At 28.6% G+C, this 188,938-nt stretch carries 154 protein-coding genes, 1 tRNA gene, 1 rRNA gene, 4 pseudogenes, 2 riboswitches and 1 other annotated feature; of the genes and pseudogenes, 145 read left to right on the forward strand and 15 right to left on the reverse strand.

Translation table 11 applies throughout. The features are described 5' to 3' along the window. On the reverse strand, positions 1–438 hold a 438-nt coding region (locus BUA48_RS10505; protein WP_072832020.1), incomplete at its 3' end, for an NADH peroxidase. Between the two features lie 655 nt (positions 439–1,093). On the opposite strand from BUA48_RS10505, the gene BUA48_RS10510 reads away from it, so the two are divergent. The 9 genes and pseudogenes from BUA48_RS10510 to BUA48_RS15940 all read left to right on the forward strand — a co-directional run bounded on the left by BUA48_RS10510 (position 1,094) and on the right by BUA48_RS15940 (position 16,062). Further along, a complete protein-coding gene (locus tag BUA48_RS10510) occupies positions 1,094–4,675 on the forward strand; it encodes a DNA polymerase III subunit alpha (RefSeq protein ID WP_072832021.1) in 3,582 nt (1,193 codons plus the stop codon). Positions 4,676–4,904: 229 nt separating this feature from the next. Then, positions 4,905–5,864, forward strand: a complete 960-nt coding sequence (gene pfkA / locus BUA48_RS10515; protein WP_072832022.1) for a 6-phosphofructokinase — start codon at positions 4,905–4,907, stop codon at positions 5,862–5,864. A 93-nt stretch (positions 5,865–5,957) separates the two neighbouring features. Continuing rightward, positions 5,958–7,712 (forward strand): pyruvate kinase, encoded by a 1,755-nt coding sequence (pyk, locus tag BUA48_RS10520; protein WP_072832023.1) that lies wholly within the window; start codon positions 5,958–5,960, stop codon positions 7,710–7,712. 730 nt (positions 7,713–8,442) lie between these two features. Beyond that, positions 8,443–8,802, forward strand: coding sequence for a DUF1540 domain-containing protein (locus BUA48_RS10525; protein ID WP_072832024.1), 360 nt, complete (start codon positions 8,443–8,445; stop codon positions 8,800–8,802). Between the two features lie 658 nt (positions 8,803–9,460). Continuing rightward, entirely contained in the window at positions 9,461–10,840 is a 1,380-nt protein-coding gene (gene rlmD / locus BUA48_RS10530; RefSeq protein WP_072832025.1) for a 23S rRNA (uracil(1939)-C(5))-methyltransferase RlmD, read from the forward strand. Between the two features lie 404 nt (positions 10,841–11,244). Beyond that, on the forward strand, positions 11,245–13,302 hold the full coding sequence (locus BUA48_RS10535; protein WP_072832026.1) for an ATP-dependent nuclease: 2,058 nt from the start codon (positions 11,245–11,247) through the stop codon (positions 13,300–13,302). A 4-nt stretch (positions 13,303–13,306) separates the two neighbouring features. Next, positions 13,307–15,172 (forward strand): UvrD-helicase domain-containing protein, encoded by a 1,866-nt coding sequence (locus BUA48_RS10540; RefSeq protein WP_072832027.1) that lies wholly within the window; start codon positions 13,307–13,309, stop codon positions 15,170–15,172. A gap of 224 nt (positions 15,173–15,396) precedes the next feature. Further along, positions 15,397–15,609, forward strand: a pseudogene (locus BUA48_RS15935) (reverse transcriptase domain-containing protein); the annotation flags it as partial. A 33-nt stretch (positions 15,610–15,642) separates the two neighbouring features. Then, complete coding sequence (locus tag BUA48_RS15940; protein ID WP_278336845.1) at positions 15,643–16,062, forward strand: group II intron maturase-specific domain-containing protein; 420 nt, start codon at positions 15,643–15,645, stop codon at positions 16,060–16,062. A gap of 86 nt (positions 16,063–16,148) precedes the next feature. Here the strand turns inward: BUA48_RS15940 and BUA48_RS10550 are convergent, their stop codons facing one another. Further along, the gene (locus BUA48_RS10550) at positions 16,149–16,937 is read right to left on the reverse strand and encodes a hypothetical protein (protein WP_072832028.1); all 789 of its coding nucleotides are present in this window, start codon (positions 16,935–16,937) and stop codon (positions 16,149–16,151) included. A 71-nt stretch (positions 16,938–17,008) separates the two neighbouring features. Then, a pseudogene (locus BUA48_RS10555) lies at positions 17,009–17,432 on the reverse strand (VirB4-like conjugal transfer ATPase, CD1110 family); the annotation flags it as partial. Between the two features lie 115 nt (positions 17,433–17,547). Here BUA48_RS10555 and BUA48_RS10560 point away from each other — a divergent pair. The 46 genes from BUA48_RS10560 to BUA48_RS10785 all read left to right on the forward strand — a co-directional run bounded on the left by BUA48_RS10560 (position 17,548) and on the right by BUA48_RS10785 (position 70,895). Then, positions 17,548–17,808: a transposase gene (locus BUA48_RS10560; protein ID WP_242944345.1), complete on the forward strand. Its 261-nt coding sequence runs from the start codon at positions 17,548–17,550 to the stop codon at positions 17,806–17,808. A 261-nt stretch (positions 17,809–18,069) separates the two neighbouring features. Continuing rightward, entirely contained in the window at positions 18,070–18,738 is a 669-nt protein-coding gene (locus BUA48_RS10565; protein WP_072832030.1) for a nucleoside/nucleotide kinase family protein, read from the forward strand. Between the two features lie 206 nt (positions 18,739–18,944). After that, positions 18,945–19,073 (forward strand): hypothetical protein, encoded by a 129-nt coding sequence (locus BUA48_RS15945; protein ID WP_278336842.1) that lies wholly within the window; start codon positions 18,945–18,947, stop codon positions 19,071–19,073. Positions 19,074–19,305: 232 nt separating this feature from the next. Beyond that, a complete protein-coding gene (locus tag BUA48_RS10570) occupies positions 19,306–19,977 on the forward strand; it encodes a Type 1 glutamine amidotransferase-like domain-containing protein (protein ID WP_072832031.1) in 672 nt (223 codons plus the stop codon). A 174-nt stretch (positions 19,978–20,151) separates the two neighbouring features. Next, positions 20,152–20,973, forward strand: a complete 822-nt coding sequence (locus BUA48_RS10575) for a ZIP family metal transporter (RefSeq protein ID WP_242944344.1) — start codon at positions 20,152–20,154, stop codon at positions 20,971–20,973. 60 nt (positions 20,974–21,033) lie between these two features. Beyond that, positions 21,034–21,549, forward strand: coding sequence for an NUDIX hydrolase (locus BUA48_RS10580; RefSeq protein WP_072832032.1), 516 nt, complete (start codon positions 21,034–21,036; stop codon positions 21,547–21,549). Positions 21,550–21,917: 368 nt separating this feature from the next. Continuing rightward, complete coding sequence (locus tag BUA48_RS10585) at positions 21,918–22,238, forward strand: PadR family transcriptional regulator (protein ID WP_072832033.1); 321 nt, start codon at positions 21,918–21,920, stop codon at positions 22,236–22,238. After that, positions 22,225–22,725 (forward strand): DUF2812 domain-containing protein, encoded by a 501-nt coding sequence (locus BUA48_RS10590; protein ID WP_072832034.1) that lies wholly within the window; start codon positions 22,225–22,227, stop codon positions 22,723–22,725. The genes BUA48_RS10585 and BUA48_RS10590 overlap by 14 nt, the downstream gene beginning before the upstream one ends. 11 nt (positions 22,726–22,736) lie before the next feature. After that, complete coding sequence (locus tag BUA48_RS10595; RefSeq protein WP_072832035.1) at positions 22,737–22,955, forward strand: hypothetical protein; 219 nt, start codon at positions 22,737–22,739, stop codon at positions 22,953–22,955. A 279-nt stretch (positions 22,956–23,234) separates the two neighbouring features. Beyond that, positions 23,235–24,023, forward strand: coding sequence for a helix-turn-helix domain-containing protein (locus BUA48_RS10600; protein ID WP_072832036.1), 789 nt, complete (start codon positions 23,235–23,237; stop codon positions 24,021–24,023). A 302-nt stretch (positions 24,024–24,325) separates the two neighbouring features. Beyond that, a complete protein-coding gene (locus BUA48_RS10605; RefSeq protein ID WP_072832037.1) occupies positions 24,326–24,796 on the forward strand; it encodes a DUF4231 domain-containing protein in 471 nt (156 codons plus the stop codon). Positions 24,797–24,997: 201 nt separating this feature from the next. Beyond that, on the forward strand, positions 24,998–25,828 hold the full coding sequence (locus tag BUA48_RS15840; RefSeq protein WP_072832038.1) for a GIY-YIG nuclease family protein: 831 nt from the start codon (positions 24,998–25,000) through the stop codon (positions 25,826–25,828). Positions 25,829–25,947: 119 nt separating this feature from the next. Continuing rightward, on the forward strand, positions 25,948–26,199 hold the full coding sequence (locus BUA48_RS10615) for a DUF2164 domain-containing protein (RefSeq protein ID WP_072832039.1): 252 nt from the start codon (positions 25,948–25,950) through the stop codon (positions 26,197–26,199). A gap of 39 nt (positions 26,200–26,238) precedes the next feature. After that, positions 26,239–26,427: a hypothetical protein gene (locus BUA48_RS10620; protein WP_072832040.1), complete on the forward strand. Its 189-nt coding sequence runs from the start codon at positions 26,239–26,241 to the stop codon at positions 26,425–26,427. A gap of 153 nt (positions 26,428–26,580) precedes the next feature. Beyond that, the gene (locus BUA48_RS10625; protein ID WP_084666257.1) at positions 26,581–27,252 is read left to right on the forward strand and encodes an SGNH/GDSL hydrolase family protein; all 672 of its coding nucleotides are present in this window, start codon (positions 26,581–26,583) and stop codon (positions 27,250–27,252) included. Between the two features lie 277 nt (positions 27,253–27,529). After that, a complete protein-coding gene (locus BUA48_RS10630) occupies positions 27,530–28,483 on the forward strand; it encodes a helix-turn-helix transcriptional regulator (RefSeq protein WP_072832042.1) in 954 nt (317 codons plus the stop codon). An 18-nt stretch (positions 28,484–28,501) separates the two neighbouring features. Then, positions 28,502–29,311: a hypothetical protein gene (locus BUA48_RS10635; protein WP_072832043.1), complete on the forward strand. Its 810-nt coding sequence runs from the start codon at positions 28,502–28,504 to the stop codon at positions 29,309–29,311. Position 29,312: 1 nt separating this feature from the next. Beyond that, positions 29,313–30,368, forward strand: a complete 1,056-nt coding sequence (locus tag BUA48_RS10640; protein ID WP_072832044.1) for a GTPase — start codon at positions 29,313–29,315, stop codon at positions 30,366–30,368. 16 nt (positions 30,369–30,384) lie between these two features. Further along, positions 30,385–31,578: a GTPase family protein gene (locus tag BUA48_RS10645; RefSeq protein WP_072832045.1), complete on the forward strand. Its 1,194-nt coding sequence runs from the start codon at positions 30,385–30,387 to the stop codon at positions 31,576–31,578. A gap of 32 nt (positions 31,579–31,610) precedes the next feature. Beyond that, positions 31,611–34,886 (forward strand): ATP-binding protein, encoded by a 3,276-nt coding sequence (locus BUA48_RS10650; protein WP_072832046.1) that lies wholly within the window; start codon positions 31,611–31,613, stop codon positions 34,884–34,886. Next, positions 34,883–35,761: a DNA/RNA non-specific endonuclease gene (locus BUA48_RS10655; protein WP_072832047.1), complete on the forward strand. Its 879-nt coding sequence runs from the start codon at positions 34,883–34,885 to the stop codon at positions 35,759–35,761. Before BUA48_RS10650 ends, BUA48_RS10655 begins: the two co-directional genes overlap by 4 nt. Position 35,762: 1 nt before the next feature. Continuing rightward, positions 35,763–36,110 (forward strand): hypothetical protein, encoded by a 348-nt coding sequence (locus BUA48_RS10660; protein ID WP_072832048.1) that lies wholly within the window; start codon positions 35,763–35,765, stop codon positions 36,108–36,110. A 378-nt stretch (positions 36,111–36,488) separates the two neighbouring features. Beyond that, positions 36,489–36,884: a hypothetical protein gene (locus BUA48_RS10665; RefSeq protein ID WP_072832049.1), complete on the forward strand. Its 396-nt coding sequence runs from the start codon at positions 36,489–36,491 to the stop codon at positions 36,882–36,884. Between the two features lie 267 nt (positions 36,885–37,151). Further along, a complete protein-coding gene (locus BUA48_RS10670; protein ID WP_072832050.1) occupies positions 37,152–37,649 on the forward strand; it encodes an RNA polymerase sigma factor in 498 nt (165 codons plus the stop codon). Continuing rightward, a complete protein-coding gene (locus tag BUA48_RS10675; protein ID WP_072832051.1) occupies positions 37,642–38,166 on the forward strand; it encodes a zf-HC2 domain-containing protein in 525 nt (174 codons plus the stop codon). The genes BUA48_RS10670 and BUA48_RS10675 overlap by 8 nt, the downstream gene beginning before the upstream one ends. 1 nt (position 38,167) lies before the next feature. After that, positions 38,168–38,965 carry a YfjL-like protein gene (locus tag BUA48_RS10680; RefSeq protein WP_072832052.1) on the forward strand — a complete coding sequence of 266 codons (798 nt, stop codon included), beginning with the start codon at positions 38,168–38,170 and terminating at the stop codon, positions 38,963–38,965. A 275-nt stretch (positions 38,966–39,240) separates the two neighbouring features. After that, positions 39,241–42,612, forward strand: a complete 3,372-nt coding sequence (locus BUA48_RS10685; RefSeq protein ID WP_072832053.1) for a VWA domain-containing protein — start codon at positions 39,241–39,243, stop codon at positions 42,610–42,612. 987 nt (positions 42,613–43,599) lie between these two features. Beyond that, on the forward strand, positions 43,600–45,246 hold the full coding sequence (locus tag BUA48_RS10695) for an ABC transporter ATP-binding protein (protein WP_072832055.1): 1,647 nt from the start codon (positions 43,600–43,602) through the stop codon (positions 45,244–45,246). Beyond that, complete coding sequence (locus BUA48_RS10700) at positions 45,243–46,841, forward strand: ABC transporter ATP-binding protein (protein WP_072832056.1); 1,599 nt, start codon at positions 45,243–45,245, stop codon at positions 46,839–46,841. The genes BUA48_RS10695 and BUA48_RS10700 overlap by 4 nt, the downstream gene beginning before the upstream one ends. A 354-nt stretch (positions 46,842–47,195) precedes the next feature. Beyond that, on the forward strand, positions 47,196–49,847 hold the full coding sequence (gene mgtA, locus BUA48_RS10705; RefSeq protein WP_072832057.1) for a magnesium-translocating P-type ATPase: 2,652 nt from the start codon (positions 47,196–47,198) through the stop codon (positions 49,845–49,847). A 16-nt stretch (positions 49,848–49,863) separates the two neighbouring features. Continuing rightward, positions 49,864–50,361, forward strand: coding sequence for a winged helix-turn-helix domain-containing protein (locus tag BUA48_RS10710; RefSeq protein WP_072832058.1), 498 nt, complete (start codon positions 49,864–49,866; stop codon positions 50,359–50,361). A 333-nt stretch (positions 50,362–50,694) separates the two neighbouring features. Beyond that, positions 50,695–50,967 carry a hypothetical protein gene (locus tag BUA48_RS10715; protein WP_072832059.1) on the forward strand — a complete coding sequence of 91 codons (273 nt, stop codon included), beginning with the start codon at positions 50,695–50,697 and terminating at the stop codon, positions 50,965–50,967. Then, the gene (locus BUA48_RS10720) at positions 50,964–51,275 is read left to right on the forward strand and encodes a DUF3784 domain-containing protein (protein WP_072832060.1); all 312 of its coding nucleotides are present in this window, start codon (positions 50,964–50,966) and stop codon (positions 51,273–51,275) included. Before BUA48_RS10715 ends, BUA48_RS10720 begins: the two co-directional genes overlap by 4 nt. 189 nt (positions 51,276–51,464) lie before the next feature. Continuing rightward, positions 51,465–54,233, forward strand: coding sequence for a magnesium-translocating P-type ATPase (mgtA, locus tag BUA48_RS10725; RefSeq protein ID WP_072832061.1), 2,769 nt, complete (start codon positions 51,465–51,467; stop codon positions 54,231–54,233). A gap of 15 nt (positions 54,234–54,248) precedes the next feature. After that, the gene (locus tag BUA48_RS10730; RefSeq protein ID WP_143147709.1) at positions 54,249–54,449 is read left to right on the forward strand and encodes a hypothetical protein; all 201 of its coding nucleotides are present in this window, start codon (positions 54,249–54,251) and stop codon (positions 54,447–54,449) included. Positions 54,450–54,666: 217 nt separating this feature from the next. Beyond that, the gene (locus BUA48_RS10735; protein WP_072832063.1) at positions 54,667–55,077 is read left to right on the forward strand and encodes an NUDIX hydrolase; all 411 of its coding nucleotides are present in this window, start codon (positions 54,667–54,669) and stop codon (positions 55,075–55,077) included. A 49-nt stretch (positions 55,078–55,126) separates the two neighbouring features. Next, positions 55,127–56,293, forward strand: a complete 1,167-nt coding sequence (locus tag BUA48_RS10740; RefSeq protein ID WP_072832064.1) for an HRDC domain-containing protein — start codon at positions 55,127–55,129, stop codon at positions 56,291–56,293. Positions 56,294–56,456: 163 nt separating this feature from the next. Further along, positions 56,457–57,779 carry an MFS transporter gene (locus BUA48_RS10745; protein ID WP_072832065.1) on the forward strand — a complete coding sequence of 441 codons (1,323 nt, stop codon included), beginning with the start codon at positions 56,457–56,459 and terminating at the stop codon, positions 57,777–57,779. A 492-nt stretch (positions 57,780–58,271) separates the two neighbouring features. Then, entirely contained in the window at positions 58,272–59,405 is a 1,134-nt protein-coding gene (locus BUA48_RS10750) for a ribose-phosphate pyrophosphokinase (protein WP_072832066.1), read from the forward strand. A gap of 411 nt (positions 59,406–59,816) precedes the next feature. Beyond that, positions 59,817–60,683: a metallophosphoesterase gene (locus BUA48_RS10755; RefSeq protein ID WP_072832067.1), complete on the forward strand. Its 867-nt coding sequence runs from the start codon at positions 59,817–59,819 to the stop codon at positions 60,681–60,683. A gap of 55 nt (positions 60,684–60,738) precedes the next feature. Further along, positions 60,739–61,614: a MerR family transcriptional regulator gene (locus BUA48_RS10760; RefSeq protein ID WP_072832068.1), complete on the forward strand. Its 876-nt coding sequence runs from the start codon at positions 60,739–60,741 to the stop codon at positions 61,612–61,614. A gap of 147 nt (positions 61,615–61,761) precedes the next feature. Continuing rightward, a riboswitch (cobalamin riboswitch) is annotated at positions 61,762–61,967 on the forward strand. A gap of 232 nt (positions 61,968–62,199) precedes the next feature. Next, entirely contained in the window at positions 62,200–62,913 is a 714-nt protein-coding gene (locus BUA48_RS10765; RefSeq protein WP_072832069.1) for a hypothetical protein, read from the forward strand. Between the two features lie 96 nt (positions 62,914–63,009). Continuing rightward, entirely contained in the window at positions 63,010–68,118 is a 5,109-nt protein-coding gene (locus BUA48_RS10770; protein ID WP_072832070.1) for a rhoptry family protein, read from the forward strand. Between the two features lie 226 nt (positions 68,119–68,344). Further along, complete coding sequence (locus BUA48_RS10775) at positions 68,345–69,424, forward strand: MGDG synthase family glycosyltransferase (protein WP_072832071.1); 1,080 nt, start codon at positions 68,345–68,347, stop codon at positions 69,422–69,424. After that, positions 69,421–70,122 carry a polysaccharide deacetylase family protein gene (locus BUA48_RS10780; RefSeq protein ID WP_072832072.1) on the forward strand — a complete coding sequence of 234 codons (702 nt, stop codon included), beginning with the start codon at positions 69,421–69,423 and terminating at the stop codon, positions 70,120–70,122. Before BUA48_RS10775 ends, BUA48_RS10780 begins: the two co-directional genes overlap by 4 nt. Before the next feature lie 149 nt (positions 70,123–70,271). Continuing rightward, positions 70,272–70,895: a phosphatase PAP2 family protein gene (locus tag BUA48_RS10785; protein ID WP_072832073.1), complete on the forward strand. Its 624-nt coding sequence runs from the start codon at positions 70,272–70,274 to the stop codon at positions 70,893–70,895. Between the two features lie 338 nt (positions 70,896–71,233). Here BUA48_RS10785 and BUA48_RS10790 read toward each other — a convergent pair whose 3' ends face one another. Next, a complete protein-coding gene (locus tag BUA48_RS10790) occupies positions 71,234–72,058 on the reverse strand; it encodes an AraC family transcriptional regulator (protein ID WP_072832074.1) in 825 nt (274 codons plus the stop codon). 165 nt (positions 72,059–72,223) lie between these two features. On the opposite strand from BUA48_RS10790, the gene melA reads away from it, so the two are divergent. From melA to BUA48_RS10960, 35 genes are all read left to right on the forward strand, one after another. Further along, a complete protein-coding gene (melA, locus tag BUA48_RS10795) occupies positions 72,224–73,546 on the forward strand; it encodes an alpha-glucosidase/alpha-galactosidase (RefSeq protein ID WP_072832075.1) in 1,323 nt (440 codons plus the stop codon). Positions 73,547–73,784: 238 nt separating this feature from the next. After that, entirely contained in the window at positions 73,785–74,501 is a 717-nt protein-coding gene (locus BUA48_RS10800; RefSeq protein WP_072832076.1) for a LytR/AlgR family response regulator transcription factor, read from the forward strand. Next, complete coding sequence (locus tag BUA48_RS10805; RefSeq protein WP_072832077.1) at positions 74,498–75,823, forward strand: sensor histidine kinase; 1,326 nt, start codon at positions 74,498–74,500, stop codon at positions 75,821–75,823. The genes BUA48_RS10800 and BUA48_RS10805 overlap by 4 nt, the downstream gene beginning before the upstream one ends. Positions 75,824–76,059: 236 nt before the next feature. After that, positions 76,060–76,938 carry an ABC transporter ATP-binding protein gene (locus BUA48_RS10810; RefSeq protein ID WP_072832078.1) on the forward strand — a complete coding sequence of 293 codons (879 nt, stop codon included), beginning with the start codon at positions 76,060–76,062 and terminating at the stop codon, positions 76,936–76,938. Then, positions 76,919–77,548 (forward strand): ABC-2 transporter permease, encoded by a 630-nt coding sequence (locus BUA48_RS10815; RefSeq protein WP_072832079.1) that lies wholly within the window; start codon positions 76,919–76,921, stop codon positions 77,546–77,548. The genes BUA48_RS10810 and BUA48_RS10815 overlap by 20 nt, the downstream gene beginning before the upstream one ends. A 78-nt stretch (positions 77,549–77,626) precedes the next feature. Next, on the forward strand, positions 77,627–77,761 hold the full coding sequence (locus tag BUA48_RS15950; RefSeq protein WP_278336843.1) for a hypothetical protein: 135 nt from the start codon (positions 77,627–77,629) through the stop codon (positions 77,759–77,761). A gap of 32 nt (positions 77,762–77,793) precedes the next feature. Continuing rightward, entirely contained in the window at positions 77,794–77,931 is a 138-nt protein-coding gene (locus tag BUA48_RS15610) for a hypothetical protein (protein ID WP_178138975.1), read from the forward strand. Between the two features lie 180 nt (positions 77,932–78,111). Beyond that, complete coding sequence (locus BUA48_RS10820; protein ID WP_072832080.1) at positions 78,112–79,638, forward strand: radical SAM protein; 1,527 nt, start codon at positions 78,112–78,114, stop codon at positions 79,636–79,638. Positions 79,639–79,651: 13 nt separating this feature from the next. Then, positions 79,652–80,905, forward strand: a complete 1,254-nt coding sequence (locus tag BUA48_RS10825; RefSeq protein ID WP_072832081.1) for a radical SAM protein — start codon at positions 79,652–79,654, stop codon at positions 80,903–80,905. 5 nt (positions 80,906–80,910) lie between these two features. Then, a complete protein-coding gene (locus tag BUA48_RS10830; protein ID WP_072832082.1) occupies positions 80,911–82,080 on the forward strand; it encodes a S41 family peptidase in 1,170 nt (389 codons plus the stop codon). A gap of 127 nt (positions 82,081–82,207) precedes the next feature. Continuing rightward, positions 82,208–82,411 carry a hypothetical protein gene (locus tag BUA48_RS15615; protein ID WP_072832083.1) on the forward strand — a complete coding sequence of 68 codons (204 nt, stop codon included), beginning with the start codon at positions 82,208–82,210 and terminating at the stop codon, positions 82,409–82,411. Positions 82,412–82,523: 112 nt separating this feature from the next. Then, positions 82,524–83,489, forward strand: coding sequence for a UV DNA damage repair endonuclease UvsE (uvsE, locus tag BUA48_RS10840; RefSeq protein WP_072832084.1), 966 nt, complete (start codon positions 82,524–82,526; stop codon positions 83,487–83,489). A gap of 438 nt (positions 83,490–83,927) precedes the next feature. Next, the gene (locus BUA48_RS10845) at positions 83,928–84,350 is read left to right on the forward strand and encodes a hypothetical protein (protein WP_072832085.1); all 423 of its coding nucleotides are present in this window, start codon (positions 83,928–83,930) and stop codon (positions 84,348–84,350) included. Between the two features lie 48 nt (positions 84,351–84,398). After that, positions 84,399–85,517, forward strand: a complete 1,119-nt coding sequence (locus tag BUA48_RS10850; protein WP_072832086.1) for an efflux RND transporter periplasmic adaptor subunit — start codon at positions 84,399–84,401, stop codon at positions 85,515–85,517. Continuing rightward, positions 85,510–86,205 (forward strand): ABC transporter ATP-binding protein, encoded by a 696-nt coding sequence (locus BUA48_RS10855; protein ID WP_072832087.1) that lies wholly within the window; start codon positions 85,510–85,512, stop codon positions 86,203–86,205. The genes BUA48_RS10850 and BUA48_RS10855 overlap by 8 nt, the downstream gene beginning before the upstream one ends. Then, positions 86,193–87,377, forward strand: a complete 1,185-nt coding sequence (locus BUA48_RS10860; RefSeq protein WP_072832088.1) for an ABC transporter permease — start codon at positions 86,193–86,195, stop codon at positions 87,375–87,377. The genes BUA48_RS10855 and BUA48_RS10860 overlap by 13 nt, the downstream gene beginning before the upstream one ends. A gap of 407 nt (positions 87,378–87,784) precedes the next feature. Further along, positions 87,785–88,876 carry a uroporphyrinogen decarboxylase family protein gene (locus BUA48_RS10865; RefSeq protein ID WP_072832089.1) on the forward strand — a complete coding sequence of 364 codons (1,092 nt, stop codon included), beginning with the start codon at positions 87,785–87,787 and terminating at the stop codon, positions 88,874–88,876. Between the two features lie 437 nt (positions 88,877–89,313). Then, a complete protein-coding gene (locus BUA48_RS10875; protein ID WP_341465248.1) occupies positions 89,314–90,537 on the forward strand; it encodes a metalloregulator ArsR/SmtB family transcription factor in 1,224 nt (407 codons plus the stop codon). Between the two features lie 12 nt (positions 90,538–90,549). Continuing rightward, on the forward strand, positions 90,550–90,780 hold the full coding sequence (locus BUA48_RS10880) for a thioredoxin family protein (protein WP_072832090.1): 231 nt from the start codon (positions 90,550–90,552) through the stop codon (positions 90,778–90,780). 316 nt (positions 90,781–91,096) lie between these two features. Further along, on the forward strand, positions 91,097–92,110 hold the full coding sequence (locus BUA48_RS10885) for a permease (RefSeq protein ID WP_072832091.1): 1,014 nt from the start codon (positions 91,097–91,099) through the stop codon (positions 92,108–92,110). Between the two features lie 636 nt (positions 92,111–92,746). Beyond that, a complete protein-coding gene (locus BUA48_RS10890; RefSeq protein ID WP_072832092.1) occupies positions 92,747–95,722 on the forward strand; it encodes a vWA domain-containing protein in 2,976 nt (991 codons plus the stop codon). 81 nt (positions 95,723–95,803) lie between these two features. Beyond that, positions 95,804–96,355 (forward strand): TasA family protein, encoded by a 552-nt coding sequence (locus BUA48_RS10895; protein ID WP_072832093.1) that lies wholly within the window; start codon positions 95,804–95,806, stop codon positions 96,353–96,355. A 215-nt stretch (positions 96,356–96,570) separates the two neighbouring features. After that, complete coding sequence (locus BUA48_RS10900; RefSeq protein WP_072832094.1) at positions 96,571–97,143, forward strand: TasA family protein; 573 nt, start codon at positions 96,571–96,573, stop codon at positions 97,141–97,143. An 88-nt stretch (positions 97,144–97,231) separates the two neighbouring features. Next, entirely contained in the window at positions 97,232–97,954 is a 723-nt protein-coding gene (locus BUA48_RS10905; protein ID WP_072832095.1) for a hypothetical protein, read from the forward strand. Between the two features lie 647 nt (positions 97,955–98,601). Continuing rightward, positions 98,602–101,559: a vWA domain-containing protein gene (locus BUA48_RS10910; protein ID WP_072832096.1), complete on the forward strand. Its 2,958-nt coding sequence runs from the start codon at positions 98,602–98,604 to the stop codon at positions 101,557–101,559. 27 nt (positions 101,560–101,586) lie between these two features. After that, the gene (locus BUA48_RS10915) at positions 101,587–102,075 is read left to right on the forward strand and encodes a signal peptidase I (RefSeq protein ID WP_072832097.1); all 489 of its coding nucleotides are present in this window, start codon (positions 101,587–101,589) and stop codon (positions 102,073–102,075) included. A gap of 81 nt (positions 102,076–102,156) precedes the next feature. Further along, positions 102,157–102,726, forward strand: a complete 570-nt coding sequence (locus tag BUA48_RS10920; RefSeq protein ID WP_072832098.1) for a TasA family protein — start codon at positions 102,157–102,159, stop codon at positions 102,724–102,726. Positions 102,727–102,972: 246 nt separating this feature from the next. Continuing rightward, a complete protein-coding gene (locus tag BUA48_RS10925; protein WP_072832099.1) occupies positions 102,973–103,551 on the forward strand; it encodes a TasA family protein in 579 nt (192 codons plus the stop codon). A 27-nt stretch (positions 103,552–103,578) separates the two neighbouring features. Beyond that, entirely contained in the window at positions 103,579–104,313 is a 735-nt protein-coding gene (locus BUA48_RS10930) for a hypothetical protein (protein WP_072832100.1), read from the forward strand. A 651-nt stretch (positions 104,314–104,964) separates the two neighbouring features. Continuing rightward, on the forward strand, positions 104,965–107,922 hold the full coding sequence (locus BUA48_RS10935; RefSeq protein ID WP_072832101.1) for a vWA domain-containing protein: 2,958 nt from the start codon (positions 104,965–104,967) through the stop codon (positions 107,920–107,922). 40 nt (positions 107,923–107,962) lie between these two features. Continuing rightward, on the forward strand, positions 107,963–108,442 hold the full coding sequence (locus BUA48_RS10940; protein ID WP_084666263.1) for a signal peptidase I: 480 nt from the start codon (positions 107,963–107,965) through the stop codon (positions 108,440–108,442). A 127-nt stretch (positions 108,443–108,569) separates the two neighbouring features. Then, complete coding sequence (locus BUA48_RS10945) at positions 108,570–109,148, forward strand: TasA family protein (RefSeq protein ID WP_072832103.1); 579 nt, start codon at positions 108,570–108,572, stop codon at positions 109,146–109,148. Positions 109,149–109,213: 65 nt separating this feature from the next. Beyond that, on the forward strand, positions 109,214–109,789 hold the full coding sequence (locus BUA48_RS10950) for a TasA family protein (RefSeq protein ID WP_072832104.1): 576 nt from the start codon (positions 109,214–109,216) through the stop codon (positions 109,787–109,789). A gap of 92 nt (positions 109,790–109,881) precedes the next feature. After that, positions 109,882–110,643 (forward strand): hypothetical protein, encoded by a 762-nt coding sequence (locus BUA48_RS10955; RefSeq protein WP_072832105.1) that lies wholly within the window; start codon positions 109,882–109,884, stop codon positions 110,641–110,643. A 294-nt stretch (positions 110,644–110,937) separates the two neighbouring features. After that, positions 110,938–113,010 (forward strand): beta-galactosidase, encoded by a 2,073-nt coding sequence (locus BUA48_RS10960; RefSeq protein WP_084666265.1) that lies wholly within the window; start codon positions 110,938–110,940, stop codon positions 113,008–113,010. 184 nt (positions 113,011–113,194) lie between these two features. On the opposite strand, the gene BUA48_RS10965 is transcribed toward BUA48_RS10960, so the two are convergent. From BUA48_RS10965 to BUA48_RS10970, 3 genes and pseudogenes are all read right to left on the reverse strand, one after another. Further along, a complete protein-coding gene (locus BUA48_RS10965) occupies positions 113,195–114,385 on the reverse strand; it encodes a hypothetical protein (RefSeq protein WP_072832106.1) in 1,191 nt (396 codons plus the stop codon). 105 nt (positions 114,386–114,490) lie between these two features. Then, positions 114,491–114,622 (reverse strand): annotated as a pseudogene (locus BUA48_RS15390) (IS1595 family transposase); the annotation flags it as partial. A 111-nt stretch (positions 114,623–114,733) separates the two neighbouring features. Next, the gene (locus tag BUA48_RS10970) at positions 114,734–115,753 is read right to left on the reverse strand and encodes a PLP-dependent cysteine synthase family protein (RefSeq protein ID WP_084666267.1); all 1,020 of its coding nucleotides are present in this window, start codon (positions 115,751–115,753) and stop codon (positions 114,734–114,736) included. 416 nt (positions 115,754–116,169) lie between these two features. Continuing rightward, positions 116,170–116,284, forward strand: a riboswitch (FMN riboswitch). 464 nt (positions 116,285–116,748) lie between these two features. On the opposite strand from BUA48_RS10970, the gene ribD reads away from it, so the two are divergent. From ribD to BUA48_RS10995, 5 genes are all read left to right on the forward strand, one after another. Then, positions 116,749–117,843: a bifunctional diaminohydroxyphosphoribosylaminopyrimidine deaminase/5-amino-6-(5-phosphoribosylamino)uracil reductase RibD gene (ribD, locus tag BUA48_RS10975; protein ID WP_072832107.1), complete on the forward strand. Its 1,095-nt coding sequence runs from the start codon at positions 116,749–116,751 to the stop codon at positions 117,841–117,843. Between the two features lies 1 nt (position 117,844). Beyond that, positions 117,845–118,501: a riboflavin synthase gene (locus BUA48_RS10980; RefSeq protein WP_072832108.1), complete on the forward strand. Its 657-nt coding sequence runs from the start codon at positions 117,845–117,847 to the stop codon at positions 118,499–118,501. 21 nt (positions 118,502–118,522) lie between these two features. Beyond that, a complete protein-coding gene (locus tag BUA48_RS10985) occupies positions 118,523–119,722 on the forward strand; it encodes a bifunctional 3,4-dihydroxy-2-butanone-4-phosphate synthase/GTP cyclohydrolase II (RefSeq protein ID WP_072832109.1) in 1,200 nt (399 codons plus the stop codon). 125 nt (positions 119,723–119,847) lie between these two features. Beyond that, positions 119,848–120,309, forward strand: coding sequence for a 6,7-dimethyl-8-ribityllumazine synthase (gene ribH, locus BUA48_RS10990; RefSeq protein WP_072832110.1), 462 nt, complete (start codon positions 119,848–119,850; stop codon positions 120,307–120,309). A gap of 4 nt (positions 120,310–120,313) precedes the next feature. Beyond that, positions 120,314–120,967: an HAD family hydrolase gene (locus tag BUA48_RS10995; protein ID WP_072832111.1), complete on the forward strand. Its 654-nt coding sequence runs from the start codon at positions 120,314–120,316 to the stop codon at positions 120,965–120,967. Positions 120,968–121,300: 333 nt separating this feature from the next. Here BUA48_RS10995 and BUA48_RS11000 read toward each other — a convergent pair whose 3' ends face one another. Further along, positions 121,301–122,560: a glycosyltransferase family 2 protein gene (locus tag BUA48_RS11000; RefSeq protein ID WP_084666269.1), complete on the reverse strand. Its 1,260-nt coding sequence runs from the start codon at positions 122,558–122,560 to the stop codon at positions 121,301–121,303. 1,098 nt (positions 122,561–123,658) lie between these two features. Here BUA48_RS11000 and BUA48_RS11005 point away from each other — a divergent pair. From BUA48_RS11005 to ftsX, 18 genes and pseudogenes are all read left to right on the forward strand, one after another. Further along, positions 123,659–124,363, forward strand: a complete 705-nt coding sequence (locus tag BUA48_RS11005; RefSeq protein ID WP_072832113.1) for a response regulator transcription factor — start codon at positions 123,659–123,661, stop codon at positions 124,361–124,363. Continuing rightward, positions 124,350–126,542, forward strand: coding sequence for a sensor histidine kinase (locus BUA48_RS11010; RefSeq protein ID WP_072832166.1), 2,193 nt, complete (start codon positions 124,350–124,352; stop codon positions 126,540–126,542). Before BUA48_RS11005 ends, BUA48_RS11010 begins: the two co-directional genes overlap by 14 nt. A 275-nt stretch (positions 126,543–126,817) precedes the next feature. Next, positions 126,818–127,456, forward strand: coding sequence for a hypothetical protein (locus tag BUA48_RS11015; RefSeq protein WP_072832114.1), 639 nt, complete (start codon positions 126,818–126,820; stop codon positions 127,454–127,456). Positions 127,457–127,664: 208 nt separating this feature from the next. Beyond that, positions 127,665–127,778, forward strand: a pseudogene (locus BUA48_RS16030) (rubredoxin-like domain-containing protein); the annotation flags it as partial. Positions 127,779–127,946: 168 nt separating this feature from the next. Then, positions 127,947–128,555, forward strand: a complete 609-nt coding sequence (locus tag BUA48_RS11020; protein WP_479723201.1) for an FAD-binding oxidoreductase — start codon at positions 127,947–127,949, stop codon at positions 128,553–128,555. A 75-nt stretch (positions 128,556–128,630) separates the two neighbouring features. Further along, complete coding sequence (rbr, locus tag BUA48_RS11025) at positions 128,631–129,218, forward strand: rubrerythrin (protein WP_072832115.1); 588 nt, start codon at positions 128,631–128,633, stop codon at positions 129,216–129,218. Between the two features lie 386 nt (positions 129,219–129,604). Beyond that, positions 129,605–130,249 carry a DUF1989 domain-containing protein gene (locus tag BUA48_RS11030; protein WP_072832116.1) on the forward strand — a complete coding sequence of 215 codons (645 nt, stop codon included), beginning with the start codon at positions 129,605–129,607 and terminating at the stop codon, positions 130,247–130,249. A 229-nt stretch (positions 130,250–130,478) separates the two neighbouring features. Continuing rightward, complete coding sequence (kdpF, locus tag BUA48_RS11035; protein ID WP_072832117.1) at positions 130,479–130,568, forward strand: K(+)-transporting ATPase subunit F; 90 nt, start codon at positions 130,479–130,481, stop codon at positions 130,566–130,568. Beyond that, the gene (gene kdpA / locus BUA48_RS11040) at positions 130,565–132,250 is read left to right on the forward strand and encodes a potassium-transporting ATPase subunit KdpA (protein WP_072832118.1); all 1,686 of its coding nucleotides are present in this window, start codon (positions 130,565–130,567) and stop codon (positions 132,248–132,250) included. The genes kdpF and kdpA overlap by 4 nt, the downstream gene beginning before the upstream one ends. Before the next feature lie 27 nt (positions 132,251–132,277). After that, positions 132,278–134,335: a potassium-transporting ATPase subunit KdpB gene (gene kdpB / locus BUA48_RS11045; protein WP_072832119.1), complete on the forward strand. Its 2,058-nt coding sequence runs from the start codon at positions 132,278–132,280 to the stop codon at positions 134,333–134,335. Between the two features lie 14 nt (positions 134,336–134,349). Continuing rightward, entirely contained in the window at positions 134,350–134,922 is a 573-nt protein-coding gene (gene kdpC / locus BUA48_RS11050) for a potassium-transporting ATPase subunit KdpC (protein ID WP_072832120.1), read from the forward strand. Positions 134,923–134,941: 19 nt separating this feature from the next. After that, the gene (locus tag BUA48_RS11055) at positions 134,942–136,912 is read left to right on the forward strand and encodes a DUF4118 domain-containing protein (protein WP_072832121.1); all 1,971 of its coding nucleotides are present in this window, start codon (positions 134,942–134,944) and stop codon (positions 136,910–136,912) included. Between the two features lie 166 nt (positions 136,913–137,078). Continuing rightward, entirely contained in the window at positions 137,079–138,593 is a 1,515-nt protein-coding gene (locus BUA48_RS11060) for a DUF4118 domain-containing protein (protein WP_072832122.1), read from the forward strand. Positions 138,594–138,608: 15 nt separating this feature from the next. After that, positions 138,609–139,298, forward strand: a complete 690-nt coding sequence (locus tag BUA48_RS11065; protein ID WP_072832123.1) for a response regulator — start codon at positions 138,609–138,611, stop codon at positions 139,296–139,298. Positions 139,299–139,773: 475 nt separating this feature from the next. Beyond that, positions 139,774–140,172 (forward strand): CidA/LrgA family protein, encoded by a 399-nt coding sequence (locus BUA48_RS11070; RefSeq protein WP_072832124.1) that lies wholly within the window; start codon positions 139,774–139,776, stop codon positions 140,170–140,172. Further along, entirely contained in the window at positions 140,165–140,869 is a 705-nt protein-coding gene (locus BUA48_RS11075; RefSeq protein ID WP_072832125.1) for an LrgB family protein, read from the forward strand. The genes BUA48_RS11070 and BUA48_RS11075 overlap by 8 nt, the downstream gene beginning before the upstream one ends. A 525-nt stretch (positions 140,870–141,394) precedes the next feature. Further along, complete coding sequence (locus BUA48_RS11080; RefSeq protein ID WP_072832126.1) at positions 141,395–142,558, forward strand: murein hydrolase activator EnvC family protein; 1,164 nt, start codon at positions 141,395–141,397, stop codon at positions 142,556–142,558. Between the two features lie 74 nt (positions 142,559–142,632). Further along, complete coding sequence (gene ftsX, locus BUA48_RS11085) at positions 142,633–143,553, forward strand: permease-like cell division protein FtsX (RefSeq protein ID WP_072832127.1); 921 nt, start codon at positions 142,633–142,635, stop codon at positions 143,551–143,553. A gap of 206 nt (positions 143,554–143,759) precedes the next feature. On the opposite strand, the gene trxA is transcribed toward ftsX, so the two are convergent. Next, positions 143,760–144,071 carry a thioredoxin gene (trxA, locus tag BUA48_RS11090; protein WP_072832128.1) on the reverse strand — a complete coding sequence of 104 codons (312 nt, stop codon included), beginning with the start codon at positions 144,069–144,071 and terminating at the stop codon, positions 143,760–143,762. Positions 144,072–144,557: 486 nt separating this feature from the next. Between trxA and BUA48_RS11095 the strand changes: the two genes are divergently transcribed. The 4 genes from BUA48_RS11095 to BUA48_RS11110 all read left to right on the forward strand — a co-directional run bounded on the left by BUA48_RS11095 (position 144,558) and on the right by BUA48_RS11110 (position 150,229). Beyond that, on the forward strand, positions 144,558–145,700 hold the full coding sequence (locus tag BUA48_RS11095; RefSeq protein ID WP_242944346.1) for an AI-2E family transporter: 1,143 nt from the start codon (positions 144,558–144,560) through the stop codon (positions 145,698–145,700). 223 nt (positions 145,701–145,923) lie between these two features. Beyond that, entirely contained in the window at positions 145,924–146,370 is a 447-nt protein-coding gene (locus tag BUA48_RS11100; RefSeq protein ID WP_072832130.1) for an ACT domain-containing protein, read from the forward strand. A gap of 169 nt (positions 146,371–146,539) precedes the next feature. Beyond that, positions 146,540–148,912: an HAD-IC family P-type ATPase gene (locus tag BUA48_RS11105; protein WP_072832131.1), complete on the forward strand. Its 2,373-nt coding sequence runs from the start codon at positions 146,540–146,542 to the stop codon at positions 148,910–148,912. A 117-nt stretch (positions 148,913–149,029) separates the two neighbouring features. Continuing rightward, positions 149,030–150,229, forward strand: coding sequence for a glycosyltransferase family 4 protein (locus BUA48_RS11110; protein ID WP_072832132.1), 1,200 nt, complete (start codon positions 149,030–149,032; stop codon positions 150,227–150,229). Between the two features lie 152 nt (positions 150,230–150,381). Here the strand turns inward: BUA48_RS11110 and pgmB are convergent, their stop codons facing one another. Together pgmB and BUA48_RS11120 are read right to left on the reverse strand one after the other, a co-directional pair. Beyond that, positions 150,382–151,032 carry a beta-phosphoglucomutase gene (gene pgmB, locus BUA48_RS11115; RefSeq protein WP_072832133.1) on the reverse strand — a complete coding sequence of 217 codons (651 nt, stop codon included), beginning with the start codon at positions 151,030–151,032 and terminating at the stop codon, positions 150,382–150,384. 255 nt (positions 151,033–151,287) lie between these two features. Then, positions 151,288–153,615: a glycoside hydrolase family 65 protein gene (locus BUA48_RS11120; protein WP_072832134.1), complete on the reverse strand. Its 2,328-nt coding sequence runs from the start codon at positions 153,613–153,615 to the stop codon at positions 151,288–151,290. Between the two features lie 391 nt (positions 153,616–154,006). Between BUA48_RS11120 and BUA48_RS11125 the strand changes: the two genes are divergently transcribed. From BUA48_RS11125 to BUA48_RS11145, 5 genes are all read left to right on the forward strand, one after another. Beyond that, positions 154,007–154,492, forward strand: a complete 486-nt coding sequence (locus BUA48_RS11125; RefSeq protein ID WP_072832135.1) for a hypothetical protein — start codon at positions 154,007–154,009, stop codon at positions 154,490–154,492. A gap of 537 nt (positions 154,493–155,029) precedes the next feature. After that, on the forward strand, positions 155,030–156,433 hold the full coding sequence (locus BUA48_RS11130; RefSeq protein WP_072832136.1) for an NAD(P)/FAD-dependent oxidoreductase: 1,404 nt from the start codon (positions 155,030–155,032) through the stop codon (positions 156,431–156,433). A 391-nt stretch (positions 156,434–156,824) separates the two neighbouring features. After that, positions 156,825–157,202 (forward strand): GntR family transcriptional regulator, encoded by a 378-nt coding sequence (locus BUA48_RS11135; RefSeq protein WP_072832137.1) that lies wholly within the window; start codon positions 156,825–156,827, stop codon positions 157,200–157,202. An 11-nt stretch (positions 157,203–157,213) separates the two neighbouring features. Next, positions 157,214–158,362: a DUF1648 domain-containing protein gene (locus BUA48_RS11140; protein ID WP_072832138.1), complete on the forward strand. Its 1,149-nt coding sequence runs from the start codon at positions 157,214–157,216 to the stop codon at positions 158,360–158,362. Positions 158,363–158,980: 618 nt separating this feature from the next. Further along, the gene (locus tag BUA48_RS11145; protein WP_072832139.1) at positions 158,981–160,543 is read left to right on the forward strand and encodes a phytoene desaturase family protein; all 1,563 of its coding nucleotides are present in this window, start codon (positions 158,981–158,983) and stop codon (positions 160,541–160,543) included. A gap of 301 nt (positions 160,544–160,844) precedes the next feature. Here BUA48_RS11145 and BUA48_RS11150 read toward each other — a convergent pair whose 3' ends face one another. After that, a complete protein-coding gene (locus BUA48_RS11150; RefSeq protein ID WP_072832140.1) occupies positions 160,845–161,486 on the reverse strand; it encodes an undecaprenyl diphosphate synthase family protein in 642 nt (213 codons plus the stop codon). Between the two features lie 265 nt (positions 161,487–161,751). Between BUA48_RS11150 and BUA48_RS11155 the strand changes: the two genes are divergently transcribed. After that, positions 161,752–162,354: a DUF4878 domain-containing protein gene (locus tag BUA48_RS11155; protein ID WP_072832141.1), complete on the forward strand. Its 603-nt coding sequence runs from the start codon at positions 161,752–161,754 to the stop codon at positions 162,352–162,354. A gap of 358 nt (positions 162,355–162,712) precedes the next feature. Here the strand turns inward: BUA48_RS11155 and BUA48_RS11160 are convergent, their stop codons facing one another. Beyond that, positions 162,713–162,901 (reverse strand): hypothetical protein, encoded by a 189-nt coding sequence (locus BUA48_RS11160; protein WP_072832142.1) that lies wholly within the window; start codon positions 162,899–162,901, stop codon positions 162,713–162,715. A gap of 467 nt (positions 162,902–163,368) precedes the next feature. On the opposite strand from BUA48_RS11160, the gene lepB reads away from it, so the two are divergent. From lepB to deoD, 19 genes are all read left to right on the forward strand, one after another. After that, on the forward strand, positions 163,369–163,905 hold the full coding sequence (lepB, locus tag BUA48_RS11165) for a signal peptidase I (RefSeq protein ID WP_072832143.1): 537 nt from the start codon (positions 163,369–163,371) through the stop codon (positions 163,903–163,905). A 143-nt stretch (positions 163,906–164,048) separates the two neighbouring features. Next, positions 164,049–164,705: a hypothetical protein gene (locus tag BUA48_RS11170; protein WP_072832144.1), complete on the forward strand. Its 657-nt coding sequence runs from the start codon at positions 164,049–164,051 to the stop codon at positions 164,703–164,705. 339 nt (positions 164,706–165,044) lie between these two features. After that, complete coding sequence (locus BUA48_RS11175) at positions 165,045–166,421, forward strand: aldehyde dehydrogenase (RefSeq protein ID WP_072832145.1); 1,377 nt, start codon at positions 165,045–165,047, stop codon at positions 166,419–166,421. Between the two features lie 185 nt (positions 166,422–166,606). Beyond that, positions 166,607–167,506 (forward strand): arginase, encoded by a 900-nt coding sequence (gene rocF, locus BUA48_RS11180; protein WP_072832146.1) that lies wholly within the window; start codon positions 166,607–166,609, stop codon positions 167,504–167,506. Positions 167,507–167,648: 142 nt separating this feature from the next. Beyond that, entirely contained in the window at positions 167,649–170,687 is a 3,039-nt protein-coding gene (locus tag BUA48_RS11185) for an insulinase family protein (RefSeq protein ID WP_143147710.1), read from the forward strand. A gap of 101 nt (positions 170,688–170,788) precedes the next feature. After that, positions 170,789–171,050 (forward strand) — a binding site (T-box leader). Between the two features lie 91 nt (positions 171,051–171,141). Then, on the forward strand, positions 171,142–172,578 hold the full coding sequence (gene proS / locus BUA48_RS11190; protein ID WP_072832148.1) for a proline--tRNA ligase: 1,437 nt from the start codon (positions 171,142–171,144) through the stop codon (positions 172,576–172,578). A gap of 328 nt (positions 172,579–172,906) precedes the next feature. Next, positions 172,907–173,077 carry a hypothetical protein gene (locus BUA48_RS15620; protein ID WP_178138976.1) on the forward strand — a complete coding sequence of 57 codons (171 nt, stop codon included), beginning with the start codon at positions 172,907–172,909 and terminating at the stop codon, positions 173,075–173,077. A 143-nt stretch (positions 173,078–173,220) separates the two neighbouring features. Further along, positions 173,221–174,234 carry a 3-deoxy-7-phosphoheptulonate synthase gene (gene aroF / locus BUA48_RS11195; protein ID WP_072832149.1) on the forward strand — a complete coding sequence of 338 codons (1,014 nt, stop codon included), beginning with the start codon at positions 173,221–173,223 and terminating at the stop codon, positions 174,232–174,234. A gap of 75 nt (positions 174,235–174,309) precedes the next feature. Continuing rightward, positions 174,310–175,206, forward strand: coding sequence for a prephenate dehydrogenase (locus BUA48_RS11200; RefSeq protein ID WP_072832168.1), 897 nt, complete (start codon positions 174,310–174,312; stop codon positions 175,204–175,206). Then, positions 175,203–176,267 carry a 3-dehydroquinate synthase gene (gene aroB, locus BUA48_RS11205; protein ID WP_072832150.1) on the forward strand — a complete coding sequence of 355 codons (1,065 nt, stop codon included), beginning with the start codon at positions 175,203–175,205 and terminating at the stop codon, positions 176,265–176,267. Before BUA48_RS11200 ends, aroB begins: the two co-directional genes overlap by 4 nt. 16 nt (positions 176,268–176,283) lie before the next feature. Further along, positions 176,284–177,630, forward strand: a complete 1,347-nt coding sequence (gene aroA, locus BUA48_RS11210) for a 3-phosphoshikimate 1-carboxyvinyltransferase (RefSeq protein WP_072832151.1) — start codon at positions 176,284–176,286, stop codon at positions 177,628–177,630. Next, complete coding sequence (gene aroC, locus BUA48_RS11215; protein ID WP_072832152.1) at positions 177,608–178,708, forward strand: chorismate synthase; 1,101 nt, start codon at positions 177,608–177,610, stop codon at positions 178,706–178,708. The genes aroA and aroC overlap by 23 nt, the downstream gene beginning before the upstream one ends. A gap of 208 nt (positions 178,709–178,916) precedes the next feature. Next, positions 178,917–179,198 (forward strand): chorismate mutase, encoded by a 282-nt coding sequence (locus tag BUA48_RS11220; protein ID WP_072832153.1) that lies wholly within the window; start codon positions 178,917–178,919, stop codon positions 179,196–179,198. Next, positions 179,198–180,016 carry a shikimate dehydrogenase gene (gene aroE, locus BUA48_RS11225; RefSeq protein WP_178138977.1) on the forward strand — a complete coding sequence of 273 codons (819 nt, stop codon included), beginning with the start codon at positions 179,198–179,200 and terminating at the stop codon, positions 180,014–180,016. The genes BUA48_RS11220 and aroE overlap by 1 nt, the downstream gene beginning before the upstream one ends. 205 nt (positions 180,017–180,221) lie before the next feature. Continuing rightward, positions 180,222–180,716, forward strand: a complete 495-nt coding sequence (locus BUA48_RS11230) for a shikimate kinase (RefSeq protein WP_084666279.1) — start codon at positions 180,222–180,224, stop codon at positions 180,714–180,716. 2 nt (positions 180,717–180,718) lie between these two features. After that, positions 180,719–181,150 (forward strand): type II 3-dehydroquinate dehydratase, encoded by a 432-nt coding sequence (gene aroQ, locus BUA48_RS11235; RefSeq protein WP_072832155.1) that lies wholly within the window; start codon positions 180,719–180,721, stop codon positions 181,148–181,150. Positions 181,151–181,402: 252 nt separating this feature from the next. Next, a complete protein-coding gene (rpsA, locus tag BUA48_RS11240) occupies positions 181,403–182,572 on the forward strand; it encodes a 30S ribosomal protein S1 (protein WP_072832156.1) in 1,170 nt (389 codons plus the stop codon). A 531-nt stretch (positions 182,573–183,103) separates the two neighbouring features. Continuing rightward, on the forward strand, positions 183,104–184,843 hold the full coding sequence (locus tag BUA48_RS11245) for a sensor histidine kinase (protein ID WP_178138978.1): 1,740 nt from the start codon (positions 183,104–183,106) through the stop codon (positions 184,841–184,843). 545 nt (positions 184,844–185,388) lie between these two features. After that, complete coding sequence (gene deoD / locus BUA48_RS11250; RefSeq protein WP_072832158.1) at positions 185,389–186,093, forward strand: purine-nucleoside phosphorylase; 705 nt, start codon at positions 185,389–185,391, stop codon at positions 186,091–186,093. A gap of 498 nt (positions 186,094–186,591) precedes the next feature. On the opposite strand, the gene BUA48_RS11255 is transcribed toward deoD, so the two are convergent. Next, positions 186,592–186,679: transfer RNA gene (locus BUA48_RS11255), tRNA-Leu, on the reverse strand. Positions 186,680–186,856: 177 nt separating this feature from the next. Between BUA48_RS11255 and BUA48_RS11260 the strand changes: the two genes are divergently transcribed. After that, complete coding sequence (locus tag BUA48_RS11260; RefSeq protein WP_072832159.1) at positions 186,857–187,135, forward strand: hypothetical protein; 279 nt, start codon at positions 186,857–186,859, stop codon at positions 187,133–187,135. A 140-nt stretch (positions 187,136–187,275) separates the two neighbouring features. After that, on the forward strand, positions 187,276–187,977 hold the full coding sequence (sdaAB, locus tag BUA48_RS11265; RefSeq protein ID WP_072832160.1) for an L-serine ammonia-lyase, iron-sulfur-dependent subunit beta: 702 nt from the start codon (positions 187,276–187,278) through the stop codon (positions 187,975–187,977). Between the two features lie 163 nt (positions 187,978–188,140). On the opposite strand, the gene BUA48_RS11270 is transcribed toward sdaAB, so the two are convergent. Beyond that, a complete protein-coding gene (locus tag BUA48_RS11270; protein ID WP_072832161.1) occupies positions 188,141–188,332 on the reverse strand; it encodes a hypothetical protein in 192 nt (63 codons plus the stop codon). Between the two features lie 519 nt (positions 188,333–188,851). Here BUA48_RS11270 and BUA48_RS11275 point away from each other — a divergent pair. Further along, positions 188,852–188,938: ribosomal RNA gene (locus BUA48_RS11275) — 16S ribosomal RNA — on the forward strand; the annotation flags it as partial.

The following is a 188,938-nucleotide window of genomic DNA, read 5'->3' on the forward strand; positions in this document are numbered from 1 at the left end:
TTTAGCTAATGTAGCTAAATCTTTTTTACCTTGACAAGCACCGTGCTCAGCATCTACTCTAGCTTGTAAGTTAGCTTTTGTATCAGCAGCTACAACCTCACCTAATAATTCAGCGAATTTAGCAGCGTGTTCAGCTTCTTCCCAAGCTATTCTCTTGTAAGCTTCAGCAACTTCTGGGTATCCTTCTCTATCAGCTTGTCTACTCATTGCTAAGTACATTCCAACTTCTGTACACTCGCCCATGAAGTTAGCATTTAATCCTTCAAGGATTCTTGGATCTACATCTTTAGCTATTCCTACTCTGTGCTCATCAGCCCAAGCTAATCCTTCAGTTTTTTCTATAAATTTTTCTGATCCAACATGGCATAATGGACACTCTTGTGGAGCTGTTTCTCCCTCGTGAATATAACCACATACTGTACAAACAAATTTTTTCATAATTAAACCCTCCCGAAATTTTAATATATTAATTAACTTTTTAATCTTTTTCTATTTAACTTTGGTTTCATTTAGTAACCATCTCTTGGCTACAAGATTATTATATAATAATAATTATCCGTTAGCAATGGGTTTTTAAAAAAATATTTAAATTTTTAAAAAAACTTTTTTATAGGTTTAGAGTGAAGATATCTTTAATTTAAAAGAAAGATTTACCTCAATATAAAATTAAACTATCTACATTAATAGGTTACTTTAGATGTATTAACTACCCCAAGTTAAAATTAGATTAAATAAGTGTATAACTTTATTAAAAAAATACTTTTAATTAGTAAGACTATATATAATAGAAACCCCGTAAATAATAACCGCTTTAAACTAAAACTTTTTACTTAAGCTCAACTTTGGTAATACTAATAAGTAAATACTACAATAGTAATACAGGTTGTCTTTAAGTTTAATTACTTAAGCTATAAATACTGAAAAGACTTTCAATGTTTATATTTCACAAGTATAATTATAGGTAATACAAAGTAACAAAATAAAATATTAAATAAAATTTGGTAACTATTAAAGATATAATATCATAATTTGTCATAAATACCAAATGAAAATTGAGGTTGATTTTAAAAATTCTGAAAAAGGAGTGTGAACAATGAAAGAAATTTTAAGTGAAGAGAACTTAGGAGAGTTTGTTCACTTGCATGTTCATACGGAATATAGTTTGCTAGATGGTTCGGGGAAGATATCTAAACTTATTAGTAGAGCTAAAGAGTTAGGTATGAAGAGTATAGCCATAACTGATCATGGAACTATGTTTGGATGCGTAGAATTTTATAAGCAAGCAAAGGCTCAAGGAATTAAACCTATAATAGGATGTGAAACATATGTAGTTCCTAAATCTATGCATATAAAGCAAGTGGATAAAGATAACGAAACTTATCATTTAGTACTTCTTGTAAAGAATGAAATTGGATATCAGAACCTTATGAAGATAGTTTCTAAGGCTTCAATTGAAGGATTTTATTATAAACCTAGAACAGACCATGAGTATTTAAAGGCTCATAGTGAGGGATTGATAGCACTTAGTGCCTGTTTAGGTGGAGAAGTACAAAAATATTTATCAAGAGGAAATAAAGAAAAAGCAAAGGAAACAGCACGGAAATATAAGGAAATATTCAAAGATGGATTTTACTTAGAACTTCAGTATCATGGAGTTGATGAGCAATTAGCAGTTAATGAGGCACTTATAGAGCTTTCAAAGGAAACAGATATTCCCTTAGTATGTACCAATGATGTGCATTATATAAAGCAGGAAGACTCTAAGTCTCATGACATATTACTTTGTATACAAACAGGAAAAAATTTAGATGACACTGATAGAATGAGATATCCATCAGATCAATTTTATTTAAAGTCACCTGAAGAAATGAAGACACTGTTCTCACATGTACCAGAGGCCATTTCTAACACTGTTAAAATAGCAGAACAATGTAATTATGACTACGAGTTTCATAAGTCAAAATTACCTAAATATCCGCTACCAGAGGGAGTAGAAGCCTTTGATTATTTAAGAGAACTTTGCTTTAAGGGACTAATTGAGAGATACGATGTATTCAAAGATTTATTAGATAAGGAATTTAACCTTGATGAAGTATACAAGATAGCCGAGAATAATGAAGAAGCTAAAGTATTAGTAGAAAGATTAGACTATGAAGCATCCGTAATAAATCAAATGGGTTATGTAGATTACTTCCTTATAACTTGGGACTTTTTTAGATTCTCAAGAGAAAAAAACATAGCAACAGGACCAGGTAGGGGTTCCGGGGCAGGTTCTATAGTATCTTATACACTAGGAATAACTAAAATAGACCCAATAAAGTATAACCTGCTATTTGAAAGATTCCTAAACCCAGAGAGAATTAGTATGCCTGATATAGATTCCGATTTTTGCTATGAGCGAAGAGGCGAAGTTATAGATTATGTTGTAGAGAAGTATGGATTTAATAATGTATCTCAAATAGTAACCTTTGGAACAATGGCTCCAAGGGCGTGCATTAGAGATGTTGGTAGGGCTATGAATTATTCCTATGCAGAGGTTGATAGAATAGCTAAGATGATTCCAACAGTCTTAGGTATAACTATAGAGAAAGCTTTAGAGATGAATCCAGAATTTCAGGAGGCTTATGACGAAGAGCCTAGAGTAAAGGAATTAATAGACGTAGCTAAGGATTTAGAGGGATTACCAAGACATACTTCAACTCATGCTGCAGGGGTAGTAATAGCATCACATCCTCTAGTTGAATATGTACCGCTTTTAAAAAATGATGAAAGTATAGTTGCTCAGTTTGACATGACAACTTTAGAAGAACTTGGACTCCTAAAAATGGACTTCTTAGGCTTAAGGACACTTACAGTTATAAGAGATACTTTAGATATAATAGAGGCAACTAAAGGAATAAAAATTGATATAGATAAGATTGACTTTGATGATAGAGAAGTTTATAAGATGATTGGTGAAGGTCATACAGCTGGCGTATTCCAACTTGAATCTGCAGGAATGACTACCTTTATGAAGGAATTAAAACCTGATAGTTTAGAGGATATCATAGCTGGAATAAGTTTATATAGACCAGGTCCAATGGCTGAGATACCAAGATACTTAAAAGGAAAAAGAAATCCAGAGGAAGTACAGTATCACACTGAAAAATTAAGGCCAATACTTGATGTAACATACGGATGTATGGTTTACCAGGAACAGGTAATGCAGATAGTTAGGGACCTTGCTGGCTATTCTATGGGTAGAAGTGACCTTGTAAGACGTGCCATGTCAAAGAAAAAACACAAGGTAATGGAAGAGGAAAGAAAGAACTTCATTTATGGTATAACGGATAAAGATGGCAATGTTGAAGTTCCAGGCTGTGTAAGAAATGGCATAGAGGCAGAGGTTGCAGATAAAATTTATGATTTCATGATGGATTTTGCATCCTATGGATTTAATAAATCACATGCTGCGGCTTATGCTGTAGTAGGTTATCAAACTGCTTATTTAATGAGATATTATCCAAAGGAATACATAGCTGCAATGCTTAATAGTGTTATGGGTTCTAATGAAAAAGTATCTTTTTACATAGGATTTGCAAACAAATTAGGAATTCAAGTATTGCCACCTGATATAAATGAAAGCTATGGTAAGTTTACTGTTGAAAATGAAAGTATAAGATTCGGTATGGCTGCAATAAAAAATGTAGGTGTGAATGTAGTTGAAAGTATAGTTAAATCTAGAGAAGAAAAAGGTAAATTCACTAGTTTTATGGAGTTCTGTACAAAGATAGATACATCTGCAATAAATAAAAGAGCAGTAGAAAGCTTAATAAAATGTGGAGCTTTTGATAATTTTAAAGTCCATCGTTCTCAGCTTTTAGCCGTTTACGAAAAAATTTTAGAAGGTATACACAATACCAATAAAAGAAATATAGAGGGACAAATTACTTTATTCGAAAGCTTAGAAAAAACTAATAATAATTTAGAAATTGAATATCCTAAGATTAAGGAGTTCGAAAAGAAACATTTATTAGCTATGGAAAAGGAAATGGCAGGAGTATATATAACAGGACATCCTTTAGAAGAGTACGAAGACATTTTAGAAGGCCTTACAAATACTAAGCTTTCAGACATTATAGAAGAGAATTCCTTAGAAGAAGTTGAAGAGGAAAACGAAATTGCAAAGGAAGTATTTAAGGTAGCTGATGGTGATAGAGTAGTAATTGGAGGATTAATCACAGAGGTTAATAGAAAGGTAACTAAAACTAATCAATACATGGCATTCCTAAATTTACAGGATATGTACAGCAGTATTGAAGTAATAGTATTTCCAAAAACTCTACAAAAATATAACTCTTTAATTAATGAAGATGCTATAGTAGTAATTAAGGGAAGAGTTAGTATAAGAGAAGAGGAACAACCTAAGATAATTTGTGAAGATATAGCTCCAGTTATTAAACAAAGTTCAGAAGAAATATTTGTGCTAGTAGAAACAGAAAAAGCAATCCCTATAGTTATAAGTGATATAAGAGAAAGTCTTATAAAGCATAAGGGAGATGTGCCGATTTATCTATGCACAAGAAAAGAAAGAAAAAAATATAGGATAGAACCTGGCTTATGGGTAGATGGAAGTATTGAAATACTTACATATCTAAGAAATAAATTTGGTGAAAACAGTGTAAAGGTTCAATAAAAAAATCGCCATTAAATAAAAATAACATTAATTTAATGGCGATTTAAAAAATAATTATCAAAATTGACTTAACATTTTTTCAATAATTAAATATAATTAAAGAAAGACAATTTTTCAAGATTGCCAAAATAAACTAAGTTTTATAACTCTTGCTTGGAATTAATGTAATATTCAGTAAAATCAAAAGAATAAGGTTCATTAAGTAAATAAGAGATAAGGGGGAGAGAAGATGAGAACTATAGGAGTATTAACTAGTGGTGGCGATGCACCAGGAATGAACGCCGCAATTAGAGCAGTTGTAAGGACTGGTATAGACCATGGTTTAAAAGTAATGGGTATACACAGAGGATATAGTGGCCTTATTAATGGAGAAATATTTGAAATGGATAGAAGAAGTGTTTCAGATATAATCCATAAGGGAGGAACTATACTTAAAACAGCAAGATGTGAAGAATTTACAACAGATGCTGGAAGAGAAAAGGCTGTAAATGTACTTAAAGTCTTTGGAATAGATGGATTAGTAGTTATCGGTGGAGATGGTTCTTTTAGAGGAGCACAAGCTCTTTCTAAGCTTGGTGTAGCAGCAGTTGGTATACCAGGTACAATAGATAATGATTTAGCATACACTCAATACACTGTAGGATTTGATACTGCATTAAACACAGTGTTAGATGCTATAAATAAAATTAGAGATACTTCATCATCTCATGAAAGAATAAGTATAATAGAGGTCATGGGAAGAAATTGTGGTGATATAGCTCTATATACAGGAATAGCTGGTGGTGCAGAAAAGGTTATCATACCAGAAAAAGGATATGATTTAAATGAGTTATGCAGAATAATTATTGAAGGAAAAATAAGAGGAAAGTTACATAATCTTATTTTACTAGCTGAGGGTGTTGGTGGAGCAAATGAATTAGCTAGCAAAGTAGAAAATGTTACAGGAATAGAAACAAGATCAACAATACTCGGGCATATACAAAGAGGTGGTAGTCCATCAGCCTTCGATAGAATATTAGCATCAACAATGGGTGCTAGAGCCGTTGAATTATTAATAGAAGGTAAAAGCTCAAGAGTAGTTGGAGTACAAGGTGGAAAAATATCTGATATGGATATAGACGAAGCTCTTTCCATGAAACATGAGTTTAATGAATATTTATATAATTTATCAAGAGTATTATCATATTAGTAAAACTATAGGAAGTTTAAGTAAAAGGTATTACAAAAGGTGGAACTTGGAAAACTAAATCCAAAATATAGCAAAGGGCAGGGTAGTTAGGTTATGAAAAAAACAAAAATAGTATGTACAATAGGTCCAGCAAGCAATAATAAGGAAATAATAAAAGAGTTAATAAAAGCAGGAATGAATGCTTCAAGACATAACTTTTCACATGGAGACCATACAAGTCATGCAGAAAATATGGGACTAGTAAAAGAAGTTAGAAAAGAAGTAGGAAAACATATAGCAATTGTATTAGATACTAAGGGTCCAGAAATTAGAACAGGAGACTTCAGTGAGCCTAAGGTTGAACTTAAAGAAGGAAAAGAGTTCACAATAGTATGTGGAGATATGATTGTAGGAAATGACAGCACATGCTCAGTAACTTATGCTGATTTATATAAAGATGTTAAATCAGGAGACAAAATACTTATAGATGATGGTTTAGTTGGCTTAGAAGTACAAAGTATAGAAGGAAACAAAATACACTGCGTAGTTACAAACAGTGGAATAGTTAGTAACCATAAGGGTGTAAACGTTCCAGGAGTATCTATAAAACTACCTGCTTTAACAGAAAAGGATATAGCAGACTTAAAATTCGGTGTGGAACAAGAAGTTGATATAGTTGCAGCATCTTTCATTAGAACGGGAGAAGACGTTTTAGCAATTAGAAGAACTTTATCAGATTTCGGTGGAGACGATATACTTATATTCTCAAAAATAGAAAACAGAGAAGGTGTAGATAATATAGATAAAATTATCAAATTCTCTGACGGTATAATGGTTGCAAGAGGAGACTTAGGTGTTGAAATACCAACAGAAGAAGTTCCTTTAGTACAAAAAATGATTATTCAAAAATGTAATGAAGCTGGTAAACCAGTTATTACAGCAACACAAATGCTAGATTCTATGATGAGAAATCCAAGACCTACAAGAGCAGAAGCTTCAGACGTTGCAAATGCTATATTTGACGGATCAGATGCTATAATGCTTAGTGGAGAAACAGCAAGCGGAAAATATCCAGTAGAAGCTGTACAAACAATGGCAAAAATTGCAGAAACTACAGAACATTCAGTGGACTATGATGCAGAATTAGAATTTAAAAATAAAAAAGGCGTTGTAAGTGTACCAGATGCAATAAGTTTAGCAACATGTACAACAGCAAGACAATTAACAGCAACAGCAATAATTACACCAACACAAAGTGGAGCTACAGCTAGAAGCGTATCAAAACATAGACCAGAATGTGATATCATAGCAGTAACACCATATGAAAGTGTAGCAAGAAAACTAGCTTTAAACTGGGGAGTTTACTCCATATTAGCTGAGAAAGTTCCTACAACAGACGAACTTATAGAAACTTGTGCTGATAAAGCAGCAGAAGAAGGCTATGCAAGTAAAGGAGATCTAGTAATTATTGCAGCAGGTATTCCAGTAAACTATATTGGAAGTACAAATATGTTAAAAGTTCATATTATAGGAGACATACTAGTTCAAGGAAGAGGAATTGGAGATAAATGTGCTTATGGTATGGCTAGAATAGTAAACAATGCTTCAGAAGCAGAAGACATAATAAAACCAGGAAATATCCTAGTTGCAAAAAATATAGATGAGTCATATATGAACGTTATAAAATTTGTATCAGGAGTTGTTGTATCAGAAGATATAGCATCAAATGTAGTATTAGCCTGTGAAGAGTTAGATAAAGCAGTAATATACAAAGCATCAGATGCATTAAGCATGATAAGAACAGGATCATTTATAACAATGGACTCAGACAGAGGATTAGTATATAGCGGAAAAACAACTATAAAATAATAGTTAATATATATAAGAATACCAAAGAAGAAGTAAGAGTTGAGAAAAAAAGTAAAATATAAAGATAAAAAATAAACTTAAATATAAAATTAATAAGAAAATAAAAGTGTAAAAAATAAAAATTAATATTTGATTTTTAAAGTCGTCTTTGATATACTAATATAATATGTAAAAAAAATTATATAAAAGTGTATATAATTTTGAAAAATAGGAAATGATTTAAATAAGCCAAAGGCGACTGATTTTTTCTACACACAACTATGCACCTGAAAAGGTGTATTTTTTTTATGCTTTTATAGAGAAAAACATAAAAAATATAAGAGGATACCCCTAAAAGCATAGGATATTTAAAGAAATATCACAAACATAAAGAAGTTAAAAGGTCTAAGAAAATATAAAATTTAATTAATGGGACTGTCGAACTAAGAATAAACCCTGGAATATACTGTGTTAATTTTAAATATGAAAAACAATATACTGTATGTAAATTTTTTAATGCTACAGCTCCTATTAAACTTAGCAGAAAGTAAGTTCATATATTAAAAATAATTCTATTGCAATATACACCCTGTAATATTAAAGCTAAAATATAATATCTCAGTGAATTTAAATATTTCACTGTAAGTATATAATTAATAAGCTTATATTATAGAAAAAATATTTTTATACTAATCTTGAAGTGTATAAAATCCCTTTAAAAGTAAATACTATTTTTAGAGGTGATGAGATAATGGCATATTCATTAAGTTGTAATTGTACAAACTGCGTAAACAATGAAAGAGGTTTATGTGAAGCTAATAATATTAATGTTTCAGGTATGAATGCACACGCTAGTCAAGGAACTCAATGCGATACCTTTATGGAAAAGGGATTGAAAAATGCATTTTCTAGCATGAGCAACATTAATGTAGCAGGAGAATTAAAACAATTATATAGTAACGCATCCATTGAAATGGCCCCTAATATTAGATGTAGTGCACTAAATTGTAGGTATAATAGTAATCAAATGTGTACTGCAAGCGACGTGAAAATCGATGGAACAAGAGCGATCACAAGCTCTAAGACTTGTTGTGATACTTTTATAGAATAGTTAATTAAGAAAGTTAAAATTAAATCTATGCACAATTCAAGGATTAAGTTTTAGTTATTAAGTCTTTGAATTGTGCTTTTTCTTTGTATTTAAATTCGTAAAATCTATTGAATTATTTATATCATAATTGGTATACTTTAAGTATTGCATTTAAAAGAGATAAAAATTAAAGAAGTATTTTGTACCATATAAATAGTAAAAACAATAATAAAAATTTAAGTGTAAAATCATACTAAAAAATTTCTTATATTAAGGCATTATATATAAATTATAAACTGTAGAAAATAAATAATATCTACTTTATAGATTAAGCAAAAAATTAACCAAGTATAAAGCTTAGCAAAAAATAAAGTATGACAAAGTACCTTTAAAGCTCATAATGGATATTATCAATGCAGGTATATTCTAAAAACAGTTTTCATTATATTTAGATTTAATTGTAATTAAAGAAGAGAATTAAACCTAAATATAAGCGTGCAAAAATGAAAACCCGAAAATATACAATAATAAATAAAAGAAAGTTTAGTATAAAAGTTAAAAATATTTACGCAAAATCTTATAGGCGAAAGTAAATTGAAAAATAAAAAATCAAAGATAAGGTTAAACGTAAATAAGAAGTAAAGATATATGGGTACAAAAGTCAGAAAGGTGAAACTAAATGAAAAATTCAATTCCAGTAGTAAAGAACAAGACCTACGAAGTAACAATTACAGGCATGGGATTTCAAGGAGAAGGAGTTGCAAAGCTAGATAACTTTGCAGTGTTTATCCCAGGTGCAATTGAAGGTGAAATCGTAGAAACAAAGATATTAAAAGTAGAAAAGAAATTTGCATTCGGAAAGTTAATGAGAGTAATAAAACCATCATCATGTAGAACAAATCCAAAGTGTAACATCTATGAAAGATGTGGAGGATGTAATATCCAGCACTTATCATATGATGGACAATTAGCCTACAAAACTAACAGAGTAATGGAATGTATAAACAGAATCGGTAAAGTAGAAAACTTTATTATGCATCCAACAGTAGGAATGGAAGATCCATACGGATATAGAAATAAGGTACAACTTCCAGTAGGAGTATGTAACAATACAAATAATAATATAGCAATAGGATTCTACGCTCAAAGAAGCCATGAGATTATAAACATGAACGTTTGCTATATACAAGATGAAATAGCAGACGAAGTAGTGAAAATAACAAGAAAATGGATGAGAAACAACGACGTAGAACCATACAATGAAGAAGATGGAACAGGCTGCGTAAGACACATTATGGTGAGAAAAGCCTTCAAAACAGGCGAAGTAATGGTAGTACTAGTTACAAACGGAAAAGAACTTACAGCAAAAGAACAGTTCATAGAAGTAATAACTAAAAATATAGAAGGCGTAACAAGCATAATTCAAAACGTAAATACTAACAAAACTAACGTTGTATTAGGCAAAAAGTGCATAACTCTATGGGGAAAAGATACAATTGTGGATTATATAGATAAATTCAAATTCAATATATCACCACTATCATTCTTCCAAGTTAACCCTATACAAACAGAAGTGCTATACAACAAAGCACTAGAATATGCAGGGCTTACAGGAGAAGAAATAGTATTTGACGCATACTGTGGAGCAGGAACAATATCATTATTCCTAGCACAAAAAGCTAAAAAAGTATACGGTGTTGAAATAGTACCAGAAGCAATAAAAGACGCAAAGAAAAACGTCAAAGAAAATAAAGTGGACAATGCTGAATTCATAGTGGGAGAAGCAGAAAAAGTAATCCCAGAACTAATAGAACAAGGCATAGTAGCAGATGTAGTTGTAGTAGATCCACCAAGAAAAGGCTGCGATAAAAAACTATTAGAAGCCATAGCAGAAATGGCACCAGAAAAAATAGTATACGTATCCTGTGATCCAGCAACACTAGCAAGAGATCTAGGAGTACTAGTAGACCTAGGCTACGAAGCAAAACATATCCAACCAGTAGATATGTTCCCACAAACATCACATGTGGAGTGTGTAGCGTCGATACATCGAAAATAATGCTGGAAATATTGAATTTTAGCCACTTTCATAAGCATGTAGTATTTGTGTCAGATGGAAGTAAAATAAGGAATAAGGAATTAAAAAGGTATTTTGATGTGTCTGTAGTTATATATATGGAGTGTGGAAATACGATAAAATAAAAGTTTTAATTATAGAAATAGATATTGAATTTATATATTTGATATCTATTTTTTGTATAAAAATACATGAAAAGAAAGAATTAAATTTTATTAATAAAAAGAGTTAAAGTATTTAAAAAGGTTTTTGGAATCTTGAACGATAGACCTATATTTTTACTAAGATAACAATGGAAACATTTTAGGGAAAGATGTATAATAAAGGTAAAATATAGAATTAAAAGACGTAAAATATATGATTGGGATTGAGGGAGGAAAATTATTATGCAATTGACAAAAGTAATTCTTAGTAACTATAGGTGTTTTGGAGCAGAACCTACAACTATTGAAATTAATAATTTGACTGGATTTATAGGTCATAATAGCAGTGGTAAAACCGCTTTATTAAGTGCACTTATAAAACTTTTTGGAGAAAAACCTAGTGATAGAATTATTGAAAGATCTGATTTCCATATACCTGAAAGTATTGACCCAGATAGTGTTGCTAAGAATGAATTATATATTGAATCACAATTTGAGTTTCCTGAACTGGAGAAGGAAGAAGACAGCATATCCATACCAGTGTTTTTCAAAAATATGGTTGTTAGTGAACAAGGGGGGAAACCTTATTTAAGAATTAGACTTGAAGCAAACTGGGAAAAAAGCTCAAATCCTGAAGGAAGTATTGATTCAAATGTATATTATATAACATCTACGACAGAAGAGATAAATCCAGAAGATAAGCGCAATATCAAAAGACATGACCTTGATCAAATAAAGATGATTTATGTACCTGCCATTAGGAAGCCAGATGAACAATTAAAAAATGTCTCAGGGACAATAATTTCAAGATTACTAAATGGTATAAGTTGGTCAGAGCAAACAAAGACAAAAATTAAAACGAAAGTAAGTGAAACCGAAGAAATTTTCTTTGAAGAAAAAGGGGTTGAATCATTAAAGAAATCACTAGAAACTCAATGGAATAGTTATCATAAGGATATTAGGTATTCTAATCCAAAGATAAATTTCAATAGTACTGATTTAGAAACAATTTTAAAGAAAGTTGAAGTAACTTTCTCACCTACAGAGACACATCGAGATTATAGGGTTGAAGAACTTGGGGATGGTTTACGTTCTTTATTTTATCTTTCACTTGTAAATACATTTTTAGAAATTGAAGAAGAAATTCTAAAATCTATTAATGATGGTAAAGAAGAAGATATATTTACATTAATACCGCCTGTATTAACAATTGTTGCAGTTGAAGAACCAGAAAATCATATTTCACCTCATCTTTTAGGAAGAGTAGTTGAAAAGTTAAACCTTATTTCTACAAAAGAAAATTCGCAGACAATATTGACATCACATTCACCAGCTATAGTAAAAAGAATTGAACCAACAGATATAAGATATTTTAGGATTTGTAATGAGCATGAAAGTACAAAAGTGAAGTCTATTAGATTACCAGATAAAGAAAAGGAAGCAGAACAATTTAAATTCGTAAAGGAAGCAGTATTAGCATATCCTGAACTTTATTTTGCAAAACTTGTTGTATTGGGCGAAGGTGATAGTGAAGAAATTATTATTAAAAAGATGATTGAATTAAAAGAGGAGTCTATAGATTCATCAGAAGTTTCAATAGTACCATTAGGAGGTAGACATGTTAATCATTTTTGGCGCTTATTGAACGATTTAGAAATTCCATTTATTACTTTGTTGGATTTAGATAGAGAACGAGATGGAGGTGGTTGGGGACGTATAAAGTATGCAATACAACAATTAATCAAGATTGGTTATGATAAAAATACATTGCTTAAAACAACTAAAGGAATTCTATCAGATGAAAATTTTGAAAGGATGCATACTTGGGATGTAGCTAAGACTGAAATTATTTCGGGATGGATTGAATGTCTAAAAAGTTATGAGGTTTATTTTTCAGCACCGTTAGATATAGATTTTGCAATGTTACAAAGTTTTAAAGATAAATATATTTCAGCATTAACAAGTGGTGAAGGCCCTAGGATAAAAGATCATGGCAAAATACAAGATATTGTGATCAATGAAGATACTAAAGACGCATTGAAAATGGCTTATGAAGATAGAATAGAGAGTGATATTAAATCAACATTAAAACAAGAAGGTGGCGATGGATCTACTTATACTAAAGAGGAGAGAGAACTTATGATATGGTATTCATATTTCTTTTTAGGAAGAGGTAAACCAACTACTCATCTATCTTTGTTTTCCAATAATGCTGATATAGATTTTGAAAGCTTCCCAGAATGTCTAAAAGAGTTTGCAAATAGGGTTATTAAAAAGATGAGAGATGATTTAGGGGAGTAAGAAAATGAAGAGGAATTGGATTAGTACAGAAGAGTGGCATCCGTCAGCAGGATTCAAACTAGAAGTTGAGGCGATGAATACAGTTATTAGTGATAAAAATACACTTGTTGTAGCTGGTCCTGGAGCTGGAAAAACAGAGTTATTAGCTCAGAGAGCCTGCTTTTTACTAGAGACTAATACATGTAGATATCCTAAAAAAATCCTTGCTATTAGTTTTAAAAAGGATGCTGCTGATAATTTAAAAGAGCGTGTAGAATTGAGATGCGGGAAAGAATTAGCTTCAAGATTTGAATCAAAGACCTATGATGCTTTTGCAAAAGAAATTGTAGATAGATTTAAAAATAGTTTAGATGAATCATATAGACCTTCAAATAACTACAATATAGCCGAAAATAGAGATGTTAGAAGAGCATTTGAGATAGCAGGATTAAGTTTCAGAGGAAATCAAACTGATTTTAATAGAGCGTATGGAAATAAACTCTCGATAAATAAATTGCCTTTACATACAGATTTTATAGATAAGATTTTTATAGACGCTTGGAATGTATTACTTAAAGGCAACAAAGATAATAATTTTGAAAGTTCACTTACTTTCGAGATGATATCACGTTTAGCTGAATACTTGATAAGAACAAATAGGTATATTAAGAAAGCAATTGAAATGACTTATAGTAATGTATTTTTAGATGAGTTTCAAGATACTACATCAATTCAATATGATCTTGTTAAAGCTTGTTTTTTAAAGGCAAAGACAATAATTACTGCTGTAGGTGATGGCAAACAACGAATTATGTTATGGGCTGGTGCTAGAAAGTCAATATTTGAAGACTTTCAAAATGATTTTTTAAGTCAAAAAAGAACATTAATTATGAATCATCGCTCAGCGCCAAGACTTGTAGAGATTCAAAAAACAATGTATAACAGATTGAATGAAGATGCTGTTGAATTACAAACTAATGAAAAGTGGAATCATGAAGATGGAGAAGCGTATTTAAGACTTTTTGAAGATCACATAAAAGAGGCTGATGTACTTAGTGAGGAAATAGCTAGATTGGTAGAAAAGGGGATAAAAATTAATAAAATATGTATATTAGTAAAGCAGAATGTAGATGTTTATTCAAAAGAGATTATAAATAAACTTTCTCAACTTAATATTAAGGCACGTAATGAAGCGGTATATCAGGATCTATTAAAAGAAGATATAATAAAAATACTGGTTTCGCTTTTTAGGTTGGCATCAAGTGATAGAAGACCAGATGATTGGGATTATATTTACGACATTCTAGGTGAATTATATGGAATAGACGAAGGTTATAAACCCAAAATATTAAATGATTTCATTATCAAAGTAGAGTTAATGATTAATGATCTTAATGCAAACTTAAATATTGTTGATGAAAAACAATTCTCAGCGTTAGTTGATTCTAAGATTGAATCTATTTCATACGAAAAATTTGCATCAAAGTTTCAACAATATAAATCTAAAGATTATTTTGATGATTTAGTAGACAAATTTAAAAGATCAGTATGGATTGAATATAATGAAACCAAGGATTGGATTAAAGCTATTGATAACTTTGAAGGAAAAAATTCAATTCCAATAATGACAATTCATAAAAGTAAAGGTCTTGAATATGACACTATATTTTTTGTTGGATTAGAAGATTCGGCATTTTGGAATTTTAAAAATCAGCCGCATGAGGATAGATGCGCATTTTTTGTTGCACTGTCAAGAGCTAAAAGAAGAATTGATTTTACATTTAGCTCAAATAGACCAGCAGGATTTTCGAATTTACAGAAGCATGATTGTATTAATGAATTTTACGAATTGTTTGAGGATACTGAGATTGTAAAGAAGATAGAGTATTAACTTATATTATTGAATATAGTGTATTTAAGGGATAAAAAATTTTGATTATAGAGTAGAACTTTAGTATATTATATTTTAAGACATTAGTTATATTAAATAGGCATTAAATTTATATATTTGATGCCTATTTTTTTAGTGTGTCCAGCATGAGCGTAATCTTAAGGGTGGAAGTCCCTAACACGACGGAAAAAGGTGTACCACAGGGTTGAAACCTTTCTCCTCTACTTAGCAATATTATGCTAAGTGAACTAGATACAGAATTAGAAAAGCGAGGACTAAACTTCAGCAGATATACTGACGATTGTAACATATATGTAAAATCAAGAAAAGCAGCAGAAACAGTAATGGCTAGTATAACAAAGTTCATCGAAAAAGAGTTAAAGCTCAAGATGAATAATGAGAAAAGTAAGGTAGATAGACCGTGGAGGTTAAAGTATTTAGGATTTTCATTCTATAATAAGAAAAATGGAATGGGAATAAGAGTGCATAATAAATCCATTGAGAAACTAAAAGCTACACTCAAGGGAATTACTGGTAGAAGCAATGCGATGAGCATGGAACAATGTGCAACAAAGTTAAGACAAATAATAAGCGGTTGGATTAACTACTTTAAGCTAGCAGATTTAAGAAGTACTTTAAGAGTATTGGATAAGTGGCTAAGACGAAGGCTACGCCTATGCTATTGGAAGCAGTGGAAAAAGATTAAAACTAAACATGACAATTTAGTAAAATTAGGAATAGATAACTACAAGGCATGGGAATATGCAAACACAAGAAAAGGCTACTGGAGAATTTCCAATAGCCCTATTTTAGCAAGAACATTATCCAACGACTACCTAAAAGAACAAGGATTTATAACATTAACCGAAAGTTATTTAAGATTTAGGTAATTCTATTGAACCACCGTGTACCGAACGGTACGCACGGTGGCGTGAGAGGTCGGTACATAAAATAATTATATACCTCCTACTTGATCCTATATTATTATCTTTTTATCTAAATATTTTGAATCAACTATGCTACTCCACTGTTTCTCAAAAGATGGATTAAGTTGTTTTTGCATACTAATAGCTTCTTCAAAAGTCATTCGCCTAGATAACATCATCATTCTTAATCCATGAAGTTGAATTTCAAACCAAGAATACTTAGCATTTTTAGCTAGTTCACGCAATGTGCTTCGAGACATTAAAAAATTTTCATGTGTTCCTTTTGAAAATGCCTCCACCACAAGCTGATAATTGTTGAAAGATGCAAACGTTCTAGAGTCAATATTACCTCCTATTTTATTCCAAGGTGGAATATCTCCAACAACTTGTCGATATGATTCAATCAACTGTCCCTCTGCTAGTTTAATATTTTCAATTCCTTCACGACCTGCATAGTCTGGTATTGGCATTCCTTTTGGTGCATCAAGAAATTTTCGATATAAATTTTCATTCCTGTGAACAATGGGTTGTGACAAAGACGATTGAACCAGAACAGAGTAGCCTAATCTTTTGTGATCAGCAAAGTATTGCTGAATTTGTTGATATTTACAAGCTCCATCGTCAATTGGAAGAAGCCCGTTGTGCTGCTTAAAACGAACAGTCAAATCCGAAGCAAGTCCGATATATAGAACCTCTTTAGTATGATAATCCCAAAATGAGTAAATACCTGCGGATGCCCAACCCCAGTTATCTAAAGGTGAGCAATTTTCTTCAATAAAATTCGCTATATCTTTTGCTTCATCTATGGTGTATGCATCCATAATGATTGTTCCAAACATTAATAAACACCTCCTAATAATAATTATTTTATAAGTATACCACGTCCTTTCTACCAAATAAATACAATATTCTAATCTGTTTTTATTTCGTCTAACTTGGTGGTCATAATGCTGTAAAGCTCGGTGTTTTTTTTGAATTTATCCACGAATGGCAAAATGACATTGATGTAAAAGAGCTGATGAGGGGAAATGTTGAGCTGCTTGGCAAGTATCTGCTTATCGCCTGCGACTTGGTTGAGCATATATACACAAAATCGCTGTTTTTAAAGATATTTTCCACTTTTCTTGAAGATAAAAGGGCTTTGATGTTCTGTGTAATTGCTGTAGGAATACCTCCCCATTTACGAAATCATTTCCAAATCTCAACCGAATAGGCGGCGGTCTGTTCCTATTTTAAGAGCAAGTGAAATTCGTCCATATAGTATAAGGAGTGGAGCGTTTTTCCGCACGATTTACCGTTACTCTGTTCCAAACTTGGTCTTGCACAACAAGCATACTGGAGTATGCTTGATTTGATAGACACATAGAATATAGGTATAATAAGTATAAAGGATATGTTTATTAAATTGATAGAAAAGTAAGGTTTGCCAAAGAATATAAGAAAGAAATAATAAAGTCAGCAACAGATCAAGGCAAAAAGGTAACCCATGTGGCTAAAGATATAGGGGATAGCGAAGCTACTGTAAGAGGATGGATTAGAAGATACAAAGAACATGGAAAAAACGCCTTTCCAGGCAGCAGAAATTTGGGACCAGATGATGAAGAGATAAGAAGATTAAAGAAGCGATCAGCTGATATTGAAGAAGAGAATGCAATATTATACCCTATAGGACATGCGAAAAAAGCTATACTCATCTTCACAAAGCCATAGAAATAAAGTATCAATTATTTATTGAGGAGCTTGGAAAAAAGTATAACATAAGAGAAATTGCTTTCGATAAACGGGATGCCGTTCAAATTGTACAAAATCTTGAGGGCATGGGATATAAATTATATGACCGAAACTTATAATGGATATTACAACATTATGATTTGATTACTTGGAGGACGTTATTTATATGATTTCTGTAGAAAATCAGTATGAACAGTTCCTAATATTAAATTATAAAACAAAAAAATAGGAGTAATAGCTATGGAATTGGGAAATTTAAAAAATCTTGAAGAATTAAAAGCTGATATATTAAAGTTGGTTACAAATAAAAAAAATTATCTTATAGGAATCTCGGGTATTGAGTGTTCTGGAAAGTCAACATTATCTAAAAAACTATTTGATTTTTTATTGGAAAATAATATTAACACATACTTATTGTCGGGTGATGACTTTTTATTTAACAGGGAAACGCGATATGCTAACAAAAATCAGATTCAAGGATACTATAATGAAAGTTTTAACTATGAAAAGTTGTTTAATGAGATTATTTCACCAGCCATAAATTCAGATTCATTTTCTGAAGTAATTAGTTATTTAGATTGGCAAAGTAATAAAATGATTTCCAATGAATTTACTTTTAAAAGCCCTTTTGTTCTTATTCTAGAAGGTGTTTTCATATTTAAGAAGCAATATAGAGAATATTTCGATTATAAGGTTTGGCTGGATATTTCTTTCAAAGATTCGCTAAAGCTTGCATTTCAACGGACAAGGGATCTTGAATATTATGGAGATAAGAACTATATAATACAAAGGTATACTGAAAGGTTTTATCCTACCCAATTATATCATATACTGAATGATAATCCAGATGAGATTTGTGATGCAAATATTAAAATATCTTTCAAAGATTACGTGAATGAAAATCCATAATATTTCTTATGTAAAAGATTATAAAGATGGCTGAGTTTCATTGCATTTTATGAGATAAGTGAAAGGAAAAATCAAAAAAATTTAAGGTTAAAGGTTCCAGAATTAAAAAAGAAAATATTAGTGAATTACTTGCTAATCCTGAGGTGAGAAAAGTGTAATGTTCATATAACTTAACAGAACGCGAGATATCTAAAGGAGAGAAGTGAATGAATACAAAGATGTGCAAGAGTATTATTCTCATAGCCAGTATCATGTTAAGTTCTATTCTAGCATTAGCTTGCATAAATAAAAATACGAATAACGGAGAAGAAAAGGTTAATAGAGAAATATTATAATCCTCTTTATAAAATTGATCTCAATTATAAGCTAGATGAAAAACCTCGTCATAAGGACTTCGCTTGTTAAACATATTATTAATTCATTACATAACATAATTTAATGGTGAAGAAATCTAATGAATTTAATCATATATTTACATGAATAGTATTAAATTTACATTGGATTATGTATAATGAGAATATACTGTAGAATAGAAATTATATTAAGTCTTAATAAGGGGAGATATATATGGTAAATATGTTATTTAGTTTGTATAATTTTCATGAAGATTGGGCAAAGAATATAGTAAAAAAATATATAAATGCTACTGCGAAGGTGTTAATAATTCCTTTTTCATTTGGCGATAAAATAAGTAATGATAAAGAGTGGCATAATTCATATAGCAAAAATAAGGGGAAATATTACGAGGAGATCGTTACACCTTTTATAAGTTATGGAATTAAAGAGGAAGATATAGAGTGGATAAATTATTTTAAAGATACAAAGGAGAATGCTAAAGATAAGGTAAGAAATAGTGATATTATATTTTTCACTGGAGGTTTACCGGATAAAATGGTGACACGTTTAAGCCAGTTTGATTTAATTGATGACATTGAAGGATTTACAGGTGTTATTATTGGCAGTAGTGCAGGAGCTATGATTCAAATAGCAGAATATCATATTACTCAAGATGCTGATTACAATGAATTTTCATACAATGCAGGTTTAAACATGATTAAAGACTTTGATATTGAAGTTCATTATGAAGGAACTGAAGTACAAAAGGAATCTATAAATAAGGTACTTGAGGATAAAAAGGATAAAATATATGCAATTACAAATAGTGGTGGAGTAATTTTTGATAATAAAAAAGTTACTTTATTAGGTGATATTGAAACATTCTTAAGGGAAAAAAATTAAGTATATAGATGACTGATCTATCCATTTTGATAAACATATTTAATGAGGCTATTCATATGTTGATTTTCAAGATGTTCAAAATAGTAACAAAGGAATATAAAGTTTTTTATAACTGTAGTATCTTTGATTAAGTTATAATAATTTTAAATAAATACAAGGGGAGGAGAGCTGTATATGATTAATTGGATGTCACAGTTTAGTCCAGTACAACAGGCACTTATAGGAACATTATTTACTTGGGGGGTAACAGCACTTGGAGCAGGATTAGTATTTTTCTTTAAAAAGATAAATAAAAAAGTGCTTAATGGTATGCTAGGTTTTGCAGCAGGAGTTATGATTGCAGCTAGCTTTTGGTCCTTATTAGCACCAAGTATTGAAATGGCGGAAGATTTAGGACAGACAGCATGGCTAACAGCTACTATTGGTTTTTTAGGTGGTGGATTATTTTTATTTATTGTGGATAAAGTATTACCTCATTTACATATGGGACTTGATACTTCACAGGCTGAAGGGGTAAAAACAAGTTGGCAAAGAAGTATACTTTTGGTTTTGGCAATTACTATTCATAATATACCAGAAGGACTTGCAGTAGGTATTGCTTTTGGTGCAGTTGCCTATGGTATACCATCAGCATCTTTAGGTGGAGCTATTGCCTTAGCATTAGGTATTGGGTTGCAAAACTTTCCAGAGGGTGCTGCGGTATCAATACCACTTAGAAGAGAAGGTTTTTCAAGAAGAAAAGCATTTTTATATGGTCAGGCATCAGGTATAGTTGAGCCTATTGCAGGTGTCATTGGAGCCTTTGCTGTTATGTCTATACGTCCATTACTACCATATGCACTAGCCTTTGCTGCTGGAGCAATGATTTATGTAGTTGTAGAAGAATTGATTCCAGAAGCACAACAGGGAGATGAAATAACAAGAACTGATATTGCAACAATAGGATGCATGCTTGGATTTGCATTAATGATGATATTAGACGTTGCACTAGGTTAGGTTTTTAATTTTATAGAAGTAAATTAAATATATATACTTACTTTAAGGGGGATGGGGAATATGAAGTTACCGACACATATAGTAGCTGCAGGTGGAATAGTTATAAATGATAATAAAGAAATATTACTTGTAAACAATCCAAGAAAAGGTTGGGAGTTTCCAGGTGGAATCGTTGAGGCTGGGGAGACAGTTCCTCAAGGACTGATTAGGGAAATTAAAGAGGAAAGTGGTATTGATGTAGAAGTAATTAATATATCAGGTATTTACTCAAATACAAAGAAGAAAAAGGGTTACAATGGTGTTGAAGAGGTGCCAACGATTGTGACTATTGATTTTATTTGTAAGTATGTTTCAGGTCAATTGGCTACCAGTGATGAAAGTATTGATTCAAAATGGTTTTCAAAAGAAGAAGCTTTAGAAACTATAAATTCAAAGCAAAAGCTTAGATTTCAAAAGGCTTTAAATTATGAGAAAGCTTTCACTTGTATGGGTTATGAAGTAAATTCATCTAATGAAATTGAAGTACATGAAGAATACTTATTTTCTAGAAAGGATTCAAAAGAGACCTTTTACTAACTTTCATTTTAAATTATTTTCCATATTATATGTAGCATTTTATGAGTATATTTAATTTTCATTAATAATATAAAATGTAGTAGATTAAAAAGAAATTAATATTTGTGGATATGATAAATAGGAAGAATTTTAGTAATTGAATTATTGCTAGTTATTTATTAAAGAATTAGAAGATAAGAATATTAAATTTATTTAAAGTAGAGATCTCAAGGAGTTATATCTTTATAATAGGATATGATCTATGAGATTTTTTTATTTTGAAGAATAAATACATAAAATTGAAATTAAGTTAAATTATAATTGACAATATATCGAGTGACGACATATAATTAATGTATCAGTACACGATATATCGAAGGAGGATATAAATGAGCACACCTATTACAGAATCAACCTATTACATTCTTATTTCCTTATTAAAACCTAATCATGGTTATGGAATAATACAAAAGGTTGAAGAATTGACAGAAAAGAGAGTTACATTGGGAGCTGGGACACTGTATGGGGCATTAAATAACATGCAAGAAAAGAAATGGATAAAACTTTATAGTGAAGAACTTGATTCGAGGAAAAAGAAGGAATATGTTATCACAGCTTTAGGTAAGGATGTTTTAAAAAGTGAAATTAAAAGGCTTGAGGAGCTTATAAGTAATGGAAGAATGGAGTTGAGGGAAAATGATGAAGTTTAGGTTGTATTTTGATAAGGATGCAGATGAGAGGTTTTTAAATAATATGTCTGCCAAGGGTTATGCTTTAAAAAGATTCTTTTTAGGGTTTTATACCTTTAAAAAATCACAGCCCGGTGAATATACCTATAGGATAGAGCTTATTCAGGATAGAGACTCATTTAACAAAAAAGAATTATATAGTCTAATTGAGGATGTAGGGGGAGAGCTTGTACAAACATGGGGTATATGGGCAATTTTTAGAAAAAAAGGAGACTTTGAGCTTTATAGTGATAATGAAAGCAAGATATCTTATTACAAAAGAATCAAGAAGATTTTTTTCTGTCTTTCAATGGGAGAACTTTGTATTTTACCATCACAGTATTCTATGCTTGAAAGGGTTGATATAGCTAAATATACAGCACCTCTTATAACAGTAATTTTTCTTGCTATGATATTGCAGGTTTATAAGTGTGGAAGAAAAATTAAGCAATTAGAAGAGGATTTATAGGGGGAATTATTATGAAGAAAATGAATTGCTTTATAAATATTGGATTGATTTTTAATCTTATATTTATTTTACTAAATAGATTTGGTGGAACTGATTTTTTATCAGAATTCATTAAGGGTATCTGTGTAGGATTAGGCATAGGATTAATTTTATTTGGAAGTTTTGTTGGAAGTAAAGGTATAGAAAAGATAAGGAAATCGAAGAAAAAGATTTTTAGTAAAGTACTATGAAATTAAAAGTTTGATTATATAAGAGGCTATCTAGCATTTGCTTGGTAGCTTTTAATTTTTCAAGATACTGATTAATACTTTTAAAGTGTATTATTTACATTTTATACTGAAATGGCTTTATACATCTTATGGTCATTTAGTTTTAAATATATAGGGAATAAAGATAAATAAAGTAATACTTGAGTTGATTATTATAGTATTCAAGAAAGACTTTATAGGGATATATTCCTTGTTATGTTATTATTATCATTAATGATTAAGGTAAAGGGGATATGTATAATGTTTAACATGAAAAATGTAGGAATAAAAATAGCCTTATTGAGAAAAGAAAGAAACTTAACACAAATGGAACTTGCCGATATGCTTAATATAAGTTATCAAGCAGTGTCTAATTGGGAACGTGGAGAAACTATGCCTGATATTTCTAAGTTACCTGAAATTGCACAAATTTTTAATACATCAATTGATTATATATTGGGTAATGAATCAACTACAAAATTAATAAAAAATATTATAAATTCTGATTTAACAAATAACATAATAGATGTAGAGCAATTTAAAGATATTGCTCCAATACTTAAACCAACTCAAATTAATAAAATATCCAGTGAAATTTCAGACATAGAAAATATTAGTGACTTAATAGAGTACATACCCTTTGTAAATAAAGAATTTGCTGATAAAATAGCAAAAAAGTGCATTGAGAATAAGGAAATATTAAAGGAAATACCATTGGATGAACTTGTACCTTTTATAAGTAAAGAATATGCAGATAAACTTGTTGAAGAAGCAATAGAGATAAAATATCCTATAAATAATTTGAGAAATTCAATTCCGTTTATTAGTAAGACTGTAGCTGACAAAATAGCAAAAAAGTGCATTGAAGAAAAGGAAACACTAAAGGAAATAATATTAGAGGAACTTGTACCTTTTATAAGTAAAGAATATGCAGATAAGCTTGTTGAAGAAGCAATAGAGTTAAAATATCCTATAAAGGATTTGATAAGTGTACTTCCTTTTGTTAGCAGCAATATAGCTGATAAAATAGCGGAAAAATGTATTGAATAAAATGTGAAGTTAATATTATTTGTAACATTTATTGAAAGTAAAAATGTGAAAAAAATAAATAAATCAAAAAAAAGTTTTAAATAATACTAGGGAATTAAAAATTTTGATTATATAAGGGGCTATCTAGCATTTGCTGGGTAGCCTTTAATTTTGACTCAATATTTGTTTTAAGTAGTTCCATTTTAGTTATTGATACATAAATATGCTTATAAAGATTTTAGAACACTACATCAACTATATATTTAATGATGAATATAATAATATGAACAGAAAATTTAAATATAAGCTAGGGGGTGAGTAATATGGATGAAATAAAAAGTAGTGCTTATCTTTATAGCAGCATTAAAAGTAAAGTTTTGAAGCAGAGACTTGAAAATATTCTAAGTTGGAATATTAGAAAAGCTATTTTATATAAGAGATACTATTATATATGTTCTTGTATAAGTATAGTAGCACCGCTTTTAGTAACAATCCTTCATAGTATTGATAGCTCAACATTTATAAAGCTATACATGCAAACTTATAGTGCTATTTTAGCTACTATTACAACTATGTCCTCCTCTCTTTTGGCTTTATTTCACTTTAGGGATGAATGGAAGGATCATAGAGAAACCGTAGAAAGTATTAAGGCTTTGCTTATGAAGTATAATATGAAGTTTGGAGAATTTAAAGATGGGAATGAAGTGGCCTTAGCAGAGGCAGTAGAAAATATCGTTGCAAAGCATAATGTAGATGAAATATCACTGATAGATAAAGAAGATAAATCAGTTTAATATAAAAGGAGATGTTATGCATCTCCTTTGTTTCAATGTAATGATATAAAAAGATTCGTTGTTAAATAATATATTAGTTGGTAAAATATAATAAAAATACTCGAATTTTTAGTTACTTAAATTAAGTGTTTAAAATTCATATAAGAAAAATTAAAAAGTTAGTCATTGTGATGAAAAAGAGATTATACAAAAGGAGTAAAAATGAGAAAAATATATTTAAATGATTTACTTCATTTTACTGAAAAGGAATACGGAAATATTAAAATAAAATTTAATCAATCCAATGGATATGAAGAACCTATGGAATTATATCAGCATAATCCTGATATCGTTAATAATCAATGGTTATTTTGGAGGAGTAAGCAACGTTATTTTTATGTGGGGCAAATAGCTATATGCTTATTAAAGTTATCCTATGACACATGGTTATTTACTACAATTAAGAAGGTTACTAAAGAACTTGGCGTTTATGATGGTATTAACTATGAAGGTGAAGAGTTAGAGGAATATAAATCTTATTTTGGCCGAGTTATTATTAAGTACCATAAGACATTTCAACAGCAAGGACGTTATTACGGTGAGATATGTGATGATTTAGAAGTTCAACAAATATTGCCTACTATTTTTGATGGAGAGGATTTTCCGGGGTATGATAAGGTAAGGTTATCCTATGGTCAGCTAGAATCAGTTTTAAGTCGTGGCAAGAGAGATTGGATTGCAGCACTAGAAAATCAAAAGGCAATATATTTGATTACTGATAAAAGTAATGGAAAAATGTATGTAGGTTCTGCTACAAGTGATTATGGAATGTTGCTTCAAAGATGGAAGAACTACATATCTAATGGTCATGGTGGAAATAAGGGGTTAATAGAATTAGTAAATAGAAATGGATTTGATTATGTAAAAGCTAATTTTCAATATTCTATACTTGAAAATTATAATGCAAAAGTAGATGATCATGTTATTTTAGAAAGAGAATCATGGTGGAAGGAAACTTTGCAGACTAGAATATTTGGATATAATAATAATTAGGTATAATGGAAAATTAATTTATTATAACTACGTAAGTTCTAATAAATTGTTACCTTATATCTATGAGTTAAATATAAAAATTTTAAGATTAGAATAATTAATATTCAATGGAGGATTATATGGAAAGAAAAACATTTTTAAATATAAACTTAACAAGTGAAGAAAGAAAAAAATTATTAGAAGAAATAAAGTGCTTTTTTTATGAGGAAAGAGATGAGGAAATAGGAGTAATAGCAGCTGAAAATCTTTTAGATTTCTTTATGGATACAATGGGAAAACAGATTTATAATAAGGCACTTGATGATGCAAAGATATGGTTTGATAATAAGATGAAAGATGTGGAATCAGACTACTATGTAAACTATAAATAAAGTGTTGGTTAGAGGAATTTATTTTATAGGAGAGGGATTATGCTGAAAAAGTATGCCGATAAGATTATGTTTTGGTTTTTTGTAGCATTTTTATTTGTAGGAGGCTGTACTTTTAATTTTTACAATACTATGAATGAAACATTAAGAACAATAAGTTTAATAACTTCAATTATTTTATTTCTAATAGTTATAGTTTTTATGTTAGTAAAAAAGAATAAAGGAAAATAATCTTAACTTGATGTTATAAAGTTAAAGACTTTTACAACGTTTTATAATTAATGAAATAGTACTGAGTTTAGAAGAAGTATAAAAGACTGAGATGTTTTTAGTAAGAGCTACTTTAAGATATTAAAAAATAATTAAATGGGGAATAGAAAAATCATGATGAAATATAAAAAAGCAATGGAGAATTTATCATTTTCTATATTAGGAGATAGCTATTCAACATATAAGGGCTGGATTCCTGAAGAGTATGAGTGTTGGTATTCTGATGAGGGAAATGATAAATTTAATAATGTTAGTAGTGTTGAAGATACATGGTGGTCCTTATTAGCAAAAGAAAGTAAAATGACACTTCTAATTAATAATAGCTATAGTGGAAGCACTATATGTAATACTGGTTATTTGGGTGTTGATTATACAGATAGATCCTTTATTACAAGAATGAAAAAAGATTTTGGAGATAATAAAACATGTTCAACTCAATCAGATATAATTTTTATCTTTGGAGGAACTAATGATAGTTGGGCAGATGCTCCAATAGGAACTTTAAAATATTCAAATTGGTTAGAAAAAGATTTTAAAGAAGTATTACCATCCTTTTGTTATATGGTTAATTATTTAAAGATAAATAATCCAAATGCAAGAGTAATCAATATTGTTAATACTGATTTAAAGGATGAAATAACAAAGGGAATGGAGAGTGCATCTAAATATTATAGCATTGAAAATTTAGTGTTGTCAGATGTAGATAAAGAAAATGGACATCCTAATAAAAATGGGATGATTCAAATAAAAGATCAGGTGTTAAAAAGGCTTATATTATCTCAATAATCATGTCTAATCTGGTGTCTGAATCCTATGACTATTAATTGACGAAGGTTGTTTATCTGAAGTATAATCAATAGGAATTTATAGGTATAAAGGTAGCTTAAGAACTGATATTGCTAGGTGTAGGTGAATTTATTTGTGCAGTATTTATTAGTTAGCATAAGCAAGGATTGTTCTTGAGCTGCAAAGAAAATTAAGTATTTAGCGTAATTAGCATATGAGAGAGACACAATATGTCATTCTAATAGGATATAATAATAGTATAAGATTGGAGAATCATATGAGTGAAAATAAAGGAGACAAGATAGAGAGAGTACTTGGAATCTACACTAAACTCATGAATGGCTATCTTGTAAATAAAGCAGAAGAAGCTAATAATTATGGAGTTAATGAACGCAGTATCCAAAGGGATATTGAGGATATACGTGATTTTATGGAAGGAAGTTCTGAAAATAGTGATATTATTAATTCTGTTATTTATGACCGTATTGATAAGGGATATCGTATGGAGCAGAGATGTAAAATGAAGCTTAGTAATAGTGAGGTTTTAGCTCTTTGCAAGATTCTCTTAGAAAGTAGAGCCTTTACTAAAAAGGAAATGAAGGAAGTAGTGGATAGGATTATATATTGCTGTGTTCAAAAGAAAGATCAGAAACTTATAACAGATTTGATAAGTAATGAAGCTTTTCATTATGTTGAGCCAAGACACAGAACACAATTTACTGATATAATGTGGGATATTGGACAAGCTATTAAAAATTGTAACTACATAGAAATTCATTATCTTAGGATGAAGGATAAGAAAGTTGTAAAGAGAAAGGTAAAACCTTTAGCTATTATGTTTTCAGAATATTACTTTTATTTGACTGCTTTTATTGATAATGAGGAAATAAGGAAGGGCTTTGATGTAATAAATGATTCTTTCCCAACTATATATCGTATTGATCGTATAAAGGAATTTAAGGCTTTAGATGAAAAGTTCCACATACCGTATAGCAGTAGGTTTGAGGAAGGAGAATTCCGAAAAAGGATTCAATTCATGTATGGAGGAAAGTTGCAAAGAGTTAAGTTTAAATATTTTGGAAGGGATATAGATGCAATTCTTGATAAGTTACCAACAGCACAAATTTTATCAGAAGAAAATGGTGTATACACAGTAAGTGCAGAGGTCTTTGGAAAAGGAATTGATATGTGGCTGAGAAGTCAGGGAACATTAGTGGAAGTCATATGTTGATGAGGGGGATAGGACAGCATGAATCGCAATAAGATAAAAATAACCTGCAATAAGAATATAAATAGCATTTCTTATTACTTTAAAAATGAAGCTTCAGAGTGGGTTCGTGTATCTAATTATTCAGAGTTATCAAGAAAAGAGTATACTAGCACTACTATAAAGGAAAAGGTATGCGAGATTTTAAAGATAATTAACGAAATATATAATCCTCAAAATAGAGGAGTTGACTTGTATTTTGAAGGTTCAGATGAGGATTTTAATATTCTTTGTGAAGCCTTAGAAATTAATTATTCAGGAGAAAATATTGCTTGCTATCATAAAAAAATGAAGATAGCTGTTGCAGGTAAAATTGGCTCTGGAAAGACTACCTTAATAGAGGAATTAGGAAGTTTACTTAAGGGTAATAATTCAAAAATGCAAGGAAATGATTTAGATGTATATATTGATGAAGGTGGAAATACTGAGTGGTATGAACTAAAAGGTATTGATTTAGGTAAGGAAAAGGTAGAAGAAACAGAAGCTATACTAGATAAGTTGGTTAATAATGGATTGACCACCTTTATTTATTGCTTCGGTACAAGTAAAATCGAGGAATTAGAAGAGAAGGTAATTTTTCATGTTAAGGATAATTACCCACAAGTGAAGATTTTAATAGTATTAACATCTTGTATTTATGATGAAGGTGAATTATTTGCAGAACAAGTAAGTAATTCTATTAACAAAAGAAGAGTTATACCAGTTCTAGCAAGAGAATTGAAAACAAGGCAAGGATCAATTAAGTCCTTTGGGCTTGAAGAGGTAGCACAATATATTTTTGAGGGGAAATAATTTGGATAATATAAACTTAGTTATTATGGGGAAAACCGGTTCAGGTAAAAGCACTCTTATAAATGCTATTCTTGAAGAAGATTTAGCACCTACAGGAAGTGGACAAGCAGTAACACGAGAAAATAAGGTTTATTCAAGGAGTATGTTTTTACAACTTGGTAATGAAGGTAGAGAATCTGGTCTTTATGGCATGGTTGGGAAAAAAGTAAATTTGTATGATACTGTGGGGCTAGAAATTGATACTAGAATAACTCGAAGTACCTTAGATGACATACAAAAATTTATAAAAGAAGCGCAAAAGTGTGAGAGAGAAAAAGATATAACTTTAGTTTGGTTCTGTGTGAATTGTAGAAGTAGTCGATTTGAAAATTATGAATTAGAGCTTATTAAGGAGTTATCAATAGAATATGAAATTCCATTTGTAATTGTAATAACTCAATGTTACATGAGCGAAAAGGGTGAACTTGAGAAGCAAATAGAAAATGATCTACCAGAAATATCTGTGATTAGAGTTTTGGCAAAGGAGTATAAAACAAGAGGGGGTTCAGTTCCTGCCTTTGGTATACAAGATTTGTTATGTAAATCAGTAATTGACTATGATAAAAGCAAAGTTAATATTTTAGAAGCTAAACTAGATAGGTTAAGTCAAGAGAGAGAAATAAAAATTCAGGAATTAAGAGATAAGGGAGATAGGTGTATTGAGAAATATGGAAACAAAGCAATGAAAATAGGCTTTGTTCCAATTGGATGCATTCCCATTGTACATGGAATGTGTATTAAAATGCTTATGGATTTAAATAAGATAGCAGGAATTAACTCCACAAAGGGTTTTTCTACTGAAATTTTTAGTGATACCGTTGTGGGATTAATAGCAACGCCTTTAATGGGGATTCCATTGCTCAGTGCAGCAATAGCTTCATCCTATGTTGAGGTAGTAGGGAAAGCATATTTAGATACACTTATGTGTGTCATTGAGAGATCCTCAGATGAAGAGCTTAAGAATAATGATTTAATGGCAAAAGGTATTAGAGAAGAATTAAAAAAGCGTAAAAAATAATTGGAGGGGTGTAAGGGTGGATAATTATACTAATGAGCAAAAGATGAAACTAGAGGAAGAGGAATTTAACAGGGTAGTGGATAACCTTGATGGAGATAGTTTCCCAACGGCAAATATTATGGTAGCGGGTATAACAGGCACGGGGAAAAGTACGCTTTTAAATGCTGTATTTGGAAATGAAATGGCTGAAACAGGAAAGGGTAGACCGGTTACGGAACATATTGATGAATATCAAAGCCCTAATATTCCTATTCATATTTGGGACACTGTTGGACTTGAACTGGACTCAGAGAAAACAAAGGAATCAATTAAGGCAATAAGAGAGACGATAGCTGCAAAGGCTCAATTAGAAGATAAATTTGGGTGTGTTCATGCAATTTGGTATTGTGTTAACTCTGGAAGTAGCAGGTATCAAGGGGCAGAGCTTGAATTCATTAAGAATCTTCATTCAATTGGGGTACCATTTATAATAGTATTGACACAGTGCATTGGTGAAGAAGAGGATGTAAATAGTTTTGAAAATAAAATAAAAGAGATTAATGCATCTATGGGAATGGATGATATTGAAATAGTACAAGTCTGTGCTAAGGAATTTAAGACTAGAATGTTTACAATTCCATCCTTTGGATTAGATACTTTAGTTGATACAACAATAAAGAAAATGCCTGATTTTATTAAGGGTGGATTTGTTGCTGCACAAAAGGTAAGCAAGGTTCAAAAGAGGGCTGAGTGCGAAGAAATTATTTATGGGTATATAAAAGCAGCAAAGGAAGGGTTTTGGGATAAGGTTCCAATCTTAAATGTTTTTTCTGCAAATAAAAGAATTATAAATATGCTTAAAAAAATAGGAGAGATGTATAATACACAGGTTTCACCAGAGGGAATTGAAAAAATCACTAAGGAATCAGGAATAGACTTTTCAAATGCTTTCTTTGGTTTAGTAAGCCCAATTGACATGGGATATAACAAAAAAGTAATGAGTTTATTAGAAGCAAAGAAAGATGAAGGATTTGAAGTAAAGGTTGGAGAAATATCTAAATCTCAACGTGTAGCTGTTATGATTGCTTTTTATGGATACACTTTTATTTCTGCTATAGAAGAGTTATGGGAGAAGTTCACAGAGGAACAATTAAAAGATATGGATATTGTATGCCGTAATTTAATTGATATTATTAATCGTATTTTAAAAGAAAAGGTAAAGAGTAAGTAATACATATTTATAAATAATTGGAGGTGTTCTACATGGGGATATTAGCAAATACAAAACAGTTTTTGGCAAGAAAGACAACAGAAGTTGCTAAAAAAGCAGCGGATGGTATAGCTACAACTGCTGCATTAAGTCCTAAACAGCTAGAGGAGATAGAAGCTAAGAGAGTATCATATTTAGCTGGAAAACCTGATATGCATAGTGAGGATATTCAAGAACTCATAGAGAAGAATATAGGCTCAGTAGGGATTGAAGTTTATCAGGCATATCTTGAGCAGCTAAAAAAGGTTTATAAACCAGTGGACACTGCAATAGAAAATTTTGATGAATTAAATAGAATTAGATATTTTGATATTACAAAATGGGTTACAGATGCAGAGGAAAAGAATCTTGATAAATTAGTTAATGTTTATCAAGTATTAAGCGAAGAGGATTGTAACATAGCATTAATTTATCACAGAACTAAAGAAAAGTGTGAAGTTACCTTAGGTGTTGTTAATACAGATATGGATCAACCAGACCCAGCTAAGGTCAATACATATAATGCCCGCTTAACAAGCGCTATAAAAGGAAATTTTCCAGGGGTTGAGATCAAGGGAAATAAAGAAAAGTGTCATAAGTTTGGCATAGGAATTCCTGAAAATTTAAAGTCTGCAATTAAGGACGGTAACAATGATACAGAGGTTAAGTCTGTGGCAATTGTATCAAATTTGGCATCAGAAAAGTCAGAGGATTTTATTAGCCAAAGTATGGAAAAGCTTCTAGATGGAATAGTTCCTAAATGTGAGCAAGAAGAGTATACAATGGTGTTATTAGCTAAACCTATAAATAATCAATTAGAGAAGAAAAATAGATTATTTGAACTGTATTCAACATTATCACCTTATGCATCATGGCAAACTAATTATACTTATACTACATCAGATGCAATAAATTCATCAGGAAGCTTTGGAGTTAATTTAGGAGTTAGTGCTGGAGTGCAAGCATCTATTGCAACTGCTAATGGAAGCAGTAGAACGAAATTATATGAGGAAAATCAAAAGGATGGAAAGTTTGAAAAATTCAAAAAGGGTGTAAAGGGTATATTCGGACAAGGTTTTGGAGTCTATTCACCTACTCAAGAGAACAATACAACTACTAATAGTAACGGATATCAAGCTTCAGCTAATTTTGGTGTGCAGTTTTCTAGAGCTTCAAGTGTTACAGCACAACTAGGTATAAATGAGGGTATAACACAGACGTATTCAAATTATGGAATTCAGCATACTCTTGAAATTATTGAAAATCAAGTAAAGAGGCTTGAGGAAAGTTCTGCATTAGGGATGTGGGAATTTGCATCTTACGTTATTGCTAAGAGTCCTGTTATTGCAAATAATGTAGCACACATGTATTTAGCATTAACACAGGGGGAAGAGTCCTATATGACTAAGGCTGCAGTTAATTTATGGGACGGAGAAGAGGAAAAAGGTGATGCACAGGCTATTTTGAGTACAGTACAGAAACTTCAACATCCTGTTTTTGGATTAAAGGATACTCTTGATGAACAGTGTCTTTTATATCCTACACTTGTAACTCCTTCTACTACTATTTCAGGAAAGGAATTAGCTAAGTCTTTGAACTTTCCAAGGAAGTCGGTTAGTGGATTACCGGTTTTAGAAAGTACTGCTTTTGGACGTGAAGTGCAAAAATTCACTTTAGAGGATGAAGGTGAGAGTAAAAGAGACATTGCTATAGGAAATGTATATCACATGAGGCAAGCTGAGGAGTCAGGAGTGAAATTAGATGTTGATAGTTTAGCATCTCATGTCTTTGTGACGGGTTCAACTGGAACAGGAAAGTCTAACACCATATATGAGTTATTAGGAAAACTAGAAAAACAGGGCGTGAATTTTCTTGTTGTTGAGCCAGCTAAAGGAGAATATAAGAAGGTTTTTGGAGGAAGATGTAAAGTATATGGTACTAATTTATCAAAATCAGAATTGTTAAGTACTAATCCATTTTCATTTCCAAGTGGAATACATGTATTAGAACACATTGACAGATTGATTGAGATATTTAATGCTTGTTGGCCAATGTATGCTGCCATGCCTGCAATTTTGAAGGATGCAGTTGAAAAGAGCTATGAGAAGGTTGGGTGGAATTTATGTTATTCTAAATGTGAACCACTTAAGTTTCCTACATTTGCTGATCTTATAGAGATGTTACCTGAAGTAATGGATTCCTCATTATATTCAGCGGATACTAAAAGTGATTATTCTGGTGCACTTATAACAAGAGTACAGTCTTTAACTAATGGTATAAATGGACAGATATTTTGTTCAAGTAAAGAATTGAGCAACGAAGAATTATTTAAAAATAATGTAATTGTTGATTTAAGTAGAGTTGGTTCAAGTGAAACTAAATCCTTATTAATGGGTATTATGGTTATGAAACTTCAGGAATATAGATTACATCTTGATAAAATGAATGAAAAGTTGATGCATGTTACAGTATTAGAAGAGGCACATAATTTATTAAGAAAAACTTCAGTTGGACAATCACAAGAGGGTGCAAATCTTCAAGGAAAATCTGTAGAGATGATAACTAATTCTATTGCTGAGATGCGTACCTATGGAGAGGGCTTCATAATAGCAGACCAGGCACCTGAGCTTTTAGATGAAGCTGTAATAAGGAATACAAATACTAAGATTGTTTTGAGGCTTCCAAGTGAGTCTGATAGAAAGCTTGTTGGGACTTCTATGGCACTAACTGAAAATCAGATTATAGAACTTGCAAAATTACCAAAGGGTGTTGCAGCAGTATATCAAAATGATTGGGTTGAGGCTGTGCTATGTAAGTTTGAAAAATATGAAGACATACAACCTTTAGATTATACTGAAAAAGAAAATACCACACTCTTTGAAAATTATTTTTTAAAGCTATTTGAAGTAAAGGATGATTATGAAATTACCTTAGAAGATGCAGATATACTAAGAGAGTGGATTCGCAGTCTTAAAAACTCAGTTAAGACTAAGAAATTGTTAAATTCAGTGATTGAGGGTAAGAAACTTACGGAAAGTGAAAAAGAAATAGTTGCCTACAATGTATTTGAGGGGAAGAAAGTAGCTGCTTTGCTTGCTAGTGAAAGTAAGGAAATTAGGGGAATTGAAAAAGCTAATAAGAAAATCAAAACTTATGTTGGATTTAGTGATAATGTGCTAATTGATAATATTCGTTCTCTTATAATGCAAGTTATCTTCCGTGTGAAAAGTGACGGAGAATTAAGTCAAAGATATAAAGCTTTTGAGGAAACTAGGAGGCTTAAACTATGATTATGGAAGGCATAACTTCAGCAGTAATTAAGGAAATAGCTGAAGTAGCAAAGGAGATAATAAAAAAAGAGATTGAGGAATTACCAGAGGAGATTGGAGAATTATCAGAAGTTGAGACCTTAGTAGAGGAAATAGGAGAGGAGCTAGAGCCTAACTCTTCATATGAAATTGATGGTATAAAGTATGAAACAGATGATAATGGACAAGTTTTTAAGGTTGATGGGAAACTGGCTCCAGACATTGAGTATGTTTGCAATGGTATAAAATATAAAACAGATTCCAATGGAGAGATAATATCCTGGGAAGGAAAGCCATTTTATAATCCAGAGGGAGAAAGAGATGGAGATGCTCAAACAGAGGCAGGGGGAGAAGATAGAAAGCCTGGAGATGATGGAGGACACCTTGTAGCAAGAGTTACAGGAGGGTCGGCAGGAAATGAAAATCTTGTTCCTATGAGAGATACAATTAATAGAGGGGATTATAAAAAAGCAGAAAATGAAATCGTAACTGCCTTGAAAAATGGTAGTGAAGTTACAGAAAAGGGCACCGTAATAAGAGAAGGTTCCGATTCTAGACCCACTAAAGTTGAAATGCAATATTCTTATGATGATGTAAACAAAACCTTGATTGTAGACAATGTGGAAGGTTCTTTGGATTTACTTCAGGAGCTAGAAGGGGTAATATCACAGGAGGACTTTGAAAGTCTTATGGATGAAATCAATGATATGATTGAGGATGATAGTGAAGTATCTGTAACCTCTGTACTTAAGGAATTCGATGAAAATGGAAATATCAAAAGCATTACTGTAGGTCTTAGAGATGAGACTTTAGGTGAAAAGTCTTACAGAACTTTTGATGCATTACAGGAGGGCTAAAATGAAACAAAAAATTTCAACTCAAATTAAGAAACTAGAAAGCTATGGTATAAGCAATATAGATTTACTTGCATTGGTTACTAATACAAGTTACGAGATTGTATTCTATGGTGATTACCAAGGGAAAAAATATCAATGCAATGAAATGGCTGAGAGTGACATTATAGATGGAAATATTTTAGCTGATTTTTATCATGAAATAGCAATGATAATAAGAGAATCAGAAGCTTACTTACAAGATAATATGAATATTGTAACCTACACAAAGGATGGAAGCATTGAAATTTCACAGGATGAAAAAAACTGTAGAATCCATAAAATCAAAAAAGCTTGGAAAAATAGCTTGTAATTTTAAAATATTATAAAAGTGTATATAGAGTTATAGAAGATACTATATAAGTGTATAGGTTCTCATATTAAAACTATATTATAAGGCTATTGAGATAATAGTTTTAATACAATATATAAATATAATTATATAAATAAGGTTTCAGATTTATAAATAATAAATCTGAAACCTTATTTATATGTAAAATTATGAGAAGAAATATTGAAATATATTTCCATAAATGATAACATATCATAAAGATAAAGTTAATATCTTGCCAATAGGATAATCAAACATTACATGTCATTGCTCAAAACTCAGCAGCATAACTAGCACCTATGAATTTAGTGAAAATATAAAAATAAAGGGTATTATTATTTGAGAGGGGAATCAAGTTAAATGAAGCTTACAATGACTATTGAACAATTTTTACCATGGGTACTTCCGTGTATGGTCATATCTGGAGTAATATCATTTATAAAACTTTATGTAGATGCACTAATTCGCACGCATCCATCACATAGATATTATGTACCGCCAGAAAAGCGAGTTTGGGGAATACTTACTAGGGGGGATATATATGGCTTGATTTATATGATAATATGGCTTCCAACATTTTTTTTCTTGGCAGTTAATATATTAGGACCTATATATACAGCAAAGCGTCCTGATATATACACATCAAGTAGCGATATAGAAATCCCATTCCATTTAGAAGCACTTGTTATGATTTTATTGTTTGCAGGACCATTGGGAGCAGCATTTATAAGTAAGTACATTGATGATAGATATTAGTATATAATGATAAAGTCCAATAAAATTGACTCAAAGTACAATTTTATTGGACTTTTTTTATAATTAGTTCTTTTTTACAACATGTTGTATTGCTTTTACAGGACAGGATTTAATTGATTGATGAAGCTTGTCTAGGTCAAGAGATGTATAGTCATTTACAGTAGCTTTCTTACCTTGCATTTTAAAAGGTTTAAAGTTTTTAATAATTTTAAAAACCTTGTAACAAAATCTTAGAAAATGACACTAATTTATAGAAAGGAGGAATTTATGATATTTATTAAAAATTTATATGAAGATTATAAAGATGATATTTTTTATTATCTTGTAAGTATAACTCATGATTCCAAACTTTCTGAGGACCTTACATCTGAGACCTTTTTAGCTGCTATAAAGTCAATTTCTAAATACAAAGGAAAGTCAGATATAAAGACATGGTTATTTTCTATTGCAAGGTATAAATGGTATGAGCATCTTAGAAAGCAAAAGCAAGAAGTATCTTTTGATGAATTATTTGAGAATTATATTGAAGAATGTGATGACTTAGAAAATAGGTTTTATAAGAAGGAGATGGCAAGAAGATGTCTTGATATCTTAGCTAAGGAATCAGAGCGTTCAGCAGATATTGTAAAGATGAGGATTAATGGATTTTCATATTATGAAATAGCTAAGAAGCATGGTATTAGTGAAAATTCCGCAATAGTAATTGATTTTAGAACAAAGAAGAAGGTAAGACAAATTCTTGAAAAGGAGGGACACTATGAGTAAGTTAACTTGTGATATTTGTATGGATTTAATTCCCTTAGTTAAGGATGGAGTTGCAAGTGAGGACAGTGAAAAGGCTGTATTAGAGCACATAAATCAATGTGATGAGTGTAAGAGGATGTTTAATAGTTTAGAGCAAAAACCTATAATTAATGATAAAAAGGTATTAGATAATATAAGAAAAAGAATTCTTTTAACTGTTTTAATTATTACAGCTTTAGGAGTTATGTTTGGAATTAGTTTAACAATGAGTGAAAATATGTTTTACAATATAATACTTATACCTATAATAGGTGCTGTTAGTTATATAGTATTTAAGGAAAAATCATATTTAGTTGCAATCTTTGTTTTTGTAGTAGCGTACATTTGGCATTTTATAATATTTTATGGAGAGTATGAAGGAATAGTAAATAACTTAATTGGAACTTTAGTATGGGCATGTATATATGTTGCACTGTGTATACTTGGAATACTAGTAGGGTTTCTTCTACATTTTGCTTTTAAAAAGGAGGGCAATTAATATGAAAAAGGGCTTAAAGCTTTTATCAGCTATTTTAGCTTTTGTGATAATTGGGGGATTATTATTGATTACTAATAGTCTTGTAGGAAATCCAATATCTAAGTATTTAGCAAATAAAAGTGCTGAAAAATATATTGCTGAAAATTATTCAGAATTAAATTTAGAAGTAGGAAAAGCAGGATATAATTTTAAATATGGTACTTATAATGTTTTTGTAAAATCGAAAGTAAGTCAAGACACTCAGTTTTCTCTATATATTTCGCAAAATGGTAAGGTAGAAAGAGATGATTATAAAGAGAATGTTTTAAGTGGATGGAATACTTATACTCGTGTTGAAGATGCATACCGTCTTATGGTAGATAAAGTTTTAGCACATGATAAATTTCCCTTTGAAAGTGATATAGATTATGGCACAATCCAATTAAATGAAAAACAAGAAGGTTCTATGAAAGATAATGAAATGTATGGAATTAGCATAAGTGAATTAGAACTTGATAAGAATTATGACATAAAAGAACTTGGAAGAAATTCAGGACAAGTTGTGTTATATGTTCAAGATGAGGAGGTTTCAATTAAGAAGGCAAGTGAAATGCTTTTGACTATAAAATCGATTTTTGATGAAGCAAATGTAACATTTCACTCAATTAACTTTACATTAGAAAAACCTCGTAATAAATATGGTACTGCAAATAAGGATGACATAAGAGTAAATGTAGAGAATTTTTTATATAATGATATTTACGAAGAAAATCTTGAAGAACGTATAGAAAAGGGACATAAAGATTTAGAAAAATATTAATTAAGCTATATATCAAGCCATGCTACGCATGGTTTTTATTTTTGGATGAATAATTCAGGATACATTTGCGAAGCTGCTGCAAGCGGTACGCCAATTGAAAAAAAACTTTTGAGTCATTAAAAATAGCTTGTTAAACTTTAGTTTCTATTTAACTGTAAAATTATTAAAGTTAAAATGCACTATTATAGCTATAAGTATATTTTAAAATAATTTTAACACATTTTGTAGTAAATATGTTAAAATAAGTATGAAATTAATATTAAAGGGGGAAAACCATGAAAAAAAATAGTTTTATTAAGGTTTTAAAAATATTCTTATTTGTATTTTTAATTACTTTAATACCTAGTTCAAGTGTAAAAGCAGAAACAAACAAAAATTTCTCTGTGTCGGTTGAAACTGATAAAACAGAGTATTCTTATGATGAGGTAGTAACATATAAAGTTACTGTAAAAAACATTAGCGATAAAGACAGTAAAGATATAAAAATCTCAGACGAGCTACCTGAAGAAGTAAGGATTATTGAAACTGATGGTAAAATAGATGGACAAACCATTACGTGGGAAAAAGATACTTTAAAACAAAATGAAGAAATAATTTTCAATTTAAAAGTTAAAGCTACGGATAAGCAACCAGTCATATCTCCAACAGTTCCGAATGGCAACAATAATAACAACAATCTCTTACCTTCTACCGGACAAACTATTTCAATTATATTTTTCATACTAGGAATGATTACTATTATAGTTGGAATTTATATATACAAAAGTAAAGGAACAAAGTCCTCAATATCAGTATTTTTAGCATTTGTGTTTATGACATCATTAATAAATTTTACTAACCTTAAAGTATATGCTGAAGATTCATCTCTAACCGAAGAATTTACCCATACTATAAAAATTGACAATGAAGATATAACCAGTAAAATATTAATTCAAGCCACAATGGTTAAAGTATATGACTTGTTAGACCCCGAAAATCCAAAATGGAATTTAGATAGTGATAATGATGGACTAGCAGATGCTGAAGAAGAGTTAACAGGTACAAATCCAAATAATCCTGATACAGACGGTGATGGTTTAAGGGATAAATTTGAATTAGAAGCAAGCTTAGATCCATTAAAAAGGGACACAGATAATAATGGAGTTTTAGATGGTGATGAAGATATAGATGAAGACCAATTAACTAATCTAGAAGAGCAAAAACATAATACAAATCCAATTTTCGATGATACAGATGGAGATGAATTACTAGACAATGAAGAAATAAGAATTCATAATACTAATCCTAATAATCCAGATAGTGACAATGATGGGTTATCAGATAAGCTAGAGATACAATTAGGTACAAATCCTAATAACCCAGATAGTAATAGCAACAGCATAACTGACGGTGAGGAAAATTATGATACCTCCGTAGAATTAAAGGACTATGAAAAAGATGAGAATGTTAATGTAGTTGTATCTGGAAATATTAAGGGTGAATATATAGATGATATAGTTATAACTAATATGGACGGCTCACATCCATATATATCTAAAGATATTCCAGGATACATTGCAGCACCATTTAGAGTTGGACTTTATGAAGAAGGTGCTGAACAAACAGCAACAATAACTTTTACTGTTAATGATGAGCTAATTAAGCAACATGGAAGAATGGGTTTATATGAATATGATACAGAAAAAAACAAGTTAACTGAAGTAACATCAATGACAAGAAGCCTTTCCCCAAATGAAATTACAATTAACACCAAATTAATAAATGACTATAAAGAATATGTAATATTAATGGCTGATTTATGGGAAGAATCATGGAATAAAGAACTACTAGAGCCAAATACTGAATTTAATGAAATGGATATTGCATTAACAATAGATTCATCAGGTAGTATGTATGCCAACGATGAAAATGACTTGAGAAAATCAGGAAGTATTAAGCTTATTAACAAACTTGAAGGTAATAACAAAGCTGCCGTTGTTGACTTTGACAGTCTTGCAGTAATAACCCAATCACTAACTACTGATAAAGATTTATTAACTCATGCTATAAATGACATAGATTCATGGGGTGGAACTAATATTTCACGCGGATTAGCTAAGGCTATTAATGCATTAGATGAAAATTCAAAAAATGTATTAACTACAGAAGTCATTAGCACCTTAAATCTTAATGATACGGACTCATTATCTAATGCTAGAGAACAAGGAACCTCTTTAGAGGATAAAGTTGATTCTATTAAGGAAAATATTTCAACACTTAAATCTAATACCACTAATACTAAACGTGATAAATATATTATGCTTTTAACAGATGGACAATCAACAGTTAGAGAAGATGATCCATCACTTGTTTACGCTAGAGAAAATGGAATCAAAATATTTACTATAGGATTAGGTAGTGGAGTTGAAGAAAATACTCTGAGAATGATATCAAGTACAACTGGTGGTAAGTACCTATTCGCAACTAGTGCTGATGATTTAGAAGAATTGTTTGATGAATTAACAACTCAAACTATAGATTTATATACAGATAGCGATAGCGATGGAATACCTAATTACTTTGAAAGAAACCTACGTCTTATAAATGGAGTTATATTACAATTAGATCCAAACAACCCAGATACAGATGGCGATGGCCTAAGTGACAGTTTTGAAATTTGTGGGGTAGATGGAGATAGAGACGCTTTCTTTAAACAATATGATTCAACTGAAAAAGCTTTTAGATATAATAGCAGACCGGATTTAAGAGATACTGACGATGATGGAATTGAGGATAATGCTGATGATAAACTTACAAGGGAAGTAACTAATAGAATGCTTCTAGAGAGTGCAGACTTAAGTTATAAAGATGGTAAAATTTGGTTCACTAATTTAAATAGTAAAAAGGTTGAAGATATTGAATATGATTTCAGTAATCCAAATATAACTCCTCAAAATTGCAAAATAAATAACTGGTCTATAGTTAAACATAATAATGGTGGATTTATGTTTGGTGCTATTGCATTGAAAAAAGGTAATAGTTTAATAGTAGCATATACCGGAACAAATGGAGCTGCAGATATTGTTGCAGATATAAGTATGTTATTTAGAAATAATACTCAGAATAATAATGCCTCAAAGTTTATAGACAGTGTATTGAAAAAAAATAAAGATATTGAAGAAGTATACATTACAGGTCATTCATTAGGAGGTGTATTAGCTCAGTATGTGACAGGATACCTATATAGGGAAGGAAGTAATATTCTAGAAAAGACAGTAACATTTAATTCAGCACCATTCACCAATCCTAATCATATAATAAATAAAGGAGGAGCAGCGCTAACAACTGTAGAGAAGGCACCAGTATTAAAAGAAGCTTTTGATATATATTTAGAGTCAGGCGTTGATGCAGCATTAGATTATGCAATTGAGATTGCTAAAGAAAATGGGTCTTTAATAGATTATAATAATTCGATTTGGAATGAATATGATGATGTAGAATATGATAATATTATCTATAATCATGTGATAAAAAATGATGCATTAAATTTATTGTTAGGTGGAAGATACTTGGGAGCAGACGTAAATATATATGAAGATAATGGCTATACTCCAGAACAATGCTTAGATGCACATGCTTTATTAAATTTTTACTCATATATTAACTAGTAATAACTTATGTAAGAGATATTTTGAAATAGCTTTTGCATAAATAATAATTATAAGTTTAGCTTTATTAAATAGCTATGAAAGGAAATTATATGAGAGGAAATAAAAATATAATATTAGTATTAGGCTATATTATAAGTATTATATGTACTATTACAAATTTTTGGATAACAATACCATTTGCTACTTTTGTCTGTTTGATTGGAGTTGTTATGTCTGGAGGATTTACATCATTCTTATTTGTATTATTAATTACATTTTTTAGTGGAATGATTATATATTCATTAGGATTGCTTATCTTTCTATTTATTAGTAAGAAAGTATTTTATAAGAACTTTATAATTGTAATGATAATACATTTTGTGATAAGTATTTTCTATAGCTATAGTTTCATTAACAAGTTTTGAAATTATATAGAAATTAATTAATGAAACATACGGTGATAGAAATGGATTAGCAGATATATTGAAAAAGTTAGATACGGATTTATAAACTAGGAAAAACATATTTACAATATCAGGTATAAAAATTTTAAGTTAAATACAATTTATTAAAAAAATCCACCTAGTAAGGTAAATGTCTTATAGAGTACTAGGTGGATTTTATTTTGTGTATTTGAATATTGCAGAAATCAGTGAAGTTTATTTTTACTAAATCTTCAAGTGAAATTGAAAAATTTATATCAATTGATGCAGAATCTTTTTTAGTTGTTCAATAACTTCACTAATCGAGGAAAGGTTATGTTCTGTAATTAATGTATTTATTAAGGAACTTTTAGCAAATTCAAACTCTTTTATAAGTTTTTTATATGATGCTAAATAGGATAAAACTTTTATCTTTAAAATAGTTTACACATAAGAAGTAGTACCTTTCAAAGATATATTTACAGAAAATAATTGGAATTTTGAGTATTTATTGTTAAAATATAATATGCGAAATAATATTAGGGGAGTTGTTAAAAATAGATATACAGAGGGGATTAACTTCATGAGGGATAATAATGAGTGTAAGAGGATGAGCATTGGTTTTTATATTTTTGCTAGCTTTTTAGTTGTGATTAATAGCTTTTTATTTAATATCGCTGGTGCTTTGGTTTTGGGATGTTTAACTCTTGATAATTATCAGAATATTAAAACTAATATTCTGATTGCTGTAGGATTAATAATTTTAAGTAGCATTTTTTATTGCATATCTAGATTTATAAGAAATGAATACATAAGAAGGTTTATGGTTTCTTTAAGAGTTTCTGTTCTTGATAAAATTTTAAATTTTTCATATGGAGAGTTTAATAGGAAATCTAAGGATTCTTATATATCAAATTTAGTTAATGATGTTAATAACATTAAGGATAATTATTTTAAAAACTTACTTAGGTTAATATCTAATATAGGAATTTTCATAGGGTGTATAACTATAATAACTATATTTGACTATAAATATGGGTTTGTAATTTTAGTGATAACAATTACCTTAATGATGGTTAATAAGAAAATGGAGAAAAAAATAGTAGGTATTGAAACTGAAATTTCAGAGGGAAATGAAAATTTAACCGTAGATATCAGTAATAAATTTAAGGGATTAGAGCTAATAAAGCTTAATGGAATAGAAGAAAAATTTATGAGTAAGTCAATTTTCTCAATAAACTTTTTTGAGAAGAAGAAAGTTAAGATGAATATGTATAATTCAGTTTATGAGAATATAGTATCTTTTTTTATGGCTATATTTTATATTGGGGTATTGTATTATTTGCTTAATCAATTTATAAATGGTGGAAGCTTAGCTCAAATGTCACTTATGATATTATTAACGGATCAGAGCCTAGTAATTTCACAAGTTTATACTTTATATAATAAGCACAAGGCTTATAAAGCTATTTTAAAGAAAATAGCTGTTGATAATGATAAAGAGATTCAAAGCACAAATGTGGTATTAAAGGATTTTAGTTTTAATGAAGGTATTATATTAAAAAATCTTACTTTTAAATATGATAATAAGATTATTTTAGATAATGTAAACCTAAGCTTAGCAAAGGGGAATAAGTATTTAATAAGGGGGAAGAGTGGTGTAGGAAAGTCTACATTAATTAAGTTACTATCTAAGACTTATGAGGATTACACTGGAGATATTTATTTAGATGATATTAATTTAAAAGACATTGCCTTAGAGAGTTTTAATAAAAACATATCTTTTATCACTCAAGATACATTTTTGTTTGAAGATACATTAAAGAATAATATAACCTTATTTAAGGATTATGAAGATGATGAAGTTTTAAATGCCGTTCAATTAGCAGGTCTTGACACATTAGCAAGTGACATAAAAGAAATTTATAAATTTAATATTGATGAGAATGGTAAGAATATATCAGGTGGAGAGAGGCAAAGAGTTTCTATTGCTAGGTCTATTATTAGAAAATCTGATATAGTTTTTGTGGATGAATGTACATCTAGTCTAGATAAGGAATTAGGACTTAGGGTGGAGAATACGCTTTTAGGTTTAGATTCAACTGTTTTTGAAATATCTCATAGAGTTTATGATGAGGTATTAGATAGATATGATTATATTTTAGAGTTTAAAGATGGACAAATATATAAATATGAGGTAAAGGATACTTTGAAGGAGGTACTTCAATGAAAAAGGATATTAGAAGGTCATACGGTTATCTAAGTATTGCATTGATTGCTTCTTTTATTGTTATAATTTTAGATGTTTATATATCTATAAATATAGGGGATATGGCAAATGCGGCAATTTCAAAGGATAAAAATCTTTTTTTAGGGGCAGCAAAGATTGGGATAATATGCTCTTTAATATTATTGCTAGTTAATATAGTAAGTGATTATTTGTATAATTTATATAAATTGAAAGCTACGAGTAATTTGAAGTGTAATTATATTAATAAGATATTTAATAAAAGAATAAATGAATACCAAAAAGAGAATATTGCTAAGTATATATCAGGTTTTACAAATGATATAAGCACCGTAGAAAAGGACTATGTAGAAAATATTTATAGTATAATAAAAAATATTTTAAGACTTATAGTAACCTTTGTTTTAATAGTATCAATTAGTGTTAGGCTATTAATTTTCATGGTATTACTAGGAGTTGGAAGTACGTTAATATCTATATTAGCAGCGAAGTTCATGAAAAAATACTATAAAAAAAGAAGTGGATTATATGAGGAATTATCTGTTTATATAAAAGAGATTCTTAATACCTTTCATATTATTAAATTAAATGATATAAGCGAAAAGATTAAAAGTAGCTATTTAAATAAAGTAGAAAAGGTAGAAAATGAAAACTATAAAATTGATAAGTTAGATACTATTAGTGGTGGATTACAAGAATTATTTAGTAAGTTATTATTTATAGGTACTTATGTAATAATCTTATATTGCACTAAGGAAGGTATCATAACCTTAGGAAGTGTCTTTGTTGTGGGTAAAAATATACAATATATAATTAATCCTATAATAGATATGACTACAAGGATTCCTAGTTTTATATCTACAAAATCTGTATTTAAAAGGCTTGAAGAAATAAAAGAAAGTAGCTTTGAAAGTGATGAAAATGTAAAGATAAGCAACTTAGAAGAGATTAGAATTGAAGATCTTTCCTTTGGTTATGAGGATGAAAAGGTATTAGAAAATTTAAATTTAACTTTTAAAAAGGGACATAAATACCTTGTTGTTGGACAAAGTGGTTGTGGAAAGAGTACCATGTTAAAGCTTATGAGAAAGTATTATTTGCCACAAGGTGGAGGTATATATGTAGATAATATTAATTTAAATGATATAACTTCAGATAGTTACTATAAATGTATATCTAACATTGAGCAACAAGTTTTTTTATTTGAAGATACTTTAAAAAATAATATAACATTATACAAAAATTATACAGAGGAAGAGATTGAAAATGCTATAAATTTATCTGGCTTAAGAAGTTTTGTAGATAATTTACCAAATGAACTTGAAACAATGATTTTAGATAATGGTAAAAATATTTCAGGTGGAGAAAAAAGTAGAATAGCAATAGCTAGAAGTCTACTTATGAAATTTGATTTACTTCTTATAGATGAAGCCTTTGCAAACTTAGACTACGAAACAGCTAAAAATATAGAAAGTACAATTTTAAATATTCCAGATATAACTGTTGTAAATGTTAGTCATGTCATATTTGAAAATAATAAAACATTATATGATGAGGTATATGCTTTAGGGAGTTGATAAAGAACTTGTAGCATAAATATAATAAGTTAAAAATATGAACAAGAAAAAAGATCAAAAAATGGAGTGATTATTTTTACATCTATTATGGTGATTTCAGCAATAATATGGTGTATATATTACTTTGCTATTATGTTTTCTTTTAAAAAACATTAACTAAGGAAAGAAAATTTAAAATAACTATTTGAAATAGTGATTATTTAGCATCTGTAAAATACAGGTGCTTTTTATATTATTCAATATATTAAAGCATATAAAAATTAATAGTATTTATATAAGCAAGGAAAAAGCAAGATTTTAAATATGCTAAAAGGAAAGTAAGTATGGTATATATATAATTGGAGGTGAGTGCCTATGAAAATTGCGAGTTTAATACATGAGCGGATAGCAAGGTATTCATGTAAAGAGGTAAGTGATCTTATTAAGGACTTTCATGTATCGGAAAGTGGATATAAGGAAGAAGAAATACTTGAAAGTCGGGAAGAATATGGAAGCAATATTCTTACTAAGAAAAAAACAGATACAGTTTGGTATAGAATGCGTAGAGCTTTTATAAATCCTTTTACTATTATTTTATGTTGCCTTGCTAGTATTTCCTTCATTACGGATGTGCTATTAAAATCAAACTTTAGTAAAAACATAACTACATCCTTAATAATTATTTGCATGCTTTTAATTAGTGGAAGTGTAAGATTTATTCAGGAGATGCGATCTAAAAAGGTTTCAGATCGTTTAACTCAACTTGTTAGCACAACTGCTATGGTACGAAGAGATAATTCATGGAAAAATATAAATTCAGATGAGTTAGTTGTTGGGGATAGGGTGCGCTTGCGTGCTGGAGATTGTGTACCAGCAGATATTAGATTGACATTGGCAGAGGATTTATTTGTTTCTCAATCAGCTATTACTGGTGAGAGTACTCTGCTTGAAAAGGATATAAGTACTTTATCAAAGGAAAACAAGCAAAGTTATACAAGTTATAATAATGTTGTATTTATGGGTTCATCAGTAATTGGTGGTAACGCTGAGGGAGTTGTTCTTGCAGTTGGCAAGGATACTGCATACGGTGAAATATGGATTTCAGGAAATATTAGAAAAAGCGGTTTTGAAAAGGGTGCAAATTCTATTGCGTGGGTATTGATTAGATTTATGATGGTTCTTGTTCCTATAGTCTTCATAGCTGGTGGTCTTACAAAGGGTGATTGGGTTTCATCATTTTTATTTGCACTTTCAGTTGCAGTAGGTCTTACACCAGAAATGCTTCCAATGGTCATAAATGCTTGTCTTGCAAAAGGAAGCGCTTCTATGATGAAGAAGGAAACAGTTGTTAAGAATATTAATGCAATGCAAGAACTTGGAAGTATGGATATTCTTTGTGTAGATAAAACAGGTACACTTACTGGAGATACTGTTTTACTAGAATATTATATAGATATACTTGGAAATGAGAGCAATAAGGTTTTAGAGTATGCTTATTTGAATAGCCTTTATCATACAGGAGTTCAGAATCATTTAGATACAGCGATTCTTAAAGTTCCTACTATGTTAAGTCAGGAAGAGTATTTTGAAGATTTAGCAAAACAGCATTCTAAACTAGATGAATTTCCTTTTGACTATGAACGTAAATTTGTAAGTGCATTGGTTAAGGGTAAGGATGAAAATTTACTTTTAATTAAGGGCAGCATTGAACAAGTTTGCAATCGTTGCCGTTATGTTGAATATCAAGGTAAGGTAGTAGAAATAGAGGGTGATACCTTTGAAGGGGTTCATGCTATTGTTGATGAAATGTTAGAGGATGGTATGAAGGTTTTAGCTGTAGCTTATAAATTACAGTCAAATAAGAATATGAGCAAAGATGATGAGCAGGACTTTATTTTACTTGGATACTTAGCTTTTTTTGATGCACCAAAGCAAAGTGCTATAAGTGCTATTGAGAAGTTGAAATCACTTCATGTTGATGTAAAGGTTTTAACAGGTGATCAAAAAAGTATTGCTATTTCTATTTGTCGTAGATTAGGTTTGGGAATATCAGCTTTAACAGGAGCAGAGTTAGAGGAGCTCTCTGAGGATGAGTTACCTATTAGAATAGAACAAACTACTATTTTTGCTGAGCTTTCACCAAGGCAAAAGTCTCGTATTGTTAAGATACTACAAAACAATGGGCATATAGTAGGGTATCTAGGAGATGGAATGAATGATTTAAGTTCAATTATAGAAGCGGATGTTGGAATTTCTGTTGAAAATGCAGTGGAAGCAGTTCAGGAAAGTGCTGATGTAATTTTACTTAAAAAGGATTTAAATGTATTAGAGGAGGGTGTTTTAGAGGGAAGAAAGGCCTTTGCCAATATGTCTAAGTATATAAAAATCACGGCATCTTCAAACTTTGGAAACATTTTATCTATTGTGTTTGCTAGTATATTTCTACCTTTCTTACCTATGTTGTCTGTACAACTGCTATTATTAAATTTACTTTATGATATTTTATGTCTTGTACTTCCATGGGATAATGTTGATGAGGATATTTATTCCTTGCCAAGAGAATGGTCTGGAAGAACACTTGGACGATTTATGAGGTTTTTTGGACCTATAAGTTCAATATTTGATATAGTTACTTTTGGATTCTTATATTTTATAGTTTGTCCTAAGATTTGTGGAGGAACTTTTAACATGCTTATAGAGACAAGTAGTCAGTTAAAGTTTATTACTACTTTTCAAACGGGGTGGTTTTTAGAATCCATGTGGACCCAGGTGTTAATTCTTCATTTACTTCGTACAAGAAAAATTCCGCTTTTACAAAGTAGGCCATCACGTCAAGTTATAGCAGTAACTATTTTAGGTATAGGATTGTTTACAGCGCTTATCTTTACACCTTTTGGGGCGTTGTTTGGTTTAGAGCCTCTACCTGTATATTATTTTATGTTTTTGTTAAGTATTGTAATACTTTATATGTTATTGATTTCTTTTGCAAAGGTTTATTATGTGCGAAAGTATCATGAACTAATCTGAGAAAGGAGTATATGCCATGAAAAAAAATATTGGCTTTATAAACCTAGATTTTTCCTTATTAGATTGGCTATGTGAGGAACTTCGTACTTCTCCTTCAGAGATAACAGGTGCAGAGGAGTTTTTAGAGGTTTTAAAGGATCTACAACGCGGCAAGTGTGATTCAGTAATACTTGAAGTGAATGAAGAAGATGTTCCTAGTTTAAATGATAGAGTAATTACTTGCGGTATACTTTCAATTTACCCTAAGGCTAGAAAGGTATTACGGGAAGGAAAGGAAGTTTTTCTTACACCAAAGGAATTTGATCTTTTGTATTTTCTTGCTCTTAATCGTGGAGAGGTATTTACTAAGGAGCAAATTTATCAAGCTGTATGGGAAGGAGATTATTTATTGGACAGTAGCAATATTATGGCTTTTATAAGAAAGTTAAGGAAAAAAATAGAACCAAACCCCGATGCACCTGAGTATATACAAACTATCTGGGGAATTGGATATAAATTTAATGATAAAGAATAATGAGAACTATCATGTGAAGGATGTTGCCTATCATATGATAGTTTTTTTCTTGCGAAATCGCAAGAGAATCGCAAGACTTTGGACATGTTAATCCTAGGGGTATTTTCTTATACTAAATAAGAGGATAAGTTGATATTTTAATACTTCTAAAGCATTGTATTTAAATCATTTAGAGAGTAGTTATATTAATGGAGAAAAGGTGGAGGTTTATGCTGAGTATCTTTTCCTTAGAAAGCCTAAGGAATATGTTTTAGAAGCTATTGTGAGAAATGCTTTAGAAATTAAAGAGGTGCTTAGTGCTGGCTGGGAAATGCTGTAGATAAGGAGGGAGCAATGAGATTTAAGGAAAGGTTATTAGAAATAATACTAACTATTTATGTTATTACAGCTATGCTTGTTGTCCTATGGCATTTTGCTTTTCCAGAGAAAGGAATTTTACAAGTTGTAATTTTTCAAAGAGTAACTTTAGGGCTACAGATTTTTATAGTAGGAATTTTTCTCACTCTTATTCATCAGTGGTACAAGCTTCAAAAAATAAAAGCAGAGATACAGAAGTGTAAATACAAAAGAAATTTACAAACAAGAAGAGGTGAAGGTATGAAATGAATATTACAAGTATTTGCTTTGGATTAGTATTTTTAATTGGAGGAATTATTTTCTTTCTTGGAAGAGGTCATATTAAGCTTTCAGCTTGGAAGGCTATGTCTGATAAGGAGAAAAGTCAAATTAATATAAAACCTTTATGTCACAATATTGGTGCAATGATTATGATATGCGGAGTTATTTTTCTGGTAAGCGGTTTATGGGGTAGGTTTCAGGATAAGTTTTTTATATGGAGTATGATACTTTGGCTTATAGCAGCTGGTACTGATGTGTATTTTATTGGAAAAAGTAAAAGGTATATAAATAAATAATACCCTTATATGAGGTTTAAATAGATATTTTAGTTAAAGAAAGGATGGTGAGGCATATGGATTCTTATGATGCCACCGAGAAGATTTGCAAGACTACCAATCTGAGTATTAAGCAGAGGAATGTTGTCTGAGAAAGCAGATATGGTATCTTGCTATGCTATGTAATTTAAGTATAGGGAGGTAAGAGAAATGAATACAAAATTAAAAAATAGAATGGAAGCTGTCAAGACAGCAGAAAAGTTTGTATTAAGAGATGCGCAGAATCGTAGACTTAAATTTGCAGCTATGAATTCAACAAAAGAGGTTATGAAAAGTGTTGATGGAACATTAAGAGGGCTTTCTGAAGAAGAGGTTGATTTAAATAGAACAAAGTTTGGAACTAATAAGGTAACACATCAAAAGAAGAAGAGTCTTTTACAGCGTTTATCTGGAGCCTTCATTAATCCATTTACTGCTATATTACTTTGTCTTGCAGTTGTTTCTACACTAACTGATATTATTTTTCCTTACTTTAGCATGTTTGGGAGTTTACCTGAGGATATAGATCCATTAACAGTAATAATAATAATGACTATGGTAATTATTTCTGGTACTTTACGTTTTATACAGGAGTCTCGTAGTGGGAATGCAGCAGAAAAGTTATTAGCTATGATCACAACAACATGTACTGTAGATCGTCAAAATAAAGTTAAAGAAGAAATACCTTTAGATGATTTAGTTGTAGGAGATATTGTGCATTTATCAGCAGGGGATATGATTCCAGCGGATATACGTATTTTAGATGCTAAGGATTTATTTGTAAGTCAAGCTAGTTTGACAGGAGAAAGTGAACCTATAGAGAAAACACTAGCTATAAGTGAACTTAAGGATAATGTAACTGAGTATAATAATATTGCATTTATGGGAAGTAACGTTATTTCAGGAAGTGCATTAGCTGTTGTAGTTACTGTTGGGGATAACACTTTATTTGGATCTATGGCTTCTTCTGTTGCAGGAGAGGCAGTTGAAACAAACTTTACAAAGGGCGTTAATGCAGTTTCCTGGGTGTTAATTCGTTTTATGTTAGTTATGGTTCCAATAGTTTTTTTCACTAATGGTATTACTAAGGGCGATTGGTTAGATGCATTTTTATTTGCCATATCAATTGCAGTAGGGTTAACACCAGAAATGTTACCTATGATTGTAACAACTTGCCTTGCAAAGGGTGCCATTTCAATGAGCAAAAAGAAAACCATTGTTAAAAACTTAAATTCTATTCAGAATTTTGGTGCTATAGATATTCTTTGTACAGATAAAACTGGTACATTGACTCAAGATAAGGTAGTGTTAGAGTATCATTTAGATGTTATGGGAGAAGAAGATACACGTGTATTACGTCATGCTTATTTAAATAGTTATTTTCAAACAGGATATAAAAATTTAATGGATATTGCAATTATACAAAAAACAGAAGAAGAAGAAGAGGAAAATCCACAATTAATGGATCTTTCAAGTGCTTATGTTAAGGTAGATGAAATACCATTTGATTTTGTACGTCGTCGTTTATCTACAGTTGTACAAGATAAGAATGGAAAGACACAAATGGTTACAAAGGGTGCAGTAGAAGAGATGCTTTCTGTTTGTAAGTTTGCAGAATATAAAGGAAAAGTAGAACCTTTAACTGCTAAGATAAAGAAAAGCATTTTAGCTACAGTAGATGAGTTAAATGAAAATGGATTTCGTGTACTTGCTATTGCACAAAAGAGCAATCCATCACCAGTAGGCGCCTTTGGGGTAAAAGATGAATGTGATATGGTATTATTAGGTTATTTAGCTTTCTTAGATCCTCCAAAGGAATCAACTGCTGAGGCAATAAAAGCATTGATGGAACATGGAGTTTCTACAAAGGTTCTTACTGGGGACAATGATAAAGTGACTCGTACTATTTGTAAACAGGTTGGACTTGATGTAAGAGATATGCTTTTAGGATCTGATTTAGACAATATGAATGATGAGGAATTAGCTAGGGTAGCAGAAAAAACAGATGTATTTGCCAAGCTTTCACCTGATCAAAAGGCTAGAGTTGTATCAGTATTACGTAGTCTTGGTCATACAGTAGGCTTTATGGGTGATGGTATAAATGATGCAGCTGCAATGAAATCAGCAGATATAGGAATTTCTGTTGATACAGCAGTAGATATTGCTAAAGAGTCAGCAGATATAATACTACTAGAAAAAGATTTAATGGTTTTAGAAGAAGGAATTATCGAAGGTAGAAAAACCTATGCAAATATGATTAAGTATATTAAGATGACTGCTTCATCTAACTTTGGGAATATGTTCTCAGTACTTGCGGCATCTGCATTACTTCCATTTCTTCCAATGATGAGTGTACATTTGATTTTCTTAAATTTAATTTATGATTTATCATGTACTGCTATTCCTTGGGATAATGTTGATGAAGAATTCCTTAAGATTCCACGTAAATGGGATGCTTCTTCAGTAGGTAGTTTTATGATTTGGATTGGGCCAACTAGTTCAATTTTCGATTTTACAACTTATCTTTTCATGTACTTTGTATTCTGCCCAATATTTGTTTCAAATGGTGTGTTATATAGTGATTTAGCAAATCACTTCAGTGGAGCACAACTTATACAAATGCAAGATGCTTATATTGGTATGTTCCAAGCAGGTTGGTTTGTAGAATCAATGTGGAGTCAAACTCTTGTAATTCATATGATACGTACAGCTAAGATTCCATTTATTCAAAGCCGTGCTTCAGCTTCATTAACAGTATTAACATTTACAGGTATTGCTGTATTAACAGTAATTCCATTCACAGCTTTTGGTGCATCCTTAGGATTTGTAGCATTACCAGCACAGTACTTTATTTATCTAATTCCATGTATTTTAGCATACATGATATTAGCAACAAGTTTAAAGAAAGCATATGTGAAGTGTTATGGTGAATTACTATAATGAAGGAGGGGTATTATGAACTTTACTAATATATTTAAAAATATGTGGTTACAGTTATTTGGAAGTACAGAGTTCATGGGTTTAAATGTAGGATTTTGGGTAGGTATGATAGTAGTAGCTCTTATAGTGGTTATTGAAAACATTGTATTTTGGAACGTAAAACCTAAGAAAAAAGGATTCAAGACGGAATTAAAGCCTAAAAGAATTTCTAATTAAATATATATATTTAGCACCTGTGGAATGCAGGTGCTATTTAAATTACTTTATAAAAGTATTAAAGTAAATATTTACATAAAAAATCTTATTTGTTAAAATAAACAAGAGTATAAAGACATATTAAATAAATTAGGCATTTGTAAAATATAAGAAAAGTATTTTGAAGTTATTTATAAGAATTATATATGCTTATAAGAGTTAGGGAAAGGTAAGTACTATGGAGTGTAAGGTTTATAAATTAAATGAATTAAAGAATTATAGATATGTTGTTGTTCTTTCTAAGTATGAAGGAAAAATCTTATTAAGTCGTCATAAAGAACGTGATACTTGGGAGACTCAAGGAGGACATATTGAAAAGGGCGAAACTCCGCTTGAGGCAGCTAAGAGAGAGTTGTTTGAAGAATCTGGGGCTGTAGAATTTTCAATTAAGCCGATTTTTGATTATTGGGCAGGAGATGATGAGGGAAGTTCTACAGGAGTAGTATTTTTTGCAGAAATAACTGAGCTATCAAATATGCCAGAGAGCGAAATGGAAGAGGTTAAGACTTTTTCTGAATTACCTAAGGAATTAACATATCCAGATATAGCTCAAGTACTTTTTGCAAGTGCAAAGGAATTATTTAATTAAAAAAATAGTTATAGGTTTATAAAAATGTTAACATGGGGGGAAGAAAAGAATGGGATTATTTAATAAACTGAGTGAGCCTATTTTTCTTAAGGAAAACAGTGAGGCAGAAAAGCAACTGGAGAAACTTAAAGAATTAGAAACATTACTTAATGAAGAGGGGAGGGCTATACTTAAACAGGATATAAAGTGTCTTGAATATGGAATTATAGGAGAAAAAAATATTGCTTTTGAGCTGAAAAATAGTCATATGCCTATGTACATACTACATGATGTATATTTAGAGTATGAAGATTTTAGTGCACAGATAGATTATCTTGTCTTTACAAAGAAATTATGCTTTGTTATTGAATGCAAAAATCTTTATGGTAATATAGAAATTAATAATTCGGGAGATTTTATACGTACTTTGGAATTTGGGGTTAAAAGGAAGAAGGAAGGGATTTACTCTCCTATAACTCAGAATCAACGTCACTTAGAATTAATGAAAAAAATTAAATTAGAGCAAAAAAGTAATGTTTTAACTAAGTTTATGGTTGAAAAGAGTTTTGAAAACATAAATAAATCAGTAGTTGTATTAGCTAATCCTAAGACAGTTTTAAATGCGAAATTCGCAAAGAAAGAAATAAAAGATAAAGTCATTCGTGCAGACCAATTAGTAAAATACATAAAAGAAATGAATGATGCTTCTAAAGAAGCAACCACATCAGATGATAAAATGTTATCATGGGCAAAATCATATTTAGATCTACATAAGGATGTTGAAAGAGACTACACTGCAAAATATGAACAATATAAATTAGATAAATATATTTCATCTATAGAGAATACAAAAATCAAGAAAAATAAAGAACCAGAAGATATTGACCACTCTAAAGAGGGTAAGGAACTTAAAGAAATTGAGGAAAATAAAAAAATTAAAAAATGTGAAGAATTTAAAAAAACTGAAACAAGTGAGAAATCTACAAAATCCCAAGATGTAATTATTGAAGACACAGAGATTTTCAAAGAATTAAAGGTATATAGATTAAATAAAAGTCGTACAGAAAAGGTGAAACCATATTTTATATATAATGATAGTCAATTAAAAGATTTAATTTCCAAGATGCCACAAAATAAAGAAGAACTGAAGTTAGTAGCTGGCTTTGGTGAGGTGAAAACAAATAAATATGGAGAAGAGATTTTAGCCATTATAAATAAGTATGAATGTATTAAATAAATATAAAAAACTCATAAACTAAGGTCTATGAGTTTTTTATTTAGGTTATATTTAAAGAAGTGTAGCAAAAAAGCATTTAGACATTAGAATGGAATTAAGGAATATAATGAGTTTAATATTTAAAAGAAGTAATAAAATACTAATTTTAAAGGAGATTGCTAAGATGTCTAATTGTAATTTATGTGAGGAGAATAAAAGCTTTAAAAAGTTTTTAGTCATCTGGTTTGGTCAATTTATATCCATACTTGGGTCAGGCCTTTCATCCTTTGGTTTATCGGTGTGGATTTTTTATGAAACGGGTAGTGCTACCCCCTTCGCTTTATCATTTTTATGTACGACGATACCAATAATTATTTTTGCACCAATTGCAGGGTCTTTTGCAGATAGAAAAAAACGTAAATATATAATTATGGTAACAGATACCTTAGATGCTGTATTAAAGGTTATAATGGTAGTATTATTACTATTACAAATAATGAAGGTATGGATGGTTTACCCTATTTTATTTATATCTTCTACTTTATCCACATTTCAAGGACCTGCCTTCAGTGCGTCAATACCAATGATTGTATCTAAAAATAAATTAAGTCGTGCCAATGGTATGATTCAGTTTTCAAGAGCAGCTCAAAACATGTTAGCTCCAGTTTTTGCAGGGGCATTATACCCAATCTTAAATTTAAGTGGTTTGTTAGTTATTGATTTTATATCTTTCTTTTTTGCAATAGCTACAATTGCTGTTATTAAAATTCCACAACATAAGGTTAATAAAGAAAATTTATCTTTTTTTAATACAGTGATTAGAGATTTCAAATTTGCATGGAATTATTTATATGAAAAGAAGGGATTTATAAGTTTATTGTTTTCATTTTCAGGATTAAATTTTATTGCGATTACATCATTAATTTTATTAGGACCTATGATTTTAGCTAATTATAATGCATCAATTTACGGAACAATAGAAGCTGTGTATGGATTTTCAATGATTTTAGGAGGAGCTTTATCAGGAATTTTACCTAATACAAATAAAAAGATAAGAACTATTTTTATGGCATTAGGCTTTTCAGGTGTAGGACTTATTATTGCAGGATCATCTCCAAGATGGTATGTAATTGGAAGTGGATTTTTTATCTTTGCACTTTTAGTACCCTATGCCAATACATTGCTTGACACATTGTTTCAAAGTAAAATTGAACCTAGTGTTTTAGGAAGGGTATCAGCTTTAGTGAGTGCTATATTAAGTAGTGTAACGCCAATTGCATGTATGCTAGCAGGTCCACTTGCTGATGATATTTTTGAACCCTTAATGAGTGAGGGAGGGATTTTAGGAAATAGCTTTATAGGCAATTTAATTGGTTGTGGGACAGGAAGAGGTATAGGATTTTTATTTATTTTATGTGGAATAATTCTTATTTTAAGCTGTATTTTAATGATTTTTAATAAAAATGCTAATACTCTTGAAGAGAGAATACCAGATGTTGCAGAGTAAATGTTCATATTTACTAATTGTAAAGAGATAGAATTTCAAATAGGTTGATTTTAAGTTGAAATTTTTACATTATATTTGGTATAATACCTATAATTTAATAAAAAAATTTAGTATATTTTAAATAAAAATAATATTTTAGAGAAATATAGAGAAAAATATATAAGTAAATTAAAGGATATATAGGAGTATATGTTGAATAATAAAGGTGTGAAACAATTATAGTATAATCAAATGCTTTATAAAAATTTGATTATAAATATGAATATACCTAATATATAAGCAAAAGAATTTATATAATGTAAGGATGACATAAGGTAAAATTTATATTATTGGATTCAAAAGTTGATACTTTTAGTTTAATAGCAAAGATATATTTAAATGATAAGACATGTATATGAATAATATAAATGTGACAAAAATATAGAAGAGTTGTTTTTTATATGATTGTCACATTTATTAATATATAAATCAAAAAAATGAGGTGTAAAATATATGGAAACATATTCTAAACAAGATGCGGGAGCTTATGGGCAAATAGGTATAATTTCTTTAGAAAGTAGCAAGGAGTTAGGGGAAAAAATCAATAGCTATCTAATTAAAGAAAGAAATGAAAATAACTTTGATGGACCGTCCCAAGAAAGCTACATGATACCAGTTAAAGAAATTAGATTTTCAAATGGTGAGGGAAAAATTGTTTTAGAGGATACTGCTAGAGGCAAGGACATATATATTATATCCGATATTGGTAATTATAGTTGTACTTATGAAATGTTCGGATTTGAAAATCATAAGAGTCCAGATGATCACTTTCAAGATATAAAAAGGGTGTTATCTGCATTAGGTGGTAAGGCAAGAAGAATAACTGTAATTATGCCGCTATTATATTCTAGTCGTCAACATAGAAGAAAAGGAAGAGAGTCCTTAGACTGTGCAATTGCTTTACAAGAGTTAGAAAGACTAGGGGTTCAGGATATTATTACTTTTGACGTGCATGACCCAAATGTTCAAAACTCTATACCTTTAATATCCTTTGATAACTTATATCCTACATATGCAATTGTAAAGGCTTTAATTAATGAAGAGAAGGAACTTATTAATGATAAAAATAAATTTCTTGTCATAAGTCCAGATACAGGTGCAATGGATAGGGCTATATACTATTCTAGTGTTCTAGGACTTGATATAGGATTATTTTATAAAAGAAGAGATTACTCTACTGTAATATCCGGGAAAAATCCTATTGTACAACATGAATATATGGGAAGAAGTATAGAAGGGCAAAATGTAATAATTGTTGATGACATGATTGCTTCTGGAGAATCTATTTTTGATATTGTTAGAGAAGTTAAAAAGCGTGGAGCAAATAAGATATTTGTGGCAACAACTTTTGCATTATTTACAGAAGGAATTAATAAATTCAATGAGCTTTATGAGTCAGGATTAATAGAAAAGGTATACTCAACTAATTTAACTTATATACCAGATGACATAAAAAAATCAGAGTGGTTAAGAGAAGTGGATCTTTCATCTTTTATTGCTAATATAATATATTATTTAAATAATGGTATGTCAATACAGCATTTATTAGATGCTACTGAGAAAATCAGTAAATTAGTAAATAGATAAAAACTATTAGAATATAAGTAAGAGTTTTTATAAAGGCTTTGTGTGATTTCAAAGATAAATATATAAGATAAGAAATCATATAAGTGTAAGAAGCTATGGAAGATAAGGAAAGTTTACTAAAGAGTAATTACTATGAAAATTTTTAATGCACCCCTTTATAATAAAAGCGGTGCATTTTTTATAGTTTAATAAAATCTTTAAATGGAATAGAATATTTTTAGACTAAGAATTATAATATATCTAAGGATTGAATATTAAAATATAGTAATGAAAATCGATGTTGTGGTGTATTTTAAGAAGAATATATCTTATACAAGATTATCAATTTTTATAGTTAGATTTATAAGAGTAATGATATATATGTAAGTAGAAAAAAATAAGAGGGCATAAGAATATTATTAGGATTAGGAGATGAGTAAAATTAATTGGCATAGGATATTAAAGATATTGATATGGGGTATACCTTTAATAGTAGGAATAGGAATATTTTGTTTTTGGCAAAACAATGATATTGTTACAACTAAACATGAATATGTAAATTCCAAGATACCAAAGGCATTTAATGATTTTAAAATAGTTCATATTTCAGATTTACACAATAAGAGATTTGGGAAGAATCAAGAAAAAATCTTAAGCAAAATTCGAGAAAGCAATCCAGATATAATTGTAATTACAGGAGATTTAATTGATAGAAGAAAATATAATTTAGAAGTAGCTATGGAATTTATTAAAGGTGCAAAAGAGATTGCTCCAATATATTATGTGTCAGGAAATCATGAGGCATGGTCAGGTAAATATAGTGAAATAAAAAATAATTTAATAGAAGTAGGAGCAAATGTACTTGATAATGATTATTTAGAGTTAAATAGGGAGAATGAAGTGATTGATATTTTGGGGTTAAAAGATCCTGACTTTTTAACTTCTACATATATTGATGGCACAGATAGTTCAGAAGTGGAATTAAAATTAAAAGAATGGAAAGAGAGAAAGTCATTTAAAATTTTACTTTCCCATAGACCAGAGCTATTTAATTTATATTATGAAAATGATATGGATATAATTTTTTCTGGACATGCTCATGGAGGACAATTTAGAACTCCTTTTGGTGGTGGACTTGTAGCTCCAGATCAAGGATTTTTTCCTAAGTATACAAGTGGAAAGTATAAAAATAACGGATCTACAATGTTTGTAAGTAGGGGACTAGGCAATAGTGTTATGCCTATAAGAATATTTAACAGACCTGAGATTGTAGAGGTAACCTTGATAAATAATAAATAAAAGAACTTGACTATAACCTTAGGGATTAGTTTATCATTGTAATGAGGTGATAAGTATGTTAATTAAGGAAGTATGTTCATTGACGAAGTTAACTAAAAAGGCTATAGAATATTATGAAGAACATAAATTGATTGAAGCTAAGATTTTAAATAATGGATATAGAGATTTTAATGAGAATGATATAGAAACGTTAAAAAAGATTTCAATGTTACGTAAATTAGGCATTGGAGTAGAAGATATTAAAGTGGTGTTACAAGAAAATAAATTTGATTCATTGAATAAAATTATTTTAAAAAGAGAATTAGGAATTCAAAGAGAAAAGGAAAAGCAGAAACTATTAAATAAATTAACTTCTGGAAGTGACTGGGCAGAAATAAAAGAAGGAATTATGGTTATTGAGAAAAATGAAACTATATTAGAAAAACTTATGGATTCTTTTCCAGGATATTATGGTAGGTTCATATGCTTACATTTTTCAAGATTTTTAAATGAGCCAATCCTAACTAAGGAACAAGAGGATGCATATGATGATATAGTAAATTTTCTGGATAATGTGCCAGCTTTACAGTTTCCAGAGGAGTTACAAGAATTTTTAATTGAGAATACAAAGCATATAAACACAATTAATATACGTGAAATGAATGAAAGTACTAAGAAATCTATTGAAAATCCAGATAAGTTTTTAAAAGAAAATAAAGAAATGCTTGAGGAATATTTAAAATACAAACAGTCTGAGGAATATAAACAATCTCCAGTTTATAAAATTCAAGAATTAATGAAAGAATTTAATAGCACTAGTGGATATTATGATATTTTTATTCCATCTATGAAGAGATTAAGTAGAGGCTATGCTGAGTACTATAAACAACTTGAAATAGCTAATGAAAAGTTATTAAAACAATATCCTGAAATAGAAAATTTAAATAAATAATAAGCTTTTAATATATTTTGAAATAATGTAATTAAATTTAAAATATACAGGTATAAAGGAATAAGTAAAAATTATGTATAATTTGTAATAATATTATTGACAATTGTTTAAAAAGTGATAGGATAAAATTAAGAGAGTATGCAATTATAATTTCATAAATTGTCGGGTCAACAAACTACTAATAAATGTGGAGCGTTGTTAAAAGAGGAAGTCGGTTAAAAACCGTACAGACTAATCCCTGCTGTGATGGTGACGAAAGAAGCAGTTAAGCCACTGGAATTTTATATTCTGGGAAGGCGCTTTTAGTAGGATGAACCTAAGTCAGAACAATCTACCCGATATACATAGTAATATTTGCAGGTATAGGCGAATGTTTATTTTTTATACCCTTTTTTATGGTACGTATATTTAAAGGTACTATGAAGCGAGTCTAACTTCTTCTCTGCAAATATAATACTAATTTAAGATATTATACAAATTACTCCTGATACCTAATTATAAAAAAGATAAATTATTAAGGTTATAGCAAAGGAAAAAATCCTTTGAAATAATAAAAATTTAGACATTGGGAGGAGAGTTATTTTTATGAAGAGAAAGAATCACATGAATAACACAAAGGGATTAAAAGCAATTTTATCAATGGTGATGGCTATGCTTATGACAGTAATCATAAGTGTTCCAACATTTGCTTCAAATGCAACAACATCTAGTATACCTGAAAATGTAAATGTTAAGTTTTGTATTTCTCCAACTATAGTAGATTATGGAATGACAATACCTACATCAGGGTATACTAAAGTCAAAAATATGTATGAATCTTCAACATTTACTATTGATAAAAATAGTATTAAAAATTGTCCAGTAGTAAAACCAACAGGTTTTGTAGGCTTATTTGATAATGCTGTTAACTATGTTCCAACGGCTTTTGATGCTATATATAACTCAGCAGTAAATAAAATGGGACAAGCAGCATCACTTTATGAAAAAAACAATTCAGCAAATAAAACTCCATTTATGTATGGATTTGATATGCAATACACAAAGCCGAATGAAAATGGAATATTTATACAAAGTTTATCGGATTTATCCACTTATACCGTTGAGGAACATTATGGAGCTCCAGGTGAAAATTATTGGTTAGGATATTCTTGGGGATTTTATGTAGTACCAGATGGAGCAAAGTTTGATCCAGAACAACCTAATGAAGCATATAAATCAGAGTATTATCCTAATAATATTGATTTACAGGCTAATAAAACATATTACATGATTTATGAGCTATCTATGACTTCATGGTAAAAATATAAATTTAATAAGGTTTAATGAAGATGATTAGGAATGGACATTATAAATAAATTATATAAGGTTCATTCCTTTTACATAGGAGATATAATAATGAAAAAAATAATGAGAAATTTAAGTCTGGTTTTTATCAGTGTATTTTTAGTAGTTACATTAAATATAAATGTAAAGGCTGCTGTAAATAATGACATTCAAATAAAAAACGTAATCTGTGATTCTAATGTAGATAATAAATGTGATAAGGTTATAAAATATGGTGGTAATGATAGTAATGTATTTATCGCTACAACATTAAATGAGAATGGATTCTTAAAAACAGAGGTTCAATTTGATGTAATATTAAATTCAGAAAATGCTGAAATTATTGAAGCAGGAGATTCTTATGGTATACGAGAAGACTATAAAGAGAGCTATGAAGGTGTAGAAAATCATAATTGGAGTATAGAAAAAAATATAGAGCAAGAAGAAAATTCATATACAATAAAGAGTCTTAAGATAAATACAGGTAAAATGGGATTTAGTGGTGTAAGCTATGAAGATGCATATGTCTGTTGGTTTAAAGTAAAAGAAAACTCCAATATTACAACTAAATATTTAGTTATAGATACTAATAGAAAAAATTCAACAGCTAGAATATCGGCAGAATCTATAAGTTTATATAATGCAGAAAACCATTTAGCTTTATATGATAATAAGGGCGATGCTTATAGTATAAGTACAAAAAGTAATAATAAATCCTACATTCAAACTATAGATTTAAAGGATTCTAGTATAAATGCTTTGGCAGTTAAAATAGAGGGAAATATAAAAAAAGAAATAGGTGCACAACAATCAAGTGACTGGTTAAGTTCAGGAGAAAATTATGTAGCTATTAATGGTTCAGATCCAGCAAGATTAGATATTTCTAATTTGAAGGATGGTAATTATTTCAGTCAGGATTTACCTTTAAAAAAAGGAACTAACGTAATTGAGGTAATGTGTAAGTCTAAACCATCAGTAATGGCAGAGACAGAAAAAAAATATAATGGTAAAACATATGTGACACCTTTTTTCGTAAAAGAAGATGTTAAAGAGGGAATAACTTCACTTAAAAATATAAAACAAGCTATGAGAAGAAGTGTAAATTACTATAACTATGTATTTATAGTAAATTGGAATGGTGATGAAAGAAGGGAGGAGAAATCCTCAGATACATCACTTTCAGTGGTTGAAGCAAATGAATTTGTTGCAAAAACTAATACAGAAATGGGTTCTTATCCAGTTGAATTAAAGGATGGAACAGTGGAAAATCCTCATAGGATAGCATTACCTACAACAGAAGGAGAAAGTAGTAAAAAAATACTTTTGGGAGTTACAACAGGTAATCCAGAGGCTACTTGGGAATTAGAAGATAAAAGCTTACAAAGAGGAGATAGAGTAGGAAAATATATAGCTATTGAAGTTAAAGATTTCAAAGATGGAGATTTATTAAAAATAAATGTAAAGGCAGCAAATGGTGATATAAAAGAACATTATTTTAGAATAGTTAGAAAGTCTTCAAGTTGTAATATAAAAGATTTAAAAATTGAAGGTGGAACTTTAAAAGAAGAGATAAGTTCAAATAATAGTCTTTATCATACAGAGGTAGGAAATTCTCAAAGGGTTAATTTAAAGGTAATTCCAGAAGATGGTGCAAGTCTTACTGTTAATGGAAAAGCTATATCTGCAGAAAAAGGATTAGATATAGAAAAAGAGGATTTTGGGAAAATTGTAACAATTGAAGTAACAGCACAGGATGGTGTTTCTAAGAAAAATCATTATATTAATTTCGAGATTGAAGGAGAAAATCAGTTTTTTAAAGTTTCTAAGGATACTATAAAAAACACAGAGGAATTACTAAGTGGATGGAATAATAGACCAGAAAATGAAAAGAAGGATATGGCATCAGAGGGGTATTGGGGAGTATTTAAATCAGTGGCTACTGGAATTCCTTTAGAAGATGCAACAGTATTTGACGTAGAAGATGCAAGTTTTACTCAAGCAACTACCTATGGAGCTGTTATTCTAGAATTAGTAATGTTAGGTGAAAATCCATATGATTTTAAGGGTGTAAATTATGTTAAAGGATTATTGGATTGTGAAAAAGAAGGTGGAGGCTTTGGTCCGTATGCTAATAATATATGGGCACTTATGGGATTAAAAGCGGCTGGGGCAGAAATCCCACAGTATTTGATTGAGACAGTGAAAGGACAAGCACAAGCTGAAACCTTTGATTTAGATATGAGAGGCTGGGCATTTGCAGCAGCAGCACCATATATGACGGAAATGGATATAATTGAAAATCTTAATGATTTAAAAAATAATCAATTAAAAGCTCTTAATGAATTACAAGGTAAATACTGCGATGAAGAAAATATGGGGCTATTTCTTTCAAATACAATGAAAAGTGCTAATACTTATACTAATGGATGTGTGTTATCAGGTATAGCAGCTAATGGTGTCGATCCAGCAACTTTTTATGAAATTAATTACACTAATAAGGATGGAAAGAATATAATAACTAATCCTCTTGATGCAATGAAGCATTTAAAATCATCAGATGGCAAATTTTATAATACATTTAATGATGTAGTAAATCCTGGTATAGTATCAAACCCTGGATTTACAAAGGATCTTATAATTGGATTTGGCGATATTATTAATGGAAGTAATGTATGGGAAAGATATACATTAAATATCTCTAAGGTAAATGAATTACTTAATAAGTCAATCACTCAATATAATTCTATGGAAGAAGGAACTTTAAAGACAAAGCTTGGTAAAGCAATTGATTTATTAAAAGAAGCATTAAGTACTAATAATGAAAAAGTTTCTGGTTTAGGTGATGAATATTGGAACTTACATGAGGCTATGGCAGATATAGATTATTCACTTGTTAATAAACCTAAGGTTAGAATGTGTACTATTAAGGATACTCAGGAAGTAGATAATGTTATATCATTAATTGAAAAAATTGATGAAGAGTCTTACGAAAGCTATAAAGAGGTTTTAGCAGCTAAGGAAGCTTATGACTCACTTGGCGGTTCAGATAGTGAGAAAAAATTAAGGTTACAAGGATATGTAACAAATATAGACAAACTAGAAAATGCAATTGAACATTTTAATTTAATTAATAAAGTTGTAGAGTCTATTAATGAAATTGGAGAAATAAATTTTGATAACTTTACTAGTAAATTAGAAGTTACAAAGAAAGCAAGAGAACTTTATGATAACTTAAGTATTGCTCAACAAAAAATTATTATAAATTATGAAAAACTACAAGAGGCAGAAAATATAATAAAAGACTTTAATGAAATTAAAACTGTTATAGATGAAATTCATAATTTAGGTGAAATTAAAGAGTTATCTCAAGAGCAAAAGGTATTGGATGCAAGAAAGAGATATAATACTCTTACAGAAAAACAAAAATCTTATGTAAATAATTATGAGAAGCTTGAAGAAGCTGAGAAAAAAATTAAAGAGTTAAGAGAAACTCAAAAGCTTATTGAAAAAGTAAATAATGATATAGAGTTACTTAAAAAGCCTTTAGAAGAAACTTCTAAAAATGGAGAGCCAACATGGGATATTTGGTCTTCATGGACTAAATTTGTTAGTGATTTAAGAATTACTTATGGAAATATTCCTGAAGATAGAAGAGAGGATGTTGTGGCTTTAGCTGATTTAGAAAAGGCTGAAAAATATATAGATGAATTACAAATTAAAGATGTTATGAAAGTAATATCAATGCTTCCAAAGGTTGAAGAAATAAGTAGTACTGATGAAAGTGGAAACAAAGTTATTAATATTACTAAGGAACAAATTAAACAAATTGCAGAGGCAAAATCAAAGTATGATAATTTAACAGATAAGCAAAAACAACGTATAAATGAAAATAAAGATTATTTACCTTTAGTTAATAATCTAAAAGAAGTAGATGAAATTGCTAAAAAATATGAAGAGTATATAGAAGCTTATTTGAAATCTTATATAGATGAAGTAGTTAAATTATATGTAGAGTTAGAAAAAGAACCAGTGAATAATAAAAATTTAGAATATGCAAAGAGCATCTTAGAAAAATATGATGTTACCTTTAAAGATTCTAAAACTTATTTAGATAATTTAGTATTAGAAGGTATAGAAAATAAACCTAATTTAAAATTTAAAGAGATTATTGAGGAAATAAGAGTACAAGTTAAAAATACTGAAATGGATTTAAAAAATGCTAAAAATATAGAAGATATGATTTCTAAACTTCCTAATAAAATTACAGTTTCTAATATAAAGGATACAGAAATTAATATTGAAAATATTGATAAGGAATATAACAAATTAAGTGAAAGTGCCAAAACTTATGTATCAAACTATAAGGTTTTAGATGATACAAGAAAACTAGTTTCTCAATTTAAAGAAGACTTAGAAGAAGCTAATAAAGTTAATATGGTTTTTGAAGAAGCTAAGTTAGAAGCTGAAAAAGATTTAAAATCAGAGAAAATCATTTCACTTATAAAAGCGGCAGAAAAATCTTATGAAGCTATGTCCTCATCAGCTAAGGAATTACTTGATAATAAGCTAGTTAAGGATGTTTTAAGTCTAAAGGAGCAAATTAAAAAAGAAATAAATTTAGAAAATAAAAATAATCCTTTGGTTTCTATTTTAGAGGAACTTCCATGGGATGTGAAAATCAAAGTGGATATAATTGATAATAATTCAAAAGAGTATGGTAGCTTATATGATATTCTTAAAAAAGAAAAAGATGCAGAGCTTATGAATTTTATAAGCATAAAAGCTTATAGAGTTATGGAAGACGGATGCACAGAAGAGTATATTCAAGATAATGAATTTACAATAAGATTTAAACTTGAAAATATAGAAAATAGTGAGTTCTATATAGCTCAATTTAAGGAAAATGGAGAGCTAGAATATAAGCTATTTACATTAGAGGAAAATGAAATAACCTTTAAAACAAATAAACTAGGTTCAATAGCAGTAGCTAAAAAAGAAGTTAAGGAAGAAGTAAATGATAAGGAAAATAACAAAGAAGATAATGATAGTGGAAGTATAAATAAAGATGATAAGGAAAATCCAAAAACCAATGATGGATCAAATGCAAAGATGCTTTTATTACTAAGTATTTTATCTTTAGTAGTTATATTAAAATATACTAAAAAAAGAAAAGTAGAATAAAATAATTTTAAAAAGGCTGTATCACTAATAATAAATATGTCAATATATTGTCTTTGTAATTAACTTATAAATACAATATGTTGCATATAAATTTATTTGAGGATACAGCCTTTTTTATGTTAAATTAACCTGTAATATAGGATAAATATTAATATTATTTACTGGTTATACTAAACTTATTTAATTATAGACTTTATAAGAAATAAGTTTGATGAGGAGTATAACTATGAACATATTAATTTTAACAGGAAGTTTTGGAATGGGACATAATTCTTCTGCTATTGCAATTAAGCAAAAATTAAATAAAGAATGTTTAAATTCTAATTGCACAATTGTAGATATAAATAAATATATTTTTCCTATTATACATCCTGTTATATATATGGGATTTAATATAGTAGTTCATAAGTGTCATAAAATCTATAATGTGCTGTATAAAATAACAGAAAGAGAAATAAAAATACCTTTAAGAATAGGTTTTATTAGAAAAATTAGAAGATTGTTAAAGATATATACTCCAGATATGATTATTTCAACTTTGCCTATGAGTTCTAAATTTATATCAGAATATAAAAAGATTTCTAATATAGAAATACCATTAATAACTTGTGCTACAGATATTAGCTTACATAGTGATTGGATTAATTCTAAGACAGATGCTTATTTTGTAGCTACAGAAAAAAACAAAAAAAAATTACTTCAAAAAGGAGTAAAAGAAGAAAATATTTACATTACAGGAATTCCTGTTAGAGAAGAATTTGAAAATCAAAGTGAAGTGTTAAAAGAAACTAATAAAAAGAGTATATTAATTATGGGTGGAGGCTTAGGATTAATCCCATTACATGATAATTTATATGAAGAATTAAGCAAACTTAATAATATCAATATAAGAGTTATTTGTGGAAAAAATAGGAAGGTATTTAAAAGTTTATACGGAAAATATTCTAATATTGATGTTATTTCATATACTGATAAAATTTCTAGATATATGAGAGAGGCAGATATGATTATATCAAAGGCGGGAGGTATAACTTTATTTGAAGCCATTTATTCAGAGATTCCAATAATGGTTTTTAAACCTTTTTTAGAGCAGGAAATAGAAAATGCAGATTTTATAGAGAATAATGGAATTGGAAAGGTAATAAAAGGAGATGAAAAGGAATTATTAGAGGAGGTAAAAAGACTTATTTATGATGAAAATGAATTATTAAAGATGAAAAATAATATGAAGAGTATAATGGGTGAGCTGGATAGTAATAAGATAGTTTCATTAGTAGACGAGTTTAAGGATAGGAGAGAAATGTGATAAAAGTTATTTTAATTATAGGAATGGGATTTTATTTGTATAGCCTTTTACCTACATTATATTATAGAATAAAGATAAGGAAATCCATAGAAAATGGAAAGCATAATAAAAGTATTTTGCTAAGTTTTGATGATGGACCTAGTATAGAGTATACAAATAAGTTATTGGATTTACTCAAAAGGTATAATATTAAAGCAACTTTTTTTGTAGTAGCTAAGAGTGCTAAAGAAAGTCCAGATATAATAAATAGAATATTAAAAGCAGGACACTCATTGGGTATTCACTCATTAGAGCACAAAAATGCTATGTTTCATGGGTATTTTTATACAAAAAATGATTTTAAAGAAACAATAAGTATAGTAAATTCTTTTAAATCAAATGTGGTTTATTATAGACCACCTTGGGGACAAGTAAATTTATTTACATTATATTATGTTAAAAAATATAATCTTAAATTAGTTTTATGGAGTGTTATGGTTGGTGATTGGTCTAAGTATACGACTGTTGAAGACATAGAAAGTCGTTTATTAAATTGGACAAAGTCAGGTTCAGTTATTTGTCTTCATGATGGGAGGGGAGCAATGGGAGCGCCCTTAAGAACTATACAAGCTTTAGAAGAGGTAATACCTAAGTTATTAGAAAAGGGATTTAAATTTTTAAATATAGATGATTTTTATATGGAAAATAATAAGGCTTAATATATTTAATTAGGTAAACTTCACTTATCGTTATTAACTTATAGTGATACACTAGAAGTTAATAACGATAAGTGAAGTTTTAAGATTGCAAAGCATATAAGTAAGATTTTCATAAAGATTATTTATATAGTTTTTTAGGAGGAAGAGGATTGAAGGATAAGAGTAAAATATTTATAGTTGCATCTGTTTTATTATTTATAATTTTAGCTACTGGAGTAAATTTAGGAATTACTTTAGATTCAGAATTGTGGATTTATAATTTTGTAGTTAGGTATATGTCTCCAGGACTAACTAATGTCCTTAAGGTTATAACTAACTTAGGTAGTGCTATTCCTATTATAATTTTTTGTGTGGTTTTGTTTATTATACCTAAATCAAGAAAAACTATAGCATTCCCTGTTTCTATAACGCTTATAGTTTCTACTATATTAAATTCTATTTTAAAAAATTTATTCTTAAGAGAAAGACCTAATATTTTAAGATTAGTACAAGAAAGTAGCTATAGTTTTCCAAGTGGACATTCTATGAGTAGTGCAGCTTTATATACTATTTTAATCTTAGTAACATTAAAATACATAGAAAATAATTATAAAAGAAATATTTTATGTGTATTTTTTGCTTGTATGCCAATTATAATAGGACTAAGTAGAATATATTTAGGAGTACACTATGCCGGTGATGTACTAGGTGGGTGGTTATTAGGATCATCCGTTGCAGTATTAGTATATTCATTATGGTACAAGGAAGAAAAATATAAGCTTAAATATAAATAGTTAGTAGATAAGTTTCAAATAATTTTCTTCATATATAGTTGAATTCTGCTTTGGTCAATAACTAAATTGAAATCTTCTATATAGCTTGATTGATTGAAATAAAAAAATATATAGGGGATTTCATGTATTTAAAAATATATTTAATTAAATAAACTTTATTTATCTTTATAACATTATGGTGGAATACTAGAATTTAACCAAGATATTATTAAGGTAGTTTTAATATTGCAAAGTATATAGACTATATTTATATATTCTTATGTTAATTAAAAATATTAAAAATTAATTAGTTCTATAAAATATAAATTTTAATTGTATATTTTATAGAACTAATTTTGTTATTGTTTAAAATTACATCTATGTTTAGCAGGAGTAATTTTATAAGTTTTTTTAAAGTGCTTATAAAATGATGGAATATCCTTAAAACCCGAGGAATAAGATATTTCAGTTATACTCAAATTAGAGTTTTCTAAAAGGTTACAGGCAATGTGAAGTCTAAAATTAATTAAGTATTGCTGTGGAGATAGATTATAAAATTTTATAAATATTTTATATAAGTAAGTTCTATCTATTCCTATATATTTTGCAATATCAGATACTTTGATATTATAAGTATAATTATTAAGTATGAATTCTATGGCTTTATCGATATAAGTTTTTTCTTGTTCTTTGCTTTCTAATATATTTATAGTATACATCGTAGAAAAAATCATATATAGCTGTCCTATAGCCTCAAATTCATTATAAGTAGAACTTTCAAATAATTTTATTAAATTTACTAATGTATTTTCTAGCCCCTTATCAGTTTTGTTATTAAAGATAGGGTTTTCAATAGAAAGATTACATTTTTTAAGTATTGCTTCAGCTTCATATCCGTTAAATCCAAACCAAAAATAATTCCAAGGTTCATTTTCGTCTGCAATGTAATATGTAGAATCTCCAGGACAAATTAAAAAGCCTTGCTTTTCTTTAAGTGAATAACATTTATCTCCTGCATAAAACTTACCTTTTCCACTTAATATATAGTGAAAAAGATAATGAGGGCGGATAGCAGGACCAAAATCATGTTTTGGATTACAATTCTCAAAACCACAATGATATAAGGTTAAAGAACTACTTACATATAGAGGATTATGAAATAAATATTCGATATCATTAATCATAAATATACTCCTTAAATGTAAAATAAATATATTTTAATTATAAGATAAAAATATATTTATGCAACATAATGACAATAAGTTGAAACAAAAGAAAATAGAATAAAAATTTATTATAGATATAATAAGTTTATAAAAGTTAAATTTTCTTATTAAGGGGGTAAATTTATGATTAAAATTACATTTATGGGAGCGGGTAGTACTATATTTGCAAGAAACGTTTTAGGAGATTGTATGTGTACACCTTCTTTATGTAATTGTGAAATTGCTTTGTATGACATTGATAAAAAGAGATTAGAAGAATCAGAGATAATTTTAAAAGCAATAAACAATAATGTTAATCAAAATAAAGCAACAATTAAAACATACCTAGGAGTAGAAAGTCGTAAGGAAGCATTGAAGGGAGCAAACTTTATAGTAAATGCAATTCAAGTAGGCTTTTATGATCCATGCACAATTATAGATTTTGAGATTCCTAAAAAATATGGACTTAGACAAACTATTGCTGACACTATGGGGATAGGTGGAATTATGAGGGGGTTGCGAACTATTCCAGTAATGAAAGAATTTGCTAAAGATATTGAGGAAGTTTGTCCAGAGGCATGGCTATTAAATTACACAAATCCTATGTCTATAATAACGGGATATATGCAAAGATATACAAAAGTAAAAACAGTGGGATTATGCCATAGTGTACAAGGGTGTTCAAGGGAAATTTTAAAAGCATTAGGAATGGAAGATAAATTAGAAGGTAGGAAAGAGCTTATTGCGGGAATAAATCATATGGCATGGCTTCTTGATATACATGATAAGGAAGGAAATGATTTATATCCTGAAATTAGGAAAAGAGCCATTGAGAAAAATTTAAAGGAAAAGCATGATGATATGGTACGTTATGAGTATATAAAACATTTGGGGTATTATTGTACTGAGTCAAGTGAGCATAATGCAGAATATAACTCTTTATTTATAAAAAGTAGATATCCAGAGTTAATTGATAAATTTAATATTCCATTAGATGAGTATCCAAGACGTTGTATAGAGCAAATAAAGGAATGGGAAAATGAAAAAAGTAAAATATTACAGGATGGAAAGATAACTCATAAGCGTTCTACAGAATATGCTTCATATATTATGGAATCAATAGTTACTGGTGTTCCATGTAAAATTGGTGGGAATGTAATAAATAATGGATTAATAGATAACTTATCAAAGGATGCATGTGTTGAAGTGCCATGTTTAGTAGACTCTATGGGGGTGCAGCCTTGTTATGTTGGAGAACTTCCAATTCAACTTGCAGCTATGAATATGTCTAATATTAATACTCAATTATTGACTATTGAAGCAGCTGTAACTAAAAAAAGAGAGCATATATATCAAGCTGCTATGTTGGATCCTCATACTTCGGCAGAATTATCAATTGATGATATTGTTACTATGTGTGATGAATTAATAGATGTACATGGTGATTATATGAAAGATTATTTATAAGATTAAGAAATAAATAATGAGCTATAAATGATATTGTATAGAAGTTAGTATGCTATTAAATTTAAATATTTTTTTCATAGATAAAAGCAAAGGTAAGATTAAAAAGAGTGACTCTTAAAATCTTACCTTTATATTTTAATATATAGCATAGAAAATATGTAGAGTTTATTAAAAATATCTTAATATTAGTAAAAAATTATGGTAATATACTAATATATACAAAAGTTGGGAGAAAAATATGAGGATTGCAATTTGTGATGATAATAAAGTTTTTTTAAATATTTTATATGGAAAAATAGAAAAAGTATTAGTTTCTAGAAAAGTAAATTTTACTATTGATTCTTATGTTGATTCTACTTTTATGAAAAGTGTTATTGAAAATGAAAAGGAAAATTATGATCTAGTATTGTTGGATATTGATATGCCTAATATATCAGGTATAGATATAGCAAAAGTAATTTACGAAAATTATAACTCATTAATCATTTTTTTAACTGCACATGAGGCATATGTATTTAAGTCCTTTAAATACTCTCCTCATAGGTATATAAGGAAGGACTTTGTTGACCTTGAGTTAGAAGAGGCTGTAATTTCTGCTATAAATATATTAGAAAAAAACAAGGAAGATTATTATTTTTGTAAAAGCAAAGAAAAAATTATTAAGATTAATATTGCTAATATTATGTATTTTGAATTGGTTAAGAGAAAAGTTATTTTTCATCTTAAAGATGGTTATATAGTAGAGGAAAAAAACACTATTAAAAATATAATGGGTAGTATAAATAAAGAGCAATTTATACAAATACATAGCGGAATTGTAGTAAATATATCATATATATCTACTATTTCTAAAAGTGATATAACACTTGATAATGGAGAAAACCTAATATTAAGTAGGTACAGATATAAGGATGTATATCAAAGGTTATTAGAATATTGGGGTGGAATAATATGAACAATGTATATTGGGGAGTTGAATATATTACTACTTTCGTAGAAAGTGTATTAGGTATTTTATTCATGAGCTATTGGCTTGAAAAAAGATGGGATAATAGAAAGCAACTTATAATATCGATTGAACTTTCATTTGTATGTTCAATTATAATTATATTATGCAATAGAATAAAACTTTTTGATGCCTCCAATATAATAGTATCAATGCTAATGTTTATTTTAATTAGTATTATATTATATAAAGGTTCTTTAGTGAAAATTATTTTGACTATAGGAGCAAATATATCTATAGGAATAATTTGTGATTTAATTGTTGTTTTTTTGTTTAGTAAAATGTCATATAAGTTAATTGAAGAAGTATTAAGTGAGGTTGGCACATTTAGGAGTATTGCAATATTATTAGGAAGAATGATTCTTATAACTATAATTTTAGAGATTGGTATATATAAATATAGAGATAAAACAGGAGGCAAAAAGTATTTTCTTATAAGTTTAATTTTGAGTTGTTTTATTATATACGTGAGTTTATTTTTTATAAAAATTATATCAACTTATGAAAATGATAAAAATATTCTTTACTTTTCTATGCTTTTTTATACAGTAATGCTAGTAATTATATTATTCATATATTTAGGTTTATTGAAGTTCAGCAAAGATGAAAAAGAACTAGAAGAAATGAAAATGATTAAAAATAAAAATAAGATGCTAGAAGAAAATTTAGTTGCAAACGAAAAGATATTTGAAGAATGGAAGAAGTTACAACATGATTTTAGACATAACTTATTATGTTTAAATAAACTTGTAGAAGAAAAAAAGTATGTTGAATTAGCAGAATATTTGAGTGAGTTAAATAATAATGTTTCACAACAAGGCTATAATTTAAAAACGGGGAATAAGACATTAGATATAATATTAAATTATTATAGTAAAATATCCAATTATGAAAATATCCACATGAATATAAATGTTAATATACCAGAAGGTTTTTTCCTGAAAGATACAGAGTTATGTTCTTTACTTGGGAATTCATTAGAAAATGCTATTGAAGCGACCAGAAAATCAGAGGAAAAGATGATAAGTGTAATAATAAAATCTATAAAGGATATGATTATATTTAAAATATCCAATAGTTATAATGAAGATTTAGAATATGAAAATGGAATTTTTAAAACTACTAAAAAGGAAAAAGAGTTACATGGAATAGGACTAAAAAGTATAAAAAATGTAGTTAAAAAGAATAATGGGACAATGAACATTAATTTAAATAATAAAATGTTTAATTTAATAATACAGTTTTCATTGAAAGAAATAGTAAAAATATGATTTTAAACAAACTTTAATGTATAGATAGTATATATTAAAGTTTGTTTTTTATTTTAAATTATAATCTAACGAAAAGATGGAACTAAATAAGTTCAAAAAATTACTAAATAAGCATAAAAAATAAAAATACATTTTTACATGGTATATTTTTCTTGAAGGACAGATTAAGTTTAATATGAGTAAACTAAATAGTATGGATATAATAGATTACTTATTAATATAAGGAGAAATATATAATGGACAAGCATATCTTAAAAATTAGTGATTTATGTAAAAATTATGATAAATTTTCTTTGAAAAATATAAACCTTTCATTAAAGGAAGGAGAAGTTTTAGGATTAATAGGACAGAATGGTGCAGGTAAGAGTACAACGATAAAGTCATTACTTGGATTAATATCTTATGATAGTGGTACTATTCTTATAGATAATGAGGTTATGGATACAGATAATATTAAATTAAAACATGAAATAGGATATGTTCCAGAAAACGTATTTTTATACCAAGATATTAAATGTTATGAATTTTATAAATTTGTAAAGAGTTGCTATAAAAGTTGGGATGATGATTTGTTTTTAAACTTATCTAAAAAGTTTGAATTAGATTTAGAGAAAAAAATTAAGGAGTTATCAAAAGGAAATCTAGTTAAGTTTTTGATTATCATTGCAATTAGTCATCATCCTAAATTGTTAATACTAGATGAACCTACATCAGGCCTAGATCCTATAATTAGAAATCAAGTTATTGATTATTTAAAAGATGTTGTGAAAAATGAAAGATGTTCTATATTATTTTCATCACATATAACTGAGGATATAAGTAAACTTGCAGATGTAGTTACTTATATGGATAATGGAAAAATATTATTATCAGAAAGAAAAGACACAATCTTGAATGAATATAAAAAAGTTGTATTTAAAATGGGTATTCCAAGTGATATTTGTAAAAAATATAAGTATGTGTTCAATAATGTGATTATGGTTAATAAAGAAAGTGAATTGGAAAATTTAGAATCGGAATTAAGTGAATATTACGTAGAAAATATTACCTTAGATGAGGTATTAACTATTTTAGTTAATTCTGAAAGGAGAGAAAATGTTTCAGTTAATTGTTAAAGACTTTAAATTTAATAAAAAAAATATATATATATCAACTTTAGTTTCATTATTGGGGTATTATTTAATAAGTCAAGATGGAGAAAGATATAAGATTTTAGCATGTACATTAATTCCTCTATTGATGTTTAATTTTGTTATAGGAAAGATATGTTTTATTGAGGATAGAGATAAAGTATATAAATACATACATTCATTACCTCTAAAAAAATCAGATTTTGTTCTTTCAAAATATGTTGAGGGTGCAGGAGTACTTATTTTCTCATTTGCTTTTATTTTTGTAGAAAATTACTTTTTAAAACTAATAAATAAAAATTATTTTAATTTAGATATTAATTATATAATGCTTATATTTAGTATAATGCTTATCTATATAGGTATGTTTATATTTATATATTTTAGGTTTAATTATCAAATAGCTAATCAAACTTTGATAGTGTTTTATATTTCATGCTTAATAGGATATAAAATATTTGAAACATTAAATATAAATATGTATAAGATTATAAGTTGGGATTACTTCAATATTATGTTGTTTATCATATCAATATTTGTATATAATATAACTTTTCAATTGTCTAAACGTTTTTATTACAAGAAGGATGAATAGTTAAATTTAAAAATAAAAATTCATAACAATTTTGTAATGAATTTTTAATATATACATTGTGAAGGGGGGTGTACTTAAATGGAAATTTTAAATCAAGAAGTAAATAATACAGAGGTTGGTGGAACAGTTGCATGTATTGTAGGGTGTGGAAGCTTATGTTTTATATCTTACGGTAGTGTAACAGCAATGGCCTTAGCATTAATTGCTCTTTAGGATTTATATTTAAATAAAAAGGGGGGATTCACATGGAGATAATCAATAATGAAATGAACATTAATGAAGTAGGTTTATCATGGGCATGCTTAGTTGCCTGTGGAATGAGCTGCATACTTGTAGGTGGGGTTATTGTTGGTGCGTTTGGATCAGCATTAGAAGCATTCTAAAAATAAATGAGCTTTAATATAAGGATAAGTTATACTAAAGCTTTTTAAAATACAACTGTTAATATACATGGGTTTGAATTAAGTAATTATGAAAACTCATGTATATTTTACAATATACTACTATTAGAAATAAAAGTAAAGTTATTATTAATAAGTATTGAAATAGGAGATGTATAATTAATGAATATAAATATAAATCCTAAAATATTGTTATTTAGTACAGAAAAAAATAAGTATATTTTTGATAATGTAAGTGGAAATATTATACCGCATACAGAAGAAATATTTTTTACAATTAATAATTTTTTAAAACTATCTAAAAGTCAACTTATTCATGATCTGAAAGAAAAGTTTAATATAAATGATATAGAAAGTGAGAATGTATATTTATACATAAATAACTTAGTTCATAATGGATGTTTTTTTTGCAATAGTACACACAGAGATATTGATTGCAAGGAGGAGTCATTTAAAACTCCAATATCACAACTAATTTTAGTCCTGACAGAACAATGCAATATTAGATGCAAGTATTGTATTTATTCTGAGCATTATCCTAATATTATGGAATATTCAAATGAGAGCATGGACTTTGAAACTGCAAAATTAGCTATTGATCAATATATGAATCTATATAATGAAAAGAAAAAGTATGGGTATAGGAAAAAGGCAATAGTAAGTTTTTATGGTGGTGAACCATTTTTAAAGTTTGATTTAATAAAAGAAGTAATAGATTATTGTAATACAAAAGGATATGATGTAAGGTATTATGCAACTACTAATGGAACAATAATGACTGATGAAGTTGTTGAATGTATAGTTAATAATGACTTTATAGTTACATTCAGTGTTGATGGTCATAAGGAACAACATAATAGAAATAGAGTTTTTGCTGGTGATAAAGGTACCTTTGATTTAGTTTTAAATAACATTTTAAAGCTACAAGAATATAAAAGAGAAAGAAATATTAATCAACTTATTACATTTAATTGTACCTACGATTATTACAGTGATTTAAATAAAATTATAACTTTTTTTGAAGAGAACTATGATAAATTTGATCCATTTAATGTGATGTTTGGTCCAGTAAATAAATTAGATACAACATACTATGACTATTGCAAAGAGAGCTTTAATAAGGGAATAATCAAGGAAGATATAAATACTGCAGGAAAATCATATAATGAGCTTATAGAAAAATTATCAAATAAGGACAATACTGATTGTGCAGAGTCAAGGATACTAAACTCTTTTTTTGCATCATTATCTATTATAAAAAGAAGACCTAGGGGAATTATAGAGTTACATTCTAATGCATGCATACCATCTAATAAAATAGCCGTTAGTCCAAAAGGAGAGTATTATATTTGTGAACGTATAAATCAGATGTTTAAAATTGGCGATATTAATTCAGGAATAGATTGGGATAGATGTTCTGAATTATTAAATCAATATATGGGTGTCTTAGAAGAGAATTGCAGTGATTGTAATGTAAGTAGGCTATGTGATTCATGTTATATTCATTTTATAAAGGATGATAATAATCTTGAATTTAATGAAGAGTTTTGTAAGGAAAAGAAGATGGTCATACCAAAAACATTATCAATAATATATACATTATTAGAAAAAAATCCTAAGGTATTTGAGATGGGCTTAGATAATAGTGATCAAGAAAGTTTATTTGAATTTTATCAAGTAATGAGGTAAGGAGAGATTTTAAGTGGGGAAATATTTCAGATTAAATACTTATATAAGCTTTGAATGCAATGGTAAGAATGCATGTATATATAATTTGGCTAGTGGAGATATAATTTTATTGGATGAAATTAAGGCAGATATAATTAGAAAATGTGAAGATTACAAAGAAGTAAGTGAGTTAAATGATGAAGAAGTAAAGTTTTTAGATGAACTTGAAAAAATGGGTATAGGTAGATACTACGATGAAAAAGTATATATTGAAAAAATGATTTTGGGACAAGACCCTGAGCTTGAAAGTACAATGAAAAAAAATATAAGGTTTTCTAGATTATTTTTAGAAATAACTAATGAGTGTAATTTAGCTTGTTCATTTTGTAATTATTTAGATGAAAATGCATATAGAAAAACTGGTTGTAAACGTTGGATATCAAGAGGAAGAAGGTTAAGTATAGAAGATTACAAAGATATAATTAAGCAATCTTTTTTTATGGGTACTAGTGAGATTGTATTTATTGGTGGAGAACCGTTATTAGAATATAAAAAAATTATAGAGCTTATGAGATATGCCAAATCAATTGGTATAGAGAGGTTTACTATATATAGTAATATAATTTTATTAAATAATGATATCTTAGAAAGTTTAAGTGAGTTTAATGTAAAGTTTATAATTGAAGTTTTTTCAAATAATAGTAAAGAATTTAAGCAAATTTGTAATAAAGATATAGATATAAATATATATGAAAAATTAAAATTACTAATAAAAAATAATATTGAATTTGAGGTAAAGTTATTAGTATGTAAAGAGAACGAGGATAATATAGAAAATATATTAAATGAATTGAAAAATATACTAAGTGGTCAAAAAATACAATTAGATTTTGTGTATCCGCATAATAAAATACATCATGCTAAAAAATATATAGATTACCTTTACAATAAAAAAGCTAAATTATTTAGAGTAAGCTTAGGTGTTTATTCAACAATAAGTAAGTATAATAATTGTTTTGCTAATCAAATTGCAGTTACTTTAAATGGAGATGTGCTTCCATGTATTATGACTAGAAGGTTAAGCTTAGGATGTGTTTTTGAAAAAAGCTTATGTGATATAGTAACTGATGGTAGATATGAAAATTTACAATGTTTATCAAGAAGTAAAGTAGAAGACTGTAAGCAATGTGTATATAGATTCGGATGTATTGATTGTAGGGCTATAGAGCTAGAAGCAACTAATAAGATAAATAGAACTAAGTATTGCGAATGTGTTAGTGAGAGGTAAGTTTAATGATTTTTGAAAAGTGGATATTTGAAAATAGAGAGGAATATATAAAAAAGATATCAGAAATTATTAAAGAAAATTATGTATTCTGGGATGAAGTATGTGAAGAGTGGGATCATAGGGTGAATGAGTGTATAATTAAATCAAATAAGTGTGAATCCTTAGATGAAATTTATGAAAATATAGACAGAATGTTACTAGAGTTAAATGATCCACATACAAGATTTAGAAATAAAAACAATATATCTAAAGTTAGTATGTTATTAGCGGAATATAACGATAAATATTATATAGTTGATGTATTTTATGGAAACTCTTTTGTAAATAGAGGAGATCAGTTGATTAGTATTAATAATTTAGAGATAAAAAAGATTAAAGAGAATTTAAGTTTAAAATATAAATTTAAATCTAAATATATTAGAGATGCATGTATATTAGAAGACATAATGAAGAATTATTTAAAAGAAGAATCACAGATAGAGTATTTAAGAGACAATAAAATATTTAAGGAAAAAATAACTGCTAATATTGATAAGAAAAATGATATAAATTCTAGCAAAGAAAACTATAAGGAATTTAAATCTTGTTATAAAATTAGTATTAATGAAAATACGGAATATATAAAATTGATGACTTTTAATCATACTTTAGTTGATAAGGAATTTGAAGAAATTTTAAGTGAAATAAAGAATAAAAATTTAATAATAGATATTAGAGGTAATATGGGTGGAAGTATTGAAAAAGCTATAAATATTACTTCATTAATGTTAGAAGAAGATAAAAATTTAGGTTTTAAATTAAATAGAAATGATAATGAAGTAACTCCTATTACTATAAAAGCAACTTTGAAATATTTGAATAACTTAAAGAAAGTTATTGTTTTAGTAAACCAGAATACGGGAAGTTCAGCTGAAAATATATTTGTTAGAGCTCTAAAAGGTAATAGCAAATTTACATTTGTAGGAACAGAAACTATGGGATTAATGCATCAGGCAACAGTATATCCACTAAAGGGTAATTCATATTTACAAGTGACCACAAGTAAATATCTAGATAGTAATAAAAATATATTAAAAGATATTGGTATAGAACCAGATGTTTATATAGATAATGGAGTTAATACCTTAAGAGGAATGGACAAGCAACTTGAGGCTGCAATTCATATTATTTCTTAAAGTATTATGTTAGTATCATTAAAAGTATAAAAAACTAAAATAAAAATTAGTTTTTTAATTTTAATATAGTATGAATTTATTTTAAATAAGTAATTAAATAATAAAATATGATTTCGAGGTTAAAATTATGAAGAAGATATTTAAGTATATATTAATCGGTATTATATGGTGTTTAGGCTATACTATTATAAATTTAATAAAGATGAAAGAGAACTTTATTACTTTTATGCAAAGCAAAAATTATATTTATGAGTTAATATTATATTTTATTATTTCTATAATGGTTACATTCATAGTTGAAATTAGAAGTAAGAAAAAAATACCTAAATAGATTTATAATGTTTTCCGTAGAATATTAAGACTAAGATATGGAGAAATTATAAAGAAAGTATGATTAATATCTGATAATTAATATAAACATTATAGGTTAGAGGAGTATTGCTATGAAGGTTAGACTTGGATATGTAGCTATTTCTAATAAGTTAGGAAAAAAGGTAACTAGCTCAAGTACGGTTACCTTTAGTAATTATAATAAAATTTCTGCGGAAAAGGAAAGGATTGAGAAGTTAAAAGCAGTAACTTTATCTAACTTTCAAGATTTAATAAAAATTCTTAAATACAATATAGAAAACAATATACATTTTTATAGAGTAACTTCTGCCTTGATTCCCTTAGCAACTCATCCAGAGGTGGGATACTGGGGACATAGAGAAATCTTTAAAAAAGATAGTGAGTATATTGAAAAGTTAGTAAGGGAAAGTAACATGAGAATTGACCTTCATCCGGATCAATTTAATGTTATTAATAGTATCAATCCTCAAGTTGTAGAAAACACAGAGAAAAACTTGATTTTTCAGGCTAATTTTTTTGAAGATATCAATTATCCAGAGGGAAAATTAGTAATTCATGTGGGCGGGGCTACTGGAGGAAAGGAAGAAGGAATAAAAAGATTCATAAGTAACTTTAACAATCTAAATGAAAATATTAAAAAGAGATTGATTATAGAGAATGATGATAAAATGTATACTGCAAAGGAAACCTTAGACTTATGTAAGGTATTAAAAGTACCTATGGTTTTAGATGTACATCATCATAACTGTAATAATAATGGAGAAGATATAGAGGATTTAATAGAAGAAATATTTTTAACTTGGAATAATGAAAAATTACCACCTAAAATTCATTTTTCATCGCCTAGAGATGGAATTTATGATAGAAAACATGCTGATTTTATAGAGGTAGTAGAATTTATGAATTTTATTGAGAAAGCTAAGAAAATTAATATGGATTTTGATGTAATGCTTGAATGTAAGGAGAAGGATATAGCATTATATAAATTATCAAATGAGCTTAAAGAACTTCAAAATAAATATAAGTGGATTGATGAAAGTAGTTTTATAGTTGATTAAAAATATATTACATTAAATAAAACTAAATATAGTCATTTAAAGTTGCTGTTGCATTAGAAGAAAGGGACCATATTATATGGGGTTACTTTTTAATGTATCAGCATTTTTTATTTGAATTTCAAATACTACTATATTCAAATAGTATGATATTCAAAATGTATTGATATATATAGGTAATAAGATATATAATTACTTATAAGTAAAATTATTCAATAAGGAGGAGTTCGACAAAGATAACTAATTGAAAAGCAAAATAATAACTATAAATTGTAAGCCTAAAAATTTAAAAGTAGTAATTAACAGCAGATAATTAAAATAATATCATTTGGCATATCTCAATATTATTTCATAAGTATGATGTGAAAATAATTATTTTAAATTAAAAACGTAAGAAATGGTATAGGTAATCAAAAATTTAAAATTATTAGGAGGATTATTATGGAGGATAATAAAGATCTTAAGGTTGGTGGAGGAATAATGACTGTTGCCATTATTCAAATGGTCCTTTATGTATTAGGGATATTAGGAGAAATTTTTCTGATTTTTAGTAAGGATAAAATTATGGACGAGTTATCTAAAATGAATATGGCAGATAGTTTTCAAATAAGTATTGGAGAGATGGCTATATCACTTTTACTTTCAGTAGTTATTCTTGCTAGCTTAATATTAATTTTACGTAAAGTGAAACTAGGGGTAATTATGTATTATGCATGTACTTTAGTAAGTATAATTTGTAACATAATTTTAAGTGGATTTAGTTTATCAGGTTTTATAAGTTCATTAATATTTCCTGGTTTAATGTTGATCTTTATTAGCAAAAAGAAAGAACTTTATGGACTAGGTACTAAGGTAGAAGCTTAAGATTAATTAATTGTCAGCAGATAATTGATTACAGTGGAGGTATTTCAATTGAAAAAAAATATAATAGTTGGCTCTATTATAATAGCAAGTAGCTTAATTTTAATAGGAAGTGCTTTATATATTAAAAATACTTCTTCATCACAGGGAGCCAGAGCTAAAGTAGAGATATTAGATATAAAATCTAGTGAGAAGGTTTTTATAAATGGTAAGATTATTCCGGAAAATAGTGAAGCAATATACCTTGATTCAATGAAGGGAAAAGTTAATGAGGTTAAGGTTGAAAATGGACAAGAGGTAAAAAAGGATGATATTCTCTTCATTTATAAAAATGAACAAGTAACAGAGCAAATTGCTCAAGTTAATAATCAAAAAACTACAAGTATAAAACAAAAGAATGGACTTATAAGTAAGAAGGATAAAACAAAGCAGCAAGTGGCTAATGTGCAAGATGATGCAACTAATCAAACATTATTAGCGGGATTAAGTGGAGGCGGTATAGAGTCTCAGATAGCTGCTATAGATGAACAAATTGCTACAATAGATATACAAATAAATTCTTTTGATGACCAATTAAAAGCCTTAAAAGAAAAGGAATATTATAATGTAAAATCTCCTATTGATGGTAAAGTAATTATAAAGGATGAAAGTAAAAATCCAACAGATCCTTATATGATTATTGAGGATAGTAAGTTTTATGTCAAAGGTGTAGTTAATGAAAAAGAGCTTTTAAAGTTAAAGCTTGATCAAGCAGTAGATGTAAATGTATTATCTAATAATGCAAAGCTAAAGGGAAAAGTAACCTTTATAGATAATAGACCTACAGAGAGCATGGATGCTGCAGCGGCTATGAAGGCTGGAGGAAGTGAAATATCTAGTTATGAAGTTAAGATATCCCTTGATTCTCAAGAAAATATAATTAATGGATTTCATGTTCAAGCAATAGCTAAGTTATCTAATGAAGAAATTAAAATACCTAAGAAAGCTATTATAGAGGAGAATGATAAGAAGTATGTATTTAAATCTATTAATAATAAATTATCTAAGGTAGAAGTAGAAGGTGAAAATGTAGCTAATGATGAGTTTAAGGTAACTAAGGGAGTAGATGAAGAAGATAAAGTTGTCACAAATCCATCTGAAAATATGAAGGAAGGGGATAGTTGTGAGTAAGCTTATAGAATTAAAGAATATAGAAAAGTTTTATAAACTAAGAGATGAAAAACTTCATGCTTTGAAGTCTATAAATTTAACTATAAATCAAGGTGATTTTTTAATGATTATGGGTAAGTCAGGTAGTGGAAAAACAACCTTGCTAAACATATTGGGTTTATTAGATAGCTTTGATGGTGGAATTTATAACTTTAATGGAGAAGATTTAATTAATTTGTATGAAGATAAGAAATCTGAGCTTAGAAATAAATATATGGGATTTATATTTCAACAGTTTCATTTAATTGAAAGTTTAAGTATAGGAGGAAATGTAGAATTACCCTTACTTTATGCAGGAAATATTCCAGTAGCAGAACGAAGAGAGAGGGTAGATAAGTACTTAGATTTAGTAGGATTACTTAATAAAAAGAATGTAAAGCCTACTGAATTATCTGGTGGTCAGCAGCAGAGAATAGCTATTGCAAGAGCATTAATAAATAATCCATATGTTATTTTTGCTGATGAACCAACAGGAGCTTTGGATAGTGAAACTGGTGAAGAAATTATGAATATATTAAAGAGGATGAATGAGGAGAATAAAACCATAGTAATGGTTACTCATGATGCGGATTTAGTTAGATATGCTAATAAGGTAATTTATATAAAAGATGGTGTAATTACAAAGGTGGATGAAAAATGTCCTTTATAAATTTAATTAAAACCTCTATTCATAATTTAAAATCTCATAAACTTAGAGTTATGCTTACTATGATAGGTATAATAATTGGAATAAGCTCAGTAGTAACGATTTTATCTATAGGTAATGGTCTTAAAGAAAAAGTTACAAGTTCTTCAGAAGACGTTAATGCAAATAAAGTATGTATGAGCTATGAACCTGAAAACATGAATGTAGATATATCATTAGTAGAATTTTTAAATGAAAATGATATAAGAGACCTTGGAAAAATTAAAGGTGTTGAAAAGGCTGAAAGAGTTAAACAAAATTTAGCTGGAATTAATTTAACAACTATGGAACTTAAATATTTTGATAAAAAAGCTGTAGTGTTTTTAGATACCTACAAGGATAGTAAGCTTAATATACTACATGGACGTGGGTTCAAAAATAGTGAGAAGGGACGAAATGTAGTTGTATTAAACTTTGATGCAGCTAAACAATTATTTGATGTTCCAGAGGAAGGTATAGGAAAGGCTATAGATATTGGTGGTAGTCAATATGAGGTAGTTGGAATCTTAAATGAAGCAAAGGATATGTTTGCGGCCTTTGATTCTAGTTATGTGTTTAAGGATGATTTTGCAGAGGTGAAAAATAATGAACCTATATATGGAATAGATGTTACTATAAAGCCTGATGCTGATAAAGACAAGATAATTGAAGAGATGAAAACTAAACTTAAAGAAAATCATAGTGACTTAAAAGGAAAGTATACTGTGGAGGATCCTCAACAAGTTACTAAGGTTTTTGAAGAGTTAATAGGTGGAGTTACTGCATTTATAGCTTTTGTATCAGGAATTTCTCTACTTGTAGGTGGAATTGGTGTTATGAATATAATGTATGTATCAGTTTCAGAGAGAAAAAGGGAGATTGGTATAAGAAGGGCGATAGGAGCTAAACAAAATAGTATATTATTACAATTTCTTTTAGAGTCAGCTATAGTTACAGGTATAGGTGGATTAATAGGAATATTAATGGGTTATTTATTTGCAAAATTAGCTGGAGTATTTTTACCTTTTGAGCCAGTAATGACTGTTGGAAGCTTCGTAGGTGCTACTCTTACATCAATTATAGTAGGGGTTGTTTTTGGTATGATTCCTGCATATAATGCATCTAAGCTTGACCCTATAAAGGCAATTTATAGATAGTATTATAAGAAAATTATAAAAACTGAAAATGGATGTCGCATTAATAGCTATAAATAAAATATTATTCTACTATAGTTAGATATAAGTAAGCTATATTATGGTAATGGCTTTTAGTGCGACAAACCTTTTGTAATAACAGTTAAGCTTGATATATGAGTTTTAAGCAAAGTTGTACATAAGTACATATATACATACTTATCCTGTGGATAAAAAATAAATTTTAAGTTTTTATATTAAAGATCGTCTTTAAAAATATATAAGCCTTATTTTAAAGGTTAAATTACATGAAATTGAGAGTAATAAAATTATAAAATAAGTTATTAGAAGAATAAAAGTAAATAATTAAGAGGGGAGGATTTAGTGAGTAGATTTATATTTATAACTTAACAACTCACTAAAAAATAATTATGATTTTAAAAGATGCTATGACACCACTTGAAAGAGGAAAGGCATTAGCAGAAGGAAGAGAAGTGGATAGGCTTCCATGCAATCCTAACTTAGCTAATGGAGTTGCACTTATACATGGATGTAAGATTTCAGAGTTTAACAGTAATGCTAAAACTTTAGCAGATGCTCAAATTGCTGCTTATAGACGATTTGGTTATGATGGTATTAGAATATTTACGGATTTATTTACATGGGCAGAAGCCATGGGAGCACAGGTAATATGTCCTGAAAATAATACCGTTGATTTGGCGAAACCAGCTATTTCAGATATAAGTGAAATTAGTAAGATACAACCAGCTGATCCATATAGAGATGGAAGATTACCAGTGCATTTAGAAGCAATGAAATATTTAATAGAGGGTGTTGGAAAAGAAGTTGGATGTTCAGCGGGAGTAGTTGGACCATTTACAAATGCATTTTTCCTTATTGGGGTTGATAATGCACTTAAGCTAATTCGTAAAAACCCAGAAGTTATACATAAATTATGTGAAATATCTCTAGAAACTTGCATGAGATATGCTGAAGCTGCAATAAACATAGGACTTACCCCTACAATATCAGAACCAATGTCTTCATGTACTGTTGTTAGTCCTAAAGATTTTAGAGAATTTTCACTTCCTTATTTAAAAAGATTAGTTGATTTTATTAAAAGTAGAGGAAAAGGTGTTGTTATACATATATGTGGACAGACTAAAAACATATGGGAAGATGTTGTTAACATGGGTATAAACGGATTTAGTATAGATAATGTTGCTAACTTAAAGGAATGTTGTAATACTATAGGAGACAGAGCACGTATATTAGGGCACATAGATCCAGGTGGAGTAATGTATGGTGGAACTCCAGAGGAGGTAAGACAAAAAACTTTAGAAGATATTTTAGATGCATATAATTCTCCAATGGGCTACACAGTTATGTCAGGATGTAGTTTACCAATAAAAACTCCTCTTGAAAATATAGATGCTATGATGAATACAGTTAGAGAAGTTGGATATCCAGTAAATGAAGATAAAATAAGAAAACTTTTAAATTTAGAGGCCCTAGTTAAATAAAAATTATATTAAATAATAAAGTTATAAAGGAATCTATGAGAGGTATAATAAAAATCTCTTATAGATTCCTTTATAGTTTCAAAATATACTTTTCAGGAAAAGGTATTAAATATATGTTTATATTAATGAGTATATTTTAATGTAATGGTATGAAGTTATGCTATAAAGAAGCTTAAACTATAATAAATAAATAAATAAATAAATAAATAAATAAATAAATAGATAGATAGATAGATAGATAGATAATTAAGGGTATGTATTTAGGAGTATGTTTTAAAAAAAGTATATAGACAATTATCTATATTAGGAATATACTATGGGTATATAGAGAAATATCTATGTTAAAGGTATAAGAAGTATATAGAAGATTATCTATATATGTTGTAGAGATTAGAATAAATAAGTCTTATCATAAATTTGAAAAGTGAGATGATGACATGAAATATAATTTTAAGGAATATGCTAAGGTTTTTAAAGCCTTATCAGATGAAACGAGATTGAAAATAATTAAAATGCTTAGTGAAACAGAGGAATTATGTGCATGTAAGATTTTAGAGAGTTTCAATATAACTCAACCAACTCTTTCTTATCATATGAAGATATTAGTTGATAGTGGATTAGTATTAAGTAATAAGGTTGGATTTTGGATGCATTATAAGGTTAATTTAGAAAAATTAAATGAGATTACTGAATTCTTAGAAAATAAAATAGAGGAGGAAGGATTTATGCAAGGAGAAAAGATCGATTTATATGTATTAACAGGTTTTTTAGGATCAGGTAAAACTACAATATTATTAAAGCTTTTAGATTTACTTAAGGATGAAAGGATTGGAATTATTCAAAATGAATTTGGAAAGTTAAGTATTGATGGAATGATTCTTAAAAAAGATAATTTAGAGATGACTGAAATAAATAGAGGATCAATATTTTGCTCTTGCTTAAAATTATCCTTTGTTCAAGCATTAGTTGAGATGTCTAATCAAAATTTAAAATATCTATTTGTGGAAAGTTCAGGACTTGCTGACCCTTCTAATGTAGAAGAGATATTAGAAGGGGCTAAGTCTTTATGTGGAGATAAGTATAACTTTAAGGGTGCCATATGCTTAATTGATGCAGTTAACTTTTTAGATCAGTTAGAGGATTTAGAAACTGTTAATCGTCAATTAAAACATTGTCATATGGCAATAATAAATAAGGTTGATTTGGTAAGTGAAAGTGAATTATCAAAAGTAATTGAAGAACTTAGAAAAATAAATCCAGTTTGTGATGTAGTTACAGGTGCTTTTGGAAATTTTGAAATGGATTTTTTAAATAAGAATTTATTAGAAAATCATTGGGTGGAAGGGGAAGAAACTACTAATAGTGCAGATACAAAACCAAAGACTCTAACAATGAACTTTAATGGCACTGTTAAGAAAGAGAAGATGGAAGAATTTTTAAACACAGTAAAGGATAAAAGTTATAGAATCAAGGGTTTTTTTAAGTTAGAGGATGGCTGGAATCAAATTGATGTAGTTGGTAAAAGAATAGATTACAAGAGTTGCGATGAGAAAGAAGCTTCTCAAATGGTGTTTATATCTAAAATAGGTCCTGCAATTATAAGACCTATTATTAATAATTGGAATGAGATAATAGGAGAAGAAATGGAATTAAAGAATTAAGGAGGAGAGTCTATGGAAATTAAGGTTATAGGCGAAGGCTGTGAAAAATGTGATAAATTATATGATAATACAGTTCAGGCTACTAAAGAATTAAATATAGAAGCAAAGATAATAAAGGTAGAAAGTCTAATGGATATTATAGCTTTAGGAGTTATGAGCACTCCTAGTTTAATGGTGGATGGGAAAGTAAAATCTTTAGGACAGGTGCTATCAGTAGATAAAATCAAGAAGTTATTAGTATAAAAATAAAATGTAAGAAATGAAAGTAATATAGAAGAGATAAAAATAGAAGCTCTAAGGATAGCTAAAGTTGTATTATTATATTCTTAGAGATATAAGTAGAGATAATAAGTTTTAAAATTTAAAATAAAAAGGGTAAGGAAATACTAATATTCTTACTCTTTTTAAAAGCAAAGTATATAGATAATATTCTATATAGTTATGAAAAATCTTACTTGAAAGAGGATACAATAAAATTAGAAGAGATTTATAAGAAGATATTAAAGTAAAAAAAGAGGCAACAAGTAGTAAGTAAGATGTATGAAAGGAGACAATAGAAATGCAGATTTTAATTTCTATCTGGGAATTTATTCAGAATCAAGTGCTAGGAATGAGATGGTTAAATAATTTAATAGGAAAGGGATTGTCACAACTTGGAATAAATATTAATGAAAGAGTAGGAGGAAGTATACAGTTTTTTATTTATGATAGCATGAAAATAATAATATTATTGTCTGTGCTTATATTTTTAGTATCTTATGTTCAGAGTTATTTTCCGCCAGAGAGAACTAAAAAAATAATTGGGAGATCTAAAGGAGTAAGAGCTAATATAGTAGGAGCATTATTAGGGACTGTAACACCATTTTGCTCATGTTCGTCTATACCTTTGTTTATAGGATTTACTAATGCTGGTCTTCCTATTGGAGTTTCATTTTCATTTTTAATATCGTCACCTTTAGTTGATATAGCGGCTTTCTTATTATTAAGTAGTATTTTTGGAATGAAAATAGCCTTACTATATGTAATAGTAGGAATTATACTAGCTGTAATTGGTGGTCTTATAATTGATAAGCTTGGAATGGAGAACTATGTAGAGCAATATATTAAGGACGGTAAAGCTGTAGATATTGAAACACCAGAATTAAGCAAGAAAGATAGAGCTAACTTTGCTAAGGAACAAAGTTTATTTACGTTAAAAAAGGTATGGCTATATGTATTAATAGGTGTTGGAATAGGTGCAATTATTCACAATTGGATACCTACAAATATTATACAAAATATTTTAGGAAGCGATAATCCATTTTCAGTACTATTAGCAACAATAGTTGGTATACCAATGTATGCAGATATATTTGGCACACTTCCAGTAGCAGAAGCTTTATTCTTTAAGGGCGTAGGATTAGGTACAGTTCTTTCTTTTATGATGAGTGTTACAGCATTATCATTACCTTCTATTATAATGTTAAGAAAGGCTGTAAAGCCTAGACTGTTAATTACCTTTGTTACAATAGTAACAGTAGGAATAATTTTAATTGGATATATATTTAACTTCTTTGGATATTTAATACTGTAACAAATATATTAATGAGTAATTATAAACTTAATATATATGTGTATGTGTAGTATAAAAATCAACTTATCAAGGTTTAGTAGCCTTGATAAGTTGATTTTTTTATTTTTTGTAGTGAATTAAGTGAGTTTTAGAAAAAAGAAGTACTATAGTATAAAATATTAAATGATCCGATGCTTTAGCATAAGAGAGCCATAATGCTTAAGTAGTATAAAAAGTTAATATTAAATAGTACATATTTACAACGAATGAATTATTCATAGTTAGTGATTTAGTAGTACAAAAGATACTCTTTTATTGTAATGGAATTTATTGGGTGAATACTTTAAGATATTAATTGTGCTTACTACATTACGATAAATAAAAATTAGAATCTTAAAGCAAATTATAAATAACAAAGGAATTAAAAAACAATCTAAAGTAAAATTCAATTTTCATATTGCTAAACAAAACATCATTAACTTAGGAGCTATTTTGGATTCATAAACCATTTATTAACTTAATTATAATAATATGGATTGAAGGTTGATAAATACATTTATGAAACTTAAGTTTAATTAGTGTCTTTAATGAATCTTAGAAATAGTTGAGTTTTTGAAGAGTTACTATAGAGAATTTATAATTAGGAGTTGATAGAGTATGAAGAAGGATAAAAGATTTTTATCCTTAGTTCTAGCTGCTGTTGTTACAGTTACGGGGGTTTTTTCCAATGTATATGCTTTAGACAATAGTAATGCAAACTCGCCGGAACCTTATAATAGCAAAATATACCCAAGTATAAATCCTATTGAAGGATTGGAAATTACTAAAGATGTAAGAAATGCTGATAATTTTGATGTTCAGAATCCAGAGTATGTACTAGATTTAACAGCAAAAACAACATCAAATCTGGTTACTAAACAAATACCATGTGATATAGCATTGATATTAGATACTTCTGGTAGTATGGATGAACTAATGACAGGTATAAAGGAAACTGATAATAGTACTGTAGGAGAAAGAGTTCCAGATGAAAGTAAACAATATTATATAAATACTAGCTCAGATCCTACTAGTCCTAATTATGAGGCTATAAGCTATTGGTGGAATGGAAACTTGTGGATGACATCAAACGGTATTGCAGTTAAGTATGCTACAGGTGGAATAGGGCAGGATGAAAACTATAATATACCTGGATATGGGGAATACCCAGTTAAAAATTATGAATTCTATGAGAAAGTAATGGATGGTAATGGGTCAGAAAAATATGTTCCATGGATAAGATATTGCATTGAAATAGGTGATTTTGTTCAAAAAATTAATGCACAGTATAACTCATATACTAAGGAGTATGATTGGTATTATTATGACTATAATGGTGAAATTCATCAAAATATTATACCTAAAAAAGGAGCAACGGGAAAAGATAATAAATATGAGTTCTACGAGCTAATGGAAGAAAGTCAAAAGAAAATAGATATTCTAAAAAAAGAGGCTACAGATTTTATAGGTGAGGTTGCAACTAAAAGTAGTAACTCTACAATTGATTTAATTTCCTTTAATTCTAAGGTAACTAATAATACGGGAAGCTTTCTTTCGTTGAATATACCTGATAATGTGAATAGGATTAAAAATTCTGTAAATGCATTAAAACCAGAAGCATCTACTAGTACGGATTTGGCTCTTAAAGAAGCCTTAGATTCAATGAAAAAGTTACCTCTTAATAAAGATAGGAAAAGAATAGTTATATTGATTACTGATGGTACCCCTAGTAGAAATGGTTCAACTTCAGGAGCTATTATACAGGAGGCTTTAAAATATAGTACTACTTTGAAAAATACAGAAATTAATTCATATATTTATTCTTTAGGAATTTTCAATAATAACGAAATAGAAACCTTACGAGCCCAAGAATTTATGAAAAATGTTGCAACGCCAGAGGATAATTCCGCTACTCCTCCTAAAAAATACTTTTTTAACTGTATGGGATCACATACTTTAAATGAAGTATTTACCCAGATAACTGAGGAGACAGGATTAGCTTTGACGGAGTGTAAGATAAAGGATTATATTGATCCAAAGTTTGTAATTACGGAGGCAAGTAAGAAGTTACTTTTGAGTCAGGGTGCAAGGGTAACTACGGAGGTAATAGATGGAATTACCTATGAAGTAGTTATTTGGACAAAGGATATAAAGCCTGGAACAGATGGTTTTAAAGGAAGTATAGGAATTAAACCTAAGGATTCTAGTGTTTATGGAGATAATTTACCTACTAATATTTCAGGAATATCTGCAGTTTATGATAGTACTGAAGTAAATATAGGTAGTTTCCCATTGCCAAAGGTAAATATAGTGAATTTAGCTAAAGATCTTCATCAAAGTAAAAGGTCTATAAAGGTCAATCCAACTAATAACTTAGACCGCACATACACTATAACCTTAAGTGCATGGACTAGCTTACAAGCTTTAGAAGTTAAAAACAATGGAGTTACAAACTATGGGTTAAGTGGAATTAAAAATGCCACTATTAGAGATTATTTAGATCCAAGATTTGAGCCTACAACTGAGTTTTTAAATTCAATTAAGGATAAAGCAAATATAAAAGCTACTAAAGATTCTAAAGGTAATTGGTGTATAGAGTGGATAAATCAATTTATACCATATAAGGCCATTAGTGATATAAATGTAGCACCTTGGATAAGTGAAATCAAGGTACAAGCTAAGAAGGGATTTATTGGTGGTAATGATATTCCAACGAATATAGCTCCTATATCAGGTATATATTTTACTGATAGGGAGTTGGCTAGTTTTGATATTCCTAAGGTTAATGTTCCAGTAAACTTAGAAATTATAAATAAAGAAATAACTATATTTTATGGTGAAAATATTCCTATAAATGATGTAGAGGAAAGTATGGTAAATCTAAAAGTACCTGAGTGTTTCTTGGGTATGGAACCCACAGGGGACATTAGCTATAGTTGGAGTAAAGTAGGCAATAACTCATGGATTGGGAATATAACGGATTTAGAAAATATTAAACCAAAAGATAGTGGACAATATATATTAAGTGTAAAGTTTAAACCTAAATCTGATGGTAGAGTATCTAGTCAAAATGGTGGAGGTATTTCAGTAAATACTGTTAATAAATCAGGTATTTATACAGTAAATGTTGTACAAGGAGAAGTTACAGCAACAAAGAAAATAAAAAGTAGTGACATATGGTTTCCACATGGGGATCCGATTTTCACCTTCAAATTAGAAAAATTGGATGAACATGATCAAGTAATTGATACTAGTTATGATGTAGTTAGATTTGCTCAAGAAGACAATATTTACTTTGAAGAATATGCTAGTAAATCTATAACTTTTCAAGGACTACAAAAGGGTAAATACCGATTAAGTGAAATGGATACTTTACGTTACAAATTTGAAAGTAGTTCTATTGATGTTACAAAACCATGTAAAGGTGAAGTAAATGGAAATTCATTAATATTTTATGTTGGTTATGAAGATAAAAACAATTCTTCAACTAACTTAAATAATAATAATGGTGGAGGAACATTTACAAATAAAAAAATGAACGAGAAGTATTTTTCTCATACAGATGTAGTAAAAAATACATTTGTAATTAAGTAAGAAAGTTAAGAATATTAAGTTTATATAAAACTTAGTTATTAATGTTTATTAAAAATATAATAAAATTTTGGAGGGAAAGTTATGAAAAATAAGAGAGGATTAGTTTCAAAGGCGTTAGCATTAACAATGGTGGCAGCAATAAGTGTAGGGGCGACATTTGCATATTTAACTGATAAGAAATCAGTTACTAATACATTTACAGTTGGAGATGTTAATATTACTGTTGAAGAACCAGCATGGGGTACACCAGGAACATCACATGAAATTGCACCAAAGGTAGCAGTAGATAAGGATCCAAGTGTTAAAAATACAGGTAAGAATGCTTGTTATGTAAGAGTTAAAGTTGATTATGACAAAGCTGTATTTGAATTACTAGGGCTAGATGTAGGAGATACTGCAGATAAAGGATGGAAAGATGGGGGAGATGGATATTATTATTATAAAACTTCTGTAGCTGCAACTGCTTCAACAAGTAAATTATTTAAACAAGTTAAGATGTTAGATACTGTTAAAGAGGCAGCAACTGGTACTAATTTAAATGTAGTTGTAAACGCAGAAGCTGTACAAGCTAATGGATTTGATAATGTAGATGCGGCCTTTGCTGCAGCAGCTGCAGAACTTGCATCAAAGTAATTTAAAGAAAGTATAAAAAACTAGAAGCTATTATATTAAGAAGAAATATTAAGGTATGTTAAGTGAATTTTCGCTTGATAATATATGATGGGATATGAAATTTTCAATATATAGCTTCTAGTTAAACCTTATAATTAAAAATTTTGTATTACTGTGCATAAGACACAGTTTTATTATTTATTATAGGAGTTTATAAAGAGTAGGAGTGCAGTAAAATGAATAAAAAGAAACTAACTTCGATTATTACAGCGGTTACATTATGTTCAATTATAGTGGTTGGTGGAACTCTAGCTTGGTTTACTGATAAAGGAGAAGCTACTAATGTAGTTACCTTTGGTAATGTAAATATAAAGTTAGAGGAAACTCATGAAGATGGAACTATGAAAGAAGAGGGGTTAATATTTAAAGATATAACACCAGGAAGTGTAATTAAAAAGGACCCTACAATAACTAATATAGGTAAAAATGATTGTTATATACGTGCAAAGGTTGCATTTACAGAGGGAGCTGCAATAAAGTTAGAAAACTTAGATGTTGACACAAGTAAGTGGAAGTTAAGCAAAGATGGATACTATTACTATAAGGAGTTAGTATCTAAGAATGACAAGATAACTTTATTTAATGAGGTAGGAATACCATCTTCAATAGGTAATAGTGCAGCAAATTCAACCTTCAATATAAGTGTTGAAGCTGAAGCAATACAATCAGATAATTTTAAATTTGATTGGAATAGTGAAACTCCATGGGGAGGGACTACGATAAATGCAGAAACCTATGTAGGATCATAAAATTTCACAATATAATAAAGTTAAATTTAGAAGTTGTTTTTAGTGAGTTAAACTATTTCATAAATTTATAAAATTAAGGAATGATAGAATGAAAAATAAAACTATAAAAAAGTTAATTACTGTCTTCTTAAGTTCCGTAATAATTTTCAATAATAGTTATAAAATTTCTTTTGCTGAAAATAGTAAAGTAGTTTATGAAGATATTTCTAATAAAATAGTTACTTTACCAGGGGAGGATCTTTTTTTAAATTTTAAGCAGATTATGCCTGGAGAAGTAGTACAGCAGGACATAGAAATACACAATAAAAATAAGATTACAGTAGAATTATTTTTAAGAGCTGAACCTGCTGATAATGATAAATTTGAAAGTAAGGAACTTCAGGATATATCAGAGGAATTGATAAATATTCTGAAACTTAAACTTATATTACAGGTAGAAGGCAAAGAAGACAGAGTTATTTATGCAGGTCAAGCATCAGGAGTTAAAAATAAAAGTAGTGAGAATTATGGAGATATGACAGAAAATATTTTACTTGGAGAGTTTGAAGCTAACTCAAAGGCAAATATAATAGCAGAGCTGTCAGTTCCAAAAGAGTTAAAAAATAAGTATCAGAATGTTGAATCCAAGGTAAAGTGGATTTTTTCATGTAATACTTTAAGTTCAGGGGTTAATGGTGGAACCTCTGAAGATACTTCAAATAAAAATGTTATAACTGGAGATAACTCTAGTGTAATTTTAATATCAATACTTGCAGGGGCGAGTTTAATAGTATTAGTATTTGTAATGATGCGAAAAAAGAAAAATAATTAAAAATAAAAAAAGCTATCTTAATTTAAAATGCTTAAGAGTCTTATTGTAAAGAAAAACTTAACTTTTTAATATGAAGAGAGCTTTTTTTATAGAGTTTTATGAAAAGTATTTTATAACATAAAATTACAAGAATAAAAATACTTTAATTAAAAATTAAAATGAAAATATTAGTTTTATATGTAAAAATCAATAAAATATGTATTGACATTTAGTAAAAACAGTAATAAAATTAGTCATGGTACAAGAAGGTGTGTAAAAAAAAGTAAATAATAAAAGAAAAAACGAACAATAGATTCACTTAATAAAGTGATTATGTTTACAAAAGAGTAGATTATTGTAAAGGTGTTATTTTGTTAGTTTCCATTAAAAATAATTCAATTCATAAGGCAGATTATAGTCTAGGAAACTTATTCCATGCAATATTAAAAATCATAAGAGATACTTAATTATAGGTTATAGGATAAATAAGTATATAAAATTTAAAAAGTAAGTAGTATGCCTCTTAATTCTATTAAGGACTTCTAGATAGAAAAACTAGATAATAGATATTATTAAAAGCTAATTGTAGAAGGTTAGTATTATCTGTGTTAAATATATTAAATTGATTTAAATATATTAAATTTAATGTTTAGGAGGTAGATAAAAATATGAAGAAAAGAAAACGTATTTTGTCCTTGGTAATGGCCATCAATGTATTTTCAACTTGCGTATTTACCAACACATACGCACAAGATACGAGTAAACAAACTAATGATAAGAGCTTAGAAAACAAAAGTTATACAAGGGTAGAACCTATTGAAGGATTACAAATTACTAAAGAAGTTAATAATGCACCTAATTTTGATGTTCAGAATCCACAGTATGAACTTTCTTTAAGTGCGAAAACAAAATCTAATATTGTTACTTCGAAGATTCCGTGTGATATAGCGCTTGTTTTAGATGTATCAGACAGTATGCAGCATAATATGCTTGATTTAACTAAAGTAAGTGAGGTACCAAAGCCACCTAAAATAGATGGTGAGTATTATGTTTATACTTATGAAGGATATTTAAGAGTGGGATATATACCATACAGGAATTTGTGGTATTACTATGATAGATCTAATGTATACCATAGTGTTAGATATGTTATTGACGGAGAAAGATATGGAAGTTCACTAGATGAGAATGGGGAGTATATAGAAAATTGTGAGTTTTATACTTTAGATTATGATGAAAATGGACAATCTATATATAAGAAGCTAAGTCCTGATTATTATATAAAGTTAAAAAATGGAACAATTGAAAATGTACACTCGGAATATAACAAGGATACCTATGAATATAAATGGAGTTATTATGATTACAACTTAGGTGAAGGACAATATGTTATTCCTAAAAAGGGAGCTACAGGAGAGAATAATGAATATCAGTTTTTTGAGAAAAACTCAGAAACTAAGAAAATTGATGCTTTAAAAAGTGAAGCATCTAAGTTTGTGGACAAGGTTTCGAAGGAGAGTAGTCAATCTAATATTGATGTTATTACTTTTACTGGACATGTAGAAAATAAGACAAATGGATTTGTATCCTTAGATTCTCAAGAAAATATAGAAAGCATAAAGGATATAATAAATGGATTAAAACCTCAAAATGTTACGGCAACGGATTTAGGAATGAGAGAAGCTGTAGAGTCAATTGCGAAAGTAAAAGATGATGGAAAGAAAAAAATGGTTGTATTATTTACGGATGGTAGACCAGAATCTTCCGATGGGACTACAGAAGAGATTATTGATAGAGCTTTACACTATGGAAATGCTCTGAAAGGTCCTAGATTTAATGCTGTAATATATTCTATAGGTGTATTTGATTACTATACTTTACAGGAGAGGCAAGTTCAAAACTTTATGAGGGATATAGCAACACCAAGAGATGAATCTGTTAATCCACCAAAGGATTATTTCTTTAATTGTAGTGATGTCACGGAATTAGATAATATATTCACTCAGATTTCACAGGAAACAGGTTTGAGTTTGAAAAACAGCAAAATAAAGGATTATATTGATCCGAAATTTATAATAACAGAAGAAAGTAAAAAGAAGCTCTTAAGTGAGGGGGCAGAGGTTGCTAAAGAAATAGTAGATGGAATAGAATATGAAGTTGTAATTTGGACTAAGGACATAAATCCAGGAGCAGAAGGAGTTAAAGAAAAAATAACTATTAAACCTAAAGATCCTAGTGTTTATGGAAATAATTTACCTACAAATATAGAAGGAATATCTGCTGTTTATGATAGTAGTGGCAATAATATAGGTAGTTTCCCACTACCACATGTGAATATTTTGAATTTATCTGAGGAGCTTAACTTAGAAAAGAAAGCTATAAAATTATATCCGAATAATTCTGCAGATCGTTCCTATAAAATAACTCTTACTTCATGGAGTAATTTAAAGGCATTAGAAGTTAAGGATACAGGAGTAACTGGTTATGGAGTTGGTGGACTAAAAAATGTAACAGTTAGAGATTATTTAGATGTAAGATTTGAACCAACAGCTGAGTTTTTAGCATCAATAAAAAATGATACTAATGTACAAGCAACTAAGGATTCAAAGGGAAATTGGTATATCCAATGGAAAAATCAAAATATTCCATATATGAATTTGTCAGATGCTAAAAGTAGTAAATGGTCTAAGGATATAATTGTAAAAGCAAAGGATAAATTTATAGGTGGAAATGATATTCCAACAAATATTTCACCTATATCTGGTATTTATAAAGAGAATTTTGAATTGAAGAAGTTTCCTCTTCCAAGGGTAAATGTACCTGTAAATTTAAAAGTTAAAGATAAAGAAAATACTATATTTTATGGTGATAATATACCTATAAATGGAGTTCAAGAAGAGATGGTAAATATAAAAAATCCAGAGTGCTTCTTGGGTGAAGATCCAACAGGTACTATTACTTACAAGTGGTTTGAGTCAGACTGGGTAACTCCAGTAGGGGATATAGAATCTATAAAAGATTTTAAACCAGATCAAAATATAGAATATAGACTAGAGGTATTTTTTAACCCTAACTCATCAGGAGAAAATTCTGAAAAGTTAAATGGGGGAGTAAAAGTTACTAATAAAGTTGTAATGGGCACCTATAAAGTTAAGGTTTTAAAAGGAAAGATAGATGTTATTAAAAATATTAAAAGAGAAAAAGTCTGGTTTCCTCATGGTGATCCAATATTTAATTTTAAGCTAGAAAAGTTAGACGAAAGCAATGGTGTTACTGCAACATTTTATGATGTAGTAAGATTTGAAGAAAAGAATAGTACTAATTTAAGTGAGTACTTAAGTAAAGCAATATCCTTTAAAGGACTTGAAAAGGGAAAATATCGTTTAAGCGAGTTAGATGCTTTGCGTTATGATTTTCAAGAAAACTTTATTGATAAAAGTAAACCTTGTAAAGGAACTAGAGATGGAGAAAGCATAATTTTTTATGTTGGTTGTGATGAAGGTGATGTTTTAAAGACTAATTTAAATAACACTGAAGGAGCTGCAACCTTTATAAATAAAAAAGTAAATGAGAAGTATTTTTCACACACCGATGTAGTAAAAAATACATTTGTATTAAAAGAATAGGCTAGTAAAGCATAGGGAGGATATTAAGTGATAAAAAAAATATGTAATATAGGAACAACGATTATTTTAATAGTTATGATAGCAATTGCTGCTCTTTTATTAGTACCTAAAATATTTGGATATGACACCTATGCAGTTTTAAGCGGAAGTATGGAACCAAAGTTTCATGTTGGAAGTATGGTATTTGTTAAAAAGGTTCAGCCATCAGAAATACAAGTTGGAGATCCAATAAGTTTTTTCTTAAGTGGGCAAGGCGGAAATGTGGCAACTCATAGAGTAGTTGAAGTAGAAAGTGAAAAAGAATACTTCATTACCAAGGGTGATGCTAATAACTCAAATGATACTGAACCAGTAAAATTTAATTCTTTAATAGGAAAGGTTATGTTTAATGTTCCTTTGCTAGGATATTTAACAATATATATAAAAACAAAGCAAGGAATGATGATAGCACTAGGTATATTGATTTTATTAATTCTAGGTAACTTTATACCGGAACTATTAAAAAAAGAGGATTAAAAAATATTTGTTATTTTTATTTTTTATATATAGTTCTATATGAACAATTGACGGTTATTAAAGATTCAGGAGGGTAAAATTATGAAAGATAAAAAATCTATTAAAAAAAGTACTTTATCAAAGGCGTTGGCATTAGTTGTGGTAGCAGCAGTGAGTGTAGGTGCAACTTATGCATATTTAACTGATAAGCAATCAGTTACCAATACTTTTACAGTAGGGGAAGTTAAAATTGAGGTTAAAGAACCAGCATGGGGAACAACTGGGACAACTCATGAAATTGCACCAGGTGTAGAGGTTGCTAAGGATCCAAGTGTTAAAAACACTGGAAAAAACACTTGCTATATAAGAGTAAAAGTTAATTATGATCAAAATATTTTTGAAATACCAGATTTGAATCTAGGAACAGAAACAAATAAGTGGACTTTCAATGATAAGGATAAATATTATTATTACAATTCTAAAGTGGAAAAAAATGCAGAAACTAGTAAATTATTTAATAAAGTTAAAATGAAAGCAACAGTTAAAGAGAATGGCGAGACTTTAAAGGATAAGCTTAATGTGATTGTAAATGCTGAAGCTGTACAAGCTGATGGATTTAATAGTTATACAGAGGCATTTAATTCAGCTAATACTCAACTAGCTGAAAAATAAGCTAGTATAAATTTAACTGATAAGTAGTTTAAGTTAAAAACTTAAACTTTATAGATTATTTATATTTATTTTAATTTATTATTTAAGCATAGTATATGAGATCTAATTAGGTAAATAAATTTATATTTAAATTTATTAACTATTTAAGTTAGATACCATGAACATTCATTATTGAAAATATATATTATGCTAATTTATTTTTATTTTATTTGACGGTTAATAATTAATATTAGGAGTGTAATTATAATGAATAAGAAGAAGTTGACAACTATTGTTACAGCAGCGGTAATGGGTACTATGATAGTTATAGGGGGAACATTAGCTTGGTTTACAGATAAAGGAGAAACTACAAATGTAGTTACATTTGGAAATGTAGACATTAAGTTAGAGGAAACTCAAAAGGACGGAAATTTGAGTGAAAAGGGATTAAAGTTTGAAAATATAGTTCCAGGTGATAAGTTCAAAAAGGATCCAACTATAACTAACATAGGAAAAAATGATTGCTACATTCGTGCTAAAATTACCTTTACAGAAGGAGCACCAATAGGTGCTGATAGCCTAGATATTAAGAGTGCGGAATGGAAAAAAGGTAGTGACGGATATTATTACTATAAAGGTGTAGTTAAGAATGGTATGAATGTGGTTTTATTTAATGAAGTAAAAATACCAGGAGAGTTAGGCAATAATGTAGCTGATAAAACTTTCAATATAAAAGTAGATGCAGAAGCTATACAGTCAGATAACTTTGAAGTTAACTTTGAAAGTGATACACCATGGGGGACAACACCTATAACAGCAGAAACTTATAAAGAACCTACTAAATAATAACGTAATTAAAAGTAAGAATATATTTTGAAAAATTTTATTATAATAGGTATTGATGTAATGAGAAGAAAAGCTGTTAAAAAAGTGTTCACTATATTTTTAATCAGTATAATACTTATATTTAATAAGTTTGATGTAACCTATTCACAAGAAAGTTTTGTTATTTATGATGATGAATCTAGTAAAATAGTTACTTTGGTAGGAGATGACTTGTTTTTAAACTTCAAGGAAGTATATCCAGGAGAAGTAAGAACACAAGAAATAAAGATTCATAACAAGAATAAAGAAACAATAGGTTTATATTTACGTGCAGAGTCAGCAGATAAAGATAAATTTGAAAGCAAAAAAGAGCAAGTTATATCTGAGGAGCTGATAGATTTATTAACTATTAAACTTACATTAAAATTAGAGAATGATGAAGAAAAATTAATTTATTCAGGAAGGTTATCAGGTGATACAGAAGGAAAAGAAAAAAATTTTGGAACAATGATTAATCCAATTTTATTAGGAGAATTTAAGAAGAATTCTAAAGCTAGAATATTGGCAGAAATATATGTTCCAGAAAGTTTAGGTAATAAATATCAAAATGTAACATCTAAGATAAAATGGATTTTTTCCTGTGACGTAAAGGAAAATTTGTATAGTAACAAAAATTATAATGTTGTTACTAATGATAGTATGAATATTATTATACCCTTCATATTCTGCATGTTAAGTGTTATAGCTATAATCTTATTATTCATAAGGAAAATTAAAAAATAATTTGTGTGAGGATAAAACTATCTCTATTAAGTAGAAATTACTTAAGGAGATAGTTTTATTATTTTGGTTAATAATAATATTTAAAGACTTATTTTTACAAAAAATATAAATTAACACTATAATCATGGGACAATTAAATACCATGCAGGATCATATTTTAATATAACTATATATATATGAGAAAATATACATAAGGTGTGTTGACATTTAGAAAAATAGATAATAGAATGGTACGTATAAGGGGTATTATGGAATCGAGTAAAAAACAAGTCATAATTATCATCATAATAATAATTAAAATAGAATATAGATTGTATTTTAAAGAGATAAATACATTAAGATATATAGTGGATAATTTATACTAAAAATATATTTACGAATATTAAAATGACAATAAAGAAAATTGAACGAAAGTAAAATAATTATTAGATAATAAATAGGATTAAAATTCGGAATATTCTGAAATAAGGTGGAAAGTATATCATTTTTAGATGAGATAGTTTGTTTATGTATGTAGAAATATAATATTTACTTTGAAAATGCTTTGTACATGATTAATAAAATATATATAGCTGAGAATTAATCAGTTTAAGGTTTTACTAATTATGTTCATATAAATTAATCACAGAAAACTTAAAGGGGGTGAAACGTATGAAAAAAGGTAGAAAAAAAATAGCTTTAATAATTGCATTAGGGTTACTAATTAATCTTGTATTAGGAAATGTATATGCTGAAAATATTACTTCATCTATTAAAAAGCATAATGCAAAAACAACCATTAATCCAGTAGTACAATCTATTGAAGGATTAGAAATTAATAAGGTAGTTAATAATGTTAAGGATTTTGACATACATAATCCACAGTATGATCTTACATTAACAGCTAAGATTAAGGCTGGGATAGAGAGTGGTAAACCTTTAGATATAGCTATGGTACTAGATAGGTCAGGAAGTATGAATGAAAGAATTACCAATACCTACGAGACTTCCGACATAGGTAAGAGAACTCCAAATATAAATGGAGAGTATTATGTCAATTTTTCAGGAGATTTGATAAATTATGAAAGAGTTTCTTATAATTCTAGTGCTGGAGTATGGGAAGCTGGTGGAAAATGGATTAAGTATCTTATGGGTGGAGCTGGTCAGTATGGAAAACATATTACTCCAGGAGGACAAACTATTGATGTTGAGTTTAGAGAGTTTTATGAGAAAACTCAATTTGATGGTAAAGATATATATACACCATGGATTAGGTATTGCATTAAGAGAGGGGATTTTATTCAACAAATTAATCTTCACTATGACAATGTTAATGATGAATCTATGTGGTATTACTTTGAAGGAGGATATGCTCATTATGTTACGCCAGAAAAGGGAGCAACAGGTGAAAATGATAGATATGAATTTTATGAGCTAAAAGAGGAAAATGTTAAAAAAATAGAAGTTCTAAAAAGAGAAGCTAATAAATTCATAGATGAAGTAGCAACTAAGAGTAGTGATTCCACTATTGATATTATATCCTTTGATACAGATGTTTCTAATGATACAAAGGGTTTTATTTCATTAGATTCTCAGAATAAGGTTAATAGTATTAAAGAAAAGGTAGATGCATTAACACCTATAAGTGCTACAAGTACAGATTTAGCACTAGCAGAAGCTTTAAATGCTATGAAAAGTTTACCAATAAATAATAATAGAAAAAGGGTAGTTGTTCTAATTACAGATGGAGAACCATCTAGAGGTAGCATAGAACCAGAAGAACTTATTAGAGATGCTTTGGTATATACTGATACTTTAAAGAGTCCAGAAGTTAACTCCTATATATATTCATTGGGAATATTCAGCGATGCTGAATTAGCTAATTTAAAAGCTCAACAGTTTATGAAGGATGCAGCAACTCCAGAAGATACTACTAGTAATCCTACTAAAAAATATTTCTTCAACTGTATGGGATCTAATTCTTTAAGTGGAGTATTTGATCAGATAATTGGAGAGATAGGATTAAACTTAGACAATAGCAAGGTAAAGGACTATATTGATCCTAAATTTGTTATTACTGAGGAAAGTAAAGCATTACTAATAAGCCAAGGTGCAGAGATAACTATGGAGATAATTGATGGTGTTAGTTATGAGGTTGTAATTTGGAATACAGATATAAAGCCTAACACAGAAGGTTTTACGGGAACTGTAACTATAAAACCAAAGGATTCAAGTGTCTATGGTACTGGGTTACCAACAAATATTGAGGGGGTATCCGCTGTATATGATAGCACAGGAGCTAATATAGGAAGTTTTCCATTACCTAATGTAGATATAGTAAATTTAGCTGATGAACTTCATCAAGAGAAAAAATCTATAAAGGTTGATGAATTTAATACCTCAGATCGAACTTACAAAATAACTTTAACAGCATGGACTACACTTCAAAAATTAGAAATTATTGACCCTAATACTGGACTTACGGACTATGGTGCAAGTGGAGTTAAGAATGCAACTGTAAAGGATTATCTAGATCCTAGATTTGAACCTACACAGAAATTCTTAGAAGATATTAAAGCAACACCAGATGTACAAGCCATACAGGATGTAAGTGGTAATTGGTGTATAGAATGGAGTAATCAATTTATACCTTACATGAAGGTAGATGATACAACCATAGCTAAGTGGTCTAAAGAGATTGAGGTAAGAGCTAAAGATGAATTTATTGGTGGAAATGATATTACAACTAATATTTCATCTATATCAGGTATATACAAAGATGATAACAAGTTAATTGAATTTGATAAACCAACTGTAAATGTACCGATTAAATTCAATGTTAGGGATAAAGAAACTACTATATTTTATGGAGAAAATGTTCCAACAACTGGTGTAGAAGAATTCATGTTTAATGCAAAGACTCCAGATTGCTTCTTAGGACAAGAGGAAACAGGAACCTTCCTTTATACATGGTTTAAGGAAGATGGAACAACATTAATAGGTAATATAAGTGATCTTTCTAAAATTAGTCCTAGAAATACTGAAGTATATAAGCTTAAGGTAGAATTCATACCTAATAAAATTGGTGATATTTCTCAAGGTTCTGGTGGGGGAATTAAGGTTGAAAACACTTCATCAATAGGAAGTTATACGGTAAATATTGTAAAAGGACAAGTTAACGCAATAAAAAAGCTTAGAGGTAGCGAAATTTGGTTTCCAAATGGAGATCCTATTTTTACATTTAAGTTAGAAAGATTAGATGAAAGAGATAATGTTGTGGAAGAACTTTATGATGTAGTAAGGTTTGAAAAAAATGATGTTATCATAGGTGATGAATATACTAGTAAATCAGTGAGCTTCCAAGGACTTAAAAAAGGAAAATACCGTTTGAGTGAGTCTCAGAATTTAAGGTATAACTTTGAAAGTAATGCTATTAATATTTTAAAACCTTGTAAAGGTGAGCAACTTGGAGAGAATTTAGTATTTTATGTAGGTTATGAGGATATCAACAATTCAACAACTAATTTAAGTAATAATGAAGGTGAAGGTATATTTATTAATCAGAAGGTAAGTGATAAGTACTTTACTCATACAGATGTGCTGAAAAATACTATTAATATTAAGAAATAAGTATTATCAGAAATTAGTATAATGCTTTAGGAGTATATTCGTGATAAAAAAAATATGTAATATAAGCTCAACGATTATTTTGATAATTATGATAACAATTGCAGGGATACTATTAATACCCAAAATTTTTGGATATGAAACCTATGCTGTTTTAAGTGGAAGCATGGAACCTAAATTTCCTATTGGAAGTATAGTTTTTGTAGATAGAATTAATCCAGAAGAAGTTAAAACTGATGATATTATAAGTTTTATATTATCAGGAAATGGAAAGGTTGCAACTCATAGGGTTATTGAAGTTAATTCATCAGAAAAACAGTTTATAACTAAGGGTGATGCTAATGAGTATGTAGATACTAATCCAGTTAATTTTACTGACTTAATTGGCAAGGTTAAGTTTAACGTTCCACTTTTGGGATTTATAGCTATTTATATAAAAACTAAATTGGGTATTTTTATAGGAGTAGGATTGATGCTTTTGTTAGGAGTGCTTAATTTTTTACCAGATTTATTAGAAAAGTAAAATTGTTGTGAATAAGAAATTACTCATAAAAATTTAGTTATTGTTGTGAATGAGAAATTATTCATGAAAATTTAGTTTAGGTTAATTTTATTTTATTTGATAGGTTATTAATTTAGGGAGGACGTAAATGAGGAATCAAGAAGGACGACGACAAAGCAGAAGAAGAGAGAGGAGAAGGAAAAATTCCTTATCCAAAATAGTAGCACTATGCTTAGTTTCAGCATTAAGTGTAGGTTTAACATATGCTTACTTAACAGATAAACAAACAGTTACTAATACACTTACAGTAGGAGATGTTAAGGTTTCTATAGAAGAACCAGAGTGGAGTAAGCCAGGGGCAAATCATGAAATTGCACCAGGTACTACTGTATCTAAGGATCCTAAGGTGACTAATACAGGGAAAAACCCTTGTTGGGTAAGAATAAAACTTCATTATGATGAGAATATACTTGAATTAATCGGAGTTGACAACATTGGTTGGAAAAAAGATGCTGACGGATACTACTATTACAATGAGGTAGTTCCTGTTGGAGGAGAAACATCTAGCTTATTTACTGAAGTTAAGATGAAGGAAACAGTTAAAGAAGAAAGTATTACAGAGGGAAAAGTTAACTTAATAGTAAATGCAGAAGCAGTACAGGCTAATGGATTTGGAACATATAAAGAAGCCTTTAAAGCAGCAGAAAGTGAACTTATAACTCCATAGTTATACTAAATTTTTATTTTATTTTATTATTTTACGGTTATTATTTAATATTTAGGAGGCAAACAATGAATAAGAAGAAAATTACAACAATGGTTACAGCTGTGGCTGTATGTGCAATGATAGCTATAGGTGGAACTTTAGCATGGTTTACAGATAAGGGTGAAGTTACAAATGTAGTTACTTTTGGAAATGTAGATATTAAATTAGAGGAAACTAAGAATGGAGCTTTACAGGAAGGTGGATTGACTTTCGATAATGTAGTTCCAGGAGATACACTTGCTAAGGATCCTACTATAACAAATATATCAGAAAATCAGTGTTATATACGTGCTAAGGTGACTTTTACAGGTGATTCAATTATTGATGGTACAGCTCTAGATATTGATTCTACTAAGTGGAAGCTTTGCAAGGATGGATATTATTATTATAAAGATGCATTATCTAAGAATGGCTCTGCACAATTATTTACAACTGTTACAATTCCAACGACCTTAGGGAATAGTGCAGCAGGCAAGACTTTCGATATAAAAGTTGAGGCTGAAGCTATACAAAAGGATAATTTCACATTTGACTGGAATAGTGAGACACCATGGGGAACTACTCCAATAACTGCTGAAACTTATCCAGTTCCAGTACCATAGTAAAAATTAAAAGTTATTAATAGGTTTTATACTGAATTTAACCTTTTTAAGTTTAGGATATTATAAAATCCTATTAGATAAGGAAGGGTCAAATGGAAAGTAGAAATATTAAAAAAATCACTACTATCTTAATAATTACTATTATGGCTATAGCAATTAACTTTACAAGAGTTTTTGCAGAGGATAGTAAAGTGATTTATGAGGATAATTCCAATAGGATAGTTACCTTGCCAGGTGATGACCTTTTTCTAAACTTTAAGGAGCTTTATCCAGGTGAGATAATAGAACAAAATATACAAATTTATAATAAAAACAAAAATATTATAGATTTGTATTTAAGGGCTGAAGAAGCGTCTGCAGATAAATTTGAAAATAAAGATTTGGAGAATTTATCTAAAGAATTGATCAATATATTATCACTTGAACTTACCTTAAAGTTAGATGGTGAAGAAGAGAAAAAAATTTATTCAGGACCGGCTTCAGGAATTACATCTGAAGAGAAAGATGATATAGGAACAATGACAAAGCCAATTTTGTTAGGTGAATTTAAAACAAATTCAAAGGCTGTAATAGTTGCTAAGTTATCTGTGCCTGAAAGTTTAGGAAATAAATATCAAAATTCAGAAGCAAAGGTGAAATGGGTTTTTTCTTGTGATGTTAAAGAAAATAAAGATTACATAGAGGATGAAAACACAGAAAGTGACAACGAAGCTAATAAAGATAAAGAACAGAATAAGGACAATGTTGTTACTGGAGATAATACATCTATGCTTATGAGTATAATTTTAATTGGAGTTAGTACATTAACTATAATTGTACTAGTTATTAAAAATCTACGTAATAAAAATAAATAAATTTTCAAAGAGGTTGTAAAAGTTTACTTTAATATATGAAGATAAAATTATATTAAGGTTTAAATAGTACAGCCTCTTTTATAAAATATATACTTTGCAATAGTAAATCTACATCATCGTAATTTATTATATATTAAATTTTTTTATCGTATAAAATATGAATGAAGTTTATTTAATGTAAGATATATATAATTTAGATAAGTATTAAATTTTATAAGAAACTTTGATATAATATTAATAATTATTTGAAAATACAAAATAATTAAAGCGTTATTAACTAAGGGGGAGTGCACTTTGAAGAATTATGGACCAATAAGTAACAAGATCAAGGGCATGTTACATGGAGCAGATTATAATCCAGAACAGTGGATAGATATGCCTGGAATTTGGGGAGAAGATGTAAGATTAATGAAGTTATCACATTGTAATGTGGTAGCAGTTGGAATTTTTTCATGGACTATGCTAGAGCCTGAGGAAGGAAAGTTTAATTTTGAATGGCTAGATGAAATCATGGATACTATGCATAAGAATGGAAATTATGTTATTTTAGCAACACCAACAGGTGCTAAACCAGCTTGGATGGCAAAGAAATACCCAGAGATTTTAAGAGTAACTGAAAATAGAATTAGAAATTTATATGGTGAGCGTCACAATCATTGTTATACTTCTTCTATCTATAGAGAAAAGGTTTCCATAATAGATAAAATGCTAGCTGAGAGATATAAGGATCATCCAGCTTTAATTATGTGGCACATTTCTAATGAATTTGAAGGGCAATGTCATTGTGAACTTTGCCAAGAAGCTTTTAGAAGCTTTTTAAAAGAAAAATATCATAATAGTTTAGAGGAATTAAATAATGCTTGGTGGGGTAAATTCTGGAGTCATACTTATACAGATTGGAGTCAAATAGAATCTCCAGCACCACATGGAGAGCCGGCATTACATGGATTAAATTTAGATTGGATGAGATTTGTATCACATCAAACTTTAGATTATTACAAACATGAGAGAAGTATATTAAAGGAGATAACTCCGGATATTCCTGTAACTACTAATTTCCATGATTATGTAGCTTTAAATAGAGGAATTGATTATTGGAAATTTGCTCCATACCTAGATGTAGTATCTTGGGACAATTATCCTTATTGGCATGGGGAAAGAAGTGATGCTCATGAAGGAAGTAGAAGAGCTTTCATACACGATTTGAATAGAGCTATTTTAAATGGAAAGCCATTTATGATGATGGAAAGTTCGCCAAGTTCAACGAATTGGCAACCAGTTGCTAAGTTAAGAAGACCAGGTATGCATGTTTTATCTTCACTTCAGGCAGTGGCTCACGGTTCTGATACAGTTCAATATTTCCAATGGAGAAAGAGTAGAGGATCTTCTGAGAAATTCCATGGAGCTGTTGTAGATCATTGTGGACATGAGAATACAAGAGTATTTAGAGATGTAACAAAGGTTGGAGAAATTTTAACTAAGCTTGATGAAGTAGTTGGAACTTCAGTAGAGCCAGAAGTAGCAGTTATATATGACTGGGAAAACTATTGGGCAATAGATGATGCTCAAGGGCCAAGAATTGAGAAAAAGGATTACTTTGAAACATGTCAATTACATTATAAAGCATTTTGGGATATGTCAGTTCCAGTGGATGTAATTAACATGGATTGCGATTTCTCAAAATACAAGGTTTTAGTAGCTCCTATGCTGTATATGATAAGACCAGGTGTTGGAGAAAGAATAGAAGAGTTCGTTAAAAATGGAGGAACTTTAGTTACAACTTATTGGAGTGGAATAGCTGATGAGAATGACTTATGTTTCTTAGGGGGATTCCCAGGACCACTTAGAAAAGTAACTGGTATATGGTCAGAGGAATTAGATGCATTATATGATGAAGATGTAAATTATGTAGAGTTTAGTGATAACAATGAAATAAATATGAGTGGGGAATATGAGGCTAGAATATTCTGTGATTTAATACATGCTGAGAGTGCAGAGGTTCTTGCAACATATAAAACTGACTTCTACAAAGGAATGCCAGCACTTACTTGTAATAAATTTGGAGAGGGAAAAGCATACTATATGGCATTTAGAAATAATCATGAATTCTTAAGAGATTTCTATAGAAGTCTAGCAAGAAAGATTGATTTAAATAAAGCCATCAAAGTAGAATTACCAGAGGGAGTTAATGCTCAAGTTCGTAGAGATGAAAATAATGAATTTATATTCTTAATGAACTTTACTGACGAAGTGAAAAATATAGATTTAAAAGATATGACTTTTATTGATATCATAGAGGAAAAGGAAGTATCAAAAGCTATAGAGCTAAATGAGTATGCAGTTAAAATATTGAAAGTAAAACAATAGTTTACTAAAATAATATTCATAGTCTTAGGTAGAACTTTAAGTTTATTTTTAGATCTGTTTTAAATGAAGGTTGATAATAGATAGTATAAAAGTGGACAAATTACTACTTGTCCACTTTTATTTTAAATCGCATTATACTAAGATTGCTATTTAAAATAAATAATAAACAAAGAAACAATACAGCTTACTTTGCTCTGAAGCTTTTTAAATATCGCCCTTCTCCAACAATATGCTTTGGTGATTCAACAAAACCTACTGTTCCTAGATACTCGTTGGTTAACCCAAAAATCTGATGCCATAACTCATTTGCTATTTCTTTTATATTTACTTCGTGTTTTATAGCTGTTAAGTCTGAAGTGCCGACTTCAAAACTTGAGAATAAATCTTTAACCACATCAAATATATCATTAAGAATAATTAATGATATCTCATCAATTATAGCTATATCTGGCTCTTTGATAATTGGTACTTCTAATCTAATAAAATTTGACTTCTCATCTATCTTCAAATAATTAAGTTCTATAAGAAATGTTGCAAGGTATTTTTCTGTATCTGTTAATTCTTCATAAATAACATTAGTGTCATGTATCTTAAGAATTAATTCTCCACACTGTTCTGAGATTTCTCTATTTTTTACATCTAAAATTTTTATATATGATAAATTTAAACTTTCATAATTAGTTGCATTTTCAAGGGATTGCTGAGTAATTCTAAATACTCTGTACATATCTTTTCTATTCCCATTTGAGTCACCAAAACTATTGAAATTAAATCTATTTGTTCTAAAATTATTACTACTGCATAGTAGATTATTACTATGGGATTCCACCTTCTTGCTGTCTTCATAAGCAATTACAATATAATCCCTATTTCCTGGTTGACTCTTTGATATGCAAAATAAATCCGTCTCGCTAAAATAATCAAATGCAGTTCCATCAAATATAGAATCGCAAATTATATGATATAAAAGCCTTTCTTTACTGAAAGTATTAGTACTTGTTAATCCTTTTATCTTACTATATATTAGTTCACTGTTATTAATAATTTTATCACCTATTATGTTTCCTATATTCTCTAGTTTTCTATCTAATATTACTAAATCTTTTTCTAAAAAGACTGGAAAGTTTACTTTATAAGTGTTATCTTTTACGTCAATTAAATTTATATTTTGAAGAGAATTTATTACATTCTTAAAATCGTCCTCTTCAATCTTCAATGTCTTAATTATCTCCTGATCTGATATTGTAAATGGCTTGTTTTCCGCAATAATATAGAGTATCTCTGAGGCATAAGTTTTACTACAAACATAATCGGGACAATATTCATCATATACCCCTATATCACCAAAATAATATAAATTCAACTTCTTATTCATTATTAATTTCTCCTTATAATTTAACACAATTGTTCAAAACTCTATATTAGTATTATGCATAATTTGTGGAAGATAACTTTAACGTTTATTCAAATAAAATCTATTTTAAATAAATATTAGATTTCTAATCTTAAATTCCTTAATCATAGTATAACTATGTGCTATGTTACCATGAACTATCAAATTTTTAGTTCTTACTATATATTTTTCCGTACTGAATGTATTCATCCATTTGTGCTACTATTTAAAACATAGCCTTATTTTTAAATAATAACCCTATAGGGTGGACCTTTGTATTGGCTACTCTATAGGGTATATTTTTAAGCATTAATTTTTAAGGATTATAATTTATAATACCTTAGAACTTAAAAGTTCTATGTCATTTGATAAGAATCCAGGTTTAACAGGCTCTTCTTTCATCAAATCTGTAGAAAGATATTTTTTGTTATCGTCAGAGAAGATTGTAACTACAACTCCATCTTTGTTTTCTAACTTATCAAGAGCTAAAACAGCACCAAGGAAGTTAGCACCAGAAGAAATACCTACAGCTAGTCCTAATTCTTTTGCAAGTTTTTGAGCCATTATAATAGAATCACCATCATCAACACTTATAACTTCATCTAAAGAATCTAGTTTTATTAAATCAGGTATAAATTCATCGGAGATACCTTGGATTCTATGATTACCAACTTTGTTACCAGTAGATAAAGTTGGAGAGTTAGATGGTTCTAATGGATGTAAATGAATTTTATTATTTTGTTCCTTTAAATAAGTTCCAATTCCCATAAGAGTTCCACCAGTTCCCACACCTGCTACAAGTGCATCTGGAGTTAAACCATGTTTATTTAGAGCATTATATATTTCAGGACCTGTTGTTAAATAGTTTGCTTCTGAATTATCTGTGTTAGAAAATTGAGAAGTTAAGAATATATTTTTTTGAGTTTTAGCAAGATCTTTAGTCATTTGGATACTTCCAATAAACCCGCCTTCTTCCTTGCTAACTAATCTTATATCAGCACCTAAGGATCTTATTATATTTTTTCTTTCATCACTCATCCAGTCAGGCATGTATATACATACTTTATTACCAACAACTCTACCCATTGCAGATATAGCTATACCAGTATTACCACTAGTAGCTTCAACTATTGTATCTTCTTCTTTAAGACGACCTTCTAGGTAAGCCTTTTTTATAATATGGAATGCCATTCTATCCTTAATACTTCCAGTTAAATTGTAGTATTCAAGTTTAGCATATACTTTTTTTAAGTTTCCTTTATGCATAAAAGATATTTCTATTAAAGGGGTATTCCCTATAAGTTTTGAAATATTATTTAATTTATCTTGGATTTTTAATTCTTTATTCAATTTAAAGACCTCCTCATTTTAAATATAACCATACAAAGTTAATTATACTAAATAATCCATTAATATACAAACAACCTTTATAATAATAGGACAGTGAAATAAATTTTGTATGTTATTAATCTATTTGATAATTTAAATGGAATTAAGTATTATTTTAAATGAATTATAAGGTGCTTATCTAAGTAATACAAATAAGTTTTAAGGTATTCACTTAAGTATTGGTATAGAGAAATTTTAATATATTTATCCAAGTAGTAAAAAAGGACAGTTATCTTAACATATGAAATAAGATTGGAAATTGATACTTAATAAAATAGATAGGTTTAAGAAATTGAAGGTAAATGAAAATTACATAAGATTAAAAAAAGAGGTTTACAATAGAAAAAAAAGGTGGTATTCTATTTTTAGAAAATTCAATAAATCTTCAGGGCAGGGTGTAATTCCCTACCGGCGGTAAAGCCCGCGAGCCGTTAAGGCAGATTCGGTTAGATTCCGAAGCCGACAGTAAAGTCTGGATGAAAGAAGGTTAATACTATTACGATAGTTTATTTGTTTAAATACTTTTAAGCAAAGAAGGTTATTTTGTATGATATGCTCTGGAATATTAATTATTTCAGAGCTTTTTTAGTACTAAGATATTAGTGAAGATAACTATTGTAAGAGTAGATTATATTAAAATATAAATCCATAATTTAATTAGCTGCAAATAAATAATTAGGACTGAAGCATAGTTTATGCTGAAGGTTATAAGAGTTCATTAGAGTGTTATTAAATTAAGTAATAAATAGATTTATATAAAGCCCTGAGTTATATACTCAGGGCTTTATATATTTTAAAGAAAAACTTAAAGGTTTTAAAGTCACTAAGTGTATTTTAAGCGATCTTAAGCAAAAAAGAATTGATAATAATAAAATAACTTTAATGCATAGGGTTTAATGAAAAATAATTTTATTATGGAGTTTGATTGATTATTTGAAAAATCAGGAGGGGAGAATATGGACAAAGAGTACATGAAACTAGCTTTGGAATTGGCTGAAAGAGGTAAGGGAAGAGTAAATCCCAATCCTTTAGTTGGAGCTATTATTGTAAAAGATAACAAAATTATAGGAGAAGGATATCATAAGTGTTATGGAAAAGCTCATGCAGAGGTTAATGCCTTTGAGAATGCTATAGAGAATGTTGAAGGAGCTACAATGTATGTAACTTTGGAGCCGTGCTCTCATTATGGTAAGACACCTCCTTGCGTTGAAAGAATAATAAAAGAAAAAATTTCAAAGGTAGTAATTGGTTCCTTGGATCCTAATCCTTTGGTTGCTGGAAGAGGGGTTAAGAGACTAAGGGAACATGGAATAGATGTTGAGATTGGAGTTTTAGAAGAAGAGTGTAAAAAAGTTAATGAAGTATTCATGAAATATATAGTTTCTAAGATGCCCTTTGTAGTTATGAAATGGGCAATGTCCTTAGATGGAAAGATAGCCACAGTTTCAGGGGATTCAAAGTGGATATCTGGGGAAAAGTCTAGAGAGAATGTGCATAACTTAAGAAATGAACTTAGTGCAATAATGGTTGGGGTAGAAACTGTAATAAAAGATAATCCTATGCTTACATGTAGAATTGAAAATGGTAGAAATCCTATTCGAATAATTGTGGATAGCAAGTTAAGAATTCCTATGGACTCTAATATTGTAAATTCTTCAAGCAATATTAGAACAATTGTAGCCACTACTGAGGAGGCATGTAAAGCTAAAGAAGAAGCTTTAAAAAGTAAGGATATAGTTATAATTCATACTCAAAGTCATGAGGAGAGAGTAGATTTAGAGGAATTAATGAAAATTCTAGGAGAGTTAGGGATTGATAGTATTTTATTAGAAGGTGGTGGAACTTTGAATTTCTCAGCTTTAAAGCAAGGTATAGTTGATAAAATTCAAGTTTATATAGCACCTAAAATAATTGGTGGAGAGAAAGCAAGGACACCGGTTTCAGGTAATGGTTTTGAATTAATAAGAGAGTGTGTGAAAGTAGAAAATCTAATATATAAGAAAATAGATGAGGATGTTTATTTAGAAGGATATATAGGGGGTAGGAAGTAGCGTGTTTACAGGAATTATTGAAGAAGTAGGGGTAATTCAAGGTGTAAAAAAGGGAGAAAAATCTTCTAAACTTTTAATTAAGGGCCATAAAATTTTAGAAGGCACTAATATAGGTGACAGTATCTCAACTAATGGTGTATGTCTAACGGCCTGCAATATATATGGATATGTCTTTGAGGCTGATGTTATGGCTGAAACTTTGAGAAGGAGTAATTTAGGTGATTTAAAAGTTGGGAGTAAAGTAAATCTTGAAAGAGCATTAAGTGCAAAGGGGAGATTTGGTGGACACATTGTAAGTGGTCATATAGATGGCACTGGAAAAATTGTTTCCTTAAAAAGAGAAGACAATGCTGTTTGGGTAACTATAAAAACAACAGAAGAAGTACTCAGGTACATTGTTGAAAAGGGGTCTATAGCTATAGATGGTATAAGTTTGACGGTGGCATATGTAGATAGCCAAACTTTTAAGGTATCTATAATACCTCATACTGGAGATGAAACTACTTTGCTTAATAAGGACTTAGGTGAAACTGTTAATCTGGAATGTGATGTTATTGGTAAATATGTTGAAAAGCTTTTAGGTATTAAAAAGGATACAAGTAGCAATAAAAGTGAGTCTATAAGTGAGAAGTTTTTAATAGAAAATGGATTTATGTAAGGAAATTAAGGAGGAGTTAAAATGAGTAAATTTAATAGTATTGAAGAAGCTTTAGTGGATATTAAGGAAGGGAAAATAGTTATAGTTATTGATGATCCAGATAGAGAGAATGAAGGGGATTTGTTGATGGCTGCAGAAAAGGTAACAGGAGAAGCTATAAATTTCATGGCCAAGTATGGAAGAGGACTTATATGCATGCCTGTGGAAGAGGAAAGATTAAGAGCATTAGAAATTAATCAAATGGTGTCACATAATACAGATAATCATGAGACTGCTTTTACGGTATCTATTGACCATATTGATACTACAACAGGGATTTCAGCTTATGAGCGAGCTTTAACAATTGAAAAGCTATTAGATGAGAAAAGTAAGAAGGAAGACTTTAGAAGACCAGGACATGTATTTCCTTTATTAGCCAAGAATGGTGGAGTTTTAAAGAGGGTTGGACATACTGAGGCAGCAGTAGATTTAGCAAAGTTAGCTGGATTGAAGCCTGCTGGAGTAATATGTGAGATTATGAATGATGATGGAACTATGGCTAGAACTCCACAGCTTATGGAATTTGCTAAGGAACATAATCTTAAAATCATAACAATAGCAGATTTGGTTAAGTATAGAAGAAGTAAGGAAGAGTTAGTTGAAAGAGTAGTAGAAACTAAGATGCCAACTAAATATGGAGATTTTAAAATATATGGATTTATAAATAAATTAAATGGAGAGCATCACGTAGCTTTAGTTAAGGGGGAAATTAATGGGGACATGCCTATTTTAACAAGAGTTCATTCGGAATGTTTAACAGGTGATGCCTTAGGATCTAAGAGATGTGACTGCGGAGATCAGTATGATGCAGCTATGAAGAAAATTGCAGAGGAAGGCTGTGGAATACTTCTTTATATGAGACAAGAGGGACGAGGAATTGGACTTATAAATAAATTAAGGGCTTACGAGCTTCAAGATCAGGGCTTTGATACTGTAGAAGCTAACTTAAAGTTAGGTTTTCCAGCAGATATGAGGGATTATGGCATCGGGGCACAAATTCTTAAAAATTTAGGAGTAAAGAAATTAAGACTTATGACTAATAATCCTAGAAAAATAAATGGATTATCAGGATATGATATTGAGATTGTGGAAAGAGTACCAATTCAAATGAGTTGCAATGAAAAGAACAAATTTTATTTAAAGACAAAGCAAGAAAAGCTAAATCACATGCTTAATTATTAAGAAATTTTAGAACTACTAATTTACTTATTAAAGAATAATAAATCTTTAAGTTAGCAGTATTAAGTGTTAATTATATTTAGCAAATCAAAAATATAAATTTAAAGAGGATATGGAGGAAAATTATTATGAGAATATTAGAAGGAAATTTAGTTGCAGAAGGGTTAAGAGTAGGTATTGTAGTTGGAAGATTTAACGAATTTATTGGATCTAAGTTATTAGGTGGAGCTTTAGATGGATTAAAAAGACATGGTGTAGAAGAAGAAAATATAGAAATTGCATGGGTTCCAGGAGCTTTTGAAATACCATTAATAGCTAAAAAAATGGTTAAGACTAAGAAATATGATGCTGTAATATGTTTAGGAGCTGTAATAAAGGGATCAACTCCTCACTTTGATTATGTGTGTGCAGAGGTGTCAAAGGGGGTAGCTACAGTATCTTTAGATTCAGAGGTACCTGTTATATTTGGAGTATTAACAACTGATAGTATTGAACAAGCTATTGAAAGAGCAGGAACAAAAGCAGGAAACAAGGGATATGATGCAGCTGTAACAGCAGTAGAAATGGCTAACTTAATTAGAGAATTTTAGGCTTATGGATAATGTAAAGAGCATTATATTTGATTATGATGGTACATTACACAATAGTATAAAGATATATGCACCTGCTTTTAGAGGTGCATATGAGTATTTAGTAAGTAGAGGATATGTTGAAGAAAGAATTTGGAAAGATGAAGAGATATGTAAATGGCTAGGTTATAGTAGTAAAGATATGTGGAATAACTTTATGCTTACTTTACCACAAGAGGAAAAGGATAAGTGTAGCAAAATCATAGGAGAATCTATGGTTAAGGCCATAAATGAAGGCAAAGCTGAGCTATACAAAGGAAGTATAGAGATCCTTGAGTATCTTAGAGGTAAAGGGTTTAATCTCATATTTTTAAGCAATTGTAAAATAGAATATATGAATAACCACATAAATAAATTTAAGTTAGATAGATACTTTCATAGATTTTATTGTACAGAGCAATACGGATTTATACCCAAATATGAAATATTTGATTTTATAAAGAAGGAAAATAGAGGAGAGTATTTAGTAATTGGTGATAGATTTCAGGATATAGAAATTGCTAAAATAAACAAATTAATTTCCATAGGGTGTAAATATGGATATGGGAATTGTGAAGAGTTAAAAGAGGCTGATTTTCTTATAGAAAATATACAGGATTTAAAGTCATTAGTTAAATAAATTGGAAATAAGTACTGGCAATTTGGGAAATTATGAATACAATGAGAGTGTAATCAGAATTAAAACTTAATAAATTTTTGTAGGTGAGTAATACTTTATATTCTAATCCCTTGCTTAAGCATTAAGCTTATCGAGGGATTTTATTATGTTATCCTTAGTGATTATGGTATATAGGGTAAAGAATAATATAAATATAGATAAGAACAGATATATATAGGTATGAGAAGATATAAGAAAGAGACTATTACTTAAATTTTACTTTAAGTAATAGTCTCTTTAAAATTTACGTTTAAGTATCAAAATAATTTTTAGTACTTTGAAGCTTGTACAGTACTAACGAACTTCTTCAATAGATTTTACTACAGTATGATTAATTGGTGTCCATTCAATCTTCTTAAATAATGCCACTATTGAAATAGGGATATATGTGAAGATGAATACTGGAAAAGTAAATGTATATAAAATCTTTTTAAATGGTGTACTGTTTATTTGATCCCATTCTGTAATTGTAGTAAGTAAACCAAATGCATATAGTACAATGTAAAAATTAAAGAATGAAATAAGGATTGCTCCTAGTGTAGTTGGTATTATTTTTGGTGAAGCTGTTAGACTAAATATACCGTATATTAGACAAGATAAGTTAAAAAGAATACTTGTCAATGTAACAAATATAGCTGGTGTTATAGTCATAAACATATCATATGCAGAAAAACAATGTTTCTGGAATGTTGTTTTCACTAAAGATAAACCGTATTTACCAAACACTTGATAGAAACCTTTTGACCAACGAAGTCTTTGATTCCATGATTGTTCAAAAGTACAAGGTTGCTCATCATAAATTTTTGCATTACCACAATATCCTATTGTTTCACCATTAATAACACTATCAATAGAGAACTCAATATCCTCAGTAAGCAAGTGATATTTCCAACCTTCATTCTTGTTTATTATATCACTATGAACTAAGAATCCAGTACCAGAAACAGCACAACTTGTGTTTAATAGCATTCTAGGATTATTAAGGTATTTAGCTTCACGTAAAAACCATAATGAATATCCAGCAGAAATCCAGTTGGAATCATAGTTCTTAGAGTTTCTATAGCTAGTTAAAATTCTATAACCACTATCAAACATTTTATTCATTTCAGCGATATAATTTTCATCAAGTAAGTTATCAGCATCAAATATAAAATAACCTTCGTAATTTGCATCACTGTATTGAGTTGCAATAGTTTTAAAAATAAAATCTAGAGCATACCCTTTTCCTACAAGTTCTTTGTTGTTACGCTCGTAAACAATTGCGCCAGCTTTTCTAGCTACTTCAGCAGTATTATCAGTACAATTGTCAGCAATAACAAATATATCTACCAACTCAGATGGGTACTTTTGATTTTTAATACTTTTAATCAATTCACCTATTACGGCACTCTCATTTCTAGCTGCTGTAATTACTGCATATTTATGTAACTTCTTTGGCGTAAGTTCTTTTGGTTTTTTAAATAGAGCTACAAATGCATAAATGATTTGATATGAGTAGCATACTGTGAACAATATAAAAATCACAAAATTAAAGTTGTTAATAAATGATAACAAAGTTATCCCTCCTAAAAGTAATGTGCCATCATAAAAGATGCAAATAACTTTTGCTTTAAATTATTAATATAAACAATAAAGAAAATATCATCTTTGCGAAAAGAGATATTTAGCATTTAATATTATAGCATCAATTTTATAAAATACAATTATATTTTTATTTAATACCTCTATCAAAACATATAAATTCCAAAAATAGTAATTATTTTTGAAATTATAGAGGTACATATATAAATTTTAGTATAAGACTAAAGTAATTATAACAAATACTTTTTAAAGTTTTATGAAGAAAATCTTAAAAAAATCTTTAGATTTCATTATAAGTTTAAAAAACAATACTTATAAACTATGTTAATTCAAATATAAGTAATATAGGAATAACCTTTATACTAGATATGTGTATATTAAAAAATGCATGTATCATAGTACGATATACTTTAGATACATAGGATGCTATACACAATAGTTATTATAAAGCAAAATGAACTATAATTAAAGTACAAAGAATAAGAGGAAAATAGATGAAATTCTGTGTAATACTACAAGAATATACATAAATCAATTGAAAATATTAGAATATGCTTGTATATAGCATCATATATATGAAAATAAATAAAAAGTATTATTTATCATCTTTACAGTAAATTAGTAAATTCATAATAGTTGCTACACTAATATAGTAGCATTAAAACTAGAATTTTAAAATAATTGTAATTAATCTTAATAAAATCTTTAGTTTTATATAAACTTTAAATTTAAAATTTACAAGTATTATAAAATTATTAGTAATTACATTTTTACAGGAGAAGTATTATTTTCTACAATTGGATTCTCTCTTATATGTATTTAAATAAGAAATCTTTGATTTAACAGAGATAAGCCTTATTTTTGAATAAATTACACTGTAAAGAAAGAGATTCTACTTCTAATTTATATTAATAGTTTATTTTAAACATATCTTATTTAAAATTGAATAATGGTTTAATTTATAAATTTTATGTTATAAAAGTAAGGATATAGATAAAAATAATCTATTAATAGTTTATAATATTATTTATATACAAAGAATAATGTTATGCACTTGTAGGAGGAAAAAAATTGAGAGAATATAATATTTTAATTGTTGAAGATGAAGAAGAAATAGCAGTTGCTATAGAAGCTTATTTAAATAATCAAGGATACAATGTATTTATAGGGGGAAATGGTATAGAAGGTCTAGAAATACTAGAAAAGCAGCAAATACACTTAGCTATAGTTGATATTATGATGCCTAAGATGGATGGTATAACTTTTACTATGAAGTTAAGAGAACACTATAATTTTCCTGTAATAATGCTATCTGCTAAATCAGAAGAAGTGGATAAAATTATGGGGTTGAATATAGGTGCAGATGACTATGTAACTAAGCCATTTAGACCACTAGAGCTTTTAGCAAGAGTAAATTCTCAGTTAAGAAGATATACGAAATATCTTAATATTGAAAAAGAAGAATTTACAAAACAAAATATATTTGTAATTGGCGGTTTGGAGTTGAATATGGATACAAAGGAGGTTACTTTAGATGGAAAACTAGTAAAAACAACTCCAAGTGAATTTAAGATATTAGCATTGCTTATGAGAAATCCTGGAAAAGTATTTTCAACGGATGAAATTTATGAAAAGGTATGGAATGAGCATGCAATAAATACTGATACTATAATGGTTCATGTAAGAAATATAAGAGAGAAGATAGAGATAAATCCTAAGAATCCAAAGTATTTAAAGGTAGTATGGGGAGTTGGATATAAAATTGAAAAACAGTAAAAAGAGATATTTAAGCAATATAGTTATTGCTATTACATTAGTTATGTCAGCTTTCATTATGTGTTCTGCTTATGACAATATAGAATATATAGCAAATAAGGATGGATATAATGTTTTTGAAAGTAAAGAGTTTTCAAATGACATATATAGAGTAAATAATATTTTGTATTACAACCTTAAAAAATCTGAGGCAGATTATGACTTAACACCCTCTGATATTTTTTTAGATTTATCTAAGATTCCTACTAAGGAAGAAAAAGAAAAACTTCAAAAAAGTTTAAATCAATTTGATATAGAAGTTGAGAAAGATGAAAAAAGGTTGGAGAATGCTTTAAGAAATTTAGAGTATTATGTTATAAATAAAAATAGCAAAGCAAGTGATACCAATAGTAAAAATCAGCTATGGGATTTAATTAATGAAGACAATAAAGACTCAGTTCAAAAATTAAATGAAATTTATGATTTTTATGTGGTAATAGATTATGACGAAAGAGGATGGATGTCTATAAAAGCTATTCATGGTAGTAATAAGGATAAACTTACTTATGAATTGACACAATTAGAAAATCAGGCAATTTATAGTAGTTCAGTTTATAGTCAATATATAGCCACTGATCCTATAAAAGATACTACATATGTATATGCATTGCCTAATGAATTAGAGTATATAGATTCCATATCTTCCTATGTTAAGGGAGAGAAGATATGGGCTTATAGAATAGCTTGTAGTTCTTTTATTAATGTAGCTATGATTATGATTCTTGCTTTATCATTAATAATACCATATAAATATTCAAAGGAATTAATTTGTTTTGATAAAATTTATAAAATTCCCTTTGAACTTAATATAGCAATAGTTTCTTTAGGAGTCATGTTTATAATGCTTGCTCCTCAACACTTAATCATGCAAAGTGTTGGTGGTAAGCTTGAATGGTATTTTGGAGTAAGTATAAAAGGTATTAGTTTAGAAACTAGAACAATATATATACTTAACTTGATTTATTGGACAATATGTTTTACAGCAATTTTTATCGGAGGAGTATTATTAAAAGCGATATGGAATACGGGAGTTAAAACTTATATAAAAGAAAAATGTTACACATATAAGGGAATAAAATATGTAATAACAAGAATTAAAAAATGTTTCAGTGAAATTAAGAATATAGATATACGAAGTAAAAATACAAAAAAAATAATTGTTATATTAACTCTAAACTTATTAGTATTAATTTTAATTAGTGGAATGTGGTTTTGGGGAATAATAGTTGCTATAGTATACACAATTATATTGTTTGTTAAAGTAAAACAATATTCAAATGATGTGGGTCAAAAATATAATAAACTATTTCAAGCTACTAATGAGATAGCGGCTGGAAATTTAGATGTTACTATTGGAGAAGATTTAGGAGTATTTGAGCCTTTTAAAATAGAGGTTGAAAGTATTCAGATGGGACTGAAAAAGGCCTTAGACAAAGAAGTTAAAAGTCAGAAAATGAAAACAGAGTTAATATCTAATGTATCTCATGACTTAAAAACACCTTTAACTTCTATTATAACTTATGTAGATTTATTAAAGGATAAAAATCTTCCAGATGAAAAAAGAGAAAGATATTTATCAGTTTTAGAGAGAAAGTCTCAAAGGTTAAAGGAATTAATAGAAGATTTATTTGAAGTAAGTAAGGCTACAAGTGGTGATATAAGTCTCAATATAATAGATGTAGATGTGGTTTCATTAATGAAGCAAACATTGCTAGAGTTAGATGATAAAATAAATAAATCACAACTTCTTATTAGAAAAAACTTCTCAAGTCCTAAAATTATATTACCTTTAGACAGCCAAAGAACCTTTAGGGTATTTGAAAATCTTATAATAAATATAACTAAATATGCCATGAAAGGCACAAGGGTATATATAGATATTCAGGATACTGATAATGAGGTTGTGATAGTTCTAAAGAACATGGCTGATGTAGAGATAGATTTCAATGTAGATGATATAGTTGAAAGATTTGCAAGAGGTGATAGGTCTCGTAACACAGAAGGCTCAGGTTTAGGATTAGCAATATCTAAAAGCTTCGTTGAATTACAAGGTGGAAGCTTTAACATAGAAGTAGATGGAGATTTATTTAAGGTAATAATGGTATTTAATAAAAATAGAATGATTAGAAATAAGCAATAACTAGGAAGGTTATATAAATAAGCTAGCTTTGAAAAGTGAAATTATTTATATAACCTTCTATATTTTTAGATAAAAAATCAATCTATAAAAATTTAAATTTTAATTCATGTGAATTTTAGCTAATTTATTATGCAAAGTAACACACTCATTTTCAAAACAACTAAGTGTAAACATACTACGGGTAATGAAAATTTATGGAATATAGGGTTGATATAAATTTAATTTAAAGATATGGAAATACTAATTTAGAAAAATGAAAGGATGGAAAATAAATTATGAAACATAGAATTTTAGTGAGTTTAATAGCAATAACTTTAAGTACAACCTTAGTAGCATGTAACAAGAATGATGTAGATCAAAATAAGGTCTCTATTAATGAAAGAAACAATGAAACAAAAGATAATATAAAAACTCAGGATACAGTAGAAGCTGAGTTGAAAAGTATTGTATCACAAAGCTTAAATAGGTACTTTGATATAGATATAAACAAGGAAGATATGGATTACTCTATTAAAAATGAGTCACAGAAAGAAGCAGATAAGATTACTGAGGAGTTTGATGATTTGCAGGAGTTTTACATTGAAGCAAGACCTAAAAATTCAGATAATCAAATTATAAGAGTTGAAATGAAATATGATACTTTAAGTAAAAATGTAGAATATATAAATTTGGAATTTAAAGTTGAAAATAATACTGACAAAGTAAGTGAAGAAGACGTGAAGATTATGGCTGAAAAGTTTTTAAGAGATAAAGCCTTAGTAAGTAGAGAAACTGAGCTAAGGTTTGATAAAATTGAGACAACTAAGGATTATATAGAAGTTGAATTTAAATATATTATAAAAAATCAAGATGAAGAGATTAAAGTTTTTATAGATAAAAGAAATAACAGAGTTAAGGGTTTTGATATAGATTAAAATATACTGTAGAGTACAAAAAAACTAATAAATAATAATTATTATTACTTAATAGGTGTTGACAATAAAATAAAAGCGTATATAATAAATATTAAGAAGTTCAAAAAAATACTAAAAATAGTAATAAAGTAATTGAATTTACATTATTTTAGAGTAAAATGAAAATAACAATAAAAAAATACAAAAAAAGACGGGAGGAGAGATAGCAGTGAAAAAATTTGTATGTACAGTATGTGGCTATATACATGTAGGAGATAATCCTCCAGAAGTATGTCCTTTATGTAATGTAGGACCTGAATATTTTAAAGAAGTAGAAGAAGATAATAATGAAGAAGTTAGTAATAATATTTTAGATAAAGTTCAATATAAAAGGTTTATAGTTGATAATAAGGAAAAAGAAAATGATGTAGTTACATCTTTTTATTTAAAACCTGTAACTAAAGAGAAGTTAGTTTCTCATAAGCCAGGGCAGTTTATATCAATTAAACCTATAAAAGAGGAAGAAAAATCAGAAGAGGTTAGACAATATTCATTATCTATGAAACCTGGAGAAGATTTTTACAGAATAAGTGTAAAGAAAGAAGATAAAGGCTTAATATCATCATATTTACATGATAAAGTTAATGTAGGAGAAGAAGTTTATATAACTGATCCTTTAGGTACTTTTGTTTTAAAAGATAGCAATAAACCATTAGTATTTATAAGTGCAGGTATTGGTATAACACCAGTAATGTCTATGTTATATGAAGCATTAGATAAAAATAGAAAAGTTATTTTTGTGCAAGTTGTACAAAATTCTAAACTACAAACTTTTAAGAAAGAAATTAAAAACTTAAGCAATGAAAATAATAATTTAAAAACAGTAATTTTCTACGGTGATCCATTAGAAAGTGATAAATTAGGTGTGGATTATGATATTAGTGGAAGAATTACTCAACAGTGGATTAAGGATAATCTACCTAAGAATGGAGATTTTTATTTCTGTGGTCCATTAGGATTTATGAAATTAATATATGATAGTTTAAAATCAATGGATATTGAAGAAGAATCAATAAATTATGAAATGTTTGGACCATCAGCTAATCTTGCTAACATTTAGTTAGCTATATGATAAATGTTAAATATCTCTCTAATTTTAGAGAGAACTTATTTAAATGTGGAAGGGGACGATTTTATGTTAAGTTTAAAAGGAACAAAAACAGCAGAAAATTTATTAAAATCATTTGCAGGAGAGTGTCAAGCTAGAACTAGATATACTTATTACTCAAGTATAGCTAAGAAAGAAGGATATGTTCAAATTTCCAATATATTTATGGAAACTGCTGAGCAAGAAAAAGAACATGCAAAGAGATTTTATAAATTCTTAAAAAATGATTTTGTTGATGAGGCTATAGAAATAAATGCAGCATATCCTGTATCTTTTCACCAAGAAACAGCTAAAAATTTAAGAGCAGCAGCAGCAGGTGAAAATGAAGAGTGGTCTCATGATTACCCAGAGTTTGCTAGAATAGCTAAAGAAGAGGGATTCCAAGAAATCGCTACAGCTTTTGAAAGAATATCAGAAGTTGAAATGAGACATGAAAGAAGATATAGAAAATTACTAGGAAATATTGAAAACGGAACAGTATTCAAAAAGAGTGAATCAGTATTATGGAAATGTAATAACTGTGGATATATAGCAGAAGGTTTTGAAGCACCTACATTATGTCCAGCTTGTGCACATCCTCAAGGATACTTTGAAGTATTTGTTGAAAACTATTAAAATATAAATTTAATTAACATATAATAAGGGGATTTAACCATGTTGAATTATGGTTAAATCCCTTTGTTGTTTAATGGAAATTTAAGAGTGATTAAAAAATATTTTAAAACATTTCAATTAATGCTGAAAAGTAGGAGAAGTATAGTTATAATAGAGGTAGTAAATTTAAAAAGTTATATTCCCCCTTATATATTTTAGAGGTTCATTGCATAATAAATTATTGTAATTAAGATTAAGGGATTTAATTTCTAAAGCAATATTCTACATTTATATTAATACTTGTATGTATTATAGCTATATAAGGAGTGTTATCCCTAAATAGAATAAAGAGTGTTTATTAGAAAATAAATAATAATTAACTGAATATATAATTGTGGGTAAGAAAAGTGAAGGGAGGATTTAGTGGGAGTTTTGAACTTGGTATAATCTCACTAAAGATAAAAATGGAGAAAGAGTTTATTGTTGAGGGTGGATATGGAAAAGCATTTACTGTTTTAAAGGATAGGTATTTAACTATAGAAGTTTTAGAGGGAAGCCAAGTGGTAGATTTTATGTTTTTTAGAGAAGATAACATAAAAGAAAGTTTCTCTTCAACTAAAACTAAGACTAAGAAGTATAGTTCAAGTATTACTATAGGAGATACTTTAGTAAGTAATATGTGGAGACCAATGGTTGAAATTGTAGAGGATACAGTTGGAACTCATGATTTAAATATGGCAGCATGTAATGATGAATCTTATACTAGCTTAGGAATAAAGAATCATAGATCCTGTGAAGAGAATTTTAGAGAAAACTTAAAACCATATGGAATTAAACCATGGGATATTCCAGATCCACTTAATTTATTTCAGAAAACGGTTATTGATAGTACTGGTAAGTGGGAAAGAATAGATTCAGTTTCAAAGGCTGGAGACCGCATAACATTTAAGTTTTTAAAGGATTGTATTTGTGCAATATCAGTATGTCCATATGATATGAATGGGTTTAATGGAGGAAAAGCAACTCCTGTTTTAGTGAAAATATACAAATAATAAAAAGGTATGCTAAAAGTTTTAGCATACCTTTTTCATGTTTAATAAGATAATTTTTAAAATTAAAATTTTAAGTTCAACTTTAATAAGTCAGATTGAGGAAAAGATAAATTACAATAGGAAATTAATCTGAACACAATCTTAACATGGAGCTACATATACTTAACCCTATCTTTATACAGAAAAATATATAATAGCACATATAAAGTACTTATGGGGGGAGTTAATAATGAAAATGCTTTTAGGAATTTCAGCATTTATGGCTTTAGGGCTACTAATATATCTTTTTTATGTATTATTTAGAGGTGAAAAAATATGAGTCATATAGTTATACAAGATATTATTTTTTTTATTATTCTTATAGGAGCAGCTGTACTTCTTGGAAATTATATATACAAAGTGATGGAGGGGAAAAAGGTATTTTTGACTTCAATCCTTTCTCCAGTAGAGAAATATATATATAAATTAATGGATGTAAGTGAAGATGATGAAATGGATGCTAAAAAATATGCTATATCTGTTTTAGCTTTTAGCGCAATTGGATTTTTAATTGTGTTTTTACTTCAGATTCTTCAAGGAGGGCTAATTTTAAATCCTGAGGGATTATCAGGAACAAGTTGGCATTTAGCATTTAATACTGCTGCAAGCTTTGTAACTAATACCAATTGGCAAGCCTATGCAGGAGAAAATACTTTATCGTATCTTACACAATCCCTTGGCTTAGGTGTACAAAACTTTGTATCAGCAGCAACAGGTATTGCAGTATTATTTGCTTTTATAAGGGGTTTTATAAGAAAGGAAAGCAAGACTATAGGAAACTTTTGGAGAGACTTAGTAAAGACTACTTTATATGTATTAATTCCTTTAGCTACAGTTTTTTCAATAATACTAGTTTCTCAAGGTGTAGTTCAATCCTTAGATGGATATAAAGAGGTTGTAACAGTTGAAAATAAGGAAACACAAGTAATACCTATAGGACCAGCAGCAAGTCAAATAGCTATAAAACAATTAGGAACAAATGGCGGTGGTTTCTTTGGAACTAACTCAGCATATCCTTTAGAAAATCCAACACCATTGACTAATATGCTACAGGTAATATCAATATTATTAATACCTACAGCTCTTTGTTTTACATTTGGAAGAGCAATAAAGGATAAAAAGCAAGGAAAGACCTTGTTTAGAATAATGTTAGTAGTATTTATAGTAGCTTTAATTGCAATTACTTGTAGTGAACAAATGCTAGGTTCTCAATGGAAGGGTGTTGCATTATCAGGAAACATGGAAGGTAAAGAAATAAGAAATGGTATAGGTTCATCTGCACTTTGGTCTACAGCTACCACAGCTGCATCAAATGGATCAGTAAACTCTATGCATGATAGCTTAACACCATTAAGTGGACTAGTTACTATGTTCTTAATGCAAATAGGCGAAGTAGTATTTGGAGGAGTTGGATGTGGATTATATGGAATTATAGCCTTTGTAATATTGACTGTATTCATAGGGGGATTGATGGTAGGTAGAACCCCTGAGTATATAGGAAAAAAAATAGAACCTTTTGATATGAAAATGGTGTGTTTAGTTATTTTAGTTCCACCATTACTAGTATTACTAGGTAGTGCTATTACAGTATGTATGCCACAGGTTAATTCATGGTTAAGCAACAGTGGGCCACATGGATTCACAGAGATTTTATATAACTTTTCATCAGTAGCTGGAAACAATGGTAGTGCCTTTGCAGGCTTTAATGCTAACACTGTATATATGAATCTTATATCAGGAGTAATTATGATATTAGCACGTTTTATTCCTATGATATCCATTATATATATGGCTGGAAATTTAGCTAAAAAGAAAAGTGTAGCAGTAAGTGATGGAACTTTAGATACTGGGAAAAATTCCTTTGTGATACTTGTAATTGGCATAATTGTATTGGTGGGAGCATTAAGTTTCTTACCTGCTTTAGCATTAGGGCCTATAGCAGAGTTTTTTATAACTATATAAGAGAATCTGAGAAAGAGGTAAATTTATATGAAGAATTCAAGTTCAAATAAAAATATATTTATTGATGCAATAAAACAATCTTTTGCTAAGTTAGCACCTAAGACTCAAGTTAAGAATCCAGTAATGCTAGTAGTTTATCTTGGAGCTATATTCACAACTATTCTTTATATACTTGCTTTAATTGGAGTTAAGGATGAAAGTGCAGGATATACTTTGAGCATTGCTTTAATACTATGGTTCACAGTGTTATTTGCTAACTTTGCAGAAGCTATTGCAGAGGGAAGAGGAAGAGCACAAGCAGATAGTTTGAGAAGTTCACGTAAAGATGTAAAAGCTAAAAAACTTAAAGCTCCTAATTTTGATTCAGATTACACAGAAATATTATCAAGTGAATTAAAACTTGGAGATGTGGTACTTGTTGTTGCTGGGGAACAAATTCCTATGGATGGGGAAGTTATTGAGGGAGTTGCCTCAGTAGATGAAAGTGCTATAACTGGGGAATCAGCTCCAGTTATTAGAGAATCAGGTGGAGATAGAAGTGCAGTTACAGGGGGAACAACTCTAGTATCTGATTGGCTAATTATAAGAATTACTGCAGAGGCTGGAAAGAGCTTTTTAGATAAAATGATTGCTATGGTTGAAGGTGCAGCAAGAAAAAAGACTCCAAATGAAATTGCACTTCAAATATTATTAGTAACCTTAACAATTATATTTTTAGTAGTTACAGCTACTTTATTACCTTTTTCAAGATTTATAAGTAATGAAGTAGGATTAGGTTCACCAATATCCCTAACTAATATAATAGCATTATTGGTATGCTTAGCTCCAACAACTATAGGGGCACTACTTTCTTCCATAGGAATTGCAGGAATGAGCAGACTTAATAAAGCAAACGTATTAGCAATGAGTGGAAGAGCTATAGAAGCTGCTGGTGATGTTGATGTACTTTTATTGGACAAAACAGGAACTATAACATTAGGTAATAGACAAGCATCTGAATTTATAGCATTAAATGATATAACAGAAGAAGATTTAGCTAATGCAGCTCAATTATCTTCAATAGCTGATGAAACAGCAGAAGGAAGAAGTATAGTTATTTTAGCTAAAGAAAAGTTTGGTATTAGAGGACGTGACCTTTCAGACATGGATGTTGAATTTATAGAATTCACAGCTAAGACTAGAATGAGTGGGGTTAATTATAAGGGCAATGAAATTAGAAAGGGAGCAGCAGATGCTATTAAGGCATACGTTGAGCTTAATGGAGGAGTATATCCAGAGAAGTGTGAAGATATAGTTAAGAAGGTTGCTAATATGGGGGGAACACCTTTAGTTGTAACTAAAAATTTCAAGGTAATGGGAGTAATTTTCTTAAAGGACATTGTTAAAAATGGAGTAAAAGAGAAATTTGAGGATTTAAGAAAAATAGGAATAAAAACAATAATGATAACTGGGGATAATGCTATGACAGCGGCTGTAATAGCAGCAGAAGCAGGAGTTGATGATTTTATGGCTGAAGCTACCCCAGAAGCAAAACTTAAATTAATAAGAGATTATCAATCTAAGGGACATCTTGTTGCAATGACTGGTGATGGAACTAATGATGCTCCAGCATTAGCACAAGCCGATGTAGCTGTAGCTATGAATTCAGGTACTCAAGCTGCTAAGGAAGCTGGAAATATGGTTGATTTAGATTCAAGCCCAACAAAATTAATAGAAGTAGTTAGAATAGGTAAGCAACTATTAATGACAAGAGGAGCCTTAACAACATTTAGTGTTGCTAATGATGTAGCTAAATATTTTGCTATAATTCCAGTTTTATTCTGTGGAATTTTCCCAGAACTTATGGGATTAAACTTTATGAATTTAGCAAGTTCTACTAGTGCTATATTATCAGCAATAATATATAATGCATTAATCATAATTGCATTAATTCCGTTATCTTTAAAAGGTGTTAAGTATAGAGAGATGTCTGCAGATAAATTATTATGGCGCAATATGCTTATATATGGTGTTGGAGGATTAATAACCCCATTTATAGCTATTAAAGCAATTGATATTATATTGACAATATTTAAAATCGTGTAGGGAGAGAATGTAAAATGAAGAAGGGCATGAAAAAAACTTTAAGGGCAGCTTTGGTATGTATTATTATTTTGAGTGTAATATGTGGAATAATATACCCAGCTATAGTCACATTTGCCTCACAGCTTTGTTTTAATAATAAGGCTAATGGAAGTATAGTTACTGTTAAATTAAAGGACGGTAGTGAAGTTAGTTATGGGTCTAAATTAATTGCTCAAGAGTTTACAGAACCTAAATATCTTATTGGAAGACCAAGTAATGATAATGGCCCTAGTAATCTTTCTCCAGTAGGTAAAGAACAAGGTAAGTTGGTAGAAGAGAGGATCAAATGGTGGCATGAATTTGACCCAGAAAATAAAGCTGATATTCCTATGGATTTAGTAACAGTATCAGGAAGTGGAGTAGATCCTAATATATCAAAGGATGCTGCTGAATATCAGGTGAAGCGTATAGCAAAAGCAAGAGGGATAAATGAAGAGGATGTAAGAAAGGCAATTATTAAACACACAGAGGGAAGGACCTTTGGAATTTTAGGTGAATCACGAGTTAATGTTTTGATGGTAAATCTTGAACTTGATAAGTTAATATAATTTAGTGGAGGAAAGGATCATGAAAAATATGGATTTACGCCCTAATCCAGATGAACTTTTAAAACAAGTTAAGGTTGAAGGTACTGAAAAAGGAAAGCTGAAAATATTCTTTGGATATGCAGCAGGGGTTGGTAAGACCTATACTATGCTTCAAGATGCTCATGATCAATTTGATAAGGGACGAGATGTGGTAATAGGATACATTGAGCCCCATACCCGCAAGGAGACTATGCAGTTAGTTGATGGACTAGCTGTGTTGCCTCCTAAAATTATTGAATATAAAAATATATTTTTAAAGGAATTTGATCTTGAGGAAGCTTTGAAAAGAAAGCCACAACTCATTTTAGTTGATGAACTTGCTCACTCTAATGTAGAAGGAACAAGAAATAAAAAAAGATATCAAGATATAGAAGAGCTTTTAAATGCAGGTATTGATGTTTATACCACAGTAAATGTACAGCATATAGAAAGTCTTAATGATATAATAAAAAATCTTATAAAGGTTGTAGTTAGAGAGACAGTTCCTGATTATATTTTTGATTTAGCTGATAGGGTAGAACTAATAGATATTGAACCAGTAGAGCTTTTAAAGAGATTTGAAGAAGGAAAAGTATATAAAGCAGATAGAATTCATACAGCATTCAATAATTTCTTTACAGAAAATAATCTTAATATGCTTAGAGAAATCTCTATGAGAAGAACTGCTGAGAGAATAATAAAAGAAAATGAAGCTAAAAAAAGTGGCAAGAAAAATGCTGGTAGAAAATTCATGGTTATATTAGACAGAAGTAATGTATCAGCTAAAAAAATTAGGTCAACGGCTAGAATTGCTGAGGGGTTTAGAGCACCATGGATAGCTGTTTATGTTGATAATGTAAAATCAGATAATGAGAGTAAAACAAATAACTATATAACTAGAAATATGCTCTTAGCAGAACAACTAGGTGGACAAGTTGTAACCTTATGTGGGGAGGATGCTGCTTTAGTTGTATCAGAGTATGCCAAGGAATCAGATATAACTAATATAGTTATAGGAAAAGAAATTAATAAAAATATATTTTCAAAATTATTTCATGAAGGTCTTGAAGATAAGCTTATAAACTTATTAGAAGATAAAGAGTTTCACATTATTCCTTACACTGAAAACAAAAGAGCTTATAAGCAAAGAGGTAAATTAAGTTTTAAGAACACTTTAGAATTATCAACTGTAGATACTATAAAAATGATAGTAACCTTATGCACAGCTTCTTTATTTTCAGGAGTTATAGCTAAGATTGAATTAGGTGGTCCCAATATAGCTATGATATATATTTTATCAGTAGTTATAGTATCTAGAATTACATCAGGATATTTATATGGGATTTTATCTACTATCATAGGAATAATAGGAGTAACTTACTTCTTTAGTTCACCTTCATTTAGCTTTATATTCTCATATATAATAATGCTCGTTATAGCATTAATAATAAGTACTTTAACTATAAAAGCTAAAATGCAGGCTAAGGTTTCAGCAGTTAGAGAACAGCGAACCCAAGCATTATATGAGATAAATAAAAATCTTATAACTATAAGAGGATTAAAGGGTATAGTTAGATTTACTAATGATTGTATAGTAAAAACCTTTAATAGATCAACAATATTTTATTTAAAGGATCCAGCTAAAGGAAATAGAGGCGTATTAAAGTGTATAGAAGATGAAGAGAAAAAGAGATTTTTATCAGAAAAAGAAAAGGCAGTAGCTAGTTGGGTTTTTGTAAATAAGAAGTCAGCAGGATCTGGCACTGATACTTTAATGAATGCAGGTGCATATTATATACCTTTAATTTCTCATGATAAGGTTTTAGGTGTTATAGGTGTATCTAGTGATAAAATGAATTTATTAACTCAAGAAAATAAGATTTTTCTTCAGGCAATAACGACTCAAGTGGCTATTGCTTTAGAAAGTCAATATATTGCAGATAATCAAAGAAAAATGTCTTTGGAAGTATAGAGGAATTAATGAGGGAGAGAAATGGAAGAAGGTATAAAATAGATATTTACTCTTTCTAAATAATACAGTGTTTAGTATAATTGTATGAAGTGTAATTTAGGCTTTGTAAGATAAAGAAGCTAGTTAGTCTTAGGTTCTTATATAAAATGATAATGAGGGATGAGCTATGGAGAAGGTTAAAAAGATATTTGGGGATAAGATATTACTGAATCTTTTAAAAACTGCATGTATAATTTTAATATGTACAGTTATATCTTGCATATTTGATAAGTATAAAATTAAAGAAGAAAATATTATAATGATGTATATAACGGGAGTTTTGATGGTAGTACTTGAAACTAAAAAATATGTATGGGGAATTATATCTTCAATAATATGTGTATTTACCTTTAATTTCTTTTTTACAAATCCTACACTTACTTTTATGGTGGAGGATCCTAATTATATCATAACCTTTATAATGTTTTTAATAGTTTCATTTATTACAAGTACGTTAACATCAAAATTACAAAGACAGGTTAAGATAGCAGAAAATAATGTTAAACAAACGACTAACACCTACGAGATGAGTAAAAGTTATTTGAATATATCTGGGGTAGATAATATAGCATATAATGCTATGAAAAGTTTGTATGGAGCACATAAAGTAAAAAGTTTAATATATTTAGTTGATGAATATGGTAAGCTTTCTAATCCGTATTATTTAAAGGAGCAATATATAGATAAGTCAATTATAGAAAATAATACTATAGCAGAGTACTGTTTTAGCAATTGTGTATCTTGTGGTCCTGGAACTTCTAATTACAGCAATTCTAAGTGGATATATAGACCTATAGTAAGTAGTTGTGAAGTTTTCGGTGTAATAGTTATGGAGTATGGTACAGATGGATTTAATAAAGAGGAGAATATTTTTATTAACACGAATATATCTCAAATGACATTGGCCATTGAAAGAGAAATTTTATATTCAAAACAGCAAAAAACTCAAGTAGAGGTAGAAAAAGAAAAATTAAGAAGTAATCTTCTAAGATCAATTTCACATGATTTAAGAACTCCTCTTACTGCTATAGCAGGGTCAAGTAGTTTTATAATTGATAGTTATGATAAACTTGATGACACTACAATTAAAAGTTTGTTGGAAGATATAAGTAATGATGCTACATGGCTTAATAAATTAGTAGAGAACTTACTTAATATGACTAGAATACAAGATGGAAAGCTAATAATTGAAAAAGAAATGGAAGTTATAGATGATATTATAACAGAGGCATACAGAAGAGTTAGTAAAAGTCAAAAGGATCACAGAATCAATATTAAGATTCCAGAGGATATAGTATTGGTACCTATGGATGGAAAATTAATAATTCAAGTTATAATTAATCTTTTAGATAATGCTATTAAGCATACACCAAAGGGAACAGAAATTTTACTCAATGTATATAAGAGCAATAATTTTATAAACTTTGAGGTAAGTGATAATGGTGGAGGCATAAAGAAAGAAGTTCTAGATAAAATTTTTGAAAGTTTTGTATCAGTTAATAATCTACAGGGTGACTCTAGTAGAGGAATAGGAATAGGTTTAAATATATGTAATTCAATTATAGAAGCACATGGTGGAGAGATTAAAGGATTCAATAATGATATTGGAGGAGCAACATTTTCATTTAAATTACCAATATAAGTGAGGAAACAGAAAATGGATGAGAATACGAAAATTTTAATTATAGAAGATGATAAAAATATACTGAATTTTTTATCGATATCTCTAAAGACTAAAGGTTATGATTATATGACAGCTATGACAGGTCTAGATGGTATATCTTTATTTCTTGCTAATAATCCAGATTTGATTCTATTAGATCTTGGACTTCCTGATATAGATGGTATCACTGTATTAGAGCAAATAAGAGAAAGTTCAGATGTACCAGTAATAATAGTTTCTGCAAGAGGACAAGAAAAGGAAAAGGTAGAAGCTTTAGATAAGGGTGCAGATGATTATATAACTAAGCCTTTTTATATCGGCGAGCTTCTAGCTAGAATAAGGGTAGCTATCAGAAAGAGACAACCTAAAATAACTAAAAGCAAGAAGTTTATATTAGATACTCTAGAAATAGATTTTGAAAAAAGAAAAGTCTATGTTGATAATAAAGAGGTACATCTAACACCAATTGAGTATAAGCTTTTAGTTTTACTTATAGAGCATACTGGTAAAGTACTCACTTATAGCTTTATAAATAAAGAAATATGGGGATATAGTAATTTGGAAGATTCTCAATCCTTAAGGGTTTTCATGGCTAATATAAGAAGAAAAATTGAAAAGGATACATCAAAACCAAGATATATCATAACAGAAGTAGGGGTTGGGTATAGGTTTGTAGATGAATAACATAAAAGAGAAGAAAGCTTAGGGTTTCTTCTTTTTTGATTTAAAACTAAAAATATATTGAATAGATACTTTGTATAGGGTGAATAAGGTTAAAAGAATTGTATAATATTTTAAAATAAATGCCTAGTTTTAAAAACTTTAAATTATTTGAACAATATGCAATACTTGCGAATAAACATGAGGTAAATATTACATAAATGTATTATGGTAATGTTTAAGTTTGAGATATATACAGCTTTAAAAGAGAATGTATGTAGTGTAATAATAGTACATTAAAGTATAAAAGCTTAAATAAGTCTAAAATTATTCTCTTACAGGTATGAGAGGGGGTAACAATAAATTATCTTTTATTTAATAGAAAATTTACAGATTTTCTAGCCTGTACATCTGAAAAAAATAGAGTATAATTTAAAATTGTGCATGATATAGAAGCTATTTATGAAATGCATAATAATATAGATAGGATTGATAATTTATGGAAAATATCAAACAGTTTGGTATCATTACTGCCGTATTTTTTGTTGGTGAAGTCTTAAATATGGTTATTCCACTACCGGTTCCAGGAAGTGTATGGGGTATGATAATAATGTTCATATTACTATGCACAAAGGTTGTAAAGTTAGAACATGTAGAAAAGGCTGCAGATTTCTTATTAGCAATTATGGCATTTTTATTTGTACCACTTGGAGTAGGATTAATGACAAGTTTTGATGCGATTAAAAATGATATAGGAGCTATTGTAATTGTTATATTAGTTTCAACGGTAGCTGTAATGGTAGTTACAGGAATTGTTGTTGAACAAATGAGAAAAAAAGATAAGGCAGTTATAGGAGAAGAGGCTGTAGAAAAGGAAGAGGTAAAAATCAATGAGTAATTTAGCAACAGATATTACTAATAGTCCTTTATTTGGTATAATAATAACGATTTTAGCATTTGAAATAGGAATTTTTATAAATAGAAAAACTAAGATGTTAATATTTAATCCATTATTAATAGCAATAGCTATTATAATTACATTTTTAGTAACTCTAAATATAGATTATGATAGTTACAATAAAGGTGGAGAAATTATAACATTAATATTAGGACCAGCAACGGTAGCCTTTGCAATACCTTTATATAGACAATTAAAGGTACTAAAAGAAAATCTTAAGGTTATAATTCTAGGTATTGGGTCAGGATGTATAGCATCAGCTATAAGTATTTTTACTTTAGCTAAGATATTTAAATTTAGCCCAGAACTATATTATTCATTAATACCTAAGTCTATTACAACAACTATAGGTATGGGAATAGTAGAAGAATTAGGGGGACACCCTAGTGTTGTAGTTCCTGTAATAATAATTACTGGAATAGTTGGGGCTATTATAGCCACAACTATATGTAGAGTTTGTAAGATTAAAGATAGTGTGGCGGTTGGATTAGCAATGGGAACAGCAGCACATGCTATCGGTACTACAAGAGCTATGGAAATAGGAGAAATAGAGGGTGCAATGAGTAGTTTAGCTATAGTAGTAGCAGGACTTATGACAGTTATAATAGCTCCAATTGCAGCTGTGTTAATAAAATAAATATGTATTTAAAAGAGCTGTTACACTAAAAATTAGTGTAACAGCTCTTTTTACGTGCGTTTTTTATGAGTCTAAATTAAAGGAAGTATGCAGAAAATAAAGAGTTTAATTAATATAGAAGTACTAGTGTAAAGGAGTATTAAGTATATAAGTTGATAAATAGAAATTGTATGTAAAATAAATATAAATTTTATATGGCTTATAGAAGACGTTTCATTAATACGTAGTTCTATTTTTTTATAATTTTTAGCTTTAAGTGAGTTTTTATTTAGACAGGATTATAAGATTCAGCTAGATATTAAATGAATAATTAAAAGATTGTATATAGCTTTGTTAAATTACTATAAAGAATAAGAAGAATTTAAAAATGTTCATTTGGTATATATATGTAATTAAGGGGTGAATTACGTTGACAGGCTTAGGTATACAATATATAATCGTAATATCTTAAAATGGGATAGTTACAGGCAATATAGAAAAATGATTAAGTTTAACATATTACTAATAGATTAAGGAGAAGGTGAAGTGAAGAAGAGAATAATAGTTATTATTGCTAGTGCAATTTTAGTTAATACTTTTACTATGACAGGAATTAATATAGTTGAGGCTGAACCATCAACTAAAAGTGAAATAAATGAAAAGATAAAAGAAGAGAAAAATAAAATCAATAATGCAGAGCAAAAAATTTCGGAGAAAGAAGAAGAAAGAAAAAAGATAGAAAAAGAAGCTGCTGAAGTTGATAAACAAGTTGAGGAAGTTAAAAGTAAAATAAAAGGAATAGAAAATAACATCAATGATTTGCAGAGGGATAATGATTCCATAAGCAAAGAAGTTGAAGAAGTTAAAAATAAAATAGATGAGAATTATGAAATTATTAGAAAAATAGTAAAGATACAATATGAGCAACAGGCTGGAGGATACCTGAATTTATTATTAGAGGCTAAGGATTTTGCCAACTTTTTAAGAAGGTTAGAAGTTGTATCTAGTATGATAAAAAATAATAATAAAGTTATAGAAGAAACTAAAGTTTTGGAAGTAAGTTTAGAAGAAAAACAAAATAAGTTAAAAGAGCAGATAGTGTCTTTAGAAGCTAAAAAATCAGAGGTTAAAGTTGAGGAAGAAAAACTTGAAGCTTTAGTAGAAAATAAAAATATTGAAATAGCGAAATTAGTTGAAGCACAGCAAAGTATAAGTGAAGAAATAAGATTAACTGAGGATCAAATAAAGACCTTAGAAAAGAAGTCAGCTGAGATAGATAAGCAGTTAGAAGCATCTACAGGGGGAGGAGTATATGAAGGTGGTATGATGGCATGGCCAGTACCAGGATATACTACCATAACTTCTTACTTTGGAGGAAGAGTAGATCCTATAACGGGAAAAGAGTCTTTTCATAAGGCTATAGATATAGCAGCTCCAGCAGGTGCAGCAGTAGTTGCAGCCAATGATGGAGTAGTAATAATGTCAATGTATGAGGTGTCTTATGGAAATGTGGTTGCTATAGATCATGGTGGTGGAATAGTAACATTATATGCTCATAATACAGAGAGAGTAGTTTCTGTTGGAGATAGGGTTACAAGAGGTCAAAAAATAGCAACTGTAGGAAGTACAGGATACTCAACTGGAAACCATAGTCACTTTGAGGTAAAGAAAAATGGACAAGTTGTAGATCCGCTACTATATTTAAAATAATAAGTAGGTACATAAAACAAAGGAAAAGAAAATAGTTTAAGAACTAAATTTCTTTTAAGAAATGGAGGAAGATTTTGAAAGCGAATACTGTTAAGCATCTAGTAGTAGAAGGTTTTAAGAATATATTATCAAATAGATTAGTATCCTTAGCTGCCATAGTAACTGTATTTATTTCTTTAAGTATATTGGGTATATTTTATTCTATGATAAATATAGTTAATGTAAATGTTGAGGCACTTCAGCAGAAGGTAGAATTAGTTGCATTTTTAAATGAAGATGTAAGTGAAGAGAGAGCTAAGGAAATAGGAGAAGAAATAAAAAATATATCAACTGTTAATAAAGTAGAATTTGTTTCTTCGGAGAAAGGTTTAGAAAGTTATAAAGAAGGTTTTGAAAAAGAAGAAGATAAGGAAATGCAAAGAATACTTAATGATATAGAAAATGAGGGCTCAAATCCTATTCCAGCTAGTTTATCAGTACAAACTAAAGACCCTAAGGCAAATGAAGCTATAAGAAAGGAATTAGCTAAATATAATGAAATATATAGAGTTAGTGATGGAAACTTAGTTGCAGAGTTATTAAATAGTATAAATTCAGCAGTAAAAGCTGGGGGTTTTGTATTAATGATTGTACTAAGTATTGCTTCAATATTACTTATATCTAGTGCAATAAAGGTAGCTGTTTTTGTAAGAAGAAGAGAAATTGGTATAATCAAATACATAGGAGCAACGGATAACTATGTAAGATTACCATTTATAATTGAAGGAATTTCCATTGGAGTTATAGGTGCTATTTTAAGTACTCTTACCTTATCAATAAGTTACTTTGCATTAAGAGCTAGCTTATTAAGAACTATGGAATCACTTATGAGTGGATTTATATTACCGAGCCTTCCAATACTATTGCAAACATTAATTCCTATTATGCTTGTAATTTCATTAGGAATTGGTGTTATTGGTAGCTTTATATCTTTAAAAAAATATTTACATGTATAAAAGTTTAAGGTTAAAATAGTGAGATTAATTTATTAATAAAATTATTTTAGAGTAATTAGTTTATAAGAATTGAAGTATACTAAATAAACTCTAAGTGTTTTACTTAGAGTTTATTTTTTTGCAACTTAAGGCTGTAGTGTTAATAAGGTTAAGTATTTATTGTATTAAATAAATTTAGCCTGTATTGAAACTACAGCCTTAGAATTTTATAATAATTTATCTATTTTAGATTTTAAGGAATCTTTAGGTACAAAACCTATAGAAGATTCTACTCGTTCACCATTTTTAAATATAAGAATAGTAGGAACACTAGAAACGTTAAATTGTTGTGCAAGTTCTGGACTTTTATCTATATCTACCTTTACAAATTTTGCGTTACCATCTAACTCAGTATTTAATTCATCAAATACTGGAGCTAGCATTTTACAAGGTCCACACCAAGTAGCAAAAAAGTCAACAACCACAATACCATTTTCAATTTCAGTTTTAAAGTTACTTGAATCAATTATTTGTGCCATTTTATATATCCTCCTAAAATTCAAATTTTATAATACTCACTTTAATTATGATGTCCTTAAATAAGGTAAATACACATAGGAAAGTAAAGAAATTTCTAGCTAACTAAGAAAGAGTATTTTTCTAGGCTTTGAAAATAATAATTTAAATAAAAATTGGGAAAGATTAAAAGTTAAGTAAAACTAAGAACATATGTATAAAAAAATTTACATAGGTATTTAAATTTTAATAAAAATAAATAATATAAGCTTTAGTAAAAAGGGTAGAAATATTACTAATTTATTAAAGTTTTGAAAATAACAAATTATAGCTATTTATATAAATTTTTTTAATATATAATTAGTTATGGATTTACTCATAATTTATAGTAAGGAGTAAAATTAGGTAAGAATATAAATTACCAATATATAAACAAACAGAGGTGAAAAGATATAAAAACTAAAAATCAATCTACTAAACTTTATTTTAGCATTGCTACTTATGTAGTAATTTTAACTTATGTTTTATTAAATTTAAGTACTGTTTTTAGTGGGATTAAATATGCACTTGGAATAATTAGTCCATTTTTTATAGCTATATTTATAGCTTTTATTTTAAATATACCTATGAAAATAGTAGAGGAGAAGCTACTATTTCCACTAGATAAGAGTAAGAAAAGTATAATAAAAAAGATTAAAAGACCATTAGCAATTGTAATAACTTTATTATTAGTATTTGCTTTAATTATTGGACTTGTTATATTTATAATTCCTCAGCTTTCTGATAGCATAGAAACTTTGGTAAGTAGTATACCGGAGTATTTAAAGAGCTTAGAGGCTATGATGAACAATTATACTGCATCAGTAGATATATTTAATGAGGTATGGAATCAGATTCTAACAATGTGGAAAGATATTCTACAGGTATTAGGTCAAGTAACAGGAACTTTAGTAACTCAGGTTTTAAGCATTACTATAGGAGTTACATCATCTATAATTAACTTTTTTATAGGAATGATTTTAGCTATATATATGTTAGCTAGCAAGGAAAAGTTAGTTCTTCAAATAAAAAAGATAATGTATGCTTTTATGAAAAAGCATTTTGTTGATAAAGCCATAGAAATTGGTAAAATAGCGAATTTTAAATTTTCTAAGTTTATAGCAGGTCAATGTACAGAGGCTGTAATAATAGGAATTTTATGTTTTGTAGGAATGCTTATTTTCTCAATGCCATATCCTCTTTTAGTAAGTGTAATTATAGGGGTTACGGCACTTATACCGATTTTTGGTGCTTTTGTAGGAACTATACCTGCAGTATTTATAATATTTATGTATAGCCCAATTACGGCATTTTGGTTTATTATTTTAATAATAGTAATTCAACAGATTGAAGGAAATTTAATTTATCCTAGAGTAGTTGGAAACTCAATTGGTTTATCAGCTTTATGGGTTATGTTTGCCATGATGGTTGGAGGAAGCTTATTTGGAATATTAGGTATGTTGATAGGTATTCCATTATTTGGAGTTGCATACACTGTTTTTGGTACAGTTGTAAATGAGAAGCTCATAGAAAAAAAGATTCAAGTATCATGTAATGAAGATAACTTAGAAGATGAAACTATAGAAGATACTTCTAAAAATGAGGAAGAATAAAGTATAAGCATAAGGAATATATAGTATAAGGTTAGCTAAAAATAGAAATGACTTATATATTTAATGTAATTATTTATATGTAGGTCTCTCTATTATATGGTTAACCTTATATTTTTATAAAAGCCGTAAAATCATTTAGTTCACCGTATTGAATATTAGTAGTATAATTTAAGATAAGTTTATTATTTTAGTAAATAAAATAAATAGTAATTAGGAGAAGAGTATGCAAAGTAAGGATAAAACTTTTTATATTATAAGTGAAGATATATTACCAGAACCTATATATAAAACTTTATTAGTTAAGGAGCTTTTACTAAAGGGTGAAATTAAAACGGTTAATGAAGCAGTGAAAATTATTGGGATATCAAGAAGTGTTTATTATAAATATAAAGATGGAATATTTCCTTTTTATGAAGCAACTGATAAAAGAATAGTAACATTATCATTATTATTAGATAATCAATCAGGTGTATTATCATCAATATTAAATACTATAGCTAAATATGGTGGAAATATTTTAACAATAAATCAAGGTATACCTCTTCAGGGAATTGCTAATGCGTCGGTTTCAGTGGAAACTATAGAATTGTCAGTTGATATGTTAGAACTAATAAATAAATTGAATGAAATTCCAGGTGTGAGAAAAATTGAAATGGTATGTAAAGAATAGAAAACTTAACATCTTAAATTAATATGTTTAATATCTTAAAAAAATCTTAAAAAATGGCATATACATTGATAAATCTTACTAGCTATAATATCATAACATATAGTACATAATATATTGTACTAGTAGAGTATATAAAAATGCTTAATATTTAAGTGGGAGATCTTGTACTATGGAACAATTCGCTAGGGAATATGATGAGATAACGGGCTTAACTAGTATTGAGGTTAAGGAACGTATAAACAATGGACAAGTAAATAAAATACCAGAAGTTCCATCGAGAACTATATGGGAAATATTAAAAGCTAATTTATTTAATAAATTTAATGTACTAAATACGGTATTAGCTTTAATGGTAATTATAGCTGGTGCTCCTAAGGAGGCCATCTTTGCTGTAGTTATATTTACAAATACTATTTTAGGTGTTTTTCAAGAAGTAAAGGCAAAGAGAACTCTAGAAAAATTAGCCTTATTAAATAAATTACATGCTAATGTTCTTAGAGATAAAAAAGTAATAAATATAGATATAAATGATGTGGTTATGGATGATGTTATATTACTGAATCCAGGAGATCAAGTTGTAGCTGATACAATAGTTATGAGTGGAAGTGAATTTGAAGTAGATGAATCTATGCTTACAGGAGAATCAGATACTATTTGTAAATTGCCTGGAGATAAAGTATATTCAGGAAGCTTTGTTAAATCAGGAAGTGGATATACTAAGGTAGTTGAGATTGGTGAAAATACATATATAGCTAAGTTATCCAAGGAAGCTAAGAAGTTTAAAGTAATACATTCTCAACTTCAAGAAGCAATAGATAAAATTTTAAAGATTCTTATTTGGTTAATAATACCTATAGGTATCTTATTAGTTACAACTCAATTGATATCTAATGATAAGTCATGGCAAGAGTCAATTATAAGTGCTACAGCTGGAATTGTAGGTATGATTCCAGAAGGATTAGTGCTTCTTACAACTTTAACCTTTGTAGCAGGAGTAGTACGATTATCTAAATGGAATACATTGGTTCAAGAATTACCTGCAACAGAGGTTCTAGCTAGAGTAGATACACTGTGTTTAGATAAAACAGGAACAATAACTGAAGGTGACCTTAGGTTAGGAGATGTAATAAATTTATGTAATAAAGAGGATGAAGAAATTCATGAAGAATTGGCTGCTGTAGTTAATTCTCTACCTAATACTAATGCCACTCAAAAGGCTATTTTAGATAAATATGACAAGAATCCTAATTGGAATATTATTAATAACATAGCTTTCTCATCTGCAAGAAAGTGGTGTGGAATAGAATTTGAAAGCCATGGAGTATATATAATGGGTGCTCCAGAAATGATATTAAAATCTAATTATGAAAGTATAAAAGATAAGGTTGAACTACAAGCTTCTCAAGGAAAAAGAGTTTTATTATTAGCAAACTTTAAAGGAGAAGATTTTGATGTAGATTTAAATGGAATTGTAGAACCAGAAGCCTTAATAATTTTAGAAGATGTAATAAGAAAAGACGCACCAGAAACTTTAGAATACTTTAAGCAACAAGGAGTACAATTAAAAATAATATCTGGAGATAATCCTTTAACGGTATCAGCTGTAGCAAAGAAAGCTGGAGTAGATGGAGCAGAAAATTATATAGATGCTAGTGAAATTTCTAGTGATGATAAGGAAGTTGAAAAGGTATTAGAGAAGAATACTGTATTTGGTAGAGTTACACCACATCAAAAAAGAGATTTTGTTAAAGCACTTCAACGAAAAGGTCACATAGTTGCAATGACAGGTGACGGAATTAATGATGTATTAGCTTTAAAAGAATCTGATTGTGGTATATCTATGGCTAGTGGAAGTGATGCAACTAAGGCAGTAGCTCAACTTGTTTTATTAGAATCTAATTTTAATGCTTTACCAGAGGTTGTATCAGAAGGTAGACGTATGATAAATAATTTAGAGATGGTATCAGAGCTGTTTTTAACAAAGGCCATTTACTCAGTTATATTATCAGTTATATTTAGTTTACTTTTATTACCTTATCCATTTACACCAATACAACTTAGCTTAGTAGCATCAATATCTATAGGTATTCCTTCATTTTTTCTTGCTCTTGGACCTAATAAGGAAAGAGTGAAAGGAGATTACTTAAATCGGGTATTAAAGGCTGCAATTAGTAACGGTATAGTAATTAGTGTGTTTATAACAATAATATTTATATCAACTTATAGGGTTAGTATGTCTGTTGAAGCAGCAAGAAGTTTATCCGTAATAGTATTGGGTGGTATTAGTTTATTTATATTAGCTAAATTAGCAAAGCCTTTTAATTATTTAAAATTAATACTAGTATGTGTAACAATGGGAGTATTTTTAGCTACATTCTTTATACCAGTATCTAAGAGTATCTTTAATTTGAGTTTAGAGGGATTTGGAAATGTAGTTTTTGCAACCTTGTTAATTTTTACATCACTACCTATGATTTCAATGGTTAGAGATTCATACTCTAAAATTAAAAAGAAAATTAGAGATAAAAAATCTAAAAACTAAATAAAAAGATTAAATAAGAAGCCATCTATAGAAAAAAACTATAGATGGCTTTTGAATTATAAATTTTTATAATAGTTATAAATTGTTTATAATCATATTAAGGGGAGGTGCTTTGAGATGAGAATTTTGCATATAATAGCGCAAAAACCTAGAGAAACTGGAAGTGGGGTATATTTTAAAAATATAATAGATCAGTTATCTCAAAAGGGACATGAGCAGGCAGCTATTTGTGGAATTGAAAACTTAGAGAGTGCTGATATAAATGTGGATAGTTGTTATCCTGTATACTTCTCAAGTGAAGATATTCCTTTTAATGTGGTTGGAATGAGTGATGTAATGCCATATAAAAGTAAATGTTATAAAGATATGTCAAAGAATGATGTAAGCTTATATATGAATGCATTTGAAAAGAAGATATTACAAGCTAATAAAGAATTTAATCCTGATATCATAATATGTCATCATTTATACTTAGTAACATCACTAACATCGCATCTTATTAAAGACAAAAGTATTTACGGTATATGTCATGGAACAGATTTAAGGCAATTTCACAGCAATGATATTATGAAAGACTTCATTATAGAAAATATAAAAAATTTAGCAGGTATTTTCGCATTACATGAAAAGTGTAAAAAAGATGTGATTAGCACCTTTAATATAAATCCAAACAAAATTATTGTAAGTGGAATAGGCTATAATGAAAAGATTTTTAATTATAAGAATTTAGAAAAAAATAAGGATATTCAAATTGTCTATACAGGAAAAATATCTTATGCTAAGGGGTTAGAACCCTTATTCTATAGTTTTAATAAACTATGTGAGGATTATGGAAATATAACATTAAACTTAGTTGGTATGGGCTCTGGAAGTGAGTACGAAGAAATAAAGAATTTATATAAGGATAGTAAGGGAAAAGTAGAATTTTTAGGAAAACTATCTCAAGAGGAGCTTTCTGATTTATACAGTAGAAGTCATATTTTTGTATTACCATCTTACTATGAAGGACTACCCTTAGTTATAGTAGAGGCTCTAGCTTCAGGGCTTTCAGTAGTAACATCTGATACAGGTGGAGTAGGTGCTTGGTTAGGAGATAAGATAAATAATTCTGGAAAGATTAAGTATGTTGAGCTTCCTAAAATGGATACAATAGATGAACCTATAAGAAGTGAATTACCTAATTATATAGAGAGACTATATAGAGCTATGAAGGATACAGTTGAAATATTGGACTTTAGTGAAAGTTTGAAGTTAGACACTAATAGTTTTACATGGACAGGGTTAACAGAAAATATACTAAATAATATATCCTTATAGAAAGTATAGTCGTGATAAAACCATTGAGCAACTTTAGGATTTAATAAAATGAAAAGTGTTGTAATAAGTTATAGAAAGCAAAAATTCAATTAAGCTTTAAAATATAAAAATTTTTCAAAAGCCTAATTGAATTTTCTTTTTAATAAAAACACTTATATATTTAATAAATCTTTAATGGCAACTTTAGTTAAATCTTCACTGCATAATGTAGCATTATCGCAACATTTAGAAGCAAATCCAACAGCAAGAACCTTCATTCCACCTCTTAAGGCAGCTTCTACTCCAGCTTCAGCATCTTCTACAACTAAGCATTGAGAAGGAGAAACATTAAGTTTTTCTGCAGCTTTTAAGAAAACTTCAGGATCAGGTTTGCTGTTTTTAATATCATTCCCATCGACTGTAGTATCAAAGGCGTTATCTAATCCTATATATTTCAAAATATTAGGAGAGTTTTTGCTTGAAGAACCTATAGCAGTTTTAATATTAGAACTTTTTAATGAGGCTAAAAGTTCATTTACTCCAGGAAGAATATCGCATGGAGTTAAATTTTTTATTAGTTCTTTGTAGTAATTATTTTTTCTAGTAGCCATTTCAAGTTTTTCATCTTCAGAGTAGTTTTTAGTGCTTTTTTCTAATATGATATTTAGGCTTTCCATACGGCTTACCCCTCTTAGACGCTCATTTATTTCTCTGTCAAAATATATATTTTCTTCATCAGCAAGTTGTTTCCATGCTTCATAATGATAATTATCAGTAGTTACAATTACACCATCTAAATCAAAAATAACAGCTTTTATAGTCAAAACTTTATCCTCCCAATGTAGTAATTAATTCATGACTAAGATTAACACATAGTCATGAATTAAAATAATTTATAAATTAAATTCATATAACTTTATTAAGTAATTATGATTAAAGCTAGATATAAGATAGTATATAAATTTTAATATATACTAAATTAAAGAAACATAAATTTCCTTACTAAGCTTTGTAAAAAAAAGATTAAATATAAGCTAAGCTTTAATCAAGTGACTTCAATATTGAAGTATATATGAAAACTATTTAGTAATAACTAACTCCTTATTTTTAAACTTAATAGTTAGGTTATCAGAATCACCTTCAAGAATTTTAGCATCTATTGAAGTATTGCTTAAAGTAATTTCAAGTAACAATCCTCTGAAGTAAATTTTAAAGTGAATATCTGTCCAATGCTCTGGAAGCCAAGGATTAAATGTAAGTACATTATGTTTATCAACTTCCATACCACCAAATCCCATAATAACTGATTGCCAAGTTCCACCACAAGAAGCAGCGTGTATACCTTCTCTAGTGTTATTTTGATTATTATGAAGATCTACTAAAGCAGAACGTCTTAGGTATTTATAAGCCATAGAATTGTCACCAACTCTTAATCCCATTATTGAGAAAATGCTTGGGCTTAAAGAAGAACGGTGAGAAGTTCTTTTTTCGTAATAATCATAATTTACCTTTTGAATATCCTTATCAAATTCATCTCCAAGTAAAAACATTAACATAACAACATCAGCTTGTTTATTAATACACGTATTTTTTATACCATACTCTCTAGCTTCAGCAGGTATAACCGGCATATCATTTTTATCATATTCAGTTATAACTACATCTTTTAACTTAAAGTAATCTTCAAATTGCTCCATTAACTTATCTTCTTTATTAAAAGGAATGTAGATTTTATCATGAACTTCTTTCCAAGCTTCAAGTTCGTTTTCAATTAAACAGATTCTAGAAGTTACATCATCATAAATAGAAGCACTTGAATTTTTAAGTAATTCTAGCATTTCAAAGCCTTTTTCTATGTTCCATTTAGCAAGGTAATTTGTATAGCAGTTATTATTTACAGGTTCATGCCATTCATCAGGTCCAGTTACATCTAATATTTCGTATCTATCAAATTCTGAATTATATTTACATCTTGATACCCAGAATTTAGCTGTCTCAATTATAATTTCAGCACCATATTTTAGCATGAAATCTAAGTCTTTAGTTAATCTAAAGTAATTATAAATTCCAAAGGCTATGTCAGCAGTAACATGGTGTTCATAAGTAGCAACCATGCATCTATAGCAAGAACCATCAGGCTCTATAGTCCAGTCAGGGCATTGCTCAGTACCATCATCAGCTGATTCCCAAGGATACTTAGCACCTTTAAAACCATTAAACGTAGCATTTTCTCTAGCAGCACCAATTAAGTTATATCTATATTTAAGTAAGGTTTTAGCTGCTTCAGGATTAGTAAATATAAAGAATGGAAGCATGAATATTTCTGTGTCCCAATAAGCATGTCCACCGTATTCTTCACCGTGTAATAGTTTTGCACCTAAGCTTACTGTATCATCCTTTGGATTAGCAGTGCTCATTAAGTGGAATAGGTTAAATCTAAGTGCTTTATCAATTAAATCATCACCATTGATTGTTACATTAGCTATATCCCACATTTTTTCATAAACTTCTGTGTGATCTTTAACTTCTGCTTCAATACCATTTAATATAAAGTCACTTAATTCCTTTTCTATATTAATTTTAATATCTTCTTTTTTAACGTCTCTTTCAGTATAGATAGAAGCAAATTTATCAATTACTATTGTTTCATTTTCTTTAACATCAAAGTCCATGAATTCAAGAGCAACTTCTCCAAAGGTAGAGTAGCGTTTACTTTTAATAAGATTTTTTCTTTCAGAATCCTTATAAACTCTCATAATAGTACCAGTACCAATATGAGTATTCCAGTCACGAGTTTCAGTTTCTATGTAACAACCCTTACCATTTAAGTTTGAAACTTCTAAGGTATTGGTATGCTTAACTCTAAATCTAGGAAAGTCTTTAAAGTTTAGAACTGTACCATCAAGTATATTTTCCATTTCCATTATTCCAGAATAGTTTAATGGTGTAACAAATAGTTTTATAGCTGCTCTGTGAAGGTTTTCTCTACTTATAAATCTATAACCCTCTATTAAAGTTTCACGACCATCCCCATCACGTAACTTAAATCTTTTGAAAAGTATAGATTTTTTCATATCTAAAACTCTCTTAAATTCAAGTAGTTCGCAATCCTCTACACCAAGTAAATTTCTTTCTACATATAATTTAATACCAAGCCAATCAGGTGTATTTGCAAGCTCTCTCATGAAGGCTTCGGATTTATCATAAATTCCAGCTATATATGTACTAGGTAAAGATGTTTTAGTAGTTTCCTCATAGGAACCACGAGTACACATATAACCATTTGTTAATGCAAAATTTGTTTCGTAAACTAGATTTTCCTTTGAATCATAGTTATCTTGTACAATAAGCCATTTATCATCACTGATTAAACTTTGTAACTTTGTAGAAAATTGTTCTCTTATCATAAAAATCCCCCTATTGCCTATATAATTAATCCTTAAAACCAATAGAAAAGGTTTTACTATTGGAGAAAAAAAATCCTCTCTTAAGGATAAAAGATAAAATATTAAAACTATTATACTATAAACTAAGGGGAAATTAGAAGAGAATTTATGCAATTATCATGTAATTTTAAATATTAAAAAATTTTGAAGGGAAAAACAAGAAAATATTTATATTTAGGTAATAATTAGAGCTTAAGGATAATATAGATATTCTAGGAAATTTAAATCCTATGAATGAAGCAATGAACTTATTTATATAAAGTAATAAATCTACGAAAAATTATTTTAGTGTAATAAAATTTAGGTTTTATATAAGGGTTTTAGGGAGAGTTTTATATTATAGGAGGTTATTATGGTTAAATCTAAAAAAGAAGAAATAATTGAATTGGTTAATAGCGGCAAAACTAAAAGTGATATTTTAGAATTAGGATATGCTAAATCCTATGTAACAAAAGTATTAAATGCATATCTAAAAGAGAGAGTTTTAAAAGATACAGAGGTTGTTGAAGAAAATAAAGAAAAGGAAGAACAGATGGATACTGAGCATCAATGTTGTGGGGAATGTCCAAGTTGTTCTAAATGCACTAATTGTTTAGAAGAAATAAGTGAACTTTATAAAAATGAACAATTAGAACAATGTAAGGAATTTGAGGAAACTAAGTTAGAAGATGTTGAAGATTTGACAAAAAAATGTGAAAAGGTAGAGTTGGAGAACGTAAAAAAACTATTGAGATCTATAGGGGAAGTTATAGATTTAATGAATAAGGAAAAGGCAATTTTAGATAATATAAACTTATCTTTAACTCAATATGTAGTAAATAAAGAGATTGATAAATAAAACTATAGACAAAACAGCACTATATACTTTGCAATATTAAATCTACATCATAGTAATTTATTAGATATTAAGTTTTTTTATCCTATAAAATATGAATGTAATGTATTTAATGCAATATATATATAATTTTTAAAAAGTAAAGAATATAATAATTGATGAAAAGATTGATGAAAAATATTTATAAATAGAGAATTTAAATAATATATTAAATGAAAATACATTAAAACTGAGAAAATATAAAAAATGAAAAGATTATTTGAAAACCTAATTATATACTATGAATTTTAAATTTAAGTTAGAGAGATAATATATAAGTAATTTTAGAACAGAAAAAAGTTCGTGAAATAAGTAAAATTAAATTTACTTTAAATAAAGCAAAAATACGAACTATTTTTCGTGAATATAGTCGAAATATATGAATATTATAGTGAATTAATGATAAATTCATGATATTATATATATGTTCGAAAAAAAATACGAACGATAACTTGAAATATCAAGAAAAAACACACGGGTTAAAAAAGTAGGGGGTATTTAATTATGTATGATTTAATAATCATAGGAGCTGGTCCAGCAGGGATTTTTACAGCATTAGAATTAGTCAAACAAAAGACTAATAAAAAAATATTACTTATCGAACAAGGAAAAAGAATAGATAAGAGATATTGTCCTAAGGAAAAAACAAACAAATGTGTAAATTGTAAACCATACTGTCATATTACAACTGGCTTTTCAGGTGCTGGTGCCTTTTCTGATGGAAAGCTTTCTTTAAGCTATGAAGTTGGAGGAGAGCTACCTACTTTAATAGGAGCTAATACTGCTCAGGAGTATATTGATTATACAGATAAGATATATTTGGAGTTTGGTGCAGACCCTAAGATTGAAGGATTAGGTCAAGAAGAAAATGTAAAAGAAATTAGAAGAAAAGCTATAGAATCTAATTTAAAACTTGTTGATTGTCCTATTAGACATTTAGGAACAGAAAAGGCACAAGAAATATATTTGAAAATTCAAAACTACTTATTAGATAATGGAGTAGAAATAAAATTTGATACAGTAGTAAAGGATTTAATTATTGAGGATTCAAAAATTAAGGGAATTATTATAGTAGATGCTTTAACTAAGAGTAAGAAAGAGGAAGTATTTGCTGATGCAGTTGTTGCAGCTGCAGGAAGAAAAGGCGCAGATTGGTTAAGTGAAATGTGTGAAGTTCACAATATAAATCATAGAACAGGTACTGTAGATATAGGAGTACGTGTAGAAATAAGAAATGAAATAATGGAAAGAGTTAATAATGTTTTATATGAATCAAAGTTAATAGGTTATCCAGCACCTTTTGATGATAAGGTTAGAACTTTCTGTCAAAATCCTGGAGGCTTTGTATCTCAAGAAAACTATGATAATGATTTAGCTATAGTTAACGGACATTCATATAAAGAAAAAAAATCTCATAATACAAATTTAGCTATTTTAAGTTCACATAATTTTGCAGAACCTTTTAATAAGCCTATAGAATATGGTAAGAAAGTAGCAGAATTAGTTAACCTTTTAGGTGGAGGACAGATTTTAGTTCAAAGATATGGAGACATAATTGAAGGAAAGAGAACATGGCAACATGAATTAGAGAGATCTAATGTAGTTCCTACATTAAAAGATGCCGTAGCAGGTGACTTAACATCAGCTATTCCATATAGAACAATGACTAATATTTTAAATTTCATAGAGGCTATGAATACATTAGTACCTGGTTTTGCAAGTAAAGAAACACTATTATATGGTCCAGAAATAAAATTCTACAGTAATAAAGTAGATATTGATACTAACTTTGAGAGTAGTGTAAAGGGATTATATTGTTTAGGGGATTCTTCAGGATGGACTAGAGGACTTATGATGGCATCTGCAATGGGTGTTATGATGGCTAGAAAGTTAGAAGATAAATAAAATTTTAAATTTAGATATATTAATAAGTTCAGTACTTATATTTAGGATATCCTTGTCAAGTAAATTGGCAAGGATATTTTTTATTTGGAACTGTACAAAGATAAAACTCATATGTTATAATACATATAGAACAACTATAATATATATAGCAATAATAAAAATAAGTGAGGATTACCTTTTTAGATTAAGACAGAAGTATAAAAGGTAAGTTTAATAATAAATTATTGCTTAAATAAAAAGGAGAGTTATAAGAGATAAGATTAGTAAAACTTTTGAACATAGGAAAAGAAAATTAAAAAGATAAATTTAAGTGTGCTATAAAAGTAAGAAAGAAAGGAGGAATTGGTGAGAGATTAGTAGATAAAGTATACTTTCTCACTAAATTTAAATTATGTTAATAGTTATAGATTTTGAAAGTGAAGAACCTATTTATCAGCAACTCAAAAACTCCATAATGAAAGGGATTTTGACTAATGAATTAAAGGAGGGGGAGAGTTTACCTTCAGTTAGAGAAATGGCTTCGGATATTGGGGTAAATATGCATACAGTTAATAAGACCTATAACTTATTAAAGGAAGATGGACTTATTAATATAGATAGACGAAAAGGTGCAATTGTATCAAAGGATAAACAGAAACCTACAGAGGAATATAAAGCTAAACTCAAAAGTAATTTAGATAATATTATAGTTGAGAGTTCCTTAAGAGGGATAAATGAAGAAGAATTTTTAGATATATGTAAAGAGTTGTATAATCAATATACAGTTTAGGGGGGAGTATCATGAATGGAGAATTAAGTATGTTCTTTTTTATGAGTATTTGTTTAGTTATTATAGGTGCAACATTTTTATTTATACCAAGTATGAGTAGAGTAGATATATACTTTGGTATTAGAATGCCAAAGTTTTTAAGAAAAAGAGAAGATATGAAGAAGATAAGAAGTAGATTTAATATTAATATTATAAGTTATACAATAGCAACTATTTTAGTTTATGCAATAGGATATTATTTAATTTACAAATGGGCATTAGGAGAGAACTTTCAAGCTTCATGGCTTATTTTTATCACCTTAGTACAAATGGCTTTATTACAACTTGCATATTATATTGCATACAAAAGTGTAAGAACTATAAAAGCAAAGGAAAAGGATAGTGGAAATTGGAATGTTGCTAGAAAAATATCAATTGTGGATACAAAGTTAAGCAAAGAAATAAATAAGGTTAATTATTGGTGGTTACTTCCTTTCATTATTATTTTATTTGAGGTTATACTTGTTGCTAGTAATTACAGCAATCTACCAGAGCAAATTCCTATGCACTACAATTTAGCAGGAGAAGTTGATAGATATACTAATAAGACACCTTTAAATGCAATGATGCTACCTATAATTTCCTTTGGAATGACAGTATTTTTGTATGTAACTACTGTAATAACTAAAAGATCCAAAAAGGAAATAAACTCTTTAAATACAGAAAAATCTAGAGCTCAACTTAGATTATATTATAAATATTTAGAGGTATTTATGGCTATAACTTCAGCAATGTTAGGTATTACGTTTTTAATTGGAGATCTTTCCTTGGTTGGAATTGTATCTTCTAAATATATGATGAGTATAATTCTTATAATAAGTTTAATTCTTGTGGTATTTGCAACTGTATTCTTTATTAAAATAGGTCAAGGTGGATGTAAATTAAAGATTAAGGATGTTGAAGATAAAGAAGAAGAGGAGTTATTTATAGATAAGGATGACGATCAATATTGGATTATGGGAACTTTTTATTATAATAAAGAAGATCCATCATTAATGGTAGAAAAAAGATCAGGGGGAGGTTGGACTGTTAATTTAGGTACAACTTTAGGAATGATTTTAACAATAGCACCAATAATTTTAATAATAGTACTATGTATCGCAATACCAATGAGAGGGTAATAAATGAGTAAAATTTATTTAGTAACTAAACTTGATTTTACCTATGGTGAAGAGGATTTATAATAATATATAAGCAATAAAAAAACTACTGAGGTGACAAGGGTCTCAGTAGTTTTTCTAATTTACTTGATACAATTTTTTACTTAATATATACATAGACGTGTTTACTTGAATAAGATATAGTCAAAGTTTTAACTTTCTTTAGTAATATTATGTTTTTATTATACAAATAATACTTAAAGATGTAAAATAGCATTTATTTATAAAAAAACATCTATCTATAGATAAAACCTATAGGAGTTATTAAGTTAAACTTAAAATTTTTATGTATATAATACAATAATTACTTAGTATATGTATCTTTAATTTAGGGTGTTGAAATAAATATAAATGCATAAAATTGAATATAGATTATATAGTTTTTGAAGTTGAGAAATAACATACTTGTAAAGCAGTTAAATATATAAGAAGCTTATTTTACTTTGTAATTATAAATTTGAAGTATAAATAGTTAATTTTAGAGAAAATTAATAATAAGTTGTAACTATTTAATGGTTATAGATTTTGAATATCTTAATTTAACTTTGGTTTATTAAGATAGCTTAGGAGTAATGCGAAATGAATAAGAAAGTTATAATTATAGGCGCTGGAATAAGTGGATTAACAACAGCAGCGAGATTGTTAAGTAGAGGCTATGAGGTAAAAGTAGTTGAAAAACAAAGTGGTGTTGGTGGGAAGCTTAGAAGGGTTGAAGGAAAAGGGTATAAGTTTGATTTAACAGCATCTATTATGATTATGCCTAGTAATTATAAGGATGTTTTTAAAGATGTGGGAAAGAATATTGAGGATTATATTAAGATAAAGAAGTTACACACCTTATACAGAGTAAATTTTAGTGATAAGTACAATTTTGAAATATATGATGACATAAATGAAACTATGAAAATGATGCAAGGGTTAGAGTTTAGAGAGGATATTTCCTATATAAAATTTATAGAGGATGCCTATAGCACATATAAATTTATTGATAAGAATATTCTAAGAAAATCCTTTCTTCATATTGAGGATTATGTAAATTATAAATTGGTGAGCAAAGGATATAAGTTAAAAGGGTTTAAATCTAGTTATGAATATATTTCTAATTATATAAAGAGTGAGAAATTAAGAGAGTTTTTAAGTTTTCAGTGTTTATACATGGGTATATCTCCATATAGTATGCCAGCCATATATTCCATGATTCCAGCGGTTACGCAGGTTCAAGGAATAGGATATGTTGAAGGAGGAGTTTATAGTTATGTTAAAGTCTTAGAAAAATTGGTATTAGATCTAGGTGGAGTTATAGAGTTAAATAGTGAGGTAAAGGAGATACTTGTAGATAAGGAGAAAGTAACTTCCGTTATAACTACTAAAGAGTATGAGAAGTGTGATATTGCCATAAGTAGTGCTGATTATTCATATACAGTGGAGAAACTTCTTATTGATAATACACTTAAGGAAAGAAAACTAGAAAAGAAAATAAATGATTTAGAATACTCCTGCTCTACCTTTATATTAAGGTTAGGAGTAAAGAAAAAATATAATGCTCTAAAGGTACACAACATGTACATAGGTGAGAATTTTAAAGAAAATATAGAGTGTGTATTTGAAGGGGAGCTACCTCAAAATCCACCACTATACATATACTGTCCTAGTGCCGTAGATCAATCTATGGCAGAGGGTGGCGGTGAAAGCATGAATGTAATGGTTAGAGTACCTAATCTTCAACTATCCAATATAAGTTGGAATGACAATGATATATTAATGTTTAGAAATAAGGTGATTAATAATTTAAAGAAAATAAATGGGTTAGAGGATATAGAAGATAACATAGAGTATGAAACTTATTTAACCCCTGTGGATTTAGAAAGAGAGTACAGTTGTTATAAGGGAGCAGCCTTTGGAATACTTCCTAATATAAAGCAAATTACATATAAAAGACCTAAATGTAAGTTGAAAAATATAAAAAATCTCTATTTTCTTGGAGACTCAGTTCATCCAGGTGCAGGAATGTCAATAGTGCAACTTGCTACTAGAGAATTAGTTAATGAGGTTGAAAGAGATACTGAAAATACTACTATACACAAGAGGGATAATAACAAGAAGCATAAAAATAATAAAGATATGAATAAGAAACGTAAATAGAAAAATCAAAGATATAAAAAACATAAGGACCAATAATAAATAGTATAAAGATTAAGCTTATAGTATTAAATTAAGCTTAATATATAATTTCTAATTAATATTCTTCATTTGCTTAATCTTTATATTTACTCTATACTCAGGGTTACATGTAAATAAAATGAATATTGTTTATTAAAATACATATTAAGAGTTTAATATTAAAATATGGCTGTCTAACTAAAATATATAGTTTATATATTAATGTAATGAAATAAGTTACATTATATATAGTTAAATTTTTAGAATGACAGCCTATTTTCTTCTATCCGCCTAAGGTTACATCTTGAGTATTGTACCAAGATAAGGCATCAAAAAAGTGTTGTCTTTTGAAATCAGGCCAAAAGTCCTCTACAATATAAAAGTCAGAGTAAATAGATTGAACAGGTAGAAAACCACTTAATCTTCTTCTTCCACCCCAACGAATTATTAAATCGATTCTAGATATATCGTTAGAATGAATAACTTGACCTATATTTTTTAAAGTTTCGTCACATTCTTTTATTGGGTTTAAATCCCACTCCCAACCGTAGTTTACTAAAAAGTTAACCTTAAGGCCACCTTTACCAAAGGTTCTACGAGTTGTATAGGGGTAGAGTTCCTTAGGAAACATATTGGATTTTGTATTACCAACTACTAAAAGTTCAGCGTCTTCTTTTGTTAGCATTTCTACAGCGTCTATACAAGCCTTAGTAAAAGCAAGTCTTTGAAGAGTAGAACGCTTAGTATTATCTATTGTAAATCCATAATAAGTTATTTCCTTTATGCCACATTCTTTACATAACTTAAAAAGTTCTAAACCTGGGTCAAGACCTAAGTCATATCCTTGTTCTTTTGATAGTCCATTAGATTGAGCCCATCGTCTATTACCATCGGGAATAATACCTATGTGTTTTGGTAGTCTCAAAAAAATCACTCCTAATTTATAAAATTTCAATAACTGCTTACATTAATTATTTACAATACAGAAATTTTTATACAATATATGTAATGTTATGGATGAAAAATTTGAACAAAGCTTAAAGAAAAAGATCATATAGAACTTTCTGAAATTGACAAGGAATTTCACTAAGTATATAATCACTTTAGCAAATAGCTATGTATTAAAACCATACAGTAAGATAGTATAAATAGTTTTAATCACATATAAATTTAGTTAATTGGAGATGAATATGAGAAAAATAATAAAATTAGCTAGTATAATCATGATAGCTTCTATGTTATTAATGGGATGTTCAAAAATAGAATCAGCAGAAAGTGTTGTAAATGAGTTTTTTAGTAAAATACAAAATATAAAAATTGATGAGGCTGATGAATATATCATAAAAGAAGATATGCCAAAGGACGCAGAATTAGAACTAATACAAGGCAATGATGAGGGTAACTATGAGAAAGATGGATATGAAAAGTTTTCAAAGTTATTATATGGAGATTTAAAATATTCTATTATATCCTCTAAGGAAAACTCAGATGGTGATGTTATTGTAACTACTGAAATAGAAACTTATAATATGTTGTCAGCAATTGATAAGTTTATAGAGAGATACACTCAGGTAGATTATGAAAATTATCAAAAAGAAGAAAATGAGAAAATATCTCAAAATGATTTAAAGTCAATAGGGAATCATATAATAAAAGATGTGTTAAATAACGAGGAATTAGTTAGAGAAAAAAACACCATAGATATTACCTTGAAAAGAAAGTTAGGAGTATGGAAAATCGAAATGTCAGAGCCCTTGTTTAGAATTTTTTCAGTAGGTACTTTAAGTTATTAATTAAAAGAGTCCTAGAATAAAGTTATGTATAATTATACATATTTACTCTAAGACTCTTTTTACTATGATCAATATAAATTATTATCTACGCTAGAACTTTACTATTCGCTTTAATTCAGAGTTTTTTTCAACTAGTGACTTAGTATCAAATGTAACTAAGACTATGTTTACACAAAATTTAAGAAAAGTTATCATAAAACATCCTCCTATGTACAAAATAGTATTAACATAAGAGCAGTATATATTCTATGTAATTAGTAGCAATAAAATTAAAAAATGTGAAATAAATATGAAAATAAAAGCTAGTCATATATTAATTTACATAACTAACTTTTATTATAAAAAAATTTATGAAGTTTTATTCTTGTTTGAAAAGATCAGGTTGTTTTGCGTAAAACTCTATATAACCGCATTCGGAACATACACAAGATAAAATATCACTTGCTGTAGAGCTTAAAAATTTAGATGGAGTTTTTCTAAGATTAAAGATTGGTGCTTCAACATAAGTTTGAATCATTTCTCCATTACATTTTGGACAAACATACATGATTAATCCCCCCTAAAGACTGAATATATCAGAATATTTAGATAATTATACCATATAAAAAAATGATTTTCAATGAAAGAGTTTAAAATTCATATAATATATAGTAAAACTTTACATATTAGATTTTATTATATACTATTATCTAATATAAGTATTTAGAATTATATTGAAGATTAAATTAGTTAAATTTTATTTATATAAAAGTTAAAGTTTGTTTATATTGAATTGCACATAATACATATATAATTAATATATGAGAGAATTTCTTAGTGTGTTAGATATTATTTAAAAAAGTATTTTTAATTTGCATTTTATTGGTAATAATATGTATAAAAGAGTTTTTAATAAAATAGGTTTAAATATAAAAAAAAATTACGTATAATAGATATAGTTGCAAAAATATACTGATAAAATATATAAAAAGAGTAAGAAAAAGTTATTACTTTTTAATTTGAGGAGTGATTTACATGGAGAATAATAATGGCGAGGTAAATAAGGCTGTAGAAATATTTAAAGAATGGGGAATACCTATATTATTAGCTTTTGCATTAGTTATATTTATACATAAATTTTTATTTTTTAATATAGAGGTACCTACTTTATCAATGTATCCAACTATCCAAGCAAATGATAGAATTTTAGTAACCAGAGTACATAATACAGATAAATTACAAAGAGGTGATATAGTAGTTTTTCACTCTAATAAGGATGAAAAAGACTTAATTAAGAGATTAGTAGGATTACCAGGGGATACTGTTGAATATACTAAGGAAGGTAAGATGTTTATCAATGGTGAGTTAGTTGATGAGCCATATGTTTTAAACCCAGGTGGAAAAGCAGGGAAATTTGAAGTACCACAAGGGAACTTTTTGTTTATGGGAGATAACAGAAGTGGATCAGAGGATAGTAGATCTTGGGAAAATCCTTATATAACTCAAGATAAGATAATGGGAAAAGCACAAATTGTTATATTCCCATTTAGTAGATTTGGAAAATTAAAATAAATAATTTACAAAAAAGAAAAAATCCTTTTAAATGAGTCATTTTTTATAGAATAAAAGCATTAATAGTTATATAATGATTAATGGTATGTTCTTAACAAAAGAAAAATAAGTAAGTTGAGGTTTGGGGGGCATTATTAATAGTTATGAAAAGTTTTATGAATGTTAAATCAGTAACTACCATAGTATGTGGTATAGTGTCCTTTGTTTGTATTATAATAATAGCTAGTACCTTTGGGGTAAGAAACGTAGACCCAAATAATAAAGAGGAAACTAATAACCCTAGTAGTGACTTTTATGATGGAAAAGTTCTAGAGAATATTAAAGGGCCAATAAATGAAGAAAGAGCTCTTGAAATATCAAAGCAATGTATAAAGATATATTTTGAAGATGATGTAGATAGTTTAAATTTAGAGCATAACTTAAATCTAAAAGAAGGTATAGGAACAGAAAAAGATTTATTTATAATAAATTGGTTAGATATTAAAACATCACAAAGCAAGTATATTACATCTATAAGGAAAGATAGTGGATATATAGAGCAGGCAATGAAGGTCAATTACGATAAAGGCAACAACATAGAAGTAATAACATCTTTGGGAGTTGAAAATTTAGTGAAATCTTTTTTGAAGAGGGTATATGGAATAAGTAATTATGATAATACTAATCTTGTTATAGAGAAGGATAGTCATTACGGATACAAAGCGAAATTTGAAAATTTTACATCTAAAAAGACTAAAGTTATACTTGGAATAGACCCGTACAAAGGAATAATAGAAAATATTACCAATATTCATGAATGATTTATAGGCTGTTAAACATAATGTTTAACAGCTTTATTTAAATAAAAAAATATATTTTTGTACTTAAAGCAAACAGTGATTTAAATAATAAGATAGGAATAATAGAAATTATAAGTGGCAAAATCACATAATAAACTTAATGAAAGCTTCATTGAATGTATATTTTAATTTAATTATTTAATAAATATAGTGGTTAGATATTAGAATAGCTGTGTAAGATTAAATTAGAATATATGTATAATGTTAATTAGAAATATAATATAAATTTTATTTTAGAAATGGAGGTATTTAGTGAAGAAAGGTAAATACAATGCACTGATTTTTCACTAAAGATGAATTATGAAAAACTTAAATGAAATTTTAGATAATCAAAGAGCGTTTTTCTTAAGCGGAAAAACTATGGATATAGAGTTTAGGATAGAGCAGTTAAATAAATTAAGAACCTCTATTATTAAGCATGAGGAAGATATTTTAGATGCTCTTAAGAAGGATTTAAATAAAAGTAACTTTGAATCTTATGAAACAGAGTTAGGTATAGTATTAGAAGAAATAACTTTAATGAGTAAGAATATAAGAAAATGGAGTAAGGATAAGAAAGTAAAAAGTCCATTAATGCATTATAAAACTGATACTTATATTCATTCGGAACCCTATGGAGTGGTACTTAATATAGCTCCTTGGAACTATCCATTTCAGTTACTTATGGCACCATTAATAGGAATAATAGCTGGTGGTAACTGTGCTATGCTAAAACCATCTAAATACTCTATAAGTACAAGTAAAGTTATAGAAATTATAATAAGAGAAGCCTTTGATGAAAATTACATAACTGTAGTAGAAGCAGAGGGTGGAAGAGAGTCTATTCAAGCTTTACTTCAATTAAGGTTTGATTATATATTCTTTACTGGAAGTGTAGATGTTGGGAAAGTTGTCATGGAAAATGCAGCTAAACATTTAACACCTGTTACTTTAGAATTAGGTGGTAAGAGTCCTTGTATAGTTTGTAAAGATGCAAAACTTGAAATTGCTGCTAAGAGAATAGTTTGGGGTAAATTTTTAAATGCAGGTCAGACCTGTGTTGCACCAGATTATTTATTAGTACATAAGAATGTTAAAGAAGAGTTACTTAAAAATATTAAAAAGAATATAATAGAATTTTTCGGTGAAAATCCTAAAAGTAGTAATGACTTTGGACGTATAATAACTAATAAACATGTAGAAAGATTAGCTTCATATTTAAGTTGTGGAAGTGTTTATTTTGGTGGAAAGTATGATGTTTCAGAAAAATATATGGAACCTACTATTTTAACTGATATTAGTTTCGAGGATGCGGTAATGCAAGAGGAGATTTTTGGTCCTATTTTTCCTGTTATAGAATTTGAGGATATAGATGATGTCATAAATATACTTAAGCATAAAGAAAAACCCTTAGCTTTATATTTATTTACTGAGAGCAAGGAAATTGAAAATAAGGTTGTTAAGAGAGTTTCATATGGAGGAGGATGTATAAATGATACTATTATTCATGTTGCATCTTCTTATGCACCCTTTGGAGGAGTAGGTAATAGTGGTATGGGAGCTTATCATGGAAAATATAGTTTTGACCTATTTACTCATCAAAAGAGCATATTAAAAAAGAGTAGTAAATTTGATATTAAGGTGAGATATGCTCCTTATAAAGATAAGCTAAATTTATTGAAAAAAATAATGAAATAACTAAGGAAAAATAATTATTCAATTATTAAAATAAATATAAAAAATTTGTAGAAATATAAAAATATAAGTGATAGAATAACATTTGGAAACATAGAGGGATTAAATTATAAAATTTAAGAAACTGTGGAATAAATAAAGGTATAGAAGTTATATACGAAAGAACTTTGGAGGGAGATAAGGATAAAATGAAAATTAATCTAATTGGAGTTCCATTATTTTATGGATGCGATAGAAAGGGCGTAGACTTAGGTCCAGACTATTTAAGAGCTAGAAATTTATCACAGGTTTTAAAAGCACATGGTCACGAAGTATATGATTTAGGAAATATATTCGTGGAGAAGAAACAAGAAAGCGATAAGTATAGTTATCATTCACATATGAAATACTTAGATGCTATCATTGATGTAAATGAAAACTTAGCTAATGCAGTATTTTGCAGTAAAGAAGCAGGATATTTTCCTTTAGTATTAGGTGGAGACCACTCTTTAGGATTAGGAAGTATTTCTGGAATTGCAAAACACAATAATGACTTTGCTGTTATTTGGGTTGATGCCCATGGAGATATAAATACTCCAGAAACTTCTCCGAGTGGTAATGTTCATGGAATGCCATTAGGAGCAGCTATGGGATTTGGAGTAAGTGAACTTACAGAACTATGTTTTAAGGGGATAAAGGTTAAACCTGAAAATGTATTTATTGTAGGAGCAAGAGATTTAGATGCAGGTGAGGTAGAATTAATAAAAAATAAAAATATTAATGCTTACTCAACAGAAGAAGTTAGAAGTCAAGGCATAGAGTCAATTATGAAGGACATATATGCTAAGTTAAATGAAAAAAACATAAAAAATGTGCACTTAAGTTTTGATATTGATTGTATCGATTCTAAGTTAGTACCAGGAACAGGAACACCAGTGGAAAATGGAATGACAATAGATGAGGTTAAATTCTTATTAAAATCCTTAGGCCAAAGTAACTTAGTAAAATCAATGGATTTTGTAGAGTTAAATGCAGAGTTAGACAACACTGATGATACTTTAGATTTATGTATGGAATTATTAGATCATACTTTTACATATTTTAAATAAATTAATACTTAAAAAATTAAGTTCTATAAAAAGCGTAGTTAAAGCTTTTTATAGGGCTTTTTTATTTTATATAATTATTTTTATTTTAAGGGGTATACTAGTTTTATTGATAAGAAATAACATAGAAAGGCGTGATGAACTAATGAAGAAAAACAGAGCTTTAAAGTTATTTTTATCTATAATATTAATATTTTCATACAGCTTTACAGGAATAATACCCGCATTTTCTACTAAGGTTTTTGCAGCAGAGCAAGTAGAGTTTAAGGTTGGAAATATCTATTGTGGATTCAAATTAACTGAGGAGAAAATTTTACCTAACAACTCAGGAGAGGCTAGAGTATTTGTACATGAAAAAAGTGGAGCTAGACTGTTTCAATTAAAAAATGAGGATGAAAACAAAATGTTTTCTATAGGGTTTAGGACGCCTTCTAAAAATGATAAGGGTACAGCGCATATATTGGAACATTGTGTGTTAGTGGGAGGAAGTGAAAAGTATCCTATAAAGCAATTATTTAAAGAATTGCTACAAGTATCTATAACAAAGGATTTAAATGGTTTTACAGCACCAGATATGACAGTATACCCCTTTAGTACAACTAATGAAAAGGAATTTAATAACTTAATGGATGTATACTTAAATATGGTCTTTAAGCCTAGACTTTATGAGGATGAACGAATATTTAAAGAAGAAGCATGGCATTATGAACTTAACAAAGAAAGTGACCCTATAAAATATAATGGGGTTGTTTATAATGAAATGAAGGGTTCCTTATCAGCGCTTAATTCAAAATTATATAATTCAATTATGCAGAGTTTATACCCAGATACAAATTATCAATATGTTTCTGGTGGGGTTCCAAGTGAAATTCCAAAGTTAAGTTTTGAAGAATTAAAAGATTTTCATAAAGAGTATTATCATCCTTCAAATAGCTATATATTTATATATGGAAATACTGACATCACAAGTAAACTAGGAGCTTTAAATAATAATTATTTAAAGGATTATGATAAATCAGAAGTTAACTCACAGGTTCAAAAGCAAGAACCCTTTGAAAGTCAAAGAGAGAATCAATATGAATACATTGTAGATGAAAAAGAAGATATAAAAAATAAAAGTGTTTTAAGTTTAAATTATGCTATAGGAACTAGTGATAATGAAGAATTAACTACAGCTTTTAATCTTATAAATTATATTTTATTTAATAATCCATCTTCACCAGTAATAAAAAATTTAAATAAGGCTGGTATAAGTAACGTATCAGGAGTTTTTAGTACGGGACAATATCAACCATTTTTATCTATAATTGCTACTAATGCATCAGAAGAAGAAAAGGATTTATATAAATGGGTTATAGAGGATTCATTAAAGGATATAGTTCAAAATGGAATAGATAAAGAAATAATAAAAACAACTATAAATAGATTAGAATTAGATGTTAGAGAAAATAGTGGATATAGTAGTAAAACAGGAGCATCTTACAATTTATCTATTTTAAATCAATGGATTTATGATGCAGATCCTATGAATATTTTTGATTCACAACAGATAATAAAGTGTCTAAATGATTCTTTAGAAGGTAATTATTTAGAAGGAATAATAGATAAATATATCCTAAAAAATAATCACAGCACATTAAATGTTATGAGTCCAGTACATGAAAGTACTAGGAGTCATAATGATGAAGAAGTAGTCTTAAAGGAATATAAAGAAAGTTTAAGTAAAAAAGAAATAGCAAAATTAATAAAAGATAATGAAGAGTTAAGAGAATGGCAAAATGAATCAGAAAGTAAGGAAAACTTAGATAAAATACCTAAGGTAACTTTAAATGATTTAAATCCTGTAGTAGAGAAAACCCCATTAAAAGTAGAACAGTACAAAGGTACTAAAATATTACATCATCCAATGAATACAAATGGAGTAATTTCTACTAATTTTTATTTTGATAGTTCAAAGGTACATGAAGAACAAATTCCTTATGTACAATTGTTATCAGATTTAATGGGCAATGTTGGAAGTGAGGAGTATTCTATAAATGAACTTCAAAAGCTTGAACAGCAGTTATCTAAAGGAATTTCATATAGTGCAATGAACTTTATATCTAAGGATGATAGCAATAATTATACTAATAAATTTTCTGTATCTACAGTGGTTTTAGAAAAAAATATTGATAAAATTTTAAAGTTAATTGCATATAATATACAAAACTCGAATTATTCAAATAAAAGTGTTATAAAGCAAAATTTATATGCAATAAAGTGTAATTTAGATAATATATTTTCAGATAATCCAGAGGAATTAGCTATTAATAGAAATCTAGCTTATTTTTCACAAGGAAGAGCATATAATGAGAATTTAAAAGGTGTAAGCTATAAAAATTTTATAGATAATTTATATGAAAATTTTGATCAAGATTATGAAAAAATAATAAAAAATATTCAAGATGTAGCTTATAGAGTTTTTAATGAAAATGACCTAACTATTAGTGTTACATGTGATGATAATGCTTATAAAATATTCAAGAAATCAGTAAATAATGTATTAGATGTATTAAGTACCGACATAATAGAGTCAAAGAATTATGATTTACAATATGATAGTAAAAATGAGGCTATTCCAATAGCATCTAGAGTTCAATATAATTGCCAAGGTTTTAACTTTAAAAAACATGGATATGAATATAATGGTTCTATGGTAGTTATGTTAAATATGCTAGACTTAGATTATTTGTGGAAGAACCTTAGGGTTACAGGAGGAGCATATGGCTATAGAATAATAAACGATAGAAATGGTGACATTGCTATTGCTTCTTATAGAGACCCTAGAGTTGAAAGAACTTATGATGTATATGCAGGAATTAGTGAGTATTTAAGTAACTTAGATATATCAGAAGAAGAATTTGAAAAATATAAAATAAGTTGTTTATATAAATATTATCATCCACTAACTATATATCAAAAGGTAGCAATTGCTGATAGAGATTATTTTATGGGTGTAAGCGAAGAAGATAGAATAGAAGAGTTGAATCAAATTTTAAATGCTACAATTGATGAGGTTAAGGCATATAGTGAAATGTTTAAAAAAGGCATGGATGAAAATAACAAAACCACAGTGGGTGAGAAAAAGGAAATTGAAAAAAGCAAACATTTATTTGAAAAAATTATATTATTGACTTTTAAATAAAAATGGTATAAGATTTGAAAGTAAATAAACAATTTTTTTTGAGTGAAATTTAAATTTTATAAAAATAAATGCAAAATAACGAATTAATATAAATGAATATTTTAAAGACTAAGAAAAGGAATAGTAAAAGAAAAATCTAAAATTAAATTTTAGAAAGTATTTTTACAGAGAGAAAATCATTTGGTGCAAGATTTTTAAAATACATTCTTTGAACCAGCCTTGGAGTTCTGTACCGAAATAGTAGTAGGCTACAGCGGTTATTACCGTTAATTATTTTAAGTGAGTATAATTTTACTTAAGCTTCAGCGCTTAAATAAAATTGTACTAAATTAGGGTGGCACCGCCGAGACCTCGGTCCCTTTTGGGATTGAGGTCTTTTTATTTTATAAAAAAGTAAAAATTTAACTTAATAAAAGTAAGCAATAATGTATAGATGAAAAGGGAGAAAATTATTATGGCTAAAAATCAAAAACTAGTAAAAGATATTACAGCTATGGACGTTGACTTTGCTAAATGGTATACAGATATCGTAAAAAAGGCAGAGTTAGTTGACTATTCAAGTGTTAAGGGATGTATGATTATACGTCCATATGGATATGCAATTTGGGAGAACATTCAAAAGTATTTAGATGCTAAATTTAAAGAAACTGGGCATGAAAATGTATATATGCCAATGTTTATTCCAGAGAGTCTTTTAGAAAAAGAGAAAAGTCACGTAGAGGGATTTGCTCCTGAAGTTGCTTGGGTTACTCATGGTGGAAGTGAAGAACTTACTGAAAGATTATGTGTTAGACCAACATCAGAAACTTTATTCTGTGAACACTATGCAAGAATAGTTCAATCTTATAAGGATCTACCAAAGCTATATAACCAATGGTGTTCAGTTGTAAGATGGGAAAAAACAACTCGTCCATTCTTAAGAACAACTGAATTCTTATGGCAAGAAGGACACACTATTCATGCTACAGCTGAAGAAGCAGAAGCAGAAACAGTAAAAATGCTAAATGTATATGCAGATTTCTGTGAAAATGTTTTAGCTATGCCAGTAGTTAAGGGTAGAAAAACAGAAAAAGAAAAATTTGCAGGTGGTGTAAGAACTTACACTATAGAAAGCTTAATGCATGATGGTAAAGCTCTTCAAAGTGGTACTTCTCACAATCTTGGAGATAACTTTGCAAAGGCTTTTGGAATTCAATATTCAGATAAAGACCAAAAGAAACAATATGTTCACGAAACATCATGGGGTGTAACTACAAGATTAATAGGAGCAATTATAATGGTTCATGGTGATGACGAAGGATTAGCATTACCACCAAGAATTGCACCAATTCAAACAGTTATTATTCCAATAGCTCAACACAAAGAGGGCGTATTAGAAAAGGCTGAAGAATTAAGAGAAAGAATAGCTAAGGTAGCTAGAGTTAAAGTAGATAGCACTGATAAAATGCCAGGATGGAAATTCAGTGAATATGAAATGAAGGGTGTACCAGTTCGTTTAGAAGTTGGACCAAAGGATATAGAAAACAATCAAGTAGTTCTTGTAAGAAGAGATACAAGAGAAAAAGAAGTTGTTTCTATGGACGATTTAGAAGTAAGAATTCCTCAATTATTAGAAGAAATTCAAACTGCTATGTTTGAAAGAGCTAAAGCTCATAGAGATGAAAATACCTTCGTAGCTACAAACTTAGATGAGTTCAAAGAAATTGCTGAAAACAAACCAGGATTCATAAAAGCAATGTGGTGTGGAGACTTAGAATGTGAAGAGAAAATTAAAGAAGTAGCAGGAACAAGCTCAAGATGTATGCCATTTGAACAAGAAGAAGTATCAGATGTGTGTGTATGTTGTGGAAAACCAGCTAAATCTTTAGTATACTGGGGAAAAGCATACTAATAATATAAATTAAGTTCTTTACTTAGGTGAAAGTTTTAACTTCAGCTAAGGTTTAGAATTATGAATAGATAAAGTGAATTTTTAAGGACTATAAATTTAAATATAAATTTATAGTCCTTTTACAATTTTATAAATATAAAGCTAATGATATTTGAAGCAAATTATTTAGTAAATAAAATTATATTCAACATATATGCTTTATAGCATAGGATAAAGAATATAAAAAATATTGCAAAATATTATTGCAAAAATATATTTACATTACCATAATGTGGTGTTATAATCAGTTTAATGATTTAAAGCATAAAGTTGAAAGGAGATAGTATATATGAAATTTATAAATAAATCTTATGTAAGCAAATTAAACAGATATTATTACGGTAACTACTATTATATGTATTACTGCTTTTTTGCTTACAATAAAATATATAGATTTATTTATAAAGGATTATCAGAGCATATGAGGATTGATAAAAAAGAAGTAGCATTCTCATATTAAGCTAATATACTAGCTTCTAAGTAGAAGTAAAAATATAGCTAAAAGCAATGGAAATTTAAGAGTCCTTTATTAGGACTCTTTTTTATTTGTCTAAAATTTCTAATATCTATAAAAATTAATTGATTTATCGAGGAGGAAGTAAAATGATAGTTGTAATGAAACCAAAGGCGTCTTTAGAGGAAATAAATAAGATAAAGGCAAAAATTATAAGTTTAGGATGTGAGATTCACGAATCTAATGGAGCAAACTACAGTTTATTAGGCTTGGTAGGGGATACATCTAGAATAGATGCACATTTACTTCAAGCAAATGACTCTGTTGAAAAGGTAATAATTGTACAAGAGCCTTACAAGAAAGCAAATAGATTATTTCATCCAGAAAATAGTGAAATAATAGTTGGAGACAGAAGTATAGGTGGAAAAAAATTAAGCATCATGGCTGGTCCTTGTTCCGTTGAAACAGAAGAGCAAATTATGACTATTGCTAAGGATGTACAGGCAAGTGGAGCAACATTTTTAAGAGGTGGGGCATTTAAACCTAGAACTTCACCATATAGTTTTCAAGGTTTAGAGAAACATGGATTAGAATTATTGAAGATGGCTAAAAAGGAAACAGGACTTCCAATAGTAACAGAAATAATGTCAACTTCACATATAGATGATTTTGTAGAAGATGTTGATGTTATACAAGTTGGTGCAAGAAATATGCAAAACTTTGATTTATTAAAGGCACTTGGTAAAACTAATAAACCAATATTATTGAAGAGAGGGTTATCTTCAACAATAGAAGAATTACTGATGTCAGCTGAATATATAATGGCTGGTGGAAATGAAAATGTAATTTTATGTGAAAGAGGAATAAGGACTTTTGAAAAATACACTAGAAATACTTTAGATTTAAGTGCTATACCAGCTATAAAAAAATTAAGTCATTTGCCAGTAATAGTAGATCCAAGTCATGCAGCAGGATTATGGTGGATGGTAGAACCTTTAGCTAAAGCGGCAGTTGCTGTAGGTGCAGATGGATTAATAGTTGAAGTTCATAATGATCCAGCTAATGCTTGGTGTGATGGAAATCAATCTATAACACCTGAAAGGTTCAATAATTTAATGAAAAAATTAAGTGTTATTGCAGAGGTAGAGGATAGAGAAATATAAAAAAAGTTTATTTAGTAAGAGGGGAGGATTTAGTAGGTATAATGTGTAAAACATATTATATTGCTAAAAGAGGCTATGAAAAGTGAAAATCTTAATATAACTATAGTTGGACTAGGGTTAATAGGCGGTTCTTATGCTAAAGCTTTAAGAAAATTTATAAAACCTAATAAAATATGGGCTATAGACAAAAGTGAAGAAAGTTTAAAAGAAGCTAAGGAATTAGGAGTTATAGACGAGGGATTTAATGTTGATGACTCTGTTAATTTAAAATCTGATTTTAATAAAGGAAGTTTTAAAAAGGTTCTCAAAGAATCTGATATAATAATAATGTGTTTATATCCTCAAGATACAGTTAGGTTTTTAAAAGAGAATAATGAAAGTTTAAAAAAGGAATCTATTATTACAGATGTTGTAGGGGTAAAGGGATGGGTAATAGAAGAAGTGAACTCTTTCATTAAAAAAGATGTAGACTTTATAGCAGGACATCCTATGGCAGGCAACGAATTTAGAGGTTTTCACTTTTCAGATGAAGAGCTATTTAAGGATAGCGAATATATATTAATCCCTACTACTAAAAATAAAGCAAAAAATCTTGATATAATACAAGATATAATTTTAAAAATAGGTTTTAGAAATATAAGAATAATGGATTCTAAGGAACATGACAAAACTATAGCTTTTACAAGTCATTTACCACATGTAATAGCTATTAGTTTAGCAAATAGCAAAAATTTAGAAGAAGAAGTAGCTTGCATAGGTAGAAGTTTCAAGGGTGCAACAAGGGTAGCTAATTTAAACTTTGACTTATGGTCTCAGTTATTCTTAAGTAATAGTAAGAATTTGATAGAAGAATTAGATATGTTTAGAGAGGATATAGAATTTTTCAGAGAATTATTAGTGAATAAGGACCTTGATGGATTAAAGGAAGTTATTAAAAAAGCTAATATAAGAAGAGAGGAGATAAATAAGTGAAGAAATTAGATGTTGTACTAAAGGATAAATCCTACCCTATAGTTATAGGAAAGAATTTAATAGATACATTAGGAGAGAGAATTAAGGAGTTTTATAAGGGTACTAAATTAGCTATAGTAACCGATGAAAACTTAAACTCAATATATGGAGAAAGAGTCAAGAAAAATCTAGAGAAAGATGGTTTTGAGGTTAAGTTAATAGTTGTAGCAGCGGGAGAAAAAAGCAAATCCTTTGGAGTTTTACAAGAACTTTATAATGGATTCTTAGACTTTAAGCTTACAAGAAGTGATTTAATTATTGCCTTTGGTGGAGGAGTTGTAGGAGACCTTTGTGGTTTTGCAGCATCAACATTTTTAAGAGGAGTTCCCTTTGTTCAAGTGCCAACCTCACTTTTAGCACAAATAGATAGTAGTGTTGGGGGGAAGGTTGCAATAGACTTAGAAAGAGGAAAGAATTTAGTGGGTAGTTTTTATCACCCTGAATTTGTGCTTATAGATACGGAACTATTAAAAACCTTAGATAAAAGATTTTTATGGGATGGAATGGCTGAGGTTATTAAGTATGGATGTATAAGCTCTAAAGAATTATTTTCAAGATTGATGGAATTTAAGGATGAAGAGGAATTATTAAATAATATAGATGAAATAGTTTTTAAGTGCTGTGATATAAAAAGAAAAGTAGTACAAGAAGATGAAAAGGACAAAGGTTTAAGAATGATATTAAACTTTGGACATACCATAGGACATGGTATAGAAAAGTACTTTGATTATTCTAAGTATACTCATGGGGAAGCTGTGGCAATGGGTATGTATATGATTACAAAAAATAGTGAAGAACTAGGAATAACACAGTTAGGAACAAGTAATAAAATAAAAGAGATACTAAGTAAGTACAATTTAGAATATAACTTAGATAATATAGATATGAAAGAAATAGTTGAATCTACAACTTTAGATAAAAAGAATATAGGAAATAAGATGAACTTAATTTTATTAGAAGAAATAGGTGTGTCTTTTATAAAAAGTATAGATAATAATGAGATAGGAAAATACATTTATTAAAAGGATGGGTGAGCCAATGAAAGAAATTAGAATACTTCCAAAGTCTTTAAGTGGAAAGGTAACAATTCCACCATCTAAAAGTATGAGCCATAGAGCTTTAATTTGTTCAGGATTAAGTAATGGAAAAAGTATAATAGATAATGTTGAATTTTCTAAGGATATAATAGCAACATCAGAAGCTTTAAGAGCTATAGGTGTAGAAATAGTTAATATAAGTGAGGAGTTTTCAGCCTTACAAAAGTTATCAGTAGATGGATGTAAATTCAATGAAAATATAAAAAATAAAGATATAAATTCTAGAAAATGTGAAGACAAGATAGTTATTCAATGTAATGAATCTGGCTCAACATTGAGATTTTTAATACCTATAGCAATGACTTTAGATAAAGCTTTAGAATTTATAGGAAAAGGAAAGTTGGTTGAAAGACCATTAAAAACTTACTACGATATATTTGAAAATCAAGGAATAAAGTATTCTACTAATAATGGGCAATTACCCTTAGAGGTAAATGGTTCTTTAAAAGCAGGTGAATATGAAGTTAAAGGAAATATTAGTTCTCAATTTATATCAGGTTTATTATTTACATTACCCCTATTAGATGGAGATTCTAAGATAATTATAACTACAGAGCTTGAGTCTAAGGGCTACATAGATTTAACCTTAAGTATGCTTAATAAATTTTCTATTAAAATCGAAAACAAGGATTATAGGGAATTTATTATTAAGGGAAATCAAGAATATAAATCAAGAAACTACAGAGTAGAAGGAGATTTTTCACAGGGAGCATTCTTCTTAGTTGGTGGATTATTAAGTGGAGAAATATCAGTTTTAGATTTAGACATAAAATCTCTTCAAGGAGATAAGGAAATACTAGATATAATAAATAAAATGAAGGGGAAATATATAGTAAAAGATGATGAAAATAATAAATCAGTTATAACTAGTAAATGTGAGACTAAAGGTGCGGTTATAGATGCTTCACAATGTCCGGATTTAGTACCAATAGTATCAGTTTTAGCAGCTTTAAGTGAAGGTGAAACAAGAATAATAAAGGCTGAAAGACTTAGAATAAAAGAATCTGATAGACTTAAGGCTATGTGTACAGAATTAAATAAATTAGGGGCAGAGGTTAGTGAAACTGAAGATGGATTAATAATTAAAGGAAAGAAAACTTTAAAAGGAGGAAGAGTTAATAGCTGGAATGATCATAGAATCGCTATGGCTTTAGCAATTGCTTCTATTAAATGTGAAGAAGAAGTTATTATAGAAAATAGTACAGTTGTAGATAAATCTTACCCAAGATTTTGGGATGACTTTGCAAAGTTAGGAGGGGATATTAGTGAGCACAACATGGGGGAATAATATAAAGTTAACTATTTTTGGAGAATCTCATGGAGCAGCTATAGGTGGTGTCATTGACGGTATACCTGCAGGAATAAAGCTTGATGTAGAATTTATAAAAAAAGAAATGGCTAGAAGGGCACCAGGAAACAATAATCTAAGTACTCCTAGAAAAGAAGCTGATGAGGTTGAAATATTAAGTGGATATTTTGAAGAAAAAACTACAGGAACACCTTTGAGCTTTATAATAAAAAATACAAATACTAAGTCAAAGGATTATTCCTTATTTAAAGATATAATGAGACCAGGACACGGAGATTACACTGGTAATGTAAAATACTTTGGTTTTAATGATTATAGAGGTGGAGGGTATTTTTCAGGAAGAATTACTGCACCCTTAGTTTTTGCTGGAGCCATAGCAAAACAAATATTAGAGAAAAAAGATATGTTCATAGGTGCTCATATTAAATCTATATATAATATAGAAGATACTAGTTTTAATGAGCTAGGTATTAATAAAGAAGAGCTACTATCTTTAAAGGAAGAAAGTTTACCTCTTTTAAATAAAGTAGTAAAAGATGATATGGAAGAAATTATTATAAAAGCTAGAGAAGAGGGGGATTCTGTAGGGGGAGTAATTGAACTTATGGTATTGAATCCTGGAAAAGGTTTAGGCGCACCCTTCTTTGACTCTGTGGAAAGTAGATTATCACAAATTTTATTTTCAGTACCGGCAGTTAAGGGAGTTGAGTTCGGAGACGGATTCAATATGGCATGCCTTAAAGGATCGGAATCAAATGATGCTTATGTAATTGAAAATAAAAAGGTGAAAACTAAATCCAATAAAAATGGAGGGATATTAGGGGGAATAACTAATGGAATGCCTATAATATTTAAGGTTGCAATAAAACCTACTCCATCAATATCCAAACTTCAAGAAACTGTTGATATTGGAACTATGACTGAAACAACTTTAGAAGTAAAGGGAAGACATGATCCATGTATAATTTCTAGAGCAATACCAGTTATTGAGTCAGTAACAGCATTGGTAATGTTAGATTTATTTATTGATAGATTGAAAGAAGTAAATTTTAATTAGTGCAATTTAAGAGGGATTGAAAATAAGCTAAGATTAAATATAGTATAGGAACTTCATAGTATGAATGAAGATATAACTATATATTTATAATAGGGATTGAAGCTTATATATAAATTTTGAACTTAAGTAAAAGTTAAATAAAAGACAGATTTTGAATTTAAGTAAAAAGATGTATAATTAAATAGAAGAAGATAAGGGGAATTGATTTATGAAAGATTTAGAAAAGTGTAGAGAGGAAATTGACGCAATAGATAAAGAATTAGTAAGACTTTTCGAAAAAAGGATGCAACTATCTGTAGATGTAGCTAAATATAAGTTGAGTAATAATCTACCTATTTTAAATGCCAAAAGAGAAGATGAAGTAATAGAGAAAAATAAAAGATATTTAAGTAATGAAAACCTTGGAGAGTATTTTGAAAAGTTCATGTATGAACTTATGAATGTAAGTAAGGAATTACAGGATAAGTTCATAAAAGGGGAGGAGTTATAGTGAAGAAATTTTTTGGAATTATAGGAGAGAAATTAGGGCATACATTTTCTCCTCAAATTCATGAATTAATTTTTGATAATATAGGTGTTGAAGGGAATTTTGATGTCTTTGAAATAAAAAAAGAAGATTTTCATAATACTATATTGAGTTTAAAGACCTTAGGATCAAAGGGTATAACTGTAACAATTCCATATAAAGTTGATATAATGGCTCAGCTAGATGAAATTTCGGAAGAGGCTAAAAAAATAGGAGCTGTAAATGTAGTTGCACTTAAGGACGGAAAAGCAATAGGATACAATAGTGATTACTATGGTTTTGGTATGACTTTAGATAAATTTAATGTGAATATAAAGGGTGAAAAAGCATTAATATTAGGTACAGGTGGCGCATCAAAGGCTGTTGTGCAGTACTTAATTGATAATGGAATAGAAGAGGTTGTATTTGCAACTAGAAATATAGAAGAAGCTAAGAGTAAATATCCTAATTATAAAATAATATCATATAATGAAATTAAAGAATTGAAGGATTTTTCAATTATTATAAATTGCACACCAGTTGGAATGTATCCAAAGGTGGATAAGTCTCCAGTAAATAAAGAGATTTTAAAAGCTTTCAAAGTAGCAGTGGATATTATATATAATCCTTTAGAAACGTTATTTTTAAAAGAAGCTAAGGAAGAAGGCTTAGTTTCTATAAATGGATTATACATGTTAGTTGCACAAGCTGTTAAAGCACAAGAGTTTTGGAATGACATGGATATAGATTATAAAATAATAGAGCCTATAAATAATGAAATCGAAAAACTTATAGGAAGATAAAGAATTATTGTGGGAGATGCTTTAAAAGTGCTCTCACATTTTTTATAAGTACCTCTTAAAACTTTAATTAGAGAAACATATCAGTAGAGAAGCAAAATAGTTAATATTATTGATATAGAATAAAATAAGAGTAATACCATATAAGTGCAAGTGGAACTTATATAATAGTAAAAAAATATAAGGTAGTATTATAGGTGAGGGAATTATGTTGAAAAGTAATATAGTATTAATAGGTATGCCTGGTTGTGGAAAAACCACTATAGGTAAGATGCTTTCAGAAAAAATAAACTATGAGTTCTGTGATATAGATGAGTATATTGAAAAACAAGAAAATACATCAATAAGTAGGATATTTGATAAAGGTGAAGAACATTTTAGAGATATTGAAGAAAAATATGTTAAAGAAGTAGCTTTAAAGCAAGGTATAGTAATATCAACAGGTGGAGGAGTTATAAAAAGAAAAGCTAATATAGAAGCATTAAAAGAAAATGGGGTTATATTTTTTGTTGATAGACCTATAGAAGATATACTAAGTGACCTTGATACAGATAGTAGACCTCTTTTAAAAGATAAGAAGGATAGAATATATAATTTATATAATGAAAGATATGATCTATATATGAAATATTGTAATGATAGAATTATAAATAATAGTAGTATCAATGAAGTCATTGAAGAAATTATTAAAAGGAGTAAATAAAGATGAAAGTATTAGTTATAAATGGGCCTAATTTAAATATGTTAGGTATAAGAGAAAAAAATATTTACGGGAAAGAAAGCTACAAATCAATATGTGATAATTTACAAGAAGTATCAAAGAACTTAGGTCTTGAAATAGAAATAAAGCAAAGCAATATAGAAGGGGAAATAATTAATTATATTCAGGAGGCTTTAGGGAGCTTTGATGGAATTGTAATAAACCCAGGGGCATATACTCACTACAGCATAGCAATATATGATGCATTAAAAGCAGTGAACTTACCAACTGTTGAAGTACATTTAAGTAATATACATTCAAGAGAGGAATTTAGAAGGGTATCAGTTACAGCTCCAGCTTGTATAGGACAAATTTGTGGATTTGGAGCATACGGATATACTATGGCTCTTATGGCATTAAAAGAAAATAATGTGTAAAATTTGTATAATATATTTATTATAGTAGTACAATATGTTGTATAATAAGTAGTAATGGCAACTTTTAATAAAGGTATATTAGTATTAAGCAAGTGATTTAATATGTTATTTTATAAGATAATAAGTTACTACATATATAAGTGGTAGTAATTAGTTGAATTAACTAAAAGTATTTATAATTAACTTATATAATATAACTTTGTAAGTGTGCTGAAATCTTTAAGTTAAAAAACTAAAAGGAGTTGTATTGGCATGAATAAAGAACTTTCAATGGAAGATATGTTAAATGAAGTGGAAGCTTCTATGAAAAGTGTACGTAAAGGACAAATAGTTAAGTGTAAAATAGTTTCAGTAAGAGATAATGAACTTATAGTTAGCACTGGTAGTATGTTTGATGGTATATTACCAAGAACTGAAATAAACATAAATGATAATGTAGAGTTAAAGGACATATTTAAGGAAGATGAAGAACTAGAATTATTAGTTTTACATGTAAATACTTCTGAAAATGAAGTTACATTGTCTAAGAAAAGAATTGATTCAATAAATACTTGGAAAGAACTTCAAGAGCTATATAATTCTAAAGAGATTTTTGAAGTAAAAGTAAAAGAAGTTGTTAAAGGTGGAGTAATAACTGAAATAAAGGGAGAAAGAGCATTTATTCCAGCATCTCAGTTGTCAGTTAGATTCGTTAAAGATTTAAATGAATTTGTAAGTAAAGACCTTAAGGTTAAAATAATAGAATTTGATAAAGAAAAGAAAAAAATAGTTTTATCAAGAAGAGAAGTAGAAGCAGCGGAGGTAGAGGCTAAGAAAAACAGCGCTTTAGAATCTATTAATAAAGGTGATAAAAAACATGGTGTAGTTACTAGAATAGCTAAGTTTGGTGCCTTTGTAGATTTAGACGGTATTGAAGGATTAATTCATCTATCAGAACTTTCATGGAGAAAAGTAAAGGATGCATCAGAGGTCGTTTCTGTTGGAGATGCTGTTGAAGTATATGTAATAGATGTAGATAAGGAAAGTAAAAAGATAGCTTTAACACTAAAAGAAGCTAAAGATAATCCATGGAACAATATTGAAAACAAGTACGCTAAAGGAAGTGTACATGAAGGAACAGTTGTTAAGATTTTAGATTTTGGAGCTTTAGTTGAATTAGAACCTACTGTAAAGGGATTAGTTCATATATCTCAAATAGAAGAAGAACCAGTAGCAAAAGTATCAAATGTTCTAAATGTAGGGGATAAAGTTAAGGTTAAGGTTTTACAAGTAAGTGAAGAGAATCAAAAAATTTCTTTAAGTATAAAAGAAGCTATAGAGAGACCAGTTGAGGATTTATCAGAATTTGTTGATGATAATGATTCAATGGGAACTTTAGCGGACTTATTTAAAGAGAAATTAGGTAAATTAGATTTAAAATAATAAAAAGAGTTAAAGTTCTTGTTGTAAATATATAATGATATTTATGACAAGAACTTTTTTTATAGGAAAAATTAAAATCGAAATATGAAGGAAAAAGTTTGTGAAATATAAAATTAAAGGGAGAAATCGGAAAAAAATATAAAACAAATTAAAACAATTAGGAACAAAGTTTTTATAAAGAAGGAAAAAAATCTCTATTATATTCAAAAAAAATACAAAAACATACAAAATGGAATGCTATTTTTGATAGAATTAAAATAAATTAATTAATATAAGTTAAAAATATAAAAAAAGAGAAAAACATGTAAAAATGCTTTTAATTGAAAATAACATATTAATATGCTAAAATTTACCTTGAAAAATAAGAAATATTGATGCTATATGTAATATTTATGCTGAAGGAGAGTAATTAAATTGATGAAGAAAATAAAACCATTGCATTTTTTGAGTGTTTTTGTTTTTTTATTAATGATTATTATATTTACAACTTCGTATATATATATAAAAATTAATAATAAGAGTATAGATTATATGAATAAGAATGCAAGTGAAGCTGTTCAACAAATAGCTTATGACTTAGGAAGTGTTTTAGAAAATAATAAAGCAATAACAAGTACTTTTTCTAATCTTAATAGCATTAAAAATCATCAGTATGATGAAGCTGCCTTAGAAGTAGAAGAGTTATTAAAGGTAGATTATATAAGTAATGCTTATATTGTAGATCAAGAGCAGAGTTACAATTTAAAGACAAAAAAAGGAAATAATCTTAATATAGCTGAGAACTATGAAAAATTAAAAAATTATCATAAAAGTAAAGATAAGGAAGTTATAGTAAGTGGATTACAGGATAATAGTATATTTATTATAAAAGCTATTGTTTCTATAGAAGATAAAATGAGTAAGTTTGCTGTAATTGAATTAGACCTTAATAAGTTTTTTGAGCAATATATGGATCCTAAATTCATTGCTAGAAAGTTTTATTGCTTAACCAATAATGAGGGGAAAATTATATATAACTCTCACGCTGAGTATATGAATGGTACAGGACATCATTCATTGCAGATGAAAAATGATTATGAAAATATTATAAATTCAGGTAGTCATAAAAGTGATGGTTCAGAAATTTATTCTAATAATATAAGATATAAGGCTATAGCCTACAAGGAAATAAAGGGAACTGATTTTAAGGTTGCAGTAGGAGTTAATTATTATCAAATTATAGATATTTTAGATGTTCTTTCAAAAATGTGTCAACTTGTATGTGTACTTGTACTGATAATTATAATGATATTGATAATAACATACTTTAAATATAAGGTAAGCAAGTATTCTTCAATAGGTGAATGTTGTGCTACAAAAATAGATTCTTGTAAAGGTGATAAAAAGGAAAATATAGCTGAAGATGTAATTGAAGAGGTAGAAGGGAAGTTTAATTATTTGATGGATGAAAATAGGAGGTTAGCACAAGAGGCTGAGGCATATGATAATTTAAGAAATGAGTTTTTCTCTAATGTATCACATGAATTAAAGACTCCTTTAAATGTATTATTTTCAACTATTCAAGTTCTAAAACTATATATAGGAAAAGAATTAAACTCCAAAGAAAAATTAAAGGTTGATAGATACTTTTCAACAATGAGACAAAATGGATATAGGTTGTTAAGAATAGTAAACAACATAATTTATATAACTAGAATAGATAGTGGTTTAATAAATTTAAACTTAGGAAACTATAACATAGTGGATGTAGTAGAAGGAATGATAGATTGTTCTGCTCCATATGCAGAAAGAATAGATAGAAAAATAATTTTTGACACAGAAGTAGAAGAATTAGTTATGGCTATAGACAAAGGAAAAATTGAGCGTATAATACTAAATTTAATATCCAATGCTTTTAAATTTTCCACCTTTGGAGATACAATAGAGATAAATATAAAAAATAAAGAAGAATTCGTTATCATAGTAGTAAAGGATAGTGGATTTGGTATACCTTTAGAAAAACAAAAAATTATATTTGAGAGATTTAGACAAGTAGACAAGCTATACAATAGAAAAAAAGAAGGTAGTGGAATAGGATTATCTATTGTTGAATATTTGGTGAATTTACATGGAGGAACAATTCAAGTAGATAGTGCTGTTGGAATAGGCACTGAATTTATTATTGAGTTACCAGTGAAAATTATTAGTGAAAGCGAATGTGCTGTTGACACTTTTGCCTATGAAAATAATGAAGAAAAAGCAGAAATGGAGTTTTCAGATATTGAATTTTAATAAAATTAGCTACTAAAGTAGTAATGTTTAGTAGCTGATTTTATTTTGAAATATCTAAATTTGAAGGTTGAAAAATAAAAAAACATTTTTTAATTTAATGATTTTAAAAAATATTCAAAAATTTATTGAAGTCTCTACAGGATATGATATAATAAGTTTACTTATATCTAGTGTAAATTTTATTGAAATTCTAATGAATTAATTCATATAGTAATTGATTTATGCTAATTAATAATTTTCAGCATGTCTAGATTTAACTATCATTATATAATAAATATAGAAGTTAATATGAATGTAGGATGTTAATTAGAATATATTTTTTTATAAGAGTATTTAATTTAAAAAATATAATGTAAGCATAAGGAAGATACAATATTAATAAGGAAAATAGTACATACTATTTATTGAATTATTATTAATATATTATTTATACTAGGGAAATATATAGTTGTTATATTTTTTATAATAAAGCAATAAACTTTATATTAAAGAAGAAAGATAGAAAATTCTATAATAATTATTAATATCCTTTAGGAGGTACTATAATGAGTGTACATATAGGTGCTAAACAAAATGAAATTGCTAAAACAGTATTAATGCCAGGAGATCCGTTAAGAGCTAAATTTATAGCAGAAACTATGCTAGAAGATGCAGTTTGTTATAACACAGTTCGTGGTATGTATGGATATACAGGAACTTATAAAGGTAAAAAAGTATCAGTTCAAGGTAGTGGTATGGGTATGCCATCTATGTCTATATATGCAGAAGAGTTATTTAGAGATTACGGAGTAGAAAATATCATTAGAATTGGTACATGTGGAACAATTCAAGAAGATATTCAAGTAAGAGACGTAATTATAGCTATGAGTGCATCAACAGATTCTAATATAAACAATATTAGATTTGGAAATGCAAACTTTGCTCCAACAGCAAGCTTTGATTTAGTATATAGAGCTTACCAAATAGCACAAGAGAAAAATATGAAAGTTGCAGTAGGAAATGTACTATCTGCTGACTTATTCTACCATGAAGATCCTGAAGCTTGGAAAATATGGGCAAAATATAATGTATTAGCACTTGAAATGGAAGGTGCAGCATTATATACATTAGCAGCAAAATATAGAAGAAAAGCGTTAATGTTATTAACAGTAAGTGATAACATTATTACAGGAGAAGAAACTACATCAGAAGAACGTCAAACAACATTTACTCAAATGATAGAGTTAGCTTTAGAGACTGCTGAAGCATAATAACATATAAAAAAGAGCTTATGATATTATATAAAAATATTGTAAGCTCTTATTTTTATATAAATATATATATACGTTGTAATATTGAATCTACAACACGGTAATTTATTATAGGGTAAATTTTTTATAATATAAAATATGATTCAAGTTTATTTAATGTAAGATATATATTACAAATAAATAATAAACTACAATAATAGGAATTGAAAAATGTAATAAGATTATAAGAAAAATTAATACTATAATTATAAGGAGAAAAAGATATAAATAAAATAAGAAGAAAGAATAAGAAGTATAAAAAGATTAAGTTAGAAGAAAGAATAGTAATTATATGAGAGAATAACATATATAGAAAGGATGTTAATGAGAGTATAAAGAGAACATCAAGATAAAGCTTACATTAAGAATAGTTATAGAATAATAAAAAAATATATTACATAAGGGTTAATAAAGAAAAAAGAGAAATAAAAAACACACTATCATTATAATAGTGTGTTATGGTGCCGGAGGCGGGAATCGAACCCGCACGGGTAATTAGCCCACTGGATTTTGAGTCCAGCGCGTCTGCCAGTTCCACCACTTCGGCAAAAAAGTAATTAAATTACTATACAATAATATCATATAAGAGAAATAAAAACAATATAAAATGGATAATTTAATTGGTTCATATTCAATTATTTTTCTAGGTAAGTTTTAAAAAAAAGATTATAATATATGTTGTGACCTATTTTCAAGAAAGAAATCAGATAAAAAGGGGACAGACATGTATAAGTTTTTAGGTATAGCTTTAATAGTTATAGGATGCACAGAAGGATTAATATCTTTATTAATAAAAAAAGAGAAAATTTTAAGTGAAGTTTTAAAGGATAAAAACTCAGAAGTAAAAGATGGCTTTATAGAGATGTGTAATTTGGAGGGATTAATTGATGTAGCAATAGGAAGTTTAGGAATAATATTTTCTTCACTTACCTTTATAATAATAAGTTGGTTAGCTTCTATTTTATTTTTTTATTTAATATATATAAAAAGAAACTTTAAATAAAAAACATCTAAGTCGAAAAATGCAAAATAAAACAAGAAATTTGTAGAAAAAACGAAAAAATAGTTAAAAAAGCAAAAGAAATGTGATAAGATTTGAAGTGTTAAGGCGATAAATTTTAAATGGTGAAAGGATGTTGACAAATGAAAAAATATGGTACATTTGACATACTTGGTCCTATAATGATTGGACCATCAAGTTCACATACTGCAGGTGCAGCTAAATTAGGTAAAGTTGCTAGAGATATAGTTGGTTCTGAGTTTAAAAGCGTAAGTTTCTATTTACATGGTTCCTTTGCTGAAACTTATAGAGGTCATGGTACTGATAAAGCATTAGTAGCAGGTATATTAGGAATGGAACCTCAAGACGAAAATCTTAGAGTAGCTTTTAAGATTGCAGAAGAACAAGGAATAAAATATGAATTTATACCAACTGTAATAGAAAATGCTGAGCATCCTAATACAGTTAAAATAGTCTTTCACATGAATGATGGAACGGATGCAGTTATAATGGGATGTTCTATTGGTGGGGGAAATATTGTTATAAATGAAATTAACGGTTTTGAAGTAGAATTAACAGGCGAATACTGTGTAGTTTTAATCAGACAATTAGATAAAAAAGGAGTATTAAGTAAAGTAACAAAAGTTATAGCAGAAGGCGGAATTAACATAGCAAATATGAAGGCTACAAGATCACATGGAGAAGAAGCCTTTTTAATTGTTGAATGTGATGAATATATTTCAGAAGAAATAGCAGATAAGTTAAAGAAAATAGATGAAGTATTATCAGCACAAATAATAAATACTCCTAAAGCTAAAAGAGAACATGACAAAATGATGAATTAGGTACAGGTACATATTTAAAGAGTTTTAAAATAGAAGCTAAAAAGACTATCAATAACTTTAGGTTAATATATTTAAGAGAAAGTTTATCCAAAATATATTGAATTTTCTAAAGTTAAGAAAGATAGTCTTTTTTATTTATATAAGATTAAATGAATAATTTACTCTAAAAGTTTTTAAGGTTATGTAGTAATCCATTAATAGAAGATTCATAAGTATTTGCAATAGAAGAATGAGCCGAGTTTTTTGTGCTTTTATCTTCTTCTATAGAAGTAGTTGTATTATTAGTAGTATTAAATCCTGTAGAAATAAAGTTATTATCTTCTATGTAAGGTATAGAAGTATTAGATTGAAACATAATTTACATCTCCTTTATACATGTAATATAAGATAAACGGACATAATATCCTAAATTTAAAACAATTAAAATGCTATAAAAGATGGTTTTAATATAAATACTTTAATAGTATTAACTAAAACAATGAAAATATGCTAATAAAATAAGGGAAACAAAACCTAGTGTGTCAATCTTAGAAAAATAAAGAAAATAAGAGAAAAATAAAGAAATATAAAAATAATTTAAGCATATTGGTAAAACTTCAAATGTATAAGAGGATTATTATGATATTATATTACTTGTCGCTGAGAGGCACAGAGAAAAAACAACAAAAACTTAAGTCGAAAAACTTAAAAAAGTTGTTGACAAATGATATCAGGTTTGATATTATAAGGAAGTCGCTTCTGAGAAACGACAAGAAAAACATGGTCTTTGAAAATTAAACAGAGTAATAAAGAAACAACTCGTAAAATGCTTTGAGTAATAAATAAAATCTTATCGAAAGATAAGTAGTCAGTGAATACTGAGTAATCAAACTTTTAAATTGAGAGTTTGATCCTGGCTCAGGACGAACGCTGGCGGCGTGCTTAACACATGCAAGTCGAGCGATGAAGTTCCTTCGGGAAC

Origin of the sequence: Clostridium collagenovorans DSM 3089, assembly GCF_900130005.1 — a bacterium.
In the GTDB taxonomy this organism is placed as follows: Bacteria; Bacillota; Clostridia; order Clostridiales; family Clostridiaceae; genus Clostridium_D; species Clostridium_D collagenovorans.

Excerpts from the sequence above, each read along its gene's own strand:
- aroF (WP_072832149.1), top strand. The coding sequence starts at position 173,221 with ATGATAGTTGTAATGAAACCAAAGGCGTCTTTAGAGGAAATAAATAAG.
- melA (WP_072832075.1), top strand. The coding sequence starts at position 72,224 with ATGATTAAAATTACATTTATGGGAGCGGGTAGTACTATATTTGCAAGA.
- kdpF (WP_072832117.1), top strand. The coding sequence starts at position 130,479 with ATGAAAATGCTTTTAGGAATTTCAGCATTTATGGCTTTAGGGCTACTA.
- BUA48_RS10800 (WP_072832076.1), top strand. The coding sequence starts at position 73,785 with ATGAGGATTGCAATTTGTGATGATAATAAAGTTTTTTTAAATATTTTA.
- BUA48_RS11135 (WP_072832137.1), top strand. The coding sequence starts at position 156,825 with ATGTTAATAGTTATAGATTTTGAAAGTGAAGAACCTATTTATCAGCAA.
- BUA48_RS11070 (WP_072832124.1), top strand. The coding sequence starts at position 139,774 with ATGGAAAATATCAAACAGTTTGGTATCATTACTGCCGTATTTTTTGTT.
- BUA48_RS11065 (WP_072832123.1), top strand. The coding sequence starts at position 138,609 with ATGGATGAGAATACGAAAATTTTAATTATAGAAGATGATAAAAATATA.
- BUA48_RS10755 (WP_072832067.1), top strand. The coding sequence starts at position 59,817 with ATGAGTAAAATTAATTGGCATAGGATATTAAAGATATTGATATGGGGT.
- BUA48_RS10565 (WP_072832030.1), top strand. The coding sequence starts at position 18,070 with ATGGAATTGGGAAATTTAAAAAATCTTGAAGAATTAAAAGCTGATATA.
- BUA48_RS15620 (WP_178138976.1), top strand. The coding sequence starts at position 172,907 with ATGAAATTTATAAATAAATCTTATGTAAGCAAATTAAACAGATATTAT.
- BUA48_RS10700 (WP_072832056.1), top strand. The coding sequence starts at position 45,243 with ATGAAAAAGGATATTAGAAGGTCATACGGTTATCTAAGTATTGCATTG.
- BUA48_RS11200 (WP_072832168.1), top strand. The coding sequence starts at position 174,310 with ATGAAAAGTGAAAATCTTAATATAACTATAGTTGGACTAGGGTTAATA.
- BUA48_RS15615 (WP_072832083.1), top strand. The coding sequence starts at position 82,208 with ATGAAGAAGATATTTAAGTATATATTAATCGGTATTATATGGTGTTTA.
- BUA48_RS10815 (WP_072832079.1), top strand. The coding sequence starts at position 76,919 with ATGTTTCAGTTAATTGTTAAAGACTTTAAATTTAATAAAAAAAATATA.
- uvsE (WP_072832084.1), top strand. The coding sequence starts at position 82,524 with ATGAAGGTTAGACTTGGATATGTAGCTATTTCTAATAAGTTAGGAAAA.
- BUA48_RS10925 (WP_072832099.1), top strand. The coding sequence starts at position 102,973 with ATGAATAAGAAGAAGTTGACAACTATTGTTACAGCAGCGGTAATGGGT.
- BUA48_RS10905 (WP_072832095.1), top strand. The coding sequence starts at position 97,232 with ATGAAAAATAAAACTATAAAAAAGTTAATTACTGTCTTCTTAAGTTCC.
- BUA48_RS11100 (WP_072832130.1), top strand. The coding sequence starts at position 145,924 with ATGCAAAGTAAGGATAAAACTTTTTATATTATAAGTGAAGATATATTA.
- BUA48_RS10595 (WP_072832035.1), top strand. The coding sequence starts at position 22,737 with ATGAAGAAAATGAATTGCTTTATAAATATTGGATTGATTTTTAATCTT.
- rbr (WP_072832115.1), top strand. The coding sequence starts at position 128,631 with ATGTTAAGTTTAAAAGGAACAAAAACAGCAGAAAATTTATTAAAATCA.
- trxA (WP_072832128.1), bottom strand. The coding sequence starts at position 144,071 with ATGGCACAAATAATTGATTCAAGTAACTTTAAAACTGAAATTGAAAAT.
- BUA48_RS10945 (WP_072832103.1), top strand. The coding sequence starts at position 108,570 with ATGAGGAATCAAGAAGGACGACGACAAAGCAGAAGAAGAGAGAGGAGA.
- BUA48_RS10885 (WP_072832091.1), top strand. The coding sequence starts at position 91,097 with ATGCAGATTTTAATTTCTATCTGGGAATTTATTCAGAATCAAGTGCTA.
- BUA48_RS10600 (WP_072832036.1), top strand. The coding sequence starts at position 23,235 with ATGTTTAACATGAAAAATGTAGGAATAAAAATAGCCTTATTGAGAAAA.
- BUA48_RS11110 (WP_072832132.1), top strand. The coding sequence starts at position 149,030 with ATGAGAATTTTGCATATAATAGCGCAAAAACCTAGAGAAACTGGAAGT.
- BUA48_RS10920 (WP_072832098.1), top strand. The coding sequence starts at position 102,157 with ATGAAAGATAAAAAATCTATTAAAAAAAGTACTTTATCAAAGGCGTTG.
- BUA48_RS10875 (WP_341465248.1), top strand. The coding sequence starts at position 89,314 with ATGAAATATAATTTTAAGGAATATGCTAAGGTTTTTAAAGCCTTATCA.
- BUA48_RS11125 (WP_072832135.1), top strand. The coding sequence starts at position 154,007 with ATGGTTAAATCTAAAAAAGAAGAAATAATTGAATTGGTTAATAGCGGC.
- BUA48_RS10590 (WP_072832034.1), top strand. The coding sequence starts at position 22,225 with ATGATGAAGTTTAGGTTGTATTTTGATAAGGATGCAGATGAGAGGTTT.
- BUA48_RS15945 (WP_278336842.1), top strand. The coding sequence starts at position 18,945 with ATGAATACAAAGATGTGCAAGAGTATTATTCTCATAGCCAGTATCATG.
- BUA48_RS10775 (WP_072832071.1), top strand. The coding sequence starts at position 68,345 with ATGAACATATTAATTTTAACAGGAAGTTTTGGAATGGGACATAATTCT.
- BUA48_RS11060 (WP_072832122.1), top strand. The coding sequence starts at position 137,079 with ATGGAGAAGGTTAAAAAGATATTTGGGGATAAGATATTACTGAATCTT.
- pfkA (WP_072832022.1), top strand. The coding sequence starts at position 4,905 with ATGAGAACTATAGGAGTATTAACTAGTGGTGGCGATGCACCAGGAATG.
- BUA48_RS11140 (WP_072832138.1), top strand. The coding sequence starts at position 157,214 with ATGAATGGAGAATTAAGTATGTTCTTTTTTATGAGTATTTGTTTAGTT.
- BUA48_RS11185 (WP_143147710.1), top strand. The coding sequence starts at position 167,649 with ATGAAGAAAAACAGAGCTTTAAAGTTATTTTTATCTATAATATTAATA.
- BUA48_RS10550 (WP_072832028.1), bottom strand. The coding sequence starts at position 16,937 with ATGTTTGGAACAATCATTATGGATGCATACACCATAGATGAAGCAAAA.
- BUA48_RS10685 (WP_072832053.1), top strand. The coding sequence starts at position 39,241 with ATGAAAAAAAATAGTTTTATTAAGGTTTTAAAAATATTCTTATTTGTA.
- BUA48_RS10900 (WP_072832094.1), top strand. The coding sequence starts at position 96,571 with ATGAATAAAAAGAAACTAACTTCGATTATTACAGCGGTTACATTATGT.
- BUA48_RS10670 (WP_072832050.1), top strand. The coding sequence starts at position 37,152 with ATGATATTTATTAAAAATTTATATGAAGATTATAAAGATGATATTTTT.
- BUA48_RS11155 (WP_072832141.1), top strand. The coding sequence starts at position 161,752 with ATGAGAAAAATAATAAAATTAGCTAGTATAATCATGATAGCTTCTATG.
- BUA48_RS10880 (WP_072832090.1), top strand. The coding sequence starts at position 90,550 with ATGGAAATTAAGGTTATAGGCGAAGGCTGTGAAAAATGTGATAAATTA.
- ribH (WP_072832110.1), top strand. The coding sequence starts at position 119,848 with ATGAGAATATTAGAAGGAAATTTAGTTGCAGAAGGGTTAAGAGTAGGT.
- BUA48_RS10935 (WP_072832101.1), top strand. The coding sequence starts at position 104,965 with ATGAAAAAAGGTAGAAAAAAAATAGCTTTAATAATTGCATTAGGGTTA.
- BUA48_RS10845 (WP_072832085.1), top strand. The coding sequence starts at position 83,928 with ATGGAGGATAATAAAGATCTTAAGGTTGGTGGAGGAATAATGACTGTT.
- BUA48_RS10710 (WP_072832058.1), top strand. The coding sequence starts at position 49,864 with ATGAAAAAAAATATTGGCTTTATAAACCTAGATTTTTCCTTATTAGAT.
- BUA48_RS10680 (WP_072832052.1), top strand. The coding sequence starts at position 38,168 with ATGAAAAAGGGCTTAAAGCTTTTATCAGCTATTTTAGCTTTTGTGATA.
- BUA48_RS11015 (WP_072832114.1), top strand. The coding sequence starts at position 126,818 with ATGAAACATAGAATTTTAGTGAGTTTAATAGCAATAACTTTAAGTACA.
- BUA48_RS10745 (WP_072832065.1), top strand. The coding sequence starts at position 56,457 with ATGTCTAATTGTAATTTATGTGAGGAGAATAAAAGCTTTAAAAAGTTT.
- BUA48_RS10950 (WP_072832104.1), top strand. The coding sequence starts at position 109,214 with ATGAATAAGAAGAAAATTACAACAATGGTTACAGCTGTGGCTGTATGT.
- BUA48_RS10820 (WP_072832080.1), top strand. The coding sequence starts at position 78,112 with ATGAATATAAATATAAATCCTAAAATATTGTTATTTAGTACAGAAAAA.
- BUA48_RS10660 (WP_072832048.1), top strand. The coding sequence starts at position 35,763 with ATGAAACAAAAAATTTCAACTCAAATTAAGAAACTAGAAAGCTATGGT.
- BUA48_RS11105 (WP_072832131.1), top strand. The coding sequence starts at position 146,540 with ATGGAACAATTCGCTAGGGAATATGATGAGATAACGGGCTTAACTAGT.
- BUA48_RS11245 (WP_178138978.1), top strand. The coding sequence starts at position 183,104 with ATGAATAAGAATGCAAGTGAAGCTGTTCAACAAATAGCTTATGACTTA.
- BUA48_RS10605 (WP_072832037.1), top strand. The coding sequence starts at position 24,326 with ATGGATGAAATAAAAAGTAGTGCTTATCTTTATAGCAGCATTAAAAGT.
- BUA48_RS11170 (WP_072832144.1), top strand. The coding sequence starts at position 164,049 with ATGAAAAGTTTTATGAATGTTAAATCAGTAACTACCATAGTATGTGGT.
- BUA48_RS15950 (WP_278336843.1), top strand. The coding sequence starts at position 77,627 with ATGGAAATTTTAAATCAAGAAGTAAATAATACAGAGGTTGGTGGAACA.
- BUA48_RS10865 (WP_072832089.1), top strand. The coding sequence starts at position 87,785 with ATGATTTTAAAAGATGCTATGACACCACTTGAAAGAGGAAAGGCATTA.
- BUA48_RS10770 (WP_072832070.1), top strand. The coding sequence starts at position 63,010 with ATGAAAAAAATAATGAGAAATTTAAGTCTGGTTTTTATCAGTGTATTT.
- BUA48_RS10525 (WP_072832024.1), top strand. The coding sequence starts at position 8,443 with ATGGCATATTCATTAAGTTGTAATTGTACAAACTGCGTAAACAATGAA.
- BUA48_RS10585 (WP_072832033.1), top strand. The coding sequence starts at position 21,918 with ATGAGCACACCTATTACAGAATCAACCTATTACATTCTTATTTCCTTA.
- BUA48_RS10995 (WP_072832111.1), top strand. The coding sequence starts at position 120,314 with ATGGATAATGTAAAGAGCATTATATTTGATTATGATGGTACATTACAC.
- BUA48_RS11260 (WP_072832159.1), top strand. The coding sequence starts at position 186,857 with ATGTATAAGTTTTTAGGTATAGCTTTAATAGTTATAGGATGCACAGAA.
- BUA48_RS10790 (WP_072832074.1), bottom strand. The coding sequence starts at position 72,058 with ATGATTAATGATATCGAATATTTATTTCATAATCCTCTATATGTAAGT.
- BUA48_RS10830 (WP_072832082.1), top strand. The coding sequence starts at position 80,911 with ATGATTTTTGAAAAGTGGATATTTGAAAATAGAGAGGAATATATAAAA.
- BUA48_RS10650 (WP_072832046.1), top strand. The coding sequence starts at position 31,611 with ATGGGGATATTAGCAAATACAAAACAGTTTTTGGCAAGAAAGACAACA.
- BUA48_RS10620 (WP_072832040.1), top strand. The coding sequence starts at position 26,239 with ATGCTGAAAAAGTATGCCGATAAGATTATGTTTTGGTTTTTTGTAGCA.
- kdpA (WP_072832118.1), top strand. The coding sequence starts at position 130,565 with ATGAGTCATATAGTTATACAAGATATTATTTTTTTTATTATTCTTATA.
- BUA48_RS15610 (WP_178138975.1), top strand. The coding sequence starts at position 77,794 with ATGGAGATAATCAATAATGAAATGAACATTAATGAAGTAGGTTTATCA.
- BUA48_RS10910 (WP_072832096.1), top strand. The coding sequence starts at position 98,602 with ATGAAGAAAAGAAAACGTATTTTGTCCTTGGTAATGGCCATCAATGTA.
- BUA48_RS10890 (WP_072832092.1), top strand. The coding sequence starts at position 92,747 with ATGAAGAAGGATAAAAGATTTTTATCCTTAGTTCTAGCTGCTGTTGTT.
- rpsA (WP_072832156.1), top strand. The coding sequence starts at position 181,403 with ATGAATAAAGAACTTTCAATGGAAGATATGTTAAATGAAGTGGAAGCT.
- BUA48_RS10730 (WP_143147709.1), top strand. The coding sequence starts at position 54,249 with ATGAACTTTACTAATATATTTAAAAATATGTGGTTACAGTTATTTGGA.
- BUA48_RS10575 (WP_242944344.1), top strand. The coding sequence starts at position 20,152 with ATGATTAATTGGATGTCACAGTTTAGTCCAGTACAACAGGCACTTATA.
- BUA48_RS11055 (WP_072832121.1), top strand. The coding sequence starts at position 134,942 with ATGAAAAATATGGATTTACGCCCTAATCCAGATGAACTTTTAAAACAA.
- rlmD (WP_072832025.1), top strand. The coding sequence starts at position 9,461 with ATGAAAAATTCAATTCCAGTAGTAAAGAACAAGACCTACGAAGTAACA.
- pyk (WP_072832023.1), top strand. The coding sequence starts at position 5,958 with ATGAAAAAAACAAAAATAGTATGTACAATAGGTCCAGCAAGCAATAAT.
- BUA48_RS15840 (WP_072832038.1), top strand. The coding sequence starts at position 24,998 with ATGAGAAAAATATATTTAAATGATTTACTTCATTTTACTGAAAAGGAA.
- BUA48_RS10540 (WP_072832027.1), top strand. The coding sequence starts at position 13,307 with ATGAAGAGGAATTGGATTAGTACAGAAGAGTGGCATCCGTCAGCAGGA.
- BUA48_RS10740 (WP_072832064.1), top strand. The coding sequence starts at position 55,127 with ATGGGATTATTTAATAAACTGAGTGAGCCTATTTTTCTTAAGGAAAAC.
- BUA48_RS11230 (WP_084666279.1), top strand. The coding sequence starts at position 180,222 with ATGTTGAAAAGTAATATAGTATTAATAGGTATGCCTGGTTGTGGAAAA.
- rocF (WP_072832146.1), top strand. The coding sequence starts at position 166,607 with ATGAAAATTAATCTAATTGGAGTTCCATTATTTTATGGATGCGATAGA.
- aroQ (WP_072832155.1), top strand. The coding sequence starts at position 180,719 with ATGAAAGTATTAGTTATAAATGGGCCTAATTTAAATATGTTAGGTATA.
- BUA48_RS10895 (WP_072832093.1), top strand. The coding sequence starts at position 95,804 with ATGAAAAATAAGAGAGGATTAGTTTCAAAGGCGTTAGCATTAACAATG.
- BUA48_RS10715 (WP_072832059.1), top strand. The coding sequence starts at position 50,695 with ATGAGATTTAAGGAAAGGTTATTAGAAATAATACTAACTATTTATGTT.
- BUA48_RS11220 (WP_072832153.1), top strand. The coding sequence starts at position 178,917 with ATGAAAGATTTAGAAAAGTGTAGAGAGGAAATTGACGCAATAGATAAA.
- BUA48_RS10635 (WP_072832043.1), top strand. The coding sequence starts at position 28,502 with ATGAATCGCAATAAGATAAAAATAACCTGCAATAAGAATATAAATAGC.
- aroA (WP_072832151.1), top strand. The coding sequence starts at position 176,284 with ATGAAAGAAATTAGAATACTTCCAAAGTCTTTAAGTGGAAAGGTAACA.
- deoD (WP_072832158.1), top strand. The coding sequence starts at position 185,389 with ATGAGTGTACATATAGGTGCTAAACAAAATGAAATTGCTAAAACAGTA.
- proS (WP_072832148.1), top strand. The coding sequence starts at position 171,142 with ATGGCTAAAAATCAAAAACTAGTAAAAGATATTACAGCTATGGACGTT.
- BUA48_RS10625 (WP_084666257.1), top strand. The coding sequence starts at position 26,581 with ATGATGAAATATAAAAAAGCAATGGAGAATTTATCATTTTCTATATTA.
- mgtA (WP_072832061.1), top strand. The coding sequence starts at position 51,465 with ATGAATACAAAATTAAAAAATAGAATGGAAGCTGTCAAGACAGCAGAA.
- BUA48_RS10510 (WP_072832021.1), top strand. The coding sequence starts at position 1,094 with ATGAAAGAAATTTTAAGTGAAGAGAACTTAGGAGAGTTTGTTCACTTG.
- BUA48_RS10720 (WP_072832060.1), top strand. The coding sequence starts at position 50,964 with ATGAATATTACAAGTATTTGCTTTGGATTAGTATTTTTAATTGGAGGA.
- BUA48_RS10860 (WP_072832088.1), top strand. The coding sequence starts at position 86,193 with ATGTCCTTTATAAATTTAATTAAAACCTCTATTCATAATTTAAAATCT.
- BUA48_RS10580 (WP_072832032.1), top strand. The coding sequence starts at position 21,034 with ATGAAGTTACCGACACATATAGTAGCTGCAGGTGGAATAGTTATAAAT.
- BUA48_RS10535 (WP_072832026.1), top strand. The coding sequence starts at position 11,245 with ATGCAATTGACAAAAGTAATTCTTAGTAACTATAGGTGTTTTGGAGCA.
- BUA48_RS10965 (WP_072832106.1), bottom strand. The coding sequence starts at position 114,385 with ATGAATAAGAAGTTGAATTTATATTATTTTGGTGATATAGGGGTATAT.
- BUA48_RS10675 (WP_072832051.1), top strand. The coding sequence starts at position 37,642 with ATGAGTAAGTTAACTTGTGATATTTGTATGGATTTAATTCCCTTAGTT.
- ribD (WP_072832107.1), top strand. The coding sequence starts at position 116,749 with ATGGACAAAGAGTACATGAAACTAGCTTTGGAATTGGCTGAAAGAGGT.
- BUA48_RS11270 (WP_072832161.1), bottom strand. The coding sequence starts at position 188,332 with ATGTTTCAATCTAATACTTCTATACCTTACATAGAAGATAATAACTTT.
- BUA48_RS10760 (WP_072832068.1), top strand. The coding sequence starts at position 60,739 with ATGTTAATTAAGGAAGTATGTTCATTGACGAAGTTAACTAAAAAGGCT.
- BUA48_RS10630 (WP_072832042.1), top strand. The coding sequence starts at position 27,530 with ATGAGTGAAAATAAAGGAGACAAGATAGAGAGAGTACTTGGAATCTAC.
- sdaAB (WP_072832160.1), top strand. The coding sequence starts at position 187,276 with ATGAAAAAATATGGTACATTTGACATACTTGGTCCTATAATGATTGGA.
- BUA48_RS10985 (WP_072832109.1), top strand. The coding sequence starts at position 118,523 with ATGAGTAAATTTAATAGTATTGAAGAAGCTTTAGTGGATATTAAGGAA.
- BUA48_RS11175 (WP_072832145.1), top strand. The coding sequence starts at position 165,045 with ATGAAAAACTTAAATGAAATTTTAGATAATCAAAGAGCGTTTTTCTTA.
- BUA48_RS11160 (WP_072832142.1), bottom strand. The coding sequence starts at position 162,901 with ATGTATGTTTGTCCAAAATGTAATGGAGAAATGATTCAAACTTATGTT.
- BUA48_RS11075 (WP_072832125.1), top strand. The coding sequence starts at position 140,165 with ATGAGTAATTTAGCAACAGATATTACTAATAGTCCTTTATTTGGTATA.
- mgtA (WP_072832057.1), top strand. The coding sequence starts at position 47,196 with ATGAAAATTGCGAGTTTAATACATGAGCGGATAGCAAGGTATTCATGT.
- BUA48_RS10665 (WP_072832049.1), top strand. The coding sequence starts at position 36,489 with ATGAAGCTTACAATGACTATTGAACAATTTTTACCATGGGTACTTCCG.
- kdpB (WP_072832119.1), top strand. The coding sequence starts at position 132,278 with ATGAAGAATTCAAGTTCAAATAAAAATATATTTATTGATGCAATAAAA.
- BUA48_RS15940 (WP_278336845.1), top strand. The coding sequence starts at position 15,643 with ATGGGAATAAGAGTGCATAATAAATCCATTGAGAAACTAAAAGCTACA.
- BUA48_RS10615 (WP_072832039.1), top strand. The coding sequence starts at position 25,948 with ATGGAAAGAAAAACATTTTTAAATATAAACTTAACAAGTGAAGAAAGA.
- BUA48_RS10955 (WP_072832105.1), top strand. The coding sequence starts at position 109,882 with ATGGAAAGTAGAAATATTAAAAAAATCACTACTATCTTAATAATTACT.
- BUA48_RS10765 (WP_072832069.1), top strand. The coding sequence starts at position 62,200 with ATGAAGAGAAAGAATCACATGAATAACACAAAGGGATTAAAAGCAATT.
- BUA48_RS10750 (WP_072832066.1), top strand. The coding sequence starts at position 58,272 with ATGGAAACATATTCTAAACAAGATGCGGGAGCTTATGGGCAAATAGGT.
- BUA48_RS10810 (WP_072832078.1), top strand. The coding sequence starts at position 76,060 with ATGGACAAGCATATCTTAAAAATTAGTGATTTATGTAAAAATTATGAT.
- BUA48_RS10805 (WP_072832077.1), top strand. The coding sequence starts at position 74,498 with ATGAACAATGTATATTGGGGAGTTGAATATATTACTACTTTCGTAGAA.
- BUA48_RS10695 (WP_072832055.1), top strand. The coding sequence starts at position 43,600 with ATGAGGGATAATAATGAGTGTAAGAGGATGAGCATTGGTTTTTATATT.
- lepB (WP_072832143.1), top strand. The coding sequence starts at position 163,369 with ATGGAGAATAATAATGGCGAGGTAAATAAGGCTGTAGAAATATTTAAA.
- BUA48_RS10570 (WP_072832031.1), top strand. The coding sequence starts at position 19,306 with ATGGTAAATATGTTATTTAGTTTGTATAATTTTCATGAAGATTGGGCA.
- BUA48_RS11145 (WP_072832139.1), top strand. The coding sequence starts at position 158,981 with ATGAATAAGAAAGTTATAATTATAGGCGCTGGAATAAGTGGATTAACA.
- kdpC (WP_072832120.1), top strand. The coding sequence starts at position 134,350 with ATGAAGAAGGGCATGAAAAAAACTTTAAGGGCAGCTTTGGTATGTATT.
- BUA48_RS10735 (WP_072832063.1), top strand. The coding sequence starts at position 54,667 with ATGGAGTGTAAGGTTTATAAATTAAATGAATTAAAGAATTATAGATAT.
- BUA48_RS10655 (WP_072832047.1), top strand. The coding sequence starts at position 34,883 with ATGATTATGGAAGGCATAACTTCAGCAGTAATTAAGGAAATAGCTGAA.
- BUA48_RS11120 (WP_072832134.1), bottom strand. The coding sequence starts at position 153,615 with ATGATAAGAGAACAATTTTCTACAAAGTTACAAAGTTTAATCAGTGAT.